Source organism: Streptomyces seoulensis, assembly GCF_022846655.1.
Lineage (GTDB): Bacteria > Actinomycetota > Actinomycetes > Streptomycetales > Streptomycetaceae > Streptomyces.
The window spans coordinates 285001-507041 of record NZ_AP025667.1 but is presented as its reverse complement, the minus strand read 5'-3'; the positions used below and the strand labels follow the sequence as shown (position 1 = coordinate 507041).

Annotated in this window: 224 protein-coding genes, 1 tRNA gene, 2 rRNA genes, 1 pseudogene and 1 riboswitch (2 of these 229 only partly in view); of the genes and pseudogenes, 104 read left to right on the top strand and 124 right to left on the bottom strand. The window is 72.2% G+C overall.

Annotated elements, in window-relative coordinates; all coding sequences use genetic code 11:
• Positions 1-563: the 5' portion of a GNAT family N-acetyltransferase gene (locus HEK131_RS02465; protein WP_244333510.1), read on the bottom strand. Its footprint begins 307 nt before the window's first position; 563 of the gene's 870 nt are visible here — the first part of the coding sequence; its start codon is at positions 561-563; its stop codon lies beyond the left edge, outside the window.
• A gap of 167 nt (positions 564-730) precedes the next feature.
• Between HEK131_RS02465 and HEK131_RS02460 the strand changes: the two genes are divergently transcribed.
• A complete protein-coding gene (locus HEK131_RS02460; protein WP_217461292.1) occupies positions 731-1909 on the top strand; it encodes a flavin-containing monooxygenase in 1179 nt (392 codons plus the stop codon).
• Here the strand turns inward: HEK131_RS02460 and HEK131_RS02455 are convergent.
• A complete protein-coding gene (locus HEK131_RS02455) occupies positions 1906-3207 on the bottom strand; it encodes an MFS transporter (protein WP_244333509.1) in 1302 nt (433 codons plus the stop codon). The two genes, HEK131_RS02460 and HEK131_RS02455, sit on opposite strands and share 4 nt — an antisense overlap.
• A gap of 71 nt (positions 3208-3278) precedes the next feature.
• On the opposite strand from HEK131_RS02455, the gene HEK131_RS02450 reads away from it, so the two are divergent.
• Positions 3279-4292: a GlxA family transcriptional regulator gene (locus HEK131_RS02450; protein ID WP_244333508.1), complete on the top strand. Its 1014-nt coding sequence runs from the start codon at positions 3279-3281 to the stop codon at positions 4290-4292.
• A gap of 268 nt (positions 4293-4560) precedes the next feature.
• On the opposite strand, the gene HEK131_RS02445 is transcribed toward HEK131_RS02450, so the two are convergent.
• The gene (locus HEK131_RS02445; protein ID WP_217461483.1) at positions 4561-5055 is read right to left on the bottom strand and encodes an ATP-binding protein; all 495 of its coding nucleotides are present in this window, start codon (positions 5053-5055) and stop codon (positions 4561-4563) included.
• A 557-nt stretch (positions 5056-5612) separates the two neighbouring features.
• The gene (locus HEK131_RS02440) at positions 5613-5993 is read right to left on the bottom strand and encodes an STAS domain-containing protein (RefSeq protein ID WP_161148759.1); all 381 of its coding nucleotides are present in this window, start codon (positions 5991-5993) and stop codon (positions 5613-5615) included.
• Positions 5994-6330: 337 nt separating this feature from the next.
• On the opposite strand from HEK131_RS02440, the gene HEK131_RS02435 reads away from it, so the two are divergent.
• Together HEK131_RS02435 and HEK131_RS02430 are read left to right on the top strand one after the other, a co-directional pair.
• Positions 6331-6903, top strand: a complete 573-nt coding sequence (locus tag HEK131_RS02435) for an RNA polymerase sigma factor (protein ID WP_217461295.1) — start codon at positions 6331-6333, stop codon at positions 6901-6903.
• Positions 6900-8132, top strand: a complete 1233-nt coding sequence (locus HEK131_RS02430; protein ID WP_244333507.1) for a maleylpyruvate isomerase N-terminal domain-containing protein — start codon at positions 6900-6902, stop codon at positions 8130-8132. Before HEK131_RS02435 ends, HEK131_RS02430 begins: the two co-directional genes overlap by 4 nt.
• A gap of 21 nt (positions 8133-8153) precedes the next feature.
• On the opposite strand, the gene purU is transcribed toward HEK131_RS02430, so the two are convergent.
• Together purU and HEK131_RS02420 are read right to left on the bottom strand one after the other, a co-directional pair.
• The gene (purU, locus tag HEK131_RS02425) at positions 8154-9047 is read right to left on the bottom strand and encodes a formyltetrahydrofolate deformylase (RefSeq protein ID WP_217461297.1); all 894 of its coding nucleotides are present in this window, start codon (positions 9045-9047) and stop codon (positions 8154-8156) included.
• Between the two features lie 58 nt (positions 9048-9105).
• Positions 9106-9606, bottom strand: coding sequence for an SCO4402 family protein (locus HEK131_RS02420; protein ID WP_161150042.1), 501 nt, complete (start codon positions 9604-9606; stop codon positions 9106-9108).
• A gap of 117 nt (positions 9607-9723) precedes the next feature.
• Here HEK131_RS02420 and HEK131_RS02415 point away from each other — a divergent pair, with 117 nt between their 5' ends.
• Positions 9724-11055 carry an ABC transporter substrate-binding protein gene (locus HEK131_RS02415; protein WP_244333506.1) on the top strand — a complete coding sequence of 444 codons (1332 nt, stop codon included), beginning with the start codon at positions 9724-9726 and terminating at the stop codon, positions 11053-11055.
• A gap of 19 nt (positions 11056-11074) precedes the next feature.
• Here the strand turns inward: HEK131_RS02415 and HEK131_RS02410 are convergent, their stop codons facing one another.
• Positions 11075-12511: a hypothetical protein gene (locus tag HEK131_RS02410; protein ID WP_244333505.1), complete on the bottom strand. Its 1437-nt coding sequence runs from the start codon at positions 12509-12511 to the stop codon at positions 11075-11077.
• Between the two features lie 200 nt (positions 12512-12711).
• On the bottom strand, positions 12712-14097 hold the full coding sequence (locus HEK131_RS02405) for a transcriptional regulator (RefSeq protein WP_217461300.1): 1386 nt from the start codon (positions 14095-14097) through the stop codon (positions 12712-12714).
• 284 nt (positions 14098-14381) lie between these two features.
• Here HEK131_RS02405 and HEK131_RS02400 point away from each other — a divergent pair, with 284 nt between their 5' ends.
• The 3 genes from HEK131_RS02400 (at position 14382) to HEK131_RS02390 (ending at position 17480) form a co-directional block, all read left to right on the top strand.
• Entirely contained in the window at positions 14382-15035 is a 654-nt protein-coding gene (locus HEK131_RS02400; protein ID WP_432215607.1) for a bifunctional DNA primase/polymerase, read from the top strand.
• A gap of 70 nt (positions 15036-15105) precedes the next feature.
• Positions 15106-15882 (top strand): ABC transporter ATP-binding protein, encoded by a 777-nt coding sequence (locus tag HEK131_RS02395; RefSeq protein WP_244333503.1) that lies wholly within the window; start codon positions 15106-15108, stop codon positions 15880-15882.
• The gene (locus tag HEK131_RS02390) at positions 15879-17480 is read left to right on the top strand and encodes a transporter (protein WP_244333502.1); all 1602 of its coding nucleotides are present in this window, start codon (positions 15879-15881) and stop codon (positions 17478-17480) included. The genes HEK131_RS02395 and HEK131_RS02390 overlap by 4 nt, the downstream gene beginning before the upstream one ends.
• A 51-nt stretch (positions 17481-17531) precedes the next feature.
• Here HEK131_RS02390 and HEK131_RS02385 read toward each other — a convergent pair whose 3' ends face one another.
• Together HEK131_RS02385 and HEK131_RS02380 are read right to left on the bottom strand one after the other, a co-directional pair.
• Complete coding sequence (locus tag HEK131_RS02385; RefSeq protein ID WP_244333501.1) at positions 17532-18395, bottom strand: alpha/beta fold hydrolase; 864 nt, start codon at positions 18393-18395, stop codon at positions 17532-17534.
• Between the two features lie 296 nt (positions 18396-18691).
• Positions 18692-19384 carry a metal-dependent transcriptional regulator gene (locus HEK131_RS02380; protein WP_086689846.1) on the bottom strand — a complete coding sequence of 231 codons (693 nt, stop codon included), beginning with the start codon at positions 19382-19384 and terminating at the stop codon, positions 18692-18694.
• A gap of 214 nt (positions 19385-19598) precedes the next feature.
• On the opposite strand from HEK131_RS02380, the gene HEK131_RS02375 reads away from it, so the two are divergent.
• On the top strand, positions 19599-20354 hold the full coding sequence (locus tag HEK131_RS02375; RefSeq protein WP_217461305.1) for an SIS domain-containing protein: 756 nt from the start codon (positions 19599-19601) through the stop codon (positions 20352-20354).
• Positions 20355-20399: 45 nt separating this feature from the next.
• On the opposite strand, the gene HEK131_RS02370 is transcribed toward HEK131_RS02375, so the two are convergent.
• Together HEK131_RS02370 and pdxH are read right to left on the bottom strand one after the other, a co-directional pair.
• Positions 20400-21764 (bottom strand): PAS domain-containing protein, encoded by a 1365-nt coding sequence (locus tag HEK131_RS02370; RefSeq protein ID WP_217461306.1) that lies wholly within the window; start codon positions 21762-21764, stop codon positions 20400-20402.
• A 378-nt stretch (positions 21765-22142) separates the two neighbouring features.
• A complete protein-coding gene (pdxH, locus tag HEK131_RS02365; RefSeq protein WP_244333500.1) occupies positions 22143-22853 on the bottom strand; it encodes a pyridoxamine 5'-phosphate oxidase in 711 nt (236 codons plus the stop codon).
• 151 nt (positions 22854-23004) lie between these two features.
• Between pdxH and HEK131_RS02360 the strand changes: the two genes are divergently transcribed.
• Entirely contained in the window at positions 23005-24105 is a 1101-nt protein-coding gene (locus HEK131_RS02360; RefSeq protein ID WP_202496075.1) for a citrate synthase 2, read from the top strand.
• Positions 24106-24183: 78 nt separating this feature from the next.
• Here HEK131_RS02360 and HEK131_RS02355 read toward each other — a convergent pair whose 3' ends face one another.
• The 9 genes from HEK131_RS02355 to HEK131_RS02315 form a co-directional block, all read right to left on the bottom strand.
• Complete coding sequence (locus tag HEK131_RS02355) at positions 24184-25212, bottom strand: isopenicillin N synthase family dioxygenase (protein WP_244333499.1); 1029 nt, start codon at positions 25210-25212, stop codon at positions 24184-24186.
• 244 nt (positions 25213-25456) lie between these two features.
• Positions 25457-26062 carry a TetR/AcrR family transcriptional regulator gene (locus tag HEK131_RS02350; RefSeq protein ID WP_217461310.1) on the bottom strand — a complete coding sequence of 202 codons (606 nt, stop codon included), beginning with the start codon at positions 26060-26062 and terminating at the stop codon, positions 25457-25459.
• Positions 26050-26784: an enoyl-CoA hydratase family protein gene (locus HEK131_RS02345; RefSeq protein ID WP_244333498.1), complete on the bottom strand. Its 735-nt coding sequence runs from the start codon at positions 26782-26784 to the stop codon at positions 26050-26052. Before HEK131_RS02345 ends, HEK131_RS02350 begins: the two co-directional genes overlap by 13 nt.
• On the bottom strand, positions 26781-28343 hold the full coding sequence (locus HEK131_RS02340) for a 4-coumarate--CoA ligase family protein (RefSeq protein ID WP_244333497.1): 1563 nt from the start codon (positions 28341-28343) through the stop codon (positions 26781-26783). The genes HEK131_RS02345 and HEK131_RS02340 overlap by 4 nt, the downstream gene beginning before the upstream one ends.
• 23 nt (positions 28344-28366) lie before the next feature.
• Positions 28367-29557: an acyl-CoA dehydrogenase family protein gene (locus HEK131_RS02335; protein WP_244333496.1), complete on the bottom strand. Its 1191-nt coding sequence runs from the start codon at positions 29555-29557 to the stop codon at positions 28367-28369.
• 59 nt (positions 29558-29616) lie between these two features.
• Positions 29617-31464, bottom strand: coding sequence for a biotin carboxylase N-terminal domain-containing protein (locus tag HEK131_RS02330; RefSeq protein ID WP_244333495.1), 1848 nt, complete (start codon positions 31462-31464; stop codon positions 29617-29619).
• Between the two features lie 5 nt (positions 31465-31469).
• Entirely contained in the window at positions 31470-33068 is a 1599-nt protein-coding gene (locus HEK131_RS02325) for an acyl-CoA carboxylase subunit beta (RefSeq protein WP_244333494.1), read from the bottom strand.
• Positions 33069-33114: 46 nt separating this feature from the next.
• Positions 33115-34797 (bottom strand): acyclic terpene utilization AtuA family protein, encoded by a 1683-nt coding sequence (locus tag HEK131_RS02320; RefSeq protein ID WP_244333493.1) that lies wholly within the window; start codon positions 34795-34797, stop codon positions 33115-33117.
• A complete protein-coding gene (locus HEK131_RS02315) occupies positions 34794-35621 on the bottom strand; it encodes a TIGR03084 family metal-binding protein (protein WP_244333492.1) in 828 nt (275 codons plus the stop codon). The genes HEK131_RS02320 and HEK131_RS02315 overlap by 4 nt, the downstream gene beginning before the upstream one ends.
• 106 nt (positions 35622-35727) lie before the next feature.
• Between HEK131_RS02315 and HEK131_RS02310 the strand changes: the two genes are divergently transcribed.
• Entirely contained in the window at positions 35728-36672 is a 945-nt protein-coding gene (locus HEK131_RS02310; protein WP_244333491.1) for a phosphotransferase, read from the top strand.
• A gap of 10 nt (positions 36673-36682) precedes the next feature.
• On the opposite strand, the gene HEK131_RS02305 is transcribed toward HEK131_RS02310, so the two are convergent.
• The 4 genes from HEK131_RS02305 to HEK131_RS02290 all read right to left on the bottom strand — a co-directional run bounded on the left by HEK131_RS02305 (position 36683) and on the right by HEK131_RS02290 (position 42598).
• On the bottom strand, positions 36683-37606 hold the full coding sequence (locus HEK131_RS02305) for an EamA family transporter (protein ID WP_244333490.1): 924 nt from the start codon (positions 37604-37606) through the stop codon (positions 36683-36685).
• A gap of 187 nt (positions 37607-37793) precedes the next feature.
• A complete protein-coding gene (locus HEK131_RS02300) occupies positions 37794-38915 on the bottom strand; it encodes a lipid II:glycine glycyltransferase FemX (RefSeq protein ID WP_244333489.1) in 1122 nt (373 codons plus the stop codon).
• 21 nt (positions 38916-38936) lie between these two features.
• The gene (locus HEK131_RS02295) at positions 38937-39716 is read right to left on the bottom strand and encodes a metallophosphoesterase family protein (RefSeq protein ID WP_244333488.1); all 780 of its coding nucleotides are present in this window, start codon (positions 39714-39716) and stop codon (positions 38937-38939) included.
• Positions 39713-42598, bottom strand: coding sequence for an FAD-binding and (Fe-S)-binding domain-containing protein (locus HEK131_RS02290; RefSeq protein ID WP_244333487.1), 2886 nt, complete (start codon positions 42596-42598; stop codon positions 39713-39715). Before HEK131_RS02290 ends, HEK131_RS02295 begins: the two co-directional genes overlap by 4 nt.
• 216 nt (positions 42599-42814) lie before the next feature.
• On the opposite strand from HEK131_RS02290, the gene serC reads away from it, so the two are divergent.
• Entirely contained in the window at positions 42815-43933 is a 1119-nt protein-coding gene (gene serC, locus HEK131_RS02285; protein ID WP_244333486.1) for a phosphoserine transaminase, read from the top strand.
• A 61-nt stretch (positions 43934-43994) separates the two neighbouring features.
• Here serC and HEK131_RS02280 read toward each other — a convergent pair whose 3' ends face one another.
• Positions 43995-44969, bottom strand: a complete 975-nt coding sequence (locus HEK131_RS02280; RefSeq protein WP_244333485.1) for a WD40 repeat domain-containing protein — start codon at positions 44967-44969, stop codon at positions 43995-43997.
• Between the two features lie 99 nt (positions 44970-45068).
• Here HEK131_RS02280 and HEK131_RS02275 point away from each other — a divergent pair, with 99 nt between their 5' ends.
• Positions 45069-45743: a GDSL-type esterase/lipase family protein gene (locus tag HEK131_RS02275; protein ID WP_244333484.1), complete on the top strand. Its 675-nt coding sequence runs from the start codon at positions 45069-45071 to the stop codon at positions 45741-45743.
• Between the two features lie 90 nt (positions 45744-45833).
• Positions 45834-46826 (top strand): aldo/keto reductase, encoded by a 993-nt coding sequence (locus tag HEK131_RS02270; protein WP_244333483.1) that lies wholly within the window; start codon positions 45834-45836, stop codon positions 46824-46826.
• 157 nt (positions 46827-46983) lie between these two features.
• On the opposite strand, the gene thpR is transcribed toward HEK131_RS02270, so the two are convergent.
• Positions 46984-47556, bottom strand: coding sequence for an RNA 2',3'-cyclic phosphodiesterase (gene thpR, locus HEK131_RS02265; protein WP_244333482.1), 573 nt, complete (start codon positions 47554-47556; stop codon positions 46984-46986).
• Positions 47557-47591: 35 nt separating this feature from the next.
• Here thpR and HEK131_RS02260 point away from each other — a divergent pair, with 35 nt between their 5' ends.
• Entirely contained in the window at positions 47592-48371 is a 780-nt protein-coding gene (locus HEK131_RS02260) for an inositol monophosphatase family protein (RefSeq protein ID WP_244333481.1), read from the top strand.
• 7 nt (positions 48372-48378) lie between these two features.
• Here the strand turns inward: HEK131_RS02260 and HEK131_RS02255 are convergent, their stop codons facing one another.
• Positions 48379-49647 carry an MFS transporter gene (locus HEK131_RS02255; protein WP_217461329.1) on the bottom strand — a complete coding sequence of 423 codons (1269 nt, stop codon included), beginning with the start codon at positions 49645-49647 and terminating at the stop codon, positions 48379-48381.
• 100 nt (positions 49648-49747) lie between these two features.
• Complete coding sequence (locus HEK131_RS02250) at positions 49748-50185, bottom strand: MarR family winged helix-turn-helix transcriptional regulator (RefSeq protein WP_161150725.1); 438 nt, start codon at positions 50183-50185, stop codon at positions 49748-49750.
• Positions 50186-50338: 153 nt separating this feature from the next.
• Between HEK131_RS02250 and HEK131_RS02245 the strand changes: the two genes are divergently transcribed.
• On the top strand, positions 50339-50521 hold the full coding sequence (locus tag HEK131_RS02245; protein ID WP_030804711.1) for a ribbon-helix-helix protein, CopG family: 183 nt from the start codon (positions 50339-50341) through the stop codon (positions 50519-50521).
• A 39-nt stretch (positions 50522-50560) separates the two neighbouring features.
• Here the strand turns inward: HEK131_RS02245 and HEK131_RS02240 are convergent, their stop codons facing one another.
• Positions 50561-52012, bottom strand: coding sequence for an NCS2 family permease (locus tag HEK131_RS02240; protein WP_217461330.1), 1452 nt, complete (start codon positions 52010-52012; stop codon positions 50561-50563).
• 192 nt (positions 52013-52204) lie between these two features.
• Between HEK131_RS02240 and HEK131_RS02235 the strand changes: the two genes are divergently transcribed.
• The 3 genes from HEK131_RS02235 (at position 52205) to HEK131_RS02225 (ending at position 57469) form a co-directional block, all read left to right on the top strand.
• Complete coding sequence (locus HEK131_RS02235; RefSeq protein ID WP_244333480.1) at positions 52205-52474, top strand: DUF2530 domain-containing protein; 270 nt, start codon at positions 52205-52207, stop codon at positions 52472-52474.
• A gap of 151 nt (positions 52475-52625) precedes the next feature.
• Positions 52626-54941 carry a GH92 family glycosyl hydrolase gene (locus tag HEK131_RS02230; RefSeq protein WP_244333479.1) on the top strand — a complete coding sequence of 772 codons (2316 nt, stop codon included), beginning with the start codon at positions 52626-52628 and terminating at the stop codon, positions 54939-54941.
• 113 nt (positions 54942-55054) lie between these two features.
• Entirely contained in the window at positions 55055-57469 is a 2415-nt protein-coding gene (locus HEK131_RS02225) for an HAD-IC family P-type ATPase (protein WP_244333478.1), read from the top strand.
• A gap of 3 nt (positions 57470-57472) precedes the next feature.
• Here HEK131_RS02225 and HEK131_RS02220 read toward each other — a convergent pair whose 3' ends face one another.
• The 4 genes from HEK131_RS02220 to HEK131_RS02205 all read right to left on the bottom strand — a co-directional run bounded on the left by HEK131_RS02220 (position 57473) and on the right by HEK131_RS02205 (position 63718).
• On the bottom strand, positions 57473-58303 hold the full coding sequence (locus HEK131_RS02220) for a hypothetical protein (RefSeq protein WP_217461333.1): 831 nt from the start codon (positions 58301-58303) through the stop codon (positions 57473-57475).
• A 220-nt stretch (positions 58304-58523) separates the two neighbouring features.
• The gene (locus HEK131_RS02215; protein WP_217461334.1) at positions 58524-59411 is read right to left on the bottom strand and encodes a calcium-binding protein; all 888 of its coding nucleotides are present in this window, start codon (positions 59409-59411) and stop codon (positions 58524-58526) included.
• Positions 59412-59564: 153 nt separating this feature from the next.
• Positions 59565-62696 (bottom strand): sacsin N-terminal ATP-binding-like domain-containing protein, encoded by a 3132-nt coding sequence (locus HEK131_RS02210; protein ID WP_244333477.1) that lies wholly within the window; start codon positions 62694-62696, stop codon positions 59565-59567.
• A 95-nt stretch (positions 62697-62791) separates the two neighbouring features.
• Complete coding sequence (locus HEK131_RS02205) at positions 62792-63718, bottom strand: DUF3027 domain-containing protein (protein ID WP_217461336.1); 927 nt, start codon at positions 63716-63718, stop codon at positions 62792-62794.
• Positions 63719-64000: 282 nt separating this feature from the next.
• Here HEK131_RS02205 and HEK131_RS02200 point away from each other — a divergent pair, with 282 nt between their 5' ends.
• The 4 genes from HEK131_RS02200 to HEK131_RS02185 all read left to right on the top strand — a co-directional run bounded on the left by HEK131_RS02200 (position 64001) and on the right by HEK131_RS02185 (position 67811).
• Positions 64001-65401: an MFS transporter gene (locus HEK131_RS02200; protein WP_244333476.1), complete on the top strand. Its 1401-nt coding sequence runs from the start codon at positions 64001-64003 to the stop codon at positions 65399-65401.
• 349 nt (positions 65402-65750) lie between these two features.
• Complete coding sequence (locus tag HEK131_RS02195; RefSeq protein WP_217461338.1) at positions 65751-66236, top strand: DUF2771 domain-containing protein; 486 nt, start codon at positions 65751-65753, stop codon at positions 66234-66236.
• A gap of 17 nt (positions 66237-66253) precedes the next feature.
• On the top strand, positions 66254-66973 hold the full coding sequence (locus tag HEK131_RS02190) for a futalosine hydrolase (RefSeq protein ID WP_244333475.1): 720 nt from the start codon (positions 66254-66256) through the stop codon (positions 66971-66973).
• The gene (locus HEK131_RS02185) at positions 66963-67811 is read left to right on the top strand and encodes a 1,4-dihydroxy-6-naphthoate synthase (protein WP_217461340.1); all 849 of its coding nucleotides are present in this window, start codon (positions 66963-66965) and stop codon (positions 67809-67811) included. The genes HEK131_RS02190 and HEK131_RS02185 overlap by 11 nt, the downstream gene beginning before the upstream one ends.
• A gap of 11 nt (positions 67812-67822) precedes the next feature.
• Here HEK131_RS02185 and HEK131_RS30100 read toward each other — a convergent pair whose 3' ends face one another.
• Positions 67823-68206, bottom strand: coding sequence for a cold-shock protein (locus HEK131_RS30100; RefSeq protein WP_086694554.1), 384 nt, complete (start codon positions 68204-68206; stop codon positions 67823-67825).
• A gap of 162 nt (positions 68207-68368) precedes the next feature.
• On the opposite strand from HEK131_RS30100, the gene HEK131_RS02175 reads away from it, so the two are divergent.
• Complete coding sequence (locus HEK131_RS02175) at positions 68369-68614, top strand: hypothetical protein (protein ID WP_217461341.1); 246 nt, start codon at positions 68369-68371, stop codon at positions 68612-68614.
• Between the two features lie 105 nt (positions 68615-68719).
• Here the strand turns inward: HEK131_RS02175 and HEK131_RS02170 are convergent, their stop codons facing one another.
• Both HEK131_RS02170 and HEK131_RS02165 read right to left on the bottom strand, forming a co-directional pair.
• Entirely contained in the window at positions 68720-69352 is a 633-nt protein-coding gene (locus HEK131_RS02170; RefSeq protein WP_244333474.1) for an HAD family hydrolase, read from the bottom strand.
• Positions 69353-69401: 49 nt separating this feature from the next.
• A complete protein-coding gene (locus tag HEK131_RS02165) occupies positions 69402-70385 on the bottom strand; it encodes a hypothetical protein (RefSeq protein WP_244333473.1) in 984 nt (327 codons plus the stop codon).
• Positions 70386-70521: 136 nt separating this feature from the next.
• Between HEK131_RS02165 and HEK131_RS02160 the strand changes: the two genes are divergently transcribed.
• Both HEK131_RS02160 and HEK131_RS02155 read left to right on the top strand, forming a co-directional pair.
• Positions 70522-73104 carry a helicase C-terminal domain-containing protein gene (locus HEK131_RS02160; protein ID WP_244333472.1) on the top strand — a complete coding sequence of 861 codons (2583 nt, stop codon included), beginning with the start codon at positions 70522-70524 and terminating at the stop codon, positions 73102-73104.
• Positions 73105-73175: 71 nt separating this feature from the next.
• A complete protein-coding gene (locus HEK131_RS02155) occupies positions 73176-74831 on the top strand; it encodes a DNA repair helicase XPB (protein WP_347881843.1) in 1656 nt (551 codons plus the stop codon).
• Between the two features lie 6 nt (positions 74832-74837).
• Here HEK131_RS02155 and HEK131_RS02150 read toward each other — a convergent pair whose 3' ends face one another.
• A complete protein-coding gene (locus HEK131_RS02150) occupies positions 74838-75044 on the bottom strand; it encodes a hypothetical protein (protein ID WP_217461346.1) in 207 nt (68 codons plus the stop codon).
• Between the two features lie 148 nt (positions 75045-75192).
• Complete coding sequence (locus tag HEK131_RS02145) at positions 75193-76467, bottom strand: hypothetical protein (protein WP_244333471.1); 1275 nt, start codon at positions 76465-76467, stop codon at positions 75193-75195.
• Positions 76468-76709: 242 nt separating this feature from the next.
• Here HEK131_RS02145 and HEK131_RS02140 point away from each other — a divergent pair, with 242 nt between their 5' ends.
• Both HEK131_RS02140 and HEK131_RS02135 read left to right on the top strand, forming a co-directional pair.
• A complete protein-coding gene (locus HEK131_RS02140; protein ID WP_244333470.1) occupies positions 76710-78773 on the top strand; it encodes a HelD family protein in 2064 nt (687 codons plus the stop codon).
• A 352-nt stretch (positions 78774-79125) separates the two neighbouring features.
• Positions 79126-79668: an LppU/SCO3897 family protein gene (locus HEK131_RS02135; protein WP_244333469.1), complete on the top strand. Its 543-nt coding sequence runs from the start codon at positions 79126-79128 to the stop codon at positions 79666-79668.
• Between the two features lie 18 nt (positions 79669-79686).
• On the opposite strand, the gene HEK131_RS02130 is transcribed toward HEK131_RS02135, so the two are convergent.
• Entirely contained in the window at positions 79687-80352 is a 666-nt protein-coding gene (locus HEK131_RS02130; protein WP_244333468.1) for a DUF5701 family protein, read from the bottom strand.
• Positions 80353-80430: 78 nt separating this feature from the next.
• Positions 80431-81123 carry a copper homeostasis protein CutC gene (locus HEK131_RS02125; RefSeq protein ID WP_244333467.1) on the bottom strand — a complete coding sequence of 231 codons (693 nt, stop codon included), beginning with the start codon at positions 81121-81123 and terminating at the stop codon, positions 80431-80433.
• Between the two features lie 120 nt (positions 81124-81243).
• Between HEK131_RS02125 and HEK131_RS02120 the strand changes: the two genes are divergently transcribed.
• Together HEK131_RS02120 and HEK131_RS02115 are read left to right on the top strand one after the other, a co-directional pair.
• Positions 81244-81897 (top strand): HD domain-containing protein, encoded by a 654-nt coding sequence (locus tag HEK131_RS02120; RefSeq protein WP_244333466.1) that lies wholly within the window; start codon positions 81244-81246, stop codon positions 81895-81897.
• Positions 81898-81925: 28 nt separating this feature from the next.
• Positions 81926-83029 (top strand): GNAT family N-acetyltransferase, encoded by a 1104-nt coding sequence (locus HEK131_RS02115; RefSeq protein WP_432215606.1) that lies wholly within the window; start codon positions 81926-81928, stop codon positions 83027-83029.
• Between the two features lie 6 nt (positions 83030-83035).
• On the opposite strand, the gene HEK131_RS02110 is transcribed toward HEK131_RS02115, so the two are convergent.
• Entirely contained in the window at positions 83036-83296 is a 261-nt protein-coding gene (locus HEK131_RS02110; RefSeq protein WP_217461351.1) for a DUF4031 domain-containing protein, read from the bottom strand.
• A 13-nt stretch (positions 83297-83309) separates the two neighbouring features.
• Positions 83310-83705, bottom strand: coding sequence for a hypothetical protein (locus HEK131_RS02105; protein WP_217461352.1), 396 nt, complete (start codon positions 83703-83705; stop codon positions 83310-83312).
• Positions 83706-83760: 55 nt separating this feature from the next.
• On the opposite strand from HEK131_RS02105, the gene HEK131_RS02100 reads away from it, so the two are divergent.
• The 4 genes from HEK131_RS02100 to HEK131_RS02080 all read left to right on the top strand — a co-directional run bounded on the left by HEK131_RS02100 (position 83761) and on the right by HEK131_RS02080 (position 87428).
• The gene (locus HEK131_RS02100) at positions 83761-84666 is read left to right on the top strand and encodes a MurR/RpiR family transcriptional regulator (protein WP_244333465.1); all 906 of its coding nucleotides are present in this window, start codon (positions 83761-83763) and stop codon (positions 84664-84666) included.
• 39 nt (positions 84667-84705) lie between these two features.
• Positions 84706-85632, top strand: coding sequence for an N-acetylmuramic acid 6-phosphate etherase (gene murQ / locus HEK131_RS02095; RefSeq protein WP_217461354.1), 927 nt, complete (start codon positions 84706-84708; stop codon positions 85630-85632).
• An 89-nt stretch (positions 85633-85721) separates the two neighbouring features.
• Positions 85722-87176: a PTS transporter subunit EIIC gene (locus tag HEK131_RS02085; RefSeq protein ID WP_279614240.1), complete on the top strand. Its 1455-nt coding sequence runs from the start codon at positions 85722-85724 to the stop codon at positions 87174-87176.
• 30 nt (positions 87177-87206) lie between these two features.
• Entirely contained in the window at positions 87207-87428 is a 222-nt protein-coding gene (locus HEK131_RS02080; RefSeq protein ID WP_217461356.1) for a hypothetical protein, read from the top strand.
• Here the strand turns inward: HEK131_RS02080 and HEK131_RS02075 are convergent.
• Positions 87425-87811: a VOC family protein gene (locus tag HEK131_RS02075; protein WP_244333464.1), complete on the bottom strand. Its 387-nt coding sequence runs from the start codon at positions 87809-87811 to the stop codon at positions 87425-87427. The genes HEK131_RS02080 and HEK131_RS02075 overlap by 4 nt on opposite strands.
• Positions 87812-87927: 116 nt before the next feature.
• On the opposite strand from HEK131_RS02075, the gene HEK131_RS02070 reads away from it, so the two are divergent.
• Positions 87928-88497, top strand: a complete 570-nt coding sequence (locus HEK131_RS02070; RefSeq protein WP_217461357.1) for a hypothetical protein — start codon at positions 87928-87930, stop codon at positions 88495-88497.
• Between the two features lie 31 nt (positions 88498-88528).
• A complete protein-coding gene (locus HEK131_RS02065) occupies positions 88529-88966 on the top strand; it encodes a VOC family protein (RefSeq protein WP_244333463.1) in 438 nt (145 codons plus the stop codon).
• A gap of 60 nt (positions 88967-89026) precedes the next feature.
• On the opposite strand, the gene HEK131_RS02060 is transcribed toward HEK131_RS02065, so the two are convergent.
• The 3 genes from HEK131_RS02060 to HEK131_RS02050 all read right to left on the bottom strand — a co-directional run bounded on the left by HEK131_RS02060 (position 89027) and on the right by HEK131_RS02050 (position 90721).
• Positions 89027-90154, bottom strand: a complete 1128-nt coding sequence (locus tag HEK131_RS02060) for an NADH:flavin oxidoreductase (RefSeq protein WP_244333462.1) — start codon at positions 90152-90154, stop codon at positions 89027-89029.
• A 145-nt stretch (positions 90155-90299) separates the two neighbouring features.
• A complete protein-coding gene (locus HEK131_RS02055; RefSeq protein WP_244333461.1) occupies positions 90300-90530 on the bottom strand; it encodes a hypothetical protein in 231 nt (76 codons plus the stop codon).
• Positions 90527-90721 carry a hypothetical protein gene (locus HEK131_RS02050; protein WP_244333460.1) on the bottom strand — a complete coding sequence of 65 codons (195 nt, stop codon included), beginning with the start codon at positions 90719-90721 and terminating at the stop codon, positions 90527-90529. Before HEK131_RS02050 ends, HEK131_RS02055 begins: the two co-directional genes overlap by 4 nt.
• 111 nt (positions 90722-90832) lie before the next feature.
• On the opposite strand from HEK131_RS02050, the gene HEK131_RS02045 reads away from it, so the two are divergent.
• A complete protein-coding gene (locus HEK131_RS02045; protein WP_244333459.1) occupies positions 90833-91675 on the top strand; it encodes a helix-turn-helix domain-containing protein in 843 nt (280 codons plus the stop codon).
• Positions 91656-91865, top strand: a complete 210-nt coding sequence (locus HEK131_RS02040; protein WP_244333458.1) for a DUF397 domain-containing protein — start codon at positions 91656-91658, stop codon at positions 91863-91865. Before HEK131_RS02045 ends, HEK131_RS02040 begins: the two co-directional genes overlap by 20 nt.
• Here HEK131_RS02040 and HEK131_RS02035 read toward each other — a convergent pair.
• Positions 91852-92502 carry a CatB-related O-acetyltransferase gene (locus HEK131_RS02035; RefSeq protein ID WP_244333457.1) on the bottom strand — a complete coding sequence of 217 codons (651 nt, stop codon included), beginning with the start codon at positions 92500-92502 and terminating at the stop codon, positions 91852-91854. The genes HEK131_RS02040 and HEK131_RS02035 overlap by 14 nt on opposite strands.
• 320 nt (positions 92503-92822) lie before the next feature.
• Between HEK131_RS02035 and HEK131_RS02030 the strand changes: the two genes are divergently transcribed.
• Together HEK131_RS02030 and HEK131_RS02025 are read left to right on the top strand one after the other, a co-directional pair.
• Positions 92823-93632, top strand: a complete 810-nt coding sequence (locus HEK131_RS02030) for a hypothetical protein (protein WP_244451923.1) — start codon at positions 92823-92825, stop codon at positions 93630-93632.
• A 100-nt stretch (positions 93633-93732) separates the two neighbouring features.
• Positions 93733-94491: a hypothetical protein gene (locus tag HEK131_RS02025; protein ID WP_244333456.1), complete on the top strand. Its 759-nt coding sequence runs from the start codon at positions 93733-93735 to the stop codon at positions 94489-94491.
• Positions 94492-94610: 119 nt separating this feature from the next.
• Here HEK131_RS02025 and groL read toward each other — a convergent pair whose 3' ends face one another.
• From groL to thrC, 4 genes are all read right to left on the bottom strand, one after another.
• Positions 94611-96233 (bottom strand): chaperonin GroEL, encoded by a 1623-nt coding sequence (gene groL, locus HEK131_RS02020; RefSeq protein WP_217461364.1) that lies wholly within the window; start codon positions 96231-96233, stop codon positions 94611-94613.
• A 275-nt stretch (positions 96234-96508) separates the two neighbouring features.
• On the bottom strand, positions 96509-96712 hold the full coding sequence (locus tag HEK131_RS02015) for a cold-shock protein (RefSeq protein ID WP_009189266.1): 204 nt from the start codon (positions 96710-96712) through the stop codon (positions 96509-96511).
• A gap of 431 nt (positions 96713-97143) precedes the next feature.
• Positions 97144-97419, bottom strand: coding sequence for a MoaD/ThiS family protein (locus HEK131_RS02010; RefSeq protein ID WP_161149178.1), 276 nt, complete (start codon positions 97417-97419; stop codon positions 97144-97146).
• Entirely contained in the window at positions 97416-98690 is a 1275-nt protein-coding gene (thrC, locus tag HEK131_RS02005; protein WP_217461365.1) for a threonine synthase, read from the bottom strand. The genes HEK131_RS02010 and thrC overlap by 4 nt, the downstream gene beginning before the upstream one ends.
• A 17-nt stretch (positions 98691-98707) precedes the next feature.
• A riboswitch (SAM riboswitch) is annotated at positions 98708-98865 on the bottom strand.
• A 190-nt stretch (positions 98866-99055) separates the two neighbouring features.
• Between thrC and HEK131_RS02000 the strand changes: the two genes are divergently transcribed.
• Positions 99056-100000, top strand: coding sequence for a glucosyl-3-phosphoglycerate synthase (locus HEK131_RS02000; RefSeq protein ID WP_217461366.1), 945 nt, complete (start codon positions 99056-99058; stop codon positions 99998-100000).
• A 74-nt stretch (positions 100001-100074) separates the two neighbouring features.
• Positions 100075-101493, top strand: a complete 1419-nt coding sequence (locus tag HEK131_RS01995; protein ID WP_244333455.1) for an alpha,alpha-trehalose-phosphate synthase (UDP-forming) — start codon at positions 100075-100077, stop codon at positions 101491-101493.
• A 62-nt stretch (positions 101494-101555) separates the two neighbouring features.
• Here the strand turns inward: HEK131_RS01995 and otsB are convergent, their stop codons facing one another.
• The 3 genes from otsB to HEK131_RS01980 are packed head-to-tail and all read right to left on the bottom strand — an operon-like array spanning position 101556 to position 103975.
• The gene (gene otsB / locus HEK131_RS01990) at positions 101556-102428 is read right to left on the bottom strand and encodes a trehalose-phosphatase (protein WP_244333454.1); all 873 of its coding nucleotides are present in this window, start codon (positions 102426-102428) and stop codon (positions 101556-101558) included.
• Between the two features lie 36 nt (positions 102429-102464).
• Positions 102465-102689, bottom strand: a complete 225-nt coding sequence (locus HEK131_RS01985) for a DUF3263 domain-containing protein (RefSeq protein ID WP_031184034.1) — start codon at positions 102687-102689, stop codon at positions 102465-102467.
• Positions 102690-102724: 35 nt separating this feature from the next.
• Entirely contained in the window at positions 102725-103975 is a 1251-nt protein-coding gene (locus HEK131_RS01980; RefSeq protein WP_244333453.1) for an extracellular solute-binding protein, read from the bottom strand.
• Between the two features lie 138 nt (positions 103976-104113).
• Here HEK131_RS01980 and HEK131_RS01975 point away from each other — a divergent pair, with 138 nt between their 5' ends.
• From HEK131_RS01975 to HEK131_RS01965, 3 genes are all read left to right on the top strand, one after another.
• Complete coding sequence (locus HEK131_RS01975) at positions 104114-105058, top strand: ROK family protein (protein WP_244333452.1); 945 nt, start codon at positions 104114-104116, stop codon at positions 105056-105058.
• Positions 105058-106224: an N-acetylglucosamine-6-phosphate deacetylase gene (gene nagA / locus HEK131_RS01970; RefSeq protein ID WP_217461370.1), complete on the top strand. Its 1167-nt coding sequence runs from the start codon at positions 105058-105060 to the stop codon at positions 106222-106224. The genes HEK131_RS01975 and nagA overlap by 1 nt, the downstream gene beginning before the upstream one ends.
• 118 nt (positions 106225-106342) lie before the next feature.
• On the top strand, positions 106343-107272 hold the full coding sequence (locus HEK131_RS01965) for a 1-phosphofructokinase family hexose kinase (protein WP_244333451.1): 930 nt from the start codon (positions 106343-106345) through the stop codon (positions 107270-107272).
• Positions 107273-107314: 42 nt separating this feature from the next.
• Here HEK131_RS01965 and HEK131_RS01960 read toward each other — a convergent pair whose 3' ends face one another.
• Together HEK131_RS01960 and cdgB are read right to left on the bottom strand one after the other, a co-directional pair.
• Positions 107315-108232 (bottom strand): CBM35 domain-containing protein, encoded by a 918-nt coding sequence (locus tag HEK131_RS01960; protein WP_217461372.1) that lies wholly within the window; start codon positions 108230-108232, stop codon positions 107315-107317.
• A gap of 153 nt (positions 108233-108385) precedes the next feature.
• Positions 108386-110038, bottom strand: coding sequence for a diguanylate cyclase CdgB (cdgB, locus tag HEK131_RS01955; RefSeq protein ID WP_244333450.1), 1653 nt, complete (start codon positions 110036-110038; stop codon positions 108386-108388).
• Positions 110039-110353: 315 nt separating this feature from the next.
• Here cdgB and HEK131_RS01950 point away from each other — a divergent pair, with 315 nt between their 5' ends.
• From HEK131_RS01950 to HEK131_RS01940, 3 genes are read left to right on the top strand one after another with little or no spacing between them, the layout of a single operon-like run.
• The gene (locus HEK131_RS01950) at positions 110354-110926 is read left to right on the top strand and encodes a flavin reductase family protein (protein ID WP_244333449.1); all 573 of its coding nucleotides are present in this window, start codon (positions 110354-110356) and stop codon (positions 110924-110926) included.
• Positions 110927-110963: 37 nt separating this feature from the next.
• Positions 110964-111188, top strand: coding sequence for a hypothetical protein (locus HEK131_RS01945; RefSeq protein ID WP_217461374.1), 225 nt, complete (start codon positions 110964-110966; stop codon positions 111186-111188).
• Positions 111189-111197: 9 nt separating this feature from the next.
• Entirely contained in the window at positions 111198-111659 is a 462-nt protein-coding gene (locus tag HEK131_RS01940) for a GNAT family N-acetyltransferase (protein WP_244333448.1), read from the top strand.
• A 6-nt stretch (positions 111660-111665) separates the two neighbouring features.
• Here HEK131_RS01940 and HEK131_RS01935 read toward each other — a convergent pair whose 3' ends face one another.
• Positions 111666-112823 (bottom strand): agmatine deiminase family protein, encoded by a 1158-nt coding sequence (locus HEK131_RS01935; protein ID WP_244333447.1) that lies wholly within the window; start codon positions 112821-112823, stop codon positions 111666-111668.
• A 154-nt stretch (positions 112824-112977) separates the two neighbouring features.
• On the opposite strand from HEK131_RS01935, the gene HEK131_RS01930 reads away from it, so the two are divergent.
• The gene (locus HEK131_RS01930; RefSeq protein WP_217461377.1) at positions 112978-113559 is read left to right on the top strand and encodes a TetR/AcrR family transcriptional regulator; all 582 of its coding nucleotides are present in this window, start codon (positions 112978-112980) and stop codon (positions 113557-113559) included.
• Between the two features lie 64 nt (positions 113560-113623).
• Here the strand turns inward: HEK131_RS01930 and arfB are convergent, their stop codons facing one another.
• Positions 113624-114052 (bottom strand): alternative ribosome rescue aminoacyl-tRNA hydrolase ArfB, encoded by a 429-nt coding sequence (gene arfB, locus HEK131_RS01925; RefSeq protein WP_244333446.1) that lies wholly within the window; start codon positions 114050-114052, stop codon positions 113624-113626.
• A 185-nt stretch (positions 114053-114237) separates the two neighbouring features.
• Between arfB and HEK131_RS01920 the strand changes: the two genes are divergently transcribed.
• From HEK131_RS01920 to HEK131_RS01910, 3 genes are all read left to right on the top strand, one after another.
• Entirely contained in the window at positions 114238-114813 is a 576-nt protein-coding gene (locus HEK131_RS01920) for a TerD family protein (RefSeq protein ID WP_161148496.1), read from the top strand.
• A 114-nt stretch (positions 114814-114927) separates the two neighbouring features.
• The gene (locus HEK131_RS01915) at positions 114928-115866 is read left to right on the top strand and encodes a bifunctional GNAT family N-acetyltransferase/NUDIX hydrolase (RefSeq protein WP_244333445.1); all 939 of its coding nucleotides are present in this window, start codon (positions 114928-114930) and stop codon (positions 115864-115866) included.
• A gap of 34 nt (positions 115867-115900) precedes the next feature.
• Positions 115901-116401: a hypothetical protein gene (locus HEK131_RS01910; RefSeq protein WP_217461491.1), complete on the top strand. Its 501-nt coding sequence runs from the start codon at positions 115901-115903 to the stop codon at positions 116399-116401.
• 4 nt (positions 116402-116405) lie between these two features.
• On the opposite strand, the gene HEK131_RS01905 is transcribed toward HEK131_RS01910, so the two are convergent.
• Positions 116406-117092: a pentapeptide repeat-containing protein gene (locus tag HEK131_RS01905; RefSeq protein ID WP_244333444.1), complete on the bottom strand. Its 687-nt coding sequence runs from the start codon at positions 117090-117092 to the stop codon at positions 116406-116408.
• 73 nt (positions 117093-117165) lie between these two features.
• Between HEK131_RS01905 and HEK131_RS01900 the strand changes: the two genes are divergently transcribed.
• Positions 117166-118683: an MFS transporter gene (locus HEK131_RS01900; protein ID WP_217461381.1), complete on the top strand. Its 1518-nt coding sequence runs from the start codon at positions 117166-117168 to the stop codon at positions 118681-118683.
• Positions 118684-118689: 6 nt separating this feature from the next.
• On the opposite strand, the gene HEK131_RS01895 is transcribed toward HEK131_RS01900, so the two are convergent.
• Positions 118690-119316, bottom strand: coding sequence for a rhomboid-like protein (locus HEK131_RS01895; protein WP_217461382.1), 627 nt, complete (start codon positions 119314-119316; stop codon positions 118690-118692).
• 49 nt (positions 119317-119365) lie between these two features.
• Between HEK131_RS01895 and HEK131_RS01890 the strand changes: the two genes are divergently transcribed.
• Genes HEK131_RS01890 through HEK131_RS01880 form a run of 3 tightly spaced genes read left to right on the top strand, consistent with a single transcriptional unit; the run spans position 119366 to position 122423 of the window.
• A complete protein-coding gene (locus HEK131_RS01890; RefSeq protein WP_244333443.1) occupies positions 119366-120211 on the top strand; it encodes an aminoglycoside phosphotransferase family protein in 846 nt (281 codons plus the stop codon).
• A gap of 59 nt (positions 120212-120270) precedes the next feature.
• The gene (locus HEK131_RS01885) at positions 120271-121338 is read left to right on the top strand and encodes a right-handed parallel beta-helix repeat-containing protein (RefSeq protein WP_244333442.1); all 1068 of its coding nucleotides are present in this window, start codon (positions 120271-120273) and stop codon (positions 121336-121338) included.
• Between the two features lie 59 nt (positions 121339-121397).
• Complete coding sequence (locus tag HEK131_RS01880) at positions 121398-122423, top strand: methyltransferase (RefSeq protein WP_217461385.1); 1026 nt, start codon at positions 121398-121400, stop codon at positions 122421-122423.
• 89 nt (positions 122424-122512) lie between these two features.
• Here the strand turns inward: HEK131_RS01880 and HEK131_RS01875 are convergent, their stop codons facing one another.
• From HEK131_RS01875 to HEK131_RS01845, 7 genes are read right to left on the bottom strand one after another with little or no spacing between them, the layout of a single operon-like run.
• Positions 122513-122836 (bottom strand): TcmI family type II polyketide cyclase, encoded by a 324-nt coding sequence (locus tag HEK131_RS01875; protein ID WP_217461386.1) that lies wholly within the window; start codon positions 122834-122836, stop codon positions 122513-122515.
• Between the two features lie 29 nt (positions 122837-122865).
• Entirely contained in the window at positions 122866-123342 is a 477-nt protein-coding gene (locus tag HEK131_RS01870; RefSeq protein WP_217461387.1) for an SRPBCC family protein, read from the bottom strand.
• A 1-nt stretch (position 123343) separates the two neighbouring features.
• Positions 123344-123601, bottom strand: coding sequence for a phosphopantetheine-binding protein (locus HEK131_RS01865; RefSeq protein ID WP_217461388.1), 258 nt, complete (start codon positions 123599-123601; stop codon positions 123344-123346).
• A 24-nt stretch (positions 123602-123625) separates the two neighbouring features.
• Positions 123626-124864 (bottom strand): ketosynthase chain-length factor, encoded by a 1239-nt coding sequence (locus HEK131_RS01860; protein ID WP_217461389.1) that lies wholly within the window; start codon positions 124862-124864, stop codon positions 123626-123628.
• 7 nt (positions 124865-124871) lie between these two features.
• A complete protein-coding gene (locus HEK131_RS01855) occupies positions 124872-126131 on the bottom strand; it encodes a beta-ketoacyl-[acyl-carrier-protein] synthase family protein (RefSeq protein WP_217461390.1) in 1260 nt (419 codons plus the stop codon).
• Complete coding sequence (locus HEK131_RS01850; RefSeq protein WP_244333441.1) at positions 126128-126589, bottom strand: cupin domain-containing protein; 462 nt, start codon at positions 126587-126589, stop codon at positions 126128-126130. Before HEK131_RS01850 ends, HEK131_RS01855 begins: the two co-directional genes overlap by 4 nt.
• 57 nt (positions 126590-126646) lie before the next feature.
• A complete protein-coding gene (locus HEK131_RS01845; protein ID WP_244333440.1) occupies positions 126647-127732 on the bottom strand; it encodes a SchA/CurD-like domain-containing protein in 1086 nt (361 codons plus the stop codon).
• Between the two features lie 199 nt (positions 127733-127931).
• Here HEK131_RS01845 and HEK131_RS01840 point away from each other — a divergent pair, with 199 nt between their 5' ends.
• A complete protein-coding gene (locus tag HEK131_RS01840; RefSeq protein WP_244333439.1) occupies positions 127932-129572 on the top strand; it encodes an FAD-dependent oxidoreductase in 1641 nt (546 codons plus the stop codon).
• A 61-nt stretch (positions 129573-129633) separates the two neighbouring features.
• On the opposite strand, the gene HEK131_RS01835 is transcribed toward HEK131_RS01840, so the two are convergent.
• A tRNA-Thr gene (locus tag HEK131_RS01835) sits at positions 129634-129707 on the bottom strand.
• 200 nt (positions 129708-129907) lie between these two features.
• On the opposite strand from HEK131_RS01835, the gene HEK131_RS01830 reads away from it, so the two are divergent.
• From HEK131_RS01830 to HEK131_RS01820, 3 genes are all read left to right on the top strand, one after another.
• On the top strand, positions 129908-131047 hold the full coding sequence (locus tag HEK131_RS01830) for an ABC transporter ATP-binding protein (protein WP_161148508.1): 1140 nt from the start codon (positions 129908-129910) through the stop codon (positions 131045-131047).
• Between the two features lie 202 nt (positions 131048-131249).
• Positions 131250-131729 (top strand): hypothetical protein, encoded by a 480-nt coding sequence (locus HEK131_RS01825; protein WP_217461393.1) that lies wholly within the window; start codon positions 131250-131252, stop codon positions 131727-131729.
• A gap of 230 nt (positions 131730-131959) precedes the next feature.
• Positions 131960-132691, top strand: coding sequence for a nucleotidyltransferase family protein (locus HEK131_RS01820; protein WP_161148510.1), 732 nt, complete (start codon positions 131960-131962; stop codon positions 132689-132691).
• 68 nt (positions 132692-132759) lie between these two features.
• On the opposite strand, the gene HEK131_RS01815 is transcribed toward HEK131_RS01820, so the two are convergent.
• The 7 genes from HEK131_RS01815 to HEK131_RS01785 form a co-directional block, all read right to left on the bottom strand.
• Entirely contained in the window at positions 132760-134436 is a 1677-nt protein-coding gene (locus HEK131_RS01815; RefSeq protein WP_244333438.1) for a DoxX family protein, read from the bottom strand.
• 128 nt (positions 134437-134564) lie between these two features.
• Positions 134565-135503 (bottom strand): 23S rRNA (guanosine(2251)-2'-O)-methyltransferase RlmB, encoded by a 939-nt coding sequence (rlmB, locus tag HEK131_RS01810; RefSeq protein ID WP_217461396.1) that lies wholly within the window; start codon positions 135501-135503, stop codon positions 134565-134567.
• A 95-nt stretch (positions 135504-135598) separates the two neighbouring features.
• The gene (gene cysS, locus HEK131_RS01805; RefSeq protein ID WP_244333437.1) at positions 135599-137002 is read right to left on the bottom strand and encodes a cysteine--tRNA ligase; all 1404 of its coding nucleotides are present in this window, start codon (positions 137000-137002) and stop codon (positions 135599-135601) included.
• 69 nt (positions 137003-137071) lie between these two features.
• On the bottom strand, positions 137072-137476 hold the full coding sequence (locus HEK131_RS01800; RefSeq protein ID WP_217461398.1) for a PPOX class F420-dependent oxidoreductase: 405 nt from the start codon (positions 137474-137476) through the stop codon (positions 137072-137074).
• Between the two features lie 49 nt (positions 137477-137525).
• The gene (gene ispF / locus HEK131_RS01795) at positions 137526-138020 is read right to left on the bottom strand and encodes a 2-C-methyl-D-erythritol 2,4-cyclodiphosphate synthase (RefSeq protein ID WP_244333436.1); all 495 of its coding nucleotides are present in this window, start codon (positions 138018-138020) and stop codon (positions 137526-137528) included.
• The gene (ispD, locus tag HEK131_RS01790; RefSeq protein WP_161149385.1) at positions 138010-138774 is read right to left on the bottom strand and encodes a 2-C-methyl-D-erythritol 4-phosphate cytidylyltransferase; all 765 of its coding nucleotides are present in this window, start codon (positions 138772-138774) and stop codon (positions 138010-138012) included. Before ispD ends, ispF begins: the two co-directional genes overlap by 11 nt.
• Positions 138775-139070: 296 nt before the next feature.
• A complete protein-coding gene (locus HEK131_RS01785) occupies positions 139071-139553 on the bottom strand; it encodes a CarD family transcriptional regulator (RefSeq protein ID WP_003953493.1) in 483 nt (160 codons plus the stop codon).
• Positions 139554-140177: 624 nt separating this feature from the next.
• Here HEK131_RS01785 and HEK131_RS01780 point away from each other — a divergent pair.
• Positions 140178-140837, top strand: a complete 660-nt coding sequence (locus tag HEK131_RS01780; RefSeq protein WP_217461400.1) for a DUF461 domain-containing protein — start codon at positions 140178-140180, stop codon at positions 140835-140837.
• Positions 140838-140908: 71 nt separating this feature from the next.
• On the opposite strand, the gene HEK131_RS01775 is transcribed toward HEK131_RS01780, so the two are convergent.
• Together HEK131_RS01775 and HEK131_RS01770 are read right to left on the bottom strand one after the other, a co-directional pair.
• The gene (locus HEK131_RS01775; protein WP_031183999.1) at positions 140909-141589 is read right to left on the bottom strand and encodes a response regulator transcription factor; all 681 of its coding nucleotides are present in this window, start codon (positions 141587-141589) and stop codon (positions 140909-140911) included.
• Positions 141586-142860 carry a sensor histidine kinase gene (locus HEK131_RS01770; protein WP_217461401.1) on the bottom strand — a complete coding sequence of 425 codons (1275 nt, stop codon included), beginning with the start codon at positions 142858-142860 and terminating at the stop codon, positions 141586-141588. The genes HEK131_RS01775 and HEK131_RS01770 overlap by 4 nt, the downstream gene beginning before the upstream one ends.
• A 203-nt stretch (positions 142861-143063) precedes the next feature.
• On the opposite strand from HEK131_RS01770, the gene phoU reads away from it, so the two are divergent.
• From phoU to HEK131_RS01750, 4 genes are all read left to right on the top strand, one after another.
• A complete protein-coding gene (gene phoU / locus HEK131_RS01765; RefSeq protein WP_217461402.1) occupies positions 143064-143735 on the top strand; it encodes a phosphate signaling complex protein PhoU in 672 nt (223 codons plus the stop codon).
• A 91-nt stretch (positions 143736-143826) separates the two neighbouring features.
• Positions 143827-144222 carry a DUF6234 family protein gene (locus HEK131_RS01760; protein ID WP_244333435.1) on the top strand — a complete coding sequence of 132 codons (396 nt, stop codon included), beginning with the start codon at positions 143827-143829 and terminating at the stop codon, positions 144220-144222.
• 154 nt (positions 144223-144376) lie between these two features.
• Positions 144377-144532: a hypothetical protein gene (locus HEK131_RS01755; protein ID WP_202495605.1), complete on the top strand. Its 156-nt coding sequence runs from the start codon at positions 144377-144379 to the stop codon at positions 144530-144532.
• A gap of 122 nt (positions 144533-144654) precedes the next feature.
• Positions 144655-144903: an SCO4226 family nickel-binding protein gene (locus HEK131_RS01750; protein ID WP_217461404.1), complete on the top strand. Its 249-nt coding sequence runs from the start codon at positions 144655-144657 to the stop codon at positions 144901-144903.
• Positions 144904-144985: 82 nt separating this feature from the next.
• Here HEK131_RS01750 and HEK131_RS01745 read toward each other — a convergent pair whose 3' ends face one another.
• Entirely contained in the window at positions 144986-146170 is a 1185-nt protein-coding gene (locus tag HEK131_RS01745; RefSeq protein ID WP_244333434.1) for a low temperature requirement protein A, read from the bottom strand.
• A gap of 547 nt (positions 146171-146717) precedes the next feature.
• On the opposite strand from HEK131_RS01745, the gene HEK131_RS01740 reads away from it, so the two are divergent.
• Positions 146718-147293: a hypothetical protein gene (locus tag HEK131_RS01740; RefSeq protein ID WP_244333432.1), complete on the top strand. Its 576-nt coding sequence runs from the start codon at positions 146718-146720 to the stop codon at positions 147291-147293.
• Positions 147294-147303: 10 nt separating this feature from the next.
• Positions 147304-147633 carry a hypothetical protein gene (locus tag HEK131_RS01735; protein ID WP_244333430.1) on the top strand — a complete coding sequence of 110 codons (330 nt, stop codon included), beginning with the start codon at positions 147304-147306 and terminating at the stop codon, positions 147631-147633.
• 18 nt (positions 147634-147651) lie between these two features.
• Here HEK131_RS01735 and HEK131_RS01730 read toward each other — a convergent pair.
• The 3 genes and pseudogenes from HEK131_RS01730 to HEK131_RS01725 all read right to left on the bottom strand — a co-directional run.
• A pseudogene (locus HEK131_RS01730) lies at positions 147652-147783 on the bottom strand (IS5/IS1182 family transposase); the annotation flags it as partial.
• A 179-nt stretch (positions 147784-147962) separates the two neighbouring features.
• Positions 147963-148085, bottom strand: a complete 123-nt coding sequence (locus HEK131_RS30095; protein WP_279614239.1) for a hypothetical protein — start codon at positions 148083-148085, stop codon at positions 147963-147965.
• Between the two features lie 224 nt (positions 148086-148309).
• Positions 148310-149071: a phosphoglyceromutase gene (locus tag HEK131_RS01725; RefSeq protein ID WP_217461408.1), complete on the bottom strand. Its 762-nt coding sequence runs from the start codon at positions 149069-149071 to the stop codon at positions 148310-148312.
• A 140-nt stretch (positions 149072-149211) separates the two neighbouring features.
• Between HEK131_RS01725 and HEK131_RS01720 the strand changes: the two genes are divergently transcribed.
• A complete protein-coding gene (locus HEK131_RS01720; RefSeq protein WP_244333428.1) occupies positions 149212-150477 on the top strand; it encodes an MDR family MFS transporter in 1266 nt (421 codons plus the stop codon).
• 1 nt (position 150478) lies between these two features.
• Here HEK131_RS01720 and HEK131_RS01715 read toward each other — a convergent pair whose 3' ends face one another.
• Positions 150479-150904 carry a DUF2000 domain-containing protein gene (locus tag HEK131_RS01715; RefSeq protein WP_217461410.1) on the bottom strand — a complete coding sequence of 142 codons (426 nt, stop codon included), beginning with the start codon at positions 150902-150904 and terminating at the stop codon, positions 150479-150481.
• 50 nt (positions 150905-150954) lie between these two features.
• On the opposite strand from HEK131_RS01715, the gene HEK131_RS01710 reads away from it, so the two are divergent.
• Positions 150955-151761 carry an AraC family transcriptional regulator gene (locus HEK131_RS01710; RefSeq protein ID WP_244333426.1) on the top strand — a complete coding sequence of 269 codons (807 nt, stop codon included), beginning with the start codon at positions 150955-150957 and terminating at the stop codon, positions 151759-151761.
• A 7-nt stretch (positions 151762-151768) separates the two neighbouring features.
• Here the strand turns inward: HEK131_RS01710 and HEK131_RS01705 are convergent, their stop codons facing one another.
• Together HEK131_RS01705 and mshA are read right to left on the bottom strand one after the other, a co-directional pair.
• A complete protein-coding gene (locus tag HEK131_RS01705; RefSeq protein ID WP_217461412.1) occupies positions 151769-152272 on the bottom strand; it encodes a YbjN domain-containing protein in 504 nt (167 codons plus the stop codon).
• A complete protein-coding gene (gene mshA, locus HEK131_RS01700) occupies positions 152265-153602 on the bottom strand; it encodes a D-inositol-3-phosphate glycosyltransferase (protein ID WP_217461413.1) in 1338 nt (445 codons plus the stop codon). Before mshA ends, HEK131_RS01705 begins: the two co-directional genes overlap by 8 nt.
• A gap of 177 nt (positions 153603-153779) precedes the next feature.
• Between mshA and HEK131_RS01695 the strand changes: the two genes are divergently transcribed.
• From HEK131_RS01695 to HEK131_RS01685, 3 genes are all read left to right on the top strand, one after another.
• Positions 153780-154589: a class I SAM-dependent methyltransferase gene (locus tag HEK131_RS01695; RefSeq protein WP_244333424.1), complete on the top strand. Its 810-nt coding sequence runs from the start codon at positions 153780-153782 to the stop codon at positions 154587-154589.
• Positions 154590-154805: 216 nt separating this feature from the next.
• Entirely contained in the window at positions 154806-155912 is a 1107-nt protein-coding gene (locus HEK131_RS01690) for a C40 family peptidase (protein ID WP_244333422.1), read from the top strand.
• Between the two features lie 255 nt (positions 155913-156167).
• On the top strand, positions 156168-157460 hold the full coding sequence (locus HEK131_RS01685) for a PP2C family protein-serine/threonine phosphatase (protein WP_244333420.1): 1293 nt from the start codon (positions 156168-156170) through the stop codon (positions 157458-157460).
• 177 nt (positions 157461-157637) lie between these two features.
• On the opposite strand, the gene HEK131_RS01680 is transcribed toward HEK131_RS01685, so the two are convergent.
• From HEK131_RS01680 to HEK131_RS01665, 4 genes are all read right to left on the bottom strand, one after another.
• A complete protein-coding gene (locus HEK131_RS01680; RefSeq protein ID WP_217461417.1) occupies positions 157638-158006 on the bottom strand; it encodes a DUF2516 family protein in 369 nt (122 codons plus the stop codon).
• A 108-nt stretch (positions 158007-158114) separates the two neighbouring features.
• The gene (locus HEK131_RS01675) at positions 158115-158732 is read right to left on the bottom strand and encodes a hypothetical protein (protein ID WP_244333418.1); all 618 of its coding nucleotides are present in this window, start codon (positions 158730-158732) and stop codon (positions 158115-158117) included.
• A 77-nt stretch (positions 158733-158809) separates the two neighbouring features.
• Positions 158810-159283 carry a helix-turn-helix domain-containing protein gene (locus HEK131_RS01670; RefSeq protein ID WP_217461419.1) on the bottom strand — a complete coding sequence of 158 codons (474 nt, stop codon included), beginning with the start codon at positions 159281-159283 and terminating at the stop codon, positions 158810-158812.
• Positions 159284-159434: 151 nt separating this feature from the next.
• Positions 159435-160475: a hypothetical protein gene (locus tag HEK131_RS01665; RefSeq protein ID WP_244333416.1), complete on the bottom strand. Its 1041-nt coding sequence runs from the start codon at positions 160473-160475 to the stop codon at positions 159435-159437.
• Between the two features lie 97 nt (positions 160476-160572).
• Between HEK131_RS01665 and HEK131_RS01660 the strand changes: the two genes are divergently transcribed.
• Positions 160573-161442 carry a GNAT family N-acetyltransferase gene (locus HEK131_RS01660; protein ID WP_244333414.1) on the top strand — a complete coding sequence of 290 codons (870 nt, stop codon included), beginning with the start codon at positions 160573-160575 and terminating at the stop codon, positions 161440-161442.
• A 20-nt stretch (positions 161443-161462) separates the two neighbouring features.
• Here the strand turns inward: HEK131_RS01660 and HEK131_RS01655 are convergent, their stop codons facing one another.
• Positions 161463-161870: a MerR family transcriptional regulator gene (locus tag HEK131_RS01655; protein ID WP_244333412.1), complete on the bottom strand. Its 408-nt coding sequence runs from the start codon at positions 161868-161870 to the stop codon at positions 161463-161465.
• Positions 161871-161920: 50 nt separating this feature from the next.
• Here HEK131_RS01655 and HEK131_RS01650 point away from each other — a divergent pair, with 50 nt between their 5' ends.
• Positions 161921-162823 (top strand): NADP-dependent oxidoreductase, encoded by a 903-nt coding sequence (locus tag HEK131_RS01650; protein WP_244333410.1) that lies wholly within the window; start codon positions 161921-161923, stop codon positions 162821-162823.
• Here the strand turns inward: HEK131_RS01650 and HEK131_RS01645 are convergent.
• The 3 genes from HEK131_RS01645 to HEK131_RS01635 are packed head-to-tail and all read right to left on the bottom strand — an operon-like array spanning position 162813 to position 164390.
• Positions 162813-163235, bottom strand: coding sequence for a hypothetical protein (locus HEK131_RS01645; RefSeq protein ID WP_244333408.1), 423 nt, complete (start codon positions 163233-163235; stop codon positions 162813-162815). The genes HEK131_RS01650 and HEK131_RS01645 overlap by 11 nt on opposite strands.
• Positions 163228-163758: a hypothetical protein gene (locus HEK131_RS01640; protein ID WP_432215689.1), complete on the bottom strand. Its 531-nt coding sequence runs from the start codon at positions 163756-163758 to the stop codon at positions 163228-163230. The genes HEK131_RS01645 and HEK131_RS01640 overlap by 8 nt, the downstream gene beginning before the upstream one ends.
• Before the next feature lie 50 nt (positions 163759-163808).
• The gene (locus tag HEK131_RS01635; protein WP_244333404.1) at positions 163809-164390 is read right to left on the bottom strand and encodes a TetR/AcrR family transcriptional regulator; all 582 of its coding nucleotides are present in this window, start codon (positions 164388-164390) and stop codon (positions 163809-163811) included.
• A gap of 121 nt (positions 164391-164511) precedes the next feature.
• Here HEK131_RS01635 and HEK131_RS01630 point away from each other — a divergent pair, with 121 nt between their 5' ends.
• Positions 164512-165555 carry an aldo/keto reductase gene (locus tag HEK131_RS01630; RefSeq protein WP_244333403.1) on the top strand — a complete coding sequence of 348 codons (1044 nt, stop codon included), beginning with the start codon at positions 164512-164514 and terminating at the stop codon, positions 165553-165555.
• 3 nt (positions 165556-165558) lie between these two features.
• On the opposite strand, the gene HEK131_RS01625 is transcribed toward HEK131_RS01630, so the two are convergent.
• The 7 genes from HEK131_RS01625 to HEK131_RS01595 all read right to left on the bottom strand — a co-directional run bounded on the left by HEK131_RS01625 (position 165559) and on the right by HEK131_RS01595 (position 172242).
• On the bottom strand, positions 165559-166053 hold the full coding sequence (locus tag HEK131_RS01625) for an HAD domain-containing protein (RefSeq protein ID WP_217461428.1): 495 nt from the start codon (positions 166051-166053) through the stop codon (positions 165559-165561).
• A gap of 50 nt (positions 166054-166103) precedes the next feature.
• A complete protein-coding gene (locus HEK131_RS01620) occupies positions 166104-167192 on the bottom strand; it encodes a phosphotransferase family protein (protein ID WP_244333401.1) in 1089 nt (362 codons plus the stop codon).
• A 137-nt stretch (positions 167193-167329) separates the two neighbouring features.
• The gene (locus tag HEK131_RS01615; protein ID WP_244333399.1) at positions 167330-168094 is read right to left on the bottom strand and encodes an HAD family hydrolase; all 765 of its coding nucleotides are present in this window, start codon (positions 168092-168094) and stop codon (positions 167330-167332) included.
• On the bottom strand, positions 168094-168972 hold the full coding sequence (locus HEK131_RS01610; protein WP_217461431.1) for a winged helix-turn-helix domain-containing protein: 879 nt from the start codon (positions 168970-168972) through the stop codon (positions 168094-168096). Before HEK131_RS01610 ends, HEK131_RS01615 begins: the two co-directional genes overlap by 1 nt.
• Before the next feature lie 134 nt (positions 168973-169106).
• Positions 169107-170018: a winged helix-turn-helix domain-containing protein gene (locus tag HEK131_RS01605; RefSeq protein WP_244333397.1), complete on the bottom strand. Its 912-nt coding sequence runs from the start codon at positions 170016-170018 to the stop codon at positions 169107-169109.
• A 332-nt stretch (positions 170019-170350) separates the two neighbouring features.
• Positions 170351-171589, bottom strand: a complete 1239-nt coding sequence (locus HEK131_RS01600) for a GNAT family N-acetyltransferase (protein WP_244333395.1) — start codon at positions 171587-171589, stop codon at positions 170351-170353.
• A 65-nt stretch (positions 171590-171654) separates the two neighbouring features.
• Positions 171655-172242 carry an aerial mycelium formation protein gene (locus tag HEK131_RS01595; RefSeq protein WP_217461434.1) on the bottom strand — a complete coding sequence of 196 codons (588 nt, stop codon included), beginning with the start codon at positions 172240-172242 and terminating at the stop codon, positions 171655-171657.
• Positions 172243-172401: 159 nt separating this feature from the next.
• Here HEK131_RS01595 and dtd point away from each other — a divergent pair, with 159 nt between their 5' ends.
• Positions 172402-172827, top strand: a complete 426-nt coding sequence (gene dtd / locus HEK131_RS01590; RefSeq protein WP_244333393.1) for a D-aminoacyl-tRNA deacylase — start codon at positions 172402-172404, stop codon at positions 172825-172827.
• A 115-nt stretch (positions 172828-172942) separates the two neighbouring features.
• On the opposite strand, the gene HEK131_RS01585 is transcribed toward dtd, so the two are convergent.
• From HEK131_RS01585 to HEK131_RS01575, 3 genes are all read right to left on the bottom strand, one after another.
• Positions 172943-173908 carry a YgfZ/GcvT domain-containing protein gene (locus HEK131_RS01585; protein ID WP_244333391.1) on the bottom strand — a complete coding sequence of 322 codons (966 nt, stop codon included), beginning with the start codon at positions 173906-173908 and terminating at the stop codon, positions 172943-172945.
• A 10-nt stretch (positions 173909-173918) separates the two neighbouring features.
• Positions 173919-174356 (bottom strand): Fur family transcriptional regulator, encoded by a 438-nt coding sequence (locus tag HEK131_RS01580; protein WP_161149352.1) that lies wholly within the window; start codon positions 174354-174356, stop codon positions 173919-173921.
• Between the two features lie 71 nt (positions 174357-174427).
• Entirely contained in the window at positions 174428-175003 is a 576-nt protein-coding gene (locus HEK131_RS01575; protein WP_161149351.1) for an FABP family protein, read from the bottom strand.
• 263 nt (positions 175004-175266) lie between these two features.
• Here HEK131_RS01575 and HEK131_RS01570 point away from each other — a divergent pair, with 263 nt between their 5' ends.
• Both HEK131_RS01570 and HEK131_RS01565 read left to right on the top strand, forming a co-directional pair.
• Positions 175267-175629, top strand: a complete 363-nt coding sequence (locus HEK131_RS01570) for a DsrE family protein (RefSeq protein ID WP_161149350.1) — start codon at positions 175267-175269, stop codon at positions 175627-175629.
• Positions 175630-175653: 24 nt separating this feature from the next.
• On the top strand, positions 175654-176025 hold the full coding sequence (locus HEK131_RS01565; protein WP_217461437.1) for a VOC family protein: 372 nt from the start codon (positions 175654-175656) through the stop codon (positions 176023-176025).
• A gap of 27 nt (positions 176026-176052) precedes the next feature.
• On the opposite strand, the gene HEK131_RS01560 is transcribed toward HEK131_RS01565, so the two are convergent.
• From HEK131_RS01560 to HEK131_RS01530, 8 genes are all read right to left on the bottom strand, one after another.
• Positions 176053-176316: a DUF3099 domain-containing protein gene (locus tag HEK131_RS01560; RefSeq protein WP_161149348.1), complete on the bottom strand. Its 264-nt coding sequence runs from the start codon at positions 176314-176316 to the stop codon at positions 176053-176055.
• 98 nt (positions 176317-176414) lie between these two features.
• Complete coding sequence (locus tag HEK131_RS01555; protein WP_217461438.1) at positions 176415-176702, bottom strand: DUF1416 domain-containing protein; 288 nt, start codon at positions 176700-176702, stop codon at positions 176415-176417.
• Positions 176703-176746: 44 nt separating this feature from the next.
• Entirely contained in the window at positions 176747-177592 is an 846-nt protein-coding gene (locus HEK131_RS01550; protein WP_217461439.1) for a sulfurtransferase, read from the bottom strand.
• A gap of 127 nt (positions 177593-177719) precedes the next feature.
• Positions 177720-177800 carry an Ms5788A family Cys-rich leader peptide gene (locus tag HEK131_RS30250; RefSeq protein ID WP_350751515.1) on the bottom strand — a complete coding sequence of 27 codons (81 nt, stop codon included), beginning with the start codon at positions 177798-177800 and terminating at the stop codon, positions 177720-177722.
• Positions 177801-178030: 230 nt separating this feature from the next.
• On the bottom strand, positions 178031-178768 hold the full coding sequence (locus HEK131_RS01545) for an LmeA family phospholipid-binding protein (RefSeq protein ID WP_244333390.1): 738 nt from the start codon (positions 178766-178768) through the stop codon (positions 178031-178033).
• 184 nt (positions 178769-178952) lie between these two features.
• Positions 178953-180020: a hypothetical protein gene (locus tag HEK131_RS01540; protein WP_244333388.1), complete on the bottom strand. Its 1068-nt coding sequence runs from the start codon at positions 180018-180020 to the stop codon at positions 178953-178955.
• A gap of 4 nt (positions 180021-180024) precedes the next feature.
• Positions 180025-180279 carry a MoaD/ThiS family protein gene (locus HEK131_RS01535; RefSeq protein ID WP_217461442.1) on the bottom strand — a complete coding sequence of 85 codons (255 nt, stop codon included), beginning with the start codon at positions 180277-180279 and terminating at the stop codon, positions 180025-180027.
• 54 nt (positions 180280-180333) lie between these two features.
• The gene (locus tag HEK131_RS01530) at positions 180334-181176 is read right to left on the bottom strand and encodes an alpha/beta hydrolase (RefSeq protein WP_244333387.1); all 843 of its coding nucleotides are present in this window, start codon (positions 181174-181176) and stop codon (positions 180334-180336) included.
• Positions 181177-181347: 171 nt separating this feature from the next.
• Between HEK131_RS01530 and HEK131_RS01525 the strand changes: the two genes are divergently transcribed.
• From HEK131_RS01525 to HEK131_RS01500, 6 genes are all read left to right on the top strand, one after another.
• Positions 181348-182142, top strand: coding sequence for a winged helix-turn-helix transcriptional regulator (locus tag HEK131_RS01525; protein ID WP_217461444.1), 795 nt, complete (start codon positions 181348-181350; stop codon positions 182140-182142).
• Positions 182143-182249: 107 nt separating this feature from the next.
• Positions 182250-183275, top strand: coding sequence for a LacI family DNA-binding transcriptional regulator (locus HEK131_RS01520; RefSeq protein ID WP_217461445.1), 1026 nt, complete (start codon positions 182250-182252; stop codon positions 183273-183275).
• A gap of 101 nt (positions 183276-183376) precedes the next feature.
• Positions 183377-184405, top strand: coding sequence for a S1C family serine protease (locus HEK131_RS01515; protein ID WP_244333385.1), 1029 nt, complete (start codon positions 183377-183379; stop codon positions 184403-184405).
• 83 nt (positions 184406-184488) lie between these two features.
• On the top strand, positions 184489-184722 hold the full coding sequence (locus HEK131_RS01510; protein ID WP_244333384.1) for a hypothetical protein: 234 nt from the start codon (positions 184489-184491) through the stop codon (positions 184720-184722).
• Positions 184723-184813: 91 nt separating this feature from the next.
• Positions 184814-185548, top strand: coding sequence for a response regulator transcription factor (locus HEK131_RS01505; RefSeq protein WP_217461447.1), 735 nt, complete (start codon positions 184814-184816; stop codon positions 185546-185548).
• A gap of 8 nt (positions 185549-185556) precedes the next feature.
• A complete protein-coding gene (locus HEK131_RS01500) occupies positions 185557-186996 on the top strand; it encodes a sensor histidine kinase (RefSeq protein ID WP_432215688.1) in 1440 nt (479 codons plus the stop codon).
• 3 nt (positions 186997-186999) lie between these two features.
• Here the strand turns inward: HEK131_RS01500 and HEK131_RS01495 are convergent, their stop codons facing one another.
• Positions 187000-188619, bottom strand: coding sequence for an ABC-F family ATP-binding cassette domain-containing protein (locus tag HEK131_RS01495; RefSeq protein ID WP_244333380.1), 1620 nt, complete (start codon positions 188617-188619; stop codon positions 187000-187002).
• An 88-nt stretch (positions 188620-188707) separates the two neighbouring features.
• Between HEK131_RS01495 and mshD the strand changes: the two genes are divergently transcribed.
• The 9 genes from mshD (at position 188708) to HEK131_RS01450 (ending at position 197410) form a co-directional block, all read left to right on the top strand.
• Entirely contained in the window at positions 188708-189634 is a 927-nt protein-coding gene (mshD, locus tag HEK131_RS01490; RefSeq protein ID WP_244333378.1) for a mycothiol synthase, read from the top strand.
• Positions 189635-189738: 104 nt separating this feature from the next.
• Positions 189739-190125: a GntR family transcriptional regulator gene (locus HEK131_RS01485; RefSeq protein WP_244333377.1), complete on the top strand. Its 387-nt coding sequence runs from the start codon at positions 189739-189741 to the stop codon at positions 190123-190125.
• Positions 190122-191006 (top strand): ABC transporter ATP-binding protein, encoded by an 885-nt coding sequence (locus tag HEK131_RS01480; RefSeq protein WP_217461451.1) that lies wholly within the window; start codon positions 190122-190124, stop codon positions 191004-191006. The genes HEK131_RS01485 and HEK131_RS01480 overlap by 4 nt, the downstream gene beginning before the upstream one ends.
• A complete protein-coding gene (locus tag HEK131_RS01475) occupies positions 191003-191953 on the top strand; it encodes an ABC transporter permease (RefSeq protein ID WP_244333375.1) in 951 nt (316 codons plus the stop codon). The genes HEK131_RS01480 and HEK131_RS01475 overlap by 4 nt, the downstream gene beginning before the upstream one ends.
• A 216-nt stretch (positions 191954-192169) precedes the next feature.
• Entirely contained in the window at positions 192170-194422 is a 2253-nt protein-coding gene (locus tag HEK131_RS01470; RefSeq protein ID WP_244333373.1) for an RNA degradosome polyphosphate kinase, read from the top strand.
• Complete coding sequence (locus HEK131_RS01465) at positions 194403-195443, top strand: CHAD domain-containing protein (RefSeq protein ID WP_244333371.1); 1041 nt, start codon at positions 194403-194405, stop codon at positions 195441-195443. Before HEK131_RS01470 ends, HEK131_RS01465 begins: the two co-directional genes overlap by 20 nt.
• A gap of 38 nt (positions 195444-195481) precedes the next feature.
• Positions 195482-195901: an NUDIX hydrolase gene (locus HEK131_RS01460; protein WP_244333369.1), complete on the top strand. Its 420-nt coding sequence runs from the start codon at positions 195482-195484 to the stop codon at positions 195899-195901.
• 424 nt (positions 195902-196325) lie between these two features.
• The gene (locus tag HEK131_RS01455; RefSeq protein WP_244333367.1) at positions 196326-197144 is read left to right on the top strand and encodes a hypothetical protein; all 819 of its coding nucleotides are present in this window, start codon (positions 196326-196328) and stop codon (positions 197142-197144) included.
• A 101-nt stretch (positions 197145-197245) separates the two neighbouring features.
• Positions 197246-197410, top strand: a complete 165-nt coding sequence (locus HEK131_RS01450; protein WP_165507347.1) for a hypothetical protein — start codon at positions 197246-197248, stop codon at positions 197408-197410.
• A gap of 21 nt (positions 197411-197431) precedes the next feature.
• On the opposite strand, the gene HEK131_RS01445 is transcribed toward HEK131_RS01450, so the two are convergent.
• Positions 197432-197737 carry a metal-sensitive transcriptional regulator gene (locus tag HEK131_RS01445; protein ID WP_161149243.1) on the bottom strand — a complete coding sequence of 102 codons (306 nt, stop codon included), beginning with the start codon at positions 197735-197737 and terminating at the stop codon, positions 197432-197434.
• Between the two features lie 206 nt (positions 197738-197943).
• Here HEK131_RS01445 and HEK131_RS01440 point away from each other — a divergent pair, with 206 nt between their 5' ends.
• Both HEK131_RS01440 and HEK131_RS01435 read left to right on the top strand, forming a co-directional pair.
• Positions 197944-198564, top strand: a complete 621-nt coding sequence (locus HEK131_RS01440) for a DUF47 domain-containing protein (RefSeq protein WP_030804247.1) — start codon at positions 197944-197946, stop codon at positions 198562-198564.
• 7 nt (positions 198565-198571) lie between these two features.
• The gene (locus tag HEK131_RS01435) at positions 198572-199570 is read left to right on the top strand and encodes an inorganic phosphate transporter (RefSeq protein WP_217461457.1); all 999 of its coding nucleotides are present in this window, start codon (positions 198572-198574) and stop codon (positions 199568-199570) included.
• A 108-nt stretch (positions 199571-199678) separates the two neighbouring features.
• Here the strand turns inward: HEK131_RS01435 and pstB are convergent, their stop codons facing one another.
• The 4 genes from pstB to pstS form a co-directional block, all read right to left on the bottom strand.
• Positions 199679-200455, bottom strand: coding sequence for a phosphate ABC transporter ATP-binding protein PstB (pstB, locus tag HEK131_RS01430; RefSeq protein WP_217461458.1), 777 nt, complete (start codon positions 200453-200455; stop codon positions 199679-199681).
• A 37-nt stretch (positions 200456-200492) separates the two neighbouring features.
• On the bottom strand, positions 200493-201554 hold the full coding sequence (gene pstA / locus HEK131_RS01425; protein ID WP_244333365.1) for a phosphate ABC transporter permease PstA: 1062 nt from the start codon (positions 201552-201554) through the stop codon (positions 200493-200495).
• Positions 201551-202552, bottom strand: coding sequence for a phosphate ABC transporter permease subunit PstC (gene pstC, locus HEK131_RS01420; protein ID WP_244333363.1), 1002 nt, complete (start codon positions 202550-202552; stop codon positions 201551-201553). Before pstC ends, pstA begins: the two co-directional genes overlap by 4 nt.
• Before the next feature lie 134 nt (positions 202553-202686).
• Positions 202687-203808, bottom strand: a complete 1122-nt coding sequence (pstS, locus tag HEK131_RS01415; RefSeq protein ID WP_244333361.1) for a phosphate ABC transporter substrate-binding protein PstS — start codon at positions 203806-203808, stop codon at positions 202687-202689.
• Between the two features lie 328 nt (positions 203809-204136).
• On the opposite strand from pstS, the gene HEK131_RS01410 reads away from it, so the two are divergent.
• A complete protein-coding gene (locus tag HEK131_RS01410) occupies positions 204137-205702 on the top strand; it encodes an FAD-binding oxidoreductase (protein WP_244333360.1) in 1566 nt (521 codons plus the stop codon).
• Between the two features lie 111 nt (positions 205703-205813).
• Here the strand turns inward: HEK131_RS01410 and HEK131_RS01405 are convergent, their stop codons facing one another.
• The 4 genes from HEK131_RS01405 to HEK131_RS01390 all read right to left on the bottom strand — a co-directional run bounded on the left by HEK131_RS01405 (position 205814) and on the right by HEK131_RS01390 (position 209749).
• Positions 205814-206518, bottom strand: a complete 705-nt coding sequence (locus HEK131_RS01405) for a phosphatase PAP2 family protein (RefSeq protein WP_161149250.1) — start codon at positions 206516-206518, stop codon at positions 205814-205816.
• Positions 206519-206747: 229 nt separating this feature from the next.
• Complete coding sequence (locus HEK131_RS01400; RefSeq protein ID WP_217461496.1) at positions 206748-207692, bottom strand: NlpC/P60 family protein; 945 nt, start codon at positions 207690-207692, stop codon at positions 206748-206750.
• 160 nt (positions 207693-207852) lie between these two features.
• A complete protein-coding gene (locus HEK131_RS01395; RefSeq protein WP_244333359.1) occupies positions 207853-208620 on the bottom strand; it encodes a trypsin-like serine peptidase in 768 nt (255 codons plus the stop codon).
• Positions 208621-208807: 187 nt separating this feature from the next.
• Positions 208808-209749, bottom strand: coding sequence for an oxidoreductase (locus HEK131_RS01390; RefSeq protein WP_244333356.1), 942 nt, complete (start codon positions 209747-209749; stop codon positions 208808-208810).
• A 98-nt stretch (positions 209750-209847) separates the two neighbouring features.
• Between HEK131_RS01390 and HEK131_RS01385 the strand changes: the two genes are divergently transcribed.
• The 7 genes from HEK131_RS01385 to HEK131_RS01355 all read left to right on the top strand — a co-directional run bounded on the left by HEK131_RS01385 (position 209848) and on the right by HEK131_RS01355 (position 217786).
• Positions 209848-210456, top strand: coding sequence for a TetR/AcrR family transcriptional regulator (locus HEK131_RS01385; RefSeq protein ID WP_217461466.1), 609 nt, complete (start codon positions 209848-209850; stop codon positions 210454-210456).
• Positions 210457-210754: 298 nt separating this feature from the next.
• Positions 210755-211063 carry a hypothetical protein gene (locus tag HEK131_RS01380; RefSeq protein WP_003991275.1) on the top strand — a complete coding sequence of 103 codons (309 nt, stop codon included), beginning with the start codon at positions 210755-210757 and terminating at the stop codon, positions 211061-211063.
• A gap of 137 nt (positions 211064-211200) precedes the next feature.
• The gene (locus HEK131_RS01375; protein WP_244333354.1) at positions 211201-212019 is read left to right on the top strand and encodes a hypothetical protein; all 819 of its coding nucleotides are present in this window, start codon (positions 211201-211203) and stop codon (positions 212017-212019) included.
• Positions 212009-213337: a hypothetical protein gene (locus HEK131_RS01370; RefSeq protein ID WP_244333351.1), complete on the top strand. Its 1329-nt coding sequence runs from the start codon at positions 212009-212011 to the stop codon at positions 213335-213337. The genes HEK131_RS01375 and HEK131_RS01370 overlap by 11 nt, the downstream gene beginning before the upstream one ends.
• Positions 213338-213351: 14 nt before the next feature.
• Positions 213352-214893 carry an SCO6880 family protein gene (locus HEK131_RS01365; protein ID WP_374201422.1) on the top strand — a complete coding sequence of 514 codons (1542 nt, stop codon included), beginning with the start codon at positions 213352-213354 and terminating at the stop codon, positions 214891-214893.
• 9 nt (positions 214894-214902) lie between these two features.
• Positions 214903-216315, top strand: coding sequence for an ATP-binding protein (locus tag HEK131_RS01360; protein ID WP_161148786.1), 1413 nt, complete (start codon positions 214903-214905; stop codon positions 216313-216315).
• Between the two features lie 10 nt (positions 216316-216325).
• Complete coding sequence (locus HEK131_RS01355; protein WP_244333349.1) at positions 216326-217786, top strand: type IV secretory system conjugative DNA transfer family protein; 1461 nt, start codon at positions 216326-216328, stop codon at positions 217784-217786.
• Here HEK131_RS01355 and HEK131_RS01350 read toward each other — a convergent pair.
• Complete coding sequence (locus HEK131_RS01350) at positions 217775-218335, bottom strand: GNAT family N-acetyltransferase (protein WP_244333347.1); 561 nt, start codon at positions 218333-218335, stop codon at positions 217775-217777. The two genes, HEK131_RS01355 and HEK131_RS01350, sit on opposite strands and share 12 nt — an antisense overlap.
• A 35-nt stretch (positions 218336-218370) precedes the next feature.
• On the opposite strand from HEK131_RS01350, the gene HEK131_RS01345 reads away from it, so the two are divergent.
• Entirely contained in the window at positions 218371-218919 is a 549-nt protein-coding gene (locus HEK131_RS01345) for a cysteine hydrolase family protein (protein ID WP_244333344.1), read from the top strand.
• 61 nt (positions 218920-218980) lie between these two features.
• On the opposite strand, the gene rrf is transcribed toward HEK131_RS01345, so the two are convergent.
• Positions 218981-219097: ribosomal RNA gene (gene rrf, locus HEK131_RS01340) — 5S ribosomal RNA — on the bottom strand.
• Between the two features lie 89 nt (positions 219098-219186).
• Positions 219187-222041 (bottom strand): 23S ribosomal RNA (locus tag HEK131_RS01335) (it continues 267 nt past the right edge of the window).

The window sequence follows — 222041 nt, the reverse complement described above, 5'->3', positions numbered from 1 at the left end:
CGGGCGTCCGCCCATCGGCCGGGGTCCTGGCCGCCCTGGCCGCCGGTGTCCGCCGCGAACTCCACGTACCAGCGCGCCAGCAGCTCCCGGTCGGCCGCGTCCGCCACCCGGGCGCGGCCCGGCGGTGTGGAGGCGGGCGGGGTCAGTTCGGCGAGCCGGTAGAGCCGTTGGCGCTCGGTCTGCTCGACGGTCGCCCCGGTGCGCTGCCGCCAGGCGGCGGCGAAGGCGGCCGCGGTCTCCCGCTCGGCCCTCACGCCGGGGACCTGGTGGCCCGTGTCCGCGAGGTGGTCGGCCAGTGCCGCCGCGTCCGGCGGGTCCAGCGGGGTGAGGTTGAGCGGGCGGGGCGGGGTGTGCAGCAGGGTCGCCCGGACCAGACCGTCCGCGCCGCACAGCACGCCGAAGCGGGGCGGCCCGGCGCCGTAGACGTGCGGTCCGCGTGCGCGCAGCGCCTCGGCGACCGTGAGCTGGACGGTGTGCAGGGCGGGTCTGGAGCGCAGGAAGTCACCTGCCTTGTCGAGGAATTCGGCGAGGTCGTCGGTCAACTGCCATGCAGAGGGCTCCATGTACACATCCTCAGACCCGGACTCCCCGGCCCGCACGGCGATTTCACCCCGCACCGCGGGCGTTCCGGTGGGGTCTGTCCACATGACGTACACAGGCGTGATCAATCCGCAACCGATTCCGGTCTTGACCGAGACCCATCAAGCGGGTGGGTGAATACGCTCGCGCTATGGCCGACTCGCGTCCCTCTTTCGCGGACCTCTCCGCGACCCCCGCCGACCGTCCCGTCTACGTCATCGGGGCGGGTCCCGGCGGGCTGGCGGTGGCGTACGCGCTGCGGGCCCGCGGGGTGCGGGCGGTGGTGCTGGAGAAGAGCGACCGGGTGGGGGCGTCCTGGCGGCGCCACTACGACCGGCTCCGGCTGCACACCACCCGGCGGCTCTCCGCCCTGCCGGGACTTGCGATACCGCGCAGGTTCGGGCGCTGGGTGGCGCGGGACGACGTGGTCCGGTATCTGGAGAAGTACGCCGAGCACCATGAGCTGGAGATCGTCACCGGGGTCGAGGTGTTCCGGGTGGAGCGGACCCCGGACGGCGCGGGCTGGCTGCTGCACGCCTCCGGCGGGCGCGAGCTGACCGGTGCCGCCGTGGTCGTCGCCACCGGCTACAACCACACCCCGCGCCTGCCCGAGTGGCCCGGCACGGAGGGCTTCGAGGGTGAGCTGCTGCACGCCTCCGCGTACCGCAACGCGAAGCCGTACGCCGGCCGGGACGTGCTGGTGGTCGGGGTCGGCAACACCGGCGCGGAGATCGCCGTGGACCTGGTGGCGGGCGGTGCCTCACGGGTACGGCTGGCGGTGCGTACGGCGCCGCACATCGTGCGCCGCTCCACGGCCGGCTGGGCCGCCCAGTACACGGGGATCGTGGTGCGGCGGCTGCCGGTGCGGCTGGTGGACCGGCTCGCCCGGCCGCTGGCCCGCGTCAGCACCCCGGACCTCTCCGAGCACGGGCTGCCGCGCCCGGAGGCCGGGCTGTACAGCAGGGTGCGGCAGGGCGCGATCCCCGTGCAGGACGTCGGCCTGATCGACGCCGTGCGCACCGGCGAGGTGGAGATCGTGGCCGCCGTCGAGGGGTTCGAGGACGGCGAGGTGGTCCTCGCCGACGGCACCCGGATCGCACCGGACGCGGTGATCGCGGCGACCGGGTACGGCCGCGGCCTCGACCGACTGGTGGGTGCCCTCGGGGTGCTGGACGAGCGGGGCAGGCCCGTGACGCACGGCGCCCGCACCCCCGCGGACGCCCCCGGCCTGTACTTCACCGGGTTCACCAACCCCATCAGCGGGATGTTCCGCGAGCTGGCGATCGACGCGGAGAAGATCGCCAGGTCGGTGGCGCGGCGCCTCCGTTAGGCGAGCGCCACGGCCGCCGGGCGGCGCCGGATCACCAGGGACATCAGGGCCGCCGCCGCGCACAGCGAGCCGGAGGCGTACCAGACCATGTCGTAGGTGCCGAAGAGGTCGCGGGCGAAGCCGCCGAGCCAGGCGATGACGGCCGCGCCGACCTGGTGCGAGGCGAGTACCCAGCCGAAGACGATCGCGGTGTCGTCCCCGAACCGCTCCCGGCACAGCGCCAGGGTGGGCGGGACGGTGGCGACCCAGTCCAGGCCGTAGAAGACGATGAAGAACAGCATCGGCAGATGCACGGCCGGGCCCAGCAGCATCGGCAGGAACAGCAGCGAGACACCGCGCAGCGCGTAGTACACGGCGAGCAGCCGCCGGGAGTCGAAGCGGTCGGTGAACCAGCCGGAGGCTATGGTGCCGACCACGTCGAACACCCCGATCACCGCGAGCAGCGAGGCAGCCGCCTGTACGGGCATCCCGTGGTCGTGGGCGGCGGGCACGAAGTGGGTCTGGATCAGACCGTTGGTGGAGGCCCCGCAGATGGCGAAGCTGCCCGCGAGCAGCCAGAACTGGCCCGTGCGCACCGCCGAGCCGAGCACGGTGAGCGCGCGCCGCGCGGCCCCGGTCACCGGCGGCGGCTTGGGCACGAACTCCGTCGCCCCGTAGGGCTTCAGGCCCACGTCGGCCGGGTGGTCGCGCAGCAGCAGCCAGACGAACGGGACGACGGCGAGCGCGGCCAGCGCGACCGTGACGGCGGCCGGACGCCAGTCATGGCGGCTCTCCACCATCCAGGACAGCAGCGGCAGGAAGATGAGCTGGCCGGAGGCGGACGCGGCGGTCAGGATGCCGCTGACCAGCCCGCGCCGCTCGGTGAACCAGCGCCCGGTGACGGTCGCGGCGAACGCCAGCGCCATCGAGCCCGAGCCGAGGCCGACCAACAGGCCCCAGCACAGGATCAGTTGCCAGGGCTCGGTCATCCACACGGTCAGTCCGGCACCGAGCGCGATCACGGTCAGCGCGAGGGCGACGACCCGGCGGATGCCGAAGCGGTCCATCAGCGCGGCGGCGAACGGTGCGGTGAGCCCGTAGAGCGCGAGGTTGACGGAGACGGCCGCGCCGATGGTGCCGCGCGACCAGCCGAACTCCGCGTGCAGCGGGTCGATCAGCAGGCCGGGCAGGGAACGGAAGGCGGCCGCGCCGATGATCGTGACGAAGGTGACGGCGGCGACGAACCAGGCGCGGTGCACCCGGCGGCGCCGGGCCGGTGCGTCCTGGACGGGGGCGGGAGCGGGACGTGTCTGAGTCACGTGCTCCAGCGTCCCGGCACCGGCCGCGCGCAACGAGTGGCCCGAAGGACAGTGTTCGCTAGGATCGGGCCATGACCGCTGACCTCCCGGCCCCGGACGGGGAGTTCCGTCCGCACCGCGTAGCCGTCCTGGCCCTGGACGGGCTGATCCCCTTCGAACTCGGCATACCCCACCGCATCTTCGGCCGCCCGAAGGACGCCGAGGGCCGGCTGCTCTACGACGTGGTCACCTGCTCGGTGCGGCCGCCGGGCCCGGTCAACACCAGCGCCGACTTCTCGGTGGACGTACAGCACGGCCCGGAAGCCCTGGCGACGGCGGACACGGTGATCGTCCCGGCGTCCTACGAACTCGGACCGGTCTTCGAGGAGGGACGGCTCACCCCCGAACTCACCGCCGCCCTGGCACTCGTCCGCCCCGGCACCCGCTTCGCCTCCATCTGCGTCGGTGCCTACGTCCTCGCGGCGGCCGGACTGCTGGACGGCCGCCCCGCCACCACCCACTGGTCCGACGCCGACCGGTTCCAGCGGATGTTCCCGCGGGTCCGGGTGGACGCCGACGTGCTGTTCGTCGACGACGGGGACGTGCTGACCTCGGCGGGCGTCGCGGCCGGGATCGACCTGTGCCTGCACATGGTGCGCCGCGACCACGGCGCGGCCGTCGCCAACGAGGTGGCCCGGCGCACCGTCGTGCCTCCGCACCGCGACGGCGGGCAGGCGCAGTACATCCAGCGCCCGGTGCCCGATCCGCAGGTGGCGACGACCACCGCCGCCCGCGCCTGGGCCCTCGGCAGGCTGCACGAGCCGCTGCAACTGCGGGACCTGGCCGAGCGGGAGGCGATGTCGGTACGGACCTTCACCCGGCGCTTCCGCGAGGAGGTCGGGGTGAGCCCCGGCCAGTGGCTCACCGCACAACGCGTCGAACACGCGCGGCAGTTGCTGGAGTCGACCGACCTCACCGTCGACCAGGTGGCACGGGACTCGGGGTTCGGCACGGCCCAGTCGATGCGCCAGCACCTCCAGCAGGCGCTGGGTGTGACGCCGACCGCCTACCGCCGCACCTTCCGCGCGGGCGCCGCCGTGAGGTGAGTGCGGGCGCGCCGGCCTGTGGAGCGCGGGTGGCGGACCGGTCGGCGGTGCACCCCCTCGCGCCCCCCGTCACCGCCAACCGGTGCGACCCACGCTCGACGAGGACTCACCCCCGCATGTCCTCGCCGTCCCCTCGCGGCGAATCGCCGTCCCCCAGCCTCCGCAACCCGCGCACCACCCGTCAACACCGGTACGGCGATTCATGCCGTATGACCCCTTCACGCCGGGCGCGCACGGGAGCACACCCGGCGCACGGCCGGGCCGGTGGCTAGAACGCCTCGAAGAGAAGATCCTCGTAGGCGGCCGGTTGGACCCCGTACGCCGGGGCCGCGCCCTCACGGGGCTGCGAACACCGGTCCAGCTCGCACCAGATCCTCTTGCCGGCGCCCTCGGGGCTCCAGCCCCAGCGGTCGGCGAGGCAGTCGACGAGGGCGAGACCGCGGCCACCGGTGGCATCCCGCCCGGCGCAGCGCGGCACGGGCGCGCGGGAACTGGCGTCGGCCACCTCCAGGCGCACGGTCACCGACGCCGCCGGCTCCGCGCCGGCGGGCGTCGCGGCCGGGGCGCCGCCGGGCAGCGACAGCCGCAGCAGGGCCGGACGGCCGGTGTGCACCACCGCGTTGGTCACCAGCTCGGACACGAGCAGGATCAACGTCTCGGCCAGCGGCTCGTCGGCCGTTATGCCCAGCCCGGCAAGCCGCGACCGGGCCCATTTCCTCGCCCGCCCCACCTCTTCGGGGTCGGGCCGGATCTCCAGTTGCACTTGAAGCACCTGCACCGCTCACACCATCCGAACCGGCGGACACATGACCGCACGACGACCCGCCGCCGCGGCGCGAACCGCGACGAACCGCACGACGAGGGCCACGATCGTAGCCATTTTCTGCATGGCCAGAACAACGACCAGAGCAAGCGTTACGGAACGTGATTCCCTTACGAGACAGCATGGTTGACGTACAGTCACCCCAACAAGCGCTTCGGGCATATTCCCGCGCGAAGGAGTACTCGTGCGGCATACTGTGCGACGCACTCGCCGGGGAGTCGAACAGGCGGGGCGCGAGGCGCCCGTCGCCCTGCGAGCAGCGGCGCGCACCGCACGATCCGGCGACGCCCCACGGGCCTCACCGGTAGCGCTCGCGCTCGCGGTCACTCGCATCCCACACAAGGTACCGGAGCGGTCGGCCGACTCCGGGCCGTGACGAGTCACAGTCGGGGCACGGGAATTACCTCCACGCTGCGTGACGCGTTTTCGCCACGATCCGCGACATCCAAGGCCATGGATCGTGGCACCGAGGTCGCTCACCTCGGCAGCGGCGGCGCTCAGGCGGACAGCGACCCGGCCTCGTCGGCGGTGGCGGCGGCCACGTCCGGGCGGACGTCGAAGAGGCGCCGGACACCGAGCGCGCCGAGGACGCGGTTCACGTGCGAACCGTCCTCCGCCCCCCGGTCGGGCAGGATCAGCCGCAGCCTGCCCTGGCAGGAGCGGATCAGCCGGCGGGCGGCGATGAGCACGCCGACGCCGCTGGAGTCGCAGAAGAAGACCTCGGAGAGATCGAGTACCAGGCTGTGGTGGCCCTCCGCGACCACGTCGTGCACCCGCTGCCGCAGCACGGGCGAGGTCACCAGGTCCAGTTCACCGGCCACCCGGAGCACGGCCCACTCACCCCGTTCGGTGCCGGTCACTTCGAAAGCCACGGCCACACCCCTCCGCTCGGCGGATCTTGCGGAACCACCCGGAAATGGAAGCAGTTCCTACGGTTCTTTCCGCGCGGCTGCCCAGCGGCCGTTTCCCTGAAACACGGAACCGCAAACCGCGGGGGATCGACAGAGGGCTTGTTTCGGTCACTGTCGATCGGGTTCGATCGTACTTCGATCGAAGATGGGCCCGAGATAAGTGAAGATGATGTGAAGGACCCCCTATCACCTGCGGCGCTGCCAGGGGCGCGCATTGACACAAAGGGGCGCGCACTGCTCGACGTGCCGACTACATTCAAGGGGACGCAGGGGACACCCTGGACGCGGCGAGGGGAGGAACCGCATGCCGGCCAAGGACGCACCACCCCGCTGGGACCGCACGATGCAGCAGCGACTCGCACGCGGTGAGGCCGCCGCCCTGGGCGAGCTGTACGACCGGTTCGCCTCCCTGGTGCGCGGCCTGGCCCACCGCGTCCTCGGCGAGGAGTCGGCCGCCGACGCCGTGACCCGCGAGGTCTTCGCCCATGTCTGGGAGCACCCCGACACCTACGACCACCGGCAGGGCCCGCTGCGCACCTGGATCGCCGCGACGACCCAGCGCCTCGCCGTGCAGCGGCTGCGCGAGAGCGAGACGGCCGCGCTCGGCGGCGGCTCCCCGGAACAACTGGCGGCCCTGGAGAGCCGGGTCCGGCACGCCTCCGTCGCCGCCCGCGCCGACTGGATCGTCCACTCGATGCCGCACCCGCTGCGGGCCGCGCTGGATCTGGCCTACTTCCAGCGGCGCGACTACCGCCAGGCCGCCGCCGACCTCGGCGTCACCGAGGAGGAGGCGCGGCGCCGGCTCCGCCTCGGCCTGCAACTGCTCTCGACCGCCCACGACGCCGGGGCGCCACCGGGGCTCGGGGGTGCGCGATGACCGGCCCGGACCGCTCCGGGGTCCCCGGCGGACGCGGGGACGAGGCGGCGGAGCGCCTGCCCGAGCAGCGCCGTCCGGGCGGTGACCCCGGGCGCGTGCCCCAGCCCCGCTCCCCCGCCGGGCCCGAGCGGCTCGACCTCCCGCACGAGGTGCTGCGCTCCCTGCTCGGCGCCTGGGCCCTGGCCGCCTGCTCGGCGGCGGAGACGGACGCCGTGGAGGAGCACCTCGGCGACTGCGGGGCCTGCGCGGACGAGGCGCGCCGGCTGCGCGAGGCGGTCGGCCTGCTGCACCGCCCGGAGAGCCTGGAAGTGGACCCCACCCTGCGCAACCGGGTGCTGGAGAACTGCCTGCGCCGCCGCCCGCCGCGCATCCCGGTCCCCGAGTGGGCCGCGTCGTACGACGCGGAGACCGCCCGGCTGGACGCGCTGCTGCGGGACTTCGGGGACGCGGAGTGGCACACGCCGGTGCGACTGCGCTGGTTCGAGGCGGGCGTGCCCGCGAGCCGCCGGACGACGGTCGCCGGGGTGATCGCGCATCTGCTGTCGGTCGACGGCATGGTGGCGACCGCGCTCGGCCTGGAGGACCCGCTGGCGGAGGCCGCCGCCGAGGCCGGGTCGGACCTGCGGGGCGCGGCCGGGCCCGCCGGGCGGACCGAGGCGTTCTGGCGGGCCTCCCGCTTCCCGCAGACCCGCGCGGTGCGCGGCCGGTGGCGCGACCAGAGCCACCAGCTCCTGCGCACGGTGTCCTTCACCGGCGGCGCGGGCGGCTTCCCGGTGGGGTACGGCGACTTCACGCTGCCGCTGCGGGACGCGCTGGTGGACCGCGCCTTCGAGTGCTGGGTGCACGCGGAGGACATCGCCAACGCGGTGCACTACCCCTACGAGCCGCCCGCACCACGGCACTTGAGCCGCATGATCGAGCTGGCGGCCAGGATGCTGCCGCTGGCGGTCGCCGCACATCGCGGCGCGCCCCCGGCGGGAACCCCCGGCCGCAGCCTGCGCCTGGAGATCGAGGGCGCGGCCGGCGGCCAGTGGCTGATCCCCCTGGACTCCCCGGTGACGGAACCCGCCCCCGACCGCGAGGTGGCCCATGTGGCCCTGGACGGGGTCGAGTTCTGCCGCCTGGCGGCGGGCCACGTCACCCCGGAGGAGACCACGGCGGGCCAGCGGGGCGACAGGGAAGCGATCAGGGACGTGCTCACGGCGACGGCTTCCCTGAGCCGCATGTGAGCGGCCCAAGAAGTTTTCCGGCTAGGCGAACACGACGGTGCGGCGTCCGTTGAGCAGGATCCTCCGCTCGGCGTGCCACTTCACGGCGCGGGCCAGCGCCTGACACTCCACGTCCCGCCCGATGGCCACGAGCTGGTCCGGCCGCAGTTCGTGGCCCACCCGCTCGATCTCCTGCTCGATGATCGGCCCCTCGTCGAGGTCGGCGGTGACGTAGTGCGCGGTGGCCCCGATCAGCTTCACGCCCCGCTCGTGCGCCTGGTGGTACGGCTTCGCCCCCTTGAAGCTGGGCAGGAACGAGTGGTGGATGTTGATGATCCGCCCGCTCAGCTCCTTGCACAGGTCGTCCGAGAGCACCTGCATGTAGCGCGCGAGCACGACCAGCTCGACCTGCTCCTCGCGCACCAGCTCCAGCACCCGCGCCTCGGCCTGCGCCTTGGTGTCCCGCGTCACCGGGATGTGGTGGAAGGGGATGTTGTACGACCCCACCAGCTCCTGGAAGTCGGTGTGGTTGGACACCACCGCGGCGATCTCCACCGGCAGCGCTCCGATGCTGGCCCGGAACAGCAGGTCGTTCAGGCAGTGCCCGAACTTGCTGACCATCAGCACGATCCGCATCTTCTGGTCGGCCCGGCTGATCTGCCAGTCCATGCGGAAGGAGTCACCGATCGCGGCGAAGCTCGCCCGCAGCTTGTCCAGCGTGACGGGGGCGTCCGCGGAGAAGTGGACGCGCATGAAGAACAGACCCGTGTCGTGGTCGCCGAACTGCTGACTGTCCTCGATGTTGCAGCCGGTCATGAACAGATAGCTCGACACGGCGTGCACGATGCCCTTTTTGTCCGGGCAGGAGAGGGTGAGGACGTACTGGTCCGCCGGGGTGTCGACCGAGGCGGCGGCTCGGCTGGGCTGCTCGTTCATGCATGACACGATCTCACGCCGGGCAGCCCGGCCGGGGTGGGCGTCCGGCAGGCGGACCTCAGACGGCCGTGGTCAGGATGCGCAGCGCTTCCAGGCTCCGCGGGGCCACCGCCGGGTCGTCGCCGTCGCTGGCGGCCAGGCGCAGATGGGCGTCCTGGGCCGCCCGTACCGCCTCCGGCCACTGCGGGTGCTCGAGGTAGACGGCGACCGGCGCGTCCGGGCCGACCTGGTGCATGATCCGCAGCACCCGCAGCACGGCGGTGTCCACCAGCGCCGCCTCCTGGGAGTCGCGGAAGATCGTGCCGACGTATTTCTCGGCCGACCAGTTGTCCAGCCAGGTGTCCTCCACCAGCCGGTACACCGCGTCGGTGACGTCCCCGTACCCCTCCACGCCCGCGAGCCAGACGTCGCGCTGGAAGGCCGGGTCGGAGAGCATGTGCAGCGCCGAGCGCACGTTGCTGCGCCAGCGCCACCACGGCATGTCGTTAAGCGGCATGCCGCCCATGGTGGAGGAGCGACGGCCGCGACGGGAAGAGTTCTCCGAACCTTGCACGGTCATCGATCGTACGTTCCGCGCCGCACCGGCCACATCCGCCCCCGCAATTCACCCTCGCGTCACCCGTGGTCGACCGGCTGTCACTCCCCGGTTGGCGATGTGCGGGAATCGTGCGTGCCCATGACCGGCAGGCGAGGCACCCCCGACAGCTCCCCCAGCTCCACCTCCTCCTCACGGCCGCGACGGGCCGCGCGGTACGCGGGCGCGCTGGCCGCCTGCGCCGCGCTGACCGCCGGCTGCGGGACAGTACCGGGCACGGGCGGCGCCGCCGATGACGGCACGGTCCGGGTGATGACCTGGGCGCCGGAGAACACCGGCGCCACCAACAAGCCCGGCATGCCCGCCACGGCCCGCGCCTACGCGAAGTGGATCAACCGGCACGGCGGGGTCGGCGGCCGCAGCCTCACCGTCCTGACCTGCAACGAGCACAACGACAGCGTCGGCGCCGCGAAGTGCGCCCGGCGCGCGGCGGCGGAACACGTCGTCGCGGTCGTCGGCTCCTACAGCCAGTTCGGGGACTCCTTCCTCGCCCCGCTGGAGAGCGCGGGCATCCCGTACATCGGCGGCTACGGCGTCACCAGCGACGAGTTCACCGGCCCGTACTCCTACCCGGTCAACGGCGGCCAGCCCGCGCTGCTGGCGGGGCTCGGCCAGGCGCTCGCCGAGAAGTGCGGGCCCGTCGCGCTGGTCCGGCCGGACAGCATCGCCGGGGACGAGCTGCCCGCGCTGCTCGACTCGGGGCTGAAGGCGGGCGGCCACGCGTCGGCGGCCGACCAGCTCGCCGCCGAGGACGCCACCGAGTACGGCAGGGAGACCGATCGCGCGCTGGGGAGCGCGACCGCCGACCCGGCGCGCAAGGGGTGCGTGGTGCCGGCCCTCGGGGACCGCACCGACACCTTCATGGACTCCTTCCGCCGCGCCCGCGCCGACCATGCCCCCGTGCGCACGGCGACCGTGCTGGGCAGCGTCGACCAGACGGAGATCGACGCGACGGGCGGGGCGTCCGGACCGTACGAGGGGGCGTACATCACCGGCTGGTACCCGGTGGCGTCCGATCCGCGCTGGAAGCCGATGAAGCAGATGATCAGCGAGGAGGCGTTCGGCGACAACAGGATCGACCCGGCCGACGCCGGGGTGCAGACGACCTGGATCGCCTACACCGTGCTGCGGGCCGTGCTGGAGCGGATCGGCGACGGCGAGGTGAGCGCCGACGCGGTGCGCCACACCCTCGACGGCGGACTGAAGGTGTCCACCGGCGGGCTGACCCCGACCCTGCGCTGGCCGGACGAGACCCGGCTCGCCTCGGTCGGCTTCCCCCGCCTGGTCAACGCCGACGTCACCCTTCAGGTGGTCGAGGACGGCAGGCTGGTCGCCGTCCGGCCGGGCGGCACCGGGCCCGCCGTCGCGGGCGGCGACATGACGAGGACGCTGGAGGGCGCGGACGTGGGCTGACCCCGCCCGCGCCCCGAGCTCAGAGCTGGGTCGGCTGGCGGGTGGTGAGCCCGTACTTGCCGGCGATGGCGTTCCAGAGCTCGGCCGCCTTCTTCTTCTCGACCGTGGCCGTGCCGCTGGCCTGTCCGGCCGCCTGCGCCTGGTCGGTCGTGCGGGCGTGCCCCTTGCCGCAGACCTTCTTGCTCTTGGCCTGCTTGGCCCAGAGCGCGTAGTGGTTGTCCGCGGAGGCCGACGCCTGCCACGCCTTGGTCAGCGCGGAGTTCAGCTCGGCGTTGGCGGGCAGCTTGTCCACGGACAGCTTGCCGAGCCGGGTGACCAGTTCGGCGCGCTGCTGCGCGGCACCGCGCAGGTCGGCGGCGGCCTGGTCCAGGTTCTGGCACTGCTTGATGCGCTCCACCGACTGGATCACGGTGCTGCGGCTGCTGCCGCTGTCGGCGAGCAGCTTGTCCAGCTCGACGGCCTGCGGCTGCGCCGGGTCGGCGGCCGGCGCGGACGGCGAGGGCTGCTGGCTGGCCGGGGTGGAGGAGGCGATCGGCCGGTTGTCGTCGCCGTCGTCACCGCCGCCGCTGAGCAGGGCGCCCGCGCCGATGCCGAGCACGACGATGCCGACGCCGACCGCCGCGATCACCGGCACACGCGAACCGGTACGGCCGCCGCGCCGTCCGCCGCCGTCGCCGCCGTGGTCCATCGGCGGCCGGTAGGCGGGCTGGGCCGAGACCATCGGCTCCGGGGCCGGGACGCGCGGCATCTGCTGGGTCGCGCCCTGGGCGGCGGCGCCGGACTGGGCGCCCCGGAAGAGGTTGTCGAACTCGGCGGGCGGCTGCCGGTCGGCGCCGTCGGCACCGGCCTGGTAGGGCGGGATGTACTGGGTGGCCGCCTCGTCCACCGGCTGCTGCGGGTAGCCCTGGTGGCCGTCGTTGCCGGTGGCCTCGGGCGGCAGCGCGCCCGACGCCACCGGGGGTATGTACTGGGTGGCGGCCTGGTCCACGCCGCCCGACGGGACCGGCGGGAGGTACTGGGTCGCGCCCTCGAGGCCCTGGCCGGGGCCCACCGGCGGCATGAACTGCGTGGCGGCCTCGTCCATCGGCGGCAGCGGCGCGGCCTGCGCCGGGTAGCCGCCGTCGCCCGCGTAGCCCTGGTGCTGCTGGGGGTAGGGCTGGGCGGCGCCGTAGCCCTGCGCCTCGTACGCGGGGCCCTCGGGCGGCATCGGGCCGGCACCGGCCGGCTGCTCCGGGGTCTGCCACTGCTGGGCGGGGGCCGGGGCCCAGCCCTGGCCCTGCTGGGGCTGCTGCTCCTGGTCGGGACCCCAGGAACCGCCCCAGGCCTGACCACCGGGGGGCGCGGCGGGTGTGCCCGTCATGCCCGGCAGCAGGGGCTCCCCTCCGTCGGAGGGCAGCACGATGCCTTCGTGCGCGGGTCGCGCCGAGGGCTGATCGCCCTGTCCACTCTGCGTCACCGGGACTCCTACGATTGAAGGACGTTCGGAATCGTCGGCTCACGCTACCGGGTCCGCCGAGCCCGGTGCCACGCAGCTCAGCGCCCGAAGCCCCTCCCTGTGACAGCGGTAACAGAACCACCGCCCGTCACGCTGTATTTGGTCCCCCCTCGCGCCCGAGTGCCGTGTCCCGCGAGCCCCACTCGGACGCCGCCCCCTCCTCAGGCCGCCTGCCGGACGTCGAGCCGCGCCCCGAACTCCCTGACCACCGCCTCGTCCCGGAAGGGCTGCAACCGCTGCTGGAGGTCCTCCAGATACTCGGTGCCCCGCTCGGAGCGGAGCGTCTCCAGCAGTTCCACCGCCTTCATGCCGGTGCCGCACGCCTGCTCGATCTCGCGCTGCTGCACCTGTGCCGTGGCGAGGAGCACATAGCCGATGGCCCGGCGCCGGGCGCGTGAGGCGGGATGCCGCTCCAGCGCCTGCCGGGCGTACCGCGCCGCCGCCTCGGCCTGGCCGAGGTCGCGGTGGCAGTGCGCCAACTCGTCGGCGAGATACGCCTCGTCGAAGTGGGCGATCCACACCGGGTCGTCGCCGTCCGCCGTGTCCGCCCGCTCCAGCGCCGCGATGGCCCGCCCGGCGGACGCCTGCGCGGCGCGCACGTCGCCCAGTACCGCGTGCCCGCGTGCCTCGGCCGCGTGGAACATCGACTCCGCGCGCGGGGTGACCCGGCCACGGGCGCCCTCCTGCGCGGCGCGGGCCAACTGGGCGATCTCGCGCGGGTTCCCGAGCTCGGCCGCCAGGTGGCTCATGGAGGCGGCCAGCACGTAGCCGCCGTACCCCCGGTCCCCGGCCGCCTGCGCAAGGCGCAGCGACTGGATGTAGTACCGCTGGGCCAGGCCCGGTTGGCCGGTGTCCACCGCCATGTACCCGGCCAGCTCGGTCAACCGGGCCACGGCGGCGAAGAGTTCACGCCCGACCGCCTCCCGGTAGGAGCCGGCCAGCAGGCCGGAGACCACGCTGTTGAGGTAGTGCACGACGACGGGACGGACATGCCCGCTGCCGTACTGGTGGTCGAGGTCGACCAGCGCCTGGGTCATCGAGCGCACGGCCGCCACGTCGGCCTGGCCCACGCGCGGGCCCGCCTGCCGGGCCACCTGGGCGTCCGGCGCCGAGATCAGCCAGTCCCGGCTGGGCTCGACCAACGCGGAGGCGGCGACCGAGGAGCCGGACAGGAAGTCCCGCCGCCCCACGTCGCTGCGCCACAGCTCGCAGACCTGCTCGATGGCCCCCAGCACCGTCGGCGAGAACTGGAGGCCCACGCCGGAGGCGAGGTTCTTGCCGTTGGCCATGCCGATCTCGTCGATCGTGACCGTGCGGCCGAGCTTGCGGCCGAGCGCCTCCGCGATGATCGCCGGGGCCCGCCCGCGCGGCTGCTGGCCACGCAGCCAGCGGGCCACGGACGTCTTGTCGTAGCGCAGGTCGAGACCGTGCTCGGCGCCGCACATGTTGACGCGCCGGGCCAGCCCCGCGTTCGAGCACCCCGCTTCCTGGATCAGTGCCTGCAGCCGTTCATTGGGCTGCCTCGCCACTAGCGGCCTCGCGGCCATGCGCTACCCCCTGCGAACCCCTGGAGCGTGAAGATCCCACCGGACGTTCCGGTCCTGCAGATCACTTCCCAGTCGACATAGCGTCAATGCGCGACATGTGCGGTTTGCCGGGGTGAAGCCGATCGCCCGGCTCTCCCGTGCCCTTCCTGGTTACCCGCGCCGCCCGCCGTTCCTCCCACGCGCCCCCGCCCGTGCTCCCATGCGCCCCGGCCGCCGGACCGGTTGCACCGCCCCCGCGCGCGGCCCGGCCGTAACCCGAGATGGGCGCGGGAGTTGAGTGGGGCGTGGACGAGACGACCGCGGGCCCGGAAACGGCCCGGATTCCGCCGCAGCGCGCAGAATCGCTGCTGGAGACCGCCGTTGCCTACACCGAGGAGCGGCACTGGGACGTGCTGGCGGGCAGTTGGCTGGAGGACGCCGGCGGGGCGCGGCACTGCTCCTGCGGCGACTCGGTCTGCCCCGCGCCCGGCGCACACCCCACGCGCCCCGACTGGTCGACGCGGGCGACCGGCAGCCCGAGCGTCGTCCGGCGGATGTGGCAGACGCAGCCCACCGCCTCGATCCTGCTCCCGACGGGCCGCACCTTCGACGCGCTGTCCGTGCCGGAGAGCGCGGGGTTCCTGGCGCTGGCCCGGATGCGGCGCCAGGAGCTGAACCTCGGCCCGGTGACGCTCACCCCGGACCGGCTGATGCAGTTCTTCGTGCTGCCGGGCGGCGCGGCGAAGATGCCCGAGCTGGTGCGGCAGCTCGGCTGGGCAGCCGTCGCGCGGGATCTGGTGCCGCTCGGCGAGGGACGGTACGTGGCCGCGCCGCCGACCCGGATCGGTTCGCGCGGCGCGGTGCAGTGGGTGTGCCGTCCGACGCCCGCCAACCGGTGGCTGCCGGACGTGGAGGAGCTGATCCCGGCGCTCGCCTACGCCTGCGGCCGGGACGGCTGAGGCACACCCGGACCCGGGGGTTCCGCCGCGCGGGTGCCCCGGACAGGGCCGTCACCGTAGGGTTTCCGTCATGACAGAGGCAGCGGTACGGGTACGGGGACTCTGGAAGCAGTTCGGGCAGCACATCGCGGTCGGCGGCATCGATCTCGATCTGCCGGCCGGGAAGTTCATCGGGCTGGTGGGCCCGAACGGGGCGGGCAAGACGACCACCCTGTCGATGGTGACCGGTCTGCTCCGGCCCGATCAGGGGTCCGTCGAGATCGTCGGGCACGACGTGTGGCAGGACCCGGTGGCGGTGAAGTCCCGGATCGGGGTGCTGCCGGAGGGACTGCGACTGTTCGAACGGCTGTCGGGCCGCGAACTGCTGGCCTACAGCGGCCGGTTGCGCGGGCTGCCGGGCGCCGAGGTGGACAAGCGGGCCACGCAGTTGCTGGACGTGCTGGACCTCGCCGGGTCGCAGCACAAGCTCGTCGTCGACTACTCGACCGGCATGCGCAAGAAGATCGGGCTGGCCGCCGCACTGCTGCACAACCCCGAAGTGCTCTTCCTGGACGAGCCGTTCGAGGGCGTCGACCCGGTGTCGGCGCAGATCATCCGGGGCGTGCTGGAGCGGTACACCACCTCCGGGGCCACCGTGGTGTTCTCCTCGCACGTGATGGAGCTGGTGGAGTCGCTGTGCGACTGGGTCGCGGTGCTGGCCGCCGGGCGCATCCGGGCGACGGGGACGCTGGCCGAGGTGCGCGGGGAGCATCCCACGCTCCAGGCCGCGTTCCTGGAGCTGGTGGGCGCGAGCGGGCGGGACACCGGGTCCGATCTGGACTGGCTCGGCGGCGGGGCGGTGCGATGACGACCGCGACGCCTCCCTCCGCGACCTCGGTACTGGTCCGGCTGAAGCTGTCCCTGCTGCGCAACGGGCTGCGGCAGTCCACGGGCCGGCGGGCCGCGTTCGTCGCCTCCGCGGTCCTCACCCTGCTCTTCGCGCTGCTGCAACTGCTGGGCTTCGTGGCGCTGCGCTGGCAGGACCATCCCGAGTCCGTCGCGGTGCCCGGTGTGGCCGTGCTGGCGCTGGGCTGGGCGGTGATGCCGCTGTTCTTCCCCGGCGGTGACGAGACGCTGGACCCGACCCGCCTGGTGATGCTGCCCCTGCGGCCCCGGCCGCTGGTACGCGGGCTGCTCGCGGCCTCGCTGGTCGGCATCGGCCCGGTGTTCACCTTGCTGGTGCTGGCGGGCTGCGGGCTGGCGCTGGCCCACGGCGCGGCGGGATGGGTCTTCGCGGTGGCGGGGGTCGCCCTGGCGCTGCTGACCTGCGTGGCGCTGGCGCGGGCGGTCGCCACGGCCAACGTCCGGCTGCTGACCAGCCGTAAGGGCCGCGATCTGGCGGTGCTGAGCGGGCTGCTCATCGCCATCGGGGCCCAGCTCGTCAACTTCGGTGCGCAGCGGCTCGGTTCGGGCGGGCTCGGGCAACTGCGGCCGGTCGCCGACGTGCTGTCCTGGGTGCCGCCCGCCTCGGCGCTGGGCGCGGTGCGCTCGGCGAGCGAGGGGGCGTACGGCACGGCGCTGGCCCAGCTCGCGCTGTGCGCGCTGGCGCTGGCGGTGCTGGTCGGCGCGTGGGCGCGCAGTCTGACCCGGCTGATGACCTCGCCGGACGGCTCCACCGTCCAGGTGGCCGACGACGGCGGCCGCGACCGCGCCTCCGCCGGCCTCGCCCGGCTGCTGCCGGCCGGGCGCACGGGGGCGGTGATGGAGCGGACCCTGCGCTACATCTGGCGTGATCCGAAGACCAAGGCGGCGTGGGTGACCTCGCTGGCGATCGGCCTGATCGTGCCGGTGTTCAACGCGGTCCAGGGCACCGGCTCGCTGTACTTCGCGTGCTTCGCCTCCGGGATGCTCGGCATCCAGATGTACAACCAGTTCGGGCAGGACACCTCCGCGTTCTGGATGGTGGCCACGACCATCTCCTCCACCCGTGACGCCTACGCCGAGCTGCGCGGCCGGGCGCTGGCCCTGCTGCTGATCACCCTGCCGTACGCCACGCTCGTCACGGTGGTCACCACCGCCCTGCTGGGCGACTGGTCCCGGCTGCCCGAGGTGCTGGGCCTCTCCCTGGCCCTGCTGGGCGCGATGCTCGCCACCGGCGCCTGGACCTCGGCGCGCTCCCCCTACTCGATACCGCAGGAGGGCCACAAGAACGTCGCCCCCGGCCAGGCGGGCCTCGCCTGGATCTCCATCTTCGGCGGCATGATCGGGGCCGCGCTGCTGTGCTCCCCGGTCATCGCGGCGACGATCTGGCTGAACGTCAGCGCCGACGGCGACGCCTGGTCCTGGCTCCTCCTCCCGGTGGGCATGGCCTACGGAGCGGGCCTGGCCCTCACCGGCCTGCGCCTGGCGGCCCCGAAGACGGCGGCCCGCCTGCCGGAGATCCTCGCGGCGGTGAGCAAGGGCTAGGGGGCCGGGGGCCAGGGGGCCAGAGGCTGGGGGCCAGGGGCAAGGGCCGTCTCAGGGCGCCCCCTCCAGGTCGGCCAGGAACTGGTCCAGCACCCCCTGCCAGGCCACCGGCTGGTCGTAGTGGGGGACGTGGCCCGCTTCGGGGATCTCGGCGTAGTGGCCGTGGGGGAGAACCCGGACCATCTCCTGGGCCTCCGCGCGGCCCAGTTCGCCGTCGAGGCCGCGGACCACGAGGGTGGGGCAGCGGACCTGGGTGAGCTCGTCCCAGTGGGCGTCGTGGACCCAGGTCGCGCGGGTGCGGAGCATCCGGTCGGGATCGAAGACGGGCCGCCAGCCGTCGGCGCACTCGTGCATCACCTCGGCGTAGAAGGCGCCGCGCGCGGGGTCGGGGCGCTCCAGCCGGGGGTCGTCCTCGCCGAACCAGCGCCGGACGTCGGCGAGGGTGGCGAAGGGCAGCGGCCAGGAGCGGAACCAGTCGGCCCACTCGGCCTGCGAGGCGGCGCCCAGCGCGGAGGCCCGCATGTCGCAGATGACCAGGCCCCGCACCAGATCCGGGCGCCGGGCCGCGAGCTGCCAGGCGGTGAGGGCGCCCATCGCGTGGCCGACCAGCACGGCGGGGGCGAGGGCGAGCTGTTCCAGCGCGGCCTCGGCGTCCTCGACGTACGCCTCGCGGGTGCAGGCCTCCTCCGGGGGCTGGGCGCTCTGGCCGTGCCCGCGCTGGTCGAGCGCGACCGCTCGATGCCGGCCGGCGAGCCCGCGTGCGGTGGGCGCCCAGTGCGCGGCGCGGCCCATCAGGCCGTGGAGCAGCAGCACACCCGGTGCGCCGGGCCCGGTCCCTTCCTTGGGCGGGTCCGCGAACTCCCAGGCGGCCAGCCGCACCCCGCCCGCCCCTGTCACCTCGATACGCCGTGCCATCGACCTGGCACCCCCCAGCTCCCGCTGTCGCTGCCGTCTTGTCGCCCGTGGTGCTGTGTCCGTCGCAGATTATCGAACGTCGATTCGAAAAGAGCGTTCGCTCGCCCAACACCCCTCGTTCGAGTGACACCGGAAGAGGAATGATCGCCACCGCCGAGGGGATCTTCTCTGGCGTGGGGGGACGGACCGCTCGGGGAAAAACGGTCCGGAGGGACTGACCCTGGGAGCTCGGGGCTCCGGGTCGGTACCGGGGAGGTGAGGCCCCGGCGCCGCGGCGGCGCCGGGGCCTTCCCCGTTCAGCGCTTGGCGACGAACACGTGGGACGCCACGTCGGAGGCCAGCTCGGCCGCCTCGCCACCGCTGCCCACCAGCACGCCCCCCGCCGACTCGGTCACGCTCACCACCGAGCCGGGCTGCACGCCCGCCCGCCGCAGCGTGTACATGAGCTGGGCGTCCGTCTGGATCGGCTCCCCGATCCGGCGCACCACGACCGTCTTGCCGTCCGAGCCGGGGTCCAGCTCCGCGAGCGAGACCATGCCCTCGTCCAGGAACGGGTCGGCGCCGTCCTTCTCCCCCAGCTCCTCCAGCCCCGGGATCGGGTTGCCGTACGGCGACTCGGTGGGGTGGCGCAGCAGTTCCAGCACGCGGCGCTCCACCGCCTCGCTCATCACGTGCTCCCAGCGGCACGCCTCCGCGTGCACCTGCTCCCACTCCAGCCCGATCACGTCCACGAGCAGGCACTCGGCGAGCCGGTGCTTGCGCATCACGCGGGTGGCGAGCCTGCGGCCCTCGTCGGTCAGCTCCAGGTGACGGTCGCTGGCCACGGACACCAGTCCGTCCCGCTCCATGCGCGCCACCGTCTGGCTCACGGTCGGCCCGCTCTGGTCGAGCCGTTCCGCGATGCGGGCGCGCATGGGGACGACGCCTTCCTCTTCCAGTTCGAGGATGGTGCGGAGATACATCTCCGTGGTGTCGATCAGTCCGGACATACGTGCCCCTCGATTACCTCTGCCGAAAGCTCACCGCTCTCGGCGCGTGCGCTGGCCCAGGAGTCAATTCTGCCGGATACCACCGACAATCGTGCCGCGCCGGAGAAACAGCGGGAACCGGCCGCCCTTCGGCCGGGAAGTGCGGGCCATGTTGACACCGCGCTGGTCCAGACCGCACGGTGATCCGCGACATCGACGCGCGAAGGGGCACCGCATGAGCGACGGCACTCCGGCCGACCTGTTCCTCGACGCCGCGATCGGCCTGCTGCGGCGCGTGCGCGAGGAGGAGAGCGGGGCCGTAGCCGCCGCCGGGACCCTGCTCGCCGACACGGTCGAGGCGGGCGGACGGCTCTTCGCCTTCGGCGCCGGCCACTCCTCGCTCGCCGCCCAGGACGTCGTCTACCGGGCGGGCGGCCTCGCCCTGATGAACCTGCTCGCCGTCCCCGGCGTGGTCGGCGTCGACGTCAACCCGGCCGTCCTCGGCTCCGCCCTGGAACGGGTCGACGGGCTCGCCTCCGCCGTGCTGGACAGCTCGCCGCTGCGCGCGGGCGACGCCCTGGTGATCATCTCCCTGTCCGGCCGCAACGCCCTGCCGGTGGAGATGGCCCTGCACGCGCGCGCCCTGGGCATCAAGGTCATCGGCGTCACCTCGGTCGCCTACGCCACCCGGACCGCCTCCCGGCACTCCTCGGGCACGTTCCTGAAGGACCACTGCGACGTCGTACTGGACTCCAAGATCGCGGTCGGGGACGCGGAGCTGACCCTCGACACCGTCCCGGCGCCCTTCGCGCCCGCTTCCACGGTGGTCACCTCGGCCCTGATGCAGTCCGTGCTGGCGACGGCCGCCGCCACCCTGGCCGACCGGGGTGTCGAACCCCCGCTGCTGCGCTCGGGGAACGTGGACGGCGGGCACGCGTGGAACGCCCGGATCATGGAGAAGTACGGCGACCGGATCTTCTACCACCGCTGACGAGCCGCCACCGGGAGCACCGTCCCCTTGGACGCGCCCAGCGGTTCATACCTGCCTGGTCCCGCCCACCGCGTCCGCCAGGTCCAGCGCGCCCGCGATGCGCGCGGCCACCTCTTCCGCGTAGGTCGTGTCCGAGCGGTCGAAACCGTCGCGGGACGTGCCGCGCAGGAAGGTCAGCACGCCCAGGGTCCGGCCCCGGCTGCGCAGCGGGGTGCACAGCGCGTGGGCCGTCTCGGCGGGCCAGTGCCGGGTGCGCGCCCACTCGTGCGCCCGCTCGGCCGGAACGCCCCCCACGTCCGCGCGTACGGTACCGCCGCGCTCGGTGCACCGGGGCGCCGGATGGTCCGGGGCGTAGCGGACGGGCAGGCCCGTGTGGACGTCGGCGCCCGGTGTCCCGGCGGGCGTGGCGGCGAGCCGCTCGAGACGTACCGTCTCCCCGCGCGTGTCGGTCAGCCGGTCCAGCAGGGCGTGGTCGGCGAAGCCCGCGAGGGCGAACTCCAGGTGGACGACGGCCGCTTCGGCGGGGTCCTCGCACTCGGCGGCGGCCCGGGCCGCGCGGTGCAACTGGTTGGCGCGGAAGCGCAGCAGGGACGCCTCGCGCTCACCCTGCCGCGCCTCGGTGACGTCCTGGAAGAGCCAGCCGACGCCGAGCGGCACCGGCTCCTGGCCCAGCGGTGAGGCGAGCCGTACGAAGCCGCTGCGCCAGCAGCGCCGCCGCTCCCCCTCGGCCGAGCGCACGGTCACCCACAGCTCGATCGGTCCGGGCGGGGCGCCCTCCGCCAGCACATGGGTGAGCGCGTTCTCCAGCTCCTCCACGCCCTGCGTGAGCAGTTCGCCCAGCGGACGCCCGAGCGCGGCGGTACGCCCGACGCCCAGGGCGCGGGCCGCGTGCGCGTTGACGACGGCCGGGCGCAGGTCTGCGTCGATGAGGACGACGCCCCAGGACGCGTCCTCGAACAGGGCCTCGCTCAGCGCGATGGACCGTTCCAGGTCGATCTGGGTGTGCACCTCGCTGAAGGCGCAGTACAGGCCCGCCGGACGGCCGTCCGGCCCGCGCACGGCGGCCGACTGGGTGCGTACGAGGACCCGGCGGCCGTCCTTGGTGACGAGGGCGAACTCGTGGACCTGGCGGCCGGCCGCGCGCATCGCGGACCGCAGTCGCCCCCGGACCTCCTCGGCGTCGGCGCTGCGCACCGCCCAGCCGTCGAAGCCGGGCCGTCCGACCGCCTCGGCGGCGCTCCAGCCCAGGATGCGTGTCGCCTCGCGGTTCCAGTGGGTGACGGTGCCGTCGGCGTCGAAGGCGCACAGGGCGGCGTCCATGCCGTCCAGCAGGGCGGCGAGCAGATCGGCGCCGCCCGGTTCCTCCGGTCCCAGCTCGTCGGTGGTCCCACTGCGCCGGGAAGCACTCACCCTGGTCCCCCTTGCACGATCCGTCCGGCTGACGGCGTCGATGGTCATTCAACTCGACCGTGACCCAGCCCACACGCCGTTCCGCCAGATTGCGGCGGCGAAAATCAGTTGAACCGCGGGTGCCCGCCTTCTTAGGCTGACGGCACACGGAAGGGAGGTGGTTCGGCAGATGTACGGAAACCGGACGCGTGAGGTGGCTGCGGGCTAGCGGCCCGTCACCACACCGAGTGCGGTGCCGGACCAGCGCGTGATCCAAGCGTGCGGCCGGCCCAATCCCAGGCAGTCACCCGACCCGCGAGTTCGCCGGTACGTCCGGCCGGCTCCCCCGCCACCCGGCGGAGGAACCAGAACTCGCGGGTCGTTCCGTGTGCGCGCCCTCTAGGGGCTCAGCCGCTCCGTCGTCCAGGAGCCGTCCGGCGCGGCGGTGTAGCGGAGCCGGTCGTGCAGCCGGTTCTCCCGGCCCTGCCAGAACTCCACCGTCTCCGGCGCGACCCGGAATCCGCCCCAGTGCTCCGGCACCGGCACCTCCTCGCCCTCCGGGTACCGGGCGGCGAGGTCGGCGTAGGCGCCGTCCAGTACGTCGCGCGAGCCGATCACCGTGGACTGGGCGCTGGCCCAGGCGCCGAGCTGGGAGCCGTGCGGGCGGCTGCGGAAGTAGGCGGCGGTCTCCTCGCGGCCGGTGCGCCGGGCGACCCCGCCGACGATCACCTGCCGGGCGACGGGATGCCAGGGGAAGAGCAGCGAGACGTACGGGTTCCCGGCCAGGTCGCGGGCCTTGCGGGAGCCGTAGTTGGTGTAGAAGACGAAGCCGTCGCTGTTGTAGCCCTTCATCAGGACCGTGCGGGAGCTCGGGCGGCCGTCGGGGCCCACGGTGGAGACGACCATGGCGTTGGGTTCGTAGAGCGTGCCGTGGACGGCCGCGCGGGCGGCGTCCGCGAACCAGCGGGCGAACTGGTCCATCGGGTGCGTGGCGAGTTCCTCCTCGCCCAGCCCGCGCGCCTGGTACTGCTTGCGCATGAACGCGGGATCTACGGCCGGGTCGGGCAGCGGTGTGAGATCGCGGTCGGTCACCCGGTCATCCTGCCGCATCGCACGAACGTGGCACTCAGTGCCGCAAGGACTCCCCAAGAGTGGCACTCAGGGCTATCGTGCTGTTCCCGCCTCCCGTGACGGGTGACCCCCTTACGCGTGGGGCAGTACCGGTGATGACCGCCGCCGACCCAGACTGAGGAGCCGCCTTATGTCCGCGTTCGTACCCGGACTAGAGGGAGTCGTCGCGTTCGAGACCGAGATCGCCGAACCGGACAAGGAGGGCGGGTCCCTCCGCTACCGGGGCGTCGACATCGAGGACCTCGTGGGGCACGTGTCCTTCGGGAACGTGTGGGGACTGCTGGTGGACGGCGCCTTCGCGCCCGGTCTGCCGGCCGCCGAGCCGTTCCCGATCCCCGTGCACTCCGGTGACATCCGGGTGGACGTGCAGTCCGCGCTCGCCATGCTGGCGCCGGTGTGGGGGCTGCGCCCGCTGCTGGACATCGACGCCGAGCAGGCCCGCGACGACCTCGCACGCGCCGCCGTCATGGCCCTGTCCTACGTCGCCCAGTCCGCGCGCGGGCAGGGGCTGCCGATGGTGCCGCAGCGTGAGATCGACAAGGCCGGGTCGGTCGTGGAGCGGTTCATGATCCGCTGGCGTGGGGAGCCCGACCCCAAGCATGTCGCCGCCGTCGACGCGTACTGGACCTCGGCCGCCGAACACGGCATGAACGCCTCCACCTTCACCGCGCGGGTGATCGCCTCCACCGGGGCGGACGTCTCCGCCGCGCTGTCGGGGGCGGTGGGCGCGATGTCCGGCCCGCTGCACGGCGGTGCCCCCTCGCGGGTGCTCGGGATGATCGAGGAGATCGAGCGGACCGGTGACGCCGTCGGGTACGTGAAGAAGGCGCTGGACCGGGGTGAGCGGCTGATGGGGTTCGGGCACCGGGTCTACCGGGCCGAGGACCCCCGTGCGCGTGTGCTGCGGCGGACCGCGCGTGAGCTGGGGGCGCCTCGGTTCGAGATCGCGGAGGCGCTGGAGAAGGCGGCGCTGGAGGAGTTGCACAACCGGCGGCCGGACCGTGTGCTGGCCACCAACGTGGAGTTCTGGGCGGCGATCATGCTCGACTTCGCGGAGGTGCCCTCGCACATGTTCACGTCCATGTTCACGTGTGCGCGCACCGCTGGGTGGTCGGCACACATCCTCGAACAGAAGCGGACGGGGCGGCTGGTGCGGCCCTCTGCCGAGTACGTGGGGCCGGGGACCCGGAAGCCGTCCGACATCTCGGGGTACGCGAACATCGCCCACTGAGTGGGCCGGCTGGGGCGCGGGGGCGGCCGACTCGCCGTCGTGGCTGGTCGCGCGGTTCCCCGCGCCCCTCAGGAACACCTACGCGGGCGCCAGTAGAGAGGCGTGGTGTCTCTCCGCCACCAGCGGGTGCGCCCGGAGCTTGCCCTTCAGCTCGTTGTAGCCGTACTCCGCGAAGAGCGGGTTGGACGGGTCCGTGCTGACCCCAGGTGCACGCTCCGCGTGCGGGAAGGGCAGCGGGGCGATCTTCGCGTCCAGGCTCGGGTTGTAGAAGAAGGGGACCGAGAAGCGTTCGGTGGCCGCGGGCGGGCTCACCACGCGGTGGTTCGTGGCCACCAGGTAGCCGTTGGTGGCCACCTCCAGGAGTTCGCCCAGGTTGACCACGAACGCGCCGTCCAGCGGCGGGACTTCGTGAAAGCGGCCGTCCGCGCGCTGGACCTGGAGGCCGCCGACCGTGTCCTGGAGGAGCAGGGTGAGGAAGCCGTAGTCCTTGTGGGCGCCGACGCCCTGGTCGGTGCCGTCGCCCGCGCTGCCGGGGTAGCGGACCAGCTTGAGGTGCGGGTGGGCGTGGGCGCCGAAGACCGGGTCGTAGAAGCCGGCCGGGGCGCCGATGGCGGTGAGCAGTTCGCGCAGCAGGCGCTGGGCGACCGCGCTGAGCTTGTCGATCCAGGCGAGCGCGGCGCCGCGCAGCTCGGGCAGCGCGGCGGGCCACTGGTTGGGGCCCTGCAGCCACCAGTACGGCGGCTCGCCGGGGCCGGGCAGGCGGGCCGGGCGTTCGGCGCCGATGTCGAGCTGGTCGCGCCAGTCGCGGGCGCCGCCGGTGCGCTCGTCGCCGGTGCGGGTGTAGCCCCTGAAGTGGGGGGAGTTGATGTTGTCCAGGGCGAGCCGGTCGGCCTCGGGCAGCGCGAAGAAGGCCCGCATGGCGGAGGTCAGGGCATCGGTCTCGGCCCGGGTCACGCCGTGCCCGGTCAACTGGAAGAAGCCCACGTCATGGGCGGCGCCGTGCAGCCGGGCATGGAAGCGGGCCCGTTCCTCGGGGCCGCGGTCGGCGGCCGAGAGGTCGATGATCGGGAGCTGGGCGTACGACGGATTCGTCGCGTGATTCGTCATGGTGCGTCCGCGAGGTGTACGGGGCACGGGCAGCCGCGAGGGGTGTGGCGGCCCCCTGGTGCCGGACGAAGAGAAGAAAGACGAGAAGAAGGGGGCTGGATCAGGCGGAGCGCCGACAGCCCATGCTCGTGACGCGCACGTAATCCACGTGGCGGCGTCGGACGAGCATCGGAAGCATGGGTCCAGAGTACTGCGGGCCTTCGATTTCGAGTGTGACGCCGGTCACTGCCCTTATGGTCCAGGCTCAGCCGAGGGCGTCGTCCAGCAGGGCCGCCCACTGGGCCACGACCCGCTCGCGGCGGGCGGTGTCGTCGGTGAGGAGGGTGGCGAGGCCGAGCCCGCGCGCCATGTCGAGCAGGCCCTGCACGCTCTCGCGCACGCCGGGCCGGGACTCGTCGGCGCCGAGGAGTTCCACGGCGATCCGGTGGCTCTCGCGGCCGACGCGGGCCTCCAGCTCGGTCACCCGGCCGCGGAGCTGCTCCTCGTTGGCGGCGGCCACCCAGAGCTGGAGCGCGGCCCGGAAGAGCGGGCCCGTGTACAGGCCGACGAGGGCGTGGACCACGGCCCGGCGGTCGGCGGCGCCCTCCGGGAACAGGTCGCGCAGCGCGCTGGAGCGGCGTTCGGCGACGTACTCGACGGCCGCCGTGAACAGGTCCTCGCGGGTGGGGAAGTGGTGCTGGGCCGCACCGCGCGAGACGCCCGCGCGCTCGGCGACGACCGAGACCGTGGAGCCCGCCCAGCCGTGTTCGGCGAGGCAGGCCACGGCGGCCTCCAGCAGCCGCAGCCGGGTGGCCCGGCTGCGGTCCTGCTTGGGTACGCGGTCGCGTTCCGTCGTACTCACACCACCCATGCCGCATCCCGTCTCTCCAGGAAGGCCGTCATCCCCTCCCTGGCCTCGGGGGCGGAGAACAGCCGGGCCGAGAGCGCGGTGAGCCGGCCCGCGTCCCGGTCGAACGTCTCCAGCACCCTAGCCGTGAGCAGGCCCTTCGTCGCGGCCAGGGCCTCGGGCGAGGAGCGGCGCAGGCCGTCCAGGACGGGGGCGAGCGCCTCGTCCACGTCGTCGCCGGTGAGCGTGAGCAGGCCGAGCCGTACCGCCTCGGCGGGGCCGAAGCGCTCGCCGGTGAGGTAGAAGCGGGCGAGCGCACGCGGGTCGGTGCGCGGGAGCAGCGGCAGGGAGATCACGGCCGGGGCGACCCCGATGCGGACCTCGGTGAAGGCGAACGTGGCACCGGCCGAGGATGCCGCGATGTCGCAGGCGCCGACCAGTCCCAGCCCGCCCGCGCGGACGTGCCCGGTGATCCGGGCGACGACCGGCTTGGGCAGCTCCACGAGCTGCCGCAACAGGCCGACCAGGGCGTCCGGGTGGGGCGGGTCGCGCAGGTCGGCTCCGGCGCAGAAGGTGTTGCCGGTGTGGGTGAGGACGACCGCCCGGACACCGGGGTCCTTCGCACAGTCGGCCAGGGCGTCCGTGAGTTCGGCGACCAGCGGCGCGGAGAGGGCGTTGCGGGTGTCCGGGGAGTCCAGGCCGAGCGTCTCCACGGCACGGCCGCGGGTGCGTGCGACGAGGGTCATGGGCGCAGCTCCCTGCGCAGGATCTTGCCGGAGGCGGCGCGGGGCACGCCGTCGGTGAAGGTGACCCCGCGCACCCGCTTGTAGGGTGCGACGCGCTCGGCGACGTACAGCATCACCTCGTTCGCGCTCAGGTCCGGGGCGGTGGGCCGGCGGACGACGAAGGCGTGCGGGGCCTCGTTGCCCTCCTCGTCGACGACGCCGATCACGGCCGCGTCGGCGATGCCGGGGTGGGTGAGCAGCAGGGCCTCCAGTTCGGCGGGGGCCACCTGGAACCCCTTGTACTTGATGAGTTCCTTCACCCGGTCCACCACGAACAGCCAGCCGTCGGCGTCCACTTGGCCGACGTCGCCGGTGTGCAGCCAGCCGTCGGCGTCGATCAGCGCGGCCGTGGCGTCGGGGCGGCCCAGGTAGCCCTTCATGATCTGCGGGCCCCGGATCAGGATCTCGCCGCGCTCGCCGGTGCCGAGGTCCTTGCCGGGGTCGTCGAGGGAGACGATCCGCATCTCGGTGCCGGCGATGAGCCTGCCGACCGTGCCGGGCGGCGCGTCGCGCAGGTGGGCGAGCGGGACCACGTGGGTGCCGGGCGACAGCTCCGTCATGCCGTACGCCTGGCCCAGCGGCGGTAGGCCGAGCCGGTCGGCGCAGGCCGCGGCGAGCGTAGCGTCCAGCGGGGCGGCGGCGCTGATCACGTACTTCAGCGAGGACAGGTCGCGGCGGGCGACCGAGGGGTGCTTGGCGAGGGCGAGCACGATCGGCGGGGCGACGTACAGGCCGGTGATGCGGTGGGTCTCGATCGCCGCGAGGAAGGTGTCCAGCTCGAAGCGGGGCAGCACGACCACCGTGGCGCCCTTCCGGAGGGGCGCGTTCATCAGGGCGGTGAGGCCGTATATGTGGAAGAACGGGAGCACGGCCAGAATGCGGTCGCCGGGCTCCACGCTCACGGCGGGCTCCAGTTGGGCGAGGTTGGTGGCGATCTGCCGGTGGGTGAGCATCACCCCCTTGGGGGTGCCGGTGGTGCCCGAGGAGTACGGCAGCGCGGCCACGTCCTCGGCCGGGTCGACGGTGACGTCCGGTTCGGGGGCGCCGGTGGTGAGCAGTTCGGTCAGCGAACGGTGGCCGGGCGCCTGGTCGCAGACGATGATCTCCCTGATCCCGCCCGCCAGTTCGGCGGCTCTGCGGGCTGTCGGCAGCAGCGGGGAGACGGTGATCAGCCAGCGGGCCGAGCTGTCGGCGAGCTGTCCGGCCAGCTCCTTGGGGGTGGCCAGCGGGTGGGCGGTGGTGACGGTCGCGCCCGCCCGGGTGGCCGCGTAGAACGCGAGCGGGAAGGCGATGGTGTTGGGGCTGTGCAGGGCGAGCACGTCACCCTTGCGCACCCCGGCCTCGGCGAGGGCAGCGGCCAGTCTCCGGTGCAGCGAGTCGAGTTGGGCGTAGGTGACGGTGGTGCCGTCCACCCCGTCGACCAGCGCGGGCCGGTCCCCGAAGGCGGCGGCGCCGCCCAGGACGGCGTCGTGGATGGGCAGTTCGACGGGCGGGACCTCGGCGTACGGGCTGTGGAACACGGTTCCTCCGAACGACGTGGTCTCTAGTACGACTTGGGCAGGCCGAGGGTCTGGTGGGAGATGTAGTTGAGGATCATCTCCCGGCTCACCGGGGCGATCCGGGCCACCCGCGCGCCGGTGATCAGTGAGGCGAGGCCGAACTCGCGGGTCAGGCCGTTGCCGCCGAGGGTGTGCACGGCCTGGTCGACGGCCCGCACACACGCCTCCCCGGCCGCGTACTTGGCCATGTTGGCCGCCTCACCCGCCCCGATGTCGTCCCCGGCGTCGTAGAGGCCGGCCGCCTTCTGCATCATCAGCTTGGCCAGTTCCAGCTCGATGTGGGCCTGCGCGAGGGGGTGCGCGATGGCCTGGTGGGCGCCGATGGGGGCCTTCCACACCGTGCGCTCACGGGCGTAGTCGAGCGCCTTGCCGAGCGCGTAGCGGCCCATACCGATGGCGAAGGCGGCCGTCATGATCCGCTCCGGGTTGAGCCCGGCGAAGAGCTGGAGCAGCCCGGCGTCCTCTCCCCCACTGCTGAAAGCGTGGGAGGTGCCCCCACCCACCAGGGCGTCGGCGGGGAGGCGGACGTCATCCAGGACCAGTTCCCACTGTTTCTCGGCGGCGCTCAGCTCCATGTCGATGGGGCTGCGGGTGAAGCCCTCGGCGTCACGCGGCACGATGAACAGACAGGGCTTGAGCTTGCCGGTGCGGGCGTCCTCGGTGCGGCCGACGATCAGGACGGCGTCGGCGTGGTCCACACCGGAGATGAACACCTTGCGGCCCGTGAGCAGCCAGTCGTCCCCGTCCCGGCGGGCGGTGGTGGTGATGCGGTGCGAGTTGGAGCCCGCGTCGGGCTCGGTGATGCCGAAGGCCATCAGCTTGGTGCCGTCGGCGAGTCCGGGGAGCCAGGCGCGCTTCTGCTCCTCCGTGCCGAAGCGGGAGATCACCGTGCCGCAGATGGCCGGGGAGACCACGAGCATCAGCAGAGGGGAGCCGCTGGCCCCCAACTCCTCCAGGACTATCGAGAGTTCCGCGATGCCACCGCCTCCGCCGCCGTACTCCTCCGGCAGATTGACGCCGAGGTAGCCCAGCTTGCCCGCCTCGGACCAGAGTTCGGTGGGGTGCCGTCCCTCGGCGATGACGCGGGTGAGGTAGTCGCGGCCGTAGCGCTTGCCCAGGGCGGACACCGCTTTACGCAGGGCCTGGTGCTCTTCGGATTCGATGAGGGTGGTCATTGTTCTCCTCCGGGTGCGGCTTGGTCGTGGCTGATCGCGCTGTTCCCCGCGCCCCTGGGTCAGTCGGTCTCGACGACCGCCAGGAGCGTGCCCATCTCCACCTGCCTGCCCACGGCCGCCGGGAGGGCTGTCAGCGTGCCGTCCGCCGGGGCGGTGATCCGGTGCTCCATCTTCATCGCCTCCAGCCAGATCAGCGGCTGGCCGGCCTTCACCTCGGCGCCCTCGGCCAGACCCTCCGCGACGCGGACGACCGTGCCGGGCATCGGGGCCAGCAGGGAGCCGGGAGCGTGCTCGGTGCTCGGGTCGGGGAAGCGGGGCAGGGCGGTGAGGGCGGTGGCGTTCACATGGACGCGGTCGCCGTAACGGGCGATCTCGAACTTCCTTCGTACGCCGTCCACTTCGAGGACGACCAGGTGCGGGCCGGTGTGGACCACGCGCACGCCGTCCGCCGCGAGGCCGGTCCGGGTGTGCCGGTAGGCGGCCTCGTGCTCCTCCCCCGCCATCTCGTACCGCTTCACCTGGGGGCCCGAGGGCAGGTTGCGCCAGCCGCCGAAGCGGGAGCGGCCGTGGGCGTCGGCGAGGGCTGCGGCGAGCGGGGCGCAGGGGTCGGGGGCGGGCTCGGTGAGGGCGGTGAGGTGGCGGTCGTAGAAGCCGGTGTCCATGCGGGCTTCGGTGAACTCGGGGTGCCTGAGCGAGCGGACCAGCAGGTCGCGGTTGGTGACCGGGCCGTGCAGCGCGGTCCGTTCCAGGGCGCCGGCGAGTCTGCGGACCGCCTCGGTGCGGGTGGGGGCGTGTGCGATGACCTTGGCGAGCATGGGGTCGTAGTGCACGCCGATGGTGTCGCCGTCCGCGCAGCCGGTGTCCAGCCGTACGCCGTCCGGCACGGTGAAGCGGTGCAGGGTGCCGGTCTGCGGGGCCCAGCCGCGGGCCGGGTCCTCGGCGTACAGCCGGGCCTCCACGGCGTGCCCGCGCGCGGCCGGCCGCTCGGCCGGGAGGGCGTGGCCCTCGGCTACGCGGATCTGCTCGGCGACCAGGTCGATGCCGAACACCGCCTCGGTGACGGGGTGTTCGACCTGGAGGCGGGTGTTCATCTCCAGGAAGTGGGCGCGGCCTTCGGCGACCAGGAACTCCACGGTGCCCGCGCCCTCGTAGGACACGGCGCGTGTCGCCCGCTCGGCGAGCGCGTACAACCGCTCGGTGAGCGCGGGCGGCAGACCGGGGGCCGGGGCCTCCTCGATCACCTTCTGGTGGCGGCGCTGGAGCGAGCAGTCGCGGGTGTCCAGCGTCCACACGGTGCCGTGGGTGTCGGCGAGGACCTGCACCTCGACATGGCGGCCGTTCTCCAGATACGGCTCCACGAACACCTCGCCGTCCCCGAAGGCGCTCGCCGCCTCGGCGCGGGCCTCCTCCAGCGCGGCGGGCAGCGCGGCGAGGTCACGGACGACCCGCATGCCGCGTCCACCGCCGCCCGCGGCCGCCTTCACCAGGACGGGCAGATCGACCGCGGTGACGTCGGCCGCGTCGAGGGGGGCGAGGCCCATCAGTTCCTTGGCGCGGGTCTTGGACGCCATCGCCTCGATCGCCTCGGGCGGCGGTCCGATCCAGAGCAGCCCGGCGTCCCGTACGGCGCGGGCGAAGTCGGCGTTCTCGGAGAGGAATCCGTAGCCGGGGTGCACGGCGTCGGCGCCGGACGCGAGGGCAGCCTTCACGATGAGGTCGCCGCGCAGATACGTCTCGGCCGGCGCGGCGCCCGGCAGGCGTACCGCTGTGTCCGCCACACGTGTGTGCAGCGCACCCTCATCCGCGTCGGAGTGTATGGCGACGGTACGTATGCCGAGGTCGGCGCAGGTGCGGAAGATCCGGCAGGCGATCTCGCCCCGGTTGGCGACGAGCAGGGTGGAAATCATGGGCCTCACATCCGGAAGACGCCGAAGCCGCCACGGGCGCCCTCGTAGGGAGCGGTGTGTATGGCGGACAGGCACATGCCGAGGACGGTTCGGGTGTCGCGGGGGTCGATGACGCCGTCGTCGTAGAGCCGCCCGGACAGGAACGTGGGCAGCGACTCCGACTCGATCTGTCCCTCGACCATCGCGCGCAGGGCGGCGTCCGCCTCGTCGTCGTACGGCTGCCCCTTGGCCGCGGCCGACTGGCGGGCCACGATCGACAGCACCCCGGCGAGCTGCTGCGGGCCCATGACGGCCGACTTGGCGCTGGGCCAGGCGAAGAGGAAGCGGGGGTCGTAGGCGCGCCCGCACATGCCGTAGTGGCCGGCGCCGTAGGACGCGCCCATGAGGACGGAGAGGTGCGGCACCGTCGAGTTGGAGACCGCGTTGATCATCATCGAGCCGTGCTTCACGATGCCGCCCTGCTCGTACTCCTTGCCGACCATGTAGCCGGTGGTGTTGTGCAGGAACAGCAGCGGGATGTCGCGCTGGTTGGCGAGCTGGATGAACTGGGCCGCCTTCTGCGACTCCTCGCTGAACAGCACACCGCGCGCGTTGGCGAGGATGCCGACCGGGTAGCCGTGCAACTCGGCCCAGCCGGTGACCAGGCTCGTGCCGTACAGCGGCTTGAACTCGTCGAAGTCCGAGGCGTCGACCAGGCGGGCGATCACCTCGCGCGGGTCGAAGGGGGCGCGCAGGTCGCCGGGGACGATGCCGAGCAGTTCCTCGGGGTCGTACTTGGGCGGCTCCGCCAGGCCCGGATCGACGTACGCCTTGCGGTGGTTGAGCCGCGCGACCACCCTGCGCGCCTGCCGGATCGCGTCCCGCTCGTCCACCGCGAAGTGGTCGGCGAGGCCGGAGGTGCGGGCGTGCATCTCGGCGCCGCCCAGCGACTCGTCGTCGCTCTCCTCGCCGGTCGCCATCTTCACGAGCGGCGGGCCGCCGAGGAACACCTTCGCGCGCTCCTTGACCATGATCACGTGGTCCGACATGCCGGGGATGTACGCGCCTCCGGCCGTGGAGTTGCCGAACACGACGGCGACGGTGGGAATGCCCGCGGCGGACAGCCGGGTGAGGTCCCGGAAGATGGCCCCGCCGGGGATGAAGATCTCCTTCTGCGAGGGCAGGTCGGCTCCGCCGGACTCCACCAGGCTGATGACGGGCAGCCGGTTCGCACGGGCGATCTCGTTGGCCCGCAGCGCCTTCTTCAGGCTCCACGGATTGCTCGCGCCGCCGCGCACGGTCGCGTCGTTGGCCGTGATCAGGCACTCCACCCCCTCGACCACCCCGATCCCGGTCACCAGCGAGGCCCCGACCGTGTACTCGCTGCCCCAGGCGGCGAGCGGGGACAGCTCCAGGAAGGGGGTGTCTGGGTCGACCAGCAGCTCGACGCGCTCACGGGCGAGGAGCTTGCCGCGCTCGCGGTGCCGGGCCACGTACTTCTCGCCGCCGCCCGCCAGCGCCTTGCCGTGCTCGGCCTCCAGGTCGGCGAGCTTGGCGAGCAGGGCTTCGCGGTTGGCCTGGTGGTCGGGGGCGGTGGGGTCGAGGGCGGAGGTCAGGGTGGTCATGGTCGGGCCTCCGTGGATGAGGTTGGCCGGAGCGGGGGTTCGGCGCTCACAGCAGGGCCTCCGGGATGTCGACGTGCCGCGAGCGGAGCCACTCGCCCAGGGCTTTGGCCTGGGGGTCGAAGCGGTGCTGGGCGGCCACGCCCGCGCCGAGGATGTCGGTGACGACGAAGTTCAGGGCCCGGAGGTCGGGCAGGACGTGGCGGGTGACCTGGAGGTCGCGGGCCTCCGGGATCAGGTCGCGGAACCGCTCGACGGTCAGCTCATGGGCGAGCCAGCGCCAGGCGTCGGTGGAGCGGGCCCAGACGCCGACGTTGGCATTACCGCCCTTGTCCCCACTGCGTGCCCCAGCCACATGGCCGAGGGGAGCGCGGCGGGTGCTACCCACATGGAGTGGCTCGGGCAACGGAGGCTCGGGCAGCTCGCGGAGCGCCCGCGTCTCCTCGGGCCGTCCCACAGGGATACGGCGCCCGTCGTGGAGAACAGCCACATGGTCGACGGCACCATGGGGTACGGCCACATCCTCGAACACCCCATAGGGCGCGCTCTTCCCAGGTGGCGCCAGCACATGGAAGCCGGGGTAACTGGCGAGCGCCAGCTCGATCGCGGCACCGCTCAGCCCCCGCCCGACGACCTCGGGATCAGGGTCCCGTACGACGAGCCGCAGCACCGCACTCGCCGTCTCCTCCGTATCGGCGTCGGCCCGGTCGGTACGGGCCAGCTCCCAACGGGCCTCCTGCGGAGCCGTCTTGGCCAGCGCGGCGTCCATCTGCTCCCGCACCAGCTCCGCCTTGGCCTCGATGTCGAGACCGGTGAGGACGAAGGCGACCTCGTTGCGGAAGCCGCCGAGCCGGTTGAGGCCGACCTTGAGCGTGGGCGGCGGCGCCTCACCGCGCACCCCGTCGATCCGCACCCGGTCCGGCCCGTCCTGGCTCAGCCGTACCGTGTCCAGCCGGGCGGTGACATCGGGCCCGGCGTACCGGGCGCCCCCCGTCTCGTAGAGGAGCTGGGCGGTGACCGTGCCGGTGTCGACGAAGCCTCCGGTGCCGGGGTGCTTGGTGACGACGCTGCTGCCGTCGGCGTGGATCTCGGCGAGCGGGAAGCCGGGACGGCGTACGTCGCCGTCCCGGAAGAAGGCGTAGTTGCCGCCGGTGACCTGGGTCCCGCACTCCAGCAGATGCCCGGCGACGACGGCCCCGGCGAGCTGGTCGTGGTCCCCGGGGCCCCACCCGAAGTGGGCGGCGGCGGGCCCGGTGACGAGGGCCGCGTCGGTCACCCGGCCGGTGATCACCACGTCGGCCCCGGCCCGCAGACACTCCGCGATGCCGAAGCCGCCGAGGTAGGCGTGGGCGGCGAGGGTGCCGGGGTGGGCGGAGGTGAGGTCGTCCCCCTCCACGTGCGCGACCCGCACGGGTATGCCGAGCCGCTCCGCCGACTCCCGTACCTTGTCGGCGAGTCCGGCCGGGGCGAGTCCGCCCGCGTTGGTGACGATCCGCACCCCGCGCTCGTGCGCGAGCCCGAGGCAGTCCTCCAGTTGGCGCGCGAAGGTGCGGGCGTACCCGGCGCCGGGGTCCTTCAGCCGGTCGCGGCCGAGGATGAGCATGGTCAGCTCGGCGAGATAGTCCCCGGTGAGCACGTCGACCTCGCCGCCGGTGAGCATCTCGCGCAGGGCGCCGGCCCGGTCGCCGTAGAAGCCGGAGAAGTTGCCGACGCGCAGCGGGGCCGGGGTCACCGTCCGGGCTCCTCGGGCTCGGGCTTCCCGGGCTCGGCCTCCTGGGGTGTGCGCCCGGCGCCGGGCGGTCCCGCGAAGGCTTGGGCGATGTCCAGCCAGCGGTCGGCGTCCGGGCCCTCGGCGATCAGGGCGAGGTCTGCGCGGTGGGCGCGCTGGGTGACGAGCAGGCAGAGATCGACCGCCGGGCCGGTGACCCGTTGCGCGGCGTCCTCGGGTCCGTAGGTCCACAGCTCGCCCGAGGGCGCGCGGACCTCGACGCGGAACTCCTCCTCCGGCGCGGGCAGCCCTCGTACCCCGAAGGCGAAGTTCCGGGCCCGCACGCCGATACGGACCACATGCCGGAGTCGGTCGGTGGGTGCGCGCACCACACCCAGGGCGTCCGCCACATCCTGGCCGTGGGCCCAGGTCTCCATGAGCCGGCCGGTGGCCATGGCGGCGGCCGACATGGGCGGCCCGAACCACGGGAACCGTGTGTGCCGCGCGGCCGCCTCCCGCAGGGCCCGGTCGAGCGACCGCCGGCCGTCCCGCCAGCGGGTGAGCAGTTCGGCGGAGCCGAGCCGGGCGCCTTCGTCGGCGCCGTCGTCCACGAAGGAGTCGGGCGAGGTGAGCGCCTGCTCGGCGAACTTCCGGAAGGCCGCCTCGTCGCTCATGGCGAGCAGGGCTGCGCGGTCGGTCCAGTGCAGATGGGCGATCTGGTGGGCGATGCTCCAGCGGGGAGCGGGCGTCGCGCGTGCCCACTCCTTCTCGGTCAACTCGGCCACGAGCAGGTCGAGTTCCCGGCTTTCCTCACGCAGGTCGTCGAAGACGGGCGTCGGATCGGACATGGGCAGGAGCATGGCAGCGGGGCAAGAAACAATCAAGCGTGCTTGCATTAATTCCGGGCCGGAAATTCGGTGCCGACGCCTCGTCCCTCGCGGCTAGGTTCGCCGGATGCGCGCTTTCACAGAGCCTTCGGAACTGCGACGACTGGTGCGGGAGGGGCTGGGTCCGGGATGCCGGGTCACCGGGGTGGAACGGCTGCGCGGTGGCTCGAAGAAGGGGGTGTACCGGCTCACCCTGACCGGCACGGGCGCCCCGCCGACCGTGATCGCATATAGCTGGGCGCCACAGGAGAACTTCTGGCCGAGTGTGCCGACGGACCCCCGCGCCCCCGCATCCGGTCTGGCGCCCTTCCTGGACGCGCACCACACCCTGCACGCGGCGGGCGCCCGCACGCCCCACCTCCTGTACGCCTCCGAGCCCGACGACCTGGCCCTGGTGGAGGACATCCCGGGCGGCACCCTGGAGACGGCCTTCACCACCGACCCGCCCCGAGCGGCCAAGGCCCTGGCGGAGCTGGCCGAGACCCTGGACCACATGGCCGCCCACACCTCCCCGTGCCCCGGCCACACGTCGTCGGCGACCAGCGAGGGACTGACCCTGACCCGAGCCCTCCGCGACCTGACCGAGGCGTCAGCCCGCGACACCGGAATCAGCGCGGCCCACCCGGCGCTGTCCGACCGCCTGCGCGAACTGCACGCGGCGGTGGCGCCCCGCACCAGCTACTCCCTGGTCCACGGCGAACTGGGCCCCGACCACGTCCTCCTCGACGCCGACGCCCACCCCGTCCTGATCGACATCGAGGGGCTCACCCACTTCGACCCCGAACACGAACACGCCTTCCTGCGCCTCCGCTTCGGCCCTCATTACGCGGCCCTGGCGCGGCCGGCCCTGGACCCCACCCGTCTGGCCCTCCACACCCTCGCCCTCCACCTCTCCCTGGTCGCGGGCCCTCTCCGCCTCCTGGACGGCGACTTCCCCCACCGCGAGGCCATGCGGTCGATCGCGGAACACAACACACGGGAGGCGCTGAGGCTGGTGGGACCTCCGCGGTGAGCGGAGCCGCTCACGCCTCCGGCGCGGGAGGCGCGACGCGGCGCGTCTGGGTACGGACCGCGCCGATGCTGGCGGCGATGACCAGGGCGATGGCGGCCGCCTGGGCCAGGGAGAGGGCCTGGTGGAGGATGAAGAAGCCCGCGGTGGCGGCGACCGCCGGTTCCAGGCTCATCAGGATGGCGAAGGTGGGGGCGGGCAGGCGGCGCAGGGCCAGGAGTTCGAGGGTGTAGGGCAGCACCGAGGAGAGCAGGGCGACCGCGGAACCCAGGGCGATGGTGGTCGGGTCCAGCAGGCGGTCGCCCGCGTCGACGATGCCGAGGGGGAGGAAGACCAGTGCGGCCACCCCCATGGCGAGGGCCAGCCCGTCGGCCTGGGGGAAGCGGCGGCCCGTACGGGCGCTGAAGATGATGTACGCCGCCCACATGACGCCCGCCGACAGGGCGAAGCCGACGCCCAGCGGGTCGAGGCCGCTGAAGTTTCCGCCGCCCAGCAGGAAGACGCCCGCCAGGGCGAGGCCCGCCCATACGGCGTTGACCGCGCGGCGGGAGGCGAAGACGGAGAGGGCCAGGGGGCCGAGGACTTCGAGGGTGACCGCGAGACCGAGCGGGATGCGGGCGACCGCCTGGTAGAAGAGGCCGTTCATCCCGGCCATGGTGATGCCGAAGACGATCACCGTGCCCCAGTCGGCGCGGGAGTGCCCGCGCAGCCGGGGGCGGCACACCACCAGCAGCACCACGGCCGCCGCGAGCAGCCGCAGCGTCACCACGCCGAGCGCGCCCGCGCGGGGCATCAGGGTCACCGCGAGCGCCCCGCCGAACTGGACCGATATCCCGCCCGCCAGCACCAGGCCGACCGGCCCCAGCGTGCCGAACCGGCCAGGGGAGTCCGGGGCGGTGGGGGTCGTGGTCGGGGTGGAGGTACGGACGGTGGTCACGGGCTGTCCTGGGGGGCCGGCGGGAGTGGGTCACCTGCGCATCGGTCGCGGGCATGAACGCCGCGTACATCCCGATGTACTTCCTGGTCCACGGTAATGGACCTCCGACAGGTGTGTGAACCCCTTATGCCACTGTACGCAGCCGGTGTCTTGGATGCTGAGACCGAGCTTCGGCGGGCCGGCTGCCTCAGCGGCGGGCCATGTAGAGGTCGAACGCCTTGTGCAGCATCTTGTTCAGCGGGAAGTCCCACTCCCCCACGTACTCCACGGCCTCGCCGCCCGCGCCGACCTTGAAGCGGAGCAGCCCGAGCAGGTGGTTGGACTCCTCCAGGGTGTCGGTGATGCCCCGGAAGTCGTAGACGTGCGCGCCCAGCTCGTGGGCGTCGGCCATCATCCGCCACTGCATGGCGTTGTTGGGCTGGACCTCGCGCCTACGGGCGGTGGAGGCGCCGTACGAGTACCAGACGTGCCCGCCCACGATCAGCATCGTCGCCGCCGCCAGCACCTCCCCGTCGTGGTGCGCGAGGTAGAGCCGCATCCGGTCGGGGTCCTCGGCGGTGAGCGCGGTCCACATCCGCTGGAAGTACGGCAGCGGGCGCGGGATGAAGCGGTCGCGCTCGGCGGTCTCGGTGTACAGCTCGTAGAACGCGGGCAGGTCGTCGGCCCCGCCGCGCACCACCTTCACGCCCGCCTTCTCGGCCTTCTTGATGTTGCGCCGCCACTGCTGGTTGAGGCCGCCGTGGATCTCCTCCAGCGACCGCCCGGCGAACGGCACCTGGCACACGTACCGGGGCTGGCCCGCCGCGAAGCCCTCCTCCGCGTCCGGTTCGCTCTGCCGCCAGCCCATGCCGCGCAGCCGGTCGGCGAGGGCGTGGGCGCGCGGGTCCCGCCAGGTCGGCTCGGCGTCGCGGAGACGGTGCGCTGCCGGGTCGGCGATGGCGGCCTTGACCGCCTCCGGGCTCCAGCGCCGGGCGGCCACGGGCGGGCCCATCTTCACCGAGAACGCCCCGCGCGCCTTGAGGTGGGCCAGCAGCGGGTCGAGCCAGCGCTCCAGGTCGGCGGTGTGCCAGTCGATGACCGGGCCCTCGGGCAGATAGGCCAGGTACCTCTTCACCTTGGGCAGCGGCCGCAGCAGCACCAGCGCCGCGCCCACGAGCCGTCCGTCCGCCTCGAACCACCCCAGGCTCTCCGCCCGCCAGTCGGGCTTCACCTCCCCCCACGACGGCACCTGCATATGGCTGACCGAGGGCCGCGAGCCGACGAAGGCCAGATGCTCGTCCCGGCTGAGGGGGCGCAGGGTGAGGGTCATACGGAGGACTCCTTCGCGCAGTCAGGTCCGGTCACTATGGTCCGCCCTCCCGTCCCCAGGCCCGAACACCGCCGACGCCTCGGTGTCCGTCACCCGTGCGCGCAGGTAGCAGTCGGCCCACTCCGCGATCTCCGGGTACGCGCACTCGTCCGTGAGCCGGGCGACGGCCGCCGGTATGTCGTACGCCGTCACCCGCAGGTCGGCACCGGGGCCCAGCAAGCACCAGTGGGCACCTGCGCGTCCGTACGGCATGCCGACGCTTCCAGGGTTGACGATCAGCCGTCCGTGCGCGAGCCGGACGTACGGCATGTGGGTGTGGCCGCAGACCACGGTGCCGACGTGGGGTGGCACGCCTTCGAGCACCTCAGCCCAGCGGGCCGGGCGGGAGTCGACCAGGACGATCTCCTCGTCGTCGCGCGGGGTGGCGTGGCAGAACAGGACCTGCCCGAGGCCCCGGATGCGCAGGGTCAGGGTGGCGGGCAGGGCGGCCAGGAGGTCCACTTGCTCGGTACGCAGCGCCCGCGCGGCGAACACTCCGATGGGGTCGGGGATCTCCGTGCGCTCGCCCCGCCGGTACTCCACCAGCTCCCGGTCCGCGTTCCCGCCGATCCACAAGGCCCGGTCGCCGAGTTCGCGCAGTAGGTCCAGCACTTCGGCCGGCTGCGGGCCCGCCGCGATGTCACCGGTGAGGACGATCCGGTCGGCGGCGGCGACCTCGGGCTCGGCGAGCACCGCCTCCAGGGCGGGCAGCACCCCATGGATGTCGGAGAGCACCGCGACCCCGTCGTGTTCCTCGTTCACTCCGGTTCCTCCCTGTCCAGTTGGTCCGCCAGCACTTCCGCCAGGTGCCGGGCCCGCACCCCGGACAGTTGCTCCAGCTGGGTGCGGCAGGAGTAGCCGTCCGCCAGGATCGCGGCGTTGTCGGGGGCGGCGTGGACCGAGGGGAGGAGTTGGTCCTCGGCGCAGGCGCGGGAGATCTCGAAGTGGCCCTTCTCGAAACCGAAGTTGCCCGCCAGGCCGCAGCAGCCGCCGCTGAGGGTGCCGGTCAGGGCCGCCGACTCGCGTAGCTCACGGTCGGCGGTGTCGCCCAGTACCGCGTGCTGGTGGCAGTGGGTCTGGCCGGCCACCGGGCGCTCGACGGCGGGCGGGGTCCAGTGGGGGGCGTGGCGGCGCAGGGTCTCGGCGAAGGTGTGTACGGCGGCGGCCAACCGGGCCGCGCGCGGGTCGTCCGGCAGCAGTTCGGGAAGGTCGGCGCGGAGGGCCGCCGCGCAGCTCGGCTCCAGGACGACGACCGGGAGCCCGGCCTCCAGCACCGGTTCCATCAGGTCCAGCGTGCGGCGCATGACCGCGCGGGCCCGGTCGAGGCGGCCGATGGAGAGGTAGGTGAGGCCGCAGCAGACCTGCGCGCGGCGGACCCGGAGCAGTGCGGTCGGCGCCCGCGAGGCACCGTCGCCCACCGGGCGCCCGCCGGGCAGCAGGGTCGGCGGCAGGACCACCCGCAGCCCGGCCGCCTCCAGCACCCGGACGGCGGCCCGCCCCACGGACGGCGAAAGATGCTCGGTGAAGGTGTCCGGCCACAGCACGACCGACCGCCCCGAGCCACCGCCCTCCGGCGCCGGCCGCCTGGCCCGCCACCACCGGGTGAACGTCTCCGCCGCGAGCCGGGGGATCTCCCGCTCCCCCGCGATGCCGCCCACCCGCTTCCCCAGCCGGGCCGTCGGCCCCACCGAGGCGAGCGCGTTGAGCAGGCGTGCCGTGCGCGTACGGGCCACCCAGCGCAGCCACACCGGCAGCGACCCCAGGCTGTAGTGGGCGGCGGGGCGGCGTCGGTCGGCGTAGTGGTGGTGCAGGAACTCCGCCTTGTAGGTGGCCATGTCGACGCCGACCGGGCAGTCCGAGCGGCAGCCCTTGCAGGACAGGCACAGGTCGAGGGCGTCCCGGACATCGGTCGAACGCCAGCCGTCGGTGATCACCTCGCCCGCGAGCATCTCGTGCAGCAGCCGAGCCCGGCCCCGGGTGGAGTGCTCCTCCTCGCCGGTGACGCGGAAGGAGGGGCACATCACGGCGGACCCGCCCCCCGTCTCCGTACGGCACTTGGCGACGCCGACGCAGCGGCGGACGGCCGCGCGGAAGTCACCGCCGTCGTGCGGGTAGCCGAAGGCGACGTCCACCGGGCGGCTGGGCAGCACCGCGAAGCGGAGGTTGTCGTCCAGGCGGGCCGGGCGGACCAGCATGCCGGGGTTGAGCAGGTCGTCGGGGTCCCACACCGCCTTGGCCCGCTCGAACAGCGCCACCGTCTCCGCGCCGTACATCCGCGGCAGCAGCTCCGCGCGGGCCTGTCCGTCGCCGTGCTCCCCGGACAGCGAGCCGCCGTGGGAGACCACCAGGTCGGCCAGTTCCTCGGAGAAGCGGCGGAACCGGCCCACCCCGGCCCCGGTGAGCAGGTCGAAGTCGATCCGGACGTGGACACAGCCCTCGCCGAAGTGGCCGTACGGAGCGCCGCGCAGGCCGTGGGCGGCGAGCAGGGCGCGGAAGCCCCGCAGGTAGGCGCCGAGCCGGGCGGGCGGCACCGCGCAGTCCTCCCAGCCGGGCCACGCCTCCGTGCCGTCCGGCATCCGGGTCGCCGTACCGCTCGCGTCCTCGCGCAGCCGCCACAGGCCGCGCTGGGCGACGGGATCGGTCACCACCAGCGCGTCCACCACGTCCGCCGCGCGGACCACCTCCTCCGCGCGGGCCCGCGCCTCCCCCTCCGAGGCGCCGCCCGTCTCCACGAACAGCCAGGCGCCGCCCCTCGGCAGCCCGACCGGCGCCCGGACCAGGTCGGCCGCCATGCCCTCCACGGTCAGCGGGCCGTGCGGCAGCAGCCCGGCGGCGGCATCGGCGGCGGCGCTCTCGTCGGCGTACCCCAGCACGGCCAGGGCGTGGACGGCCGGCGCCTCCACCAGGTCCACCACCGCCTCCGTGAGCACGCCGAGGGTGCCCTCGGAGCCGCAGAAGGAACGGGCCACGTCGGCGCCGTGCTCGGGCAGCAGGGCGTCCAGCGCGTACCCGGAGATACGGCGGGGCAGGTCGGGGAAGCCGGTGCGCAGCCGGGCAAGCTCCCCCTCCACCAACGTCCGCAGCCCCTCCGGTGCGCCGGACCAGTCCCGGCCCGGGCGCAGCCGCTCACCGCGCGCGGTGAGCACGGACAGCTCGCGCACGCTGTCGGCGGTGGTGCCCCAGGCCACCGAGTGGGCGCCGCAGGAGTTGTTGCCGATCATGCCGCCGAGCGTGCAGCGGCCGTGTGTGGACGGGTCGGGGCCGAAGCGGAGCCCGTGCGGGGCGGCCGCCTCCTGGAGCCGGTCCAGGACCAGGCCCGGCTGGACCCGCGCCGTGCGGCCGGCCGGGTCCAGCTCCAGCAGGCCGTTCATGTGCCGGGTGAAGTCCAGCACCACACCCGTGCCCGTCGCCTGCCCGGCGATGGACGTGCCCCCGCCGCGCGCGACCACCGGCACCTCGCGCGCCCGGCACACCTCCAGCACGGCCGCCACGTCCTCGGTGTCCCGAGGGGCCACCACGCCCAGCGGGACCCTCCGGTAGTTGGACGCGTCCATGGTCATCAGCGCCCGCGCGGTCGCGTCGAAGCGGACCTCGCCCCGCACGGCCCGCCTCAGCCCGGTCTCCAGTCCTCCGTCGATCCCCATGTCCGTCCCCCGTCCGTCCGACCCCGCGATCGGTCATGAGTCCAGCATGCATCCGATCACGCAACGTCATCAGAAGTTGTCCACAGGCACACCCCACTCTTCGGATCGTCGTACGGCAGCTCGTCGTACGACCGCACAAGTCCACGACCCGGAGATCTCGTCTCATCCGACGGACACGGCTTCGTCCGGTTTCGCGCACCCGATACGCTCCGACTCGTGGCCGACATCGAGATCCCCGCTGACATCAAGCCCGCCGACGGACGCTTCGGCGCGGGCCCCTCCAAGGTGCGGACGGAGGCGCTGGCGGCGCTCGCCGCGACCGGCAGTTCGCTGCTGGGCACCTCTCACCGCCAGGCCCCGGTCAAGAACCTGGTGGGCCAGGTCCGCGAAGGCATCAGCTCCCTGTTCTCCCTCCCGGAGGGTTACGAGGTCGTCCTCGGCAACGGCGGCTCCACCGCGTTCTGGGACGTCGCGACCCACGGCCTGATCGAGTCCAAGTCCCAGCACCTCAATTTCGGTGAGTTCTCCTCCAAGTTCGCCAAGGCCGCGAAGCTCGCGCCCTGGCTGGCCGAGCCGACCGTCATCGCCTCCGACCCCGGCACCCACCCCGAGGCGCGCGCCGAGGCGGGCGTGGACGTGTACGCGTTCACGCACAACGAGACCTCCACCGGTGTCGCGATGCCGATCAAGCGCGTGGCCGGGGCCGACGAGGGCTCGCTCGTCCTGGTGGACGCCACCTCCGGCGCGGGCGGCCTCCCGGTCGACGTCGCCGAGACGGACGTCTACTACTTCGCCCCGCAGAAGTCCTTCGCCTCCGACGGCGGCCTGTGGATCGGCGTGTTCTCCCCGGCCGCCATCGAGCGCGCCGAGCGCGTCCACGCCTCCGGCCGGCACGTCCCGGAGTTCTTCAGCCTGCCCACGGCGATCGACAACTCCCGCAAGAACCAGACGTACAACACCCCGGCGCTCGCCACCCTCTTCCTGCTCAACGAGCAGCTCGAGTGGCTGAACGGCCAGGGCGGCCTCGACTTCGCCACCGGCCGCACCAAGGACTCCTCGACCCGGCTGTACACCTGGGCGGAGGAGTCGAAGTACGCGACGCCGTTCGTCACCGACCCTGCCAAGCGGTCGCAGGTCATCGGCACGATCGACTTCGCCGACGAGATCGACGCGGCCGCGGTCGCCAAGGTGCTGCGCGCCAACGGCGTCGTGGACACCGAGCCCTACCGCAAGCTCGGCCGCAACCAGCTCCGCGTCGCCATGTTCCCGGCGATCGACCCGGCCGACGTCGAGGCGCTCACGAAGTGCGTCGACTACGTCATCGAGCGGATCTGAAACCCGTAGATCCATATGAGAAGGGGCGCCCGGTGGTGAACCGGGCGCCCCTTCTCGTGCCTCACGCCTGTCCCTTGCGCCGCATCCGCCGCATGCCGAACACGGCGGCGGCGCCGAGCGCGAGGAGGACGGCGCCGATCTTGAAGCCGCCCTCGTCACCCTTCTCCCCCGAGGCGGAACTCCCTCCGGCGGAAGGCGACTTCGAGGCCACCGCACCGCCCTTTGGCGCGTCCAGCGCCCGCACCTGGCTCTGCGCACCCTCGCTGCCGTACATCAGCTCGGTGCCGTCGGCGGAGTAGCTGACGGACTCGCCCTGGCCCTGGAGGGGCACGTCCAGCCGGTCCAGCTTCTTGATCCGGCCGCCGTTCCAGTCGTAGGAGATGCCGCCGAAGTAGCCGCGCACGGCGAGCTGTTCGCCGTTCGGCGAGAAGGCGGCGTCGGTGGCCCACAGGTCGACGGGGGCGACCGGGCGGAAGACGTTCGTTCCGGAGGAAGACAACTGGGCGGGGCCCTCGTACAGGTGACCGCCGTCCTCGTTCTTGTCGATGATGTAGACGCGGCCGGTCTTGGGGTGGACGGCCAGCGACTCGGCGTCCCGCGGGCCGTCGGAGTACTTCACGACGTACTGCGTGGCCGTGACCGTCTGGTCCTCAAGGGTCTTCGGCTCGGGCAGGCGGTAGATCCACACGTAGGGCCAGCGGCCGTGGAAGTTGTCGCCGATGTCGCCGACGTAGATCTGGTTGTCCGGCCCGACGGAGATCGCCTCCACGTCGCGCGGGGAGCCGATGCCGCGCAGGGTGAGCGTGGCGACGGTCTTCCCGGTGCGGCTGTCGACGGCGTAGAGGTACGGTCCGTCGTCGCTGTCGTTGTGCGTCCAGTAGACGCCGGGGTGCAGGTGGGAGGCGGCCAGGCCGCTGGACTCGGTGATCCTGGGGTCCTCGATGGTGAACCCCTGGTCCCCGTCCGCGGCGTGGGCGGGCAGGGCGCAGGCACCCGCGAGCAGGGCCCCGGCAAGCAGGGCGAACGGTCGGCGCATGGTCCAAGACTGCCACCTGGCGCGGGGGTTCGGCGGAGGTGGTGGGCCTCACATCGGCCCCGGATGCCGGTCGACAGCGCGATCCGCCATCATGAGCGGATGCTCAGGTTCATGCCCGTAGGTGACTCCATGACGATCGGGAGCGCGGGCGAACACACGTGGCGTTACCGGCTGTGGCAGCACCTGCGCAGCACATACGGCGGCCCGTTCCAGATCGTCGGACCCCGCGAGACGCTGTACGACCAGGCCACCGGGGAGCCCGACTCCTACGAGTACGCCGACCCCGGCTTCCCGCGCGCCCACCTCGCCGGGTGGGGCGAGGGCTGGCAGCACATGGCTCCGCTGATCGGGGAGGCGGTGCGGGCGCACCAGGCGGACGTGCTGCTCGTCTCCCTCGGCCTGATCGACCTGGGCTTCTACACCAACGCCGAGCAGACGACGGAGAACGTACGGGTGTTCGTCGCGGCGGCACGTGCGGCGCGGCCGGGCGTCCGCATGGTGCTGCTGCCGGTCATCCCGAACGTCCGCGCCCGGGACGACGCCCCCTTCGCCGAGCAGGTCGGCCTCTTCAACACCCTCCTCGCCAAGACGGCCGCCGACCTGGACGAACCCCGCTCACCGCTGCTGCTGGCCTCGGCACCGGAGGGGTGGGACATCCACACGGACACCTACGACGGCACGCATCCCAACGCGAGCGGCGAGCACCGGATCGCGGGGGCGTTCGCGGGGGCGATGCACGAGGCGTGGGGACTGGGCGAGCCGTACGTGGCCTGAACGGATCGCCCGGATTCCGGCGTCTCCCGGTCCGGCGACTGACCCCCACCGCTTGCCTGGAGCGCACTCCAAGACGTTGGCTAGGTGGGCATGAGGTACACGCAGCTTGGACGTACGGGACTGAAGGTCAGCCGGCTGGTGCTGGGGACCATGAACTTCGGGCCGCAGACCGACGAGGCGGACAGCCACGCGATCATGGACGCGGCGCTGGACGCGGGCATCAACTACTTCGACACGGCGAACGTGTACGGCTGGGGCGAGAACAAGGGCCGCACCGAGGAGATCATCGGCACCTGGTTCGCCAAGGGCGGCGAGCGGCGCGAGAAGGTCGTACTGGCCACCAAGGTCTACGGGAACATGGGCGCGGAAGGCGACGCCTGGCCCAACTACGACAAGCTCTCCGCGCTGAACATCCGCCGCGCCGTCGACACCAGCCTCAAGCGGCTGAAGACCGACTACATCGACGTCTACCAGTTCCACCACATCGACCGGAACACCCCGTTCGAGGAGATCTGGCAGGCGGTCGACGTCCTGGTCACCCAGGGCAAGATCCTCTACGCCGGTTCCTCCAACTTCCCCGGCTACAAGATCGCCCAGGCCAACGAGACGGCCCTGCGCCGCGGCAACACCCTCGGCCTGGTCAGCGAGCAGTGCCTGTACAACCTCGCGGAGCGCCGCGCCGAGATGGAGGTCATCCCGGCCGCCCAGGACTACGGGCTCGGCGTCATCCCCTGGTCGCCGCTGCACGGCGGCCTGCTGGGCGGGGTCATCCGCAAGGAGGCCGAGCGCGGGCGCCGCGCCTCCGGACGCTCGGCCGACGCCCTCGCGGACACGGCCACGCGCCACCGGATCGAGGCGTACGAGGAGCTGCTCGCCAAGCACGGGCTGGAGCCCGGCGAGGTCGCGCTCGCCTGGCTGCTGACCCGGCCCGGCGTCACCGGACCCATCGTCGGCCCCCGCACGAAGGCCCAGCTCGACTCCGCGCTGCGCGCGGTGGAACTGGAGCTGAGCGAGGAACTGCTGACGAGCCTGGACGAGATCTTCCCCGGCCCCGGCCCCGCCCCGGAGGCCTTCGCCTGGTAGCGGCAAGCGAAAGGCCGCTCCGCACGAGCACCGTGCGGAGCGGCCCGGCGGCGGCAGCCGCTATCCGACGGCCGCCGCCACGGCGACGACCACCAGCATCAGTACGAGCGCACCGGCCATGATCCGGTTCCGGGTTTTCGGGTCCACGACGACGAGCCTAACCGGACGCACCCAGTGCCCAGCGGGCGACCGGTGTGTACCGGGGCTGCTCGCCGGGCACCCCGGAGGCCGGCAGGCGGCTGCGGACGAGCACCAGTTCGCCCACCGTCCAGCCGGTACCGGCGAATTCGGCGAGGGCGTCGGTGCAGGCCCGCAGGTCCACGTCCCCCTTGCCGCGGGCCAGTGTGAGATGCGCCCGGTAGTGCCGGTGCTCCTCGCCGCCGACCCCGGCCCGCTTTCCGGCCGCCTGGGCCCGCTCGGCCAGCCGCCCCAGCGCGGTGAGGTCTCCCGAGGCCCCGGCCCACAGCGCCCTGCCCCGCCCGAAGGTGCCGCCTCCGGTGACGGCCAGCGGGAACGGCTCGCTGCGCCCGGCAGCCCGCTCCAGCCGCCGCTCCAGCTCGGGCACGGTCTCCTCCGGCACCTCCCCGTAGAAGGCGAGCGTGAAGTGCCAGCCGTCCGGCTGGGTCCACCGCAGCGCGTCGGCCCCGGCCCGCGCCCGCAGCGTCCGTACCTCCCGGCCCAGTTCCTCCACGGCCCCCGGGGGCGGCAGCACAGCGGCGAAGAGTCTCATCCCCACACCATCCCAGACCGCTACGCTGCGGCACCGTGACCGACGACCTCGAGACAGCGACAGCGGCCGCCCTGGCCGGCGCGGAAGTGGTGCGCGACGGCTACGGCAAGGAGCTGGCCCGTATCGACAAGGGCGCCGGGGACTTCGCCACCGCCGCCGACGTGGAGGCCGAGCGGGCCGTCCGCCGCGTCATACGCGCGGCCCGGCCCGATGACGCGGTGCTCGGCGAGGAGGGCGGACGGCAGGGGGCCGCCGACGCCCGGCGCCTGTGGCTGGTGGACCCGCTGTGCGGCACCCTCAACTACGCCGTCGGCAGCATGCTCGTGGCGGTCAACGTGGCCCTGCGCGACGGCCCCGCGGCGGTGGCGGACCCGTTCAGCGGCGAGGTCTTCCGCACCGACGGCAGGACCGCCCGGCTGTGGCGCGACGGAGCCGACACGCCTCTGACGCCGACGGCCACGACCGGGCTGGTGGACGTCAACCTGGACCCGCCCTTCCCGAGCGCCCCCGGATTCCGGGCCACGGACCTGCTGGCGCACCCGGTGTTCACCGCACGGTTCCGGCCACGGGTCGTGTCCACGACGCTGGCGCTGGCCTGGGTCGCGGCGGGCAGGCGGGCCGCCTACGTCACGGACGGCGGCGACCTCTCGGGGAGCGTCCACTTCGCCGCCGGGATCGCCCTGTGCCGGGCCGCGGGGTGCGTGGTCACGGGCGTCGACGGCGCCCCGCTCGGCCCGGACACCCGCGGCCTGGTGGCGGCCGCGGACGCCGACACCCACAGCCTGTTGATGTCGGTCGTCCACGACCGGGTCTGACCCCGCCTCACGCGGCCGGCGTCAGTTCCTCGCTGCGCCGCGGCACGAACCGCAGATGCGGGCCGTGGTGCCAGGTCAGGGCCAGGCGGAGGTCGCCCGCGCGGGCCAGGAAGAGGCCGATGACGGCAGCGGCGGCGGCCGAGACGACACCGCCGGCCACGAAGCCGAAGCGGGCGCCGTAGGTGTCGGTGACCCACCCGACGAGGGGCGCGCCCAGCGGCGTGCCGCCCATGAACACCATCATGAACAGGGACATCACCCGTCCCCGCATGGCCGGGTCGGTGGACATCTGCACGGCGGTGTTGGCGGTGACGTTGACCGTGAGGCCGAACGCCCCGATCGGGATCATCAGCAGCGCGAACAGCCAGTACGAGGGCGCCAGCGCGGCCACGATCTCCACCGCGCCGAAGGCCAGCGCGGCCGCGACCAGCACCCGGAGCCGGGCCGTACCGCGCCGGGCGGCGAGCAGGGCACCGACCAGGGAGCCCGCGGCCATCAGCGTGTTGAACAGGCTGTACGCACCCGCGCCGGAGTGGAAGACGTCGTCGGCGAAGGCTGTCAGCCACACCGGGAAGTTGAAGCCGAAGGTGCCGATGAACCCGACGAGGACGATGGGCCAGACCAGCTCCGGCCGCCCGGCGACATGCCGCAGCCCCTCCCTGAGCTGGCCCTTGCCGCGCGGGGCGCGGTCGACGACGTGCAGCTCACGGGAGCGCATCAGCAGCAGCCCGGCTATGGGCGCCACGAAGGACAGGCCGTTGGCGAGGAACGCCCACCCGGTGCCGACCCCGGTGATCATCAGACCGGCGACGGCCGGGCCGATCAGCCGGGCGGACTGGAAGTTGGCCGAGTTCAGGCTGACCGCGTTCTGGAGCTGGCCGGGACCGACCATCTCGGAGACGAAGGACTGCCGGGCCGGGTTGTCCACGACCGTGGCGAGCCCCACCGCGAAGGCGGCGACGTACACGTGCCAGACGTGGACGTGCCCGGAGAGGGTGAGGAAGGCGAGCGCGAGGCCGGTGAGGGCCATCGCGGACTGGGTGAACAGCAGCGCGGGCCGCTTGGGCAGCCGGTCGACGAGGACACCGCCGTAGAGGCCGAAGAGCAGCATCGGCAGGAACTGCAGGGCTGTGGTGATGCCGACGGCCGCGGAGGAGCCGGTGAGGCTGAGCACCAGCCAGTCCTGGGCGATGCGCTGCATCCAGGTGCCGGTGTTGGAGACGACCTGGCCGAGGAAGAACAGCCGGTAGTTCCGGACCCTCAGCGAGCTGAACATCGAGGCTCTGCCGGACGCGGGGGTAGTAGTGGCCGGTGCGGGGACGGAAGCTGCTCCGGGTCCCGTACTCAAAGGGTCGCCTCCTGAAGGGGTGCCGTGGCTACAGTTGCGCGAGCTTCTCCAGGACGGGGGCGGCGGCGCGCAGGGTGGCCCACTCGTCCTCGTCGAGGCCCTCGACCAGACCGGCCAGGAACGCGTTGCGTTTGCGGCGGCTCTCCACGAGCATCGCCTCGGCCTGCTCGGTCCGGCTGACGACCTTCTGTCGCCGGTCCTCGGGGTGCGGCTCCAGCCGGACCAGGCCCTTGGCCTCCAGGAGCGCGACGATGCGGGTCATCGAGGGCGGCTGGACGTGCTCCTTGCGCGCCAGTTCGCCCGGGGTGGCCTGTCCGCAGTTGGACAGCGTGCCCAGTACCGACATCTCGGTGGGGCTCAGCGACTCGTCGACACGCTGGTGCTTGAGTCGACGGGACAGCCGCATCACGGCGGAGCGGAGGGAGTTCACGGCGGCCACGTCGTCGCCGTGGGTGAGGTCCGACATGTCTTTAGCCTAACTCATTACTCTTACTAAGGAACGCCACCACGCACGGCGTCGCCCGTGATGTCCGCCACTACGCACGGCCGTCACCCGTACGAGTGAGACGCTTCCGAAAAATGACACACCGGGTGGCGCGATGTGGCGACCCTCGTACGCATGGGGACCAGTGTGCTCAGCCTGCGGATGGACGGGGAGCTGCTAGAGAGGCTCCGGGAACGCGCGGCGAGAAGAGGGATGAGCGTGCAGGATTACGTGATCCGCACGCTCGTGAGGGACGACTTCGACGAGCGGTTCCAGACCGCCGTCGACGAGACCGAAAAGTTCTACGGGGTCACATGAGACTCATGTGACCCCGCAGGAACCTAAGCCGCGCCCCGGTCAGGTCAGACCGAGGGCCGGCATCAGGTAGTAGAAGCCGAAGACGGCCGCGACCACGTACATGGCCACCGGGATGTCCTTGCCGCGGCCGGCGGCCAGGCGGAGCACCACGAAGGTGATGAAGCCCATGCCGATGCCGTTGGTGATCGAGTAGGTGAACGGCATCATCACCATGGTCACGAAGGCCGGGATGGCGATGGTGAAGTCGGACCAGTCGATCTCCCGGATCGAACCGGCCAGGATGAGGAAGCCGACCGCGAGGAGCGCGGGGGTGGCGGCCTGGGACGGGACCATGGTGGCGATCGGGGTGAGGAACAGCGCGACACCGAACAGGCCGCCGGTGACGACGTTGGCGAGGCCCGTGCGGGCACCCTCGCCGACGCCGGCGGTGGACTCCACGAAGCAGGTGGTGGCCGACGCGGAGCTGGCGCCGCCCGCGGCGACGGCGAGGCCGTCGATCAGCAGGACCTTGTTGACGCCGGGCATGTTGCCCTCGGCGTCGGTCAGCTTGGCCTCGTCGCTGATGCCCATGATCGTGCCCATGGCGTCGAAGAAGCAGGACAGCAGGACGGTGAAGACGAAGAGGACACCGGTCAGCACACCGACCTTGGCGAAGCCGCCGAACAGGCTGACCTGGCCGATGAGGCCGAAGTCCGGGGTGGCGACCGGGTTGCCCGGCCACTTCGGGGTGGTCAGGCCCCAGGAGGGCACCTTGGCGACCAGGTCGATGATCACCGCGAGGACGGTCATCGCCACGATGGAGATCAGGATCGCGCCGGGGACCTTGCGGACGATCAGCGCGAGGGTGAGCAGCACACCCAGGACGAAGACCAGGACCGGCCAGCCGGTGAGGTGACCGCCGGTGCCGAGCGTGAGCGGGACGGTGGTCTGGGCGATGTCCGGGATACGGGTGACGAAGCCGGAGTCGACCAGGCCGATCAGCATGATGAACAGGCCGATACCGATGGCGATGGCCTTGCGCAGCCCGTAGGGCACCGCGTTCATGACGCGCTCGCGCAGACCGGTGGCGACCAGCAGCATCACCACGAAGCCGGCGAGCACCACCATGCCCATCGCGTCCGGCCACGACATGCGCGGCGCGAGCTGGAGCGCGACGACCGTGTTGACGCCGAGGCCCGCGGCGAGGGCGATCGGGACGTTGCCGATCACGCCCATCAGCAGGGTGGTGAAGGCGGCGGTGAGCGCCGTGGCCGTGACGAGCTGGCCGTTGTCGAGGTGGTGCCCGTACATGTCCTTGGCGCTGCCAAGAATGATCGGGTTCAGCACGATGATGTACGCCATCGCGAAGAAGGTCGCGAAACCGCCACGGACCTCACGGGCGACTGAGCTGCCGCGCTCGGAGATCTTGAAGTAGCGGTCGACGGCGCCGAAGGAGGGCGTGCCGCCGGGCTGTTCGGGGGAAGGGGCCTTGGCCGTGGCCGAGGTGGGCATGCGAGTCCTCATCACCATTCAGGGTTCCCCCGAGCCCCTTTGGAGTTTCGTACGAGCAGAAGTGGTCATAGACAAACGGTTTCAGTATGAACGTATGAAGCCTAGATCGCTATCTCCGCGCGTAGATATTCACCGAATGTCCGTAGGGAAGCGGGCTGCCGGGCGTGGCGCGGGGCCTCGTAAGCTGTGCCCATGACGAAGTGGACCCCCCAGCACGAAGCGCCGGAGCCCCTTGAGGGCCCCGTGGTCGCCACCATCACCGGCGGCACGATCGTGTGGTTCGTCCTCTTCCTGGTCCAGCTCCCCTTCTATGGCTGGTTCGAGGACCACGGCCACCTGTGGTGGGTGTGGACCTGCCTGGCCGGGGCCGGACTCGGCCTGATCGGCATCTGGTACGTGCGCGGGCGGGACGCCGCGATCAAGCGCGCGGCCACCGAGCGGGAGACCGCCCCGACCGAGTGACCTCCGGGTCGTGCGGGACCCCTGGACGGAATGCGGATTCCGTGTTGTCATGCCCACTGCTGTCCGATGACAACGTTGTACCGCACCGATGACAACGTTGCCTTCGAGTCGCCCCTGAGCACGTCCGGCCCACCACCTCAGAGGTTCCTGCATGACATGGACACGGCATATCGGTCGCTTCATGGCCGGGACACTGGCGGCGACCGCGCTGCTGGCCACCCCCGCCCACGCGCAGGCCGACCCGCCCGCCCGGCTGACCGATCTCGTCAACCCGTTCATCGGCACCCAGAACGAGGGCAACACCTACCCCGGCGCGGCCGTGCCGTTCGGCATGGTGCAGCTCTCCCCCGACACCGGCCACAACACCGGCTACGACTACGCCCAGGACCACATCCGGGGCTTCTCCCTGGTCCATCTCTCCGGCGTCGGCTGCGGCCTCGGCGGTGACCTGCCGGTGCTGCCCACCACGGGCGACGTCACCACCACCGACTACGCCCGCTACGCCGCGAGGTTCAGCCACGACGACGAATCGGCGAGCCCCGGCTACTACCGCGTCGGGCTGGACAGCGGCATCGAGGCCGAACTGACCGCGACCGCCCGCACCGGCGTCCAGCGCTACACCTTCCCGGCCACCGACAAGGCCAACGTCCTGCTCAACGCGGGCCAGTCACTGCACACCAAGGTCGCCACCGAGGTCGAGATCCTCGACGACCACACCGTGCGCACCAGGCTGACCGGCCGCGGCTTCTGCCAGGACACCCTCCCCTACACGCTCTACACGGTCACCCGCTTCGACCGTCCCTTCACCGCCCACGGCACCTGGACCGGCGCGACCGTCACCGACGGCGCGAAGACCGGCGCGGACGGGGCGTACCTGCGGTTCGACACCACCGAGGACCGCACGGTCGAGGCCACCACCGCGCTGTCCTACGTGGACGCGCGGGGCGCGCTCGGCAATCTGCGCGCGGAGGGCGGCCGGTCCTTCGACGCGGTGCGCGACGCGGCCCGGCGGGCCTGGGAGGACCGGCTGGACGACGTACGGGTGGGCGGCGGGGGCGAGACGCTGCGCCGCACCTTCTACTCCTCGCTGTACCGCTCGTTCCTCGCGCCGAACATCGGCAGCGACACGGACGGCCGCTACACCGGCTGGGACCAGAAGATCCACCGCACCCAGGGCTTCACGTACTACCAGAACTGGTCGCTGTGGGACACCTACCGCACCCAGTCCCAGTTGCTGTCGCTGCTCGCGCCGCGTGAGGCGCGGGACATGGCGATCTCGGTGATCCGGATCGACGAGGAGAGCGGCTGGCTGCCCAAGTGGGGCTACGGCACGGTCGAGACCAACATCATGACCGGCGACCCGGTGACGCCGTTCCTCACCAACGCCTATCAGCAGGGCCTGCTGCACGGCTACGAGGAGCGGGCCTACAAGGCGCTGAGGAAGAACGCCGACGGCGTGCCGCCCGCGGACTCGCCGGCCGTGGGCCGGGAGGCGAACCGGGAGTACATCGCCGACGGCTTCGCCCCGTACGTCAAGGACCGCCCGCACGCCAAGCCCGGTGACTCGGACTACGACCACGGCGCGTCGGCCACCCTGGAGTACGCCCTGTCGGACGCGATGCTGGCCCGGATGGCGCGCGACCTCGGACACGGCGCGGACGCGGACCGGTACGCCGCGCGAGCGCAGGGCTACCGGCGGATCTTCGACCCCTCGAACGGGTTCTTCCGCGCCCGTGACGCCTCCGGCGCTTTCACCGGGCCGGCCGACCCCGCGGGGAGCGAGGGCTTCCACGAGGGCACGTCCTGGCAGTACCAGTGGCTCGTGCCGCAGGACCTGCCCGGCATGGTGGACCTGATCGGCGGGAAGCAGGCGGCCAACGACCGGCTCGACTCCTTCTTCGCCTACGGACAGTTGACCGAGGACCCCGCGAAGACCGCCCGCGAGGTGTGGGTGAACGGGCCGTACGACTACTACAACGCCGACAAGTACAACCCGCAGAACGAGCCCGACCTCATCGCCCCGTACACGTACCTCTCCACCGGGCAGCCGTGGAAGACGACGGACGTGGTGCACGCGGCGCTGACCCTGTTCACGGACGGGCCGACCGGCATGACCGGCAACGACGACCTGGGCACGATGTCCGCCTGGAACGTGCTGTCGTCGATCGGCGTCTTCCCGGTGCAGCCCGGCTACGACACCTGGGGCCTGTCCACCCCGGTGTTCGACCGGGTCGACCTCACCCTGGACCGCCGCTACTACCCGCACGGCGCGCTCACCATCACCGCGCCGGGCACCTCGGCGGACGCACGCTACGTGCGGTCGGCGCGGCTGGACGGGACGCCGTACGGGCGGACGTATCTGACCACCGGGGAGCTGCGGGCGCACCGTTCGCTGTCCTTCACGGTCGGGACGGCGCCCTCCTCCTGGGGCACCGGGGCCGCCGACGGGCCGCCCGCGCTGGGCTGATCCACCGCGTGATCAGGGGCGCCCCCGAGACACCTCGGGGGCGCCCCTGGCGTTACCCGGAGATCCGCCCGCCCGGCAGGTGAAGCGGGCATTCCGCACGTAACGTCGAATGCATGACGCATATCGACTCGGGTGCCGGACTGGACCCCGTGCACCCGGTCGCGCCGCCCGGCACCAGGCCGGCCGGCCTGACCCGCGCCGAGGTGGCGGAGCGGGTGGCACGGGGGCAGGTCAACGACGTCCCGGTGCGCAGCAGCCGCTCGCTGGGCGAGATCGTGCGGGCGAACGTGTTCACCCGGTTCAACGCGATCATCGGTGTGCTGTGGGTGGTGACGCTGTTCGTCGCGCCGATCCAGGACAGCCTGTTCGGGTTCGTGATCCTCGCCAACACCGGCATCGGGATCGTGCAGGAGTGGCGGGCGAAGAAGACTCTGGACTCGCTCGCGGTCATCGGGGAGACCCGTCCGACCGTGCGCCGGGACGGCAGGTCGGAGCAGGTGCCGACCAGCTCGATCGTGCTGGACGACCTGGTGGAGATCGGGCCCGGCGACAAGATCGTGGTGGACGGGGTGTGCGCCGAGGCCGACGGCCTGGAGGTGGACGAGTCCCTGCTGACCGGCGAGGCCGACCCGGTGGTCAAGCATCCCGGCGAGCAGGTGATGTCGGGCAGCTTCGTGATCGCGGGCGGCGGCGCGTTCCAGGCGACCAAGGTGGGCCGGGAGGCGTACGCGGCGCAGCTCGCCGAGGAGGCGTCCCGGTTCACGCTGGTCCACTCCGAGCTGCGGTCCGGCATCTCCACGATCCTGAAGTACGTGACCTGGATGATGATCCCGGCCGCGCTCGGCCTGATCGTCACCCAGCTCGTGGTGAAGAGCAACGACTTCAAGGGCTCGGTGGCCCGGACCATCGGCGGGATCATCCCGATGGTGCCGGAGGGGCTGGTGCTGCTGACCTCGGTGGCCTTCGCCATCGGAGTGGTCCGGCTCGGGCGCAAGCAGTGCCTGGTGCAGGAGCTTCCCGCCATCGAGGGCCTGGCCCGTGTGGACACCGTCTGTCTGGACAAGACCGGCACGCTCACCGAGGGCGGCATGGACGTGACCGCGCTGAAGCCGCTGGACGGGGCCGACGAGAGCCGGGTGCGCGAGGTGCTGGCCGCGCTGGGGGCGTCCGATCCGCGCCCCAACGCCTCGTTGCAGGCCATCATCGACGCGTATCCGGACGGCGAGGGCGCCGGCGGGAACGGGGACCGGAGCCTGGTGAGCACGCTGCCGTTCTCCTCGGCCCGCAAGTACAGCGGGGCCGCCTTCCGCGCGGGCGACGGCGAGGTCACCGGCTGGCTGCTGGGCGCACCCGATGTGCTGCTGTCCCCGAAGGACCCGGCGCTCGCCGAGACCGGCCGGCTGAACGAACAGGGGCTGCGGGTCCTGCTGCTGGCCCGCGCCGCCCGCGACCTGGACGGTCCCGACCCGGCGCGCGGGGCCCGGCCCGTGGCCCTGGTCGTGCTGGAGCAGCGGTTGCGCCCGGACGCGGCGGAGACGCTGCGCTACTTCGCCGACCAGGACGTGCAGGCCAAGGTGATCTCCGGGGACAACGCGGTGTCGGTCGGCGCGGTCGCGCGGAAGCTGGGCCTGTCCGGCAAGGCGGTGGACGCGCGGCGGCTGCCCGCCGACCCGGCGGACATGGCGAAGGCGGTGGACCGGGCCACGGTGTTCGGCCGGGTCACCCCGCAGCAGAAGCGGGAGATGGTCGGCGCGCTCCAGTCCGAGGGGCGCACCGTGGCGATGACCGGCGACGGGGTGAACGACGTGCTGGCCCTGAAGGACGCCGACATCGGCGTCTCGATGGGCTCGGGCTCGGAGGCGACCCGCGCGGTGGCGCAGATCGTGCTGCTGAACAACAGCTTCGCCACGCTGCCCTCGGTGGTCGCGGAGGGCCGCCGGGTGATCGGCAACATCACGCGGGTGGCGACGCTGTTCCTGGTGAAGACGGTGTACTCCGTGCTGCTGGCGCTGCTGGTGGTGGCCTGGCAGGTGGAGTACCCGTTCCTGCCCCGGCATCTGACGCTGCTGTCCACGCTCACCATCGGCGTCCCGGCGTTCTTCCTGGCCCTCGCGCCGAACAAGGAGCGGGCGCGGCCGCACTTCGTGCGCCGGGTCATGCGGTACTCGATACCCGGCGGGCTGCTTGCCGGGGTGGCGACCTTCGTGACGTATCTGCTGGCCCGGCACCACTACACCGGCGCGGACGCGCTGGCCGCCGAGACCAGCGCGGCCACCCTGACGCTGTTCCTGATCTCGATGTGGGTGCTCGCCATCATCGCCCGCCCCTACACCTGGTGGCGGCTGGCCCTGGTGGCCGCGATGGGTGGCGCCTTCCTCCTCGTGCTGACCATTCCCTGGCTGCAGGACTTCTTCGCCCTGCGCCTGGTCGGCAACACGATGCCGTGGGCGGCGGTCGGAGTGGCGGTGGTGGCGGCGGCCGCCCTGGAGGTCGTCTGGAGATGGGTCGGCCGCCGCTTCCCGGTGTGAGGGTTACTGCACGTCGACGGCGTCGGCCGTGGCGGTGACCGCGGCCGTGTCCGACGAGCCCGCGAAGACGTAGCGGAAGGAGCCGTCGACCGAGGCGGTGACGGTGGTCTTCAGATTGCCGGCGGTGTCCGTCTTGACGGTCTTCAGCGTGGTGTAGGTGCTGGAGCCCTTCTTGGCGAACTGGAGCTGCACCGACTGGGCCGAGTAGCCGTAGTACTTCTTGTAGTCCCAGCTCGCCCGGGTCAGGGCGCCGGTGACCGTGAGGGTCTTGCCCTTCTTGACCGGCTCCGGGGCGGCGTCGGTGGTCAGCTTGGAGTAGCGCAGCAGGCTGGTGGTGGCCAGGCCGCCCTGGTCCTTGAAGCCGACCTTGTCGTAGTCGGGGTCGGACTCGTCCTGCCCGTTGAGGGCGGTCGCCTCCGCGGCGACCGACCACTTCCCGGCGTCGGCGTAGGTCAGGTCGCCGTCGGCCGGGTAGATGTCGACGGTGCCGGTGCAGGTGAGCGTCGTGGCGGTGGCGTACTTGCAGGTGGCGTAGTCGTCGCCCTCGACCGTGGCGGTCGGGTCGTCCAGGGAGCCCCGGTAGAGGTAGGCGTCGGTGTAGAAGTCGGCCGCGGTCGCGTCGACGTCCGCGCCGTGGGTCAGCGTGTACGAGTAGGTCGTGCTGACCTCGTTGCCGGTGCCGACCTTGATCGACGAGGCGATCTTCAGGTTCGAGAAGCCGACGTTCATCGTGTACGGCGTGCCGTCGGCGGGCGCGGCCTGGGCGGCCGGGACGGCGAAGGCGGAGAGAGCCAGGGCGCCGGTGACGGCGGCCACGGTGGCACGTATGCGCATGTGCGGTTCCCTCTGAGGGAGAAGTGATCGGTGAGTCGGTCGACTCGGGTGATCAGATCGGCGAGGGGGACCGCGAGTTGTACGGCATGCGCTTTCCGGAGACGGTCTTTGCCGGTGGATTGCCTGCTCATGGCCACGTCATAGCCACGTCATGGCACCGACAGCACTCCGGCCCCGGAGACTGGCGGTCTCCGGGGCCGGGCGTGGAAGAGCGGTCGGACTAGTTCACGGCGACGTAGTCACCCGCGGAGGTCGCCGCGGACGTGGTGCCGTTCTTCGGGAAGTAGAAGCGCCAGGTGCCGGACGCGTTGGCCGTGGCCGTCGTCTTGAGGGCGCCCGTGGAGGAGGTCTTCACGGTCTTGACGGTGGTGTAGGTGCTGCTGCCGGACTTCGCGAACTGGAGCTGCACGGACTGGCTGCCGTAGCCGTAGTACTTCAGGTAGGACCAGCTCGCACGGCTCAGGTTGGCCGTGGCGGTGATGGTCTTGCCCTTCTTCACCGGCTCCGGCGCGGCGTTCATCGAGGTGATCTGCGCGGCGCGCTTGATCCAGACGTTCTTGTAGCTGTCGTCCTCGATGAGGTCACCGTCGTTGCCGATGGCGGCGGCGTACACGTTCCACTTGCCCGCCAGGGCGCTGTCCCACAGGTCCGACTTCGGGTCGACCTTCAGGGTGATCTTGCAGGTGGCCGAGGTGGCGCTCCAGTAGTCGCAGTCGGACTCCTGCTCCGGGATGACGGCGCCGTCGACGTCGTTCTCGAAGTCCGTGCCGTGCCACAGCATGGCGTCGGCGTCGTAGATGCCCTCCGGGTCGGTCGCCGTCACGTAGACGTTGACGGTCTTGACCGCGGAGGTGCCGGCCACGATGTCCTCGTTGCCGTTGACGGTGACCTTGTCGATGGTGACGTCGCCGTCGACGTAACGCACGCCCGACCTGACGCCCGCCTTCGTTCCCGCCTTGGCGGCGGCGTCCGCCTTCACGCCGTTCACGAAGGACGACACCTTGGTGGCGGCCGGCGCCTCGTCGGCCTGGGCGGCCGGGACGGCGAACGCGCCGAGGGCCACGGCACCGGCGGCGGTCGCGATGGCCAGGCTGGTACGGATACGCATGAGGTTCCCCCCGTCGAGGAGCGCACGGCCGCGGCTCTGTGCCGCCGGGCGCTCTTGTCATGTCTGCTGAGTACGGAGACTCAGCAGACATGACAAACGGGAGTGAGAAAAGGTTGCACGAGAGGTAAAAGTTTCGCGCACGAACTGTCGGGGTCAGTCGAACCAGCGGTCGCGCGCCAATTCCTCGGTGCGGGAGGGGTCTTCCAGCAGCGCGGCCACCTCGAAGCGGCGCGGCCACTGGGCGGCCGCCCAGGCGAGCCCGGCGGCGACGCCTTCCAGCGTGGCCGCGTGGAGCACGCCGTCGTCGGTGAGCCGCCAGTCGATCTCGACGCCGTCCACGACGAGTTCCTCGTGCTCGGCATAGGTGTCCGGGGTGCGCGGGCCGAGCAGCGCCCGTACCGGCTCGGGCACCTCGCGCTCGGCGCCCTCGGAGTCCACGGCACCGGTGACGGACTCGCTCAGCCGCCGCACCTGGAACAGCTCGGCCAGCGCGGCCGCCAGCGACGGCCGGACCGGCAGCAGCGGCATGCCGGAGGTGAACGGCAGCAGGTCGGGCGAGTCCACGACCACCGCGTCCCGCGCGTCCACCACGACCGCCCGGCCGTCGCGCACGGCCCGCACCTCGTCCGGCAGTGTCACCTGCTCGGGCTCCAGGTCGGCCAAGGCGCTGTACAGCCCGTGCAGTTGGACCGGGGTGACGGCACGGTCGGGGTCGGCGAGCCGGTCGAGGAGCTCGGCGGCACCGCCGGGCTCGTCCAGCAGCGCGGCCACCGAGGTGCGCACCCCGAGGGCGCGCAGCACCTGCTCGTCGGCGAAGCCGGTGGCGTCCGCCTCGTCGTACAGGCCGCGCAGCAGCGGGTCGCCGCCGGCGGCGAGCAGGCCCGCCGGGCGGCGGCCGTCCAGCACCGGGTGCCCGCGCAGCCACCAGGCGGTGTACGGCCGTACGACCTCGTGGGTGCCGTCCGGGAGGAGGACGCGGACCGGCTGGACGAGGGCGTCGCGCAGCGGCGGCTGGGCCAGCAGGGCCAGCGCCTCGGGCCAGCGGTCGTCGTCCACCAGGTCCAGGTCGCGCACGGCGACGAGTTCGGTGGCGACGGGCGGTACCGGGCTGTCCGGGAAGCGGTCGAGGATGTCCTCGGACCAGACGTCGACGGCGTCCAGCAGCCCGGCGTCGTCCGGCTCGGCGAAGTCGCTGTCGCGGGGTTCCAGCTCGTCCGGGTCGAGGACGACGTCGGTGGCGCGGACCAGCGCGAAGTCGGCCAGCACCCCGCAGGCGGCCAGCGGCTGTTCGCCCCACTTCCCGGCCAGGTCGGCGTCGACGGCGGCGAGTTCGTCCTCGCGGATGATCCGGGCGAACGGGCTGCCCGGCAGGACCAGTTCGCCCGCCGGGGCGAGCTCGCCGTCCTCGTCGGGCAGCGCGAGCGCGCCGAGCCAGGGCTCGTCACCGGGCTCCAGGCCCGCGTCGCGGACCAACGCCAGCACGGTGTCCGCCAGTTCCTCGGCGTCCGGGGCGTCCTCCTCCCACATCGCCCCGCCCTCGTCGTCCAGCGAGGCGGCGACGGCGGCGCGGACCTGCGGGGTGGTGAGCACCGCGCGCGGGGTGGCGGGCAGCGCGCCCAGCTTCTCCAGCAGGGGGTGGGCGGCGTCCGCATGGGCCATCTTCAGACCGAGCCTGCCCAGTACCTCAGCGTCCGGCGCGGTGGCGTCCGGCGCGGGCAGCAGCACCTGACGGGGGCCGATCGTGGTCCGGCCGGTCCCGGCGAGCGGCACGGGCAGCCCGGACAGCCGCTCGGGGTCGACCCCGGCGAGGCTGTCGTAGAGCCGCCACCACCACTCGGGTTCCTTCTCCAGGCCCGCCAGCCGGTCCACGGCGTCGGCGAGCGGCAGCCGGGCCACGCCGAGCGCGCGCAGCTCCGGGCGGCGCTCCAGGCCGGCGGGGAGCAGGGTCGGCAGCACCTCGGCGAGGACGCGTACGGTCTCGGCGCCCGCGCCCTCCACGATCTCGGCGTCCCTCGGTCGCAGCGCCTCGGGCAGCTCGTCGTCGCCCTGCGGGGGCAGTGCCGGGGGCAGGAACGCGGTGCGCGGCAGCCGCCGCAGCACGGCCTGGCGCAGCGCGCCGTCCAGCTCGCCCTTGCCGAGCGGGCCGGGGACGAGGTCGATGGCGCCCTCGGTCACCGGCCGCCATCCGGCGAGCAGTTCGGCGTAGGCGTCGGCCGCGCGGTCCACCAGGAAGTCGGTGAGCGGGCCGGGGGCGGTGTGCCGTCGGGTGGTGTCCAGCGGGAAGGACGCGATGAGCACGCCGGGGAAGCCGAGGGCCTCGTCGCTGGGGGTGGGGGCGTGCAGCACGGGCGCGGTGCGGGGGCGTACCGGCCGGCCTTCGCCGTCCTCGGGCACGGCCCAGGTCACCGACCAGTGCGGGCGCAGCCGCTCCTCGACCGGACGGTCGGTGAGGAGGTCGGCGGTGAGGGGGCCGTGGGCGCTGACGGTGCGCCAGCGGGTGGTGCCGTCGCGGGAGTCGTCCACGACGGTGACGGCGTCCTCGGTACGGCGGCCGAGGGTGCGCGGCTCCTGCCCGTCCACCTCGATGACGACCTCTTCGAGGCCCGGCAGGGCGAGCAGCAGGGAGTCGTCCACGGCGTCGAGCAGCCGCTCGGCCAGACCGGTGGCGGCCGCGTCGCGCAGCGGCAGGATGACGGCGGTGTCGTACGGGTCCGGCGCGGTGCCCTCGGCGGCGAACGGCAGGCGCAGCAGCGGGACGTGGCCGTCGCGGCGGCGCACCTCGTCGCCGAGGCCGGGGCTGTGCCGGGCGGTGTCGGCGGCCAGCTCGCGGGCCTCGGCGAGCGACCAGCGGACCCCGCCGTGCCGGCCGACCAGCGCGGGTTCGTCGGTCACGGAGAGCACGGCGGCGAAGCCGACGCCGAACCGGCCGACGGTGGCGTGCTCGTCGTACCGCTCCCGCTTGGCGGAGGCGCGCAGGGTGGAGAGCGACTCGACACCGGCGGCGTCCAGGGGAGCGCCGGTGTTGGCGGCGATCAGCACGCCGTCGCGGAGGGTGAGCCTGAGCCGTCCGGGGGTGTCCGCGCGGGCGGCGGCGTCGGCGGCGTTCTGGGCCAGCTCCACCACGAGCCGGTCCCGGTAGCCGCCGAGTACGAGGTCCTCCTCGGCGTTGGCGTCCTCACGGAACCGGGCGGGGCTGGTGGCCCAGGCGTCGAGGACACCGCGGCGGAGACGGGCGGTGCCGAAGGGGTCGGCGCCCTCGGCCGCCGGCCGCACGTACTTGCTCACGTTCACTCTCCATCATCGACGTGAGTCCGAAGGTACAGCGACCTGACGGCCAGTTCCTTCGCTCGGTACGCGCGGTCGGGCGTGCCCGGCCTTCGCTAGGAGTGGCCCAGTTCCGCCGCTTCGTCGTCGCCCTCGGCCGGGACCGAGCCGGAGTCGGCGGCGGGCCGGAGCGGGAAGGGGTCGAGCCGGGTCTCGTCCACCACGGGCAGCGGCGGGCGGGGCGGGGTCGGCATGACCGCGGCCTCGGAGTGGGCGCCGCAGCCGTAGGCGAGGGAGACCACGCGGCCGTCGGCCGGGGAGAACTCGTTGCCGCAGACGCCGAACGCCTGGCCCAGCGAGCCGCCGATCGGGGCGAGGAAGCCGCAGCTCGCGCAGGTGGCGGGGGCGGCCTGGGCCATCGCGGTCTTGGGGCCGAACGCCTCCTCCCAGCGGTCGGCGGCGACGTGCAGGCCGTAGCGGGAGAGCACGCGGGCGCGGCGCATGCCCAGTTCCTCGGCGACCGAGGTGATCGAGCCGCGCGCCGGCACGGTGGACTGGACGGCGGGGCTGCCGGGGGTGACGTCGGCGTCCTCGCGCTCGGCCAGCTCGGTCAGGCCCTCCGCCAGCGCGGAGTTCGGCGGCAGCTCCTCCTCGCCGGAGAAGCCGGGCTCCAGGCGCAGGTCCTCCTGGTCGGTGGGGAGCAGGTCGCCGGGGCCGAGGTCGCCGGGGCGCAGCCGCTCGCTCCAGGGCACCCACTCGGGGGCCAGGAGGGCGTCGCGGCCGGGCAGCAGCACGACCTCGTCCAGGGTGACGATCTTGGCGCGGGAGGCACGGGCGACCGTGGCGGCCCACCGCCAGCCGCGGTAGCCGGGTTCCTTGCATTCGAAGAAGTGGGTGACCACACGGTCACCCTCCGACACCACGCCGATGTGCTCACCGACGACGCCGGGAGCGGCCGCCTCCTCCGCTGCGGTGCGCGCGAGGTCGATCGCCTCGGCGCACAGGCGGTCAGGGGTGCGGCTTCGCGTGGTCGCTGCGCTCACAGGTATCGCTTCTCTCCTACGCCGTCTACGAGTGCGGATGCCCTCCGGCGGTGAAGCGGACGGAGCGGACCTGTGGGCCGCATCGACGTCCGCGTCCGATCACGCGCGGGCGCACCTCTGCCATCCATTCTGCGTTATGGCTGAGATACGCACGCTACCCCGTCGCCCGTGGTGGGGGACAGTCCGCGGCCGCATGGCGGGTTCCGGACCGGTGGTTCGCGAGGGAGTCCGGGTCGACTCGCTTGGCCGCAAACCGCCCATAGGACGGCCGCTCGGGGCACTATGAAGCACGTGGCAGCCACGGACAGGGGGCGCGGTGGCGGCGGTTCGGGCCGCGTCGGCGGTGTCGTCCGCTCCGTCGGCCGTGCCCTGCACCTGCCGGTGACCGGCACCGCGCGCGGCATCCGCAAAGTCACGCACGCGCACGGCGCGGGCGAGTCGGGGCTCGGCAAACTGATCGAACTGCACGCGGTGAACGGCGCCGGGGACGTCATGATCACCGTGGCGCTGGCCTCCACGGTCTTCTTCTCGGTGCCGACGGACGAGGCCCGCGGCCGGGTCGCGCTCTACCTCGCCATCACCATGGCGCCCTTCACGGTCCTCGCCCCCGTCATCGGTCCCCTGCTGGACCGGCTCCCGCACGGGCGGCGGGCCGCGATGGCCGGGGCGATGCTGGCCCGCGCGCTGCTGGCGCTGGTGCTGTCGGGGGCCGTGGCGAGCGGCGGGCTGGAGCTGTATCCGGCCGCGCTCGGCGTGCTGGTGGCGTCCAAGGCGTACGGGGTGGTGCGCAGCGCGGTCGTGCCCCGGCTGCTGCCGCCCGCGTTCTCCCTGGTGAAGGCCAACTCGCGGGTCACGCTGGCCGGGCTGCTGGCCACCGGCGTGGCGGCGCCGGTCGGGGCGGGGCTCCAGACGGTCGGGGACCCCTGGCCGCTCTACGGCGCTTTCGTGATCTTCGTCGCGGGTACGTTCCTGTCGTTCTCGCTGCCCAGGAAGGTGGATTCGGCCAAGGGCGAGGACGTGGCGCTGCTGGCAGCCGACGAACAGCATCTGCACGGACCGCGGCGACGGCAGCAGAGCAAGCGGCCCGGACTGCGCACGGTCGGGCCCTCCGTGACCCACGCGCTGGGCGCCAACGCGGCGCTGCGCTGCCTGTCCGGCTTCCTGATCTTCTTCCTCGCGTTCCTGCTGCGCGAGCATCCCCTGGCCGGGGAGAGCGCGGCCGTCTCGCTGGGCATCGTCGGTGTGGCGGCGGGGGCGGGCAACGCGCTGGGCACGGCCGTGGGGGCGTGGCTGCGCTCCAAGGGGCCCGAGATCATCATCGTGACGGTCGTGGCGGTCGCGCTCGGCGCCACCGTCGTGGCCGCCCTGTTCTTCGGCGCCGTGCTGGTGGCCTGCCTCGCCGCCGTCGCCGGGTTCGCCCAGGCCCTGGGCAAGCTGTCGCTGGACGCGCTGATCCAGCGGGACGTCCCCGAGGCGGTCCGGACCTCCGCCTTCGCCCGCTCCGAGACCATCCTCCAGATGGCCTGGGTCTTCGGCGGCGCGGTGGGCATCGTGATGCCCCTCAACGGCGCCTTCGGCCTGGCCGTCGCCGCCGCCCTGGTGGCCGTGGGCTGGCTGAGCACCCTCCGCGGTCTCCTGGCGGCCGCCCGCCACGGGGGAAGGGCGCGCCCTCGGGTCGCCTGAGGGGTCGCCGCGCGGCCTTCCGGGACGGTGCGTGCGCGTCGGAGCAGGCCCGGTACGGCTCCCGGCCGCCCGCGCCACGCGACTGACCGGACACGCCGGCCACGCGTGGCCGGGGGCGGCCACCTGGGCTTGTCACGGCGGGGTGTGACGGCCGCTCGGCCCCGGTACGGCCTGGTCCGGCAGCCGCCCGGGCCGGCGCCGGCGGCGGGCCGCACGGCCTGGGGCCGTCCCCTCCGGCGGAGCGCCCGGCCGGCTCGTCGGCCACCCGGCGGGCCCGCCCGGTGTCACGAAGCGGGCATGCTGTACCCCGCATGGCCACGCGGAGCGGGGGGCCCGATAGCCTTCGGCCATGACCTCGCTGCAATCCGCCCCGCGACGCCGCCGGGCGCTCGCCGCCGCCGGTGCCGTTTCTGCCGGACTGCTCGCCCTTTCGGCCTGTGACAAGCCGACGCCCGTCTCCACGGTCACCGTCGGGGACAGCTCGGTCACGTCCGAGGCGCTCTGCTACAACGGCGACAAGACGCTGACCGCCAAGTCGCTCGCGGAGTGCGCGAAGAAGGCCGGCGACGAGAAGACGATCTCGGTGGACCCGGACGGCGACACGGTCCGCGTCGGCGTCGACCCGAAGATCGCGGACGCGGGCTGGGTGCTGCTGGTCAACGGCCGCCAGTTCACCGACGTCAGCAAGAAGACGTACAGCACGATCCCGGGCAGCGCGTTCTTCAACGCCCAGTACGGCACCCAGGGCGACACCAACACGCTGTCCATCCAGATGGGCACCGGTTCGTCGGCCAAGGGCCTGTGGAGCTACAAGCTCAAGAAGGCGACCTCCTGACGGAGGCTCCCGGTCCGGTGAACGCCCGCACGCGCGTCCTCGTCGCCACCGCCGTCCCGGCCGAACGGGACGCGGTGGCACGGGCGTTTCCTGGTGTGGCCGAGGAGGTGCGGCTGCCCGGCGCGACGCTGCTGCGGACGGACGGCGCCTTCGACCTGCTGGCCGCAGGTGTGGGCCCCGCCCTCGCCGCCGCCTCCACCGCCACCGCGCTGACCGCCGCCGCCCTTGCGGGCACCCCCTACGGCCTGGTCGTCTCGGCCGGGATCGGGGGCGGTTTCCAGCCGGAGGCACCCGTCGGCTCGCTCGTCGTCGCCGACGCGATCACCGTGGCGGACCTGGGCGCCGAGACGCCGGACGGCTTCCTGCCGGTCACCGACCTCGGCTTCGGCACCGTCACCCATCTGCCGCCGGAATCACTCGTACGAGGAGCCGTCGAGGCCACCGGTGCCCGGCCCGGCACCGTGCTGACCGTCTCCACCGTGACCGGGACCGCCACCCGCGCCGCCGGACTGCGGGCGCGTCATCCGGGCGCGCTGGCCGAGGGCATGGAGGGCTTCGGAGTCGCTGAGGCGGCCGCCGCGCACGGTGTGCCGGTGCTGGAGATCCGCGCGGTGTCCAACCCGGTCGGCCCCCGCGACCGCGCCGCCTGGCGCATCGGCGACGCGCTCGCCGCACTCACCGGGGCCTTCGGGAAGCTCGCGCCCGCTTTGGAGAGTTGGAACACGCATGACGACTGAGCCCCTGCAGATCGCGTACTCGCCCTGCCCGAACGACACCTTCGTCTTCGACGCCCTCGCCCACGGCCGCGTACCCGGCGCCCCCGCGCTGGACGTGACCTTCGCGGACATCGACATCACCAACGGCATGGCCGAGCGCGGCGAGTTCGACGCGCTGAAGGTGTCGTACGCCGTCCTGCCCTACGTCCTCGACGAATACGCACTGCTGCCCTGCGGCGGTGCGCTGGGCCGGGGCTGCGGGCCGCTGGTGCTGACGCGGGAGGCGGACGCCGACCTCACCGGGCGCACGGTGGCGGTGCCGAGCGAGCGCTCCACGGCGTACCTGCTGTTCCGGCTGTGGGCCGCGGACACGCTGCCGGAGGGCGTCGGGGAGATCGTGGTGATGCCGTTCCACGAGATCATGCCCGCCGTGCGGGACGGCAAGGTGGACGCCGGACTCGTCATCCACGAGGCCCGCTTCACCTTCCAGGAGTACGGGCTGCACAAGCTCGCGGACATGGGCGAGCACTGGGAGCGCACCACCGGCCTGCCGATCCCGCTCGGCGCGATCATCGCCAAGCGGTCGCTGGGCGCCGAGACCCTCCAGGGCCTCGCGGACGCCATCCGGACCTCCGTCCGGGCCGCCTGGGACGACCCGGAGGCATCGCGCGCCTACGTCATGGAGCACGCCCAGGAGATGGACCCGGCCGTCGCCGACCAGCACATCGGGCTGTACGTCAACGAGTTCACCGCCGACCTCGGCGAGGACGGGTACGCGGCGATCCGGGGCCTGCTGACGCGTGCGGCGGCCGAGGGCCTCGTACCGGCCCTCGGCCCCGGAGCGCTCGCGTTCCCGTAGGGACGGGCGGGTCAGACGTCGAGCTGGTCCGCGACGGCGCGCAGGAGACCGGCGATCTTCTTGCCGGAGGTGCGCTCGGGGTAGCGGCCCTTCTCCAGCATCGGGGTGATGTTCTCCAGCAGGGTCGTCAGGTCCTGCACGATCGAGGCCAGCTCGTCGGGCTTCTTGCGCTGGGCGGCGGCGACGGAGGGGGTCGGGTCGAGCACGGTCACGGAGAGCGCCTGGTCACCGCGCTGGCCGGCGACGACGCCGAACTCCACGCGCTGTCCCGGCTTGAGCGCCTCGACTCCGGCGGGCAGGACCGAGGAATGGACGAAGACGTCGCCGCCGTCGTCGCGGGAGAGGAAGCCGAAGCCCTTCTCGCTGTTGAACCACTTGACCTTGCCGGTGGGCACGTCTGTCCTCGTCCTCGTACTCGTCGGAAAAAGCTCGGAAACGGCTCTGTGTAGCACTGCGGCGGGTCGACCACGACCCGCCGACACCAAGGCTAATGGTCTTCGGGCGGGTGACAAGGTGCTCCCCGGTTGTTCTCTCGGGCTGGGAACTACCCTGGTCCGGTGCGTGACAAAACCCAAACGAATTCCGCCGGGCCCGGTGACGGACTGATCCGCGCCGGAGTCATCGTCTTCTTCCTCGGCGCCGTGGCAACACTGGTCACGGTGGCCCCGCTGTTCCTCGGCGCGGAGCCCTTTCCGACGTACATGTTCGGCCTGAGCATGCTCATGGCCGTCGGCTTCCTGGTGGCGGGCGCGGGAGTGCTCCGCTCGGTCGCGGCGGGGCGGCGGCAGGCGCGGGGGCGTTAGGCGCTGACCTCGGCTGTGTCTCCGGGTGCGCGGGTCCGCGCACCCCTTGGGTCGGCGCGGCTGACGTACCCCCGCGCCTGGTCGATGGGTTCCGGGGCGGCGGCGCTAGGCCGACGTCACGTAGGTGTCCAGCCAGGCCGGGAAAGAGGTCAGGTCCGGGAGGACCACGTCGGCGCCCGCCTCGCGGAGTTCGTCCGGGCCGCACGGGCCCGTGGCCACCGCCACCGAGAGGGCCTCAGCGGCACGGGCACCGCGTACGTCGCCGGTGTGGTCGCCGACGTATATGTGGGCGCCGTGCTCGCGCAGCGCGCGGGCCTTGTCCTCGGCCCACAGGTCGCCGACCACCACGTCGGGCTCCATGCCCAGGTGGGCGAGGTGGAGCTTGGCGTTGGGCTCGTACTTCGCGGTGACCACCATGGTCCGGCCCCCGGCGGCGCGGACGGCGGCGACGGCCTCGCGGGCACCGGCCAGGGCGGGGGTCGGCGCGATGGCGTACTCGGGGTACATCGCCCGGTACAGGTCGGCCACGGCGGGCACGTCCTCGGCCGGGAACCAGTTCACCAGCTCCTCCGCCAGCGGCGGGCCCAGCCGCGTCACCACGAGGTCGGCGTCCACGTACACCCCGGTCCGCTCCGACAGCGCGAGGTAGCAGGCGCGGATACCGGGCCGCGAGTCGATGAGCGTCATGTCGAGGTCGAAGCCGACGGTGGGCGCGGGCGTGGCGGGAAGCGCGGGCATGGACGCCATTGTGCCGGGCGGGGGACCGGGCGGAAGGTGCCGGGTCCCGCTACCGCCTGCGCTGCGACCGCCAGAGAAGGAACAGCGCCGAACTCACCGCCGCTCCCCGCACCACCCACGGCCAGGTCACCGCCAGGGCGTCGCTCATGTGCCCCTCGGGCACCGGGGTGCCCCAGTGCCCGGTGCTGCGGCCCCAGAGGTAGGTCACACCGGCGGCGAGGGCGAGGGCGGGCAGGACCAGCACCGCCCATTTGGTCTCGGCCGGGGTCAGACGGCGGGAGCCGTAGGCGATGAGCCAGCCGAGAATCAGCGCGAACCAGTTGCCCAGCACCGCGCCGGCCAGCAGCGCGGCGGCGCCCAGCAGCAGGAGCGGGTTGGTCCAGCCGGCCGCGGGAAGCGGGACGAGCCGGCGCAGACGGGAGCGCGGGACGGCCTCGACGGGTTCGGCGACCGCTTCCTCCGGCCGGGCCTCCTCCCGCTCCTTCGTCTCCTTCGGGGGCCGCCTCAGCATCTCGGGGATCTCCACCCCGCCGACGAACCCCGGCACCGAGTCCGCGGCCGCCGCGCCGAAGGGCCCGTCGTCCACCCGCCACCAGTCGGGCCGGGTCAGCGACTCACCCAGTTCGTGCGCGGCGGCGAGATGCGGCGGGGACGGCGCGTCCGCGGGCACGGCGGGCCGTGGCTCGGCCGGGCGGGGCCGGGGTACGGCGGCACGCAGCCCCTTGAGCCCCCTCGCCCTGCGCTCCGGCTTCGCGGCCTCCGGCTGCACCGGCACCGACGTGGGCGGCGGCTGCGGGACCGCGCCCTTGCCGCCCACCGCCCGCACCACGTGCTCCGGGCTGCCCAACTGGTCCAGGATGCGGCGCACGGCGGCAGGACTGTCCACGGTCGCTCTGGCCCGGTGCCGGTCGATCTCGTTGCGCAGCTCGGAGACCAGCCGCATCCGTGTGGACGACGGCAACTGCCGCTGCTGCGCCACGTCCCCGACGCGGCTCAGATACTCGAAGACGACCTGATCACTCTCGATCCCCAACGGAAAACCCCTCCGGGGCGACGGTGGTGGAACCCCGCCCAGAAGGTAGCGCAGACCGCCACCAATCGGCCCACGCGGGCGGAGCGGCCCCCAGGACCCTCGGCCGCCGCTTGCCCCAGCCGCTAACGTGGGTCAGATGAGCCCCGAGGCATCTTCAGCCCCCCGGTCCCTGGCGGAGGCACTCCGTACGCGGGACGACGCCTCGCTGGGCGCGCTGCTGCGCGACCGACCCGACCTCATCGCGCCCGTCCCCACCGACCTCACCCAGCTCGCCACCCGCGCGGGCACCCGTGCCTCGGTGCTGCGCGCGCTGGAGCACCTGGACCGCTTCGCGCTCCAGACCGCTCAGGCGCTCGCCATCGCCCCGGACCCGGCGACCTACGACGCCCTGCACGAGCTGCTGGCCGGGGACGACGGCGACCCGGCCGTCACCGCCGCGCTGCCCGCCACCGTCGCCGCCCTGCGCAGGCAGGCCCTGATCTGGGGCGACGACGACCGGCTGCACCTCGTACGCACCGCCCGCGAACTCCTCGCCCCCTCCCCGCAGCACCCCTCCCCGACCGGGCTCGGCCCGACCGTGCGGGAGGCGACGTCGGGGATGTCGCCGGGGCGCGTGCAGCAGATCGTCAACACGGCCGGGCTGCCCTCCACGCACGACCCGGTCTCCGCCGTCGCCGCGCTCACCGGTCTGTTCACCGACCGGAAGCGGATGGCCGCGCTGCTCGCCGGGGCGCCGGAGGCCGCGCGCGAGGTGCTGACCCGGCTGATGTGGGGGCCGCCCTACGGCCAGGTCACCGCCGACCCGGCCGCCCACTTGCGCTGGCTGCTCGACCGGGGCCTGCTGCTGCCGACCGCGCCCGGCACGGTCGTCCTGCCCCGCGAGGTCGCGCTGCACCTGCGCGGCGGTCGCGCGCACCGGGTGCCCGAGCCGGTGCCGCCCGCCGTGGAGCCGTCCGTGGCCCATGGCCGGCGGATCGTGGACTCGACGGCGGCCGGGCAGGCGTACACCGCGCTCGCCACCATCGAGGAACTGCTGAAGCACTGGGACCAGGGCGGCCCGGCCGTACTGCGGGCCGGCGGCCTCAGCGTGCGCGACCTGAAGCGGGCCGCCGTGGCCCTCGACGCGCCCGAACCGCTCGCCGCGTTCTGGGTCGAGCTGGCCTACGCCGCCGGTCTCCTCGCCTCCGACGGCGCGGCCGACGAGCGCTACGCCCCCACCCCCGCCTACGACACCTGGATGGAGCGCCCCGTCGCCGAGCGCTGGGGCCGCCTCGCCTCCGCGTGGCTCGCGGCCACCCGGACGGCCGGGCTGGTCGGCGGCCGGGACGCCAAGGACCGCGCGCTCTCCGCACTCGGTCCGGGCCTGGACCGGTCGGCCGCCCCCGAGGTACGGCACCGGGTGCTGACCCTGCTGGCCGGACTCCCCGTGGGCGTGGCCCCCGCGCCGGACGCGGTGCTGACCCGGCTGACCTGGGAACGCCCGCTGCGCGCCCCCCAGCGCGACGGCACCGAGGACCTGCGTATCCGGCTGGCCCGCTGGACCCTGAGCGAGGCGGAGCTCCTCGGGGTGACGGGCCGGGGCGCCCTCTCCAGCCACGGCCGGGCCCTGCTGGGCATGGCGGCGGCCGAGGACGCCGACCCCGGACACGGCACCCCGCACCCCGGCGGCGGACCCGCCACCCACGCGGTCGTCGACGGCCACGCCCCCACGGCCGGCGGCGAGAGCGACGCCCCCGCCGCCGACCACCCCGCCCACACGGGCCCCCTCACCCCCACCGGGCAGGCGACCGCCACCGCCGTGGGCCTGCTCGCACCGCTCCTGCCCGAACCTCTCGACCACGTCCTGCTCCAGGCCGACCTCACCGCCGTGGCCCCCGGGCCCCTGCTGCGGCCGCTCGCCGAGACCCTCGGGGTGCTGGCGGACGTGGAGTCCAAGGGCGGCGCGACCGTGTACCGGTTCACCCCCGCCTCCGTACGGCGCGCGCTGGACGCCGGGCAGACCGCGGCCGATCTGCACGCCTTCCTCGCGCAGCACTCCCGGACCCCGGTGCCGCAGCCGCTCGCGTACCTCATCGACGACGTGGCCCGCAGGCACGGGCATCTGCGGGTGGGGGTCGCCTCGGCGTACGTCCGCTGCGACGACGACGCCGTGCTGAACGAGATCATCGCCGACAAGCGGGCCGCCGCCCTGCGGCTGCGCCGCCTCGCCCCGACGGTGCTGGCCGCGCCGTGCGACCCGGCCACCCTGCTGGAGGGCCTGCGGGCGCTGGGCTACGCGCCCGCCGCCGAGTCCTCCCAGGGCGATGTGCTGATCACCCGCGCCGACGCCCACCGCACCCCGCCGCGCACCGCGCCCGAGCCGGTGCCGGAGGGCCCGCCCTCGCCCGACGGCGTCCTGCTCACGGCCGCCGTCCGCGCCATCCGCGCCGGCGACCTGGCCGCCACCACCCCGCGCAAGACCACCGGCCCCGAGGTCACCGGCGGCGAACTGCCCCGCACCAGCCCGGCCGACACCCTGGCCACCATGCAGGCGGCCGTCATGACCGGCGAGGCCGTATGGATCGGCTACGTCAACGCCGACGGCGCCGCCAGCCAGCGCGTCGTCGCCCCCATCAGGGTCGAGGGCGGCTTCGTCACCGCCTACGACCACACCGCCGACGAAGTCCGCACCTACCCCCTGCACCGCATCACCGGAGTGGCCGAGCTGGCGGACGACTGAGCCCTGTGGCTGCCCCCTACGGCCGCGCATCGGGCACACTGGAGGTTTGGCCGCGCGGAAGGATGGCACAGGTGAACGGTCCGCTGATCGTCCAGTCAGACAAAACCCTGCTCCTGGAAGTCGACCACGAGCGGGCCGACGAATGCCGTCGGGCCATCGCGCCCTTCGCGGAACTGGAACGGGCTCCCGAGCACATCCACACCTACCGGCTCACCCCGCTGGGCCTGTGGAACGCGCGGGCCGCCGGGCACGACGCCGAGCAGGTCGTCGACGCGCTGGTGCAGTACAGCCGGTATCCCGTGCCGCACGCGCTGCTCGTCGACATCGCCGAGACCATGGACCGGTACGGCAGACTCACGCTGAGCAAGCACCCCGCGCACGGGCTGGTGCTCACCACCACCGACCGGCCGGTGCTGGAGGAGATCCTGCGCTCCAAGCGGGTCGCCCCGCTGGTGGGCAACCGGATCGACCCGGACACCGTCGCCGTGCACCCCTCCGAGCGCGGCCAGATCAAGCAGACCCTGCTCAAGCTGGGCTGGCCCGCCGAGGACCTCGCCGGATACGTGGACGGCGAGGCGCACCCGATCGACCTGCGCGAGGACGGCTGGGCGCTGCGCCCCTACCAGAAGCAGGCCGTGGAGAACTTCTGGCACGGCGGCAGCGGTGTCGTGGTGCTGCCCTGCGGCGCGGGCAAGACGCTGGTCGGCGCCGGGGCGATGGCGCAGGCCGGGTCGACCACGCTGATCCTCGTCACCAACACCGTCTCCGCCCGGCAGTGGAAGCACGAGCTGGTGAAGCGCACCTCGCTGACCGAGGACGAGATCGGTGAGTACAGCGGCACCAAGAAGGAGATCCGGCCGGTCACCATCGCGACCTATCAGGTGCTGACCACCCGCCGGAAGGGTGTCTACCCGCACCTGGAGCTCTTCGACTCCCGTGACTGGGGTCTGATCGTCTACGACGAGGTCCATCTGCTGCCCGCTCCCGTCTTCAAGTTCACCGCCGATCTCCAGGCCCGCCGGCGCCTCGGTCTGACCGCGACGCTGGTGCGCGAGGACGGCCGCGAGTCCGACGTGTTCTCCCTGATCGGGCCCAAGCGGTTCGACGCGCCCTGGAAGGAGATCGAGGCGCAGGGCTACATCGCGCCCGCCGACTGCGTCGAGGTCCGCGTCAATCTCACCGACTCCGAGCGGCTCGCCTACGCCACCGCCGAGAGCGAGGACAAGTACCGCTTCTGTGCCACCACCGCGACCAAGCGGAAGGTCACGGAGGCGATCGTGCGCCGGTTCGCCGGGCAGCAGATCCTCGTCATCGGCCAGTACATCGACCAACTGGACGAGCTGGGCGAGCATCTGAACGCACCCGTGATCAAGGGCGAGACCTCCAACGCCCAGCGGGAGAAGCTCTTCGACGCCTTCCGCGAGGGCGAGATCAGCGTGCTGGTCGTCTCCAAGGTCGCCAACTTCTCCATCGACCTGCCCGAGGCCACGGTCGCCATCCAGGTGTCCGGCACCTTCGGTTCCCGGCAGGAGGAGGCGCAGCGGCTCGGCCGCGTGCTGCGGCCCAAGTCGGACGGTCACCGGGCGCACTTCTACTCGGTCGTCGCCCGCGACACCATCGACCAGGACTTCGCGGCCCACCGCCAGCGCTTCCTGGCCGAGCAGGGCTACGCCTACCGGATCGTCGACGCCGACGAGATCCTGGCGGAGGGGACGAAGGAGGGCTGAGCCCGGCTAGGGGTCCTCGAGGGCGTCCCCGTATCTGCGGTGGACGCCTGCCTCCTCGCCGTACTCGCCGAGTATGACCACGCCGAAGGCGGCCTGCGCGTAGACCTTGATCGCGCGCAGGGCCTCACCGAGGACGTGGTGATGTTCCCCGCCCGCCACTGCGGTGGCTCCGGACGGGCGGGGTGGGGCGGGGTGGATGGTTGCTGCGCTCATGTCTCCATGGTGAGACTTCCGGTATAAGTCCGGAATACACCCACGGGTCGGTTCTCAAAGCACTTCCTCTACACCCGGGGGTGGAGCCCGCCCCTACGCCCACCAGCCCGGTCCCCCTAGGGGAAAAGCGTCACGACCGGGGGAGGCGCTACGACCCGTCCGCGTGCACCGCGTACACGTACCGCTTCCCCGCGTACTCGCTGAGGTTCCAGATCACGGACTCGGCGAACGACCAGCCCGACGCGCCGCTGCTGTGGTAGCTCAGGTCCTCGCAGCCGATGGCCAGGTCGCACACCGTGCTCGCGGCCGAGGCGCCCGAGGTGAAGGTGCGCAGCGCGCCCGCGCCGGAGGGGCCGTTGCTGACCGACAGGTAGTGCTTGCTGCTGCGGGAGACGACGCCCTGGATCTTCTTCTGCGCCACCGTGACCGCCTCGCTCGGCGTGCCCGAGGACGGCTTGCGGGTGGTGTAGTCGAGGTTCCAGCGCACCACCTTGGGCGTGGTGGTCGGCGCGCCCGTGCCGTTGAAGGTGCCGTCGGTGTAGCTGACGGCGCCGTCCTCGGAGTACTCGCTCACCACCAGGCTGTCCGGCGTGCTGGCGCGGTCGAGGCCGATCGCCGAGTAGCGCAGGTACTTCCCGGAGTTGTCGTAGGCACCGCTCTGCGGGAGCACGTAGGAATAGCCGTAGCCGTAGTAGGCGCCGTCGACCAGGCCGCACGAGTCCTGCTGCGTGGTGTCGACCTGGAAGAGGGTGTCGAGGTCGAAGACCCTCAGCCCCTTGAAGGTGTCGACGACGTACAGCAGGTTGCCGTACCAGAGGATGCCGCCGGCGTGCTTGCGTATGGGGTTGAAGGAGAACTCGCCGGTGGCGGTCTTCACCGGCTCGACCAGCAGCACATGGCGGTAGGTGGGCGCGGAGGCGGAGTTGTAGTTGACGAAGGTGAGCCGCAGCCCCTTGTCCAGGGGGTAGTCGTCGGCTCCGGTGCCGTCCGGGTTGGTCTCGAAGTACCAGGAGACCAGGACGGCCTTGTCGCTGCCGCCCTCGGGGTAGACACCGTTGCCGTACGCGTCGGCGCTGGTGGTGACCCCCTGCGGGATCCAGTAGTCGACGGCCTGGTCGCCGCTGTCCCAGGTGAAGCCGGCCTCGAACGCCTCGGACGTGCCGGGGGCGCTGGTGAGGCGGGTGGCCTTGCGGTTGGTGTCGGCGAGGACGGCGGTGGCGTCGACCGAGGTCAGCTTGGTCGCCAGGCCCGCGTTCAGGGCGGCGAACTCCCCGTAGGAGTTGCCCGTACGGGTGGTCAGGGCGAACTGGGCGGGGTCGATCGTGGCGGCCTGGGCGGTGCCGGGCGCGAGGACGGTGCCGGCCACTCCGACGAAGGGCGCGGCGGCGATACCCCGGAGAATACTTCTACGCGTCATGGACATGACGTCGAACGTATGGCGTGAATGATCAACCGCACAAGGACGTCAGTTCGACCGCGATTCGCCTCCCGGCGATATTAGGCCGCGAGGGGAAAAACATTGGCCTCGCCCCGCCAGCCCCGCCTACAATCTCCGCTCTTGCCCGCCTCCCCTCGGAGTGCCGCCGCCCGGCCGGTAACCGGACGGCACCCCCAGGCCGTATCCGGCCTCGTGACCACGCAGCAGGTTCAACCGGAGGCACTCCCTTGTCCGCGACCGCGCCCGACCCGCTCGACGACCCCCGCGCCCCCCTGACCCGCGAGCGCACCCACCTCGCCGAATCCCGGTCCGCCCTGCGCGCCATGCGGGAGGACGTGGAGGCGCTGGACATCAAGGACGTCACCGCGAACTGGGTGAACGCCACGATCCTCGCCCGCCAGATCGACGACCGGATCAAGGCGCTGGCCGACCTCAGCGACACCCCGCTGTTCTTCGGCCGGCTCGACTACCTGCACGCGCCGGGGGCCGACCAGGCGGAGGGCGCGGAGGGCGAGCGGTTCTACATCGGGCGGCGGCACGTGCACGACGCGGACGGCGACCCCATGGTCATCGACTGGCGCGCCCCGGTCTCCCAGCCCTTCTACCGGGCGTCCAGGAAGGACCCGATGGACGTCGGGCTGCGCCGCCGCTTCGGCTACACCGGCGGCGAGCTGACCGCGTACGAGGACGAGCACCTCTCGGACCCGGCGGAGGCCGTGGCCACCAGCAAGCTGCTCCAGCAGGAGATCGAGCGGCCGCGCGTCGGCCCCATGCGCGACATCGTCGCCACCATCCAGCCCGAGCAGGACGAGATCGTCCGCAGTGGGCTCGGCGGCACCGTCTGTGTGCAGGGAGGCCCCGGTACGGGCAAGACGGCGGTCGGTCTGCACCGCGTCGCCTACCTGCTCTACGCCCACCGGGAGCGGCTCGCCCGCACCGGCACCCTGGTCATCGGGCCGAACCGGTCCTTCCTCCACTACATCGAGCAGGTCCTGCCCGCGCTGGGCGAGTTGAGCGTGCGGCAGGCCACCGTGGACGATCTGGTGGCGCATGTGGAGGTGCGCGGCACGGACGAGGCGGGCGCCGCCGTGCTCAAGGGCGACGCCCGGATGGCGGAGGTACTGCGCCGGGCGCTGTACGCGCAGGTGACGATGCCCACCGAGCCGGTCGTGGTGGTGCGCGGCTCGCGGCGCTGGCGCGTCCCGGCGTACGAACTGGAGGAGATCGTCCGCGAGTTGCTGAAGCGGGAGATCCGGTACGGCGCCGCCCGCGAGGCGCTGCCGCAGCGGATCGCGCACGCGGTGCTGGTGCAGATGGAGCGGTCCGGGGAGGCGCCGGACGACCGGGTGCAGGACGCGGTCGCGCGCAACAGCGCGGTCAAGGCGGCCGTGAAGGTCGTCTGGCCGCCCGCCGACCCGGCCAAGCTGGTGCTGCGGCTGCTGTCCGACGAGGAGTTCCTCGCCGAGCACGCGGCCGGGATCCTGGACGAGGACGAGCAGAAGGCCGTGCTCTGGGACAAGCCGGCGCGCAGCGTGAAGTCGGCCAAGTGGTCCGTGGCGGACGCGGTGCTGGTGGACGAGGCGGCCGATCTGATCCAGCGCACGCACTCGCTGGGCCATGTGGTGCTGGACGAGGCACAGGACCTGTCCCCCATGCAGTACCGCGCGGTCGGCCGCCGCTGCACCACCGGCAGCGCGACCGTCCTGGGCGACCTGGCGCAGGGCACCACCCCCTGGGCCACCCGGAGCTGGGACGAGGCGCTGGCCCATCTCGGCAAGGGCGACGGGGTGATCGAGGAGCTGACGGCAGGTTTCCGCGTCCCCACGGACGTGATCACCTACGCCTCCCGGCTGCTCCCCCACATCGCCCCCGGCCTGACCCCGGTCGCCTCCGTCCGCGAGAACCCCGGCTTCTTCGAGGTGCGCGCGATCGACGGCGACACCGAAGTGGTGGCCGCCTGCGAGGAGTTGCTGCGCCACGAGGGCTCGACCGGTCTGATCGCCGCCGACGCCCGCGTGCCCGCGCTCGCCGACGCGCTGACGGCGGCCGGGATCGGCTTCCTCGCACCGGGCGAGGAGACCACCGAGCAGACCCGGCTGACCCTGGTCCCGGCCTCGCTCGCCAAGGGCCTGGAGTACGACTACGTGGTCCTGGACGAGCCGCGGGCCGTGGTCGACGGCGAGCCCGACGAACGCACCGGCCTGCGGCGGCTGTACGTCACGCTGACCCGAGCGGTGTCGGGCCTGATCGTGGCGCACACCGGGCCGCTGCCCGCGCAGCTCACCGCCTGAGGGGGCCGGCTCCGGGGCTGGATAGGGTGCTGAGCCTGCCCTCCTGCCATGCCCCGCCTGCCATGTCCTGCCGAAAGGTCCCCTGTTGAGCGTGCCGCCGCCTCCGCCCCTACCCCCGCAGCCGTACCCGGCCGCACCCGGACAGGGCGCCCCGTACGGGTACGGGCAGCAGCCGGGGGCGGTGTCTTACGGATATCCGCAGGTCCCTTACGGACACCCGCAGGCCCCTTACGGATATCCGCAGGCCCCCTACGGGTATCCGCAGGCGGCCGGGCCGGTGGGGTGCCAGATGTGCGGGGCGGGGCCCGCCGCGCCGGTGACCGTGCGGGGGCATCAGGGCATGGTCGTGATCATGCGCTCCCTGAAGCGGCAGGGGATGCTCTGCCGGACCTGCGCGCTGTCCGTGTTCCGCGAGATGCAGGCCGAGACCCTGGTCGCGGGCTGGTGGGGGCCGCTGTCGGTGCTCATCACGCCCTTCGTCCTGCTCGCCAACCTCGGCGCGCTGTCCGGTATCCGGCGCATGCCCGCCCCGGTCACACCCGGCTGGCGGCCACCTCTGGACCCCGGCAAGCCGGTGTTCCAGCGCCCGGCCGGGGTGCTCGCGCTGATACCGCTGGGCCTGCTGGGACTGCTGGTCACGCTCGTCACGGGGCTCCTGCTCGTCGGGCTGGTGCCCGGCCTGAGCGGCGACGACGCCCACCTGAAGCCTGGCTCGTGCGCCGTCAACGACGGCGACTGGACCGAGCAGGACCTGCGGAGTGTCCCCTGCGACTCCGTCGACGCCCAGTTCCGGGTCGTCGACCCGCAACAGGAGCCGTGCGCGAAGGGCGACTTCCTCGCGGAGCCCAGATACAGCACGGAGGGGATCGGACTGTGCCTGCGGCCGGTCCGGTGAGGGACGCCACTTGAGGGTTCAGCCCCTCCCAGCCGGGTCCAGCCCCTCCCGCCCGGTCCCCGAGGCGAACCCCAGCCACGTGTGCCGGTTGCCCGCCCAGCACCACCCCACCTTGGGAGCCTCGCGCCGCTCGCGCCCGTCCCGGCCGGTGCCGTTGCTGATCCAGAGCGCCGGGGTACGGGCGTCCAGCGTGCCCTTGGGCTTGCGCAGCCGCGAACCGATGGTCATGAAGCAGTGATTGCGCTCCAGCACGTCCGGGTGCTGCACGGCCCAGTGGATGCCCTCGGTCAGCAGCAGCGGGGTGCGGGACGCGGCGGTGAGCGCGGGAAGTGCCTCGTCCGGGCTCCAGTTCGCCATGTCGTCGCCCCGGTCGACTCCGCCGACCAGGTACAGCGGGGTGTCCGGCAGGTCGATGCCGTCCAGCGGCGCGAAGAGGTCGACGTCGGTCATGTCGGTGACGACGAACCCCGGCTTGCCCCGGCGGCTGAGCAGCGGCGCGAGCGCGGAGGCCGGGGCGCGGTCGGGGTGCACGGCGAGCAGGGCGCCGTCGCCGCTCTCCCCGAGCCCCTCGACGGAGGCCCGGACCTCGGCGGCCGACAGCCCCGCGATCTCGTGCACCCCCAGCTCGATCAGCCGCTCGGCCTGCGTACTCAGGGGGGTGAAGGTCTGCGTGGTCTCGGACACGATGCTCCCAACGACAGCGGTGTGCACGGGCGCAGGCCCAACGAACCGCCCTCCCGGAACATTCCCGGCACGCCCCGCCTACTCCCCGTCCAGCGTCTCCCGCCACACCCCGACCGCCTCGGCGCACACCGGCCCGGTCCACCCCTGCGGACGGGCCGCGCCACCGATGTGGAAGGCGTCGATGCCGGCCGACCGCAGCGCGGGGACGTGTTCGAGGCGCAGCCCGCCGCCGACCATGATCCGGGGCTCGTACCCCGGCGTCCCGGTGTGCGCGGCCTCGGCCGTCAGCGTGGTCAGGCCCTCGTCCACGCCCGCCGCCGAACCTGCCGTCAGGAAGGTGTCCAGGCCGGACAGCCCGCACAGCCGCTTGCGCAGCGCGTCCCGGTCGGCGGCGCGGTCGATCGCGCGGTGGAAGGTCCACGGGCAGCCGTCCAGCGCCTCGACGACCCGCTCGACCGCCGCCAGGTCCACGTCCCCGGCCGGGTCGAGGAAGCCCAGCACGAACTGGTCGGCGCCCGCCGCCCGCAGTCCGGCGGCCACCCCGGTCAGCCGGTCGAGGTCGCCCGCCGCGAACCCGTCCGACAGCCGCAGCATCACGCGCAGGTCGATCGTGACGGCGGCCCGGATCGCGGCCACCACGGCGGGGTCGGGGCTGAGCCCGTCCGCCGCCATGTCGGTGACCAGTTCCAGCCGGTCCGCGCCTCCCGCCTGGGCGGCGACCGCGTCCTCGACCCCGAGGGCGATCACCTCCAGGACCGCACGCTTGCTCATGGCACCCCAATTCCTCGGCGTTCGGCATCGTCACCCGGACGACCGGCATACGACGGCGGCTACAGGTCTAGTCCAATTCCAGGGTACGCCCCGCCCCCGGATCACCGGAACAATGGACACATGGCCGACGCAGACACCGCAGCAGACCTCGGGCTCCGCTTCGCCCGCGCCCTCGAAGCCGCCCGCGCGCCGGGCGGGGGCCCGGACCCGGCGCCGTACGCCGACAACCTGATCGCCCGCTGGCGGGAGCCGCAGCGCCGGTATCACACGCTCGCCCACCTCACCGCGGTCCTCGACCGGGTCGACGCCCTGGCGGAGTACGCCGACGACCCCGACCTCGTACGGCTCGCGGCCTGGTTCCACGACGCGGTGTACCTGCCCGAGCGGTCGGAGAACGAGGAGCGGTCGGCGCGGCTGGCCGAGCGGGCGCTGACCGAGGCCGGGGTGCCGCAGGCGAAGGTCGCGGAGGTGGCCCGGCTGGTCCGGCTCACCGTCGGCCACGACCCGGCCGAGGACGACCGCGACGGCCAGGTGCTGTGCGACGCCGACCTGGCGATCCTGGCCTCGGAGCCGTCCGCGTACGCGGCCTACACGGCCGAGATCCGCGAGGAGTACCACTTCGTGCCGAACGACGCCTTCCACGAAGGGCGTTCGGCGGTGCTGCGCCAACTCCTCGACCTGCCGAGGCTGTTCCACACCCCTTACGGGTCGGAGCACTGGGAGGCGACGGCCCGCTGGAACCTCGCCGGAGAGCTGGAAATGCTGTCGCCCTGAGTCGGGGCTCACCCCTAGGGTTCCTCGCATGCGAGCGATGAGCGGGGACCAGGTGACCGAGGCCGTGCGCGGCTGCGTGACGACGCTGCGCGCGGCGGTGGACCGCGACTGGTCCGCCGTCCGGGCCGGCAGGCTGGACTGGGACTGCCACGCCACCGCCGTGCACGTGGCGGACGACCTGCTCGCCTACGCCGCCAACCTGGCCGGACGCGCGCGGGACGCCTACGTCCCCTTCGAACTGCGCCTGGACGACGGCACCGGCAACGACGGACTGCTGCACGTCATCGAGACGACCGGCGCCCTGCTCGCCGCGGCGGTGGACACCGCCGATCCCCGGGTCAGGGCCTTCCACCCGTACCCGTTCCGCAGCGCCGACCGCGAGGGGTTCGCCGCGATGGGCGTGGCCGAGGTGCTGCTGCACACCCATGACATGGCGGAGGGCCTCGGCCTGGACCACACCCCCGCCGAGGGGCTGGCCGAGTCCGTGCTGACCTGGCTCTTCCCGCACGTCCAGCCGGGCCCGGAAGCCTGGCCGACCCTGCTGTGGGCGACCGGCCGGGGCGAGCTGGAGGGCCGTCCGGCGGTGGACGCCTGGCGCTGGCACAACAACCTCGTCATCCCCGCCGAACGCCTCACCCTCACCGGCCTGCGCCCGGCCGCCGCCCGCGATCTGCGCCTGGGCGGCGACGGCGGCTTCACCTGGCTCGGCGGCGCCCCCTACGAGGGCACCCGCGAGGCGGCCGGCTTCATGGTCAAGGCGTACGAAGCGGGCGTCCACCGCCCCGACTTCGGCGTCTTCACCCTGGTCCGGGCCGAGGACGGCCTCGCCGTCGGCGGCATCGGTTTCCACGGCACCCCGGACACCGAGGGCCGCGTGGAGATCGGCTACGACCTCGTCCCCGAGGCACGCGGCCAGGGCTACGCCACGGAGGCGCTCCGCGCGCTGACACAGTGGGCCCTGGCCCGCGACGACGTCCACTCGGTCGTCGCCACCGTCGAGGCGGACAACGCCCCCTCCCAACGCGTCCTGGCCCGCGCCGGCTTCCACCGCGCCGGGACGGAACAGGAAGAGGCGGCCCGCGAGGAACACGGCATGGCGAGCGGGCTGCGGCTGTACGTGCACGGCGGCTGACCGCCGCTACGTACCCTTCCGCCTGCGCAGTCCCGCCGCGTGCAGCAGCCGCACCACGTCCCGGCTCCGCACCTCCACCGCGCCCGCCGCCACCGCGTCGGCGTAGCGGTGGGCCGGGATGTCGTAGTGGTCCCGCTCGAACGCGCGCGGGGGCACGCCGAGGGCCGCCGCGAACAGGTGCAGTTCGTCGTAGGACACGTCGCTGACCAGGTGGGACCACATGCGGCCGTGGCCGGGCCAGGTGGGCGGGTCGATGTAGACCGTCACGCGGACCCGGCCGTCACCGGGGGGTGTTCCCGTCCAGCGCCTTGGCGAGCGAGCCCACGGCGGCGACGTCCACGCCCGCCTCGTGGCAGACCCAGTGCGGGTCGGGGCCGAGCTCCGGTTCCACGTCCAGGGCGTGCGGGTCGCCGGTGCCGCAGGCCGGGCACAGCGGCCAGCGGCCCTGCCGGTCCAGCAGCGCGTCCTGGACGTCCTGCGCGACCAGCCCCGCGACGAAGTCGGCGCCCTCGGGCCACTGCTCGACCCACCAGCGGCGCTGCGTGAGCGACTCCTCCACCAGCGAGACCACGTCCGCCTCGGCCACCCCGCTCGCCATCAGGTCGGCGAGCACGAGCGCGCGGGCCGCGTGCAACGCCTGCTCAAGGGGGCTGACGGGATCTGTGGCGTCGTCCATCCCTCCATTGTGCGCACTCTTGCCCCGCCTGCCGAACCGGAAATATCTTTCAGGGGTGACCCAGGACGTGAAGGAAACTTTCGGGAGTCCCGGCGGCTCGCTCGCAGCCAAGGTGCGCACCCTCACCCCGTCCATGACCCGGTCCATGCAGCGCGTGGCCGAGGCCGTGGCGGGCGACCCGGCCGGCTGCGCCGCCCTCACGGTCACCGGGCTCGCGGAGCTGACCGGCACCAGCGAGGCCACCGTCGTCCGCACCGCCCGCATCCTCGGTTACCCCGGCTACCGCGATCTGCGGCTCGCCCTCGCCGGGCTCGCCGCCCGCCAGGAGTCCGGGAGCGCCCCCGCGATCACCACGGACATCGCGGTGGACGACCCGCTCTCCGAGGTCGTCACCAAGCTCGCCTACGAGGAGCAGCAGACCCTCGCCGACACCGCGGCCGGACTGGACACCGCCCAGCTCGGCGCGGCCGTCACCGCACTGGCCGCCGCCCGCCGCACCGACGTGTACGGCATCGGTGCGTCCGGCCTCGTCGCGCAGGACCTCACCCAGAAGCTGCTGCGGATCGGGCTGGTCGCGCACGCGCCGGGCGATCCCCACCTCGCGGTGACCAACGCGGTGCAGCTCCGCGCGGGTGACGTGGCCATCGCCATCACCCACTCCGGTTCGACCGGCGACGTCATAGAACCGCTGCGGGCCGCCTTCGAGCGCGGCGCGACCACCATCGCCATCACCGGCCGCCCCGACTCGCCGGTCACCCAGTACGCCGATCACGTACTGACCACGGCCACCTCCCGCGAGAGCGAGCTGCGCCCCGCCGCGATGTCCTCCCGGACGGGCCAACTCCTCGTCGTGGACTGCCTGTTCGTGGGCGTGGCCCAGCGGACGTACGAGAGCGCGGCCCCCGCCCTGGCCGCGTCCTACGAGGCGCTGGCCCACCGGCACCGGAGCACCACGCGTTAGCTTTCCTCGTTCGGACCCGACCGGAAAGAGCCGCACCAGATGACCGACTCACTTCGCCTCCAGAGCGAGCTGGCCACCCTGACCACCGAGGCGTTCCGGCCGGAGCTGGCCGGGATCGACCAACTGCCCACCCTGGACATCGCCCGGCTGATGAACGGCGAGGACACGGGCGTCCCCGCCGCCGTCGCGGCCCGGCTGCCCGAGATCGCCGCCGCCGTGGACGCCATCGCCGACCGCATGGGCCGCGGCGGCCGTCTCGTCTACGCCGGTGCCGGCACGGCCGGACGCCTCGGCGTGCTGGACGCCTCCGAGTGCCCGCCCACCTTCAACACCGCCCCCGGCCAGGTCGTCGGGCTGATCGCGGGCGGGCCGGGGGCGATGGTGAACTCCGTGGAGGGCGCGGAGGATTCCGTCGAGCTGGCCCGCGCCGACCTGGACGCGCTGAAGCTGACCCCCGAGGACTCGGTGGTCGGCGTCTCCGCGTCCGGGCGCACGCCGTACGCGGTCGGCGCCGTCGAGCACGCCCGCGCGGCAGGCGCCCTGACGGTGGGCCTGTCCTGCAACGCGGACAGCGCCCTCGCGGCCGCCGCCGAGCACGGCATCGAGGTGGTCGTGGGCCCCGAGCTGCTCACCGGCTCGACCCGGCTCAAGTCGGGTACGGCGCAGAAGCTGGTCCTGAACATGCTGTCGACGATCACGATGATCCGGCTGGGCAAGACGTACGGGAACCTGATGGTCGACGTCCGCGCCTCCAACGCCAAGCTCCGGGCGCGCTCCCGGCGGATCGTGGCACAGGCGACGGGCGCGGCGGAGGCGGAGATCGAGCGGGCGCTGACCGAGGCGGACGGCGAGGTGAAGACCGCCATCCTGATCATCCTGGCCGGGGTGGACGGCCCCGAGGCCACCCGGCTCCTGGAGGAGTCCGAGGGCCGGCTGCGGACGGCTCTGGCGAACGCGCGCCCGTAAGGCGGGCAACGCGTACGGCCGCCCGCCTTACGGAGGAGTCCCGCGCGCCGCACCGGCGGCGGTGGCGTCCCGGCGCGCAGGCTCAAGGGGTGCGCAACGACTCCGCCACCGCCTCCGCCGTCCTCGCCCTGACGGGCGGCCCCGCCAACATCACCCACGTCACCCACTGCCTCACCCGCCTCCGCCTCACCGTGACCGACCCGGCCGCGGTGGACGAGGGGGCGCTGCGCGCGCTGCCCGGCGTGCTCGGGGTGATCGGCGCGGGCAGCGCGTCCCTCCAGGTCGTCCTGGGGCCGGGGGTGGTCGGTGAGGTCACGGCGGAGGTGGAGCGGCAGCTCGCGGCGGCGCACGCGGGGGGCGTACGCGCGGGAGCGGGCGCCGTCGAAGCGGGCAAGGGTACGAAGGCCCCGCCCGCCACCCCCTCACCGGAGAAGGCGGGCTCCCCCGCACCGGAGAAGGGCCCCGTCGCGGCCGCACTGCGCCGGGTCGCCAACGTCTTCGTCCCCCTCATCCCCGCCCTCATCGGCTGCGGCATCATCGCGGGCGTCAACGGCCTGCTGACGAACGCCGGCTGGCTCCCCGGCCTCACCCCCGCCCTGGCGGCCATCGCCTCCGGGTTCATGGCCCTGATCGCGGTCTTCGTCGGCTACCAGACCGCGAAGGAGTTCGGCGGGACCCCGATCCTCGGCGGAGCCGTGGCAGCGGTCGTCGTGTATCCCGGCGTGGCGAAGGTGACCGCGTTCGGGGTGCATCTCTCCCCCGGCCAGGGCGGCGTCCTCGGCGCACTCGCCGCCGCCCTGCTGGCCACGCGGATCGAGAAGTGGTGCCGGGGCCGCCTGCCCGGCGCGCTGGACGTCCTGCTCACCCCCACCGTGACCGTCCTCGTCGCCGGCCTGGCCACGCTGTACGGCCTGATGTACGCGGCCGGAGCCGTCGCCACCGCGATCGGCACCGGCGCGAACTGGCTGCTCACCACCACCGGCGCGTTCGCGGGCCTGCTCCTCGGCGGCCTGTTCCTCCCCCTCGTCATGCTGGGCCTGCACCAGGCCCTGATCCCCATCCACACCACCCTCATCGAGCAGCAGGGCTACACCGTGCTGCTCCCCCTGCTGGCCATGGCGGGCGCGGGCCAGGTCGGCGGCGCGCTCGCGGTGTACGTGCGCCTGCGCCACGACACCACCCTGCGCACCACGATCCGCTCGGCGCTCCCTGCGGGCCTGCTCGGCGTGGGCGAACCCCTGATCTACGGCGTCTCGCTCCCCCTCGGCCGCCCCTTCGTCACCGCCTGCGTGGGCGGAGCGGCGGGCGGCGCGTTCGTCGGCTTCTTCGCGATGCTCGGCGAGAAGGTCGGCGCGACCGCCATCGGCCCCTCCGGCTGGGCCCTCTTCCCCCTCCTCACCGGCAACCAGGGCCCCGCACCGGCCCTGGCCATCTACGCCGGCGGCCTCCTGACGGCCTACGCGACCGGCTTCGCGGCGACGCTCGCCTTCGGCTTCCCGAGAGGTACGGCCCCCGCGCCGGCCGAACGGACTTCCGCATCGTGACGCCTGCCGCTCCTCCTCGTTGCCCCTGACATGAAGAAGCTGCTGTTCGCCACGCTCGCCGTCGCCGCGTCCTCCGCCGCGCTGGCCGCCCCCGCCCACGCCGCTGCGGACGACGGCCGCTGGACGGCCGAGGGCACCACCCGCTGCGCGGCCGACCTGACCGTGGCCCCGGTGGTCAAGGCGGTCTCCCCGCTGCCCATGGCCGAGCAGGCCCCCGCCTGCGGGGAGGGCAGCCTGCTGCACCACCGCTAGCCGTACTGGGCGAGCTGGACGAGGTTGCCGCAGGTGTCGTCCAGCACCGCGATGGTCACCGGGCCCGCCTCCACCGGCTCCATGGTGAAGCGCACCCCGAGCCCGCGCAGCCGGTCGTACTCGGCGCGCACGTCGTCCACGGCGAAGGAGGTGGCCGGGATGCCGTCGCCGTGCAGGGCGGAGGTGTACGGCTTGGCCGCGGGGTGGGCGTCGGGCTCCAGCAGCAGTTCGGTGCCGTCGGGCTGCTCGGGCGAGACCACGGTCAGCCACCGGTACTCGCCGAGCGGCACGTCGGCCTTCTTCACGAAGCCCAGCACCTCGGTGTAGAAGGCCAGCGCCTTCTCCTGGTCGTCCACGAAAAGACTGGTCAGGTTGATCCTCATGGGCGGGCCTCCGGGGTCGGCGAACGGTACGGCGGACCGCGCGAGCGGACCCGGAACCGATCCTCGCGCATTCCGTGCCCGGCCGCCCGCACTCGCGCGGGTGAGAAGCTGGACGCATGAACCACGCCCAGCTCACCGCGCTCGGCCGTGCTCTCCGGCTCGTCGGGGAGCACGGTGACGCGCTGAACGCCGACACCCCGGACTCCCGGCTGCACGAGGTCAAGGCCGATCTGCGCCGCGCGCTGGACCTGCTGGACGAGAGCGTCTCGGCCGGCGCCCCCACCACCCGCTGCGCGGAGCACCCGCAGGGCCCGGTGGACGAGAGCGCGCAGGACCTCTGCCTGCTGTGCGAGACCCGCAGGAGGGCCGCCCGCCGCGCCGAGTACGGCGGCCAGGGCCGGGGCCCGGAGGCCCCCGCGACCGCCCCCTCGCGCTACGGCGTCCGCGCCGACCGCCCCCAGCCCCAGCAGCGCTGGCTGCCCGAGGCGTGGAACGGCCGCGAGTGGCAGCTCTGCGGCACCCCGCGCCGCGACCGCCACGAGGCGGAGGCGTACCTCGCCGCCGCGCGCCGGGGCTCGCGCCCCGCGATGGCCTACCGCCTGGTGCACGAGTTCACGGACTACGAGGTGCTACGGGTGTGGGGCACCCCCGCACAGGTCGACATCGAACCCATGGGCAACCTGTAGACCGGTAGCCCGGAACCGGAGGCGTGACAGCATGGATCAGCAGGTCAGCATGGTGACCCTGGGCGTCGGCGACCTGGCGGAAAGCCGGCGCTTCTACAGCGAGGGCCTCGGGTGGACCCCGCTGCTCGACCTGGACGAGATCGTGTTCTACCAGGCCGGCAAGGGCCTCGCGCTGGCCCTCTTCCCGCTGTCCGACCTGGCCGCCGACACCGGCACCCCCGCCACCCCCGGAACCCCCTTCACCCTCGCCCACAACGTGGGCTCCCCCGCCGAGGTCGACGCGGCCGTGACCCGCGCCCGCGAGGCCGGGGCGAGCGTCCTCAAGGAGCCTCAGCGGGCGGCCTTCGGCGGCTACCACGCCTACTTCGCCGATCCGGACGGCCACCGCTGGGAGGTCTGCCACAACCCCGGCTGGTCGGTGTCGGAGGACGGCACGGTGAAGCTGACGGCAGTGGACCCGGAGAGCTGACCGCGGGCAACACAAAGGCGCCGGGCGGGAGTTAACCCACCCGGCGCCTCGGAAGAACCCTTAGCTGAGAGATCCCAGCGCGGCGGCGTCGTACGCCTTCAGCTCGTCGAAGCGGCCCGCGAGCACCTTCGCGGCCCACTCCGGGTCCTGGAGGAGGGCGCGGCCGATGGCGACCATGTCGTACTCCTCGCGCTCCAGGCCGTCGAGGAGGTCCTCGATGCCCTTGACCGGGGAACCCTCGCCCTGGAACGCCCCCACGAAGTCGCCGTCCAGACCGACCGAGCCGACCGTGATGACCGGCTTGCCGGTGATCTTCTTCGTCCAGCCGGCCAGGTTGAGGTCGGAGCCGTCGAACTCGGGCTCCCAGTAGCGGCGGGTGGAGGCGTGGAAGACGTCGGCACCGGCGGCGGAGATCGGGGCGAGGATCGCCTCCAGCTCCTCCGGGGTCTCGGCGAGGCGCGCGGTGTAGTCCTGCTGCTTCCACTGCGAGTAGCGGAAGATGACCGGGAACTCGGCGGACACGCGCTCGCGCACGGCCGCGACGATCTCCGCGGCGAACTGGGCGCGGGCGACCGGGTCGCCGCCGTAGGCGTCGGTGCGGCGGTTCATGCCCGCCCACAGGAACTGGTCAAGCAGGTAGCCGTGGGCGCCGTGGATCTCGACACCGTCGAAGCCGATGCGCTCGGCGTCGGCGGCGGCCTGCGCGAAGGCGCCGATCACGTCGTCGATGTCGGACTGCGTCATGGCCTTGCCCTTGGGCTCGGCGCCGGCCTTGTGGATGCCGGACGGGCCCATGGCGGGAGCGTCCGCGAACGGCGGCTCGCCCTGGCGGCGGACCATGCCGATGTGCCAGAGCTGCGGGACGATCGTGCCGCCCGCCGCGTGCACGTCCTGCGCGACCTTCGCCCAGCCCGCGAGCTGCTCCTCACCGTGGAAGCGCGGCACGCTGTCGCTCTGCCCCGCCGAGTCGTGCCCGACGTACGTACCCTCGGTGACGACCAGGCCGACGCCGCTCGCGGCACGGCGGGAGTAGTACGACGCCACGTTCTCGCCGGGGATGCCGCCCGGGGAGAACATCCGGGTCATCGGCGCCATCGCGATCCGGTTCGGAACGGTCAGGCCGTTGAGCGTGATCGGGCGGGACAGGAGCTGGGCCGCGCGGGAGGCGGCGGACGTCGGTGCGGTCACGTGGGGGCTCCTCGGGAGAACGGTGTCGTATAGACCGGCTGGTATGTGAGCACGCAATGGTGCACCTAGTGAAACAACTGGTCCCCGCGGCTCCGCATTCCGCCCCCTGGGGCCGGGCGAGTGTGACCCCGGCCACGCCCACCCGTCACCCCAGCTCGACCCGCCGCCTGGCGTCCCGGTTCAGCAGCCGGACGCGCTCACGGAGCACCTCGGCGGGCACGGCTTCACCGAGGTGCTCCGGCGGCACGTCCCACTCCCGGCCACCGCCGAGCGGGCGCAACTGGACCCGCCCGCCGACCCGGCCCATGACCTCCCCGATCCGCCCGTCACGCACGTCGAGGGCGTACGAGCCGACAGCGGGGGCGTCGCCACTCACTCGCCCCTCTCCCTCAGCGCGGCGGCGAGGCGCGCGGCGACGTCGAGGTTGCAACTCCCCAGGTCCACCAGGGTGTTACGCCCCCCGTAGACCTCGGTGACGGGGTCGACCCGCAGCGAGGGCAGCACGATGCCCGCGTCACGCAGGGCGGTACGGAGCCGCTCGACCGCCTGATCCGCCGTATCCGTCATGCCGGTCCCTCCACGCTGAGTGTTCCTGTTCTGCACACAGAGTGGCGGCGCCGCTCCTAGCCTGGCCAGAGAGGCAGTACCAACAACCCCGCCTGTGGGACAGGAGCCGCGATGCCCGGACCGAAGGACCTCGACCCGTCGTCGTCCCCGCGAGCGATGATCGGGGCGGAGTTGCGCCATGCGCGGGAGCGGAAGGGGTTGAGCCAGACCGAACTTGGTGAGCTGTTGTTCGTCAGCGGTTCGTTCATCGGGCAGTTGGAGTCGGGTACGCGGAGGATGCAGCGGGAGTACGCGGTCCAACTGGACCAGACCTTGGACACGGACGGCTTCTTCACGCGGCACTGCGAGACCTCGGCGAGGTCCAAGTACCCAGAGCACTTCGAAGAAGAGGCGGAGACAGAGAAGGTCGCGACGGCGATCAGGCACTACATCCCTCTGCTGATCCCCGGCTGGTTGCAGACTGCGGCTTACTCGGCGGAGTTGTTCCGCGCGTACCGGCCAGCGGCCACTGACGCTCAGATCGAGGAGCTGGTGGAGATACGGCAGAAGCGCGGCCGCGTCCTCGACGATCCAACAAAGCCGTTGTTCATGGTGGTCCTCGACGAGGCTGCGATCCGTCGATGGGTCGGCGGACCTGCGGTAATGGCTGAAGCCCTGCGCCACGTGGCCACCCTGATGCGAAGCCGCCGAATCATCGCTCAAGTACTGCCGTTCACCGCTGGAGCGCACGCGGCGATGGGAGGCGCCCTCCGGCTCATGGAGTTCGCGGACGGTCCTCCGCTCTGCTTCCTGGACGGGCTGGAAACGGGGCGGCTGATAGACGACCCGGCCACCGTCGCGCGCCACACCCTGACGTTCACACTCCTCCAGGTGATGGCACTTTCCCAGCCGGATTCACTGGCCCTGATCGAGTCAGTGGCGGAGGATTACGAGCATGAAGAACCACGCGCATGAGCAGGACCTGAACACGGCGGCCTGGCGCAAGTCCAGCTACAGCCAGGGTGACGGCAGCGACTGCGTGGAAGTGGCCGACACCCACCCCACCCTCATCCCCGTCCGCGACTCCAAAGCGCCGCACGGCCCGAAGCTCGCGTTCCGGGCGGAGGCGTGGTCGGCCTTCGTGGAGAACCTCAAGCTCGGCTGACGGGCGGCTTCGCCGCCTCCAGTTCCGCCACCGTCCCCGACATGATCGTGCGGACGTGCTCGGTGATGTGCTCGGCGGGCCAGTCCCACCAGGCGACCGCCAGCAGCCGGGCGACGTCCTGCTCGTCGTAACGCATGCGGAGCAGCCGCGCGGGGTTGCCGCCGACGATGCCGTAGTCGGGCACGTCGCCGGTGACCACCGCGCCGGTGGCGATGATCGCGCCGTGCCCGATGCGGACGCCGGGCATGACGGTGACGCCGTGGCCGAACCAGACGTCGTTGCCGATGACGGTGTCACCCCGGTTCGGCAGCCCGGTGAGCAGGTCGAAGTGGTCCGCCCACGAACCGCCCATGGTGGGGAAGGGGAAGGTGGAGGGGCCGTCCATACGGTGGTTGGCGCCGTTCATGATGAAGCGGACGCCCGTGCCGAGCGCGCAGAACTTGCCGATGACCAGCCTCTCGGGCCCGTAGTGGTGGAGCACGTTGCGGGTCTCGAAGGCGGTCGGGTCGTCGGGGTCGTCGTAGTACGAGTACTCCCCGACCTCGATCAACGGTGACTTGACCAGCGGCTTGAGCAGCACGACCCGCGGCTGCTCGGGCATCGGGTGGAGGATCGTCGGGTCGGCGGGCAGGGGCATGGGCAGCGATTCCTCATCGGTCGCGGGTCCGTGACCGCTCCATGATCGTGCCCCCGAGGCTCAAGCGGCGAGCTCCGAGCCCTCTTAACAAGGATTGGCTGGAGGGTTTCAACCCACCCACCCACCCCGCGACTTGACCGGGAGCCACCGACTTGCCACGAACAGTGACGAGGCTCTAGCGTGCCCGCATAACAAGCAGCCCCCGCCAGGCGCTACCAACACCTGCGGGGGCTTGACCTACAAGATCGATGAGGCTCGATCCCGTGGCTGAAGCCAAGCTTAGCCCTGCCCCTCAGCAGGCGCACGTACTCCCGCACCCGATGGCCAACCCCGGCTACGGCAAGCGCTCCGCACCGGACCAAGTCCGGCGCGAGAAGGCCGACTTCACACACCTCCCGCCCCGCGAGGCGGCCATCGCCGCGTACATCGACCGGTTGCCCGAGGGCGCCGACATCTCGGTGAAGACGCTGGCCAAGACGCTCCCGTACGGCCAGTGCGCATTGCGTACGGCTCTCAACAGGCTCCAGTTGGCGGGGCACTTGAGGCGAGGCAGGGAGCGCCTGGAGTCGGCGGCGGGCGGCAACCGCTGGATCACCCGATCGTGGTTCTCCCGAACAGCCCGCGACGACGCGTGGTGGGCGGCGTTCACCCGGGGCGACGACATCGCGGCACCCCCGCCGAAACCCACCCGCTCCCGAGCCCACATCCTCCTGGCAGCCCTGGGCCGCAGGACACCGGCCCTCTCCCTCTCGGCCGCCGACTGCGCCTCCTTGGCGCCGCTCCTGACGGAATGGTTCGCCCGGGGCGCGACGGACGACGCGATCCTCCAGGCCCTCACCACCGGTCTGCCCACCCCCATCCACCACCCAGCGGCCCTGATCCGCACCCGCCTGACGGCCAAACTCCCCCCGGAACCGGCCCCCACCCCGCCCCGCCGCATCCTGGAGTGCGCGAACTGCGGCGTCCAGGGCCGCCCCGAGGCCCTACCGGGCGGCATGTGCAGGACCTGCCGCGGCGAACCGTCCCCCTGGCAGAGCCCCACCCCCTTGCCCGCCCCCTCCGTACGGGCCCGCGCAGAGGAGATCCGAGCGGCCATGTCGGCCCGCAAGCACGCCCCGGCACCCGTGTGACAGGCGGCGCAAGCCTGTTGAACCTGCCGCCGCACCGGTAGGGTCGCGATCTTCGGCCGGCGGACACCGGCTGGAGTCCCCCAAGGCTGCGTCGACAACGATGCCCCTCGAAGACACCCCCGCCCGAGCCCGGCTCGACCGCGCCCTGGACGACCTGGCCGTCACCTTCCACGGCATGACCGCCCGCGCCGACGAAGCCCAGTGCACATGTCACTGGGGCAGCGCGGACGAGCTGGCGCTGCTGAAGGTCCCGGGCCGCGAACTCGACCCGAACCTCCTGCGCCGTACCTGGAGCGCGCCCGACTGGGCCGACCACGGGGCGGTACTGCGCCGCGTCCTGCCGCAGTTCGCGCGGGAGCTGGCCGGCGGGGTAGCGGAGCTCTTGTACGCTCCGGCCGAGATCGGGCAGTCGTTCGCCCGGAGCGGCTGGCAGCGGTGGCCCCTGCGTCAGCGTGCGTCGGTGGGGGAGTTCCTGCACGCCTGGTGGTCCCACGGCCTCACCTCACCGGCGCCGACGATTCCCGTCCACGACCTTCTCGTCCTGTGCGCGGAGGCATCCGCCACCCTCACCCCCTGGCTCGCGGCATGGGAAGCCCTCGACCACCCCACGGCCGACCGCCACCTGGCCGAGGCGGCGGCCCACTGGACGCGCGACCTCCTGCACGACGAACTCCCCTGGCCCACCTGGCACGACGAGGACGCCCTACGCACCGAGCTCGCCACCTGGCTCGCCCGCCACGCACCGACCCGCCTGCGAGCCCAGAACGCCCCCGAAGGGCTCCTCCACCACATACGCCTGGCAGCCCTCCCCGCCCCGGCCCGCTGGGACGACCCCCACTGGCCCGTCGGCCGCGTCTGAGACCCGGGGAGGCACGCACCTACAGCTTCACCCGCGGCCGAGGCCCCGGAAAACGCCCGAGGGCGGCACCCCCCGTGAGGGAAGTGCCGCCCCGGAAAAGGACAGTTGATCCGGAAGGATCAGAAGTCCATGTCACCGCCCGGCATGCCGCCCGGAGCGGCCGCGGCGGCCTTCTCCGGCTTGTCGGCGATGACGGCCTCGGTGGTGAGGAACAGCGCGGCGATGGAGGCCGCGTTCTGCAGGGCGGAACGCGTCACCTTCGCCGGGTCGATGATGCCCTCGGCGATCATGTCGACGTACTCACCGGTCGCGGCGTTCAGGCCGTTGCCGACGGGGAGGTTGCGGACCTTCTCCACGACGACGCCACCCTCGAGACCACCGTTGACGGCGATCTGCTTGAGCGGGGCCTCCAGCGCGAGCTTCACCGCGTTGGCACCGGTCGCCTCGTCGCCCGACAGCTCGAGCTTGTCGAAGACCTGGCCGGCCTGCAGCAGGGCCACGCCACCACCGGCGACGATGCCCTCCTCGACGGCCGCCTTGGCGTTGCGCACGGCGTCCTCGATGCGGTGCTTGCGCTCCTTGAGCTCCACCTCGGTGGCGGCACCGGCCTTGATGACCGCCACGCCGCCCGCGAGCTTCGCCAGGCGCTCCTGGAGCTTCTCGCGGTCGTAGTCCGAGTCGCTGTTCTCGATCTCGGCGCGGATCTGGTTCACGCGACCCTGCACCTGCTCCGAGGAGCCGGCGCCGTCGACGATCGTGGTCTCGTCCTTGGTGACGACGACCTTGCGGGCACGGCCCAGCAGGTCCAGGGAGGCGTTCTCGAGCTTGAGACCGACCTCCTCGGAGATGACCTCGCCACCGGTGAGGATGGCGATGTCGCCGAGCATGGCCTTGCGGCGGTCACCGAAGCCCGGAGCCTTGACGGCGACGGACTTGAAGGTGCCGCGGATCTTGTTGACGACCAGGGTCGACAGGGCCTCGCCCTCGACGTCCTCGGCGATGATCAGCAGCGGCTTGCCCGACTGCATGACCTTCTCCAGCAGCGGGAGCAGGTCCTTGACCGAGGAGATCTTGGAGTTGGCGATCAGGATGTACGGGTCGTCGAGGACGGCCTCCATACGCTCCATGTCGGTGGCGAAGTACGCCGAGATGTAGCCCTTGTCGAAGCGCATGCCCTCGGTGAGCTCGAGCTCGAGACCGAAGGTCTGCGACTCCTCGACGGTGATGACGCCTTCCTTGCCGACCTTGTCCATGGCCTCGGCGATGAGGTCACCGATCTGGGTGTCGGCGGCGGAGATGGAGGCCGTGGAAGCGATCTGCTCCTTGGTCTCGACATCCTTGGCCTGCTCCAGCAGGGCGGCGGAGACGGCCTCGACGGCCTTCTCGATACCGCGCTTCAGCGCCATCGGGTTGGCACCCGCGGCGACGTTGCGCAGACCTTCCTTGACCAGGGCCTGGGCCAGCACGGTCGCGGTGGTCGTACCGTCGCCGGCGACGTCGTCCGTCTTCTTGGCGACTTCCTTGACCAGCTCGGCGCCGATCTTCTCGTACGGGTCCTCGAGCTCGATCTCCTTGGCGATGGAGACACCATCGTTGGTGATCGTGGGGGCGCCCCACTTCTTCTCGAGGACGACGTTGCGGCCCTTGGGGCCGAGCGTCACCTTGACGGCGTCCGCGAGCTGGTTCATGCCGCGCTCGAGGCCGCGCCGCGCCTCCTCGTCGAACGCGATGATCTTGGCCATGTGAAGTGGTCCCTCCAGGACTGGGGGTGATTCCTTCGGACCGCGCCCGCGCCCGCGACGGACGGCTCGCCGACCTCGTGGTTCCTTGCCCCACCCGGTCTGCGGGCCTCACCGACCCGGTCCTTCGTTGTCACTCTCACCTTCAGAGTGCTAACGCAATGATTAGCACTCACCCAGGGCGAGTGCAAGCGCCTTCGGGGGATCAGGACGGGACTTAACAGGACGAAGGGCCCGCACCCTGTGCCGGTGCGGGCCCTGCGCTCTGCTGGAGACGTTCAGGCGGTGACGCGAACCATGTCGGCCTGCGGGCCCTTCTGACCCTGCGAGATCTCGAACTCGACCCGCTGACCCTCTTCCAGGCTGCGGTAGCCGTCCATCTGAATCGCGCTGTAGTGGACGAAGACGTCCGCACCACCGTCGACCGCGATGAAGCCGTACCCCTTCTCCGCGTTGAACCACTTGACGGTGCCCTGAGCCATGGCTAACTCCCCTATTACTGGCCCTTGCGCAGATCCACACCTCGCGGACCTGGGTCAGACCTCGCCCCCCGAACTGTCGGGGGCGTGCGCCGGAACGCGTCGACCGCGGCTGAATGTATCTGTCCAACTGCCGTCTGCAACAGGTCAATCGGACGAGAATTCCGGACGGGCGCAGTCCGGAATCTGCCGCGAAGTCGGCCGAATCAGGGGCAAGTCGGGCCCCATAAAAGCAACAAAAGCCGCACATTACCCGCGCATTTTGGCTGTTTCTTGTCGGGCCTGCGGCATGAATCCAGGGCTCCGATCCACCGGACCGGGAGCGCGTTCCCCAACTCTACCGCGCTCAATCACACAGAATGGCCTCCTCCGTTTCTCTTACGGAGAAGGCCATTCGATGAACAGCGGGTAACCGTGGTTACCCAAGGTAATTCTCAGCCGCCGGCGACCGCCGGAATGATGGAGACACCCGCACCGTCGGGGGTGGCGGCCTGAAGTCCGCCCTCGAAACGCACGTCGTCGTCATTGACGTACACATTCACGAAACGGCGCAGCTTGCCCTGGTCGTCCAGCACGCGTGCGGCGATGCCCGTGTGGTGCTTCTCCAGGTCCTCGATGACCTCCGCGAGCGTGCCGCCCTCGGCGGGGACCTCGGCCTGGCCGCCGGTGTAGGTACGCAGGATGGTCGGGATGCGAACGGTCACGCTCATGCGAGGCCAGCCTCTCGGAAGGAGTCCAGGTTCGGGCGGATGGTCGCGGTCAGACCGGTGCCGGCGACCGCGTCCAGGGTCTTGAGGCCGTCGCCGGTGTTGAGGACGACGGTGGTGAGCGAGGGGTCCAGCGCACCGGATTCGATCAGCTTGCGGGTGACGCCGACCGTCACCCCGCCCGCCGTCTCGGCGAAGATGCCCTCGGTGCGGGCCAGCAGCTTGATGGCGTCCACGATCTGCGGGTCCGTCACATCCTCCACCGCGCCCCCGGTCCGGCGCGCGATGTCCAGCACGTACGGCCCGTCCGCCGGGTTGCCGATGGCGAGGGACTTGGCGATGGTGTCCGGCTTCTGGGGCCGCACCACGTCGTGGCCCGCCTTGTACGCGGCCGACACCGGCGAGCAGCCCTCCGCCTGGGCGCCGAAGATCTTGTACGGCCTGTCCTCGACCAGGCCGAGCGCGATCAGCTCCTTCAGCCCCTTGTCGATCTTGGTGAGCTGGGAGCCGGAGGCGATCGGCACCACGAGCTGGTCGGGCAGCTTCCAGCCGAGCTGCTCGCAGATCTCGTACGCCAGCGTCTTGGAGCCCTCGGCGTAGTACGGCCGGAGGTTGACGTTGACGAAGCCCCAGCCCTCGCCGGCCGGGTCGCCGATCAGCTCGGAGCAGAAGCGGTTCACGTCGTCGTAGTTGCCCTCGATGCCGACCAGCTCGCCGCCGTAGACGGCGGCCATGACGACCTTGCCCTGCTCCAGGTCGTGCGGGATGAACACGCACGAGCGCAGGCCCGCGCGGGCGGCGGCTGCGCCGACCGCGCCGGCCAGGTTGCCGGTGGAGGAGCAGGAGAGGGTGGTGAAGCCGAAGGCGCGGGCGGCCTCCAGCGCCTGGGCGACGACGCGGTCCTTGAAGGAGTGCGTCGGGTTGCCGGAGTCGTCCTTCACGAACAGCCCGCCGGTGACGCCGAGTTCGGCCGCCAGGCGGTCGGCCTTGACCAGCGGGGTCCAGCCGGGGTTGAGGTTCGGCTTGCCGGCCACGTCGGCGGGGACGGGCAGCAGCGGGGCGTAGCGCCAGATGTTCGCCGGGCCGGACTCGATGCGCGTCCGGAGCTTCTCGGTGTCGTACGCGGAGAAGTCGTAGGCGATCTCCAGCGGCCCGAAGCATTCCTCGCAGGCGAAGACGGGGCCGAGCGGGACGCGGTGTCCGCACTCGCGACAGCTCAGCGCGGCGGCGGGGCCGAGATCTACGGTGGGGGTGGCGACGGTCTGCACAGCCATGGAGGCGAGGCCCTTTCTCCTCATCTTCCTCACGACGCATCTCGCCGTGAGACGGATTTGGCACCTTCCCTAGCCGGGAGCCTCGCGCGTGCGGCGGTGTGTCGCGCACGGGAGACCGGCTGGAGGGTTGCCGGGGCTTCATCGGGCCGTTTCCCTCTGCCCCTCTGGATGAGCGGTATTCGGTTGTGAACGCCATCTGGCCTCGACATGCGATGGTCATCGGCGTTGTTCAAGACTGTAACCGAAGGCCAGGAGAGTTGAAGGTGTCGTCCGAACCGCGAGATGGATCAGGCGGGGACCGGCCCCGGCACCGGCCGCACCGGCCGTCCGTGCAGACACGTCCCCACAGTGAGGAGCCGCAGACCATGCTGGAAGAAACCGAACGCTGGCTGGCCACCCGCTCCTGGTCCGTGGCCGACCGCCCGCTGCACCGCGTCCTGGCCGCCAAGCAGCGCTCCGGGCAGCGCGTGTCCGTGGTGCTGCCCGCGCTGAACGAGGAGGAGACGGTCGGGGAGATCGTCTCCGTGATCCGGCACGACCTGGTCTCCCAGGCGCCGCTGGTGGACGAGATAGTCGTGGTGGACTCCGGGTCCACCGACGCGACCGCCGAGGTGGCGGCCGCCGCGGGCGCGCGGGTCGTGCACCGGGACGAGATCCTGCCCCGGCTGCCCGCCGTGCCCGGCAAGGGCGAGGTGCTGTGGCGCTCCCTGCTGGCGACCAGCGGGGACGTCGTGGCCTTCGTGGACGCCGACCTGAAGGAGTTCTCCTCCGACTTCGTCCTCGGCATCGTGGGCCCGCTGCTCACCGATCCGGGGATCGACCTGGTCAAGGCGATGTACGACCGTCCGCTGGGCGGGGCTGCCGGGCAGGGCGGCCGGGTGACCGAGCTGATGGCGCGCCCGCTGCTGAACATGCACTGGCCGCAGCTCGCGGGGTTCGTGCAGCCGCTGGGCGGGGAGTACGCGGCCCGCCGCTCGCTGCTGGAGCGGCTGCCGTTCCCGGTGGGGTACGGGGTCGAGCTGGGGATGCTGGTGGACTCGCTGCATCTGGTCGGGCTGGACGCGCTGGCCCAGGTGGACGTGGGGGTGCGCAAGCACCGGCACCAGGACGGGCAGGCGCTCGGGCGGATGGCGGCGGCGATCTACCGCACCGCGCAGCTCCGGCTCGCGCGCGGGCACCTGGTGCGGCCGGCGCTGACCCAGTTCGAGCGGGGGGTGGAGGGTTTCGAGCCGCGTACGTATTCGGTGGACACCGAGGAGCGGCCGCCGATGGCGGAGATCGCGGAGTACGCGGCGCGGAGGGTGGCGTGAGCCGGGCCGTATACGGTCGCCTCACCGGTCGTGCGTACGTTTGAGCGTTTGTGGGCCGGGCTAGGTTGAGGACCATGGCTTCAACGCAGGGTGCCGAGGTGCTGGTCGCGTCCAATCGCGGCCCGGTTTCGTACACGGTGGGTCCGGACGGGGCGCTGAGCTCCCGGCGGGGCGGCGGCGGTCTCGTCTCCGGTCTGTCGGCGATCGGCCCGGACACCGACGCGGTGTGGGTGTGCGCCGCGCTCGGCGACGGTGACCGGGAGGCGGTGCGGCGCGCGGACGGCGCGCTGCTGCCGGCCGAGGACACCGGCGGTCAGCGGGTGCGGATGCTGGACATCGACGCGCAGGTCTACGCCGACGCGTACAACGGCATCGCCAACTCGGCGCTGTGGTTCGTGCACCACATGATGTACCAGACGCCGCTGGAGCCGGTCTTCGACGCGGATTTCCGCCGGCAGTGGGACGCGTACCGCGCCTACAACCAGGCGTTCGCCGAGGCGCTGGCCGAGGAGGCGGCGCCGGGGGCGGCGGTGCTGATCCAGGACTACCACCTGGCGCTGGCCCCCCGGATGCTGCGCAAGCTCCGCCCCGACCTGCGCATCGGGCACTTCTCGCACACCCCCTGGGCGCCGCCGGACTACTTCCGCCTGCTCCCGGACGACATCGCGGCCGAGCTGCTGACCGGCATCCTGGGCGCGGACCGGGCCGCCTTCCTGACCCGGCGCTGGGCGGACGCGTTCACCGACTGCTGTCACGCGGTACTGGGCCCCGGCATCCCCTCCGGCACGGAGATCGGGGTGCACGGGCTGGGCGCGGACGCGGACTTCCTGCGGGAGCGGGCGCACCGGGCGGACGTGGACGAGCGGATGGCGCTGCTGCGGGAGGAGATCGGCGAGGGGCGCCGGACGATCGTCCGCGTGGACCGCACCGAGCTGTCCAAGAACATCGTGCGCGGCCTGCTGGCGTACCGCCGCCTGCTGGAGGACCACCCGGAGTGGCGCGAGCGCGTGGTCCACGTGGCCTTCGCCTACCCCTCCCGCCAGGACCTCGCCCTGTACCGCTCCTACATGGAGGAGGTACGCCGGGTCGCGGAGGAGATCAACTCCGAGTACGGCACGCCCGGTTGGACCCCGGTCCTCCTCCACCTCGACGACGACTTCGCCCGCTCCCTGGCCGCGTACCGCCTGGCCGACGTGGCCCTCGTGAACCCCATCCGCGACGGCATGAACCTGGTGGCCAAGGAGGTCCCGGTCGTGTCGGACGAGGGTGTCGCCCTGGTCCTGTCCCGCGAGGCGGGCGCCTACGAGGAACTCGCCGAGCACGCGATCACGGTCAACCCGTACGACATCGTCGGCACGGCGGAAGCCCTCCACGAGGCCCTGACCCTCCCGGAGACGGACCGCTCCGAACGCTCGAAGCACTTGGCGACAGCGGCGACCGCCCTGCCCCCAACCAAGTGGTTCCTGGACCAGTTGGACGCGCTGCGGGGCTGAACTCCTTCAGCGGCGAAGGACCTTCCGTGGCCTCATCCCTCATCAGGATGAGGCCACAGGTCTCAGCCGGTGTGGGCCGCGAGGCTCTCCAGCAGCTCCACCACTCCCCCAGGCCCGTCCACCACCAGGTCCGCACGCTCGGCCAGTTCCGTCACCTCTGTGCTGCCGCTGCAGACCAGGAGGGCGGGGACTCCGTCGGAGCGGAGTTTTTCGAGGGCCGCGAAGGCGGGGAGGTCGCCGAGGTCGTCGCCGGCGTACAGGACGGATTCGGCGCCGGTGGCGCGGAGGTGGTCCAGGAGGGCCACGCCCTTGTCCATGCCGGGCGGGCGGAGTTCGAGGACGAGGCGGCCGGGTTCGACGATGAGGCCGTGGCGGGTGGCGAGGTCGGTGAGGGGGGCGCGGAGGGTGTCGAAGGCGGCTTCGGGGTCCTCGGCGCGGCGGGTGTGGACGGCGACCGCGCGGCCCTTCTCCTCGATCCAGGTGCCGGGCCAGGCACCGGCCCGGTCGAGGACTCCGGGGAGTTCCGCGCGGACCGCGGCGATGCCGGGGTGCGGGGCGGGCGCGGTGACGGTGCCGGTCGCGGCGTCCCAGCGCTCGGCGCCGTAGTGGCCGAGGACGACCAGGTGTTCCAGGCCCGGGACCCCGGCGAAGCCGCCGTGGCGGACGGCGACCCCGGCGGGGCGGCCGGTGACCACCGCGACGGAGGCCACCTTCGGCGCGAGGGCGGCGAGCGCGGGCACGGCGCCGGGGTGGGCGCGGGCCTGGTCGGGGTCGGCGACGATGGGGGCCAGCGTGCCGTCGAAGTCCAGGCCGATCACGGCGGTGCGCGGCCGGTCCAGCAGCCCCCGCAGACCGTCGCGGCCTGCCTGGGTCACCGGGACCGGCAGCGGGTGGTCCTCGGGAGTGGTGGCGGAGTCCTTATCAGGGATGCCCATAGGGCGACACTATCCGCGCCGGGGCGACCTCACGCCTCAGCGTTCGGACCGTCTCGTCTCGCGGACCCGGCGCAGGCGGTTGACGGTCACCGGGTCGTGGGCGAGGGCGCGCTCGTCGTCCAGGAGGGCGTTGAGGAGCTGGTAGTAGCGGACCGGGGCGAGGCCGAGCTGCTCGCGGATGGCGCGCTCCTTCGCGCCGGGGCCGGGAAAGCCCCGGCGCTCCAGCGCGAGGATCGCCTTCTCACGGCTGCCGAGTTCCATGTCGGCAACCGTAACCCCGGCCGCCGACAGCCCGCTCAGCCCTGGGACATGGCGGAGCTGTCGGCCGCCGTGGCGGCGGCCTGGAGCCGGGTGAGGACGCCCGCGGGGCTGCCCGTGGGGGAGACCGCCTGCCCGATGTCCTTCTTCACGGCCGCGCTGACCGCCGCCCAGGAGGTCTTGTTCACCGGGTACTGCTCGGCGGTCGGCATCTGCTCCAGGAAGGCGTGCAGCGGGACGTCGGTGGACGCCTTCGACTGGCTCATCACCTCGGAGGCGGAGGTGGTGACGGGCAGCAGGCCGTACTTGCGGGAGAAGTCGAGCACGTTCTTCTGGTCGTACACGAAGTCGAGGAAGCTGCCGATCTGGGCGGCGTGGCCGTTCTGCTTGAAGGCCAGCATCCAGTCGGTGACGCCCATCGCGGCCCTGGCCCGGCCGGTGCGGCCCGGCATCGGGACCATGCCGAACTTCACGCCCTTCGCCTCGGCCTGCCGGATCAGCGTGGGGTGCCCGTTGAGCATGCCGACCTGGCCGTTGGCGAACGCGGCGAAGGCGGTGGCGCGGTTGAGGCGGCCGGGGGCGACGGGCCCGGTGAGGCCCTTGCCCACCAGGTCGTCCTTGAGCCAGGTGAACGTCTCGCCGTTCACCGCCGAGTCGATGGTGTAGGTGCCGATGTCGTCGGTGTAGCCGCTGCCGCCGCTGAGCAGCCACTGCATGGTCTCGGCCTGCGCCTCCTCCGGGCCGAGCGGCAGCGCGAAGGGGTACTGCACACCCTTGGCCTTGAGCGCCTCGGCGTCGGCGGCCAGTTCGTCCCAGGTGCTGGGCGGGGTGATGCCGGCCTGCTGGAAGAGCGACTTGTTGTAGAAGAGCACGCGGGTGGAGGCCGCGAACGGCATCGCGTACGGCGTGTGGTTCCAGTCGCCCGCCTCGGCGAGCTGCGGCACGAAGTCGGCCTGGGTGCCGATGGAGAGCGTGTCGGACATCGGGTACAGCTTGTCCGAGGCCGCGTAGTCGGCGTACGCGCCGATCTGGGCCATGTCGGGGGCGTGCCCGCCGTCCACCATCTCCTTGACCTTGGCGTCGACGTCGTTCCAGGAGTAGACGCTGACCTGGACCTTCACATCGGGGTGCTTCGCCTCGTACGCGTCGACCAGGCCGGCCCAGTACTTCTTGGAGCTGTTGGCGGCGGAGTCGCCGTAGTCGGCGGCGACCAGCTTGAGGGTCACCTCTGAGGAGCCCGTGCTCCCACAGCCGCCGAGCATCGCCGTCATGCCCAGTGCGGACACCACCGCGATCGTTCCTGCCAAACGCCGACGCACCCTCAAAGCCCCTATCCCCTTGGTCAGACCATTCGATTTCGAACGCATAAGGTCTACACCACGTAAGTGGACTAGACCTCTCGCGGGTCAGGGGGTCACACTGGGCCCGTGAGACATGTCATCGCCCTGGACGTGGGCGGTACCTCGATGAAGGCCGCGCTCGTCGGCGAGGACGGCGCGGTGCTGCACCACGCCCGCCGCGCGACGGGCCGCGAGAGCGGGCCCGAAGCGGTCGTCGAGAACCTCCTCGCCTTCGCCGCCGAGCTGCGCGCGCACGGCGCCGACCATCTCGGCGCCCCTGCGCTGGCGGCCGGAGTGGCCGTCCCCGGCACCGTCGACGAGGCGCGGGGCGTCGCCCTCTACTCCGCCAACCTCGGCTGGCGCGACGTACCGCTGCGCGCCCTGCTCGCCGAGCGGCTCGGCATGCCCGTGGCCCTCGGCCACGACGTGCGCACCGGCGGCCTGGCCGAGGGCCGCGCCGGGGCCGGCCGGGGCGCCGACCGCTTCCTGTTCGTGGCGCTGGGCACCGGGATCGCCGGGGCGATCGGCCTGGCCGGCCGGGTCGAGGCGGGCGCGAACGGCTTCGCCGGGGAGATCGGGCACATCGTCGTCCGCCCGGGCGGCGACCCGTGCCCCTGCGGACAGGCGGGCTGCCTGGAGCGGTACGCCTCCGCGGCGGCCGTCGGCACCGCCTGGGCCGGGGCCGGCGGCGGCGCGGACGCGGATGCCGCCGACTGCGCGCGGGCCGTCGCCGCCGGGGACCCGGACGCCGCGCGCGTATGGGCCGAGGCGGTGGACGCGCTCGCCGACGGCCTCGTCACCGCGCTCACCCTGCTCGACCCCGGCACACTGATCGTCGGCGGCGGTCTCGCCGAGGCCGGTGACGTGCTGTTCGGCCCGCTGCGGGCGGCCATCGAGCGCCGGATCACCTTCCAGAGCGCGCCCACCCTCCTCCCGGCCGCCCTCGGCGACGGCGCCGGATGCCTGGGCGCGGCGCTGCTCGCCCAGGACCTGCTGAGCATCACCCCCCAGACCACGGAGGTAAGCACCTGATGGCCAACGAGAGCGCACCTTCGGGCGGCCGTCCGCTGGTGCTCACCGGCGGCACCGTGGTGCTGCCCACCGGCGAGGTGCCCGGCGGGCGGGTCGCCGTCGACGGCCGCCGGATCGCACAGGCCGCGCCCGAGGGCGCCGACGTGCTCGACGTGACCGGCCACTGGGTGGTCCCCGGCTTCGTGGACCTGCACAACCACGGCGGCGGCGGAGCCGCCTTCTCCGGCAGCGCCGAGGACGCGCTCACCGCCGTCCGCACCCACCGGGAGCACGGCACCACCACGCTGGTCGCCTCCACCGTCACCGACGACCTGGACGTGCTGGCCCGCCAGGCAGCGCTGCTCGCCGAGCTGGCCGAGCAGGGCGACATCGCGGGTGTCCACTTCGAGGGCCCGTTCATCTCCCCGTGCCGCAAGGGCGCGCACTCGGAGGCGCTGCTGCGCGACCCGGACCCGGCCGAGGTCCGCAAGCTGATCGACGCCGCGCGCGGCCACGCCAGGATGGTCACCCTCGCCACCGAACTGCCGGGCGGCATCGACTCCGTACGCCTCCTCGCCGAGCAGGGCGTGATCGCGGCCGTCGGACACACCGACGCGAGCTACGAGCAGACGGTCGCCGCCATCGACGCGGGCGCCACCGTCGCCACCCACCTCTTCAACGCGATGCCGCCCATCGGGCACCGCGACCCCGGCCCCATCACCGCGCTGCTGGAGGACGAGCGGGTCACCGTCGAGCTGATCAACGACGGTACGCATCTGCACCCGGCCGCACTCCAGTTGGCGTTCCACCACGCGGGCGCCGGCCGGGTCGCCTTCATCACCGACGCGATGGACGCGGCGGGCTCCGGCGACGGCCGCTATCTGCTCGGCCCGCTGGAGGTCGAGGTGCAGGGCGGCGTGGCCCGGCTGGTGGAGGGCGGCTCGATCGCGGGCTCCACGCTGACCCTGGACCGCGCCTTCCAGCGGGCGGTCACCGTGGACGGGCTGCCGGTCACGGACGTGGTGGCGGCGCTGTCGGCCAACCCGGCCCGGCTGCTCGGCATGGCGGACCGGGTCGGCTCGCTGGAGCCCGGCAAGGACGCCGACCTGGTGCTGCTGGACGCCGACTTCACGCTCAAGGGCGTCATGCGCCGGGGTGAATGGGTCCTCGCGCCCCAACTGCCCTGATCCGTACCCCCCTTCGCCAGACGGCGTCCGGTCCTCAACTGGGCCGGACGCCGTCTCTTTGGCATGATCGGGGGCCCCGGAGACCGAGGCGTACGCACATCGAGGGAGGTCGGACCGGTTGATCCTCACGGTCACGCTGAACACCGCTCTCGACATCACGTACCGCGTGACGTCGCTGCGGCCGCACGCCGAGCACCGGGTGTCGGAGGTCGTGGAGCGGCCCGGCGGCAAGGGCGTCAACGTGGCCCGCGTGCTCGCCGCGCTCGGCTACGAGGTCACGGCCACCGGTTTCGCGGGCGGCCCGACCGGCGAGGTGCTGCGCGAGCGGCTCGCGGCCGGCGCCGGGGTCACCGACGCGCTGGTCCCGGTGGCCGGGGCGACCCGCCGCACGATCGCCGTGGTGGACGAACTGACCGGTGACACCACCCAGTTGAACGAGCCCGGCCCGCACGTCACCCCGGCCGAGTGGGCCGGCTTCCTGCGCGCATACGACGCCCTGCTGGCGGACGCCTCGGCGGTCGCCCTGTGCGGCAGCCTGCCGCCCGGCGTCCCGGTCGGCGCGTACGCGGGGCTGATACGGGTGGCCCGGTCGGCCGGGGTGCCGGTGCTGCTGGACACGGGCGGGGAGCCGCTGCGGCGCGGGATCGCCGCCCGGCCCGACATCGTCAAGCCCAACGCCTCGGAACTGGCGGAACTCACCGGCTCCCACGAGCCGGCCCGCGCCACCCGCGACGCCCGCCGCCGGGGCGCCCAGGCGGTCGTCGCCTCCCTGGGCCCGGACGGTCTGCTGGCCTCGACCCCCGAGGGCCACTGGCGCGCGGCCCCGCCCTCCCGCCTGCGCGGCAATCCGTCCGGCGCGGGCGACGCGGCGGTCGCGGGCATCCTCTCCGCCCTGGTGGACGGAGACTCCTGGCCGGCCCGCCTGACCCGCGCCACCGCTCTCTCGGCGGCGGCCGTACTGGCGCCCACGGCGGGGGAGTTCGACCCGGCGGCCTACGAACGGCTGCTGGGCCAGACCACCGTCACGGACGAGGAGTCGGCGGCGTAGGTACCACCAGGGCCCCAGGGGTACCCGGAGGCACCCGGCGGCCTACCGCCAGCCGGACTCCAGCGAGAACTGGTCCAGGTTGACGTCGCACTGGTTGCCGTTGCCGCAGGAGATGCTGACGGTGTTGGACCCCTTCTGGAGCTCCAGGTTGGCCCAGGTGTGGGTCCAGCCGCGCTCCCAGTCGCCCTCGGGGGCATGGGCGAAGTTGGACAGGTTCAGCGGACGGTTCTGCGAGGTGCCGTTCACCGTCAGGGTGGCGTTCGCGTCCTTGCCCGGCACGCCGTAGCTGACGTTCAGCGTGTACTTGCCGGACTTCGGCACGTCCACCGTCCAGGTCACCGAGGCGCCGACCTGGTTCAGGCCGCCCACGTAGGAGCCGCCGGCCGACTTCGAGCCCTTGACGGCGGAGGCCGGGGCGGCGCCGCCCGCGAGCTGCACCGCGTCGTCGACCGCGTCGGCCTTCGGCAGCTCACCGGCCGAGGCCGTGCTGGTCGCCTTCGGGCTCGGCGGGGCCTCCTGCGACTGGGTCGGGGACGCGTCCGCCTGGTTCCCGGTCTTGCCGTCGTCGTCCTTGCCGTTGAGCATCGCCACGCTGATACCGATGACGACCGCCGCGACCACCGCGATGGCACCGATCAGCAGACCCTTGGTGTTGGGTCCGCGCCGCCCGCCGCCACCGCCGGAGTGCATGGCCTGCCGGGACGTGGGAGCACCGCCGGGCATCGTCTCCGGTGCCTGGTAGTGGCTGTTCGGCTGGCCGTAGGCGCCCGCCTGCGTCGGAGCGGCCTGCTGCGGCTGGCCGTACTTGCGCTCGCCGACCGCGCGCACCCGGTTGACCGCGTTGGGATAGCCGTAACCACCGGACGGCGGCTGGGCCCCCCTGGCCTGGCCGTCGGCGTACAGGTAGCCGAACGGGTCGTCTTCCTCGGGCTTGCTCGCGCCGTTGTCGCCGGGCGTCATCCCTGGGTACTCCTCAACAAGTGCGGGCGGGCGGGGTACGGGGTTGGAATGGCGAGCCTACCCTCCCGCACACCCCGATTCGCTCGGACGGGGGACCCCCGAACGGACGCCTGAACCGCAGAGCCCGGCGCTGTCAGCGCACTGACCTGCACTTCACCCGGCACGCCGATGCTGTTTGGGACGAGATCGTTTCTCAACGTACATCCGCTCGTCGGCGGACTTCAGCACTTCGTCGGCCGTCATCCCGCAGTGCGCCCAGCCGATGCCGAAGCTGGCGCCCACCCGGACCGCCCGGCCCTCGGCCCGGATCGGCTGGATGATCTCGCCGCGCAGCCGCACCGCGAGGTCGGCGGCGTCCGCCTGGCCGAGGCCGTCGGCGAGGATCACGAACTCGTCGCCGCCGAGCCGGGCCACGGTGTCGCCGTCGCGCACCCCGCCGCTGAGCCTGCGGGCCACCTCGATGAGGACCGCGTCGCCCGCGTTGTGCCCGAAGCGGTCGTTGATCGACTTGAAGCCGTCCAGGTCGCAGAAGAGGACCGCGAGCCCCTTGGTGCCGTCGTCGGGGCCCTGCTCGGGGGCGACGGTGTGCACATGGTGGTCGAAGGCGTCGTACGCCTCCGCGCCGGGCGCGAAGTCGAAGCCGTGGGCGTCACCGGACCCGGCCGGGTGTCCGTAGGCGGCGTCCAGCGACTCCAGGGCGTCGAGGTGGGCCGGGCGGCGGCACAGCCGGGCGGCGAGCCGGGACCGCAGCTCGGCGGAGTTGGGCAGCCCGGTCAGCGAGTCGTGGGAGGCGCGGTGGGCGAGCTGGAGCTCGCGGCGCTTGCGCTCCTCTATGTCCTCGACGTGGGTGAGCAGGAAGCGCGGGCCGTCGGCCGCGTCCGCGACGACGGAGTTGCGCAGCGACACCCATACATAGCTGCCGTCGCGCCGGGCGAGCCGCAGCTCGGCCCGGCCGCCCTCGGCGGAGGTGCGCAGCAGGGTGCCGATGTCCTCGGGGTGGACGAGGTCGGAGAAGGAGTAGCGGCGCATCGCGGAGGCGGGCCGGCCGAGCAGGCGGCACAGGGCGTCGTTGGTGCGCAGGATGCGGCCGTGCTGGTCGCCGCCCATCTCGGCGATGGCCATGCCGGAGGGGGCGTACTCGAATGCCTGGCGGAAGGATTCCTCACTGGCGCGCAGGGCCTGCTGGTCGCGCTCCAGGCGGACCAGGGCGCGCTGCATGTTGGCGCGCAGATGGGCGTTGCTGATGGCGATGGCGGCCTGGAAGGCGTACATCTGCAGGGCCTCACGGCCCCAGGCGCCGGGGCGCCGTCCGGTGATCGGGCGGTCGACGGATATGACGCCGAGCAGTCCGCCGCGGGCGCCGCCCTGGCCGCCGGGGGCGTACATCGGGGCGAAGAGCCGGTCGCCGGGGTGCCACTCGTCGGGGAAGCGGGGCGCGGGGCCGTCGCTGTACCACTGCGGGACGTCGTCGTCGTCGAGGACCCAGCCCTCGGTGTGGGGTATGAACACCAGGTCGCCCCAGACCTCGCCCATGCCCAGCCGGCGGTCCCAGGACTCGCGGGAGCCGGTGCGGCCGGTGATGAGGGCTTCGGCGGCGGAGTTGCCGGAGACGGCGGCGACGACCAGATCGCCGTCGGGGCGTACGAGGTTCACGCAGGCCATCTCGTACCCGAGGGCGCCGACCGCGCCGTCGGCGACGATCTGCAGGGTGTCGGCCTGGCTGCGCGCCGTGTTCATCTCGGCCATGACCTGGTGAAGCTGACGCAGTGACGTCAGAGGGACGTACGGCTCCTGATCGGTCTCCATGCTCGCCCTCCCCCTGCTGTCCACAGGCTTTCCCGCCACTGAATCACAGCGCGCTGCTCACTCGGTACACAGGGTCAACAATTCCGTACTCCTTGTGACTCAAGTCACAGAAGAACTTGAACAATTGAGTGCAGTTTCCGCACTTTCCCGTTGCGTTCCGCGATCGCAAAGGCTGCGAAGTTGCGCATATGCCGCTGTGCTGGTCCACCGGCGGCGGCCTGTTCCGGGGCCGTCGGTCCGGTCCTGCGGTCCTAGGTCCGGACTCGGCCCAAGGCCCGATGCGGCGGGCGGGGGCCGGGGATTAGCGTTTCCGGCGTGCTGAACCCTCCCTCCCCCACCGCCACGGCCGCTTCTGTGCATGCTGAGGGGGTGAGCGACGACGAGTTCCGGGCCGCGATGTCCCGGCTGGCCGCGGGCGTGGTGCTGGTGACCGCGCAGGAACCGCCGCTGGACCCCGACGACCCGTACGCGCCGGGCACGGAGGACGTCGGCATGACCGCGACCGCCTTCATGTCGGTCTCGCTGGACCCGCCGCTGGTGCTGGTCAGCCTGCGCACCGGCTCCCGCATGGACGACCTGCTGGACGAGCAGCCGCTGTGGGCGGTCTCCGTGCTGGCCGAGAACCAGCGGCAGATCGCGGGCCGCTTCGCCATGAAGGGCCGCATCAGCGACCGCCTGCTCTTCGCCGACCTCGCCCCGGACCGCGGCGAGGCCACCGGCGCGCCCCTGATCGCCGACGCGCTGGCCACCCTGGAGTGCCGCACCGAGCAACGGGTGCCGGCCGGCGACCACACCCTGGTCATCGGCCGCGTCCTGACGGCACGCGTGCCGAGCGCCGAGGGCGGGCCCCTCATGTACTACCGGGGGCGGTACCGGCACCTGGGCTGAGCGCAACCGTCCGGGGGCGGTGGATGTCACCTCCCGCGTGACCGTTCCCGACCGCCTCCGCCCGGCCTTCGAACTGGCCGTGTTCGCCGCCCCGCCGCTGATGCCCTGCCTGGCCGTCCCCGCGGCCGTGACACCGGCGGCGCGCATCCGCACCGGCACCTGGGGGCGCGCCTGGCCCGTCAGCGCCGAGTGCGTCACCGAGGCGGGCGCGGCCGCGGTGCCGCGCCGTAAAAGGATGGTGCACGTGGAGCGGGCTTCGTAGGGTGCCCGCATGTCGCTCCGTCTTGCCGAGGTCACATCCGCGAACCTCGGAACCGCCCTGGCCATCCGCGTGCGTCCGGACCAGGATCACGCCGTCGAGCCGGTCGCGCACTCGCTGGCCGAGGCGTACGTGCACCCGCCGGGCGTCGCCTGGCCTCGGCTGGTCCTGGACGGAGAGCGTCCGGTCGGCTTCCTGATGGCCTTCCTCGACATCGACTGGCGCGGCGACGGGAGTGTGCGGCGCTCCGGCCTGTGGCGGCTGAACATCGACGCGGGCGAACAGGGCAAGGGGTTCGGGCGCTTCGCCGTGGAATCCGTCGCGGCGGAACTGCGGCGGCGCGGCTGCGGGGAGCTGTACGTCACCTGGCACCCCGGCGCCGACGGGCCCGGCGGGTTCTACCGCCGGCTGGGCTTCCGCACGACCGGTGAGACGAGCGGCGGTCAGACGGTGGGTGTGCTCGGCCTCGCTTAGCCCCGGTCAGTCGACGGGCCTGCCCGGCTGGTCGTGCGTCGAGCAGTGGATCCCGCCGCCGCCCGAGGCGATGGTGTCGATCACGACCGGCACGATGTCCCGCTTCGGGAAGTGCTCCTGGAGGATGCCCCGCGCGCGGTCGTCGGCCCTCCTGTCGCCGAACCTCGGCATGAAGACGGAGTCGTTGGCCACGTAGAAGTTGGCGTACGTCGACACGAAGTCGTCGCCCTCCCCCGTGATCCTGCCGAGGTCCGGCTGCGGCAGGTCGACGATCTCCAGGTGCCGCCCGCGGGCGTCGGTGGCCTCGCCGAGCACGTGACGCGCCTGGTCCGCCGCGCGCGACCAGGAGTCGGCGGGAGACCCGGCGGCCGCCCGGTCGACCAGGACCACGCCGGGCGCGGTGAACCGCGCGAGGCTGTCCACGTGCGCGTCGGTGATGTCCTCGCCGCGGACGCCGCGCAGCCAGATGACCTTGCTCACCCCCAGCGTCCGTCCGAGTTCCACCTCGATCCGGTCGCGGCTCTTGCCGGGGTTGCGGTTGTCGTTGACGACCGAGCTCTCGGTGAGCAGCAGGGTGCCCTCCCCGTCGGTCTCGAAGGAACCGCCCTCGGCGACGAGCGGGGCCTTCACCCGAGGGACGCCGTACCGGTCCAGCAGCGTGGCCGCGACGCGGGCGTCGTTCGCGTGCTCCTGCTTGTTCCCCCACCCGTTGAAGTTGAAGTCGACGCCCGTGACCCTGCCCGCGTCCTCCACGAAGACGGGCACGATGTCCCGGGCCCACAGGTCGTCGACCTGGAGCGGGATGACCTCGACCTGCGAGCCGCAGGCCCGCTGCGCCGCCTTCACCTGCTCGGGCCGGGCCATCATCACGACGTACTCGTACTCCGCGACCGCCCGTGCCACCCGTGCGATGTCCTCCCGGACGTAGGGGAGGTCCTCACCCCACACCGGGTCCAGCGCCGGCCACGACATGAAGGTCCGCGCGTGGCTCTCCCACTCGGCGCCGAAGCGGACCGTCCGGCCGCCGCCGTCCTGGCCGGCGGAGGTCACGTCCGCTCCCGCGAGGTCCCCCGGGCCGCAGGCCGCCGCGCCGAAGGCGACGGCACCGAGGCCGGCGAGCGCGCGCAGGACGGTGCGGCGGGGAGGGGAGGGCTGAGGGGACACGGTGCTCCGATCATGGACGTACAAGACTATTCGGCCACACAGGACGGCGCGCGGGGGCGCCGAGAGCGCCGGGACCGTGGCCTCAGAGTGTCACTGACTGAATTTTCAGTCAAACATGTGCCGGGGAAACGCCCGCCGGATAGGGTGTGCGGTCATGGCATCGCGCACGACACAGATCCTCGAAGCGGCTGTCCGGGTGATCGCCCGGCACGGGGTTCGCGGGCTGCGCGTGGAGGAGCTCGCCGCCGAGGCCGGCGTCTCCACGGGGCTGATCTACTACCACTTCAAGGACCGCGCCGGAGTCCTGCGCCGCACCCTGGAGTTCATCAGCGACCGGGCCGCGCACTACACCGCGGTCCGCGACCCCGGCGCCGCGCCACTCGGCCCGCGCGAGGAGCTCGAACAGATCCTCCTGCTGGAACTCCAGGACACCGACGAGGTGCGGGAGAACAGTTCCGCCTGGGGTGAGCTGCGGGCCAGCGCCGTGTTCGACGCGCTGCTGCGCGAGGACCTCGCCGAGGCGACCTCGGTGTGGGTGCGCGAGGTCGCCGCGCTGCTGGCGCGGGCGGAACCCACGGCCCCGGCGTCCGCCGCCGAGTCCGCGGCCGAACGGCTCACCGCGCTGGTGGAGGGGCTGAGCATGCGCTGGCTCAGCGGCGGCATCGCCGTGGACCGTGCCCGCGCGCTGATGCGGGACGCCGTCGAGGCGGAACTCGCCGCGCTGCGCGAGCGCTGACGGGCGTCCGCCGGGTGCGCCCTCCGGGCAGCCCGTCAACCCTGGAGGCCCAAAAGGGCCTGACTCAGCCCCAGTCCCGCCCCGAGCGGCCGCGCTTGGTGTCCGCGCGTTGCTTCTTCTCGCGCAGACGGCGCTCGTTGATGCCGCGTGGGATGCGGGTGGGACGGCGGGGCTTGGGCGGGGGCGCGCTGGCCTCGGCGAGGAGCGCGGCGAGACGCACCGCCGCGGTCTCCCGGTTGCGCCACTGGGACCGGTGCTCGGAGGCCCGTACGACGACGACGCCGTCCACCAGCCGCCCGGCCAGCCGCTCCAGCGCCCGTTCCTTCCACACCGGAGGCAGTGCCTCGGTGCCGGCGAGGTCGAAGCGCAGCTCCACCTGGGAGTCGCTGGTGTTGACGTGCTGGCCACCGGGCCCGGAGGACCGCGAGAAACGCCACGCCAGCTCGGCCTCGGGAAGCGAGACCGAGCCGCGGATGAGATAGGGCCCGGACATGACCCCCATGTTCCCGGCTCCGGGCACCCTGAGTCACCCCGATTTCCGGCGCGCCTGCCGACGGCTCCGGAACAGCTCGGTAAAAAAGGTAAAGCGGGCAGGAACCTGAGGCACCCCTCCCGCCGTTCTTACCGGTGACGTAGCTTCGTCGGCACAGATACCCAAAAGGGAAGGGACTCCCAATCATGGCTGTAAGCCTGTCCAAGGGTGGCAACGTCTCGCTCACCAAGGAGGCACCGGGCCTGACCGCCGTCACCGTGGGCCTCGGCTGGGACGTCCGCACCACCACCGGCACGGACTTCGACCTGGACGCGTCCGCGATCGCGGTCAACACGCAGGGCCGGGTCTACTCCGACGCGCACTTCGTGTTCTTCAACAACAAGCAGACCCCGGACAGCTCCATCGTCCACACCGGCGACAACCGCACGGGCGAGGGCGCGGGCGACGACGAGGCGATCAACGTCAACCTGGCCGCCCTCCCGGCCGACGTCGAGAAGGTCGTCTTCCCGGTCTCGATCTACGACGCCGAGAACCGCGGCCAGAACTTCGGCCAGGTCCGCAACGCCTACATCCGCATCGTGAACCAGGCGGGCGGCGCCGAGCTGGCGCGCTACGACCTCTCCGAGGACGCGGCCACCGAGACCGCCATGGTCTTCGGCGAGCTGTACCGCAACGGCGCGGAGTGGAAGTTCCGCGCGGTGGGCCAGGGTTACGCCTCCGGCCTGGTCGGCATCGCCCAGGACTTCGGCGTCAACGTCTGAGAAACGGCTGCCGCCCCGGCTCCGGTCCACCACCGGAGCCGGGGCGGCGCGGTGCCTTCGCCCACCCCGGAATTCCCGTGGGCCGGAGCGGGCGCACGCGTTAGCGTGCCTCGGGTGATCCTCGAACCCGTGCCCGCCGGGGGCGCCCTCCCGGCCCCGCTGCTCGCCGAACTGACCGCGCTGTACGCCTCCCAGCAGGCGTTCCACACGCTCAGCGGCGAGTTCCCGGACCCGGCGGACATCCGGCCCGAGCAGGTCGCGGACGCGGTCGCGGCCGAACTCGCCCATCCCGGCGCGGAGATGCTCCTCGCCCGGGTGGACGGCCGGCTGGTCGCCGTGGTGAGCACGCTGGCCCGTCATCCCGATCCGGCCGACCCCGATCCGTGGATCGGGCTGCTGATGGTCGACGCGGCCCAGCAGGGACAGGGATTCGGGCGCCGTGCCGCCGAGCTGACCGAGGAGCGGTTCCGGGGCGCCGGGCGCCAGGCGGTCCGGCTCGCCGTGCTCGACGGCAACAGCGCGGGCCTGGCCTTCTGGCGGACCCTCGGCTACGAGACCGTGGACCACCGCCGCGACCGCGAGCTGGGCCGCCCCTGCGCCGTACTGCGCAAGGTACTGCTGCGCACGCCGAGGCGGGCCGCCCGCACGGCCGTGGTCGCGCCGGACGGCGCGGTGTTCCTCTTCCGCCAGGAGAACGTCGAGACCGGGCCGCACTGGGCGCTCCCCGGCGGCGGCATCGAACCCGGCGAGAGCCCCCGCGAGGGCGCCGTACGGGAGCTGGCGGAGGAGACCGGCTGGACCGGTCTGGAACCCGGCCCGCTGCTGTGCACCTGGGAACACGACTTCACCCGCGCCGGCGTCCCGGTCCGCCAGCACGAGCACGTCTACGTCGCCCGCGGCCCGCGCCGCGAGCCCACCGCACCCGCACTCACCACCCACCGTGCCGAGGGCATCCTCGACTGGCGCTGGTGGACCCCGGCCGAGCTGCTGGACACCGCCGAGCCGGTGTGGCCCCCCGGCCTGGGCCGCCTGCTGACAGAGGGGGCGGGCTGAGCGGGGTCCGGCCCCCGGCGTGGGACCATCTGACGTGCTCGACATCGGCTACGCCCTCTCCAACCGCTTCCCGGACCCCCCGCAGACGGACTACCGCCGGGCGGACGTCCGCGCGCTGCGGCACGACCTGTTCTGCGGTGACGTCTACCTGGCCGACACCAAGTCGGACCGGGAGCTGTCCACAGCCTGGGGATGGGTGCCGGTGCTGGACTTCGCGTGGGCGCTGTGCGACATCGCGGAGCAGTTGGACAAGGACCCCATGGGGTCGCGTGCCTCCCGCCCGCAGCGCGCGGAACTGGACTTCACCGAGTCCAGCGACCGCATGCTCTTCGAGCGCCGCTTCGGCTGGGTGGACATCGAGTCGGACTGGATGCCCGCCGAGGAGCCTCCGCTCAACTTCTCCCACGCCGAGTTCCGCCGCGAGGCCCGTGACTTCCTGCACGACGTCATCGCGGACCTGACCGACATGCACGAGGACCTGGCGGAGAACCCGGCGATCTGGACCCTCCAGGCCCGCTACCCCCGGCTCTCCTGACCGCTCACTCCACCCTGATCCCCAGCTCCGCCGCCAGCAGCGGGGCGAGGTCCAGCAACTGCCCGGTGCCGATCAGCGCGCCGGACAGCCGGTCCAGCCCGCGGGTGATCTCCAGCGGAGCGGCCCCGCGCAGGTCGACGTCCTTCAGCGTGGCGCGGGAGAGGTCGGCGGACTTCAGGGCGCAGTCGACGAACTCCACGCGCTCCAGCCTGGCCCCGCCGAAGTCGGGCTCCACCAGGACGCAGGACTCGAAGACCACGTCCTTCAGCCGGGCCTCGCGCAGGTTGAGGAAGTCGAGCTTGCCGCCGCGCACCACCACCCGCTCCAGCACCGCGCCGTGCAGTTGGGCTCCGCCGAGCCGGGGCGAGCGGAACTCCACGTCCCGGAAGGTGGCCTCGGCGAGCTGGGTGCCGACCCCCCGCACCCCTTCGAGCACGGAGTCCAGCACCCGGGCCCGGCCGAGCCCCGTCTCGTCCAGTACACAGCCGGTCAGCAGGCAGTCCATGAAGCGGGCGCCGCCGCCGTGCTGCCCGGACAGGTCCGCCCCCTTCAGCTCCAGCCCGTCATAGTCCCCGTCCCGCTCCAGTTCCGTGTCCGCCCAGGGGGTCAGGGGCGGCAGCCGCAGCTCCGGGCGCCGCGCGCCCCGTACCGCCGTGGTGCCGCCCGTGCCCGTCGCCCGCCTCGTCGCCATGGGCCCATGCTGCACCCCGCCACTGACAACGGACGCGGATGCGATACCTCCCGATCCATGGTGTTCTGGCCAGATGAGCATCGGCCGAACGGGTGAGCCAGGTCCGGTTCCGGCCCGAACCGAGGCAGCCGATCCCCACCGCTGGTGGGGCCTGGTCGTCATCGCGCTGGCGCAGTTGATGGTGGTGCTGGACGCGACGATCGTGAACATCGCCCTCCCCTCCGCGCAGACGGCCCTCCACATGTCCGACGCCAACCGGCAGTGGGTCATCACGGCCTACACGCTCGCCTTCGGCGGACTTCTGCTGCTGGGCGGGCGGATCGCGGACCTGGTGGGGCGCAAACGCACCTTCGTCATCGGCCTGATCGGCTTCGCGGGGGCCTCCGCGCTGGGCGGAGCGGCGGGCAGCTCCGCCATGCTCTTCGGGGCGCGGGCGCTCCAGGGCGTCTTCGCGGCCCTGCTCGCGCCGTCCGCGCTGTCCCTGCTGACCACGACGTTCACCGACCCGCGCGAGCGCGGCAAGGCGTTCGGCATCTACGGCGCGCTCGCGGGCAGCGGCTCGGCGATCGGGTTCATCCTGGGCGGCCTGCTCACCGAGTACCTGAACTGGCGCTGGTGCCTGTACGTCAACGTGCCCATCGCCGTCGCCGCCGTCCTCGGCGCCTTCGCCCTGCTGCACGACCGTCCCGGCCACGGCGGCGCGGCCCGGCTGGACGCGCGCGGCGCGGTGCTGGGCTGCGGCGGCCTGGTGGCCATCGTCTACGGCTTCAGCGAGGCCCAGCCGCGCGGCTGGACCGATCCGCTGGTGCTGGCGCTGTTCGCCGCCGGGATCGCGCTGCTGGCCGTGTTCGTGTGGTGGCAGAACCGCGCGCCGGACCCGCTGCTGCCGCTGCACATCGTCCGGGACCGCAATCGCGCGGGCTGCTTCCTGACCATGCTGCTCGCGGTGATCGGGCTGTTCGGGCTGTTCCTGTTCATGACCTACTACCTGCAGGTCGTCCTCGGCTACTCCCCCGTCCGCGCGGGCCTGGGCTTCCTGCCGCTGACGGCCGCGATCATCATCGGCTCGACCCAGATATCGGCCCGTCTGCTGAACCGGGTGGCGCCGCGCATGCTGATGGTGCCGGGCATGCTGCTGGCCACCGGCGGGCTGCTGCTGCTCACGCGGATGACGGTGCACTCCTCGTACACCTCGGAGATCCTGCCCGCGCTGCTGCTGCTCGGGCTCGGCATGGGCCTGACCTTCATGCCGGTGTTCGCCACCGCCACGGCCGGGGTCGCCCCGCGCGACTCCGGGGTCACCTCGGCCACCGTGAACACCGCCCAGCAGGTCGGCGGCTCCATCGGTACGGCGCTGCTCAACACCATCGCCACCACGAGCGCGGCCGCCTACGTCACCGCGCATCTGCGCGGCCCGGCCGACCGGGCCGCCGTGGTCCCGGCGGGCGTCGTGCACGGGTACACGGTGGCGATCTGGTGGGCGGCGGCCGTGATGCTGCTGGCCGCGGTGGTGGCGGGGGTGATGGTGACGGCGAAGCCCCCGCGGCACGGCCTACCGGCCAAGGCGCAGGTGCGGGAGTCGGTCGGCTGAGCGGCGTCAGCTCCGCAGCGCGGTCAGGGTCTCGCGCGGGTTCCAGGTCCGGCCCCGGCCCCGGACGAGCGGATAGCAGGCCAGCCCGATGAGGGCGGCGAGGGCGTGGCCGACGTCGGTGAAGGTGCGGCCGGCGGCGAGCGGAAGCGCGTACACCGCGAGGAGGACGGCGAGGTACGGGTACCGCCAGGGCGGTGCGATCCGGTACGTCAGCACGCCCATCACGCCCGCGAGCGCGTAACTCACCCCGATGTCCAGGGTGTTGACCGCCGAGGGCGGGGCGTGCCCGTCGTTCACGGCCTTCAGCAGGGCCAGCTCGCTGATCAGCGTGGCCAGCACGTGCGCGGCCGCGCACACCGCGAGCCACCGCCCGGTACCGAGCCACCGCTCCGCCTGCGCGTGGAACACCGTGTACGCGGCGGCGTACGGCAGCCAGTGCCCGCCGTCGATCCACATCGCACTGGTGATCAGCACCCGCACCGGGTTCTGCGACAGCTCATGGATGTTGGTCGAGCGCTGCCGCAGGAACTCCTTCTCGAACTCCGGCGACATGTGGTGCAGAGCCACAGTGCTGACGAACAGCACGGCCAGCCACACATAGGTGCCCGGAGCGGAGCGCACATAGGCCGCCACCGCCCGCCCACCTCGCCCCGCTCGGCTACCCAGGCTCACATCCGCAAGTATGGTCGGCGGGGTGAGCGAGGTGCCCGGCGAGCTGGTCCGGCGGGCCGGGGATTTCCGGCGCCGCTGGCGGCTGCGCGCGGACGGCCCCGCACTGTCCGGCGTCTGCTCGCTGGTCCTGCCGGTGACGGCGGCCGACGGCACCCCCGCCGCCCTCAAGGTCCAGCACCTGGACGAGGAGACCGCGGGCGAGGCGACGGCCCTGCTGACCTGGGCCGGGGACGGCGCCGTACGGCTGCTGGCGCACGACGCGCCGACCGGCACCCTGCTGCTGGAGCGGCTGGACGAACACCGCCCGCTGTCCGGGCTGCCCGACGCCCACGAGGCGACCGGCGTCATCGGCGACCTGCTGGCCCGGCTCACCTCCCACGCCGCTCCGCCCGGACTGCGCCGACTGGGTGACATCGCGCGCTCGATGACGGAGCGCGTCCCGTGGGCCCTGCGCACCGAACCCGACCCCGGCACCCGACGCCTGCTGCGGGACTGTGCGGCAGCGCTCGGCGAGGTCGCGGACCAGCCCGGTGACCGGCTGCTCCACTGGGACCTGCACCACGGCAACGTCCTGGCCTCCGGCCGGGCGCCCTGGCTGGCCATCGACCCCAAGCCGCTCGCCGGCGACCCCGGCTTCGAGCTGCTTCCCGCCCTGGCCGACCGCTACGACCCGGGCGGCACTCGTCGGCGCTTCGACGTCCTCACCGGCGCCCTCGGCCTGGACCGGGAGCGGGCGCGGGCCTGGACGCTGGCGCGCGTGCTGCAGAACCGGCTGTGGCAGCTCGCGGAGGGGCACGCCGGGCGGCCCGCGCAGGACGTACGGCTGGCGATCGGGCAAGCACTGCGCGGAGGCTGACACGCCCCCGGACGGACCATCGCCGGGATACCGGATTAAACGGTCATACCGTACGCGGTATGAAGAGATGTCACATCGCATATCTCGCCTGCGCCGCGGCCCTGGTGGGCGCGGGTGTGGGGGCGGCCCCCGCGGTCGCCGCTCATCAGACCCTCGTGGTCCGTCCGGGCGAGTCGATCCAGAAGGCCGTCGACGCCGCCCAGGCCGGTGACACCGTGCTGGTGCTCGCCGGTACCTACCACGAGAGCGTGCAGATCGGCACGCCCCGCCTCACCCTGCGTGGTGCGGGCGCGCGCACGATCATCAAGCCCGCCGCCACCAAGACCGGCAAGGACGCCAACAGCTGTGCCGAGAACGGCAACGGCGTCTGCGTCCTCGGCACCAAGACCAAGGACGTCGAGGGCGTCACCGTCGCCGACCTCACCGTCACCGGGTTCGCCCGCGCCGGGGTGTTCGGCATGGCGACCGACCGCATGACGGTCCGCCACGTGCACGCCGTCGACAACGACACCTGGGGCATCGCCCAGGAGCGCTCCACCGGCGGCGTGTTCCGCGAGAACGTCGCGCAGCGCAACGGCGACGCGGGACTCTTCCTCGCCAACACGGTCAAGGAGGAGGCGGGCGCGTACGACGCCGGGCGGACGCTCGTCGAGCACAACCGGCTCCAGGACAACCGCATCGGCGTCACCGTCCGCCGGCTGCGCAACCTGACCGTCTCGGACAACGGCATCAGCGGCAACTGCGCCGGCGTCTTCGTCGTCGGTGACGAGAACGCCCCGAAGGCCGGTCACCTGACCGTCTCCCGCAACCGCGTCTCGCAGAACAACAAGTCCTGCCCGAAGACCGAGCGCCTGCCCGCCCTCCAGGGCTCCGGCATCGTGCTCACCGGCGTCGAGCAGACCCGCGTGACCGGCAACCTCGTGCGCGACAACGCGGGTGCCTCCCCGCTCTCCGGCGGCATCGTGCTCTTCAAGAGCATGGTCGGCGCCACCGGCGACCAGAACCTGATCGACGGCAACACGCTGTCGGCCAACGCCCCCGCGGACCTGGTGAACACGGACACGGGCAAGGGCAACACCTTCGAGCGCAACTCCTGCCGGGCCTCGAAGCCCGCGGGCCTGTGCTGACCGCCCGCCCGCTGCCCATCGATGACCGAAGAAGGCCGAAGAACGAGAAAGGGCGGCAGATGACGACCGCTGAGACAGCCCCACCGCCCCCCATGCGCCTGCGCGAGCTGGTGTTCGGGGCGGCCTGCGCCGCCGCCGTCCGGGCCGCCGCCCGGCTCGGCGTCGCCGACGCCCTCGGTGACGACCCGAAGCCCGTGGAGGACCTCGCGGCCTCGGTGAAGACCGAGCCCAAGCCGCTGCGCCGGCTGCTGCGCGCCCTGTCCTGCTACGGCGTCTTCGCCGAGCGCCCGGACGGCACCTTCGCGCACACCGACATGTCCCGCCTGCTGCGCGAGGACGACCCCAACAGCCTGCGCGCCATCGCCCTGTGGTGCACCGAGCCGTGGACCTGGGACGCCTGGCCCAGGCTGGACGAGGCCGTGCGCACCGGGGACAACGTCGTGGAGTCCCTCTACGGCAAGGAGTTCTTCACCTACCTCAACGAGGACGCCCCCGAGTCCGCGGACGTCTTCAACCAGGCCATGACCCGCTCCAGCGAGCAGTCGGCCCGCGAGGTCGCCGCGCTGCTCGACCTGTCCGGCGCCTCCTCGGTGGCGGACTGCGGCGGCGGCCAGGGCCATGTGGTGGCCTGCCTGCTCGACAAGTACCCGACGATGCGCGGCAGCCTGCTGGACCTGCCCCGCGTGGTCGAGAACGCCCTGCCCCGCCTGCGCACCGGCGACCTCGCCGACCGCGCCGAGATCGTGCCCGGTGACGTGCGCGCCTCGGTCCCGGTGAAGGCCGACGTCTACGTCATCAAGAACATCCTGGAGTGGGACGACGAGAGCACCGCCCGCCTGCTGGGCAACGTCGTCGCCGCGGGCGGCCCCGGCACCCGCGTCATCGTCATCGAGAACCTCGTCGACGACACCCCCTCGATGCGCTTCAGCACCGCGATGGACCTGCTGCTCCTGCTCAACGTGGGCGGCGCCAAGCACACCACCGAGTCCATGGTGGGCCGGCTGACCTCGGCGGGCCTGGTCGTGGACGACATCCGTCCGGTCAACCCGTACCTGCACGCCTTCGAGTGCCACGTCGCCGGCTGACCGGAGACGAGGCACCCGGAAACCGGCCGCCGGGCCCGCGACGCTGCGGGCCCGGCGGCCGGTGGTCTTCCCTCGGGGGAGCGGGACGGTCAGTCGCGCTCCCACACGTAGAAGCGCTCCGCCATCGCGTCCTTCGGGGAGCGCCAGGTCTCCGGGTCGTACGCGCTGACGTACGCCGACAGGCGCTCGCTGATCCCGCGGAACTCCGGGTGGCCCGCCACCTTGGCGATGGCCGGGGCCGGGTCGGTGTCCGACTCGACGAGGTGCATGTACACGTCGCCGAACTGGAACAGGCTGCGGCGGCGCACCCCGACGAGGTGCGGCAGCTCGCCCCGGTCCGACTCCGCGAAGATCTTGGCGATGTCCTGGGCGGAGCCCGGTGCCATCCGGGCCACGATCAGTCCCTGGTGCATGGGGGTCGTCCTCTCGTCCCGCTCGCCGGTCAGTCGGCCAGGGCCGGGGCGGGGCGGTCCCCGGCGGCCTTCTGGATCTTGTCCCGGATGAGCGCCATCTGGACCTTGGAGTTGCGGTTGATGTTGTCGGTCATCCACTCGTCGTCGACCGGCGCCTCGGGCTTCATGGCGAAGTCCTGCGTCCACACCATGCGGGTACCGGCGGGCACCTCCTCGTAGGCCCAGTGGATGTCCATGTGGGCGAACGGGCCCGTCTCCACGCGGCGGGCGCGGACGGTGAGGTTCTCGCGGTCCGGCTCGCGCTCGGAGACCCAGCTCCACACGGTGCCGTTGTCGTCCGGGTGCATGGTCAGCCGGAACGTCGTCTTGCGGCCCTCCCGCTTGAGGACCTCGACGGAGGCGTACTCGCTGAAGAGCTGCGGCCAGTTCTCCAGGTCGTTGGTCATGTCCCAGACCAGGTCGAGCGGAGCGGCGATCGTGATCTCGTTCCGGGTGTGTCCGGCCATGTCAGGCTCCTGCCATCAGTGCGCTGTTGACGAGGTCGAGGAAGGCTTGCGGGGTCTTGCAGCGCTCGGCGTCCGGGGGCATCGGGGTGCCGTGCCGGTTCTCCAGCTCGCCGACGATGCCCAGCAGGCCGAGCGAGTCGAGGCCGAGCGTCTCGAACGCGGTCTCGGGCTGCTCCCGCAGCACCTCGGGCGCGACGGTGATGCCCGCCGCCTTCTTCATCAGTGCGGCCAGTTCTTCTTCGGTGATCTGCGCGTTCATGCCGTTCTCTCCTTTGCTGTTCGCCTACTGGGCGCCGTGCCGGAGCACGAGCGCCGAGTTCGACCCCATGAGGCCCCGGCTGAGGACCAGCGCCGTACGCGGCTGCGCGACACGGGCGCTCCCGGTCACGAGGTCGATGTCGTGGCAGATGTCGGCCACGTTGGGTGTCGGCGGGATCAGGCCGTGCTCCATCGCCAGCACCGCCGCCGACACGTCCAGTACCGGTGCCGCGCAGTAGCCGCGGCCGATGCCGGTCTTCGGCGCCGTCACCGGCACCCGGCGGCCGTGCTCACCGAGCGCGTCCACCAGCGCCAGCGCCTCGGCACGGTCCGCCTCCGGCACCCCGAGGGCGTCGGCGAAGACCATGTCGACCTCCTCCGGGGCGCAGCCGGCCTCGGCCAGTGCCGCCCGGATGGCCTGCGCCAGCCCCTCGCGGGACTCGGCCCAGCGGGAGGCCCCGGTGAACGTCGCCGCGTGTCCCGCGATGTACGCCCGGACCTCGGCCCCGCGCTCCCGCGCGGACCGCTCCGCCTCGACCACGAGCATCGCGCCGCCCTCGGCGGGCACGAACCCGCACGCCGCCTCGGTGAAGGGGCGGTACGCGCGCGCCGGGTCGCTCTGACCGCTCAGCTCCCCGTACCCGAGCTGGCAGACCACCGAGTACGGCGCGAGCGGCGCCTCGGTGGAGCCGGCCACCATCACATCGGTGCCCCGGCGTACCGCGCGGGCGGCGTGCGCGAGGGCGTCCAGACCGCCCGCCTCGTCGGAGGCGACCACCGAGCAGGGCCCCTTGAAGCCCCGCCGGATGGAGATCTGGCCGGTGCTGGCCGCGTAGAACCAGGCGATGGACTGGTACGGGCCGACGAACCGGCTGCCCTTGCCCCACAACTGCTGGAGCTCGCGCTGGCCGAACTCGCCGCCGCCGGAGCCGGAGGCGGTGACCACCCCGATGGAGAACGGGTTCTGCGCGGTGTCGGCCTGCCCCAGCCGGGCGTCCTCCAGCGCGCGGTCCGCCGCGGCCATGGCGAAGTGCGTGAACCGGTCGGTCTGCACGAGGAAGCGTTCCTCGACCACCGCCGGGTCGAACTCGCGGACCTCGCCCGCCACCTTCAGCGGCAGGTCCTCGCAGCCCTCGCGGGTCACCCGGTCCAGGACGCTGATGCCCTCCTGGGTGGACTTCCAGAAGGTCTCGGTGCTGATGCCGTTCGGCGCGACCACCCCGATACCGGTGACGGCCGCGCGCCGTTGCTCGGTTGCGCTCATCGTGTCCTCACTCCCTCGGCCGGGTCAGGATCACCGCGGACTGGAAACCGCCGAACCCGCTGCCCACGGAGAGCACGCCGTTCAGCTTCCGCTCCCTCGCCTCGCGCGGGACGTAGTCCAGGTCGCACTCAGGGTCGGGGGTCGTGTAGTTCGCGGTCGGCGGGACTGCCTGCCTGGCGAGCGCCAGGACACACGCCACCACCTCGATGGCCCCGATCGCCCCGAGGGAGTGCCCCACCATCGACTTGATGGAGCTCATCGGGGTGTCGTAGGCGTGCTGCCCGAGCGCCCGCTTCACCGCGGCCGTCTCGTGGCGGTCGTTCTGCCGGGTGCCGGAACCGTGCGCGTTGACGTAGTCGATCGCGGTCGGGTCGATCCGGGCCTGGTCCATGGCCGTCTCGATCGCGCGGGCCATCTCCAGGCCCTCGGGGGTCAGACCGGTCATGTGGTACGCGTTGCCGAACGTGGCGTAGCCGCTGAGCTCGCAGTACACGTGCGCACCGCGGGCCCGCGCGTGTTCCAGCTCCTCCAGCACCAGCACCGCGCCGCCCTCGCCCATGACGAACCCGTCACGGTCGTTGTCGAAGGGCCGGGAGGCGTGCGCCGGGTCGTCGTTGTTGGAGGACGTCGCCTTGATCGCGTCGAAGCACGCCATCGTGATCGGCGAGATCGGCGAGTCGGAGGCACCGGCCAGGCATATGTCCGCCCGGCCCTCCTGCACGGTGTGGAAGGCGTACCCGACCGCGTCCAGACCCGAGGTGCAGCCCGTGGACACCGTCTGCACCGGGCCCCGCGCGCCGAACCGCTCGGCCACCGACGAGGCGACCGTGCTGGGCGAGAACGCCCGGTGAAGCTCCGGCCGGGCCTGGGTGTGGTCCACATCCCAGCGCTGGCCACCATGGCTGACCAGCACATAGTCGTTCTCCAGCCGGGTGGTGCCGCCGACCGCGGTGCCGACCGACACCGCGATCCGCCACGGGTCCTCGGCCGCCAGGTCGAGACCCGAGTCGTGCACCGCCTCGTCGCCGGCCACCAGCGCGAACTGGATGTACCGGTCCGAGCGCGCCACCTGCTCGGCGTCCAGACCGTAGGCCGACGGGTCGAAGTCGCACTCGGCGGCGATCCGCGAACGCAGCCCCGAGGGGTCGAAGAAGGTGATGCCCCGCGTGGCGGTCCGGCCGTTGGACAGCAGGTCCCAGAACGCGGGCGCGCCGATCCCGCCCGGAGCCACGATGCCTATGCCCGTGACCGCCACCCGCCGGGTCATGAGCGCACCTGGTCCCGGCCCGCGGCAACGGCACCACCGGCCTCCGTCACCACCGCGGCGGCCCCGATGACGTCCGTCTCCTCGGTGTCCACGTGGCCGTCCTGCGGGCGCGGGGCCAGCGGACCCAGGTGGAAGACGAGGCGCGCCTCGTCGTCACCCACATTGCGGAAGCGGTGCCGCATGTGGGCGGGGATCAACAGGCCCTGCTCCGGCACGAGGGGGTGCGCCTCGCCGTCGAGGTCCACCTCCAGCCGGCCGCAGATCACGTACACGAACTCCTCGGAGTACGGGTGGTAGTGCTCGCCGATGCGGTCGCCGGGCTGCACGATGGCCACGCCCATGAAACCGCTGGTGGAGCCGACCGTCGCCGGGGTCAGCATGGCGCGCAGGTCGCCGCCGCGCCGGGTGTTGTGCTCGGTGTCCTTCAGGTCGATGATCTTGGGACGGTTTTTGATCACAGCTTCCTCCGTTGGATGTGCCGCGTCGGCGGTTGCGGGGTGAGGGGCGGGCACGGATCAGGCGTCCGAGGCGCGGCGGTCGGTGACCAGGTCCATCCGGACGGCCTCGCCGGCGAGCAGCCCGCGCACCTGGGCGGCCGCCCGCGCGTCCTCCGGCAGCGCCTCGACGTCCGTGCCGCGTACGTCCACCAGGCGCACCACCACGTCGTCGCGCTGGAAGACCGTGCTGCGCAGCACCTGGCTCGTCGGGTCCTCGGCCGCGGTCTGGTCGTACTGGGAGATCAGTTCCGCCAGCCGCATGCCCTGGTCGGCGCGGGCCGGGTAGAACAGCGCGAGGCGGTTGCCCTCCGCCTGCTCGTCGGCCACCACGTGGTGCACCGCCGGGAGCGCCGCGCGGGTGAAGAACATGCGGGCCGACTCCTGGTCGTCCAGGTCCCGGTCCTGCTCCAGGTAGGGGTTGATGGCCTCCTCGACCGCCCGCACCTCGGGCTGCCGGGCCACGTGCCGCAGCGCCGCGAGCAGGTCGCCGCGCACCTCGATGGCCCGCACCACGCGGTTGCCCTGCATGAACAACGAGGTCCGCACCAGCTCCGTGGTGTCGTCGACGCGGGCCTTGGGCGAGGCGTAGTCCGAGAGGATCGCCGCGACCTTCTCCTCGGTGCCCGGCTTCACGGTGAAGGTGAGCGCGTGCCGGATGACTCCGTCACCGATGCGCGGGTGGGCCTGGAGGCGGCGGCCGGGGGCCGACTCGGCGGGGACCGCGGGGCCGCCCGTCTCGCGGACGATGTGGAAGCGCAGCGAACGGGTGTCGCGGACGCAGGAGTGCAGCGGCTCCACCATGTGCACGTGCTCCTCGCTGTTCACCCAGGTGAGGAACGGCGGGGCGCTCTCCCACTCGCTGGTGATCAGCCACTGCGAGGGGTTCTCGATGGACTGGCAGAGCTGGTCGCTGACGTGACCGGGAACCTGCGCGACCTGGGCGCAGAGCAGCTCGTACGCCTCCAGGAACTGCTGCTGAGCGCCGTCGTACACGTCGACCAGAAGGACGACCCGCAGCGGGGAGCCGTCGAACACGGACTGGGAGACACGCTTGGACACCTCGCGTGTCAGCGTTTCTGAGGGACGTTCAGACGTGGTGGTCATCCTGCACACATCTCCTTCGCGGGCCAGAACCGGTGCCGGCCGTCGATCGGGTCCGGCAGCGTTCCTTGATCCTGTGCCGGTCCCCACGAGCCCGCGACTCCTGTGAACCACGCGGGTGATTGGGCACGCGGAGCAGGCACGGGCGGGCATGAAGAGTCACAGGCGCCCCACGCGCCCACCCCAGCCACTGGAGGCTTCGATGCATCAGAAAGCCGACCACCGGGTCCCCGTCCTCATCGTGGGCGGCTCACTGGTGGGCCTGTCCATGTCCGTGTTCCTGGGCCGTCTCGGTGTGCGGCACATGCTCGTCGAGCGGCACTCCGGGACCTCGAACCACCCGCGTGGACGCGGCAACAACGTCCGCACGATGGAGCTGTTCCGGGTCGCCGGGGTCGAGCCGGACATCAAGGCGGCCGCCTCGCTCCTCGCCGACAACCACGGCATCCTCCAGGCGCCCACCCTCGTGGGTGACGCCGGCGAATGGCTCTTCAGGAACATCGACCCCGGCGGCGGCCTGGCCAGGTTCAGCCCCACCGCGTGGTGCCTGTGCAGCCAGAACGACCTCGAACCCGTCCTCGTGGACAGCGCCCGCGAACTCGGCGGCGACCTCCGGTACTTCCACCAGATGGAGTCCTTCGAGCAGGACGCCGACGGAGTGACGGCCACCGTCCTGGACCGCGACACCGAGGAGCGCTTCACCGTCCGCGCCGACTACCTCGTCGCCGCCGACGGCCCGCGCAGCCCCGTACGGCGCGCCCTCGGCGTCGGCCAGAGCGGACCCGGCGACCTGTTCGCCAACGTCAGCGTCACCTTCCGCTCCAGCGCGCTGGCCGACGTGGTCGGAGACCGCCGCTTCATCTGCTGCTACCTCACCCACCCGGACGCGGACGGCGCGCTGCTGCCCGTGGACAACAAGGAGAACTGGGTCTTCCACGCGCCCTGGCACCCCGAGCGCGGCGAGACCCTGGACGACTTCACCGAGGAGCGGCTGCGCGACCACATCCGCCGGGCGGTCGGCGTGGACGAACTCGACGTGAAGATCACCGGTATGGCCTCCTGGCGTGCCGCCGAACGCGTCGCCGACCTCTACTCGGCGGGCCGGGTCTTCCTCGCCGGCGACTCCGCCCACGAGATGTCCCCCACCGGCGCGTTCGGCTCCAACACCGGCATCCAGGACGCGCACAACCTCGCCTGGAAGCTCTCCGCCGTCCTGTCCGGCTGGGCCGGCCCCGGCCTGCTGGAGACCTACGGCGCCGAGCGCCGACCGGTCGCGGTCGCCACCAGCGCCCGCGCCTCCGCCCGCTCCGTCGAGCACAGCCACCCCGGCTTCGCGCCGGCCCCCGGTGTCGGCGGCGGCAAGCGCGGCGGCATCCTCAACGTCGTCCTCGGCTACCGCTACCCCGCCGGTGCCGTCCTCGGCGCCGACCCCGAGGCCCCGGTCGTCCCGGACGCCCTCGCCCTCGACGGCCGCCCCGGCAGCCGCGCCCCGCACCTGTGGGTGCGCCGCGGCGGCCTGCGCCTGTCCACCCTCGACCTCTACGAGCGCTCGATGGTCCTGCTCACCGACGCCCCCGACGACGCGGGCTGGTACGCGGCGGCCCGCCGCGTGGCCGCCGAGGACGGCATCGCCCTCGACGCCTTCCGCGTGGGCCCCGGCCCGGACGCCGACCTCACCTACGACACCGAGGGCACCGACTGGGCCGAGGCCCACGGCACCACGGCGGACGGCGCGGTCCTCATCCGCCCCGACGGCTTCGTGGCCTGGCGCGCGACGGGCGCCGCCGAGGACCCGGAGACGGCGCTCCGCGAGGCCCTGAGCTCCCTGCTCACCCCCGCCTGACCCCCCGGAAAACCCCGAAGGCCGCCCACACCGTGAGGTGCGGGCGGCCTTCGCCGTGCGGAGCCCCCTGTCGGATTCGAACCGACGACCTACGCATTACAAGTGCGTTGCTCTGGCCATCTGAGCTAAGGAGGCGTGGGCCGGTGGGCCCGTGTGTGCAGTGTACCCATGCGGGGGTGTGGGACGGCCGGGGAAATTCGGGGCCGCCCAGGTACTGACAGGGCTGGTCGGCGCCGGGTACGGTCCTGCCAGTTCACCTGGGTGAACCACCCGAACCACCTTCCTACAACGGATCGTCCGGCACGTTCCTGCCGGTAGAAGGGGGCCCATTCACCATGGCCACTGTCACGTTCGACAAGGCGACCCGGATCTACCCGGGGTCGACCAAGCCCGCCGTCGACGCCCTGGAGATCGCCATCGAGGACGGCGAGTTCCTCGTCCTCGTCGGCCCGTCCGGCTGCGGCAAGTCCACCTCGCTCCGCATGCTCGCGGGGCTCGAGGACGTCAACGGCGGCGCCATCCGCATCGGCGACCGCGACGTCACCCACCTGCCGCCCAAGGACCGGGACATCGCCATGGTGTTCCAGAACTACGCCCTCTACCCGCACATGACGGTCGCGGACAACATGGGCTTCGCCCTGAAGATCGCGGGCGTCAACAAGGCGGAGATCCGGGCGAAGGTCGAGGAGGCCGCCAAGATCCTCGACCTCACCGAGTACCTGGACCGCAAGCCGAAGGCGCTCTCCGGCGGTCAGCGCCAGCGTGTCGCCATGGGCCGCGCGATCGTCCGCGAGCCGCAGGTCTTCCTCATGGACGAGCCGCTGTCCAACCTGGACGCCAAGCTCCGCGTCTCCACCCGCACCCAGATCGCCTCCCTCCAGCGGCGCCTGGGCATCACCACCGTCTACGTCACCCACGACCAGGTCGAGGCCATGACGATGGGCGACCGGGTGGCCGTGCTCAAGGACGGTCTGCTCCAGCAGGTCGACACCCCGCGCAACATGTACGACCGCCCCGCCAACCTCTTCGTCGCCGGCTTCATCGGCTCCCCCGCCATGAACCTGGTCGAGGTGCCGATCACCGACGGCGGTGTGAAGTTCGGCAACAGCGTGGTGCCGGTGAGCCGCGACGCGCTCTCGGCCGCCGCCGACAAGGGCGACACCACCGTCACGGTCGGCGTCCGCCCCGAGCACTTCGACGTGGTCGAGCTGGGCGGCGGCGCGGCGGCCACCGCGCTGACCAAGGACAGCGACGACGCCCCGGCCGGCCTCGCCGTCTCGGTGAACGTCGTCGAGGAGCTGGGCGCCGACGGCTACGTCTACGGCGCCGTCGAGGTCGGCGGCGACGTGCGGGACCTCGTCGTCCGGGTGAACGGGCGTCAGGTGCCGGAGAAGGGCTCCACGCTGCACGTCGTGCCGCGGCCGGGCGAGATCCACGTGTTCTCGACCTCCACGGGCGAGCGTCTCTCCGGCTGACCTAAGGCAGGGGAAGTTCGACGGGAGGGGGTCCTGCGGGGCCCCCTCCCGCCGTGTCCGGGCGCGCTTCGGCGGATATCCCGGCACAGGGATCAATTCGGACGGCCGACGTCAACCCCCTACCCAGAAAGCAGCACGACTTCATCGCCCGTAAGGGTGACTAAATGTCGCCAAATCATCACCGGGCGCTACCCTCACTCGCGTGACGCACTCCACCACCCCTCAGACGCGACGCGGCCACCGGGGCGGCCCTGCCCGCCGGATCGGCCGTACTCTCGCCCTCGTCCTGCCCGTCGTCCTGGTGCTCTCCGGAACCCTCGCGGTCACGCGGGTCAACTGGACCGGGGACTCCGAAGGCTCGGTGCTCACCGCCTCGGACGTCGCCCAGGCCCCCGCCAAGGCCGGCACCGCCCGCACGGTCACCGCCAAGCGGACGGCGCCCCAGGAAGCGCTGCGCGACCGGCTGCTGACCGAGCTTCAGGACAAGAACCCCGGCGTGGTCCTCACCCACCTCCAGCAGGCGGTCAACGGCCACCCCGCGCTCGCCGAGCACTGCACCTCGATCGCCCGCACCCTGGGCAAGGCCGCGGTCCGCCTCTACGGCGCCTCCCGCGCCCAGTCCTACGCCCGCCCGGTGTGCGACACATCCTTCGCCACGGGTGTGCTGGCCGCACATAGCTGATCGGCACATGGGTGGTCGGCACATGGGTGGCCAGCACATGGGTGGCCGGTGCGTGGCTGGTCGGCACATGGCGGACCCACACATGGCCGACCCGCACATGGCCGACCCGCACATGGCTGATCGGCACATGGCGGACCCCACATAGCTGACCGCACCACGGGCGCGGACAGCCGCAGGAGCGGCCTGTCGCGCCCCTGGTGCCGGCCGGGGCGCCACGTACAGTTCGGGGCATGACCCATCCGAACGTCGCCGCGCGCCCCACCCAAGCCGTCGTCCTGGCCGGTGGCCAGGGCTCACGGCTGCGTCCCTACACGGACGACCGGCCCAAGCCGATGGTCGAGATCCCCGGCACGGGCACCCCGATCATCGGCCACCAGCTCGACTGGCTGGCCGAAGAGGGCGTCACGGACGTGGTGGTCTCCTGCGGCCATCTCGCCGAGGTCCTCCAGAAGTGGCTGGCCACGGCCGACCTGCCGCTGTCCGTCACCACCGTCGTGGAGACCGAACCCCTCGGCCGCGGCGGCGGCCTGAAGTACGCCGCCGCGCATCTCCCCCGCCCCGACCGGCCCTGGTACGCCACCAACGGCGACATCTGGACCCGCTTCTCCCTGCGGGACATGGCCGACTTCCACACCGAGCGGGACGCGGTGGCCACCCTCGCGCTGGCCCGGCCGCGCATCCCCTGGGGCGCCGTGCGCACGGACGGCTTCGGGCACATCACCGACTTCATCGAGGCACCGCCGTCCACCGTCGAGATCAACGCCGGTGTGTACGTCTTCTCCCCCGAGTTCCGCGACCTGCTGCCCGACCGCGGCGACCACGAGCGCGCGACCTTCCCCCGGCTCGCCCGTGAGCGCAAGCTCGCCGGTTTCCCGCTGCCGCAGGGCGCTTACTGGCGGGCCATCGACACGGTCAAGGACCTGACCGAGGCCGCCAAGGAGCTGGACGGCGAGCGCGCCTAGCAGCCGCCCGCCACACGCCGAAGGGCCCCGTACCTCGCGATGAGGTACGGGGCCCTTGGCGTGCTCGGTCAGTTGCCGAACAGACCGCCCACCAGGCCCGGCTGGCCGGTGGAGGCACCGCCGGAGTCGCTGCCGCCGCCCGAGTCGCTCCCGCCGGTCGACGTGGCGGCGCCGGTGCCGCCCGCCGTGGTCCCGCCCGCGCTGGTCGGGCCCGACGTGGTGCTGGGGGCGCCGCCGCCACCGGTGGTCGGGGCGGTCCGCTGGGGCGGGGCCTGGCCCGTGGTGCCCTGGGTCTGGCTGGGCGCCGCCGGAGCCGTACCGGCCGTGCGGTCCGCGCCCGGTGTGCCGGCCGCGCCGGACGGGCTCGCCCCGGCCGAGGCGCCGCCCGTGGGCGAGCTGGTCGCCGAGGGGCTGGCCTGCCTGCGCTGGGTGCCGGGCTCCGAAGGCAGCGGCGAGCCGGGCTGGTTGTTGCGCGGCGCCTCGCCGGGACCGGGCACGACCACCCGGCTGGAGTCGCGTACCGCGCCGCCGAGCAGCGAGCCGACGAGCAGGGTCAGACCGACCGTGACGACCGTGATCAGCGCGCCCCGGCGCAGCACGTACCGGCGCAGGTCCCAGATGGCGGCGCGCGGGCCCAGGGTGCGCCAGGCGCTGCCCGCGAGCCTGCCGTCGACGGAGTAGACCGGGGCGCCCGCGATGACCAGCGGGGACCAGGCGGCCAGGTAGATGATGTCGGGCGCGTCGTAGGCCGGGACCGTCTTCCAGCTCACGGTGACGATCAGCGCGGCCGAGAGCATCGCCCCCACCGCGGCGGCGACCCGCTGCCAGCAGCCGAGGATGGTCAGCACGCCGACCACGACCTGGAGGAAGGCGAGGACCAGCCCGGAGCCCACCGGGTGGTGCAGGGCGAACTGGCGCAGCGGCTCGGCCACGTCCCACGGGTGCAGGGTGTTGAGCCACTTGACCATGGAGCCGCGCTCGCCGCCGTCGAAGTAGACGGGGTCGCACAGCTTGCCCATGCCGGCGTAGATCGAGATGAAGCCGAGGAAGACCCGCAGCGGGAGCAGGACGACGCCGAGGTTCATCCGGCGGCCGGGGTAGTACGCGTGCCGGGCCGGATCGTCACCGTGGCGCCGGGCGGCCCGCGTGCCGGGCCGGACGGGCGGCTCGTCGAGGTCGAACTCGTCGCCCGCGTAGGGCGGTTCGCCGTACGGCGGCTCGTCGTAGGCGCTGCCGACCGGGCGCATGTGGGGCAGCAGCCGGGTGCCGCCGTCCGGGCCGGTGCGCTGGTGGCCGAGGACGGGGGTCTCGACGGTCGCGTCGAGCTGGTCGTAGGCGTCCGCGTAACCGGTGTGGTCCGGGTCGAGGCGCGGGATGACCTGGGTGGCCCCGGCCGGTTCTTCGGGGTGGCGGACGCTGCTGCCCCGGACGGCCTGGAGCAGCCGGTGGGTGCCGGTGTCGTCGGGCGCGGACCGGCCGCTCCAGACGACCGGGCGGCGGCGACCGGCGGTCCCGCCCGCGGCGGACATGCCGGCGGTGTCCTGGGCGGCGCTCAGGTGCCGGGCGATTCTCGGGGATTGGGTGCGCCTGCCCGCCGTCCCCAACTGCACGCGGAAGCTGGCGTGATTGACGATGACCTGCGCCGGATCGCTCGGCACCTTCACCATGCTCAGCGCGGGAGCGTCGTCGAATCCCGACGAGCGGTCCCCCGTGGGTGTGCGGGGTGTTCTGGTGTCCACACTCATCTAACCGAGTGACGCCGAGTTAGGACACTGCTTTGACCGGCCCGATGTGTCCGGACCGCGTCAAAGTCGTCGTGAACGCCGGGCAACCCCCGGATTTACCGCATCCGGGGGAATTGCCGAACGGTCGTTCAGGAACGGCGGCGCGACGCCTCGTACAGCACGACACCGGCCGCGACACCGGCGTTGAGGGACTCCGCGCCACCCGGCATCGGGATGCGCACCAGGTGGTCGCAGGTCTCGCCGACCAGGCGGGACAGGCCCTTGCCCTCGCTGCCGATCACGATGACGACCGGCCCGGACAGCGCCGGCAGGTCGCCCGCCTCGGCCGCGCCGTCGGCGGCCAGGCCGACCACGGTGATGCCGGCCTTCTTGTACTGCTCCAGCGCCCTGGTCAGGTTGGTGGCACGGGCGACCGGCGTACGGGCGGCCGTACCGGCCGAGCTCTTCCAGGCACCGGCGCTCATGCCGGCCGACCGGCGCTCGGGCACGACCACGCCGTGACCGCCGAAGGCGGCGACGGAACGGACGATGGCGCCCAGGTTGCGCGGGTCGGTGACGCCGTCGAGGGCGACGATCAGCGGGTCCTCGCCCTTGTCGTAGGCGGCCGCGGGCAGGTCCTCGGGGTGCGCGTACTCGTACGGCGGGACCTGCAGGACGAGGCCCTGGTGGTTCAGGCCGTTCGTCATGCGGTCCAGCTCGGGACGCGGGGCCTCCATCAGGTGGATGTTGCCGCGCTCGGCGGCGAGCTGGAGGGCCTCGCGGACGCGCTCGTCGTTCTCGATGAACTGCTGGACGTACAGCGTGGTGGCCGGTACGCCGTCGCGCAGCGCCTCGAACACCGGGTTGCGGCCGACGACCAGCTCGGAGGAGGACCTGCCGCCGCCCTTGCGCTGCGGCGGGCGGCCCTGGGCGCGGCGGACCTTGGCGGCGGCGGCGCGCTGCTTGACGTGGCCCTTGCGCATCTCGGCGGGGGGCGTGGGGCCCTTGCCCTCCAGGCCACGGCGCCGCTGGCCGCCGCTGCCGACCTGGGCACCCTTCTTGCCGGACATGCGGCGGTTGTTCGCCATGAGTTACCCGTCTCCGTGAGCGTTCGTACGTATGTATGCAGTGTGCCGCCCGGATGGCCGGGCGGCACATTCGATCAGGCCCGTTGCCGGCCGGCCTAGCGCGGGCCGAGGCTCCAGCGCGGGCCCTGCGGGCTGTCCTCGACGACGAGCCCGGACTGTCCGAGCTGGTCGCGGATGGCGTCGGCGGTGGCCCAGTCCTTGCGGCCGCGGGCGGACTCACGCTGTTCGAGGACGAGCCGGACGAGGCTGTCCACCACGCCGTGCAGGTCGTCGCCGCGCTCGCCGCCCTCGCCGGCCCACCGGGGGTCCAGCGGGTCGAGACCGAGCACGCCGAGCATGGCCCGCACCTCGGCCAGGCGGGCGACGGCCGCTTCCTTGTCGTCGGCCGCCAGCGCGCTGTTGCCCTGCCGGACGGTGGTGTGCACCACGGCGAGGGCCTGCGGCACGCCCAGGTCGTCGTCCATCGCCTCGGCGAAGGCCGGCGGCACCTCGGCGGCCGGTTCGACCTCGCCCCCGGCCTTCTCCAGCACACGCTGGACGAAGCCCTCGATACGCGCGAACGCGACCTCGGCCTCGCGCAGCGACTCCTCGCTGTACTCGATCATCGAGCGGTAGTGCGGGGTGCCGAGGTAGTAGCGCAGGACGATGGGACGCCACTGCTTGACCATCTCGGACACCAGCACGCTGTTGCCGAGCGACTTGGACATCTTGTCGCCCGCCATGGTCACCCAGGCGTTGTGCACCCAGTACCGGGCGAACTCGTCACCGAAGGCCTTGGCCTGGGCGATCTCGTTCTCGTGGTGCGGGAAGATCAGGTCGAGGCCGCCGCCGTGGATGTCGAAGGCGGTCCCCAGGTACTTGTGCGCCATGGCCGAGCACTCCAGGTGCCAGCCGGGGCGCCCGGGCCCCCAGGGCGTCGGCCAGCTCGGCTCGCCCGGCTTGACCGCCTTCCACATGGCGAAGTCGCGCGGGTCCCGCTTGCCGGTCTCGCCCTCGCCGGACGGCTGGAGCAGGTTGTCCAGCTCCTGCCGGGACAGCTCCAGGTAGCCGTCGAAGGAGCGCACGTCGAAGTAGACGTTGCCCTCGGACTCGTAGGCGTGGCCGCGCTCGATGAGGCCCTGCATCATCTCGATCATCTCGGTGATGTGGCCGGTGGCGCGGGGCTCGTAGGTGGGCGGGAGGCAGCCGAGGGCGGCGTAGGCGTCGTTGAACGCCCGCTCGTTCTCGTACCCGATCGCCCACCAGGGGCGCTTCTGCTCGTGGGCCTTGGCGATGATCTTGTCGTCGATGTCCGTGACGTTGCGGATGAACGTCACGTCGTAGCCGCGGTACTCGAACCAGCGGCGCATGATGTCGAAGTTCAGGCCCGAGCGGATGTGCCCGATGTGCGGTGCCGCCTGCACGGTGGCGCCACACAGGTAGATCGAGACACAGCCCGGCTGGACCGGGGTGAAGTCGCGGATCTGCCGGGCGCTGGTGTCGTACAGGCGAATGGTCACCACACCAGGGTAGTGGGAGCGGCGCCGTGCGATGCCACCGGACGGTGACATCGCCGCTCCGGACACGGCCTAGAGGCTGCCGACCACCTTGCGCGGGGTGATCCGCACGACGACACGCTCGGCGTCGTTCGCGGAGGCCGGGTTGAACTCCGCGTACTTCTTGCCGGTGTACTTCAGCGACAGCTCGTCGATGAGTGCCTGGCCGCCCTCGGTGGTCATCTCGGCGGTGCCGCGGATCTCGGCGTACTCGTAGGGGTTCTCCGGGTCCACGACGACGACGGTGACCCGCGGGTCGCGCCTGAGGTTCTTCTCCTTGCGCCGGTCGACCGTGGTGGAGACGAGGACGTCGTCCCCGTCCCGCTTCACCCACACCGGTGACATCTGCGGGCTGCCGTCGGGCTGGACGGTGCCCACGACGATGAACACGCGGGTGTCCAGCAGGGACTTGAGCCGGTCGGACAGGGCTGCGGACATGAAGATCCTCCTCGATCGACGATGGCTGTGCGGGTACCCTCGCACGCCCCTACGACACGCGCAGCACCAACGCCGTGGCGACCGCCATCAGCCCCTCGTCGCGGCCGGGGAAGCCCAGCCCGTCGGTGGTCGCGCCGGACACCGACACCGGTGCCCCGGCGGCGGCGGTGAGGATCCGCTGCGCCTCGTCCCGGCGCTTGCCGATCTTGGGGCGGGGGCCGACGACCTGCACGGCGACGTTGCCGATGACGAAGCCCGCCGCGCGCACGATCCGGGCGGCCTCGGTGAGCAGGGTGACCCCGGACGCGCCGGACCACTCGGGCCGGCCGGTACCGAAGTGCTGACCGAGGTCACCGAGTCCGGCGGCGGAGAACAGCGCGTTGCAGGCGGCGTGGGCGACCACGTCGGCGTCGGAGTGCCCGGCCAGGCCCGGTCCCGAGTCCTCCCACTTGAGCCCGGCGCACCACAGCTCGCGGCCGTCCTCGAAGGCGTGGATGTCCGTGCCGATGCCGACCTGGGGCAGGGCGGGGATCTCAGAAGCCATCGTTGAGCCTCCTGCGGTTCAGGACCGCCTCCGCGAGGACGAGGTCGAGGGGCCGGGTGACCTTGAACGCCTCCTCGTGACCGGGCACGGTCACGACCCGCTCCCCGAGCTGCTCGACCATGCTCGCGTCGTCGGTGACGTCCTCGGTGACGGTCTCGTGGGCGCGGACCAGGGTGGCCCGGTCGAAGCCCTGCGGGGTCTGCACGGCGCGCAGCCGGGCCCGCGCGGGCGTGCCGAGCACCGGCTCGGGCTCGCCGGGGGTGCCCGCGGGCTCGACCTCCTTGACCGTGTCGGCCAGCGGCAGCGCCGGCACCACGGCCGGGGCGCCGTCGCGCACCGCCTCGACGACCGCGTCCACCGTGTCGACGGGGACGAGGGGGCGGGCCGCGTCGTGCACGAGGACGACGTCGTAGGCGGGAGGCAGGGCGTCGAGGCCGAGGCGGACCGACTCCTGGCGGCTCTCCCCGCCGGGGACGACCAGGAAGTCCGTGCGCTCGGGCAGCGCGTGCGCGTCCAGCAGCGACTTGACCTCGGCGGCGCCGTCCGGCGGGGCCACGACGACCACCAGGGAGACGTGCCGGGAGGCGGCCAGGGCGCGGATCGCGTGGATCAGCATGGGCGTGCCGTTCAGCGCGCGGAGCGCCTTGGGGGCGCCCGGACCGAGGCGTACGCCCCGGCCGGCGGCGGGAATCACGGCGGCTACACGGCTGTCCTGGCGCGGCTCGGCGGGCGCGGGGCGCGTTTCGTCAGACATCGGTTCCTGTCAGGTTTGTGTGCTCGGGCCCGGTGGGTATGGCCTGGAGGAGCGCCTGGGAGCGACGCCTTGACCGGACCCTTTCCGTGACCGCGGTCGAGCCGTCCACCCCGGGGGCGACGAGCAGGGGCAGAACGCAGGACGGAAACTGCATCGAGTGCAACCGGGTGCAGGGGGAATGCATAGGGGGACGAATATGCCGCAGCGCCCGGCGACAGGGTGAGTGTCATCGGGCACCACGGCATTTGTGCTGCGCTGGACTGTGAAGCAGGCGGGGCACACCGCCCGCTCACGCGTCAGGAGGCGAGTACCTCGTCGAGCAGCGCCTCGGCCTTGTCCTCGTTGGTGTTCTCCGCGAGAGCCAGCTCGCTCACCAGGATCTGGCGGGCCTTGGCGAGCATGCGCTTCTCACCGGCGGAGAGTCCGCGCTCGCGCTCACGACGCCACAGGTCACGCACGACTTCCGCGACCTTGATGACATCGCCGGACGCGAGCTTCTCCAGATTTGCCTTGTAGCGGCGCGACCAGTTCGTGGGCTCCTCGGCGTACGGCGCACGCAGCACCTCGAAGACCCGGTCCAGCCCGTCCTGACCGACCACATCACGCACGCCGACGAACTCCGCATTGTCCGCTGGCACACGTACCGTCAGGTCGCCCTGGGCGACCTTCAGCACCAAGTAGGTCTTGTCCACGCCTTTGATCTGACGAGTTTCGATAGCCTCGATCAGCGCGGCCCCGTGATGGGGATAGACCACGGTGTCGCCAACCTTGAACGTCATGTGACAGGTACCCCTTCCGTGGCTATCCAGGGTAACACGGATACGGCGTCTTCTGAATGGCGTTTTCGCAGGTCAGGGCATATCTCGGGGCTTGACAACACCAACAGGAACGTGCTGCGGACCACCCGCGGAACCGGGAATTCGCAGGTGGGGGCAGCTCTGCGCGCGGAGTGAAACATGTACGTCACCCGCCCCAGAGAGTCACCCGGATTGGTCAAATGTCCCGGTATGCCCGCTTCCAAGCGTACGACTTCCGCTCCCCCGTTCGACATCCGGAGTCGGGTACGAGACGAATCCGGAATTGATCACGCCACCGGACGGTGATCAATTCCGGACACGCGCGTATTCCTTCACGGAAATTCCGCCCGGAGTGTCGCGGGGTGTCACCGGGATGCCGTCAACGACGCTCCGCGGGGTTATCCGAATGACGGACCGGCGTTCCGGCAATGCCGCGCGAGGGTGATCGACGGCGCTCCGAGTACCCCCACCGGGAGGCAAGCCGGGCACTTGGGGAGGGTCGGGTACGGCGGCGCGCGAACGGCTCGGTAGCCTGAGGGCGCTGACAGATCCTTAAGGTGGCCCTACAAGACAAGCCGCCCCTGCGTTCAAGGAGTTGCCGCCGCCGTGAGCAGCAGCCTTCGACGCGGCGCCCTCGCCGCATCCGCCATCGCGTTCTCGATCGCCTCGCTCGCCGCCTGCGGCGCCGGCAACAACGCCCAGACCCTGGAGATCCGGCCGGACAACGCCGCGACCCATGTCGGGGCCATCAAGGTGCAGAACGCCCTGGTCATCACCCAGCCCGACGCCAAGGCCAGCGGCCCGGCCGCCGTCGCCGCCACGCTGTTCAACGACGGCGCGACCGACCAGACCCTCCAGTCGATCGCCGTCGCGGGCAGCGACGAGAAGGTCGAGCTGAAGCCCGCCAAGGGACAGAAGCTGACCGTCCCGGCGCACGGCCGGCTGGTCATCGGCGGCAAGGACAACGCCTCCGCCATCCTGGCCAACGGCCGCGAGTCGGTCCAGAACGGCAACGCGCAGAAGGTGACCTTCACCTTCAGCAAGACCGGTGCGGTCAGCCTGCGCGCCTTCGTCGTGCCCGCGACCAGCTACTTCACCGGCTGGGGTCCGAGCGAGGTGCCGTCCGCGCCGGCCGCCGCGACCTCCTCGCCGTCGGGCAGCCCGTCCGCGAGCGGCAGTCCGGAGGACGGCAAGGCGAGCTCCTCCGCCTCCGCGCCGGGCGCCTCCCCGAGCGACTCCGCGTCGCAGTCGGCCGCGGGGCACTGAACCCGTACGCATGACAGAGGGGGCACCCGGCCCGGGTGCCCCCTCTGTCATGTTCCGGCCGCCACCGCGGTCTACGGCTCGAACTTGTATCCCAGCCCGCGCACCGTCACCAGATAGCGCGGGGCGCCCGGGTCGGGCTCGATCTTGGCGCGCAGCCGCTTCACATGGACGTCGAGGGTCTTGGTGTCGCCCACGTAGTCGGCGCCCCACACCCGGTCGATGAGCTGCATCCGGGTCAGCACCCGGCCCGCGTTGCGCAGCAGCATCTCCAGCAGGTCGAACTCCTTCAGCGGCAGGTCGACCTTGGCCCCGGACACCGTCACCACATGGCGGTCGACGTCCATCCGAACGGGGCCCGCCTCCAGCGCGGCCGGGGTGACCTCCTCCGGCTCGCCGCGCCTGCGCAGCACGGCCCGGATACGCGCGACCAGTTCGCGCGAGGAGAAGGGCTTGGTCACGTAGTCGTCGGCCCCTATCTCCAGCCCGACGACCTTGTCGATCTCGCTGTCCTTGGCGGTCACCATGATCACCGGGACGTTGGAGCGGCCGCGTAGCTGGCGGCACACCTCGGTGCCGGGCAGCCCCGGCAGCATCAGGTCGAGCAGGACCAGGTCGGCGCCGTTGCGCTCGAACTCGTCCAGGCCGTCGGGGCCGGTCGCGGCGACGGCGACCTCGAAACCCTCCTTGCGCAGCATGTACGACAGGGCGTCGGAGAAGGACTCCTCGTCCTCGACGACGAGCACTCGGGTCACGGAAGGACCTCCGGGGAGGGAAGCGGAGCGTACGGGGACGGATCGGCGGGACCGGACTCGTCGAGTTCCGGGTGCCTGGCCGCGCGGTCGCGGGCTACGCCCGCCTCCGGCAGCCGCAGGGTGAAGGTGGAGCCCTGGCCCTCGGCGCTCCAGACCGTGACCTCGCCGCCGTGCGAGGCGACAACGTGCTTGACGATGGCGAGGCCGAGGCCGGTGCCGCCGGTGGCGCGGGAGCGGGCGGGGTCGACGCGGTAGAAGCGCTCGAAGATGCGCTCCTTGTCCTTGTCGGAGATGCCGATGCCCTGGTCGGTGACGGCCAGCTCGATCAGATCTCCGCCGGGGGCGGAGATCCGGCGGGCGGAGATACCGACGCGGGTGTGGGCCGGGGAGTAGTTGACGGCGTTCTCGACCAGGTTGCCCAGGGCGGCGGCGAGCTGGCCGCGGTTGCCCCAGACGTGCAGCCCGGCGCGCCCCCGGTCGGGCCGCGCCGGGTCCTGGATGGCGGTGGCCATGTTGATCTGCTTCGTGCCGGCCTGGTGGCGGCAGCGGTCGACGGCCTCGGCGACCAGTTCGTCCACGCGTACCGGCTCGGCGTCCTCCAGCGGGTCGTCGTTCTGCACCCGCGAGAGGTCGATCAGCTCCTGGACCAGGTTGGTCAGCCGGGTCGCCTCGATCTGCATCCGCCCGGCGAAGCGCTGGACCGCGTCGGGCTCGTCGGAGGCGTCCATGACAGCCTCGGAGAGCAGGGAGAGGGCGCCCACGGGGGTCTTCAGCTCGTGGCTCACATTGGCCACGAAGTCACGGCGGACCGCCTCGATGCGGCGGGCCTCGGTCAGGTCCTCGACCAGCAGCAGCACCAGCCGGGAGCCGAGCGGGGCCACGCGGGCGGACACCGCCAGGGCCTCGCCCCGTCCGGTGCCGCGCCGGGGCAGGTCCAGCTCGACCTGGCGTATCTCCCCGTCGCGCCGCGTGTCGCGGGCCATCTGGAGCATCGGCTCCACGGCGAGCTTGCCGCCCCGGACGAGTCCGAGGGCGTACGCGGCGGAGCTGGCCTTGACCACGGCGTCAGCCTCGTCCAGGACGACCGCGGAGGAGCGGAGCACCGACAGCACGGTGTCCACACCCGGCGGGAGCACCGCGTCGGTGTGCAGGGAGGTACGGGTGGGGCGCTTCTGGTCGCGTTCGCTCCAGCGGAACGCCAGCATGGCGATGACACCGGTGAGCACACCACCGATCGCCGCCACTGCGGCGACCGCCGCGTTCACGTCCATGTCACAAGGTTAGGCATGGCGTCCGGACTGGCCACAGCCGCCGTGGTGCGACCTCGGGCACTCGTCGCCCAGAGTTCACCTTCCATCCAGTGGTGGTTCATTCGGGAGGGCGGAAACGGACGCGTACGGGACGGAACGTGGGAGCGTGGGGTTCGGCCGGTTGTTTGGGGCCCCCGACGACACGTTGTAGGAGAGGGAACCTGATGCGGGACGCGTACCACGAGGAACTGGACTCGATCGGCGACGGTCTGGTGGAGATGGCCCGGCTGGTCGGCTCCGCCATCGGACGCGCCACCACCGCCATCCTGGACGCCGACCTGAAGCTGGCCGAGAGCGTGATCGAGGCCGACCAGCGGGTCGACGAGCTCCAGCACGACCTGGAGGCGCGCGCGATAGCCCTGCTGGCGCGCCAGCAGCCGGTGGCGACGGACCTGCGCATCGTCGTCACCTCGCTCCGGATGTCGGCCGACCTGGAGCGCTCGGGCGACCTCGCCCAGCACGTCGCCAAGCTGACCCGGCTGCGGTTCCCCGAGCGGGCGGTCCCCCAGGACCTGCACGCGACCATCCTGGAGATGGGCCAGCTCGCGCAGCGCCTCATGGCGAAGGCGGCGGAGGTCATCATCACCAAGGACGTCGACCTCGCGCTCCAGTTGGAGCAGGACGACGACGAGATGGACCTCCTCCACCGCACCCTCTTCCAGCACCTCATCGACGACCGCTGGAAGCACGGCATCGAGACGGCGGTCGACGTCACCCTGCTGGGCCGCTACTACGAGCGGTACGCGGACCACGCGGTCGCTGTCGCGAAGCGGGTGGTGTACCTGGTGACGGGCGAGCACGCGGACGAGATCCAGCAGGAGGGGACGGGGGCCTGAGACGCCCTCCGGGGGTGGGGCGGCGGCGCCGGGGACGGGTTGAGTACCCGTACTCATGTGCGGCTCCCCCGTCCCCCCGCACCCTGCGTGCATGACCGAATCCCTTCCGGCTCCGAGACGCCGGCTCCCCTGGTCGCGCAGGACACGCCTGGGCGTGGACCTCGCCTTCGCGATTCCGCTGTTCCTGCTGGAGACCGCCTGGGTGGTACTGGACGCGATATACGGCGTCGGCCTCGAGGTATGGGCGGCGCAGGGCGACCAGGCTCGGATCGACGCGGCCCATCTCGCGTTCATGGACCGGCTGCAGGTGCTGCGGATCGTGGTGGTCGTCCTGATCGTCCTCGCGGCGGTCTTCCGCGCCCGCTGGACGGCGATCGCCCACCTGCTGATCGCCCTTCTGCTGGGCGGCGTACTGGGGGCCGAGCAGCACGACTGGGAGAAGAGCCACGCGACACCGGGGTGTGTCCGGTACAGCGCGAACTGCTGAGAGCGGCCGACGCCTTCCGTGCCGTGAAGCATGCGCGCAGGGGGCTTGCGGTGGTGGGGTCGGGCGTGCGGGCGCATCCGTGCGCCGTTGATGCGCCCAGTGCAGCGGGCATGGAATGGGCGGGGGCACCTGGCCCCCGTGTCGAGGAGGAGCCATGCCCGAATCCCCGAGCACCACGCCCGACCCCACCCAGGACCGCGACACCGACCAGGCCGTCCGGCCCAGAAGCCTCCCGCTGGTGGCCGCCTGCGGCTGCGGCTCGGGCTGCGGCTGTGGCTGCCAGCAGGGCGCGCCCTGCCAGTGCGGCTGAGGACGACGGCGGTGGAGAGGGGCCCCGGGGACTCCGGGGCCCCTCGGCGTGACGGGACGAGTCGCCATGAGGGGACGTCCGGGCCCAGCATGGAGGGAGGGACATCGCAAGGAGGTGTGACCATGACCAAGTTCATGGACGTCCACCACGGCATGGAAGGCATCACGGCCGACGAGCTGGCGCGGGCCCACCAGGCCGACCTCGACATCGAGCAGGACGAGGACATGCACTTCGAGGCCGCCTGGGCGGACCCGGAGTCCGGCACGGTCTACTGCCTGTCCGAGGCCCCGTCGGCCGAGGCGGTCCAGCGCATCCACGAGCGCGCCGGACACAAACCGGACGAGGTGCACGCGGTACCGCTCCACATCTGACCGACGTCAGGATCGCGCGCCCGCCCTGCCCCGCACGGCCCCGCGCGAGCCGGTGTTTGCCGCCCGGCCGGAGCGACCCAGCTCACCCCGCCTGCGGGATCGGCTTCCGGGCGCGGTGCGTCATCGTGACGACGGCCGCCACCAGGGCCGAGGCGACGCAGCCGGTGGCCAGTACCGGGCTCGGGGTGAAGGTGACCGCGAGGACGGCGAGGATGCCCACGGCCCAGACGGCGTCCTGCGCATCGGGCCTGGCCGCCCCGCGGTGAAGCAGCCGCAGGACGGCGACATACAGCGCGACCGGCACCGTGTACGCCGCCGCGACCGTCGGTCTGCCGAGGTGCGCGTGCCCCGTGAGGTACGCGATCTCGACCGCGAGCCCGGCCCCGACGGCCGCTGCGGAGGCGAAGACGAAGTAGTGCCCGTAGCCCCAGCGGAGCGCCGTGTTCAGGGAGTTGAGCTTGTCGGCCGCGCTCTGGGTGAAGTACAGCCACCACATGGCGAAGACGGTGAGGATGCCGCCGACGGCCAGCGGGGCGATGTCGCCGAGGGAGACCTCGGTGTCGAGGGCGGCCCGTACGGTGGCCGTGGCGGCGGTGATGGACTCGCCGAGGACGATCAGGGTGAACAGGCCGTACCGCTCGGCGATGTGGTGCGGATGCCAGGTGGTCTGCCCGGCGCGCTCCGCCCAGGCGGGGACGGCGAGTTCGGCGACGACGAGGACGAAGAAGGCCGGCAGCCCGGCGTCGTCCGGCAACGCCAGCCGTACGACCCAGCCGATCTGCACGACGAGGATGCCGACCGCGTACCGCAGGCAGGTCCGCCGGTGTTCGGGGTCGCTGCGGGCGGCGCGCAGCCACTGGCTCACCATGGCCAGGCGCATCACGACGTACCCGTAGGTGATGACCGTGAAGTCGTAATGCTCCAGCGCCTTCGACGCGCCCGCCGCCAGCACGAGCGCGCCGGCGATCTGGAGCAGGGTGAGCAGGCGGTACGGCACGTCGTCGGTGTCGTAGGCCGAGGCGAACCAGGTGAAGTTCATCCAGGCCCACCAGATGGCGAAGAACACGAGGGCGTACCCGAGCACGCCGTGCCCGACCTTCCCGGCCGCCATCTCATGCTCGAAGGCCGCGGCGGTCTGGGCCACGGCCGTGACGAAGCAGAGGTCGAAGAAGAGCTCGAGAACGGTGGCGGTCCGGTGCCGCTCGCCGCTGAGGCGGGGGACCATGGGGCGGCGCCAGGCGCTGCCGCTGGGCTGTGGGTGGTTCATGACGTCCCGTCATCGAGTGTGCGGAGCCCCGCGTGGGCCTTCCCGGCCACCCATGCTGCCGCACACTTTCGCCGCGGCGGGGCGTCTGCCTCCGCGGCACCGCGAGACGTCCTGAGGGCCGGGCCGGGGCTCGACTTCCCCTCCGGAGCGCCGACCTCAGTTACGAGGACTCACCTCTTACGGCGCTTCCCCGCCGACTTCTTCAGCTCTGCCTGTCCCCGCTTGGTCCAGTCACCTTGGTGGCGGTAGCACCGCGAGGTGCCCTTCATCGTCTTGTTCCCACAACTACCGCCGCCCTTCTTCGGCCAACCGCACTTTCCCTGCCTCCACTCACCCACGACCCACCCCCGGCGATCCGCTCCGTTTCCGCCGTCCAGCGTGCGCGAATCAGCAGGCGCGGGGCAGGGCGCGCGACCGGCGACTTCACGTCCTGGAGCGCACGCGGGGATCCCTCGGGGGCTCTTGGGAGGCGGGCCCCCGTTGTCAGTGCCGGTGGCTAGGGTCGCTGACGCGCGGTCGGCTTCCGGGGGTTCCAGCTCTGTAGGGAATGGTTGACATCCCCGACACAGAAGACATACAGAAGCATCCGGCAACGAAAAGAGAAGACGTGCGTGCTACGTATTTACGCAGGTCCACCGCGACGTTCATCGCGGCAGCGGGGGCCGCTGCCCTGCTAACCGCACCTGTACCCGCGAATGCATCCACCGAGGTGCCCGCAGCAGCCACGGTGAGCGCGTCAAACCCCTGCAAGTCGCAGCACTACTCCAAGGTCGCCTATACCTTCTACATCGGCCCGAGCAAGATGCCTCTGCGCTGCGGAACGAAAACTTGGGGCTACAAGCACATAGTTGAGCGTGGACGCTGGAGCACCAGCTTCAAGAACAAGATCAGTGACACACTCTTCAACGGCTACGAGAGGACCGCCGGGGTGTACTACCGATACAAGGTCGGCACTGGTTGCTCCTCGAAGCCGCCGAGGAAGAACTTCAAGGTGGTCGTCAACAAGGGCCCCCTTGGAGGGATGCCGGGCGGTCTGACGCCCCAGGGGATCATCACGGCCACGGTAGAGTACACAACCCCGGCCGTAGCTGCAGCGTCAGCGAGTGCAGAGGCAAAGTGCTGAGAGGACCCATATGGCCACCCCGGAGCAAGTAAGGGAAGCACTCGCCCAAAGACTTTCAGGACTGCAGAGCGAGGGAGGAGGAACCTCTCTTGAAGTCCTTGAGGTGAAGGTGACGTCTGTCTTCCCTAAATTGCTTCTGGAAATCCGGGTCAGCGTCTCAGGGCAACTCTGGGAAGTCTCACTTGACTACCAGGGTCATGAAGCAAGTTTGGTGAGCGGAGACCTCTCCGAAGAGAGCCTGAATTACCTCGGGATGCTTGTGCGAACCCACCTGTTCGAGTGGTGGCACACAAAGGACACGGAGAAGTTCTCAGCGCGCATGGGGAAAAGACTGGACTGAGAGAGTGAGGCTTTTCCATCATCGGGCTGAGCCGGCCAAATGCAGGGTGCGGACGGCCTGGACGAGGCAGGTGATCCGGGTGGTCGAGCTCCGGAGCCTGCGAAGGAGCAGCCAGGACTTGAGGGTGGCCATGGCCTGCTCGACGAGGGCGCAGCACGAAGCCTCTGGTGGAGACGGATTTCTTGGTCGAAAACCCTCTACCAGGGGCTTCACCCGTCTGTCAGCCCAACTGCCTGTCCCGCCCGACAGGTTGGAAAAAGCTCACTGACCACCCCCGGACACCCGAGCGCCCCCGCCGTGGCAGTCGGCGGGGGCGCTGCAGTTTGTGCCTACTGCTGCCGGGCCCGCAGCTCCTCCATGACCGCCCGCACCACCGGCCGGGCCATCTCCACATCCTCCGAATTGCTGGTCAGGATCTCCACCAGGATCCGGACCACCTCAGCCGCGGGCACGTCCGCCACTTCACACGCCTCGCAGTCCGCCGGGAACGGCGGCCTGAACTCCACGACGCCTCCGTTTCCCTCGCCTGCAGCCTCATCTGCTGAAGACGACTCAAGAAGGCCCGATCATGATCGTGCTTCGAGCTCTAAGCGCCACGGCCCAGCGGCGGCCCCGGCGCAACAACAAGCCCCCTGCCAACGGAGAACCCGCAGGCAGGGGGCTTGATCGTGCGTGCTTACTTCTTCTTGCCCTGGTTCTTCACAGCCTCGATCGCGGCCTTGGCCGCGTCCGGGTCCAGGTACTTTCCGCCCGGCGTGACCGGCTTGAAGTCCTCGTCCAGCTCGTAGTAGAGCGGGATGCCGGTCGGGATGTTGAGGCCCGCGATGTCCTCGTCGGAGATGCCGTCCAGGTGCTTGACCAGGGCGCGCAGCGAGTTGCCGTGGGCGGCGACCAGGACGGTGCGGCCGTCGAGGAGGTCGGGGACGATGTCGTCGTACCAGTAGGGGAGCATCCGCTCGACGACGTCCTTGAGGCACTCCGTCTGGGGACGGATCTCCGGCGGGAGGTCGGCGTAGCGGGCGTCGTCGTACTGGGAGTACTCCGCGTCGCGCGGGAGCGGCGGCGGCGGGGTGTCGTAGGAGCGGCGCCAGAGCATGAACTGCTCCTCGCCGAACTCGGCCAGCGTCTCCGCCTTGTTCTTGCCCTGCAGCGCGCCGTAGTGGCGCTCGTTGAGGCGCCAGCTCCGGTTGACCGGGATCCAGTGGCGGTCCGCGGCCTCCAGCGAGAGCTGGGCCGTGCGGATCGCGCGCTTCTGGAGCGACGTGTGGACCACGTCGGGCAGGAGATCGGCGTCCTTCAGGAGCTCGCCACCGCGGACCGCCTCCTTCTCGCCCTTCTCGTTGAGGTTGACGTCCACCCAGCCGGTGAACAGGTTCTTCGCGTTCCACTCGCTCTCGCCGTGGCGGAGGAGGATCAGCTTGTACGGTGCGTCGGCCATGCCTCAGAGCGTAATCCACCCCTTCCGCGCGTCGTCCGGCCGCTGACACTTGACGGCTTCTGTTAATCGAGTGGCCTCCGACGACCCCGTCCGAGTAAGTTCCGCATACCGCAAGCGCCACTTACCGGGGGGTCCCGTCCATGTCCACCGCCGCACCGAGCCGGCTGGTCGCCGCCGCCCGGTCCTCCGTCTCCGGGCTCCCCCGCGCCTTCTGGTGGCTGTGGGCCAGCACCCTGGTCAACCGGCTCGGCGCCTTCGTCGCCACCTTCATGGCGCTCTACCTCACCCTCGACCGCGGCTACTCGGCCTCCTACGCGGGTCTCGTCGCCGCCCTGCACGGCCTCGGCGGGGTCGTCTCCTCGCTGGGCGGCGGGGTGATGGCCGACCGCCTCGGCCGACGGCCCACCCTGCTGATCGCCCAGCTCGGCACCGCGTTCTCCGTCGCGCTGCTCGGCTTCATGCACGACCCCGTGGCCATCGCCGCCGTCGCCTTCCTCGTCGGCGCCGCCTCCAACGCCTCCCGGCCCGCCGTGCAGGCGATGATGGCCGACATCGTGCGGCCCGAGGACCGGGTCCGGGCCTTCTCGCTGAACTACTGGGCGCTCAACCTCGGCTTCGCCGTCTCCTCCGTCGCCGCCGGCTTCATCGCCGAGTTCAGCTATCTCGCCGGGTTCCTCATCGAGGCCGGGATGACGCTGGCCTGCGCGATCCTGGTCTTCCTCAAGATCCCCGAGTCCCGGCCCGCGCCCGCCGCCAAGGAGGCCGGGGAGCCGGAGATCGGCCTGGGCACGGTGCTGCGCGACCGGCGCTACATGGCGGTCGTCGGCCTGTCCTTCCTCGTCGCACTCCTCTTCATGCAGGGCTCGGTCGGCCTGCCGGTCGCCATGGGGCAGGCCGGGTTCACCCCCGCCGACTACGGCACCGCCATCGCCGTCAACGGCGTCCTGATCGTCGCCCTGCAGATCCCGGTCACCCGCTTCATCGAGCACCGCGACCCGCGCCGCCTGCTCGTCATCTCCTCGCTGCTCGCGGGTTACGGCTTCGGGCTCACCGCCTTCGCCGGGTCGGTCGGCGTCTTCGCGCTCACCGTCTGCGTGTGGACCCTCGCCGAGATCGTCAACGCCCCGACCCAGACCGGCCTCGTCGTCCGCCTCTCCCCCGTCCACGGCCGGGGCCGCTACCAGGGCGTCTACAGCCTCTCCTGGTCCGTCGCCGCCCTCGTCGCCCCGCTGATGTCCGGCACGGTCATCGACCACTTCGGCGCGGAGTGGCTCTGGGGCGCGTGCGCGGTCATCGGCACGGCGGCGGGCCTCGGGTACGCGGTGCTGATGCGGGGGCTGCCCGCGGAGGCGGCGGAGATCACCGTCACGGCCCCGGCCCGCCCCTCCGTCGAGAAGGCCGCCTGACCTACGGGTGCATCCTCGCCCCCTTCACCACCTTGTCCACCCCGCTCTTCGGGCCGTACACCGCCAGGCCGACCAGATCCAGGTCGGCGGTGGGTACGGCCCGCACGGCCGCCCGGTTGTCGGCGTCGTGGCCGGTCGAGAAGAGGTCGGCGGTGAACACCGCGCGGGGCAGCGAACGGCTCAGCACGCGCGTGTGGGCCGCGCGCAGCACCTCCTTCGTGGCCTCGAAGACCAGGACCGGCTGGCGGAACATCGGCAGGTAGGCGACCCCGTCGGCATCCTCGTACGGAGCGCCGATCACCTCGGGTACCTGACTGCCCAGGCCGCTGACCAGGAACGACGTCACATTGAGGCGCTGCCAGGGCGCGAGGTCGTCCCGGAGGAGCACGGCGATCTTGGTGTCGAAACGCAGGGGCTGTTCACTCATGCACCCGAGCCTGCCGACCGCGCCCGGCCCGGGTCTTGTACGTTTCTTGCGTGGCCGCTCACCAGCCCGCCGACCAGCCGGAAGTCTCCGCGTGGCGCCCGTCCGTACCGGGTGTCGTGGAGGTCTTCCACGCCCGGTTCACCGAGTACGCGTACCCGATGCACGTCCACGACGCCTGGACGCTGCTGATCGTGGACGACGGCGCCGTACGGTACGACCTCGACCGGCATGAGCACGGCACCCCGCGCGACACGGTCACGCTGCTGCCGCCGCACGTCCCGCACAATGGCTCCCCCGCCACCCCGCACGGCTTCCGCAAGCGGGTGCTGTACCTGGACGGCAGCCGGCTGAGCCACGACCTCATCGGCCCCGCCGTGGACGAGCCCGATCTGCGCGACCCGGAACTGCGCTCACGCGTGGGGCGGTTGCACCGGGCGCTGGCGATGCCGGGCGAGGAACTGGCGGCGGAGAGCGTGCTGGTGCTGGTCGGCGAGCGGCTGCGGGACCACCTGCGCCACCGCGACCCCGAACCCCCGCGTGCCGAACCGGCGTTGGCACGCCTGCTGCGCGAACTCCTGGACGAGCACCTCACCGACGGGCTCACCCTCACGGACGCGGCCGCGCTGCTGCACGCCCATCCCGCCCACCTGGTACGGGCGTTCAGCGCCGCGTACGGCATCGCCCCGCACCGGTACCTGACCTCGCGCAGGATCGGCCGGGCCAGGAGACTGCTGCTGGACGGGCTCGCGCCGGGCGAGGTGGCGGCTGCCACCGGGTTCTACGACCAGGCGCATCTGAACCGGCACTTCAAGAAGTTGGTGGGGGTCACACCAGGGCGCTACCGCAACAGCGGCTAGAGCAAGGTCAGTTGTCGCGCAGCAGGTGCGCGAAGGCGTCCAGGTTCCGGGTGGACTCGCCGCGCGAGACGCGCCAGGCGTGCTCGCGGCGGATCGCGGAGGCGAAGCCCAGTTCCAGCAGGGTGTTGAAGGCGCCGTCGGCCGCTTCGAGGATCTGGCCGAGCAGGCGGTCGATCTCCCCCGGGGTCACGGCATCGAGCGGGACGCGGGCGGTGACGTAGACGTCGCCGAGCCGGTCGACCGCGTAACTCACGCCGTACAGCTTGAGGTTGCGCTCCAGCAGCCAGCGGTGGACGCCCGCCTCGTTCTCGTCGGGGTGCCGGATGACGAAGGCGATGACGGAGAGGGTGTGGCGGCCCACCAGCAGCGAGACGGTGGTGGAGAGCTTCGCGGTGCCGGGGAGTTTGACGACGTAGGAGCCCGCCTCGGGGTTCTCCCACTCCAGCTCGGCGTCCTTCAGCGCGTCCTCGACGGTGCGCGCGGCCCGCTCCGTCGCCTCGGTCTCAGCCATGCTGCGAGCGTACGCGACGGCGGTGGGACTGCGTGGCGGCCGCGTACACGTCGGCGGTGGCGGCGGCGGAGGCGTCCCAGCCGAAGCCGAGCGCGTGCCGGGCGGCGGCCGCGCCCATGCGGTCGGACAGGCCGGGGTCGTCGGCGAAGCGGCGCAGGACACGCGCGTAGTCGGCGGGGTCGTGGCCCTGGACGAGGAAGCCGGTCTCGCCGTCGCGCACGGCCACCGGCAGGCCGCCGACCGCGGCGGCGAGCACCGGCGTACCGGCCGCCTGCGCCTCGATGGCGACGAGCCCGAAGGACTCGTTGTAGGACGGCATGACCAGCACGGACGCGGCCCGGAACCAGTCCGCGAGCTGCTCCTGCCCGACCGGCGGCCGGAAGCGCACGACGTCGGCGATGCCGAGCCGCGCGGCGAGCTTCTGCAGCCCCTCCGGCTTGGCGAGACCGCTGCCGCTGGGCCCGCCGACGACGGGTACGACGATCTCGCGGCGCAGCTCGGGACGCTCGTCCAGCAGGTGGGCCACGGCGTGGAGCAGCACGTCGGGGGCCTTCAGCGGCTGTATGCGGCCCGCGAAGAGCGGTATCAGCGCGTCCTGGGGCAGACCGAGGCGGGCGCGGGCGGCCGCACGGCCGTCGAGGGGGCGGAAGCGGTCGAGGTTGACGCCGGGGTGGACGACGGCGACCTTGGCCGGGTCGGCGTCGTAGTGCTGGACGAGTTCCGCGGCCTCGCCCGCGGTGTTGGCGATGAGGCGGCGGGCGGCGGAGACGATCTGGGTCTCGCCGATGACGCGGGCGGCGGGCTCGGGGGTGTCGCCGGCGGCCAGGCTGGCGTTCTTCACCTTGGCCATGGTGTGCATGGCGTGCACCAGGGGGACGCCCCAGCGCTGGGCGGCGAGCCAGCCGACGTGGCCGGAGAGCCAGTAGTGGGAGTGGACGAGGTCGTAGTAGCCGGGGCGGTGGCCGGCCCACGCCTGCATCACGCCGTGGGTGAAGGCGCAGAGCTGGGCGGGCAGCTCCTCCTTGGCCAGGCCCTCGTAGGGGCCGGCGTCGATGTGCCGGACGAGGACGCCGGGGGCGAGCTCGACCTTGGGGGCGAGGTCTCCGGCGGTGGCCCGCGTGAAGATCTCCACCTCGATGTTGATCGCGGCCAGCCGCTGGGCCAGCTCCACGATGTAGACGTTCATGCCGCCCGCGTCGCCGGTGCCGGGCTGGTGCAGCGGCGAGGTGTGCACGGAGAGCATGGCGACCCGGCGGGGCCTGCGGTGCAGCCGCAGCCGCGGGGGCGTTGCCGGGGAGCGACGCCCGAGCCTGCTGACGTACTGGCTCACTGGGCTTCCTCCTCGCTGCGGGCATGCCTGCCGGAGGACCGTCCGAGTCCTCCGAGGGGTGCAACAGCGGACGGGGTTCTTCCCATTTCCCGATCAAGCGGTTTTACCCAATCATGACCATCACTCGCTCAACCGTTCGGTCAGAGCTCCTCACCCGGCCCGCTTACCCTCATAAACATGGCAACCCGCGCGACTTCTCGCCCCGTAGGCACGGTGACGCGCGGGACGACCAACCCCAACCGGCTGCGCCGCATGGACCGCTGGATCGCCGCCACGCACGGCGCCGAACTGCGCCGCGCGGCCGACCCCCTCGCCATCGACCTCGGGTACGGGGCGGCGCCCTGGACCGCGGTGGAACTGCTCGGCAGGCTCCGTACCGTCGCGCCGCACGCGCGCGTGGTCGGGATCGAGATCGAACCGGAGCGGGTCGCGGCCGCCAAGCCGTACGAGCGCGACGGGCTCGCCTTCCGGCACGGCGGCTTCGAGATCCCGGTACCCGGCCGCCCGGCGCTGATCCGGGCCGCCAATGTGCTGCGTCAGTACGACGAGGAGCAGGTCGCCGCCGTGTGGCAGGGCCTGTGCGCGCGGCTGGCCCCGGCGGGCGGGGGTTCACGCGGCGGGCTGCTGGTGGAGGGCACCTGCGACGAGATCGGGCGGCGGCACGTATGGGTGGCGCTCGGCCCGGAGGGGCCGCGCACGGTCACCTTCGCCACCCGGCTGGGCTCCCTGGAGCGCCCCTCCGACCTGGCCGAACGACTGCCGAAGGCACTGATCCACCGCAATGTGCCGGGCGAGCCGGTGCACGCCTTCCTGCGCGACTTCGACCGCGCCTGGGCGGCCGCCGCGCCCTACGCCACCTACGGCGCCCGGCAGCGCTGGCTGCGCACGGTCCGGGACCTCACGGCCGACTGGCCGGTGACGGACGGCCCCGCGCGCTGGCGGCAGGGCGAAGTGACTTTGGCCTGGGAGGCGTTGGCGCCACGCTGACGCTGGCTCACCTGTTCGAGGGAATCACCGGGACACGCGGGGCCCGGGGGAACGATGTCCGTGCCCCGTTCGTCACACGGGCGGGATGATCGCGGGAAGCGCGGGGAGCCGGGGAAGTACGACTTCGTACGACCTCTGTCACTTCGCGCGGGATCGTGGCACCATCCTGCGGACGGACCGTAAGTTACTGACGGTAAATCAGCTTGGGGGCTCGTTATGGGTAGGGGCAAGCGCGGACTGCTCGCCGCCGCCGTGACCGTGGTCTGCGCGGTGACCGTACTGGCCGTGCCCGGTGCGGCGTTCGCCTCGGTGCCGGCCGGACCCGCCGAGCCCTCCCCGCGCGCGACCTCCAAGGCTCCCCCCGCGCCGGCGCCCGTTCCCGTTCCCGACCGGGAGCTGGAGAAGGTCCGCGCGAAGCTCGACGGGCTCTATCACGACGCGGCCGTCGCCACGGACGCCTACAACGCGGCCGAGGAGAAGGCGCGCGAACAGTCCGCCCAGCTCGCCGCGCTGGAGAAGAAGACCGACGCGGCCCGCACGGAGCTGGCCGAGCTGAAGGACCAGGCGGGAGCCGCCGCCCGCGCCCAGTACCGGGACAGCGGACTGCCGCCCATGGCCCGGTTCCTGCTCAGCGACAACCCCCAGCGCTTCGCCGACGGTGCCGGCACCCTGCTGAACGGCGCACGGGCCACCAAGAAGCTGATCGCCGAGACCGACCGCCTGGAGCGGGAGTTGGAGCGGAACTCCGACGACGCGGCCGAGCGCTGGAAGAAGCTGGAGCGGGACCGCAAGGACAAGGCCGCCGCCCAGAAGACGGTCCAGGAGCGGATCGCGGACGCCGAGAAGCTCGAATCCCGGCTGGAGAAGAAGGAGAAGGAGCGGCTGGCCGAGCTGGAGCGGCAGGCCGCCCACAAGGCGCAGACCGCCTGGCTGGACAGCGGCGTCCTGAAGAAGGCCGGCGACAGCGCCACTTCCGCGGGCGCCAAGGCCGTCGCCTTCGCCACCGCCCAGCTCGGCAAGCCGTACGTATGGGGGGCCGAGGGCCCCGACTCCTTCGACTGCTCCGGCCTGACCTCCCAGGCGTGGGCCGACGCCGGCACCACGATCCCCCGCACCTCGCAGGAGCAGTGGAAGCGGCTCCGGCACGTGGACGTGACGGACATGCGCCCCGGCGACCTCGTCATCTACTTCGCCGACGCCACCCACGTCGGGATGTACGTGGGCGACGGAAAGATCATCCACGCCCCGCGCCCCGGCCGCTGGGTGACCGTCACGGGCGCGGGCACCATGCCGATCCTGGGAGTCGTACGCCCCGACGCGTGACCCGCGCCACACGATGCCCCGCCTTGTGACCAACTACACGCGGGCGGGGCGGAACCAAGTGAGCTTCGTCATCCCCCGCCCCCACCTCGGCGGTCCAACTGCGGTACGGGACAAGGCATATGACAGGGGTCTGCACGACCCGGCCACGGCCCGCCCCATTCCGTCCGGGCGGCCGGTACCGCTAGGGTCACCGGTCGGCGGCCCGAGGACCCTCGACGCCGCCATGCCCTCGGGGGGTGGGAAGGAACCAGGACGATGCCCGTACCCGTACCGCGGCAGAGAGCAGTCCCGGCCGCCGAGTGCGGTCCGGCGCAGGTCTCCGCCGTAGCCCTCACCGAAGAGGCGCACCGCGACACCGCCGCCCTCGGCGTGGCGCTCACCGTGCTGCTCGTCGAGGACGACCCGTCCGGCGCGCTCGTCCCGGAGCTGCGGGACTCGGCCGGCCGGCCGATCCGCGTCCGTACCGCCCGCAACCTCACCGAGGCCGGCCGGCTGCTCACCCCTGACGTGAACTGCATCCTGCTCGACCTCGCCCTCCCGGCCACCGGCCGCACCGACGCCGAGGACGCCGACGAGCTGGCCGTGCTCCGTCAGGTCCTCGAGCTTGCGCCCAGGCAGGCCGTGATCGCGCTGACCGCCTCCGGCGACGCCGAGCGCGGTGCCGAGGCCGTACGCGTGGGCGCCCAGGACTACCTCTTCCGCGACGAGCTGGACAGCCGGCTGCTCAGCCGCGCCATCCGGTACGCCGTGGAGCGCAAGCGCTCCGACACCGCCGAGCGGCGGCTGGCCGAGGGCAGGCTGCGCGCGCAGGAGAACCGGCGCCTGGAGCGCGGGCTGCTGCCGACGCCGCTGCTGGAGGGCGCCGCGCTGCGCTTCGCCGCGCGCTACCGCCCCGGCCGCTCCCGCGCCCTGCTCGGCGGCGACTTCTACGACGCGGTCCGCACCCCGGACGGCACCGTGCACGCCATGATCGGCGACGTCTGCGGCCACGGCCCGGACGAGGCCGCGCTCGGCGTGGAGCTGCGCATCGCCTGGCGGGCGCTGACCCTGGCCGGGCTGTGCGGGGACGAGCTGCTGGGCACGCTGCAGGAGGTGCTGGAGCACGAGCGCTCGGACGAGGAGATCTTCGCGACCCTCTGCACGGTGGACATCGCGCCCGACGGCCGCCGTGCGGGCCTCTGCCTGGCCGGCCACCCGGCCCCGCTCCTGATACGCCCCGGCGCGACCCCGGTCCCCCGGCTCCTCCCCTTCGACAACAACGGCCCCGCCCTCGGCCTGCTCCCCAACGCCCGCTGGCCCCGCACCCAGGTGGAGCTCGGCGCCGAGTGGAGCCTCATGCTCTACACCGACGGCCTCATCGAGGGCCGTATCTCCCCCGGCGGCCCCCGCCTCGGACAGGACGGCATGGTGGAGATGATCCACCGCCAGCTCTCCGAGGGGCTGCGGGGTGAGGAGCTCCTGCGTGCGGCGGTGAGCGAGGTCAGGCACCTCAACGGTGACGAGCTGACGGACGACGTAGCCGTGGTCCTGCTGGACCGGGTGGCGTAGGGGGTTCGTCGCCGGGTCGGCCGGGGGGGGCCTGGTGACGGCTGCTGCCGCGCCCGCCTGTCCCGGACGCCCTACCGGCGCCGCCCTCCGTCATCAGCCCGTCCAGCCCGGCAGAGCGGCTCGCCGCGGGCGGGAACCCCGGGCCCGGCCACCGGCCCCGCCGAACCGGCGGAGCCCTCAGCGGCCGCCGTTGTACGGACCGTACGGGCCGTCGCTGCTGCTGCCGCCCCGGCCCTTGCCGCGGCCCCAGCCACCTCGGCCGCCGCCGGAGAGCTGCTTGACGGCGGGGCGGACGTCGACGAGGTAGACGATGCTGGCGATGGCGCCCGCGATCGGCAGGATGGACAGGATCGAGAACAGGTAGCTGACCACGAGGGCGATGGCCAGGACGATCAGCCAGAAGATCTTGTTCTGCTTGTCGGCCGCGCGGAACGCGTCCTCCCGCCGGAAGGCGGCGTCGAGCAGACCGAACGCGGCCAGCGCCATGAGGACGATCTTCAGGATTCCCATGAACCCCTCGAAGCCCAACATCAGCATGTTGTCCACCGCCCCTTGCCTTCTGGATCGCCTACCCGTGCCACGCGGTCACGCTACCCGCAGAACGGGCCGGGCACCCCGATGGTGCCCGGCCCGTACTTCTCGCGCCGTCCGCCGTCACTTGGCCGGCGGCGTCGGCTTCTTCGGCTGAGGGGCCTTGCGGGCGGCGGCCGGAGCCGGCTTCTTCGCCACGGGCTTCTTGGCGGCGGGGTCGGGCTTGGCGACGGCCGGACCGGTGGCGGTGGCCGGCTTCGGGGCCTCCTTGACCGTGCCGGGCTCGGGCTGGCCCTCGACCGCGATGGCGAATTCCTCGATCTCCTCGGCGGCGTCGCCGCGCCAGGTCTTCACGGCCTGCTCGCCGTGCTCGGCGACCTTCTCGTAGGCCTCGCGGGCCTTGACGGCGTACTCGGCGGCCACGCCGACGCCGCGCAGGGCGAGGTCCTGGGCGGTCTCGCCGACCTTCTTGAGGTCGACGTCGAGGGTGCCGATGAACCCGTTGACCTTGGTCTGGATGGTCTCCTGCGCCTCCTTGGCGCGCGCCGTGGCCCGCTCCTGCACGACCTTCGGGTCGGTGCCGCGCACCTGCTCGATGCGGGCCGGGGCCTCGGCACGGAGCTGCTCGACCAGGCTCGGCACCTTGCGGACCTGCCGGATGGCGAGATCGGCGGTACCGGCGGCGAAGTAGAGCGGAGTCGGGTCGCTGAAGGTCTTGCGCAGGTCGTCGGTGATGGCCATGGTGATGGTCCTCCCGGATTCGCGTTCGGCTGAGGTTGGTGTGGTCCGCGTGCGGTGGCCGGAGCCCTGGTCCGGCTTCATCCGGCCGTCCGCCGCGGACCGGCATCACTGCCGTCGTCCGTGCGGGTGCCGCTCACGGGGGTGTCGCTCGGCTGCGCTTCCGTACCTTCGGACTCCTCGGGTCGTACGGGGCCTTCGCCACCGAGTCCGTTCTCCTTGCGGAAGGACTCGTAGATCTGGAGCAGGACCTGCTTCTGCCGTTCGTTCAGCGAGGGGTCGGCGAGGATGACGGCGCGCGTCTCGACCTCGTCCCGGTCCCGCTCGGCGTCGAGGATGCCCGCGCGGACGTACAGCGTCTCGGCGGAGATCCGCAGCGCCTTGGCGACCTGCTGCAACACCTCCGCGCTGGGCTTGCGCAGCCCGCGCTCGATCTGGCTCAGGTACGGATTCGACACCCCGGCGGCGTCGGCGAGCTGCCGCAGCGACAGTTGTGCGTTGCGCCGCTGCTCGCGCAGATACTCACCGAGATTGCCGACGTTGAGCGATGCCATGCCTCCACCATGCCCACTCCCGCTAACTTTTGCAAGCACCTGCTTGCAAAAGTGTTGTGCCGGGGGTGTGACGGGGGGTTGCCGCCCGGTGTACGACGTTCCGCGCCCTGGTCCTCCCGAGCCCAGGAGGAACCGGAGACCGCCCTCGGCCTCAGCAGCGTGGCTCCGCGACCGTGTCCAGGAAACTCAGCCGCACCGCGACCAGTTCCCCCGACGCGTCCAGGTCCGCCGAGAGCGGGAAGTAGCCGTCTCCCCAGGTCGTCATCGCGCAGAGCAGTCGGGCCGCTCCGATGTCCACCGTTCCGGACTCGAGTTCCGAGGCGCGGATCCGGCGCATGACCTGCCAGTGGTGGGAGTGGGGCCGGAAGTCCACCATCAGGCGGCGGCCGTTCTCCCGTGCCCAGCTCTGGACCGCGTGAGCCTTCTCCATGGCCTCGGCCACGGCCAGTCCGGTCCAGCCGCGAATGCCGGGCTCGCCGGGTTCGCCCAGCTCAGGGGCCGCGAAGACCGCGGCGGCCTCGTCCGCCGCCGCGCCCCAGAAGGCGACGTCGGCGAGGCCGTCCACGGGCTCGTCGTGCTGCCAGGTGTTCAGGGCGTCGACGTCGCCGAAGAGCACGCGGGCCCAGTCGACGCCGATGTGGCCGAGCGGTACGGACGTCTCCGCCGGGGCCTCGCTCGTACGGACCGTGATCTCCGACCAGTGCGGCCCGTTCCCGGTTCGCGTGGCCAGCACCGGCAGGCGGCGGTCGCGGGGGACGCCTTCCACCGCGACGACGGGGATCCCGAACATCAGGAAACTCCCGCCGCCCTCGGCGGCCGTGCGGCGTGCGCGCCGGGCATGTGGTTCACGGCTCGGCAGCGCCTCCAGGCGGGCGTCCAGGCCGCCGGTCCGGCAGTGTTCCCCGAACACCCCCTCTAGTTCCGCCGCCCGTGAGGCAGGGATGTCGTGCAGCATGGCGCCCGGCTGGCGACCGAAGCTCCGGGCCGCCGCCGAGGCGTCCGGGCCGACCACGGCGAAGTCGACCGAGTCGGCCACCTCCTCGGCAGTCTCCGGGTCATCGGCGCCGAGCAGAGCGGGGTCGATCTCCGCCGGTGACCGTTCCCCGCTCCACAGACCCAGATGTCCGCCGTCCACGACGACCAGGGTTCCCGAGGGACAACTGATCTCGCCGAGCCTGAAGATCGTTTCCATGGCGCGCGAGTCTACGGGCGCCCGAGTGGGCGGCAAGGGGACGCATGACCTGGCGTGAAACCACCCGCCACCTCCCCCGCTTGCGGAAGCATGAAGCATGCGTTCAACCGACTGGTACCTCACCGACGACGTCGACGACTTCCTCGCCCGGGCCGGAGGCTTCCTGCGGTCGCGGCCCGGAGCGCATCTGATGCAGCTCACCTGGGCCGAGCGGGTGCGGGTGCGGGGCGCGGCGGCGTTCGCGCAGACGCCCGGTTTCGGCGTGCTGGAACAGGACGGCGAGGTCACCGGCACCTTCTACCGGCTCCCGCCGCACGCCCTGGGCCTCTCCCCGCTCACGCCCGAGCAGGCCGACTCCCTCGCCGCCCACCTCGCCGGCCTCGGACACTCCCCCACCTCCGTCAGCGGGGACCAGGACACCGCCACCGCCTTCGCCGAGGCGTGGCAGCGGCACACCGGCGCGGCGGCGAAGCTCCGCGACGTTCGGGTCCGCCTGTACCAACTCGGCACCCTCACCCCGCCCGAGCCACTCCCGGCGGGCCGGGCCCGCGTGCTGGGCGAGCAGGATCTCGACCAAGCCATCTTCTGGTGCGGCGAGTTCGCCAAGGCCGTCGGGGAGGACGTCACCGTCGACGCCGACACCTGGCTCAGCACCCGCTACGCCGACAAGCGCTACACCCTCTGGGAGACCCCGGACGGCACCCCCGTCTCCGTCGCGGGCATGAACCCGCTGATCGGCGGCCAGATCCAGGTCGACATCGTCTACACCCCGGCCCACCTGCGCGGGCACGGCTACGCGGGTGCCGTCGCGGCCGAGGTCAGCCGGGCCGCCCTGGCCGCCGGCGCCCAGGACGTCGTCCTCTTCGCCGACCGGTCCAACCCCACCAGCAACGCCCTCTACCAACGCCTCGGCTACCGCCCGCTGTCCGACTGGGCGGCGTACGACTTCACGCCCGCGGCACCGTAGGGACGCCGCGCGGAAGCCGCTCAGCGTGTGGGGCTGACGTCCGGCTCCACCGGGCCGACAGAGCTGCGGGCCACCTCCGCCGGGGCCGCCTCGATCACCCGCGTCAGGGCCTCCCGGGAAGTCTGGAGATCCTGAATGGCCTGGGTGATGCGGTCGCGTTCCTTGAAGAGGTGCAGGAGGAGGTCGGGGCAGGTCGGTACCAGGCGGTCCGTCTCCTCCCGCAGGCACGGCAGGATCGTGGCGATGGTGGCGGTGTTCAGCCCCGCCGCGAGCAGACCGCGGATACGGGACACCGTGTGGACGTCCCCCTCGCGATACTCGCGGTAGCCGCTGGGGAGGCGTTCCGGGTGAAGGAGGTCCTGCTCCTCGTAGTAGCGCAGCAGCCGTTCGTGGACGCCGGTCCGGCGGGACAGCTCTCCGATGCGCACGGGCAACTCCCCTTGACTCTCACATGGGTGTGAGAGTTTACCGTCCGGGCATGAGCGAGAACCTCCCCCTGACCACGCGCGCCGTGCAGATCGACCATCACGGCGGACCCGAAGTGCTGACCGTGCGCGAGATCGCCCGGCCTGCCCTCACCGACGGCGAAGTCCTCGTCGCCGTCACCGCCACCAGCCTCAATCCGGTGGACTGGAAGACCCGCGCCTGGCAGGTCGGCCCACCCTTGCCCGCGACGCTGGGATGGGATCTCGCGGGGCGGGTCGTCGCCAGCGCAGATCCCGGGCACCGGGTGGGTGACGAGGTGATCGGCATGTCGGCGCAGATCGCCACCGGACGTGGCACCTGGGCAGAACTGGTCTCGCTGCCTGGGCACTTGCTCGCTCCGGCACCTACGAGCCTGCCGCTGACCGAGTCCGCCGCACTCCCCCTGGCCGGGACCACCGCGCTCCAAGCCCTGCGTGCCGCCGGACCGGCTCCCGGTGAACGTGTCCTGATCACAGGCGCGATCGGCGGCGTGGGCGGTCTGGCCGTGCAACTCGCCCGGCACACCGGCGTACAGGTCGACGCCCTCGTCTCCCGACCGGAACACGAGCCGTCAGCAGTTGACTTGGGAGCCGCTCGTGCGTGGCACCGGGCAGCCGACCTCCCCGCCGGCCACTACCACGTCGTCCTCGACACCGCAGGCGTCGACGCGTCCACCGCCCTCGCTCCCGGCGGCCGTTACGTCTCCATCTCGGACGAGCCCCTGCCCGACCTGCCGAACGCCCGCAAGAGCTATGTTCAGGAGAGTGCGGCCGACCTCGCGCACCTGGCCGAGCTCGTCGACACCGGCGAACTGCGCCTGCGCGTAGCCGCCCGCCACCCCTTCACCGAAATCCGCACCGCCCACGAGCGGTTCGAGGCCGGCGGACTGCTGGGCAAGGTCCTGGTCACCTTCTGAACTCCAGGAACTCCCGGAGACTGCTTGCCTCCAGATCGAACTGCCCTGTTGGCGATGGGCTCGTGGCCCGCCAGACCCGGCCGGAGCTGGACAGGGCGTAGGCGTGGCCGTCGGGTGTCGTGGCGAAGAGCAGGGCCGGTTCCTCGCCCGGGATCCCGATCTCGCCGTGCTCGCGGAAGCGGGCGGCGACCGTCGCGGCCGGGTGGACGGAGCGTCCGTCGGGGAGGCGGGCCTCGGCGAGCACCCAGTACAGCGTGGTCAGGTCGGAGGGGACCGGGGTGAGTTCCACCAGGGCGTCCGTGGCCCGGTGGCTCTCCTCGGTCGCCCGGACGAGCCCGCTGCCGCCCGGCCCCGCCTCCATGCCTGCGCACCAGGCCCGTACCCACTCCGCGTCGAGCCGTTCCTCAGTCATGGCCGTCCGTGCTCCACAGGGTCAGGTCGCTGCTCGTGGCCACCGCGAGGGTGTGGCCCGTCGGGGAGAAGCCGGCGGCGCGGAACTCGGAGTGGGTGGAGTGGAGGACGTGCCACCATGTGCCGCCCGGCGGGCCGGTGTTGACGCCGCCGGACGCGGAGAGGATGACGCGGTCGTGGGGCCAGTCCGGGCTGACCACGCTCACGGTCCAGCCCGTCCCCGAGCCGCTGTGCAGGCCGCCGCCGAAGAGACCCGCGATGCGGACCGGGGTGTCCGCGACCGGGCCGAGGCCGGGACACGTGAGGTCGGCCGACATGTCCGGGGTGTCCGTCTCGGGGTCCGGGTCGTGGTCGCGGGCGATCCGCTCGCCGGTGACCGCGTCGAAGAGGCCGTGCCCGCTGGTGGACACCACCATCACCAGGTCGCGCCCGGTCTCCGGATGCGCGGCGAAGCCGATGCCGAGCAGCCCGCCGACCGGGACCGGGCCGTCGCCCACCGGCCGCCACGGCGGCGGAGCCGGCATCACGGGCGCGGCCAGATAGCGCTCCCGCAGCGCCCGTCGGTGCTCCGTCGTCACGCCGCCCCGCTCCCGTACCGCAGCCCGTCGATCAGCAGCGAGAGCATGCGGGTGGTGTGGCCGTCGTCGTCCTGGGCCGGGAGGGTCAGGTTGCCGACGGCGCGGAGGAGGTCCTCGGGGTCGATGTCGGTGCGGATGCGGCCCGCCTCGGCCGCCGTGCCGAGGAGGCCCTCCAGGGCGGGGAGCAGGCGGAGCTGGAAGTAGGCGGGGAGGCTGTCGTAGGCCGGGTCGCCGGAGTGCAGGGCGGCGCTGAGGCCGCGCTTGGTGGCGATGAAGTGGGTGAAGCGCAGGAGCCAGAGGCGCAGGGCCTCGACGGGTTCGTGCTCGGCGGCGAGCGCGGGCGCGGTGTCGGCGCAGGCGTCGACCTCGTGGCGGAAGACCGCGGCGATGAGGTCGGAGCGCTGCGGGAAGTGCCGGTAGAGGGTGCCCGCGCCGACGCCCGCCTTGGCCGTGATCTGCCGTACGGGCGCGTCCACGCCGGACTCGGCGAACACCTCGGCGGCGGCCGTGAGCAGCGTGTCGATGCTGCGCCGCGCGTCGGCCCTCAGGCGCGGGCGGGACGGCTCGGCGTCGGTCATGCCAGACCTCCACTTGCTAACCGGAACAGCGTTCCGTATCGTTCTTCCCGGAACACTGTTCCGTTTTCGTGAGCGTAACGCGCCGCGGCCGGCCCCGGCCACCGCGGGTTGGAGGAGACTCATGAAGTACCGCACGCTGGGCCGGACCGGAATGAAGGTCAGCCCGTACTGCCTGGGCGCGATGATGTTCGGCGCCATCGGCAACCCGGACCACGACGACTCCGTACGCATGATCCACAAGGCGCTGGACGCCGGGATCAACTTCGTCGACACCGCCGACATCTACTCCTACGGGGAGTCGGAGACGATCGTCGGCAAGGCGCTCAAGGGGCGCCGGGACTCCGTCGTGCTCGCCACCAAGGCGCGGCTGCCGATGGACGCCGGCACGGGCACCACGGACCCCAACATGCAGGGCGGCTCCCGGCGTTGGCTGACGCGGGCGCTCGAGGACTCGCTGCGCCGGCTGGGTACGGACCATGTGGACCTCTTCCAGGTCCACCGGCCCGACCCGGACACCGACATCGAGGAGACCCTCTCCGCCCTCACCGACCTGGTGCGCGCGGGCAAGGTCCGCGCGATCGGCACCTCCGGCCACCCCGCCTCCGACATCGTCGAGGCGCAGTGGGTCGCCGAACACCACCGGCTGCAGCGCTTCCGCACCGAACAGCCGACGTACTCCCTGCTCAACCGGGGTATCGAGCGCGAGGTCCTGCCCGTGTGCGAGCGGTACGGGATGGGCACGCTGATCTACAGCCCGCTGGCCGGGGGCATGCTCACCGGGCGCTACCGCAAGGACCGGCCCGCCGACACCCACCGCTCCACCTACGGCTTCCGGTACCTGCGCGACGAGCGGCGCCTCGACACCGTCGAGCGCCTGATCCCGGTCGCCGAGGAGGCCGGGGTCTCGCTGACGCACCTCGCGCTGGCCTTCGTGATCAGCCACCCCGGCGTCACCTCCGCGATCATCGGCCCGCGCACCATGGAGCAGTTGGACGATCTGCTCGCGGGCGACAAGGTCACCCTGTCCGACGAGATCCTGGACCGTGTCGACGCGGTCGTCCCGCCCGGCACGGACGTCGGCGCCCTCGACATGGAGTACGCCCCGCCCGCCCTGACCGAGTCCCACCTGCGGCGCCGGTGGGCCGGGGAGCGCTCGGCCGCCTGAGCGTCAGTCCGACGGGTGCCTGCCGAGCCACTCCCGCAGTGCCGTGAAGTCCGCCTCCGTCAGCCCGTAGGCGTGGTCCACGCGGTGCAGCAGGGCCGGGGCACGGTGGTGGACGGCGACGAACGCCCGGTCCGCCTCCGTGATCTCGTCGTCGATCCAGACGAACGCCCGTCCCGCCGCGAAGTCGACCAGCGGCCGCGTCTTCCAGTGGATGAGCGCGGGCGGCTCGTCCTCGTCCGGCCACGGCACCACCGGCAGCGGCGGCAGTCCCAGCCAGGGCGCGAGCACCGCGTTGGCGTCGTCCATCCAGGTGGACGCCCACACCAGGTCGCACCCGAGCGCCACCAGCCTCGCCCCGAGCCCCGGATCGACCCGGCAGAGCAGCGGATGCCCGCTCTCGCCCGGCAGCACGCCGACTCCCCGCTCGAACACCGGGTACGAGGCATCCGGTGCGCCGAAGGGGATCAGAGGGCCGTCGATGTCGAGGAAGAGCAGCATCACCCCTCAGCATCGGGCATCCGCGCGGCCGGGGCCAGGAAGGCGGCGGTTCAGCTCACGTCCCGCCCGGTGCCGTGCACGCGGTGCCAGCGGGTGAGGGCCGAGGCCACGCGCCGGGGGGCCGGGACGTCGACCAGGCCCAGGGGAAGCGCGCCCGCGGCCAGGATCTCGCGCAGTTTCACCGCGAGGGGCAGGACCGGGGGCGGGTCGGCGCTCTCCAGGGCGAGTGCGGAACGGATGACGTCGGTGAAGACGGACTGCGCACGCTTGTAGGCGAGCAGCGGCGGCAGGTCGTCGGCCCAGCCGCGCACGCTCCCGGGGCGCACCGCGCGGACGGCGGTGTGCCAGCGGGCGGCCGTCTCGCGGGCCTGCGGGACGGGATAGCGCATGAGGTGCAGATGGGTGGCGAGGTCGTAGAGCGGGTCGCCGACCATGGCCAGCTCCCAGTCGATGGTCCACAGCCGGTCCACCGGGTCCACGATGAAGTTCTCCCGGTGCAGGTCGGCGTGGAGCAGGCAGAACGGCCGCCTGGCCAGGCCGTGCACATGGGCGCGCAGATGCTTGAACGAGGTCTCGGTGAGGCCCAGTTCGGCGAAGAGGGACTCGAAGCGGTCGAGGTTGCGGCGGTAGACCCGGTGCTCGGTGAAGTGGACCAGCCGTTCCAGGAAGCCGTCGCTGTCGCCGTCCGCCGGGCGGTCCTCGGCGGCGCAGCGCCGCTCGGCCGTGACGGCCTCCGGGCCGATCGCGGCCAGCTTCCCGAACAGCTCGGTGATCTGGCGGCACAGCGCCTCCGGCACCTCGGTGCCGGAGGGGTGGCGCGTGCCGAGGGTGGTGCCCTCGATGAACCGCATCAGACGCATCCCGCCCACCTCCACCAGGCCGGGGACGCGCGGCACCCGGTCGCCCAGCGCGGTGAGCAGCCGCTCCTCCGAGGCGAAGCAGCGCCGGTCGAACCAGAGCAGCCCGTCCCTGGGCTCCCGGCACTTCCACCGCCCCGGATGGAGCCGTCCGGCCTCGTCGGCCAGCGGGAAGACGTACGTCTCGTGGTGGTACCCGTGGAGCGGCCCTTCGACCACCTTGTCGTCGCCGCTCGCCTCGGCGGCGTTCTGCCGAGCAATCGAAACCGTTTCGGGGGACATGGCCCGTTCTCTCGCCGTGCGCCCTGCCGAAGGGGGCGGAAGTGGCAGCACGCTACAGGCTCCGGAACCGGTCACGGCCCCACGACTCCGGGCCGGTTCCCCCGTACCGGCTACGGGTCGCACAGGCGTGCCGGCCGCTACCCCCGCAGGGCGAGCAGCAGGGGCTCCAGGGAGGTGAGGACCGTGTCGGCGCCCGAGGCGCGCAGCACCTTGGCCCGCCGCTCGCCGCTCGCGTAGCCGAGGAAGCGCACCCCGGCCCGGTCGGCGGCGACGAGGTCGGAGGGCGAGTCCCCGATCATCAGCGCGGAGCCGGGGTCCGCGCCCAGTGCGGCGAGGGCCCGGTTGAGGCAGTGCGGGTCGGGCTTGAGGTGGTGCAGGTCGGCGGTGCGGCCGTAGATGTGCGGGGCGAAGCAGCCGGTCAGGCCCCGGCCGGCGAGGTAGGCGCCGACCACGCGGGGGGAGTTGTTGGTGGTGACGGCCAGCCGGGAGCCCACGGCGGCCCAGGTCCGGATCAGCGGGTCGGCGTACTCGGTCGGCCAGGCGGAGGCGGCGGCCAGCAGCTCCTCCTGGGTGAGGCGTTCCTCCAGCTCGGTGACGAGGTCGCTGCCGGGATGCCGGCGGTCCACGGCCCGCAGCACCACCTGTGGGTCCAGCGTCGCGCGCTCGTCCTCGCTGAGCAGCCCGTGCAGCCCGCGCCCGGCCAGCCACTCCACCAGCCCGGCCGCGATCTCCTCCGCCTTGTGCCCGGCGAACAGCCGGCAGACCGGGCCGTCGAAGTCCCAGAGGACGACCCGCGCGCCGGTCAGTTCCCGGAGCCTCTCGGTCTCGTACGCGGTCTTTTCCTCAGCCGTCTCGGTCGCCACCGGCTCGTGCGGCGCCGTCTCCGTCGTCTCAGAAGTCACTAGGAGAGTGTCAGGTCCGTGGTGATGGTTTCCCAGAGGGCGTCGAACCACTTCTGGGACTGTTCCACGAAAGAGGCGTCGCGTCTGCCGGACCGCTTCTCGAAGGAGAAGAGCATGGACTCCGAGCCGAGGGTGTCGAACATCTCCAGGGTGCCCTCGTCGGTGGACTCCTCGCGGCGGGTGACCATGTAGTACGCGTACAGCGCCTCCGCGCCGTTGAGCAGGTACAGCTTGGCCGGCGGGGTGAACGGCAGGGCGCGGAAGGTGACGTGGACGTCGATGTCGTGCGTGGCGCGCAGGGCGTTGAGGTTGTACTGCAGCACCTGGCCCTGGGCGTTGCGCATCGCCAGCCAGCGCCGGTGCACCGGGTCGGCGTCGTCACCGGCGGGGTCCACCGGGACCGGGAAGGCGAGGTCGATGTCGCGCGAGGGCAGCAGGACGCGTACGTCGATGCGCTCGGGGCGGACCCGGCCCTCGTGGATCAGGCGCAGCGGCTCACCGAGGGCGGGGATCAGGCTCTGCGCGGTCAGGCAGACGGCGTCGACGCGGACGTGGGGCGCGGTGAACGCCTCGGCCAGCCGGGCGGCGAGGGCGACCATCGTGGGCTGGGGGCCGTCCTGCGCGGGGGCGGGCTCCGCGACGCGCGGCGGGCTGCCCTTGGTGACACCGCTGAGCAGGCCGTCGTCGTGCAGTACCCGCAGGGCCTGGCGCACGGCACCGCGCTCCACGCCGAACTCCTCGGCCAGCTCGGCCTGGGTGGGCAGCCGCTCGCCCGCCCTGAGGTCGCCGGCGCGGATGCGCGCGCGCAGGGCGTCGGCGATCTCCTGGGCGGTGAACCGTCTGCCGTTCACTGCCACGTTCTCCTGGGTCACGACCAAACGGTACAACCTCCTTCCATCTACGGGCAGTTGTCGCAACCTTGTTTGGAAGTAACCGCCAAGTGAGGACAACAAAGGAAGAGTTGGCTGCCAACTCGGTCGCTCCTCGTCGCCGGACCGGCCCTCTGCGGCGGCTACGGCGTCAGCACCAGCTCCGAGCTGATCGTCTCCCACAGCGCGTCGAACCACAGCCGGGACTGCGTCACGAACCCGGTGTCCCGCGCGCCCGCGCCCCGCGCGAAGGCGAACAGCATCGACCGGGTGCCCTCGGCGTCGTACAGCGCCAGATGCTCCGGCCCGATGTCCCGCTCCCGCCGGGCCAGCGTGTAGTAGGCGAACAGCGCCTCCGCGCCGTTGAGGAGGTACAGCTTGACCGGCGGGGTGAACGGCAGCGCCCGGAACCGGACCTGGACGTCGATGCCGTGCGTGGTGCGCAGCGCCATCAGGTTGTGCCGCAGCACCTGGCCCTGGGCGTTGCGCTGGGCCAGCCAGCGCCGGTGCAGCAGGGCGGTGTCGGCGACGTCCACCGGGGCGGGGAAGGCGAGGGTGATGTCCCGGCTCGGCAGCAGCAGCCGTACGTCGATCTTGGCCGGTTCCAGCCGCCCCGCGTGGATCTGCCGCAGCGGTTCGCCGATGGCCAGGGTGAGCGAGACGGAGGTCAGACAGAGGGCGTCGATCCGGACGTGCGGGACCGCGAAGGCCGCGGCGACGCGCGGCGCGAGCCCCGCCATGGTGGGCTGCGGGGGCGCGGCCGGGCCGGCCGTGCCGGGCGGGACGGCCACCGTGGCCGGGCTGCCCTGCGACGTCCCGGTGAGCAGCCGCTCCACGCGCAGGATGCGCAGCGCCTCACGGACCGTGCCGCGCTCGACCCCGAACTCCTGGGCCAGCTCCGCCTGGGTGGGCAGCCGCTCGCCGGGCCGCAGCACGCCGGAGTCGATCCGGGTGCGCAGGGTGTCGGCCACCACGCGAGGTGTGACGCGTGACTGCCGTGACCGTGGTGACCTCTTCGGTCCAGTGGCGGAGACGTGTTCCGGGTCCACGGACAAAGGCTACAACTTCCCGCCATCTTGCGGCAGTTCGCGGGAAGGTGGTTATGAGCCGCTTCCATGCGGAGATAAGTACAGTGAAGTTGGCAGCCAACTCGGCCGACCTGGTCGAACATTCCGACGGTTGGCCGACCGGGCTTCCCTCCGGAGGGGAGCCGGGAGCCCGGCAGTAGGCGGCCACGGGAACGCACAGCCACAACTGAACATCCGCACAGCCACAACCGAACAACGTCAGCGCACAGCCACAACCGAACACCGGCACGTCAACGGCACGCTACGGATGAGCGGCCACCGGCACGGCAGAAGGGACCGGCAGCGACCGCCGAGCGCGGTCAGAAGGAGTCCGGGCACCACGGCCGCCCGGACGTGCGGAAGAGGGCGTCGGCCGCACGGGCGGCGCCCTCCCGCCCCTCCTGGACCCGGCCGAGCGCCGCCAGCCGGGTCAGCGAGCCGTCCCCCAGCCACACCGTGGCCAGCTCGGCCACCGGCAGCGTCAGATCGGCGGACGCACCGCCCGCCGGGGTGCACGAGGCCCCCTCGGGAGACGCCTCCAGCCGGTACCGCCCGCCCGCCGTGCCGTCCTCGTCCAGCACCTCGATCACCAGGGACCCGGACCGCTCGTAGGTCCGCGCCTCCAGCGCCCGTACGACGTCCAACAGCCGCACCCACAGCCAGTCCGTGTGCGTCTCGACGCGGGCCGCGCGCACGTCGGGCAGGAGGAAGGGCAGCAGGGAGTCGGGGGCCCGCCAGCCGCTCTTGACGTGGGCGATCCAGTCGATCGAGCAGAGGTAGCGCCACAGCGCGGCCTCGGCCGCCGGGGTCGCGGAGGTCAGCCACTCCACCTTGGCCGCGTTGTCCGGCTGCTGCCCCTCCCACTTGCTCTCGCACCGGTAGGACACCATGCCCTCGACCTCGCCGGAGGCCGAGCGGTACACCGCGAAGAACGGCTCGGTCCAGTCCCGGCCGAAGCGGGCCACACCGGTACGGGCGTCCCACCACAGCTCGTCCCGGCCGAGCGCGCCCGGCGTGACCGCGCGCACCCGCTCGGACAGCTTCGGGCCCAGCGCGCGCACCTCGGCGCCGTCCACGAGGTCGATCCGGCCGCCGTCCTCCGGGCCCGCCCAGCGCGGGTCCAGCCCGGAACGCGTCACGTCCACGGTCCAGTTGGTCGCCCAGGTCGCCGGGCCGAAGCCGTGCCGGCCGTAGATCGGGTACTCGGCGGCGATCAGGGTGGCGATCACGTCACCGCGCTCCCGCGCCGCCGCCAGGTCCTCGCGCATCATCCGCGTGAGCAGACCGCGGCGGCGGTGCGTCGGGGAGACGGTGACGTTGGAGACGGCGTTCGACGGGACGTACGCGCCGCCGACCGCGGTGACCTCCTGCGCGAAGGAGCGGAAGGTGGCCACGCAGCGGCCGCCGTCGAAGGCGCCGAGGAGGCGTCCCGGCTCGAACTGCCTGCGCCGGGCCTCCCGCTGCTCGGCGGTGAGCACCGGTTCCTGCAGGAAACCGGTGTCCAGGGCGCGGTGCCAGTTGTCGAACTCGTCCTCTGCCGCGGGGCGTACGTCGATCATGGGGCCACGGTAGGCGCGGGGACGGCGCGTGTCGCGTCCATTTCTCTCGCCCCGGCCCCGGCAGGTCAGGCCAGCAGATCGTCCACCTGGGCCTCGCCCGCCCGGTACCGGCGCGCGATCTCGCCCCCGCAGTCGTCGGCGGTGCGCTGGAGACCCTGGCGGCGGTGCGAGATCTCCTGCTCGTACCGGGTCAACCTGCCCATCGCGTCCGCCAGTTCGTCGTCCGTGCGGGCGGTCAGGTCGGACAGCTCGACCTCGGCGAGCATCTCCGCCGCGAGCCTGCCGTACTCCTCGCTGTGCGGGGTGCCCAGGGTGACGTGGCGGGCGGAGGAGCGGTGGCGGGCCGGGCCGTCGGCGAGGATCTCCGACAGCCGGTCCACCACGGACCCGTCCGCCGGCTCCGGGACGCGGGCCCCGCCCCGCCGGGCCAGCTCGGCGCGCAGGATGTCGATCCGGCCCTGGAGCAGCCGTCGTACGTAGCTCAGGTCCGCCTCGTCGCGCTGGGCGTCCCGGCGCAGCGCGCGCAGCTCGGACAGGCTCAGCGGGGCCAGGGCGGACGGAGCGGGTTGCCCGGGCAGTGGGCCGGGCGGGCTGTCGGCGCGCTGCGCGGGCGGCCGGTGGGTGACCGGATCACTGGTGCTCGGTGTGCTCATGTGCTGCGGACCGTCCCCTCGACCGGTTGTGGGAGCATCGTGCCACCCCCGGTGGCCGCTATGTGACCGACTGCCCCCGAACGGCCCTGGATGGGGGGTATTGATCGATTGTGGGCCCCCTGGACGAGCGCGCGCCCGGCGCACGGCATGATGGGGCGCATGCGTGCGGTGGTGCAACGGGTGGACGGCGCGAGCGTCGTCGTGGAGGGCGAGACGGTGGGCGCGATCGAGGGCGAGGGCCTGTGCGTCCTGGTCGGCGTGACCCACGAGGACACCAAGGAGAAGGCGGCCCAACTGGCCCGCAAACTCTGGTCGGTGCGCATGCTGGCCGACGAGAGATCATGCAGCGACATCGACGCCCCGCTGCTGGTCATCAGCCAGTTCACCCTCTACGGCGACGCCCGCAAGGGCCGCCGCCCCACCTGGAACGCGGCCGCCCCCGGCGCGGTCGCCGAACCCCTGGTGGACGAGGTCGTCGCCCAGCTCCGCACCCTCGGCGCGACGGTCGCCACGGGCCGCTTCGGCGCCCAGATGCGGGTGTCCCTGGTGAACGACGGCCCGTTCACGGTGCTGATCGAGGTCTAGGCGGGCGCTAAGCCATCTCGATCAGCCAGGCGGGCAATACCACGAACGAGCACATCAGGACGAAGCCGCTCAGATGCATCGCCCCGATGTGCCGCAGCACAGGTCTGCCGCTCACCTACGGCTCGACCACCGTCTCCTGTGCCGCCGCCGTGTCTCCGGCCAGGAGCCGCGCGTCGGTGGGGACGTTGCGCTTGATCACCGCGAGGGCGACCGGGCCGAGTTCGTGGTGGCGTACGGACGTCGTCACCAGGCCGATCTTGCGGCCGTCAGGGCCGTCGTCCGCGAGGCGGATCTCGGTGCCGGGCGGGGGGAGGTGGACGTCGCTGCCGTCGAGGTGGAGGAAGACCAGGCGGCGCGGCGGCTTGCCGAGGTTCTGCACGCGGGCGACCGTCTCCTGGCCCCGGTAGCAGCCCTTCTGGAGGTGGACGGCGGTGCCGATCCAGCCCAGCTCGTGCGGGATGGTGCGGTGGTCGGTCTCGAAGCCGAGGCGGGGCCGGTGCTGCTCGACCCGCAGCGCCTCGTGGGCGAGGAGGCCGGCGGCCGGGCCGGAGCGGGCGGCGAACTCCTCCAGCTCCTCGCGCGGCAGGAAGAGGTCACGGCCGTACGGGGTCTCGCGGACCACCGCGCTTTCGGGGACCTCGGCGATGGAGCCGGCGGGGAGGTGGACCACCGCGAAGTCGGCGGTGCGGTCGGCGACCTCGACGCGGTAGAAGAACTTCATCGACTCCAGGTAGGCGATGAGCGCCTTCTGGGTGCCGGGCTCGACGTGCGCCCACACGGTGGTGCCGTCGTCCACCAGGTACAGGGCGTGCTCGATGTGCCCGTTGGCGGAAAGGACCAGCGCCTCGGTGGCCTCACCCACCGGCAGGTCACTGACGTGCTGGGTGAGCAGCAGGTGCAGCCAGCTCAGCCGGTCCGCGCCGGTGACGGCGACGACGCCCCGGTGGGAGAGGTCGACGAAACCGGTGCCGTCGGCGAGGGCGCGCTGCTCGCGGAACAGGTCGCCGTAGTGGGCGGCGACGCCTTCGTCCGCGCCCTCGGCGGGAACGGCGCCGGGCAGGGACAGCAGGGGGCTCTTCATACGGGCCAGCCTACGACGGGGTGGTTGAACTCTTCATCGTGCAGTCCGCGCAGCGGCCGAAGATCGCGAAGTGCTTCATGTCGGTGTCGAACCCGAACTGCTCGCGCAGCCGCGCGGTGAAGTCGGCGGCCACCTCCACGTCCGCCTCGATCACGTTCTCGCAGTCCCGGCAGACCAGGTGGAGATGGTGATGGCGGTCGGCGAGGTGATAGGTGGGCGCGCCGTGGCCGAGGTGGGCGTGGCTGACCAGCCCCAGCTCCTCCAGCAGCTCCAGCGTGCGGTACACGGTGGAGATGTTGACCCCGGACGCGGTCTTGCGGACCTCGACGAGGATGTCGTCGGGCGTCGCGTGCTCCAGCGCGTCCACGGCTTCGAGCACGAGCTGCCGCTGCGGCGTCAGCCGGTAACCGCGCTGCCTGAGATCACTCTTCCAGTCGGTGCTCACCACACTGGAAGTGTAGGGCCCAGCGGGCCGGGCGCCCCGCTCGAACGGGGCGCCGTGCGGCCGTGGGCGCGGGCCTACTTGAAGAACGCGATGCCGTCGTCCGGCATGTCCTCCGGGAGGTCCTTAGCCCAGCGCTCGACGTCCTCGGGGGTGACGGCCTTCTTGAGCTGGGCCGACATGTACGGGCGCAGCTCGACCTCGGGGGTCTGCTTCTCGCCGACCCACATCAGGTCGCCCTTGACGTAGCCGTACAGGCGCTTGCCGCCGGTGTACGCCGGGGACTCGGGGGTGCGGGCGACGGCGTCCGTGACCAGGTCGATCTGGGGCTTCTTGTCCGCCAGCTCGCCGTACCAGATCTCCACCACGCCGTCGTCACGGGTCATCGTGACCGTGATCTTGCGCTCGGCGTCGATCCGCCAGAAGCCGGCCTCGGACTCCAGCGGGCGGACCTTGTTGCCCTCGTTGTCGAGGACCCAGGTACGGGACTGGTACTCCAGGAAGTCCCGGCCGTCGTGGGAGAAGTTCACCTCCTGGCCGAAGTTGCACTTCTCGGAGCCGGGGAAGTCATGGACACCCGCGCCCGCCCAGTTGCCCAGCAGAAAGGCGAGGGGGACGAGGTCCTTGTGCAGGTCAGACGGGATCTCGATCATGAGCGGCCGTTCCTGGTCGGTTCTGGGGCGTTACTTCAGCGCTGGCCCTGGTACAGCTTCTTCACGGTCAGTCCGGCGAAGGCGATCACGCCGACGCAGACCAGGACCAGCAGCAGTTCGAAGAAGATCTCCACGGGTGTGCTCCTTGAGCGAAAGTGGACGTACGACAGAGCCGCGCCCAGCTTACGCGGCCGGGGTCGGAGTCTCCTGGCGAGGGCCCCGGTGCCGGAGCCCGCACGGGCCGCCGCATTACGATCGCCGACATGGCGAACAAGCTCGTGATCAAGGTGACCTCCGGTGCCGACGCGCCGGAGCGGTGTTCTCAGGCGTTCACCGTGGCCGGGGTGGCCGTGGCCAGTGGGGTCGAGGTCTCGGTGTGGCTGACCGGGGAGTCGGCGTGGTTCGCGTTGCCGGGCAGGGCGGCCGAGTTCGAGCTGCCGCACGCGGCGCCGTTGCAGGATCTGCTGGAGTCCGTGCTCGCGGCGGGGCGGGTCACGCTGTGCACGCAGTGCGCGGTGCGGCGGGACATCGGCGAGGGGGACGTCATCGAGGGCGTGCGGATCGCGGGGGCGCAGGTCTTCCTGCAGGAGATCATGGCCGACGGGACGCAGGCCCTCGTCTACTGATCGTCCGCCTGCCAGAATCGGCGGATGCTGCGACTGGGGACGATCGTGATGGGAGCCGCCGACGTACGGCGGGCCGCGGAGTTCTGGGGGCGGGCCCTCGGGTACGTCCCGCGTGACGGCGAGGTGGACGGCGACTGGACGGTGCTGGTGCCGGCCGACGGGCAGGGACCCGGCATCGCCCTCGGACTCAGCACCTCGCCCGCGCAGGAGCGGCCGCGGGTGCACCTCGACCTGTACGCCGAGGACCGGGCCGGGCAGGAGGCCGAGGTGGCCCGGCTCGTCTCGCTGGGCGCCGGGCGCGTCGACTGGGACCTCTACCCCGACGACGCCGACTTCGTGGTGCTCGTCGACCCCGAGGGCAACCGCTTCTGCGTCATCGACACGAGTCACGCCTGACCGGCTCCCCGACGGCCGCGGCACCCGCTAGGAACGCGGGGGCTTCTTGCCGTCGAGTTCGTCCCACCACTCGTCGGACTGCTTGTCCCCGGACGGGGAGTCCCACCAGCGGTCCTCGGGGCCCCGCCGGTTGGCGACCATCGCGGCCACCGGCGGGATGACCATGGCGAACAGGCACATCCCTACCGCCGCCGGGACGGACCAGATCCGGACCACCGACCAGGCGAGGACGAAGAGGACGACGCAGACCCCCATCATCACGAAGTACCAGCGACGCCGCCGTGCGTACATGTGTCCAGAGTAGGGCCGGAGCGCCGGAAGGGCCGCGCCCCAGGTGTCCAACCCGGTGGGCGCGGCCCCTGCCCCGGCCGCAGACGGCCGCGTACGTCTCAGACGGCGATGGCGACCTCGGCCAGGCCGCCCTGCTGGGCGACGACCGTGCGGTCGGCGGTGCCGCCGGGCACGAGCGCGCGCAGGGTCCACGTGCCCTCGGCGGCGTAGAAACGGAACTGCCCCGTGGCGGAGGTGGGGACCTCCGCGGTGAACTCGCCCGTCGAGTCCAGCAGGCGGACGTAGCCCGTCACCGGCTCGCCGTCCCGCGTCACCTGCCCCTGGATCGTGGTCTCACCGGGCTTGATCGTCGCAGCGTCCGGGCCGCCGGCCTTCGCTCCACACATGTCCTTCTCCGTTACGCGTCTGACCAGCAGGTCGGTCGGGTTGCTTACTTCGCCGCGCCCAGCTCGATCGGCACGCCGACCAGCGAGCCGTACTCGGTCCAGGAACCGTCGTAGTTCTTGACGTTCGTGACGCCCAGCAGCTCGTGCAGCACGAACCAGGTCAGCGCCGAGCGCTCGCCGATGCGGCAGTAGGCGATGGTGTCCTTGGCAAGGTCGACGTCCTCCGCCGCGTACAGCTCCTTCAGCTCGTCGTCCGACTTGAAGGTGCCGTCGTCGTTGGCGTTCTTCGACCACGGGATGTTGCGGGCGCTGGGCACGTGGCCCGGACGCTGCGACTGCTCCTGCGGGAGGTGGGCCGGGGCGAGCAGCTTGCCGGAGAACTCGTCGGGCGAGCGCACGTCGACCAGGTTCTGGGCGCCGATCGCGGCCACGACGTCGTCGCGGAAGGCGCGGATCGCGGTGTTCTGCGGCTTGGCCTGGTACTCGGTCTTCGCCCGCTCGGGCACCTCGTCGCCGGGCACCAGCTCGCGGGCGTCCAGCTCCCACTTCTTGCGGCCGCCGTCGAGCAGCTTGACGTTGTCGTGGCCGTACAGCTTGAAGTACCAGTACGCGTACGACGCGAACCAGTTGTTGTTGCCGCCGTAGAGGACGACCAGGGTGTCGTTGCCGATGCCCTTGTCCGACAGGAGCTTCTCGAAGCCCTCCTGGTCGATGAAGTCGCGGCGGACCGGGTCCTGGAGGTCCTTGGTCCAGTCGATGCGGATCGCGTTGCGGATGTGGTTCTTCTCGTAGGCGGACGTGTCCTCGTCCACCTCCACGAGGGCGATGGTCGGGTCGTCGAGGTGCTCCTGCACCCAGTCGGCGTCGACCAGGACGTCGCTGCGGCTCATGCTTTTCTCCTCCGGGGCAGTCACGGTGGCGTGCGGTGAGACGGGTGCGCGCGCATACGGGTGCGGCGGCGCACGAATGCCCTTCCAGCAGGGCGGCCGGGAGATGCGGGAGTGCGGTGACTTCCGCTCAGAAGGGGCGACAGAGCATGGCGGCAACGCGGCACAGGTCCACTGCCCGCCGCTTCGTGAGATCCGCCTGTCGCTTCATGACGTCGATCGTAAGGAGGTCCGGGCGCACGTGTCACCGACGTGTCGAATGGTGAGACGCGATCGTCCGGATGGTGGTCCGCGCGGGGACCTCCGGAGACACGGAAAGCGCCCTCGGGCCCGGATTCCGGGCCGTCGGGCGCTCCCGTCGGTCTTCACGTCCACCGCACATCTGCGGTATGGACGGCGCGTCTCGCCAGTCGGACAGGCGTACGAAGCTCTCGCGGGTCCCTACCCGGCCAGCTTCAGGTCCGAACCCGTCACGCCGATCCGCACGCCGTCCGCCGTGGCCCGCACGCTGTCCACCGCGATACCGCCCGGCAACTGGTCCAGCGCCTGCTGGAAGTCGGTGATCCGGCGGAAGGTGCCCTCGGCCAGGTTGGCGCCCGCTATGACGGGCAGCGAGTCCGCGCGCACCCCGACCTTGCCGCCCTTGACCTCCAGCGAGCTGAGCACGGGGATGGTGCGCTCGATGCCGACCGCCGGGATGCCGAGCTTCACCGAGACCTTGATCTTGCCGTTGCCGCCGTCCCCGAGGCCGGTGATCTGGGCGGTGACGCCGGGCGCCAGCTCGGTCGGCTCGGTCTTGGCGGCCTTCATGAGCTGGTCGTAGGCGATGGTCGCGGAACCGTCGGCGGTGGCGGCGGTGGCCGCGGAGTAGTCGCTGGAGAACTTCACGTCCTTCAGGTCGGCCTTCAGGTCGTCGATGCGGATCGTGCGGCCCTCGGTGCCGGTGGGCGCCGCGTAGTCCTTGATGCCGAGCGCCACGTCGTCCAGCGAACCGGACGCCATCTGGGTGAGGAACGGGAAGCCCTTGATGTCCACGTCCGGCGTCGAGGCGAGGTTCTGCCGCGCCCGTACCCGGTCCGCGACCTCGCCTTCGGCGAAATGCACCGCCACCCGGTCCGCGATCACGAAGAGCCCGCCCAGGATCACGACGAGAATCAGGATTATTCGCAGGGCGCGCATGTTCTCCCCAGAGGACGGCGACTCGGTTTCCGGCGCGGCCACCGTAGCCCCGCCGGAGCCGGTCCAGCGGGAATTGTGGATCACCTGTGACGGGGAGGCGCCGGACTGCGGCATTTCCCGCCTTTGCCCGCGGCGCTTTCCGGAAACCCCGGCCGGAATTCGCCTCCCGGCCGGGGAACGCGGGTCAGGCGAAGACCCGGCCCAGGAGCCAGACCGCCGGGGCCGCGGCCGCCAGGGGGAGGGCGACGCCGGCCGTGAAGTGGACGAAGCGCGAGGGGTAGTCGTAGCTGGCGACCCGGTGGCCGATGAGCGCGCAGACCGCCGCGCCCGCGCCGAGGGCCGCGCCCTCGGTGCCCAGGCCGGTCAGGTTGCCGACCGCGATGCCGGTGCCGGCCGCGGCGAGCAGGGAGACGACGACCGAGACCGGGGTCGGCATGGGCAGCGCGCGGGCCAGGACGGCGACCGCGACGGCCGCCGCACCGACCGACACCGCGTGCGCGGAGGCACCCAGGTAGCCGGTGGCGAGGATGGCGAGCGCCGAGGAGGCGACCGTGACCATCAGGCCGTACATCCGCTCGTCCGGCGAGGCGTGCGAGCGGAGCTGGAACACCAGGGACAGCAGGACCCAGATGCCCAGCGGGCCGAGGATCGCGGCCGGGGCGTGCTCACGGCCCGCCGCCAGCACCGCCGCGTCGGCGACCAGGCCGCCGAGGAACGCCAGCGCGATGCCCTGACGGGCCGGCCACATGCCGTTCAGCCGGAACCAGCCGGCCGCCGTCACCGCCTGGAGCAGCACCAGCGGCACGACCAGGGCGTACGAGCCGAACGGCGCGGCCACCGCGAGCAGCGCGCCGAGCAGCGCGGTGAGCGCGGCGGGCTGGATGCCGGGCTCGACGATCTGCGGGCGGCCCTCCAGACGGGCCCGGTCGGCGGCGGTGAGGCCGGCGGCCTGGGCGGGGTCGGCGGGAGCCTGCGCCGGCTGCGGGGCCTGCGCCGGCTGCGGGGCGGGGTACGGCTGCTCCGCGACCGGTACCCGCGCGTGGTTCTGGGTGTCCCAGGTCTGCCCCTGCCACTGCTGGGCGGGCTGGGCGTCGTACCCGGCGGCCGCCTGCGGGGTCCCGTAGGGGTCGGCGTAGGGGTTCGGGTACTGCGGCTGTCCCTGGGCGGGGGCCCAGTTCCCCGGTGCCTGCTGCTGCCCGTAGGGGTCGTACCCCGAGTACGGGCCGCCCTCGTACGACTGCTGGTCGCTCAACGCCTCATCCTCCTGCGAACGGCGGGAGCACCTCGACCGTGCCGCCCTCGGCCAGCCGTACCGTCTCATGCGCGCGGGTCCCGACGGGAGCGCCGTCGACGAGGAACGCGCACCTAGCCAGCACGCGGGTGAGTTCGCCGGGGTGCCGTTCGCGCGCGGAGGCCAGCGCCTCGGCGAGCGTGTCGGCGTCGTACGGTTCGTCGGCGATCCCGGCCGCGGCCTTCGCGGCGGCCCAGTAGCGCACCGTGACCTTGGGCATCTCGTTCCTCGTGTGACGGCGGGAAATAGAAAGATTAAGACGGTGCCGCCAAGGCTAGTCCGTCCCCCGCCCGGCGCGCTCCCGCGCCCACCGGCCGATCCGGGCGAGCAGCTCGTCCCCGGCCGCGTTCTCGGCGTGGCCCATGCCCGGCTCCAGCCAGAGTTCGCCCGCCTCACCGGCCGCGTCGGCGAGCATCCGGGGGTGGTCGAGCGGGAAGTAGCCGTCGCTGTCGCCGTGCACCACCAGCAGCGGGACGGGCGCGATCCGGGCGGCCGCCTCCACCGGGGAGAGCGGCACCGGGTCCCAGTCGCGGTGGTGGATGCGGGTGCGGAAGCCGTAGCGGCCGACCAGACGGCCCTCGGGACGGGTGACCAGCCAGTGCAGCCGGCGCATCGGCGCGGTGCCCCGGTAGTACCAACGGGCGGGTGAGCTGACCGAGACCACCGCGTCCACCGAGCCGGGGTTCAGGGCCGCGTGCCGCAGCACCACCGAGCCGCCCATGGAGAAGCCGACGCTCACCACGCGCGCGTGCCCGAAGCCGCGCGCCCACTCCACGGCCGCCGTCAGGTCCAGCACCTCGCGGTCCCCCACCGTGGACCGCCCGCCGGAGGCACCGTGGCCCCGGAAGGAGAAGGTCACCACCGCCCCGTACGCGGCCAGCGCGCGGGCCACCCGGCGCACGTGCGGCCGGTCCGCGTCCCCGGTGAAGCCGTGCGCGACCACGAACACGGTCTCGGCGGGGCCCTCTTCGTATACGGCGGGTCCGGGATCGTATACGGAATCGACCGCAATTCCGTCGGCCGTACGGAGAAAAGTCCGGACAGTGGGGTCTTGGCCCGTCTCGGAATTCGGACGAATGGTGGAACGTGGCGCATGACCCGCCGGACGGTTGCTCATGTGGGCTATTCTGCTTGGCAGAGGACTCGGGCAGCGTTGCCCCCGGGTCCTTTTGTGCTTCTGGACGCGTTGTATACGAGGCGGGCCACGCCGGTGTACGGGGCCGACGGGATCGCAGAGCTGTACCGCACCGGCACACGTCCTCGCAGGGACCGAGGAGGAACCAGACGTATGAGTTCTCTGCTGCTCCTGACCAACGCCCTCCAGCCGTCGACGGAGGTGCTCCCCGCTCTCGGCCTGCTGCTGCACAACGTGCGGGTCGCCCCGGCTGAGGGTCCCGCTCTCGTAGACACCCCCGGCGCCGATGTCATCCTCGTCGACGGCCGCCGCGACCTCCCCCAGGTGCGCAGCCTGTGTCAGTTGCTGCGCTCCACCGGACCGGGCTGTCCGCTCGTCCTGGTGGTCACCGAGGGCGGGCTCGCCGCCGTCACCGCCGACTGGGGCATCGACGACGTACTGCTCGACACCGCCGGCCCGGCCGAGGTCGAGGCCAGGCTCCGGCTCGCCATGGGCCGCCAGCAGCTCGTGGGCGACGACTCCCCCATGGAGATCCGCAACGGCGACCTCTCCGTGGACGAGGCCACCTACTCCGCGAAGCTCAAGGGCCGGGTGCTCGACCTGACCTTCAAGGAGTTCGAGCTGCTGAAGTACCTGGCCCAGCACCCCGGCCGCGTCTTCACCCGCGCCCAGCTCCTCCAGGAGGTCTGGGGCTACGACTACTTCGGCGGCACCCGCACCGTGGACGTGCACGTACGGCGGCTGCGGGCCAAGCTCGGCCCGGAGCACGAGTCGTTGATCGGCACCGTCCGCAATGTGGGATACCGCTTCGTCACCCCGGAGAAGCCCGACCGGGCCGCCGAGGAGGCCAGGGCCGAGGCCAAGCGGGCCGCGTCCGGCCGGGCAAAGGCGGCGGAACGGGACGCCTCCGCGGTCCGCGAGGGCAGCGGGGTCGCGGCGGACGCGTAGGACGCGGGCGGCCGGGGTATGGCGAGGGCATCCCCGGCTGCCGCCGGCCTCGCATCCGCGCCACGAATGCCCTGCCCAGAGCGGGTCAATCCGCGTAGACTCCGCGCGTGGCGAAGGTGACTCGGGATGACGTGGCACGGCTGGCGGGTACCTCCACCGCCGTGGTCAGTTATGTCATCAACAACGGACCCCGGCCGGTCGCCCCGGCCACGCGCGAGCGTGTCCTCGCGGCCATCCAGGAGCTGGGGTACCGCCCGGACCGGGTGGCCCAGGCGATGGCCTCGCGGCGCACCGACCTGATAGGTCTCATCATCCCGGACGCCCGCCAGCCCTTCTTCGGGGAGATGGCGCACGCGGTCGAACAGGCCGCCTCCGAGCGCGGGAAGATGGTCCTGGTCGGCAACACCGACTACATCGCCGAACGCGAGGTCCACTATCTGCGGGCCTTCCTCGGCATGCGGGTCTCCGGTCTCATCCTCGTCTCACACGCGCTGAACGACCAGGCCGCCGCCGAGATCGACGCGTGGGACGCCCGCGTGGTGCTGCTGCACGAGCGCCCGGAGGCCATCGACGACGTCGCCGTCGTCACCGACGACCTCGGCGGCGCCCAGCTCGCCGTCCGCCACCTGCTGGAGCACGGCCACGACTACGTGGCCTGCATGGGCGGCACCGCCGACACCCCGGCCGTGGGCGACCCGGTCTCCGACCACGTCGAGGGCTGGCGCCGGGCGATGTCCGAGGCGGGCCTGTCGACGGAGGGCCGCCTCTTCGAGGCCCCTTACAACCGCTACGACGCCTACAAGGTCGCGCTGGAGATCCTGGCCGGGCCCCGGCGCCCGCCCGCGATCTTCTGCTCCACCGACGACCAGGCCATCGGCGTGCTGCGGGCCGCCCGCGAGCTGCGCCTCGACGTGCCGGGCGAGCTGGCGGTCGCCGGGTTCGACGACATCAAGGAGGCGGCGCTCGCGGACCCGCCGCTGACCACGGTGGCCTCCGACCGCCCGGCGATGGCCCGCGCGGCGGTCGACCTGGTGCTGGACGACGGCCTGCGCGTGGCAGGCTCCCGCCGGGAGCGGCTGAAGACCTTCCCCTCCCGCCTCCAGGTCCGCGGAAGCTGCGGCTGCGTGGGCTGAACCGCAGGTCACCGCAGGTCTCATCGGAACCGAACGAGGTTCTGCCGGGGTTCTCAGCCGGGGCTCAGGAAGCTCTCATGGTCGCGGGACATGCTCCTCGTATGACCGAGAGCACGCGCCGCACCGGCGGCCACGAGTACGAGCATCCGCAGGGGAGTCCCGCTCAGCCGTACGCGGCTCCCCTCGCGGCTGACGTGCACCCCGAGTGGCCGCCCCCGCCGGCCCACGCACCCGCGACAGGCAGCGGGCGGCGGCGCGAGCGTCCCGGCGGGCCGGTGACCCTGCTCGCGGCGGTCGCCCTGGTCGCGGCCGCGGTCGGCGGAGGCACCGCCTACGCCATCCAGCAGCTCACCGGGCACGACACCACCGCCACCGACACGGCCACCCCGGTGGTCGCGGCCGGCAAGAAGGGCGACGTGGCGAACATCGCCGCGGCGCTCACCCCGAGTGTGGTCGAGGTCAACGCGACCCTCGCGACCGGCTCGTCCACCGGCTCCGGCGTGATCGTCAGCGGCGACGGCGAGATCGTCACCAACAACCACGTCGTCTCCGGCGCCTCCTCGGTCAAGGTGCGCACCAGCGACGGCACCAGCCGCACCGCACGCGTGGTCGGCACCGACAGCTCCAAGGACCTGGCGCTGCTGCGGATGGAGGGCGCCTCGGGGCTGAAGGCCGCGCCGCTCGGCACCTCCTCGGGCGTCCAGGTCGGCGACACGGTCGTGGCGATCGGCTCCCCCGAGGGGCTGACCTCCACCGTGACCAGCGGCATCGTCTCCGCGCTCGCACGGGACGTGACCGTCTCCACCGACGAGGGCCGGGGCAGCCAGGGCCAGGGCGGCGACGAGCAGTGGCCGTTCCAGTTCGGCGGCCGTGAGTTCAACGGCGACACCGGCTCCTCCACCACCACCTACAAGGCCATCCAGACCGACGCCTCGCTCAACCCCGGCAACTCCGGCGGCGCCCTCATCGACGCCTCCGGCCGGGTCATCGGGATCAACTCCGCCATGTACTCCTCGGGTTCGCAGGCTTCCTCGTCCTCCGACGCGGGCAGCATCGGGCTCGGCTTCGCCATCCCGGTCGACACCGTCAAGGCCGACCTGGCGAAGCTGCGGGCAGGTTCCACGAGCTGACAGCACGTCTTCGAGCGCAACGCGGCACCGAGCAGCGCAGCACCGAGCAGCACCGAGCAGCACCGAGCAGCAGGGAGAACGTCATGATCAAGAACGTCTCGCACCAGGCCCCTGTCTCCGGACCGGCGAACGTCGCCGTCGCCCTCGAGGTGGCGCACGAGCTGCACACCCCCGACCCCACCCGCCGTCTGCCCGAACTGTCCACCCCCGCGCCCCAGCTCATGGGCCTGCGCACCTCCGCCGCCCGCCCGCACCGCCGCAAGGTGCCGCTGAACCGGCTCACCGCGCTGACCCGGTTGACCCCGGCCGGGGTCTGACCCCCGGCCTCGGACGCGGCGGAGCCGAAACGTGCGAGGCTTGAGCAGCGCCCCGTCCACGACCCACCGCACCCAAGAGGTACCGCGAGCGATGAGCCCCGCCGAAGGCGACCGTGACCCCCAGCGCATCCTGATCGTCGACGACGAACCGGCCGTGCGCGAGGCCCTGGAACGCAGCCTCGCCTTCGAGGGGTACGACACCCGGGTCGCCGTCGACGGAGCGGACGCGCTGGAGCAGGCCGGGGCCTACCGGCCCGACCTGGTCGTGCTGGACATCCAGATGCCGCGCATGGACGGTCTGACCGCCGCCCGCCGCATCCGGAGCACCGGGGACACCACCCCCATCCTGATGCTGACGGCCCGTGACACGGTCGGGGACCGGGTGACGGGGCTGGACGCCGGCGCCGACGACTACCTGGTCAAGCCCTTCGAGCTGGACGAGCTGTTCGCCCGCATCCGGGCCCTGCTGCGGCGCAGCTCGTACGCGTCGGGCGTGTCGGCCGAGGCCCGCGAGGACGAGGCGCTCACCTTCGGCGACCTGCGGATGAACCTCGCCACGCGGGAGGTCACGCGGGGCGGACGGCCGGTGGAGCTGACCCGCACCGAGTACACGCTGCTGGAGATGTTCATGGCGCACCCGCGCCAGGTGCTGACCCGCGAGCAGATCCTCAAGGCGGTGTGGGGCTTCGACTTCGAACCCACCTCCAACTCCCTCGACGTGTACGTGATGTACCTGCGCCGCAAGACCGAGGCGGGCGGCGAGCCCCGGCTCGTGCACACCGTCCGGGGCGTCGGCTACGCACTGCGGCCAGGCGGCGCCGAGTGAGGAAGCTGATGCGCCACTACCGGGCGCTGCCGATCCGGGCCCGGCTGGCCATGCTGGTCGCGGCGGCCGTCGCCTTCGCGGTGGCCGCGGTGTCGGTGACCTGCTGGTTCATCGTGCAGGGCAAGCTCTACAGCGAGATGGACGAGCGCCTGCAGAGCCTCGGGCGCCCGCTCAGCCCCGACCAGGTGACCACCCTGCTGCTGACCTGCCCGCGCTCCCCCGGCGTCGACGAGGGCCCGCCCTCCTTCCTCTACCTCCAGATCGTGACCGCCGAGGGCCGCACCTGCGTCACCCCCTACTCCGAGGGCACGGTGAAGGTCACCGCGGCGGACGTGGCCGCAGCGCGCAACGCCACGCTGGGCCGGCGCACCCTGCGCGACGGTGTGGACTCCGACGGGGACGACGTACGGGTGATGACCAGCGCCGTACCCGTGGGCGGGACACCCGGTTCGCAGGCGTACCCGGAGGTCGCCGTCATGGTGGCCTTCTCGCTGAAGGACACCCAGCGGACGCTGAGCGACCTCGCGCTGATCCTGCTGCTCGTCTCCGGGATCGGGGTCGTGGGCGCGGGCGCGGCCGGGCTCGCGGTGGCGCGGGCGGGCCTCAGGCCCGTGGACAAGCTGACCGAGGCCGTGGAGCACGTGGCCCGCACCGAGGACCTGGCCGTCCGTATCCCGGTGGCCGAGGACAGCGACGACGAGGTGGCCCGGCTCTCCCGCTCCTTCAACTCGATGACGACCGCGCTGGCCGGGTCCCGCGACCTCCAGCAGCAGTTGATCGCGGACGCCGGGCACGAGCTGCGCACCCCGCTGACCTCGCTGCGCACCAACATCGAGCTGCTGACCCGTAGCGAGGAGACGGGCCGCCCGATCCCGGCCGCCGACCGCAAGGCCCTGCTGGCCTCGGTGAAGGCGCAGATGACCGAGTTGGCCGCGCTCATCGGTGATCTGCAGGAGCTGTCCCGCTCCGAGGGGCAGCGCGGGGAGCGGGTGCAGGTGTTCTCCTTCCAGGAGACCGTCGAGGAGGCGCTGCGCCGGGCCCGGCTGCGCGGGCCGGAGCTGACGATCACGGCGGACCTGGAGCCCTGGTTCGTCCGGGCGGAGCCCTCCGCGCTGGAGCGCGCGGTGGTCAACATCCTCGACAACGCGGTGAAGTTCAGCCCCGAGGGCGGCACGGTCGAGGTCCGGCTGACCGACGGCGTGCTGACCGTACGGGACCACGGTCCGGGCATCCCGGCCGATGAACTCCCCTACGTCTTCGACCGGTTCTGGCGCTCCCCCAGCGCCCGCGCGCTCCCCGGCTCGGGCCTCGGCCTGTCCATCGTGGCCCGCACGGTCCAGCAGGCGGGCGGCGAGGTGACCCTCACCCGTGCCCCGGACGGCGGCACGGTCGCCACCGTCCGGCTGCCGGGTGCGCCGACGCCCCCGCCGGAGACCCACCAGGCGTAGGGCTCAGCGGGCGCGCTCCACCCGGCGCTCGTCCCACACCGGTTCCGGGGTCTCCCGGACCCGGCCGTCCGAGCCGAAGACCAGGTAGCGGTCGAAGGAGCGGGCGAACCAGCGGTCGTGGGTGACGGCCAGCACGGTCCCGTCGTACGCCTCCAGCGCCTCCTGGAGGGCCTCGGCGCTCTCCAGGTCGAGGTTGTCGGTCGGCTCGTCCAGCAGCAGGGCGGTGGTCCCCGCGAGCTCCAGCAGCAGGATCTGCAGCCGGGCCTGCTGGCCGCCGGACAGCCGCTCGAAGTTCTGCTCGGCCTGCCGGTCCAGCCCGTACCGGCGCAGGATCGACATCGCCGGGCCGCGGGCCTGGGAGTGCTCGGACCACAGGATGTCCAGCAGGGTGCGGCCGACCAGCTCGGGGTGGGCGTGGGTCTGCGCGAAGTGCCCCGGCACGACCCGCGCGCCGAGCTTCCACAGCCCCGAGTGCGCGATCTCTGCCCCGGCCAGCAGACGCAGGAAGTGCGACTTGCCGGAGCCGTTGGAGCCGAGGACCGCGACCCGCTCGCCGTAGAAGACCTCCAGGTCGAACGGCTTCATCAGCCCGGTCAGCTCCAGCGCCTCGCAGGTGATCGCGCGCACCCCGGTACGGCCGCCGCGCAGCCGCATCCGGATGTCCTGCTCCTTGGGCGGCTCGGGCGGCGGCCCGGCCTCCTCGAACTTGCGCAGCCGGGTCTGCGCGGCCGCGTACCGCGAGGCCATCTCATGGCTGACCGAGGCCGCCTGCTGGAGGGTGACCACCAGCTTCTTGAGCTGGGCGTGCTTCTCCGACCAGCGCCTGCGCAGCTCCTCGAAGCGGGCGAAGCGCTCGCGGCGGGCCTCGTGGTAGGTGGCGAAGCCGCCGCCGTGCACCCAGACGTCGGCGCCGCCCTCGGCGGGCTCCACGCTGACGATCCGCTCGGCCGAGCGGGCGAGGAGTTCGCGGTCGTGGGAGATGAACAGCACCGTCTTGCGGGTGGCCCGGATCTGCTCCTCAAGCCAGCGCTTGCCGGGCACGTCCAGGTAGTTGTCCGGCTCGTCCAGCAGCAGCACCTCGTCGTGGCCCCGGAAGAAGTACTCCAGCACCAGCCGCTTCTGCTCACCGCCGGACAGGGTGTTCACCTGGCGCCACTGGGCCTGGTCGTAGGGGATGCCGAGGGCGGCCGTGGTGCACATGTCCCACAGGGTCTCCGTCTCGTACCCCTGGGCCTCGGCCCAGTCGGAGAGGGCCTGGGCGTACGCCATCTGCGCGGCCTCGTCGTCCACGGTCATGATCGCGTGCTCGGCCTCGTCGACCGCCTTCGCGGCCGTGCGGATGCGCTTCGGGGCGACGGAGACGAGCAGGTCGCGCACGGTCGACTCGTCCCGGACGCCGCCGACGAACTGGGGCATCACCCCGAGTCCGCCGCTGACGCTCACCTTGCCGCCGTGCGCGTCGAGTTCGCCCGCGATGATCCGCAGCAGCGTCGTCTTGCCCGCGCCGTTCGGCCCGACCAGCGCGACGGCCGAGCCCTCGCCGACGCGGAAGGACACATCACCGAGCAGCGCCCGCCCGTCCGGCAGGTAGTACTCGATATGCGCGACGTCCAGATGTCCCATGCCCCGCATTCTCCCCGCTCGACCCGGCCGGGCGGAAACGAGATTCCTTCAGCGCCCGGCGCCGGGCGCGCGCCGTACCCTCGTACGCATGAGCAGCGACGACTCCGTACGGTCCTTCCCCGCCCGCTCCATCGAGACGCACGCCGCACTCACGCCCGGTCAGGCCGAGGCCGTGCTGGCCGTCCTCGCCGAGGCCGCCCGCGAGGACGGCCAGCAGCCGGTGTCCGAGCAGGGCCGGCTGCAACTGCGCGGCGGCGCCCGCGCGGGCGTCTCCCATCTGCTGCTGTACTCCGGGGACGATCTGGTCGGCTACGCGCAACTGGAGGACACCGACCCGGTGGAGGCGCCCGCCGCCGAGCTGGTCGTGCGTCCCGCGCACCGGGGCCGGGGACACGGGCGGGCGCTGGGCACCGCGCTCCTGGCCGCCTCCGGCAAGCGGCTGCGGGTGTGGGCGCACGGCGGGCATCCCGCGGCCCGGCATCTCGCGCAGGTGCTGGGGCTGACCCTGTTCCGCGAACTCCGGCAGATGCGGCGCCCGTTGACCGGCCTGGAACTGCCCGACCCGGTGCTGCCCCAGGGCGTGACGGTACGGGCCTTCGAGCCGGGCCGGGACGAGGAGGCGTGGCTCGCGGTCAACGCGGCCGCGTTCGCCCACCACCCGGAGCAGGGTTCGCTCACCCGGCGCGACCTGGACGACCGGGAGGCCGAGGCGTGGTTCGACCCGGCCGGGTTCTTCCTGGCCGAGCAGGACGGCGAACTGATCGGCTTCCACTGGACCAAGACGCACGCCGAGGAGGGGCTCGGCGAGGTGTACGTCCTCGGGGTGCGCCCCGGCCGCCAGGGCGACGGCCTCGGCAAGGCCCTCACCACGATCGGCCTGCGCCACCTGGCCGGCCAGGGCCTGCCCACCGCGATGCTCTACGTCGACGCGGACAACAAGGCGGCGGTCTCGGTCTACGAACGCCTGGGCTTCACCACCCACGAGACCGACCTGATGTACCGCACGGAGACGTGAACCCTGGTCCCTGTTCGCTGAGTTGAGGGGCGTCCGGACTTGACGGGCGCCCCTCTTCTACACCACCCTTCCACTACTCAATTAGTGAAAGGGTGGTTCAGCGCGTGGTCGAATACCGCATCGACCGGCACAGCGGGGTCGCCACCTACGTGCAGATCGTCCAGCAGACCAAACAGGCGCTGCGCCTCGGACTGCTGCGCCCCGGCGACCAGTTGCCCACCGCCCGCGAGGTCGTGGAGGCCACCGCCATCAACCCCAACACCGTCCTGAAGGCGTACCGCGAGCTGGAGCGGGAGGGACTGGTGGAGGCGCGGCGGGGCCTGGGCACCTTCGTCCGCCGCTCCCTCGGCGCCGCCCCGGCCGACTCGCCGCTGCGGGCCGAGCTGGAGGAATGGGCGGAGCGCGCGGTCCGGACCGGGTGGGACCGGGACGACATGGCGGCCCTCTTCACGGCCGTACTCGACAAGAGCTTCCAGGGAGAACGTTCATGAGCGACACCGCGATCGAGGCCGTCGGCCTCGGCAGACGGTACGGGCGGCGGGGTGGCTGGGCGCTGCGCGACTGCGCGTTCCGGCTGCCCGCCGGGCGGGTGTGTGCCGTGGTGGGCCCCAACGGCGCGGGAAAGAGCACCCTGTTCGCCATCGCGTCCGGCCTGCTGCGGCCGACCGAGGGCGAGTTGCGCGTCCTCGGCACCTCCCCGGCCGGGGCCCGGCCCCGCGTGGGCTACGTCGCGCAGGCCAAGCCGCTGTATCCGCAGCTCACGGTCGCCGAGACGCTGCGCATGGGCGCCGACCTCAACCCCGGCCACTGGGACGCGGCCGGCGCGGAGCGGATCGTCGCCGGGGGCGAGCTCGACCCCGGTGCCCGGATACGGTCCCTCTCCGGCGGCCAGCGCACCCGCGTCGCGCTCGCCCTCGCGCTCGGCAAGCGGCCCGAACTGCTGCTGCTGGACGAGCCGATGGCCGACCTCGACCCGCTCGCCCGGCACGACCTGATGGGCGTGCTGATGGGCACGGCAGCCGAGCACGGCACCACCATCGCCATGTCCTCGCACGTGGTCGCGGAGGTCGAGGAGTCCTGCGACCACCTGCTGCTGATCGGCTCCGGCCGGGTCCGGCTGGCCGGCGACATCGACGAGCTGCTCGCCGCCCACCTCCGCGTCTCCGGCTCCGCCGGGACCGAGGGACTGGCCGGGCACACGGTGGTCGAGTCCCGCACGACCGGCCGCCAGCTCTCCGCGCTGATCCGGCCGACGGGGCCCGTCCCGGGCGACTGGCGCACCGAGGCGCCCACCCTGGAGGACCTGGTCCTCGCCCACCTGCGCAGCCCGGGCGCGCCCGCGCTCACCATGACCGAGGAGTACGCCGCGTGAGCACCCTGACCGTTTCCGCCCGCTGGACGTTCCGTCTGCATCGGTGGGCGGTGGTCGTCTGGGCCGTCCTGGTGGTGTCGATCGGTGGGCTGCTGCTGTGGACGGCGGGCCCGCTCGCGGACGAGGCCGACCGCAGTTGGCGGCAAGCAGAGGCGTGCAGCAAGCTCAGCAGGTGCATGGTCGACATGGGCATGTTCCAGGCCATGTACGGCTTCATGACCGCCGCCGTGGTCCTGCTGCCGATCCTCGTGGCGGCATGGGCGGGCGCCACGCTGACCGCGCGGGAGCTGGAGTCGGGCACCGCGCTGATCGCCTGGACCCAAGGAGTCACTCCCGTGCGCTGGCTGGCGGTCCGGCTGGCGCTGCCCGCCGGGGTACTCACGGTGAGCGCGACGCTGCTGGTGGTCCTGCACCGGTACGCCTGGGCGGCGCCCGAGGACCGGACGGGCCCCTACAGCCGCTGGTGGGAGCCCTTCACCTTCCACGCCAACGGCCCCACGACCGTCACCGCCTGCCTGACCGCGCTCGCCGCAGGTGCACTGACCGGCCTGCTGGTCCGCCGCACGCTGCCCGCCCTGGGCATCACCGTGGCCGCCTCGGCGGTGCTGCTCGGCGGCGCCCACTGGCTCATGCCCCACCTCCAGACGCCCGTGACCGAGGTGGCGCCGTTCCGGAACGGCTATCCCGGCCTGTTCACCGGTGTCGAGCTCTCGTACGGCCTGGTCACCCGCACCGGCGCGCACATTCCCACCCCGGAGTGCCGCGCGACCAGCGGGGACGCCTGCCTGCGCCTCTACGAACAGCGCGGCGGCACAGGCTTCTACAACAGCTACCACCCCGAATCCCACTACTGGCCCCTCCAGCTCACCACCAGCGCCCTCCTGCTGGTCGTGACCGCGCTGCTCACCGTCGCCTGCTTCGCGGTGCTGCGGCGCCGTACCGGCTGACCGGCGGGGCGGTCCCCTGCGGGCCGCCCCCCGATTTCCCGGACGTCATGTGCCCGTAACCCTTGATTCAGAACCGCTTGCGACCCTCGGGCGATGGAACCCGTGGCCCCCGACTCCGAGCCGCGCCCCGAGAGGGCCGCGGGCGGCGCGTCCGTTCACCCGCTCCAGTTGAAAACAGACGCTGCCGTAACGCCCCTGGCGCGGAAGAATGGGTTCATGAGCCAGCGAGAAGCCCAGGTACCGGCCCACCCGTCCTCCGACACCGCCCTGCGGCCGCAGCCCCCCGTGGGCTCCATCGCCGCCCACCGCCCGCACACGGTCGCGGCGGCCGTCTCCGACCTGGAGCCCGATCTCGACGCCGATCTGGACGTGTACGAGGAGCGGGAAACCGGTGGCGCCCCGCTGCCGCAGGGCCGCTTCCTGGACCGGGAGCGGAGCTGGCTCGCCTTCAACGAACGCGTGCTGGAGCTGGCCGAGGACCCCACCACGCCGCTGCTGGAGCGCGCCAACTTCCTCGCGATCTTCGCCAGCAACCTGGACGAGTTCTTCATGGTCCGGGTCGCCGGCCTGAAGCGCCGTATCGCCACCGGCGTCGCCACCCGCTCCGCATCCGGGCTCCAGCCGCGCGAGGTGCTGGAGATGATCTGGGCCCGCTCGCGCGAGCTGATGGCCCGGCACGCCGCCTGCTACCACGAGGACGTCGCCCCCGCGCTCGCGGAGGAGGGCATCCACCTGGTCCGCTGGAGCGAGCTGACCGACAAGGAGCAGGCCCGCCTCTTCACGCTGTTCCGGCACCAGATCTTCCCCGTCCTCACCCCGCTCGCCGTGGACCCCGCGCACCCCTTCCCGTACATCTCCGGCCTCTCGCTGAACCTGGCCGTCGTGGTGCGCAACCCGGTCAGCGGCCACAAGCACTTCGCCCGCGTCAAGGTGCCGCCGCTGCTGTCCCGCTTCCTGGAGAGCAGCCCCGGCCGGTTCGTCCCCCTGGAGGACGTGATCGGCGCGCACCTGGAGGAGCTGTTCCCCGGCATGGAGGTGCTGGAGCACCACGCCTTCCGGCTCACCCGCAACGAGGACCTGGAGGTGGAGGAGGACGACGCGGAGAACCTGCTCCAGGCGCTGGAGAAGGAGCTGATGCGGCGCCGCTTCGGGCCGCCGGTCCGCCTGGAGGTCGAGGAGGACATCGACCGCGAGGTGCTCGACCTCCTGGTCCGCGAGCTGAAGATCTCCGAGTCCGAGGTCTACCCGCTGCCCGGCCCGCTCGACCTCACCGGCCTGTTCCGCATCCACAGCCTGGACCGGCCGGAGCTGAAGTACCGCAAGTTCGTCGCGGGCACCCACCGCGACCTCTCCGAGGTCGAATCCGCGTCCGCGCCGGACATCTTCGCCGCGCTGCGCCAGCGGGACGTGCTGCTGCACCACCCGTACGACTCCTTCTCCACCTCCGTGCAGGCGTTCCTGGAGCAGGCCGCGCAGGACCCGGACGTGCTGGCGATCAAGCAGACGCTGTACCGCACCTCCGGCGACTCGCCGATAGTGGACGCCCTGATCGACGCCGCCGAGTCCGGCAAGCAGGTCCTCGTCCTGGTCGAGATCAAGGCCCGCTTCGACGAGCACGCCAACATCAAGTGGGCGCGCAAGCTGGAGGAGGCGGGCTGCCACGTCGTCTACGGCCTGGTCGGCCTGAAGACCCACTGCAAGCTGTCGCTGGTGGTCCGCCAGGAGGGCGACGTCCTGCGCCGCTACAGCCACGTCGGCACCGGCAACTACCACCCGAAGACCGCCCGGCTGTACGAGGACCTGGGCCTGCTCACCGCCGACCCCCAGGTCGGCGCGGACCTCTCCGACCTCTTCAACCGGCTCTCCGGCTACTCCCGCCGCGAGACCTACCGCCGGCTGCTGGTCGCCCCCAAGTCGCTGCGGGACGGCCTGATATCGCGGATCGACAAGGAGATCCAGCACCACCGGGCGGGCCGTCCGGCCTTCGTCAAGATCAAGGTCAACTCCATGGTCGACGAGGCCGTCATCGACGCCTGCTACCGGGCGTCCCAGGCGGGCGTGCCGGTCGACGTCTGGGTGCGCGGCATCTGCGCGGTGCGGCCCGGTGTCGAGGGGCTGTCGGAGAACATCCGGGTCCGCTCGATCCTCGGCCGGTTCCTTGAGCACTCCCGCGTCTTCGCCTTCGGCAACGGCGGCGAGCCCGAGGTGTGGTTCGGCAGCGCCGACATGATGCACCGCAACCTCGACCGCCGGATCGAGGCCCTGGTCCGGGTCACCGACCCCAGCCACCGGGCGACCCTCAACCGCCTGCTGGACACCGGCATGTCCGACACCACCGCCTCCTGGCACCTGGGCCCCGACGGCGAGTGGACCCGGCACGCGACCGACGCCGACGGACACCCCCTGCGCAACATCCAGGAGATGCTCATTGACGCCCGGAGGCGCCGGCGTGGCACGACGACACCCTGACCCGCCCCGCCCGGAGCAGGTCCCGGCCCCCACCGGGGACGACCTCGCCGGGTATCTCCGGTCGCAGGCGACGGAGTTCCTGCGGGCGCTCCGGTCACACCGGGAGACCGGGAACGGGCTGGGCGGCGCGGAGGGTGCCGTCGACGCGGGGCGTGCGCTGCGCCGCTCCGCCCGCCGGATCAGCGCCGCCCTGCACACCTTCCGGGCGCTGCTGGACCCCGCCTGGGCGGACACCATGCGCCCGGAACTCGCCTGGGTGTCGGGCACCTTGGCGCTGGAGCACGCGCAAGGAGCCCGGCTGGACCGGCTGTTGCCGGCACTGCACCGCCTGTCGGGCTCGACTCCGCCGGCGGTACGGGCCGTCGCGCACGCCGGTGCACCGCGCACCGGCGCCCCCGCGCCCGGCACCGAGCGCGGCAGCCTCACCGTGGGCGCGGCCAAGGCGGGCGCCCTGCTGGAGCGCAGGCTCACCCTGGCCCGGACCCGCGCCCACTCCGCCGCGCTGGAGGCGCTGGGCTCCGCCCGCTTCCACGCCGTGGCCGACCGGGTCGCCCTGCTCGCCAGCGACGTCCCGCTCACCCCTGCCGCGTCCGGCACCGGCCTGGGCCCCCTGGCCGCCGCGGCCGAGGACCGCCTCGCGGGCGCCGTCGCCACCCTCCCCCTGGTCACCGCCGGGGACCCCTACAACGCGCAGGCCCTGGTCCACGGCCTCTCCCCCGACCCCGCCCCGCACCCCCAGGACGGCCCCTGGCACCAGGTCCGCCTACTGCTGCGCCTGCACCGCTACGCCCGCGAGATCCCCGGCACCGCCCTCCCCGACCCGCGCCTCCGCCCGGCCGCCGAGGCCCTGACCCGGCACCGCGACGCGGCCGAGGCCGCCGCCGAGGCCGCCCAGGCGGCCCGCACCCCCCGCATCACCCCGGCCACCGCCTACGCCCTCGGCGTCCTCCACGCCGACCAGCGCCACGAGGTGGAAGCGGCGAGATTCACCTTCCAGCAGACCTGGCAGCACACCCCCTGACCCAGCCGGGCCGTGCCGGCCCGCCCCCGGGAGCCCGCGTGAACGACACCCCGAAACCCATCCACGCCGCCGGCTGCGTCCTCTGGCGCCGGGCACCCGGCACCGGCGCCCTGGAGGTGTGCCTGGTGCACCGCCCCCGCTACGACGACTGGTCGCACCCCAAGGGCAAGCTCAAGCGCGGCGAGAGCGCGCTCGCGGCGGCCGTACGGGAGGTCAGGGAGGAGACCGGCCACGCGGCCGACCCGGGGGCCGAGCTGCCGACGCTGCGGTATCCGGTCGACGGGCGCCCCAAGCACGTGCGGTACTGGGCCGCCGAAGCCGTCTCCGGGGCCTTCGTGCCCAGCTCGGAGGTGGACCGGGTGCTGTGGCTGCCGCCCGCCGAGGCCCGTACCCGGCTGACCCACCCCCGCGACCGGGACCTGCTCGACGCGCTCACCCAGCGCCTCGAACACCACTGAAAGCCCGGGCAAAGAACACGGGGAGCGCACGCCGGAGCGTTCACACTCCCCCGAGGTGCCCCTCCGCGTCCGTCCTTGCCTGGCTGCGCGCCCGGCGTGCGGGACCGCGCCAGCCGCAACTGCACCGGGCCACGCAGAAGCGTCCCTGCTCGGCCGTCTCCGTGCGGTGTTCCCGCGCCCCCTGGGGGCCCTCCTCCGACGCCACGGCGCCACGCTACCGGCCGCGCGCCGGGGCGTGTCCGGAGCCCCTCGTCCCCGCCTCGGCGGTCCTCCGGGGACCGGACAGCGCGTGACGGCACTCCCTACCCGTCGTTAACCGGGAAGACAGGGGGCCAGTGACGGACATAACCGGCTGGGGGTAAGGCGGGCCATGGATCGGTGGCAGCACACGCGCGCGGGCAGGACGGGCGTCGCGGTGGGGATCATGGGACTCACGGTCGGACTCGGGGCGGGCGCCTCGGGGTGTTCCGGCAGCGGGGTCGCCGCCGAGGGGGTGAACGGCGCGGGCGGCGAGCCGGTGGCCGTGCTCCGGCAGGCGGCCGACACCCTGCGCGAGGCGGGCGGCGCGCGGGCCACCACCTCCATGGAGATGGCGACCGGCGGCACCCGGGTCACCATCCGGGGCCGGGGGGTCTACGACTTCCGGCGCCGTCTGGGCCGTCTGACGGTGATCCTCCCGGCGGACCCCACGGGCACCCCGGAACACCGGCCCATCACCGAACTCCTCGCCCCCGGCGCCCTGTTCATGAAGAACCGGGGCGCGGGTGTGCCCGCCGACAAATGGGTCCGGGTGGAGGCCGCGACGGTCGCCGACGGCAACCTGGTCACCGGCGGCGCGACCGACCCGTACGCGGCGGTGGAGGTGCTGCGCGGGACGCGTACGGCGACCTTCGTGGGCCGCACGAGCGTCGGCGGGACCGCCGTACGGCACTACCGGGGCACCGCCGACCTGGCGAGCGCGGCCCGTGCCGCCTCGGCGGACAACCGGGGCCCGCTCGCGGCGGCGGCGAAAGGGTTCGCCACGGCCGAGGTCCCGTTCGACGCCTATCTCGACGACGAGGGCCGCATCCGCAAGCTCCGCCAGCGCTTCAGCTTCGTCAACGGACGGCAGGCGGCGGCCGTGGCGGTCGCCTCCACCACCCTGCTGCACGCCTTCGGCACCCGTGTCGAGGTGACGCTCCCGCGCCCCGCGGACATCTACGCGGGCCGGATCGCGGAGGGCGAGGGGGTCCCGGCCGACTAGTCAGGCCCGTCACGCGTGGACTAGCCCGTCCGTGCCATGCGCGGCGCGTGGCGCGATCCCTACTCTAGGAAGCCGGTACCGGCAAGGAAGAGGTGACGCGCGTGGCTCCGGTCGGCGGTACGGCGGTGCAGGACCACGTGGCCCTCGCCGAGATAGAACTGTGCGGCGAGCTGATCATCGCCGCCTCGGCCGCCGAGGACCGGCTGAGCCTGGCGAGCATAGACGAGGTGCTCCGGGTCACCGAGGAGCGCGGAGCCGCCGCCTAGCCGGGACGGCGCGGGTCCGGCTCAGGTGCGCAGCAGGCGCCCGATCGCCTTCGTCGCCTCGTCCACCTTCGCGTCGATCTCGTCGCCGCCCTTGACGGCCGCGTCCGCGACGCAGTGCCGCAGGTGCTCCTCCAGCAGTTGCAGCGCGAAGGACTGCAGGGCCTTGGTGGAGGCGGAGACCTGCGTGAGTATGTCGATGCAGTACGTGTCCTCCTCCACCATGCGCTGGAGCCCCCGGATCTGGCCCTCGATCCGGCGCAGGCGCTTGAGGTGCTCGTCCTTCTGGTGGTGGTAACCGTGCGTGGCGCCGGCCTCGGTCGTCGTCATCGCGGGCCTCCATCTCGGGACGGACGGGGATGCATACCCCTGGTGGGTATATCGTAACGAACTTCGCGGGGTAGCGGACCGGTCGAAGGTCCCCCGTGCCGAGCACTGTGCCCGATGGGCGACACTGGGGGATGGCCCGATAGCCGTGGCCGGATGATGCGCCTAGCATCAGCCTGACCGAAACCAAAGCATCCCGAGGACCACACGTGCGCTTTCGTCTGACCCCCAGGGAGACGAGCTTCTACGACATGTTCGCCGCGTCCGCGGACAACATCGTCACGGGCTCGAAGCTCCTGATGGAACTGCTCGGGGCGGACTCCTCCGCCCGGGCCGAGATCGCAGAGCGTATGCGGGCCGCGGAACACGCCGGTGACGACGCCACGCACGCGATCTTCCACCAGCTCAATTCCTCCTTCATCACGCCGTTCGACCGCGAGGACATCTACAACCTGGCCTCGTCGCTCGACGACATCATGGACTTCATGGAGGAGGCCGTCGATCTGGTCGTCCTCTACAACATCGAGGAGCTGCCGAAGGGCGTCGAGCAGCAGATCGAGGTGCTGGCACGGGCCGCGGTGCTGACGGCGGAGGCGATGCCGAACCTGCGCACCATGTCCAACCTCACCGAGTACTGGATCGAGGTGAACCGTCTGGAGAACCAGGCGGACCAGATCCACCGCAAGCTGCTCGCCCAGCTCTTCAACGGCAAGTACGACGCCATCGAGGTGCTGAAGCTCAAGCAGGTCGTGGACGTGCTCGAAGAGGCGGCGGACGCGTTCGAGCACGTGGCGAACACGGTGGAGACCATCGCCGTCAAGGAGTCCTGAGGCGTCGATGGACACCTTCGCTCTGATCGTGACCGTCGGGGTCGCGCTCATCTTCACGTACACGAACGGCTTCCACGACTCCGCGAACGCCATCGCCACCTCGGTGTCGACGCGCGCGCTGACCCCGCGCGCGGCGCTGGCGATGGCGGCCGTGATGAACCTCGCCGGTGCCTTCCTCGGCTCCGGTGTCGCCAAGACCGTCTCCGAGGGCCTGATCGAGACCCCGCACGGTTCGAAGGGGATGGGCATCCTCTTCGCCGCGCTGATCGGCGCGATCGTCTGGAACCTCGCCACCTGGTACTTCGGCCTGCCCTCGTCCTCCTCCCACGCGCTGTTCGGCGGCATGGTGGGCGCGGCGCTGGCGGGCGGCATCGACGTGCTGTGGAGCGGGGTGGTCGAGAAGGTCGTCATCCCGATGTTCCTCTCCCCGGTCGTCGGTCTGATCGGCGGCTACCTGGTGATGACGGCCATCCTGTGGATGTTCCGCAAGGCCAACCCGCACAAGGCCAAGCGCGGCTTCCGCATAGCCCAGACGGTGTCGGCGGCGGGCATGGCGCTCGGCCACGGTCTCCAGGACGCGCAGAAGACCATGGGTGTCGTGGTGCTCGCCCTGGTGATCTCCGGCAACGAGACCTTCGGCGACCCGATCCCGGTCTGGGTCAAGATCTCCTGCGCGCTGATGCTGTCGCTGGGCACCTACGCCGGCGGCTGGCGCATCATGCGCACCCTGGGCCGCAAGATCATCGAGCTGGACCCGCCGCAGGGCTTCGCCGCCGAGGCGACCGGCGCGTCGATCATGTTCACCACGGCGTTCCTGTTCAAGGCGCCGATCTCCACCACCCACGTCATCACCTCGGCGATCATGGGTGTGGGCGCGACCAAGCGGGTCAACGCGGTCCGCTGGGGCGTCGCCAAGAACATCGTGCTCGGCTGGTTCATCACCATGCCGGCCGCCGCGCTGGTCGCGGCGGGCGCCTTCGAGCTGGTCAACCTGGCCGTGCTGTAGGCACCGCCCCGCCGACGCAGAAGGGCCCGCCCCCGGATCACCGGGAGCGGGCCCTTCCCGCATCCTCGCGGTGGCACCGCCACGCAACACCACGAGGGGCTCACCGGCTCAGCCGAAGCGGCCCGAGATGTAGTCCTCCGTGGCCTGCACCGAGGGGTTGGAGAAGATCCGCTCGGTGTCGTCGATCTCCACCAGCCGGCCCGGCTGCCCCACCCCGGCGAGGTTGAAGAAGGCCGTACGGTCCGAGACACGCGCCGCCTGCTGCATGTTGTGGGTCACGATGACGATCGTGAACCGTTCCTTCAGCTCACCGATCAGGTCCTCGATCGCGAGGGTGGAGATCGGGTCGAGCGCGGAACAGGGCTCGTCCATCAGCAGCACCCTGGGCTGCACGGCGATGGCCCGCGCGATGCACAGCCGCTGCTGCTGGCCGCCGGAGAGGCCGGAGCCGGGCTTGTTCAGCCGGTCCTTGACCTCGTTCCACAGGTTGGCGCCGCGCAGCGACTTCTCCACCACGTCGTCCAGCTCGCTCTTGCGGTACCCGCCGTTCAGGCGCAGGCCCGCCGCCACGTTCTCGAATATGGACATGGTCGGGAACGGGTTCGGGCGCTGGAAGACCATGCCGACCTCGCGCCGCACCGACACCGGGTCGACGCCGCTGCCGTACAGGTCCTCGTCGTCGAGCAGCACCTTGCCCTCGACCCGGCCGCCGGGGGTCACCTCGTGCATCCGGTTCAGGGTGCGCAGGAACGTCGACTTGCCGCAGCCGGAGGGGCCGATGAACGCCGTCACCGAACGCGGCTCCACGGTCATCGAGATGTCCTCGATCGCCTTGTGTGAGCCGTAGAAGGCGGTGAGTCCGCTCACATCGATTCGCTTGGCCATTGCTTCACTTCCAGTCGGTCACTGAGGGGGGCCGCGGTCAGCGACCGGTCGTGGGGGCCTTCCAGCGGGCGATGCCGCGGGCCACCAGGTTGAGGATCATCACGAACGCGATCAGCGTCAGCGAAGCGGCCCAGGCACGGTCGTAGGCCGCGCCCGCGCCCGCGCTCTGCGCGTACTGCTGGTAGATGTACAGCGGCAGCGACGCCTGGGCGCCCTCGAAGGGGTTGGCGTTGATGAAGGGGTTGCCGAACACCAGCAGCAGCACCGGCGCGGTCTCGCCCGCGATCCGGGCGACGGCCAGCATGACGCCGGTCGTGATGCCGCCGAGCGAGGTCGGCAGGACCACCTTGAGGATGGTCCGCCACTTCGGGATGCCGAGCGCCAGGGACGCCTCGCGCAGTTCGTTCGGGACCAGCTTCAGCATCTCCTCGGTGGAGCGCACCACCACCGGCATCATCAGGATCGCCAGGGCCAGCGAACCGGCGAACCCGAAGGGCTGGAGGTCGAGGATCAGCATCAGGCTGAGGATGAACAGGCCCGCGACGATGGACGGGATGCCCGTCATCACGTCGACGAAGAAGGTCACCGCCAGGGCGAGCCGGCCGCGGCCGTACTCCACCAGGTAGATCGCGGTGAGCACACCGATCGGGGCGCCGATGGCGGTGGCGAGGCCCACCTGCTCCAGGCTGCCGAGGATCGCGTGGTAGATGCCGCCGCCGGGCTCGGAGTCGGCGACCAGGCCCATGGAGTGGCTGAGGAAGTAGCCGTCGAGGACCTTCACCCCGCGCGAGACGGTCGTCCAGACCAGCGACACCAGCGGGACGACGGCCAGCAGGAACGCCACCCAGACCAGTGCGGTCGCGACCCGGTCCTTGGCCTGGCGGCGGCCCTCCGCGCGGGCGGCGACCACATAGGTGCCGAGGACGAACAGCAGCGCGGCGATCAGGCCCCACTGGACGCGGCTGGTGAGGCCGGCCACGAGCCCGATGCCCACGGCCGCGGCGACGGAACCGGCCGCGACGGCCCACAGGGACCACTTCGGCAGCCCGGCGCCGCGCCGCACACCGGCGCCGTCGCGGGGATTCAGTGCGGTGCTCATGCGTTGGCCCCCGAGTACTCCTTGCGGCGGGCGATGATCGCGCGGGCCGCGCCGTTGACCAGCAGGGTGATGACGAACAGGACCAGACCGGAGGCGATCAGCGCGTCCCGGCCCTGCACGGACGCCTCGCCGAACTTGGAGGCGATGTTCTGGGCGAAGGTGCCGCCGCCGGGGTCGAGCAGGCTGGCCTGGATGTCGTAGCTCGGGGAGAGCACGGTGGCCACCGCCATCGTCTCGCCCAGCGCCCGGCCGAGACCGAGCATCGCGGCGGAGATCACGCCGGAGCGCCCGAAGGGCAGCACCGCCATGCGGACGACCTCCCAGCGGGTGGCGCCGAGGGCGAGCACGGCCTCCTCGTGCATCCGGGGCACCTGGCGGAAGACCTCGCGGCTCACGTTGGTGATGATCGGCAGGATCATGATCGCCAGCAGGATGCCGACGGTGAGCATCGCGCGCGGGGCGCCGCCGTTCCAGGCGAAGATCCCGGTCCAGCCGAGGAACCGGTCCAGCCAGCCGTACAGGCCCTGCATGTGCGGGACCAGGATCAGGGCGCCCCACAGGCCGTAGACGATCGAGGGCACGGCGGCGAGCAGGTCGATCACGTAGGCGATCGGGCCGCTCAGCCGGCGCGGGGCGTAGTGGGTGAGGAACAGCGCGATGGCGACCGCGACCGGCAGCGCCAGCGCCATGGCGACGACCGCCGAGACGACCGTGCCGAAGGCCAGCACCGCGATGCCGAAGACCGGCGGCTCGGTGTTGGTGTTCCACTCGAAGGTGGTCAGGAAGTTGCCGTGGTCGGCGCTGATCGCCAGGCACGCGCGGTAGGTGAGGAAGACCGCGATCGCGGCCATGATCACCAGCAGCAGGATGCCCGAGCCGCGGGACAGGGCCAGGAAGATCCGGTCACCGGGGCGGGTCACGCCGCGGGCCGTCCGCCGTTGCTCGGCGTCCGGCCGCTGTGCGGGCGGGGGTACGTCGGTTGTCGTCGATATGTCCATCGGGTTCTCCGGTCTGCTGAGCCGCGCGGGGCGGCTCGCAGGAGCCGTACGCGGGGTACGGCTCCGGGCGGCGGTGCACCGGACGGTGCGCCCGGCCCCCACGAGCGGGGCCGGTGCGCACACTCGGAATCGGGTCAGCTCAGGCCGTCGACGGTCGTGCGGACCTTGGCGATGATCTCTTCGGGGATGGGCGCGTAGTCGTTCTCCACGAGGACCTTCTGGCCGTCCTCACTGGCGAGGTAGCGCAGGAACGCCTTGGTCGCGGCCAGCGTCTCGGGCTTGTTGCCCTTGTCGCAGACGATCTCGTACGTGACCAGGGTGAGCGGGTAGGCGCCCTCGGCCTTGGTCTTGTAGTCGAGCTGGAGGGCGAGGTCCTGGCCGGTGCCGACGACCTTGGCGGCCGCGATGTCGGCGGTGGCGGAGTCGGTGGAGGGCTTCACCGGGGTCTTGGCACCGGTGGCGATGGCCACGGTGGTCATGTCCTTGGCGTAGGACAGCTCGAAGTAGCCGATCGCGCCCTGGTTCTGCTTGACGCCCTGGGCCACACCGGCCGACCCGGAGGCCGCCTGGCCGCCCTTGGCCTGCCACGCCTTGCCGCCCTCGTACTTCCAGTTGTCCGGGGTGGTGGCGATCAGGTACTTGGTGAAGTTGTCCGTGGTGCCGGAGTCCTCGGAGCGGTGGAACGCCTGGATCTTCAGGTCGGGCAGCTTCGCCGAGGGGTTCAGCTTCTTGATCGCCGGGTCGTTCCACTTCTGGATCTTGCTGTCGAAGATCTTGGCGAGCGTCGGGGCGTCCAGCACCAGGTCGTCGACGCCGGGCACGTTGTAGCCGAGCGCGATCGGGCCGCCGACCATCGGCAGGTCGATGCCCTGGCCGCCCTTGCAGACCTTCTTGGAGGCGACGACCTCCTCCGGCTTCAGCGCGGAGTCGGAGCCGGCGAACGCGATCTGGCCCTGGTTGAAGGACGTGACACCGGCGCCCGAACCGGCGCCCTTGTAGTTGATCTGCACGCCGCACGCCTGGGAGAAGTTCTTCACCCACGCGTCGATCGCGTTCTTCTGCGCCGAGGAGCCGTCGGCCAGGAGCTGTCCCTTGGCACCGTCGCACTTGACCGACCCGGCGGCGGCCGAGGACGAGCCGCCGCCCGTCTTCGTGCCCGTGTCGTCGGAACCGCACGCCGTCAGGGCCAGGGCACCGGAGACGGCGACCGCACCGAGCGAGAGGGCGCGCAGCCGGTTCTTGCGCTGAAGCTTCACGTTCGGAAGTTCCTTCCAGGAGCCGCCGCGAAGGGCGGCGTGCGATGTCGGGTTGGTACGCGAGTGCATCCTGTCCGCACTCCGCACCGGCTACGGCCGAAATTAGGCAGAACAGGTGAAGCCGCCGATGGCCCGAAGTGAACGAGGGGTGAACCCCTGCCGTCGGCCCGGTGAGGTGACGGAACGCTCACGGCCAGGACACGCTCAGGTCCCGGCCCGCGCCCGCGCGTGACGCGTTCTCGCCCCTCGCCGGAACCCCGGCCCCCAACCCGCCGTCTGGCTCCAGGAAGGGCCACCCGGCCCGGTACGGCCGAGAAGGGCGACGGACATGGACCGGCGGACGTTTCTCACGGGCGGCGCCACCGCCCTCACCGCGCTCACCGCATGCGCACCGGGCGACGGGGCCTCCGCCCGGCCGGGCCCCTCAAGCTCCGGGTCCGCCTCCCGGCAGCTCACCACCGCCACCCGGACCGCGTCCGCGAAGGCCGCCGCCGACTGGGCCGCCCTCGCCCGCGACCTCGACGGCACCCTCGTCCGCCCCGGCGACGCGTCCTGGACCCCGGCCCGCCGCCTCTACAACACCCGCTTCGACACCCTGCGCCCCGCCGCCGTCGCCTACGCCGCGCACCCGGCCGACATCCGCACCCTGCTGGCGTACGCCCGTGCCCGCCGGATCAAGGTGGCCATCCGCAACGGCGGCCACTCCTACGCCGGTTACTCCTCCGGCGACGGCCGCCTGATCGTCGACGTGTCCGCCCTGAACCGGGTGAGCGCCTCGGGCGGGCACGCCGTGGTGGGCGCGGGGGCCAAGCTGATCGACGTGTACCGGACGCTGGCCGCCAAGGGCGCGACCATACCGGCGGGCTCCTGCCCCACGGTCGGCATATCCGGCCTGGTCCTCGGCGGCGGCCACGGCGTCGCCTCCCGCGCCTACGGCCTGACCTGCGACAACCTCACCCAGGCCACCCTGGTAACGGCGGACGGCCGCACCCTCACCACCGACGCCCGCGAACACCCCGACCTGTTCTGGGCGCTGCGTGGCGCGGGCAACGGCAACTTCGGCGTCGTCACCGAGCTGCGCTTCACCACCCACCCCGCCCCGCGGGCGGTGACCGCCTCCCTGCGCTGGCCGTCGGCACGGGCGGCGGCGGTGCTCCGGGCCTGGCAGGAGTGGGGGCCCGCCCAGCCCGACGAGATCTGGTCCGCGCTGCACCTGGAACGCGACCGGGGCCGCACCCCGACCGTCTCCGTCTCCTGCTTCTCGCTCGGCACCCGGGGCGACCTGGAGAACGCCGTGGACCGCCTCGCCCACCGCGCGGGCGCCGACGCCTCGGCGGTCAGCATCCGGAGCCGGGGCTACGAGGAGGCGATGGAGGTCTACGCCGGCTGCTCGGCCTTCGCCACCGACGCCCAGTGCCACCTGCCCGGCACCGCCCCCGGCCGCTCCCCACGCGGCGCCCTCGGCCGGGAGACCTACGCGGCCCGCTCCGACTTCTTCGACCGCTCACTGTCCGCGGCGGGCGTCGCGACCCTGCTGAAGCGGGTCGGCGCGATGTCCGGCGGCGCGGGCAGTGTGGCGCTCACCGCGCTGGGCGGCGCCGTCAACCGGGTCTCCCCCGACGCGACCGCCTTCGTGCACCGCCGCTCCCGGATGCTGGCCCAGTACCTCGCCTCCTGGGACGCGGGCACCTCCGGCACGGCCGCCCGCTCCTGGCTGGCCTCCACCCACACCGCGATGCGCCCCCACGCCTCGGGCGCCGCCTACCAGAACTACACCGACCCCGCGCTGACCGACTGGCGCCGGGCCTACTACGGCAGCGCGGGCGCCCGGCTCGGCGAGGTGAAGAAGCGGTACGACCCCGACCGCTTCTTCGGCTACGCCCAGGGGCTGTGACACAGGGGCTCTGACGCAGGAGCTGTGAGACAGGGCCGTCCGCAGGGGCTGTGACACACGAGAAGGCCGCGGCGAACCCGTCGCCGCGGCCTTCTCCAGGATCAACGGGCCCTAGGCGGCCAGGTCCTTCTCCCCCGACCCGGCCGGCTCTCGCCCGCCGGAGAACAGCGCGTCGCCGCGCTCACCGCCCACCGGACCGGCGCTCACCAGCCTCCCCGCGCGGGGGGAACGGGCGATGGCCCGCACCAGCGGGGTGAGCAGCGCCGTGGCGGGCGGGGACAGCAGCAGCGCGACCGCCGTACCGAGGGCGAAGCCGCCGATCACGTCGGTCGGGTAGTGCACGCCCATGAAGACCCGGCAGAAGCCCTCCAGCAGGGCGAGCGCGATACCGGCGATGCCGAAGCGGCGGTTGGCGACGAAGAGGCCGACACCGAGCGCCATGGTGATCGTCGCGTGGTCGCTGACGAATGAGTAGTCGCTCTTGCCCGCGATGAGGACGTCGAGCCCCTGGTGGTCCATGAAGGGGCGGGGCCGCTCCACGAAGCCCCGGATGGGCACGTTCACCAGTACGGCCACGGCCGCCGCGAGCGGCGCCCAGACCAGCGCGGTCACCGAGGACACCGCGTCGGGACCGCCCTTGCGCCTGACCGTCAGCCAGCACGCCAGGACCAGCAGGACCATGGCGACCGGCAGCCCGTACTCGCCGACGAACTCCATGACCCGGTCGAACCAGTGCGGAGCGGCCTTCGCCAGGCCGTTGATGTCATAGAGCAGCTCGACGTCGGGGTTAGATCCGGATTCGGCGAGTACAGCCATGGTGCTGCGGCCCCTTCGTCGTCTTACCGGACGCACCCAGTGTGCGTCGCGCCAACCCCCCGTGGGTCGTAGATCCGCTTCCGTTGCACTGGCGCACTGACGTCTGCTCGGCTACGTGAACAGGAACGCACAGCACCTGTGAATACGTTCCACCCTCCACCGAATGATCACTCAGACGTTATCGAAGAGATACCCGTACGCGCAGCTCAGGGGGTGGGTTGACGCTCCGCTACACACGGGTGGGGAGCGCTTTCGCGCCATCCTCGGTGACCCGGGTGGCACCGAAGTAGTCGACACCGTCGATCGGGTCGAACCGGATCACCGCGCCCGTGCGCGGCGCGTCGATCATGTAGCCGCCGCCCACGTAGATGCCCACGTGGTGGATGGCCCGCGAGTCGGCCGGGTCGTGCGAGAAGAAGACCAGGTCACCGGGGAGCAGTTCGTTCCGCGCGGGATGCGGACCCGCGTTGTACTGGTCGTTCGCCACGCGCGGCAGCTTGATCCCGACACTGTCGTACGACGCCTGGGTCAGCCCCGAGCAGTCGAACCGCCCGCTCTGCGCGGCCGTACCGGTGCCGCCCCACAGGTAGGGGGTGCCGAGCTTGCTCTGCGCGTAGGCGATGGCCCCGGCGGCCTGCCGGGAGGGGTCGACCCGGGCGACCGGCGCGGCGAAGCTCTTGGAGAGCGTCGTGATCGTCTTCACGTAGTTCCGGGTCTCCCGGTACGGCGGCACACCCCCGTACCGGATGACCGCGTACGCGCCCGCGTTGTAGGCGGCCAGCATGTTGGCCGAGACGTCACCGGGAACGTCCTTGACGTACTTGGCCAGTTCGCAGTCGTAGGAGGCGGCCGAGGGGATCGCGTCGTCGGGGTCCCACACGTCCCGGTCCCCGTCGCCGTCCCCGTCCACCCCGTGGGTGGCCCAGGTGCCGGGGATGAACTGCGCTATCCCCTGCGCCTTGGCGGGACTGCGGGCACCGGGGTTGAACCCGCTCTCCTGGTACAACTGGGCCGCCAGCAGCGCGGGGTTGATGGCGGGACAGAGGTTGCCCCACTTCTGCACCAGCGTCTGGTACGCCGCCGGCACGGCACCCTTGGCCAGCCCGACGCCGCCGGCGGCGACACCGCCGGCGAGGTTGCCCGCGACGATGTACACCCCGACGACGAGCAGCATCACGAAGCTCAGGCCGAGCCCGATCGCGGCGCCCCCGGCCACCCATACTTTGCGCACGGGTCAACCCTCCCCCATAACCGGCCGGTTCAAGGCACCTTTGGACCCGCGCCCGCCCCGCAGGCCAACAATTCGGCCTATCCGTGACCGGTCCGACGCCCTTTCAGGACCCGATGGCCGTCCGGTACAGCGCGGCGGCCCGGCCCCCCAGCACCACGCTGTAGGAGACGTCCGCCGTCGAACCGCCCTGCTCGTGTCCGCCGAGCACCCCGACCACCTGCCCGGCCCCGTTCACCCACGGGCTGCCGCTGGTCCCGGCCGTGAAGCCGGGGCAGTGCACGCGCTGTTGGGTACGGCCCCGCGCCACCGGCCGGTCGGTGCACATGACCGGCGCCTCACGGGCGTCGGGCTGACCCACGAGGGTGACGGCCGTCGCGCCGGTCACGGTCCCGCTGGTGAACCGGTTCGCGCCGACCACGTCCTCGACCCGCCTGCCGTCCACCTCGGCGACGTGCGCGAAGGCCACGTCACTGTCCTCGTCCCGGTCCGCCGTCCACTCCGCGGGCACCACCCGCCCGCGCACCGGCCACATCCCGTACGGCGCCCTGCCGTCCCGGTAGCCCGGCGCGAAGAACAGCTTCCCGTCGGCACGGGTCACGCAGTGCGCGGCGGTGACGAGGAGATCGCGGCCGGGGCTGTGCACGACCGAGGCGGTGCAGAAGTGGCCGTGCTCGGGCCGTCCGGCGCCGTCCGCGCCGAAAAGCGCGCCGACCCGTGCGGTCCGCGCGTCGGCGGACGCCGTCACGGTCACCTCCAGCGGGCCGCGGCCGTCATCGGCCGCCGCCACCGAGGCCGAGGTCAGGGCGAGCATCACCACCGCGCCCAGCAGTGCGGGCCGCGAACTGACCGGGTCGCCCGATCCGCGCTTCATCAGTCCTCACTCCCTCCGCCCAGGGTGAGAAACCTGCCCGGACCTCGCCGGGATTCTCCTGCGAACCGCTGCCGCACGAACCACTGCGGTGCGCACCACTGCCGTACGAACCGCCGTCGTGCCAGCCACGGTCGGCCGAAGTGCCGTCCAGCCTAGCGGCGCCGGTCACGCTCCGCCCGCCCGGCGGTCACACCCTGTCAACGTCCCCGGTCGCGGGTGCCGTGAGCCCCCAGGTCACCCCGGTCAGCTCCTCCGACAGCGTCCACAGCCGCCGGGCCGCCACCGGATCGCTCGCCGCCGCGCTGCGGCCGACCAGCGCGGGGGCGCCGCGCATCTCGCCGAGGCCGCCGGGGCCGACGTAGGAAGCGCCGGGCAGGTCCTCGGTGGCCGCGTACAGGGTGGGCAGAGCGCCGCCCTTGTCGTCCTGGGCGAACACCTTGTTGCCGATGCCCATGAAGGCACGGGCCAGCGGGCTCGCGGCATGGCTCTGAAGGTTGGTGGCCGCGTAGCCGGGGTGGGCCGCGAGGGCGCGCACCGGCGAACCCGCCTCGGCCAGACGCCGCTGGAGTTCAAGAGTGAAGAGGAGGTTGGCCAATTTGGACTGGGCGTAGGCGCGGGTCGGGGTGTAGCGGCCGCGCAGGTTCACGTCGTCGAAGCTGATCCGGCCGTCGCCGCCCCGGTGCAGGCCCGAGGAGACGGTCACCACGCGGTCGGTGACATGGGGCAGCAGCAGGTTGGTCAGGGCGAAGTGCCCGAGGTGGTTGGTGCCGAACTGGGTCTCGAAGCCCTGCTTGGTCCGCCCCTCGGGGAGCATCATCACGCCGGCGTTGTTCACCAGCAGGTCCAGCGGGCGGTCCCAGCCCTCGGCGAACTCACGCACCGAGTCCAGGTCCGCCAGGTCGAGCCGGCGCACCTCGGTGCTGCCGCCCGCCCGCCCCGCGGCGGCGGCGCCCCGCGCCAGGTCCCGCACCGCGAACACCACGTGCGCGCCCGCCCGGGCCAGCGCGGCGGCGGCGACGAAGCCGATCCCGCTGTTGGCGCCCGTCACCACGGCCGTACGGCCGCTCAGCGCGGGCATACGGTCCACATTCCACTGGCGCGCAGCGCGCGCTCCGCTCGTCTCGGCCATGACCACAATGTAGGCAACGCCAACAATGATGTCAACGACAACAATGCAGCCACCGTAAACAAAGCTGGCGCCGACAACATCGGGATACGATGACCCCCATGCCGCGCATCCCCACGAGCCGCCCGTACCACCACGGCGACCTGCGCGCCGCCCTCCTGGAGAGCGCCGAACGCACGCTGCGCGAGAAGGGCGCCGGCGCCCTCTCCCTGCGCGAGCTGGCCCGCGCCACCGGCGTCAGCCACGCCGCTCCCGGCCGCCACTTCAAGGACAAGCAGGCCCTCCTCGATGCCCTCGCCCTCGACGGCTACCAGCGCCTCGACCAGGCCCTGTCCGCGGCGGGCGCCGACGGCCACGACGCGGACTTCGAGCAGCGCATGACCGCCCTGGCCCGCGCCTACCTCGGCTTCGCGGTGGACAACCCCGAACTGCTGGAGCTGATGTTCGCGCGCAAGCACGACCCCGACAGCTCCGACCGGCTCGCCGCCGCCGTCGACCAGTCCTTCGGCGCCCTCACCCGCACCTTCGCCGACGCCCAGGAGCGCGGCGAGATCGTCCGGGGCGACCCCGAGCGCATCACCCTCGTCGCCGCCGCGAGCCTGCACGGCCTCGCCGCGCTCATCGCCGGCTGCGCCCTGGACGCCGAGGAGGCCCTGGCTGGGCTCGACACCCACGTCCACCTGCTGCTGCACGGACTCAAGCCCCGCTGACACCGCGTGAGAACATCGTCTCGACGTCTCACCCGACCGGCCGTCAGAAACCGCGCCGGGAGCCGAAGGGCCGTAAGAGGGCCCAACGACGGAACCACGCCACAGGTTTCGCTCCCGCGTCATTGCCCGGCGTGACCTGCCGTGATACACAGAGTGACCGTACGCGCCGAATGCACGAGACCCGCCAGTGAATGCCGCCAAGTCGACATACGAAGGCGACGTTGTCGGCGACAATGAGTCCTGACCTCTGCACACCGCAGAGGAGCGGCACAACTACCCACCAGGGGCGGTGACTTACATGCTCTTTGCGGCCGACAAGGGAGACATCAACACCATCATCGGCGGGATCGCTCCGGACTGGGGGCCTTTCGGCAGCCTGGGCAACGAAGCGAAGGTGATGATCGAGGTGGTGATGGCCGTCGCCATCCTGCTCTGCCTCGGCATCGCCATCTGGGGCGCGGCCAAACAGCGCATCGGCGCCACCGCACTGCGGGACACCTTCAGCGCGGAACAGGGCAAGGGACTCATCATCGCGGGTCTCACCGGGGTCTTCATCATCGGCTCCCTCGGCACGCTGTTCACCATCGTGTACGGCATGGCTGTCTGACACCCCGTCCCCCACCCGTCCGTCGTGTCCACCGGCTGAGGTTGCGTTTCCCTGATGTCGAGTCACCACACCGCGCCCGCGCGAGAACCAGCCCGGCTACCGTCGTATGAACACGAGGCGGAGAGGGCGTACGCGGCATGAGCACCTCAGGCGAGCACGGCTATCCCGACACCGGGCAGACCCGCACCCACCTGCCCGGCGGCGACCCCTACGGCGGCGCCCCCCGCCGCACCCCCCGCTCCTCCTCCCGCAGCCTCATCACGGTCGTCGGCGTGGTGGTCCTCCTCATCGCAGCCATCGCCTTCGCCAACCGCGACAACTCCCCCGCGGCGAAAAGCCCCGCCAAGGGCCCCGAACACGCGGCCGCGGCCCCCACGGCCGCCTCGGGCGAAACCCCGGTACCCACCAAGCAGAACGGCATCCCGACGAACTTCCCCCACACGAAACAGGGGGCGGAGAGTGCGGCGGCCAACTATGCGGTGGCGCTGGGGTCGGCGGAGATGTTCAACAAGGCCCGGCGTGACTCCGTCCTCCAGACCGTCATGACCCCGTCCAGGGTGACGAGTTCGAAGGCGGAGATGGACCAGGCATACACGACCGCCTTCAATCAGAGCCTCGGCCTGAGCGCCGACGGCGCCGCCCCGAACGGGTCCACCTTCGTCTCACGCACGAGCCCGATCGGCACCAAGGTCACCGAGTCCGGCGGCGACACCGCCACGGTCGCGGTCTGGTGCAGCGGGCTGCTGGGGCTGGCGGGCAGCAAGTCCACCAACCCGGTCACCAATAGCTGGTTCACCATCACGATGAAGCTCCAGTGGGCAGCCGGTGACTGGAAGATCATCACGCATTCCCAGACGGAAGGACCGGCACCGGTCCCCGGCGACGACAAGGCTTCCAGCGCGGACGACATGTCGAAGACGGTCGAGGAGTACGGAGGGTTCACCTATGCGCGCTGATCGCCGCGTACTCACCTTGGCCGGCATCGTCGGCGCCGCCCAGACCGCGGCCGTCCTCACGGCCACCCGGGCCTTCGCGGCACCCAGCCCGAAGCCCACGAAGAGCAACGACCCCTGCGACCTGATCCACGGCGCGGCGCGCGACTTCTGCGACAAGGACAGCAGCGGCGGCGGAACCTCCCGCAAGGGCCTCACCCCCGACAACCCCCTCACCTCCTCCCTCGACCCCCTCTCCTCCCTGGCCAAGGGCTGTGCGGACGCCGCGTCCTGGACCATCGGCAAGCTCAGTGACGCGGTGAAGGAGACGGCGAACGTCGACTTCACGAACCCGAAGTTCCTCCAGCAGTACGCCGTGGTCTTCGCCGCCTCCACCATCCTCACCCTCGTCCTGTGGCTCCTGGCGGTCGCCAAGCGGGCGGTACGAGGCGTCCCCCTCACCACCGCCATCTCCGAAGCCGTCGGCTTCCTCTGGCTCACGGTGCTGGCCTCCGCCTTCACCCCCCTGATCCTCTACACCGTCGTCTCCGCCGCGGACGGCGTCACCGACGTACTGGCGAAAGCCACCGGCGACCAGGCCGACACCTTCTTCGGCACCTTCTCCGCCGCCCTGAACAAGGGCGACGACATCGGCGGCGGCCCGATCATGCTGATCGTCGTCTCCCTGGTCAGCATCCTCGCCGCAGGCGTCCTCTGGCTCGAACTGGTCATCCGCGCCGCCCTGCTCTACGTCGGCGCCCTCCTCGGCACCGTCGTCTACGCGGGCCTCGTCGACAAGAACCTGTGGGGCCACGTCCGCCGCTGGGCCGGCATCATGATCGCCGTCATCATGGTCAAACCGGTCATCGTGATCGTCCTCGGCCTGGCCGGCGCCCTCTCCGGCGACAACGGCCCCGACGCCTTCGGCGCCGTCGTCTCCGGCCTCTCCATCATCCTGCTCGCCATCTTCGCCAGCGCGATGATCTACCGCTTCGTCCCCGGCTTCGGCGACGAGATCGCCGGCTCCCGCAACAACCGCATCATGCAGGGCGCCGAGGGCAAGGCCGCCGCCGTCATCAGCTCCCCCGCCACCCTCGTCGCCCAGGGCATCAAGACCCACAGCACCCGCGCCGACAGCAACGCGGGCGGCGGCGGCCAGAGCGCGAGCACCCCCCGCCCCGCCAACCCGGCCAGCGGCGGCGTCGCCGCCCACAGCGGCCGCACCCCCCAGAGCGGCGGCACCGCCGCCCCCGCGCCCCGCGCCCCCAGCCCCGCCAACACCCCGCACGCAAGCAACACCCGCAACAGCAGCACCAACCGCTCTGGAGGTGAAGGGCGTTGACGACCGAGGCCCACATGTCCCATCCGGTCACGCCCCGCCGTACGTATCTCATCGGCCGCGCCCGGCCCAACGCGATCATCGGCCGCAACCGCGAGTCCGGCGAGATCGCCCTGATCGTCGTCGGCGCGTTCCTCGGCATGATGTGCGGCCTCCTCGTCCCCGCCCTCCCCCTGCGCATCGCGCTCCTGAGCGGCTTCCCGATGCTCGCGATCGCCGCGGTCTACGTGCCGTACAAGCGCCGCACCTTCTACAAGTGGTTCGAGATCAACCGCTCCTACAAGCGCACCGTCAAGCGCGCCGCCGTCTACCGCTCCCCCGTCATGGAGTCCGGCATCCGCCTCGACGGCCGCGAGGTCGAGATCGGCCCGCCCCCCGGCATCGGCCGCATCACCTGGCTCGCCGCCCCCTTCGGCCCCGACGAGATCGCCGTACTGCTGCACGCCGACCGCAAGACCGTCACCGCCGCCATCGAGATCGAGGGCCCCGGCGTCGGCCTGCGCGACTCCGAGGACCAGGAAGCCCTCGTCGACCGCTTCGGCACCCTCCTCAAGCACGTGGCCAACGGCGACGGCTTCGTCACCCGCATCCAGATGCTGGCCCGCACCCTGCCCGCCGACCCCGACGCCCACGCCAAGGACGTCGTACTGCGCGGCGACGGCCGCTCCCCCGAGTGGCTCCAGAGCTCCTACGACCAGCTCCAGTCCATGGTGTCCACCAGCAGCGAGCAGCACCGCGCCTACCTCGTGGCCTGCATGAGCTACAGCCGCGACCTGGCCGCCGAGGCCCACGCCATGGCCCGCGCCGCCCGCCCCCAGGCCGGCCGCAAGCTCGACCGCGACGCCGGACTCGCCATCGTCATGGCCCGCGAGCTCACCGACATCTGCTCCCGCCTGCAGGAAGCCGACATCCGGGTACGCCAGCCCCTCGGCCAGGGCCGCCTGTCCTCCCTGATCCACTCCATGTACGACCCGGACCACCCCATCGACCACATCCAGGCCATGACCCAGCGCAACGCCTGGCCGGCCGAGCTGAACGCCATGGAGCCCACCTACCTCCAGGCCAAGACCCGCGAGTCCACCACCCGCGCCCCCTGGTGCCACGCCACCGCCTGGGTGAAGGAGTGGCCGATGACCCCCGTCGGCGTCAACTTCCTCGCCCCCCTCCTCGTCCACACCCCGGACGTGATCCGCACCGTCGCCGTCACCATGGACCTCGAACCCACCGAGGTCGCCATCGAGCGCATGCTGACGGAGAAGACCAACGACGAGGCCGAGGCGTCCCGCGCCGCCAAGATGAACCGCACCGTCGACCCGCGCGACGTCGCCGCGAACTCCCGCCTCGACCAGCGCGGCGAGGACCTCGCCAGCGGCGCCGCCGGCGTCAACCTCGTCGGCTACATCACCGTCTCCGCCCGCTCCCCCGAGGCGCTCAACCGCGACAAGCGCACCATCCGCGCCTCGGCGGGCAAGTCGTACCTGAAGCTGGAGTGGTGCGACCGCGAGCACCACCGCGCGTTCGTGAACACCCTCCCGTTCGCCACCGGCATCCGAAGGTAGAGGCTCTCCATGCGAGATCCGCTGTCCGTCCTCACCGACGCCTTCACGTCCTTCCTCTTCGGGAAGGTCGAGACCACCCGGCTCCCGGTGCGCACCTCCACCGGCCAGGCCCAGGCGGTCTACCTGCCGACGGCCGCCCCCGGCCTCGGCGACTCCGGCGTCATCATCGGCCGCGAGGTCTACTCCGGGAAGGGCTACATCTACGACCCCTTCCAGTTGTACGGCCAGCAGCTCCCCGCCCCGCACTGGCTGGTCCTCGGCGAGTCCGGCAACGGCAAGTCGGCGCTGGAGAAGACGTACGTCCTGCGCCAGCTCCGCTTCAAGGACCGCCAGGTCGTCGTCCTGGACGCCCAGGGCGAGGACGGCGTCGGCGAATGGAACCTCATCGCGGAGGAGCTGGGGATAACCCCCATCCGGCTCGACCCGACCGCCGCCCTCAACCACGGCATCCGCCTCAACCCGCTCGACCCCGCGATCACCACCACGGGCCAGCTCGCGCTGCTCCGCACGATCATCGAGGTCGCGCTCGGCCACGGCCTGGACGAACGCTCCGGCTTCGCCCTGAAGGTCGCCCACTCCTACGTCAACGAGACCATCGTCGACCGCCAGCCCGTCCTCATGGACATCGTCGAGCAACTCCGCCACCCCGAGCCGGAGTCCGCCGAGGCGATGAACGTCGCCATAGACGACGTACGCGCCTGGGGCCTGGACGTCGCCCTGGTCATCGACCGGCTGGTCGACGGCGACCTGCGCGGCATGTTCGACGGTCCGACCACGGTCGGCATCGACCTGGACGCCCCGCTGATCGTCTTCGACCTCTCCCACATCGACCGCAACTCCATCGCCATGCCGATCCTCATGGCGATCGTCGGCGTGTGGCTGGAGCACACATGGATCAGGCCCGACCGCAAGAAGCGCATCTTCCTGGTCGAGGAAGCCTGGCACATCATCAACAGCCCGTTCGTGGCCCAGTTGTTCCAGCGGCTGCTGAAGTTCGGCCGCCGCCTCGGCCTGTCCTTCGTCGCCGTCGTCCACCACCTCTCCGACGTGGTCGACGGCGCGGCGGCGAAGGAGGCGGCCGCGATCCTCAAGATGGCCTCCACCAGGACCATCTACGCCCAGAAGGCCGACGAGGCCAGAGCGACCGGCCGGGTACTCGGCCTGCCGCGCTGGGCCGTCGAGATCATCCCGACGCTCACCCCCGGCATCGCGGTCTGGGACGTCAACGGCAACGTCCAGGTGGTCAAACACCTGGTCACGGAGACGGAGCGCAACCTGGTCTTCACCGACCGGGCGATGACCCAGTCCTCCGACGACCTGGCGGCCGACGACGCCCTGCGCGCCGCCGAGCTGGAGGCCGAACAGCGGGCCGCGGCCTTCGTGGAACAGCATCTGGGCGACTCAGAGTCGACGGTGGCATAGGGAGAAGCGGGTGCGAGCGGACGAGCGGGGCGGCCGGGAATCCGGAAGCGCCGGCCAGAGCGGCGGAATCCCGGACGGCCTGCTGGTCGGCCTGCTCGGCTTCCTCCTCGGCATGACGGTACTGGTGTGGACGGCCACGGGCCTGGCCGCCCTCTTCGCCCGGGGCGGCTGGCCCGCCCCGCTCACCTTCACCCGCACCCCGCTGGCCATACGCCACCTCATCGGCCGCCCCCACGACATCGCCGGCGCCTGGCCCGACACCCCACCGGCCCAGCTCCCCGGCTGGGGCCTCTTCTGGGGCCTGTTCATCGGCCAGTTGCTGATCCTGCTCGTCCTGACCGTCTTCGTCCTCGGCACGATCGCCCGCTGGCGCGCGGGCCGGGTACGCCGGGTCACCGCGCCGCCCGAGCCGACGAAGCCGGAGCCGGAGCCGAAGCCGGAGCCGGAGCGGCAGCACGAGGTGCCGGAACCCCGCACCGAACAGCCGGCCCCGGCAGCACCGCCCGAGCCCGCAGTCGAACACGTCCCGGCCGAACCTCCGGCCGCCCAGGGCCCGCTGCTCTACGGCGCCCCCGAGACCCGCCAAGCCCGCGCCACCACGGCCCTCCAGGACGCCCCCGGCCCCGCACTGGTCGTCACCTCGAACCCGGCCCTGTGGCAGGACACCAAGGACGCGCGGGCCAAGCTCGGCCCCGTCCTCCTCTACGACCCCACCCACCGCTGCGACACCCCGGCCCGCCTGCACTGGTCCCCCACGGCGGGCTGCGAGGACCGGCCCACGGCGCTGAGCCGGGCGACGGCACTCCTCGCCCCCGTCCGGCCCACAGCCCGCATCGACCAGGCCGTCACCGACACCGCCACGACCCTGCTGCGCAGCTACCTGCACGCCGCCGCGCTGGACGGCCGCACCGTCCGCCACGTCCACCGCTGGGCCCAGGGCACCCAGATCCAGGACGCGGTACGCACCCTGCGCACCCACCCCAAGGCCGCCCCGGGCTCCGCGGGCGAGCTCGAGGCCGCGCTCACCTCGCACCCGGAACGCCGGGACATCGCCCAGGAGTTGACGAGCCGCGCACTGTCCGCGCTCCTCACGGTCAACATCCGGGAGTCATGCACCCCACACCGAACCGACACGATCGCCCTGGATTCCTTCGTCAGCGAAGGGGGCACGCTTTATGTGGTCGGTGAACCCATCGAGGACCCCAGGACACGGCCGGGCGCGATGCCCCTGCTGACGGCCCTCGTCTCCAGCGTGGTCGAGCACGGCCGGCGCATGGCCGAACGGTCATCCTCCGGTCGGCTCGACCCACCACTCACCCTGGTCCTCGACGACATCGCCGCGGTGGCCCCCGTCCCCCAGCTCCCCGAGCTGCTCAGCAGCGGTACCGCCCAGGGCCTCCCCACCCTCGCCCTGCTCCGCTCCCGCGAACAGGGCCGCGCCCGCTGGCCACACGAGGACCTACCGGTCTAGAACGAGCTCCAGCTCCCGCTCGTCCTCGTTCTTCGAGAACGACACGACGAGCCCGGTCGGCTTGAACCCGGCCCGCAGGTAGGCCCCCTGAGCCCGCGGATTGTCGGCGTGCACGAAGAGCCGCACCCGCTCGGCCTCCTGCTCCCAGGCCCACGCCACGCCCGCGTCCAGCAGCTCCTGGATCAGCCCGTTCCCCCGGTGCTCGGCCCGCACGAACACCCCGACGACATGCCCCTGCCTCCGCTCGACCGCATGCCCGGCCCAGTCCTCACTGCCGCCCTCCTCCAGGAGCACGGTGACCGACCCGGCCCAACCTCCACCGGGCGCCTCGGCCACGAACTGCCGCACACCATTGCCTTCGGTGCCGGCCGCGGCGGTCCGCTCCTGCCAGAACGAATCCGGCTTGGCGGCGGCATCCTCGTACGTCTCCAGAAACGCGAGATGAGCGACCGGGTCCCGCAGGGCATCCAGCCGCAACCGCTTCACATCCCCCCACTCCTGCTCCCGTACCGCCCGGACCACATACCCCTGACCAACCACAACTCCCATGCGCCCCACGGTAGTACGCCCCTACAGTGACCCTCATGACAACCCTCCCCGACCGCCCGAACACGGCCCTCCTCGTCATCGACGTCCAGAACGGGGTCATGGCGGGTGCCCACAACCGCGACCAGGTGATCGCGAACATCGCCTCGCTGCTCGACAAGGCCCGCACGGCCGCCGTACCCGTGATCTGGATTCAGCATTCGGACGAGGGCCTGCCCCAGGGCAGCGCCCAGTGGGAGTACGTCCCCGAGCTGAAGCGCCAGGACGACGAGCCCCTGGTCCCCAAGAACTACCCGGACTCCTTCGAGGCCACGGACCTGGAGTCCGTACTCGGGGACCGCAAGGTGGGCCGCATCGTCGTCGCGGGCGCCCAGACGGACATCTGCATCCGCTCGACGCTGCACGGCGCGATCACCCGGGGCTACGACGCCACCCTGGTCACCGACGCCCACACGACCGAGGACCTGACCCAGTTCGGCGCCCCGACCCCGGACAAGGTCATCGCCCACACCAACCTGTACTGGAAGTTCCACAGCGCACCGGGCCGCGAGGCCGGCGTCGTGGAAACAGCGGACGCCAGTTTCTGAAAAAGGTCCGGAACGCAGAAAACCCCCGCACCAAATGGTGCGGGGGTTTCCCATAAAATTTGTTCGGCGGCGTCCTACTCTCCCACAGGGTCCCCCCTGCAGTACCATCGGCGCTGTGAGGCTTAGCTTCCGGGTTCGGAATGTAACCGGGCGTTTCCCTCACGCTATGACCACCGAAACACTATGAAACTGTTTCAGCCAAAACCCATGTGTGGCACATGGATGCTGTTCGTGGTTTCAGAACCAACACAGTGGACGCGAGCAACTGAGGACAAGCCCTCGGCCTATTAGTACCAGTCAACTTCACCCGTTACCAGGCTTCCATATCTGGCCTATCAACCCAGTCGTCTACTGGGAGCCTTACCCTCTCAAGGAGGTGGGAATACTCATCTCGAAGCAGGCTTCCCGCTTAGATGCTTTCAGCGGTTATCCCTCCCGAACGTAGCCAACCAGCCATGCCCTTGGCAGGACAACTGGCACACCAGAGGTTCGTCCGTCCCGGTCCTCTCGTACTAGGGACAGCCCTTCTCAATATTCCTACGCGCACAGCGGATAGGGACCGAACTGTCTCACGACGTTCTAAACCCAGCTCGCGTACCGCTTTAATGGGCGAACAGCCCAACCCTTGGGACCGACTCCAGCCCCAGGATGCGACGAGCCGACATCGAGGTGCCAAACCATCCCGTCGATATGGACTCTTGGGGAAGATCAGCCTGTTATCCCCGGGGTACCTTTTATCCGTTGAGCGACGGCGCTTCCACAAGCCACCGCCGGATCACTAGTCCCGACTTTCGTCCCTGCTCGACCCGTCGGTCTCACAGTCAAGCTCCCTTGTGCACTTACACTCAACACCTGATTGCCAACCAGGCTGAGGGAACCTTTGGGCGCCTCCGTTACTCTTTAGGAGGCAACCGCCCCAGTTAAACTACCCATCAGACACTGTCCCTGATCCGGATCACGGACCCAGGTTAGACATCCAGCACGACCAGACTGGTATTTCAACGACGACTCCCCCTGAACTGGCGTCCAGAGTTCACAGTCTCCCAGCTATCCTACACAAGCCGAACCGAACACCAATATCAAACTGTAGTAAAGGTCCCGGGGTCTTTCCGTCCTGCTGCGCGAAACGAGCATCTTTACTCGTAGTGCAATTTCACCGGGCCTATGGTTGAGACAGTCGAGAAGTCGTTACGCCATTCGTGCAGGTCGGAACTTACCCGACAAGGAATTTCGCTACCTTAGGATGGTTATAGTTACCACCGCCGTTTACTGGCGCTTAAGTTCTCAGCTTCGCCCTGTCGAAACAGAGCTAACCGGTCCCCTTAACGTTCCAGCACCGGGCAGGCGTCAGTCCGTATACATCGCCTTACGGCTTCGCACGGACCTGTGTTTTTAGTAAACAGTCGCTTCTCGCTGGTCTCTGCGGCCACCCCCAGCTCACCGAGTAAATCGGATCACCAGTGATGGCCCCCCTTCTCCCGAAGTTACGGGGGCATTTTGCCGAGTTCCTTAACCATAGTTCACCCGAACGCCTCGGTATTCTCTACCTGACCACCTGAGTCGGTTTAGGGTACGGGCCGCCATGAAACTCGCTAGAGGCTTTTCTCGACAGCATAGGATCATCCACTTCACCACAATCGGCTCGGCATCAGGTCTCAGACTATGTGTTGCCCGGATTTACCTGGACAACGTCCTACACCCTTACCCCAGGACTACCATCGCCTGGGCTGGACTACCTTCCTGCGTCACCCCATCACTCACCTACTAACCGCTTGGGCCGGCGGCTCCACCACTTTCCTTTCCCCGAAGGGTCCGGAACGGCTTCACGGCCTTAGCATCACGATGCTCGATGTTTGACGCTTCACAGCGGGTACCGGAATATCAACCGGTTATCCATCGACTACGCCTGTCGGCCTCGCCTTAGGTCCCGACTTACCCTGGGCAGATCAGCTTGACCCAGGAACCCTTAGTCAATCGGCGCACACGTTTCTCACGTGTGTATCGCTACTCATGCCTGCATTCTCACTCGTGAACCGTCCACAACTCGCTTCCGCGGCTGCTTCACCCGGCACACGACGCTCCCCTACCCATCACAGCACCCGTTGGGGCTTATTGCTGCAATGACACGACTTCGGCGGTACGCTTGAGCCCCGCTACATTGTCGGCGCGGAATCACTAGACCAGTGAGCTATTACGCACTCTTTCAAGGGTGGCTGCTTCTAAGCCAACCTCCTGGTTGTCTCTGCGACTCCACATCCTTTCCCACTTAGCGTACGCTTAGGGGCCTTAGTCGATGCTCTGGGCTGTTTCCCTCTCGACCATGGAGCTTATCCCCCACAGTCTCACTGCCGTGCTCTCACTTACCGGCATTCGGAGTTTGGCTAAGGTCAGTAACCCGGTAGGGCCCATCGCCTATCCAGTGCTCTACCTCCGGCAAGAAACACACGACGCTGCACCTAAATGCATTTCGGGGAGAACCAGCTATCACGGAGTTTGATTGGCCTTTCACCCCTAACCACAGGTCATCCCCCAGGTTTTCAACCCTGGTGGGTTCGGTCCTCCACGAAGTCTTACCTCCGCTTCAACCTGCCCATGGCTAGATCACTCCGCTTCGGGTCTTGAGCGTGCTACTGAATCGCCCTATTCGGACTCGCTTTCGCTACGGCTTCCCCACACGGGTTAACCTCGCAACACACCGCAAACTCGCAGGCTCATTCTTCAAAAGGCACGCAGTCACGAGATATGTGCAAGCACATATCCGACGCTCCCACGGCTTGTAGGCACACGGTTTCAGGTACTATTTCACTCCGCTCCCGCGGTACTTTTCACCATTCCCTCACGGTACTATCCGCTATCGGTCACCAGGGAATATTTAGGCTTAGCGGGTGGTCCCGCCAGATTCACACGGGATTTCTCGGGCCCCGTGCTACTTGGGTGTCTCTCAAACGAGCCGCTGATGTTTCGACTACGGGGGTCTTACCCTCTACGCCGGACCTTTCGCATGTCCTTCGCCTACATCAACGGTTTCTGACTCGTCCTGTCGCCGGCAGACGACAGAAGAGAGATCCCACAACCCCGTACACGCAACCCCTGCCGGGTCTCACACGTATACGGTTTGGCCT

Coding starts and splice junctions, on each gene's coding strand:
- HEK131_RS02460 (WP_217461292.1), top strand. CDS start 731: ATGGCCGACTCGCGTCCCTCTTTCGCGGACCTCTCCGCGACCCCCGCC.
- HEK131_RS02450 (WP_244333508.1), top strand. CDS start 3,279: ATGACCGCTGACCTCCCGGCCCCGGACGGGGAGTTCCGTCCGCACCGC.
- HEK131_RS02435 (WP_217461295.1), top strand. CDS start 6,331: ATGCCGGCCAAGGACGCACCACCCCGCTGGGACCGCACGATGCAGCAG.
- HEK131_RS02430 (WP_244333507.1), top strand. CDS start 6,900: ATGACCGGCCCGGACCGCTCCGGGGTCCCCGGCGGACGCGGGGACGAG.
- purU (WP_217461297.1), bottom strand. CDS start 9,047: ATGAACGAGCAGCCCAGCCGAGCCGCCGCCTCGGTCGACACCCCGGCG.
- HEK131_RS02420 (WP_161150042.1), bottom strand. CDS start 9,606: ATGACCGTGCAAGGTTCGGAGAACTCTTCCCGTCGCGGCCGTCGCTCC.
- HEK131_RS02415 (WP_244333506.1), top strand. CDS start 9,724: ATGACCGGCAGGCGAGGCACCCCCGACAGCTCCCCCAGCTCCACCTCC.
- HEK131_RS02405 (WP_217461300.1), bottom strand. CDS start 14,097: ATGGCCGCGAGGCCGCTAGTGGCGAGGCAGCCCAATGAACGGCTGCAG.
- HEK131_RS02395 (WP_244333503.1), top strand. CDS start 15,106: ATGACAGAGGCAGCGGTACGGGTACGGGGACTCTGGAAGCAGTTCGGG.
- HEK131_RS02390 (WP_244333502.1), top strand. CDS start 15,879: ATGACGACCGCGACGCCTCCCTCCGCGACCTCGGTACTGGTCCGGCTG.
- HEK131_RS02385 (WP_244333501.1), bottom strand. CDS start 18,395: ATGGCACGGCGTATCGAGGTGACAGGGGCGGGCGGGGTGCGGCTGGCC.
- HEK131_RS02380 (WP_086689846.1), bottom strand. CDS start 19,384: ATGTCCGGACTGATCGACACCACGGAGATGTATCTCCGCACCATCCTC.
- HEK131_RS02375 (WP_217461305.1), top strand. CDS start 19,599: ATGAGCGACGGCACTCCGGCCGACCTGTTCCTCGACGCCGCGATCGGC.
- pdxH (WP_244333500.1), bottom strand. CDS start 22,853: ATGCGGCAGGATGACCGGGTGACCGACCGCGATCTCACACCGCTGCCC.
- HEK131_RS02360 (WP_202496075.1), top strand. CDS start 23,005: ATGTCCGCGTTCGTACCCGGACTAGAGGGAGTCGTCGCGTTCGAGACC.
- HEK131_RS02355 (WP_244333499.1), bottom strand. CDS start 25,212: ATGACGAATCACGCGACGAATCCGTCGTACGCCCAGCTCCCGATCATC.
- HEK131_RS02350 (WP_217461310.1), bottom strand. CDS start 26,062: ATGGGTGGTGTGAGTACGACGGAACGCGACCGCGTACCCAAGCAGGAC.
- HEK131_RS02345 (WP_244333498.1), bottom strand. CDS start 26,784: ATGACCCTCGTCGCACGCACCCGCGGCCGTGCCGTGGAGACGCTCGGC.
- HEK131_RS02335 (WP_244333496.1), bottom strand. CDS start 29,557: ATGACCACCCTCATCGAATCCGAAGAGCACCAGGCCCTGCGTAAAGCG.
- HEK131_RS02330 (WP_244333495.1), bottom strand. CDS start 31,464: ATGATTTCCACCCTGCTCGTCGCCAACCGGGGCGAGATCGCCTGCCGG.
- HEK131_RS02325 (WP_244333494.1), bottom strand. CDS start 33,068: ATGACCACCCTGACCTCCGCCCTCGACCCCACCGCCCCCGACCACCAG.
- HEK131_RS02315 (WP_244333492.1), bottom strand. CDS start 35,621: ATGTCCGATCCGACGCCCGTCTTCGACGACCTGCGTGAGGAAAGCCGG.
- HEK131_RS02310 (WP_244333491.1), top strand. CDS start 35,728: ATGCGCGCTTTCACAGAGCCTTCGGAACTGCGACGACTGGTGCGGGAG.
- HEK131_RS02300 (WP_244333489.1), bottom strand. CDS start 38,915: ATGACCCTCACCCTGCGCCCCCTCAGCCGGGACGAGCATCTGGCCTTC.
- HEK131_RS02290 (WP_244333487.1), bottom strand. CDS start 42,598: ATGGGGATCGACGGAGGACTGGAGACCGGGCTGAGGCGGGCCGTGCGG.
- HEK131_RS02280 (WP_244333485.1), bottom strand. CDS start 44,969: ATGCGCCGACCGTTCGCCCTGCTTGCCGGGGCCCTGCTCGCGGGTGCC.
- HEK131_RS02275 (WP_244333484.1), top strand. CDS start 45,069: ATGCTCAGGTTCATGCCCGTAGGTGACTCCATGACGATCGGGAGCGCG.
- HEK131_RS02270 (WP_244333483.1), top strand. CDS start 45,834: ATGAGGTACACGCAGCTTGGACGTACGGGACTGAAGGTCAGCCGGCTG.
- thpR (WP_244333482.1), bottom strand. CDS start 47,556: ATGAGACTCTTCGCCGCTGTGCTGCCGCCCCCGGGGGCCGTGGAGGAA.
- HEK131_RS02255 (WP_217461329.1), bottom strand. CDS start 49,647: ATGTTCAGCTCGCTGAGGGTCCGGAACTACCGGCTGTTCTTCCTCGGC.
- HEK131_RS02250 (WP_161150725.1), bottom strand. CDS start 50,185: ATGTCGGACCTCACCCACGGCGACGACGTGGCCGCCGTGAACTCCCTC.
- HEK131_RS02245 (WP_030804711.1), top strand. CDS start 50,339: ATGGGGACCAGTGTGCTCAGCCTGCGGATGGACGGGGAGCTGCTAGAG.
- HEK131_RS02240 (WP_217461330.1), bottom strand. CDS start 52,012: ATGCCCACCTCGGCCACGGCCAAGGCCCCTTCCCCCGAACAGCCCGGC.
- HEK131_RS02235 (WP_244333480.1), top strand. CDS start 52,205: ATGACGAAGTGGACCCCCCAGCACGAAGCGCCGGAGCCCCTTGAGGGC.
- HEK131_RS02230 (WP_244333479.1), top strand. CDS start 52,626: ATGACATGGACACGGCATATCGGTCGCTTCATGGCCGGGACACTGGCG.
- HEK131_RS02225 (WP_244333478.1), top strand. CDS start 55,055: ATGACGCATATCGACTCGGGTGCCGGACTGGACCCCGTGCACCCGGTC.
- HEK131_RS02220 (WP_217461333.1), bottom strand. CDS start 58,303: ATGCGCATACGTGCCACCGTGGCCGCCGTCACCGGCGCCCTGGCTCTC.
- HEK131_RS02215 (WP_217461334.1), bottom strand. CDS start 59,411: ATGCGTATCCGTACCAGCCTGGCCATCGCGACCGCCGCCGGTGCCGTG.
- HEK131_RS02200 (WP_244333476.1), top strand. CDS start 64,001: ATGAAGCACGTGGCAGCCACGGACAGGGGGCGCGGTGGCGGCGGTTCG.
- HEK131_RS02195 (WP_217461338.1), top strand. CDS start 65,751: ATGACCTCGCTGCAATCCGCCCCGCGACGCCGCCGGGCGCTCGCCGCC.
- HEK131_RS02185 (WP_217461340.1), top strand. CDS start 66,963: ATGACGACTGAGCCCCTGCAGATCGCGTACTCGCCCTGCCCGAACGAC.
- HEK131_RS02170 (WP_244333474.1), bottom strand. CDS start 69,352: ATGCCCGCGCTTCCCGCCACGCCCGCGCCCACCGTCGGCTTCGACCTC.
- HEK131_RS02160 (WP_244333472.1), top strand. CDS start 70,522: ATGAGCCCCGAGGCATCTTCAGCCCCCCGGTCCCTGGCGGAGGCACTC.
- HEK131_RS02150 (WP_217461346.1), bottom strand. CDS start 75,044: ATGAGCGCAGCAACCATCCACCCCGCCCCACCCCGCCCGTCCGGAGCC.
- HEK131_RS02145 (WP_244333471.1), bottom strand. CDS start 76,467: ATGTCCATGACGCGTAGAAGTATTCTCCGGGGTATCGCCGCCGCGCCC.
- HEK131_RS02135 (WP_244333469.1), top strand. CDS start 79,126: ATGCGCTCCCTGAAGCGGCAGGGGATGCTCTGCCGGACCTGCGCGCTG.
- HEK131_RS02125 (WP_244333467.1), bottom strand. CDS start 81,123: ATGAGCAAGCGTGCGGTCCTGGAGGTGATCGCCCTCGGGGTCGAGGAC.
- HEK131_RS02120 (WP_244333466.1), top strand. CDS start 81,244: ATGGCCGACGCAGACACCGCAGCAGACCTCGGGCTCCGCTTCGCCCGC.
- HEK131_RS02115 (WP_432215606.1), top strand. CDS start 81,926: ATGCGAGCGATGAGCGGGGACCAGGTGACCGAGGCCGTGCGCGGCTGC.
- HEK131_RS02105 (WP_217461352.1), bottom strand. CDS start 83,705: ATGGACGACGCCACAGATCCCGTCAGCCCCCTTGAGCAGGCGTTGCAC.
- murQ (WP_217461354.1), top strand. CDS start 84,706: ATGACCGACTCACTTCGCCTCCAGAGCGAGCTGGCCACCCTGACCACC.
- HEK131_RS02080 (WP_217461356.1), top strand. CDS start 87,207: ATGAAGAAGCTGCTGTTCGCCACGCTCGCCGTCGCCGCGTCCTCCGCC.
- HEK131_RS02075 (WP_244333464.1), bottom strand. CDS start 87,811: ATGAGGATCAACCTGACCAGTCTTTTCGTGGACGACCAGGAGAAGGCG.
- HEK131_RS02070 (WP_217461357.1), top strand. CDS start 87,928: ATGAACCACGCCCAGCTCACCGCGCTCGGCCGTGCTCTCCGGCTCGTC.
- HEK131_RS02065 (WP_244333463.1), top strand. CDS start 88,529: ATGGATCAGCAGGTCAGCATGGTGACCCTGGGCGTCGGCGACCTGGCG.
- HEK131_RS02050 (WP_244333460.1), bottom strand. CDS start 90,721: ATGACGGATACGGCGGATCAGGCGGTCGAGCGGCTCCGTACCGCCCTG.
- HEK131_RS02045 (WP_244333459.1), top strand. CDS start 90,833: ATGCCCGGACCGAAGGACCTCGACCCGTCGTCGTCCCCGCGAGCGATG.
- HEK131_RS02040 (WP_244333458.1), top strand. CDS start 91,656: ATGAAGAACCACGCGCATGAGCAGGACCTGAACACGGCGGCCTGGCGC.
- HEK131_RS02035 (WP_244333457.1), bottom strand. CDS start 92,502: ATGCCCCTGCCCGCCGACCCGACGATCCTCCACCCGATGCCCGAGCAG.
- HEK131_RS02030 (WP_244451923.1), top strand. CDS start 92,823: ATGGCCAACCCCGGCTACGGCAAGCGCTCCGCACCGGACCAAGTCCGG.
- HEK131_RS02025 (WP_244333456.1), top strand. CDS start 93,733: ATGCCCCTCGAAGACACCCCCGCCCGAGCCCGGCTCGACCGCGCCCTG.
- groL (WP_217461364.1), bottom strand. CDS start 96,233: ATGGCCAAGATCATCGCGTTCGACGAGGAGGCGCGGCGCGGCCTCGAG.
- HEK131_RS02015 (WP_009189266.1), bottom strand. CDS start 96,712: ATGGCTCAGGGCACCGTCAAGTGGTTCAACGCGGAGAAGGGGTACGGC.
- HEK131_RS02010 (WP_161149178.1), bottom strand. CDS start 97,419: ATGAGCGTGACCGTTCGCATCCCGACCATCCTGCGTACCTACACCGGC.
- thrC (WP_217461365.1), bottom strand. CDS start 98,690: ATGGCTGTGCAGACCGTCGCCACCCCCACCGTAGATCTCGGCCCCGCC.
- HEK131_RS02000 (WP_217461366.1), top strand. CDS start 99,056: ATGCTGGAAGAAACCGAACGCTGGCTGGCCACCCGCTCCTGGTCCGTG.
- HEK131_RS01995 (WP_244333455.1), top strand. CDS start 100,075: ATGGCTTCAACGCAGGGTGCCGAGGTGCTGGTCGCGTCCAATCGCGGC.
- otsB (WP_244333454.1), bottom strand. CDS start 102,428: ATGGGCATCCCTGATAAGGACTCCGCCACCACTCCCGAGGACCACCCG.
- HEK131_RS01985 (WP_031184034.1), bottom strand. CDS start 102,689: ATGGAACTCGGCAGCCGTGAGAAGGCGATCCTCGCGCTGGAGCGCCGG.
- nagA (WP_217461370.1), top strand. CDS start 105,058: ATGGCCAACGAGAGCGCACCTTCGGGCGGCCGTCCGCTGGTGCTCACC.
- HEK131_RS01960 (WP_217461372.1), bottom strand. CDS start 108,232: ATGACGCCCGGCGACAACGGCGCGAGCAAGCCCGAGGAAGACGACCCG.
- cdgB (WP_244333450.1), bottom strand. CDS start 110,038: ATGGAGACCGATCAGGAGCCGTACGTCCCTCTGACGTCACTGCGTCAG.
- HEK131_RS01940 (WP_244333448.1), top strand. CDS start 111,198: ATGTCGCTCCGTCTTGCCGAGGTCACATCCGCGAACCTCGGAACCGCC.
- HEK131_RS01930 (WP_217461377.1), top strand. CDS start 112,978: ATGGCATCGCGCACGACACAGATCCTCGAAGCGGCTGTCCGGGTGATC.
- arfB (WP_244333446.1), bottom strand. CDS start 114,052: ATGTCCGGGCCCTATCTCATCCGCGGCTCGGTCTCGCTTCCCGAGGCC.
- HEK131_RS01920 (WP_161148496.1), top strand. CDS start 114,238: ATGGCTGTAAGCCTGTCCAAGGGTGGCAACGTCTCGCTCACCAAGGAG.
- HEK131_RS01905 (WP_244333444.1), bottom strand. CDS start 117,092: ATGGCGACGAGGCGGGCGACGGGCACGGGCGGCACCACGGCGGTACGG.
- HEK131_RS01900 (WP_217461381.1), top strand. CDS start 117,166: ATGAGCATCGGCCGAACGGGTGAGCCAGGTCCGGTTCCGGCCCGAACC.
- HEK131_RS01890 (WP_244333443.1), top strand. CDS start 119,366: ATGGTCGGCGGGGTGAGCGAGGTGCCCGGCGAGCTGGTCCGGCGGGCC.
- HEK131_RS01885 (WP_244333442.1), top strand. CDS start 120,271: ATGAAGAGATGTCACATCGCATATCTCGCCTGCGCCGCGGCCCTGGTG.
- HEK131_RS01880 (WP_217461385.1), top strand. CDS start 121,398: ATGACGACCGCTGAGACAGCCCCACCGCCCCCCATGCGCCTGCGCGAG.
- HEK131_RS01875 (WP_217461386.1), bottom strand. CDS start 122,836: ATGCACCAGGGACTGATCGTGGCCCGGATGGCACCGGGCTCCGCCCAG.
- HEK131_RS01870 (WP_217461387.1), bottom strand. CDS start 123,342: ATGGCCGGACACACCCGGAACGAGATCACGATCGCCGCTCCGCTCGAC.
- HEK131_RS01865 (WP_217461388.1), bottom strand. CDS start 123,601: ATGAACGCGCAGATCACCGAAGAAGAACTGGCCGCACTGATGAAGAAG.
- HEK131_RS01860 (WP_217461389.1), bottom strand. CDS start 124,864: ATGAGCGCAACCGAGCAACGGCGCGCGGCCGTCACCGGTATCGGGGTG.
- HEK131_RS01855 (WP_217461390.1), bottom strand. CDS start 126,131: ATGACCCGGCGGGTGGCGGTCACGGGCATAGGCATCGTGGCTCCGGGC.
- HEK131_RS01845 (WP_244333440.1), bottom strand. CDS start 127,732: ATGACCACCACGTCTGAACGTCCCTCAGAAACGCTGACACGCGAGGTG.
- HEK131_RS01840 (WP_244333439.1), top strand. CDS start 127,932: ATGCATCAGAAAGCCGACCACCGGGTCCCCGTCCTCATCGTGGGCGGC.
- HEK131_RS01830 (WP_161148508.1), top strand. CDS start 129,908: ATGGCCACTGTCACGTTCGACAAGGCGACCCGGATCTACCCGGGGTCG.
- HEK131_RS01820 (WP_161148510.1), top strand. CDS start 131,960: ATGACCCATCCGAACGTCGCCGCGCGCCCCACCCAAGCCGTCGTCCTG.
- HEK131_RS01815 (WP_244333438.1), bottom strand. CDS start 134,436: ATGAGTGTGGACACCAGAACACCCCGCACACCCACGGGGGACCGCTCG.
- rlmB (WP_217461396.1), bottom strand. CDS start 135,503: ATGGCGAACAACCGCCGCATGTCCGGCAAGAAGGGTGCCCAGGTCGGC.
- HEK131_RS01800 (WP_217461398.1), bottom strand. CDS start 137,476: ATGTCCGCAGCCCTGTCCGACCGGCTCAAGTCCCTGCTGGACACCCGC.
- ispF (WP_244333436.1), bottom strand. CDS start 138,020: ATGGCTTCTGAGATCCCCGCCCTGCCCCAGGTCGGCATCGGCACGGAC.
- ispD (WP_161149385.1), bottom strand. CDS start 138,774: ATGTCTGACGAAACGCGCCCCGCGCCCGCCGAGCCGCGCCAGGACAGC.
- HEK131_RS01785 (WP_003953493.1), bottom strand. CDS start 139,553: ATGACGTTCAAGGTTGGCGACACCGTGGTCTATCCCCATCACGGGGCC.
- HEK131_RS01770 (WP_217461401.1), bottom strand. CDS start 142,860: ATGGACGTGAACGCGGCGGTCGCCGCAGTGGCGGCGATCGGTGGTGTG.
- phoU (WP_217461402.1), top strand. CDS start 143,064: ATGCGGGACGCGTACCACGAGGAACTGGACTCGATCGGCGACGGTCTG.
- HEK131_RS01760 (WP_244333435.1), top strand. CDS start 143,827: ATGACCGAATCCCTTCCGGCTCCGAGACGCCGGCTCCCCTGGTCGCGC.
- HEK131_RS01755 (WP_202495605.1), top strand. CDS start 144,377: ATGCCCGAATCCCCGAGCACCACGCCCGACCCCACCCAGGACCGCGAC.
- HEK131_RS01750 (WP_217461404.1), top strand. CDS start 144,655: ATGACCAAGTTCATGGACGTCCACCACGGCATGGAAGGCATCACGGCC.
- HEK131_RS01745 (WP_244333434.1), bottom strand. CDS start 146,170: ATGAACCACCCACAGCCCAGCGGCAGCGCCTGGCGCCGCCCCATGGTC.
- HEK131_RS01740 (WP_244333432.1), top strand. CDS start 146,718: ATGGTTGACATCCCCGACACAGAAGACATACAGAAGCATCCGGCAACG.
- HEK131_RS01735 (WP_244333430.1), top strand. CDS start 147,304: ATGGCCACCCCGGAGCAAGTAAGGGAAGCACTCGCCCAAAGACTTTCA.
- HEK131_RS01725 (WP_217461408.1), bottom strand. CDS start 149,071: ATGGCCGACGCACCGTACAAGCTGATCCTCCTCCGCCACGGCGAGAGC.
- HEK131_RS01720 (WP_244333428.1), top strand. CDS start 149,212: ATGTCCACCGCCGCACCGAGCCGGCTGGTCGCCGCCGCCCGGTCCTCC.
- HEK131_RS01715 (WP_217461410.1), bottom strand. CDS start 150,904: ATGAGTGAACAGCCCCTGCGTTTCGACACCAAGATCGCCGTGCTCCTC.
- HEK131_RS01705 (WP_217461412.1), bottom strand. CDS start 152,272: ATGGCTGAGACCGAGGCGACGGAGCGGGCCGCGCGCACCGTCGAGGAC.
- HEK131_RS01695 (WP_244333424.1), top strand. CDS start 153,780: ATGGCAACCCGCGCGACTTCTCGCCCCGTAGGCACGGTGACGCGCGGG.
- HEK131_RS01690 (WP_244333422.1), top strand. CDS start 154,806: ATGGGTAGGGGCAAGCGCGGACTGCTCGCCGCCGCCGTGACCGTGGTC.
- HEK131_RS01685 (WP_244333420.1), top strand. CDS start 156,168: ATGCCCGTACCCGTACCGCGGCAGAGAGCAGTCCCGGCCGCCGAGTGC.
- HEK131_RS01675 (WP_244333418.1), bottom strand. CDS start 158,732: ATGGCCATCACCGACGACCTGCGCAAGACCTTCAGCGACCCGACTCCG.
- HEK131_RS01670 (WP_217461419.1), bottom strand. CDS start 159,283: ATGGCATCGCTCAACGTCGGCAATCTCGGTGAGTATCTGCGCGAGCAG.
- HEK131_RS01665 (WP_244333416.1), bottom strand. CDS start 160,475: ATGGAAACGATCTTCAGGCTCGGCGAGATCAGTTGTCCCTCGGGAACC.
- HEK131_RS01660 (WP_244333414.1), top strand. CDS start 160,573: ATGCGTTCAACCGACTGGTACCTCACCGACGACGTCGACGACTTCCTC.
- HEK131_RS01650 (WP_244333410.1), top strand. CDS start 161,921: ATGAGCGAGAACCTCCCCCTGACCACGCGCGCCGTGCAGATCGACCAT.
- HEK131_RS01645 (WP_244333408.1), bottom strand. CDS start 163,235: ATGACTGAGGAACGGCTCGACGCGGAGTGGGTACGGGCCTGGTGCGCA.
- HEK131_RS01640 (WP_432215689.1), bottom strand. CDS start 163,758: ATGCCGGCTCCGCCGCCGTGGCGGCCGGTGGGCGACGGCCCGGTCCCG.
- HEK131_RS01635 (WP_244333404.1), bottom strand. CDS start 164,390: ATGACCGACGCCGAGCCGTCCCGCCCGCGCCTGAGGGCCGACGCGCGG.
- HEK131_RS01630 (WP_244333403.1), top strand. CDS start 164,512: ATGAAGTACCGCACGCTGGGCCGGACCGGAATGAAGGTCAGCCCGTAC.
- HEK131_RS01625 (WP_217461428.1), bottom strand. CDS start 166,053: ATGCTGCTCTTCCTCGACATCGACGGCCCTCTGATCCCCTTCGGCGCA.
- HEK131_RS01620 (WP_244333401.1), bottom strand. CDS start 167,192: ATGTCCCCCGAAACGGTTTCGATTGCTCGGCAGAACGCCGCCGAGGCG.
- HEK131_RS01600 (WP_244333395.1), bottom strand. CDS start 171,589: ATGATCGACGTACGCCCCGCGGCAGAGGACGAGTTCGACAACTGGCAC.
- HEK131_RS01595 (WP_217461434.1), bottom strand. CDS start 172,242: ATGAGCACACCGAGCACCAGTGATCCGGTCACCCACCGGCCGCCCGCG.
- dtd (WP_244333393.1), top strand. CDS start 172,402: ATGCGTGCGGTGGTGCAACGGGTGGACGGCGCGAGCGTCGTCGTGGAG.
- HEK131_RS01585 (WP_244333391.1), bottom strand. CDS start 173,908: ATGAAGAGCCCCCTGCTGTCCCTGCCCGGCGCCGTTCCCGCCGAGGGC.
- HEK131_RS01575 (WP_161149351.1), bottom strand. CDS start 175,003: ATGATCGAGATCCCGTCTGACCTGCACAAGGACCTCGTCCCCCTCGCC.
- HEK131_RS01570 (WP_161149350.1), top strand. CDS start 175,267: ATGGCGAACAAGCTCGTGATCAAGGTGACCTCCGGTGCCGACGCGCCG.
- HEK131_RS01565 (WP_217461437.1), top strand. CDS start 175,654: ATGCTGCGACTGGGGACGATCGTGATGGGAGCCGCCGACGTACGGCGG.
- HEK131_RS01560 (WP_161149348.1), bottom strand. CDS start 176,316: ATGTACGCACGGCGGCGTCGCTGGTACTTCGTGATGATGGGGGTCTGC.
- HEK131_RS01555 (WP_217461438.1), bottom strand. CDS start 176,702: ATGTGTGGAGCGAAGGCCGGCGGCCCGGACGCTGCGACGATCAAGCCC.
- HEK131_RS01550 (WP_217461439.1), bottom strand. CDS start 177,592: ATGAGCCGCAGCGACGTCCTGGTCGACGCCGACTGGGTGCAGGAGCAC.
- HEK131_RS30250 (WP_350751515.1), bottom strand. CDS start 177,800: ATGAAGCGACAGGCGGATCTCACGAAGCGGCGGGCAGTGGACCTGTGC.
- HEK131_RS01545 (WP_244333390.1), bottom strand. CDS start 178,768: ATGCGCGCCCTGCGAATAATCCTGATTCTCGTCGTGATCCTGGGCGGG.
- HEK131_RS01535 (WP_217461442.1), bottom strand. CDS start 180,279: ATGCCCAAGGTCACGGTGCGCTACTGGGCCGCCGCGAAGGCCGCGGCC.
- HEK131_RS01530 (WP_244333387.1), bottom strand. CDS start 181,176: ATGAGCAACCGTCCGGCGGGTCATGCGCCACGTTCCACCATTCGTCCG.
- HEK131_RS01525 (WP_217461444.1), top strand. CDS start 181,348: ATGAGTTCTCTGCTGCTCCTGACCAACGCCCTCCAGCCGTCGACGGAG.
- HEK131_RS01515 (WP_244333385.1), top strand. CDS start 183,377: ATGACCGAGAGCACGCGCCGCACCGGCGGCCACGAGTACGAGCATCCG.
- HEK131_RS01510 (WP_244333384.1), top strand. CDS start 184,489: ATGATCAAGAACGTCTCGCACCAGGCCCCTGTCTCCGGACCGGCGAAC.
- HEK131_RS01505 (WP_217461447.1), top strand. CDS start 184,814: ATGAGCCCCGCCGAAGGCGACCGTGACCCCCAGCGCATCCTGATCGTC.
- HEK131_RS01500 (WP_432215688.1), top strand. CDS start 185,557: ATGCGCCACTACCGGGCGCTGCCGATCCGGGCCCGGCTGGCCATGCTG.
- HEK131_RS01495 (WP_244333380.1), bottom strand. CDS start 188,619: ATGGGACATCTGGACGTCGCGCATATCGAGTACTACCTGCCGGACGGG.
- mshD (WP_244333378.1), top strand. CDS start 188,708: ATGAGCAGCGACGACTCCGTACGGTCCTTCCCCGCCCGCTCCATCGAG.
- HEK131_RS01480 (WP_217461451.1), top strand. CDS start 190,122: ATGAGCGACACCGCGATCGAGGCCGTCGGCCTCGGCAGACGGTACGGG.
- HEK131_RS01470 (WP_244333373.1), top strand. CDS start 192,170: ATGAGCCAGCGAGAAGCCCAGGTACCGGCCCACCCGTCCTCCGACACC.
- HEK131_RS01455 (WP_244333367.1), top strand. CDS start 196,326: ATGGGACTCACGGTCGGACTCGGGGCGGGCGCCTCGGGGTGTTCCGGC.
- HEK131_RS01445 (WP_161149243.1), bottom strand. CDS start 197,737: ATGACGACGACCGAGGCCGGCGCCACGCACGGTTACCACCACCAGAAG.
- HEK131_RS01435 (WP_217461457.1), top strand. CDS start 198,572: ATGGACACCTTCGCTCTGATCGTGACCGTCGGGGTCGCGCTCATCTTC.
- pstB (WP_217461458.1), bottom strand. CDS start 200,455: ATGGCCAAGCGAATCGATGTGAGCGGACTCACCGCCTTCTACGGCTCA.
- pstA (WP_244333365.1), bottom strand. CDS start 201,554: ATGAGCACCGCACTGAATCCCCGCGACGGCGCCGGTGTGCGGCGCGGC.
- pstC (WP_244333363.1), bottom strand. CDS start 202,552: ATGGACATATCGACGACAACCGACGTACCCCCGCCCGCACAGCGGCCG.
- HEK131_RS01410 (WP_244333360.1), top strand. CDS start 204,137: ATGGACCGGCGGACGTTTCTCACGGGCGGCGCCACCGCCCTCACCGCG.
- HEK131_RS01405 (WP_161149250.1), bottom strand. CDS start 206,518: ATGGCTGTACTCGCCGAATCCGGATCTAACCCCGACGTCGAGCTGCTC.
- HEK131_RS01400 (WP_217461496.1), bottom strand. CDS start 207,692: ATGCTGCTCGTCGTCGGGGTGTACATCGTCGCGGGCAACCTCGCCGGC.
- HEK131_RS01395 (WP_244333359.1), bottom strand. CDS start 208,620: ATGAAGCGCGGATCGGGCGACCCGGTCAGTTCGCGGCCCGCACTGCTG.
- HEK131_RS01390 (WP_244333356.1), bottom strand. CDS start 209,749: ATGGCCGAGACGAGCGGAGCGCGCGCTGCGCGCCAGTGGAATGTGGAC.
- HEK131_RS01385 (WP_217461466.1), top strand. CDS start 209,848: ATGCCGCGCATCCCCACGAGCCGCCCGTACCACCACGGCGACCTGCGC.
- HEK131_RS01380 (WP_003991275.1), top strand. CDS start 210,755: ATGCTCTTTGCGGCCGACAAGGGAGACATCAACACCATCATCGGCGGG.
- HEK131_RS01375 (WP_244333354.1), top strand. CDS start 211,201: ATGAGCACCTCAGGCGAGCACGGCTATCCCGACACCGGGCAGACCCGC.
- HEK131_RS01370 (WP_244333351.1), top strand. CDS start 212,009: ATGCGCGCTGATCGCCGCGTACTCACCTTGGCCGGCATCGTCGGCGCC.
- HEK131_RS01365 (WP_374201422.1), top strand. CDS start 213,352: ATGTCCCATCCGGTCACGCCCCGCCGTACGTATCTCATCGGCCGCGCC.
- HEK131_RS01360 (WP_161148786.1), top strand. CDS start 214,903: ATGCGAGATCCGCTGTCCGTCCTCACCGACGCCTTCACGTCCTTCCTC.
- HEK131_RS01350 (WP_244333347.1), bottom strand. CDS start 218,335: ATGGGAGTTGTGGTTGGTCAGGGGTATGTGGTCCGGGCGGTACGGGAG.
- HEK131_RS01345 (WP_244333344.1), top strand. CDS start 218,371: ATGACAACCCTCCCCGACCGCCCGAACACGGCCCTCCTCGTCATCGAC.